At 74.5% G+C, this 203,345-nt stretch carries 57 protein-coding genes and 11 pseudogenes; 42 read left to right on the top strand and 26 right to left on the bottom strand.

Annotation, left to right across the window (positions count from 1 at the left end; all coding sequences use genetic code 11):
- Positions 1–524: 524 nt before the first annotated feature.
- Positions 525–758 carry a hypothetical protein gene (locus BX286_RS36945; RefSeq protein ID WP_187344336.1) on the bottom strand — a complete coding sequence of 78 codons (234 nt, stop codon included), beginning with the start codon at positions 756–758 and terminating at the stop codon, positions 525–527.
- A gap of 62 nt (positions 759–820) precedes the next feature.
- Positions 821–1,750, bottom strand: a complete 930-nt coding sequence (locus BX286_RS36220) for a hypothetical protein (protein WP_148710337.1) — start codon at positions 1,748–1,750, stop codon at positions 821–823.
- A gap of 35 nt (positions 1,751–1,785) precedes the next feature.
- On the opposite strand from BX286_RS36220, the gene BX286_RS35930 reads away from it, so the two are divergent.
- Both BX286_RS35930 and BX286_RS35925 read left to right on the top strand, forming a co-directional pair.
- The gene (locus BX286_RS35930; RefSeq protein ID WP_121017956.1) at positions 1,786–2,349 is read left to right on the top strand and encodes a hypothetical protein; all 564 of its coding nucleotides are present in this window, start codon (positions 1,786–1,788) and stop codon (positions 2,347–2,349) included.
- 288 nt (positions 2,350–2,637) lie between these two features.
- Positions 2,638–3,213 (top strand): RICIN domain-containing protein, encoded by a 576-nt coding sequence (locus tag BX286_RS35925; RefSeq protein ID WP_185117380.1) that lies wholly within the window; start codon positions 2,638–2,640, stop codon positions 3,211–3,213.
- A 67-nt stretch (positions 3,214–3,280) separates the two neighbouring features.
- Here BX286_RS35925 and BX286_RS36215 read toward each other — a convergent pair whose 3' ends face one another.
- The 7 genes from BX286_RS36215 to BX286_RS35895 all read right to left on the bottom strand — a co-directional run bounded on the left by BX286_RS36215 (position 3,281) and on the right by BX286_RS35895 (position 9,168).
- A complete protein-coding gene (locus BX286_RS36215) occupies positions 3,281–3,640 on the bottom strand; it encodes a hypothetical protein (protein WP_123996025.1) in 360 nt (119 codons plus the stop codon).
- A gap of 281 nt (positions 3,641–3,921) precedes the next feature.
- Positions 3,922–4,368: a DUF4259 domain-containing protein gene (locus BX286_RS35920; protein ID WP_079432184.1), complete on the bottom strand. Its 447-nt coding sequence runs from the start codon at positions 4,366–4,368 to the stop codon at positions 3,922–3,924.
- A gap of 55 nt (positions 4,369–4,423) precedes the next feature.
- Positions 4,424–5,668: a transposase gene (locus BX286_RS35915; RefSeq protein WP_261993703.1), complete on the bottom strand. Its 1,245-nt coding sequence runs from the start codon at positions 5,666–5,668 to the stop codon at positions 4,424–4,426.
- Between the two features lie 63 nt (positions 5,669–5,731).
- Positions 5,732–5,956: a transposase family protein gene (locus BX286_RS37170; protein ID WP_261993702.1), complete on the bottom strand. Its 225-nt coding sequence runs from the start codon at positions 5,954–5,956 to the stop codon at positions 5,732–5,734.
- A gap of 395 nt (positions 5,957–6,351) precedes the next feature.
- Complete coding sequence (locus BX286_RS35910) at positions 6,352–6,882, bottom strand: pentapeptide repeat-containing protein (protein WP_187344335.1); 531 nt, start codon at positions 6,880–6,882, stop codon at positions 6,352–6,354.
- 1,113 nt (positions 6,883–7,995) lie between these two features.
- A complete protein-coding gene (locus BX286_RS35900) occupies positions 7,996–8,412 on the bottom strand; it encodes a hypothetical protein (RefSeq protein ID WP_079432459.1) in 417 nt (138 codons plus the stop codon).
- A gap of 54 nt (positions 8,413–8,466) precedes the next feature.
- Positions 8,467–9,168, bottom strand: coding sequence for a hypothetical protein (locus BX286_RS35895; protein ID WP_121017952.1), 702 nt, complete (start codon positions 9,166–9,168; stop codon positions 8,467–8,469).
- Positions 9,169–10,140: 972 nt separating this feature from the next.
- Between BX286_RS35895 and BX286_RS35890 the strand changes: the two genes are divergently transcribed.
- From BX286_RS35890 to BX286_RS35865, 6 genes are all read left to right on the top strand, one after another.
- Complete coding sequence (locus tag BX286_RS35890) at positions 10,141–11,301, top strand: ParA family protein (RefSeq protein ID WP_079432457.1); 1,161 nt, start codon at positions 10,141–10,143, stop codon at positions 11,299–11,301.
- Positions 11,298–12,572: a ParB/RepB/Spo0J family partition protein gene (locus BX286_RS35885; RefSeq protein WP_121017951.1), complete on the top strand. Its 1,275-nt coding sequence runs from the start codon at positions 11,298–11,300 to the stop codon at positions 12,570–12,572. Before BX286_RS35890 ends, BX286_RS35885 begins: the two co-directional genes overlap by 4 nt.
- A 209-nt stretch (positions 12,573–12,781) precedes the next feature.
- Positions 12,782–13,357 carry a DUF1707 domain-containing protein gene (locus BX286_RS35880; protein ID WP_237293463.1) on the top strand — a complete coding sequence of 192 codons (576 nt, stop codon included), beginning with the start codon at positions 12,782–12,784 and terminating at the stop codon, positions 13,355–13,357.
- Between the two features lie 223 nt (positions 13,358–13,580).
- Complete coding sequence (locus tag BX286_RS35875) at positions 13,581–15,614, top strand: sensor domain-containing protein (RefSeq protein ID WP_123996033.1); 2,034 nt, start codon at positions 13,581–13,583, stop codon at positions 15,612–15,614.
- Positions 15,578–16,231 (top strand): response regulator transcription factor, encoded by a 654-nt coding sequence (locus BX286_RS35870; RefSeq protein WP_079432455.1) that lies wholly within the window; start codon positions 15,578–15,580, stop codon positions 16,229–16,231. Before BX286_RS35875 ends, BX286_RS35870 begins: the two co-directional genes overlap by 37 nt.
- 152 nt (positions 16,232–16,383) lie before the next feature.
- Positions 16,384–17,070 carry a VC0807 family protein gene (locus tag BX286_RS35865; RefSeq protein ID WP_121017950.1) on the top strand — a complete coding sequence of 229 codons (687 nt, stop codon included), beginning with the start codon at positions 16,384–16,386 and terminating at the stop codon, positions 17,068–17,070.
- Positions 17,071–17,326: 256 nt separating this feature from the next.
- Here BX286_RS35865 and BX286_RS35860 read toward each other — a convergent pair whose 3' ends face one another.
- From BX286_RS35860 to BX286_RS37805, 7 genes are all read right to left on the bottom strand, one after another.
- Complete coding sequence (locus BX286_RS35860; RefSeq protein WP_079432453.1) at positions 17,327–17,710, bottom strand: DUF6009 family protein; 384 nt, start codon at positions 17,708–17,710, stop codon at positions 17,327–17,329.
- A 211-nt stretch (positions 17,711–17,921) separates the two neighbouring features.
- Positions 17,922–19,469 carry a phage/plasmid primase, P4 family gene (locus BX286_RS35855; protein WP_079432452.1) on the bottom strand — a complete coding sequence of 516 codons (1,548 nt, stop codon included), beginning with the start codon at positions 19,467–19,469 and terminating at the stop codon, positions 17,922–17,924.
- On the bottom strand, positions 19,466–20,464 hold the full coding sequence (locus BX286_RS35850; protein WP_237293462.1) for a bifunctional DNA primase/polymerase: 999 nt from the start codon (positions 20,462–20,464) through the stop codon (positions 19,466–19,468). The genes BX286_RS35855 and BX286_RS35850 overlap by 4 nt, the downstream gene beginning before the upstream one ends.
- 920 nt (positions 20,465–21,384) lie before the next feature.
- Positions 21,385–22,071, bottom strand: coding sequence for a VC0807 family protein (locus BX286_RS35845; RefSeq protein WP_121017950.1), 687 nt, complete (start codon positions 22,069–22,071; stop codon positions 21,385–21,387).
- 183 nt (positions 22,072–22,254) lie between these two features.
- Complete coding sequence (locus tag BX286_RS35840) at positions 22,255–23,388, bottom strand: sensor histidine kinase (RefSeq protein WP_261993699.1); 1,134 nt, start codon at positions 23,386–23,388, stop codon at positions 22,255–22,257.
- A gap of 347 nt (positions 23,389–23,735) precedes the next feature.
- Positions 23,736–26,087 carry a TOMM precursor leader peptide-binding protein gene (locus BX286_RS35835; RefSeq protein WP_398898928.1) on the bottom strand — a complete coding sequence of 784 codons (2,352 nt, stop codon included), beginning with the start codon at positions 26,085–26,087 and terminating at the stop codon, positions 23,736–23,738.
- On the bottom strand, positions 26,084–26,272 hold the full coding sequence (locus BX286_RS37805) for a hypothetical protein (protein ID WP_167747668.1): 189 nt from the start codon (positions 26,270–26,272) through the stop codon (positions 26,084–26,086). The genes BX286_RS35835 and BX286_RS37805 overlap by 4 nt, the downstream gene beginning before the upstream one ends.
- Before the next feature lie 245 nt (positions 26,273–26,517).
- On the opposite strand from BX286_RS37805, the gene BX286_RS35830 reads away from it, so the two are divergent.
- The 29 genes and pseudogenes from BX286_RS35830 (at position 26,518) to BX286_RS35700 (ending at position 189,111) form a co-directional block, all read left to right on the top strand.
- Positions 26,518–27,321 (top strand): AfsR/SARP family transcriptional regulator, encoded by an 804-nt coding sequence (locus tag BX286_RS35830; protein ID WP_079432469.1) that lies wholly within the window; start codon positions 26,518–26,520, stop codon positions 27,319–27,321.
- A 17-nt stretch (positions 27,322–27,338) separates the two neighbouring features.
- A complete protein-coding gene (locus tag BX286_RS35825) occupies positions 27,339–30,170 on the top strand; it encodes an AAA family ATPase (protein ID WP_187344334.1) in 2,832 nt (943 codons plus the stop codon).
- A gap of 145 nt (positions 30,171–30,315) precedes the next feature.
- Positions 30,316–31,593 carry an activator-dependent family glycosyltransferase gene (locus BX286_RS35820; RefSeq protein WP_121017947.1) on the top strand — a complete coding sequence of 426 codons (1,278 nt, stop codon included), beginning with the start codon at positions 30,316–30,318 and terminating at the stop codon, positions 31,591–31,593.
- Positions 31,593–32,345 carry an NAD(P)-dependent oxidoreductase gene (locus BX286_RS35815; protein ID WP_079432446.1) on the top strand — a complete coding sequence of 251 codons (753 nt, stop codon included), beginning with the start codon at positions 31,593–31,595 and terminating at the stop codon, positions 32,343–32,345. The genes BX286_RS35820 and BX286_RS35815 overlap by 1 nt, the downstream gene beginning before the upstream one ends.
- A 65-nt stretch (positions 32,346–32,410) precedes the next feature.
- A complete protein-coding gene (locus tag BX286_RS37800) occupies positions 32,411–42,958 on the top strand; it encodes an SDR family NAD(P)-dependent oxidoreductase (protein WP_315974793.1) in 10,548 nt (3,515 codons plus the stop codon).
- A gap of 59 nt (positions 42,959–43,017) precedes the next feature.
- Positions 43,018–49,542 carry a type I polyketide synthase gene (locus tag BX286_RS35790; RefSeq protein ID WP_121017946.1) on the top strand — a complete coding sequence of 2,175 codons (6,525 nt, stop codon included), beginning with the start codon at positions 43,018–43,020 and terminating at the stop codon, positions 49,540–49,542.
- Positions 49,543–49,657: 115 nt separating this feature from the next.
- Entirely contained in the window at positions 49,658–60,241 is a 10,584-nt protein-coding gene (locus BX286_RS35785) for an SDR family NAD(P)-dependent oxidoreductase (protein ID WP_398898927.1), read from the top strand.
- Between the two features lie 97 nt (positions 60,242–60,338).
- On the top strand, positions 60,339–74,339 hold the full coding sequence (locus BX286_RS37795; protein ID WP_398898934.1) for a type I polyketide synthase: 14,001 nt from the start codon (positions 60,339–60,341) through the stop codon (positions 74,337–74,339).
- Positions 74,340–74,441: 102 nt separating this feature from the next.
- Positions 74,442–85,613 (top strand): type I polyketide synthase, encoded by an 11,172-nt coding sequence (locus BX286_RS37790; protein ID WP_261993697.1) that lies wholly within the window; start codon positions 74,442–74,444, stop codon positions 85,611–85,613.
- A gap of 55 nt (positions 85,614–85,668) precedes the next feature.
- Positions 85,669–113,898: a type I polyketide synthase gene (locus tag BX286_RS37785; RefSeq protein ID WP_121017944.1), complete on the top strand. Its 28,230-nt coding sequence runs from the start codon at positions 85,669–85,671 to the stop codon at positions 113,896–113,898.
- 334 nt (positions 113,899–114,232) lie between these two features.
- Positions 114,233–120,049: pseudogene (locus tag BX286_RS38220) on the top strand (type I polyketide synthase); the annotation flags it as partial.
- Positions 120,050–120,067: 18 nt separating this feature from the next.
- Positions 120,068–120,364 (top strand): annotated as a pseudogene (locus tag BX286_RS38215) (ketoacyl-synthetase C-terminal extension domain-containing protein); the annotation flags it as partial.
- A gap of 33 nt (positions 120,365–120,397) precedes the next feature.
- Positions 120,398–120,505, top strand: a pseudogene (locus BX286_RS38210) (hypothetical protein); the annotation flags it as partial.
- A gap of 60 nt (positions 120,506–120,565) precedes the next feature.
- Positions 120,566–121,564, top strand: a pseudogene (locus BX286_RS38205) (acyltransferase domain-containing protein); the annotation flags it as partial.
- Positions 121,541–122,005 (top strand): annotated as a pseudogene (locus tag BX286_RS38200) (hypothetical protein); the annotation flags it as partial. The pseudogenes BX286_RS38205 and BX286_RS38200, both read left to right, overlap by 24 nt.
- Positions 122,003–122,563: pseudogene (locus BX286_RS38195) on the top strand (polyketide synthase dehydratase domain-containing protein); the annotation flags it as partial. The pseudogenes BX286_RS38200 and BX286_RS38195, both read left to right, overlap by 3 nt.
- 30 nt (positions 122,564–122,593) lie before the next feature.
- A pseudogene (locus BX286_RS38190) lies at positions 122,594–123,115 on the top strand (hypothetical protein); the annotation flags it as partial.
- Positions 123,116–123,247: 132 nt separating this feature from the next.
- Positions 123,248–123,721 (top strand): annotated as a pseudogene (locus BX286_RS38185) (SDR family NAD(P)-dependent oxidoreductase); the annotation flags it as partial.
- A 15-nt stretch (positions 123,722–123,736) separates the two neighbouring features.
- Entirely contained in the window at positions 123,737–124,564 is an 828-nt protein-coding gene (locus BX286_RS38180) for a beta-ketoacyl reductase (RefSeq protein ID WP_398898932.1), read from the top strand.
- Positions 124,565–124,712: 148 nt separating this feature from the next.
- Positions 124,713–139,403, top strand: a complete 14,691-nt coding sequence (locus tag BX286_RS35745; protein WP_121017942.1) for a type I polyketide synthase — start codon at positions 124,713–124,715, stop codon at positions 139,401–139,403.
- A 73-nt stretch (positions 139,404–139,476) separates the two neighbouring features.
- The gene (locus BX286_RS35740; RefSeq protein WP_121017941.1) at positions 139,477–153,645 is read left to right on the top strand and encodes a type I polyketide synthase; all 14,169 of its coding nucleotides are present in this window, start codon (positions 139,477–139,479) and stop codon (positions 153,643–153,645) included.
- Positions 153,646–153,691: 46 nt separating this feature from the next.
- A complete protein-coding gene (locus tag BX286_RS35735; protein ID WP_121017940.1) occupies positions 153,692–164,551 on the top strand; it encodes a type I polyketide synthase in 10,860 nt (3,619 codons plus the stop codon).
- A gap of 50 nt (positions 164,552–164,601) precedes the next feature.
- Positions 164,602–169,554: a type I polyketide synthase gene (locus tag BX286_RS35730; protein ID WP_121017939.1), complete on the top strand. Its 4,953-nt coding sequence runs from the start codon at positions 164,602–164,604 to the stop codon at positions 169,552–169,554.
- A gap of 43 nt (positions 169,555–169,597) precedes the next feature.
- On the top strand, positions 169,598–179,128 hold the full coding sequence (locus BX286_RS35725; protein WP_398898931.1) for a type I polyketide synthase: 9,531 nt from the start codon (positions 169,598–169,600) through the stop codon (positions 179,126–179,128).
- Positions 179,129–179,257: 129 nt separating this feature from the next.
- Positions 179,258–183,265, top strand: a pseudogene (locus tag BX286_RS35720) (type I polyketide synthase); the annotation flags it as partial.
- A gap of 70 nt (positions 183,266–183,335) precedes the next feature.
- On the top strand, positions 183,336–184,097 hold the full coding sequence (locus BX286_RS35715; protein WP_079432434.1) for a thioesterase II family protein: 762 nt from the start codon (positions 183,336–183,338) through the stop codon (positions 184,095–184,097).
- A 106-nt stretch (positions 184,098–184,203) separates the two neighbouring features.
- Complete coding sequence (locus tag BX286_RS35710) at positions 184,204–184,842, top strand: 4'-phosphopantetheinyl transferase (protein ID WP_261993700.1); 639 nt, start codon at positions 184,204–184,206, stop codon at positions 184,840–184,842.
- Positions 184,843–185,035: 193 nt separating this feature from the next.
- Complete coding sequence (locus BX286_RS35705; protein ID WP_100865315.1) at positions 185,036–186,031, top strand: TauD/TfdA family dioxygenase; 996 nt, start codon at positions 185,036–185,038, stop codon at positions 186,029–186,031.
- A 77-nt stretch (positions 186,032–186,108) separates the two neighbouring features.
- The gene (locus BX286_RS35700; RefSeq protein WP_100865314.1) at positions 186,109–189,111 is read left to right on the top strand and encodes a non-ribosomal peptide synthetase; all 3,003 of its coding nucleotides are present in this window, start codon (positions 186,109–186,111) and stop codon (positions 189,109–189,111) included.
- 55 nt (positions 189,112–189,166) lie between these two features.
- On the opposite strand, the gene BX286_RS35695 is transcribed toward BX286_RS35700, so the two are convergent.
- From BX286_RS35695 to BX286_RS35665, 7 genes are all read right to left on the bottom strand, one after another.
- Positions 189,167–189,775 (bottom strand): DNA-binding response regulator, encoded by a 609-nt coding sequence (locus tag BX286_RS35695; RefSeq protein WP_079432430.1) that lies wholly within the window; start codon positions 189,773–189,775, stop codon positions 189,167–189,169.
- 134 nt (positions 189,776–189,909) lie between these two features.
- Positions 189,910–190,728, bottom strand: coding sequence for an AfsR/SARP family transcriptional regulator (locus BX286_RS35690; RefSeq protein WP_079432429.1), 819 nt, complete (start codon positions 190,726–190,728; stop codon positions 189,910–189,912).
- A 102-nt stretch (positions 190,729–190,830) separates the two neighbouring features.
- A complete protein-coding gene (locus BX286_RS35685) occupies positions 190,831–191,814 on the bottom strand; it encodes a Gfo/Idh/MocA family protein (RefSeq protein WP_079432428.1) in 984 nt (327 codons plus the stop codon).
- 101 nt (positions 191,815–191,915) lie between these two features.
- Positions 191,916–193,409, bottom strand: coding sequence for an NDP-hexose 2,3-dehydratase family protein (locus tag BX286_RS35680; RefSeq protein WP_398898926.1), 1,494 nt, complete (start codon positions 193,407–193,409; stop codon positions 191,916–191,918).
- Complete coding sequence (gene rfbB / locus BX286_RS35675; RefSeq protein ID WP_121017937.1) at positions 193,406–194,431, bottom strand: dTDP-glucose 4,6-dehydratase; 1,026 nt, start codon at positions 194,429–194,431, stop codon at positions 193,406–193,408. The genes BX286_RS35680 and rfbB overlap by 4 nt, the downstream gene beginning before the upstream one ends.
- Positions 194,428–195,486, bottom strand: coding sequence for a glucose-1-phosphate thymidylyltransferase (locus BX286_RS35670; protein ID WP_079432426.1), 1,059 nt, complete (start codon positions 195,484–195,486; stop codon positions 194,428–194,430). Before BX286_RS35670 ends, rfbB begins: the two co-directional genes overlap by 4 nt.
- 686 nt (positions 195,487–196,172) lie before the next feature.
- Positions 196,173–197,144 (bottom strand): helix-turn-helix transcriptional regulator, encoded by a 972-nt coding sequence (locus BX286_RS35665; RefSeq protein WP_121017936.1) that lies wholly within the window; start codon positions 197,142–197,144, stop codon positions 196,173–196,175.
- A gap of 347 nt (positions 197,145–197,491) precedes the next feature.
- Here BX286_RS35665 and BX286_RS35660 point away from each other — a divergent pair, with 347 nt between their 5' ends.
- From BX286_RS35660 to BX286_RS37775, 4 genes are all read left to right on the top strand, one after another.
- Complete coding sequence (locus BX286_RS35660) at positions 197,492–197,677, top strand: hypothetical protein (RefSeq protein WP_100865311.1); 186 nt, start codon at positions 197,492–197,494, stop codon at positions 197,675–197,677.
- Between the two features lie 7 nt (positions 197,678–197,684).
- Complete coding sequence (locus BX286_RS35655) at positions 197,685–197,999, top strand: hypothetical protein (protein ID WP_100865310.1); 315 nt, start codon at positions 197,685–197,687, stop codon at positions 197,997–197,999.
- Positions 198,000–198,233: 234 nt separating this feature from the next.
- On the top strand, positions 198,234–199,526 hold the full coding sequence (locus tag BX286_RS37960) for a transglycosylase family protein (protein ID WP_315974792.1): 1,293 nt from the start codon (positions 198,234–198,236) through the stop codon (positions 199,524–199,526).
- Between the two features lie 70 nt (positions 199,527–199,596).
- On the top strand, positions 199,597–201,030 hold the full coding sequence (locus tag BX286_RS37775) for a CHAP domain-containing protein (protein ID WP_100865309.1): 1,434 nt from the start codon (positions 199,597–199,599) through the stop codon (positions 201,028–201,030).
- Positions 201,031–201,497: 467 nt separating this feature from the next.
- On the opposite strand, the pseudogene BX286_RS38175 reads toward BX286_RS37775, so the two are convergent.
- Together BX286_RS38175 and BX286_RS38170 are read right to left on the bottom strand one after the other, a co-directional pair.
- Positions 201,498–201,623, bottom strand: a pseudogene (locus BX286_RS38175) (DUF6924 domain-containing protein); the annotation flags it as partial.
- Between the two features lie 34 nt (positions 201,624–201,657).
- A pseudogene (locus tag BX286_RS38170) lies at positions 201,658–201,954 on the bottom strand (DUF6924 domain-containing protein); the annotation flags it as partial.
- Positions 201,955–202,142: 188 nt separating this feature from the next.
- On the opposite strand from BX286_RS38170, the gene BX286_RS35640 reads away from it, so the two are divergent.
- A complete protein-coding gene (locus BX286_RS35640; protein WP_123996040.1) occupies positions 202,143–202,454 on the top strand; it encodes a hypothetical protein in 312 nt (103 codons plus the stop codon).
- Positions 202,455–202,511: 57 nt separating this feature from the next.
- Here BX286_RS35640 and BX286_RS35635 read toward each other — a convergent pair.
- Positions 202,512–203,345, bottom strand: an 834-nt coding sequence (locus BX286_RS35635; RefSeq protein WP_187344333.1) for a CoA transferase, incomplete at its 5' end; no start/stop codon positions are given.

The following is a 203,345-nucleotide window of genomic DNA, read 5'->3' as shown; positions in this document are numbered from 1 at the left end:
ACGACCAAGACAATCACCGCCAGCGTCATCACCGGGTCCATACCCGAAGGCTGCGGCGTCGGGGCCGGCTCCTGCGGCGGCGAGGCCGACTGCTGGGGCTGCGGGTCGAAAGCAGTGGACATCAGGGAATCCCTCCCAAGAGGTCTGCGGACCGTCCGCAGACAGGTGCTACTCCCCCTCCGGCACTTGCAGTCTCCGCATACCTGCGAGGGGCAAGCAGCACAGTGCGACGGGCAACGGTTAGCCCCGCAACCCCGCCGCCCGACCCCTCCCAGCCACCGAACCAAAAGCCACAGAAGGCCGCCTGAGACGACGTCACTCCTTGCCAAGGCAAGGAGTACAGGAGCAAGAGAACAGGCCCGCACAGAGGCGCTCACGACCTTCATCGCGCCCTTGCGTGGAATTGTCCGCTCTGTTATCGCGCGGAGGCGCGTAGAAGGCCCCTCACCATCCGTAGAAAGTTGTGCCGGGACGGGCTCCCACAGAGCCCGCCCGGCACACACGTGTTCAGACCCGCTTGGGCATCAGACCCGCTCGGGCAGACGACGGACCTCCCCCGTCACTTCCTCTCCCGGGGTCTCCTCCTCTACACCGGGCCGGTCACCGAGAAGCCACCGGCCGAGGCGCCGGCGCAGCCGGCCCAGCCTCGGCGCCCAGAACTCCCGCACCAGCTTCACGAGCGGCGGCCCCGCGACTAGCAGGACCAGGCCGATGACCGCACCCGTCTCAGACGGGTGTTCCGCCAGCAGGAGTGACATGTCATTGATGTTCCGCAACTTGATCTCCATCGATGATCGGGCGCTACGGCCCGATCCGGGGATCAGGCGGCCAGCGCCCAGTAAGGACTGGTGGCATCGAGCTGGAGAGCCACTTGCGGGCCGCGCGGAATCTCGGGAGAGGCCATGCGGATCACACCGCACGGCGAACAGGCGAGGGGCGGCACTTGATCGGCGTACGGGTACGCCGCCGGCATCAACCACCCCTGCAACGCCTCGCGGAGATCGGCCCGCCAGACCGCGATCAGGTCCGCAACGGCGCGGCCGAGGGCCACAAGGTAGGCGAGCTGGAACTCGTAGAAGCTGCCCCCACTACACCCGTCCGACCACTCGCCATAGGCGCCGGTCGAAGAACGGAAGGGGGGCAGGGACGCGGCAGCGGACGGCGCGAGCCCAGCGGACAACACGTAGGCGCCCCAGATACCAGGGACAGATCTGCCCGGTGCCGTGCGGCTACCACGGCGCCCACCCCGCCGGAAGACCTGCGGAAGATCGGATGCCTCAACCGGTGCCGTACGGGAGATACGGCGCTCAGCCCGTTCTCGGAGGCGGGCGACCCGGGCCTCATCCGGCACCTCACCGAACGCCTCTCCGAGAAGCTTTGGAATGACAGCGGCGTCCCAGATCGCGAATAGATCGGAAAGCCACGAATTGATTCGACGTTCGGCAACGGACAGTCGGGAAAAACTGCTCCAAGCGGTGGAAACCCGTTGGTTGAAGCGAGGCACATACTTGGACTTATAGATCCACGGCCGTTCCGACTGGCTGAACAACTTCGCAGCGACATCGTCGAGCTCGTCACGAAGTACCAGTGGTACATCCGACGCCAACGAACCACGGGACGTCACCTGCCAAGGAACCAACGGGGTCACACCAGCAGCACGGAACGCACGCCAATCGGCGCCGAACCCGCCTCTCTGCGAGATTAGGAACGGGTGCCGCGGCTCCAACGCGGTGCAGCGTCGCACCGCCATACTCGGAGCGGAGCGGACCAGGGAGGCGGTACTGGGTGAGCAGCACGGTGGTGCCGCTGGTGATCGCGTTCCTGGGGATCGTCGGCACCCTCGTATCAGGTCTCATGACACAGCAGCTCGCCGCAAAGGCCAAGGCCAAGGAACTGGATCAATCAGCACGGCAGCGCGTCCAGGAGCGGCAGCACGAAACCGAACGCGTGATGAAGGAGGCCATTCGGAGCTGCTACGTCGTGCTGAACACGGCTTCCCTGGACTTCCACTCCGAGCTGAACCACTTCTGGCACGCCCTCCGGGCCGGCCGCGTCACGGATGACGTGAGGGCTCGGCTGGACGATGCACGGCGCGAGCACCGGGCGCGGTACTCCGAGGCGCAAATGCGGGTACCGGACGACGTACTCACCGTCATCGACGGCGTCCACCGCCAGCTCAACCGCATCTACGGGGTCCTCAAGCGTCTGGACAGCGGGATCCCGTCAGGCTGGGAGGACGACGAGTCCCTGGACGGAGCACACCATCAGATCATGGGGCTCTGGGAACAGCTCACGGAGATGCGCCGCATTATGCGCCGGAGCATCGGCGTGACTCAGGATGGTCCCTAGCCGGACTTCCTTCGAGCAGCGCACACCCACGCTCCCGAAGCAAGCATCCACACGCTTCCAGAACTCACTCGACGACGAAGCCAGCCACGCCTCTCCCTGCTGCCGGATCTTCGGTCTTGCTCCTCGAAGTGGTCGGCGAATCCACCCACGCGCCTCGCCGATCGGAGTTCTGACGGCGGCGGCCGAACCCCCGGGGTCACCCGAACGGACCAGCCCAAGGCCGGGTGGCCCCCTGAGGGCGGCTAGCGTCGCCTTGTAGGTCTCCGCCGTATGGCCGAAGGAGGCACCGTGAACGGCACACTCTGGCGTCCCGCGGTCCGAGTGGCCGCCGCATTCGGGATCCTCGCCGCGCAGTCCCTGGCCCTGGGTGTCCTGGGTGCGGGCCCGGCACACGCCGCCGTGCAGTACTACGAGATCCGCAGTCCAGAGGGCAAGTGTCTGAGCGTCGCGGGTTCCTCCCAGCGCTTCGGCGCGGATGTGGTCCTGTGGGACTGCCTGGGGATCACGGACCAGCGATGGCGGCTCACGGTCGGAGGCGACACAGTGGCCGGGGAGCTGGACGACCGGCCAGCCGGTCAGCGCGGTACCGACCACGTCCTCTTCCGCAGGCTCCAGGCCCAGCACAGCGACAAGTGCCTCGCGCTGGCGGGGGACAATTTCGAGCTGGACACCGACATCGTGCAGGCGGACTGTTCGTATGAGAATTACGTGGACTGGACGCTGACCGGTCGTGGAGACCGGTACGAAATCAGCCAACAGCACTGTGTCGGGCTGGCCGGGAAAACTCCTCGCAACGGCACCCCCGTCGACTACCAGGCCTGCACCGCGGCCACTCCGAAATGGCTGTTCAAACCCTGGCAGTGAGGCCGGAACCTCAGATGTCGCCGTGTGCGTCCCGTCCTGCTGGCTGGGCCGACCGCACCTCTGACGGTCATGGTGCCGACACGCCTCCTGCCCCGCCGAGGCGAAGACGCGGTGGACGGCCTTGTCCGAGTACGACATCCGGAACGCGAACAGGTAGCAGGTCACCAGCTCGCCGGCCAGCTTCACCGTGACTCCCCGAAGCCGACCTCGGCCTCGGCGCCGGGCCCGTGGGTCTGCGGGACGCGTCGACCACACTCTTGCCGGCCTCCAGCCGGATCTCCTCGCGGCGGGCAGCGACCGATCCGCGGACCATCTGGTAGGAGACATCGGCGCCGTACTCGTCCAGCAGCCGGTCGAAGATCCCCTTGACGGTGTGTCGCTGCTTGCGCGGTGCGGTCAGATCGGCCGTGAGGATGCCGTCGATCACCGGCTTGTAGGGTCCAGTCGTGTCTCCCGCGGCTCCATCTTCTTCCGCGGTTCCGGCAACGCCGAGATCAGGGCCTAGCCAACGCCGTACTTCCGCATGAGCGCCCGCAACGACATGCCGCCCTTGGCGTCACGGCGGATCGCCGCGTACAGATCGACCTTGGACTTCGGCAGCACCCAGGCCCCTCGTCGTGGAGAGCACAACCATGGTCCCGAAGCAAGCACCGAGGTGTTCTCGAAACTCAGGTTCTGGCTCAACTTCTGTGGTCTGGTCACGCTGAGTCAGTAGGTTAGATCCCGAGCGGCAGGTGTTTCTTGAAGCTCAGGCTGTGAATGGAGGGTTGCTCGAAGCTGGCCGACGATCTGTCGCCATAGCGGGCCCTCTGGGGTCTCGTCCCAGAGTTCGGCGAGCTCGGATTCCCCTGCAAGGACCCGGTCGAGGGCTTCGACGGCAAGGGTTCGGAGGTCACTGGCGAGGACAGGCAGGGCTTCGTTGGGCCCATAGCTTGTGGTGATCGGTTCGCCGTCTGGGCACTGGGCTGCAACGAGAGCGGCGGCTGCGACGGCCTCCACCGCATCCGAGCTGTCGAGGTAGTCCTGGGTCTGGACGGTCCGGGTCAGCGTGGTTCGGATGAGGTTCTCTCGCTGGTCCATGGCTGTCTCGTCCAGGGTGTAAGCGAAATCCGCAGCGGTGTCGTTGTCGAAGTGGCCGATGTCCCAGGTGCCCATGTGATCTCCTCGCGTCGTCGTCCGGGGATCCTCGCATCGGCCACTGACATTGCGGTCATGAGGCGAGCAGTACTCGCTTGCGCAGAAGCTTGAAGCCGGCGCGTCCGTACATCTGCCGCTTGATCATTTTGATGCGGTTGACGTGGCCCTCGACGACGCCTGAGCTCCAGGGCAGGGTCAGGCCGGCAGTGACGGCTGCGAGGTCGCGTTCGAGGCCGTTGGCGAAGGTGTGGAGGCTGGGCAGGTCGTCGGCTCGGACGGCCTTGATCCATTCGGGGAGCCGTTCTCCCCGGAGCTGGGTGAGCATCTGCCCGAAGGATCGGACGTGACCGGCGAGGGCGTCCAGTTCGGGGCAGTGGGTGAGAACGGACTTGAGCTTCAGTCGCTCGTTCTCCGCGAGTGCGTCGGGGTGGGTCAGGATCCAACCGGCAACAGTTCGGGGAGATGGCGGTCGAGTACGTGGCATGGCGTCCCGGAAGGGACGAAGGTAGGCGCGGACGGCACCGTATCCACCTGAGTATCCGTGTGTCTGGATCTCCTTCCAGAGGGTCCAGGCGTTCGTGCAGCCCTCGGCCCACCGCTCGTGCAAGTACGGCTTGAAGTCGTCGAGCTTCGTCCTGCGGTTTTGCCACTGCCCTTGGAAGAGGTCTTCCGGGGTTGCCGCGTCGGCCAGACGCTGCACGGTTCGGTAGGTCATCCGGAGTTCGCGGGCGACCGCGCGACGACTGTGTCCCTCGCCGAGCATTCCCTGGACGATCGCGTGTTTCTCGCGGGTTCGGTCGGCGAACCGGTGCCCAGTGGGCCAGGGCGACACGCCAGTTTCTGCCGCCGGTGGCGTGGTGACGCTCTCGGAGCCGGGCGCCGCGAATGGCGCTCTCAGACAGGACCGATGGCGCGACACGCATCGCTCGGCGGCCTCGCCGAGGTTGCGCCAGAGATGAAAGCGGTCTGCGACCTGCACCGCAGTGGGTGCCCCGGTGCTGGCGCCTTCGGCGAAGAAGGGGGCTCGGTCGCGGCATACCACCTCAATTGCGGGACACTCAGCAAGCCAGGCGGCGACGGTGGCTGCCTCGCGGTCGGGCAGCAGATCCACCGGTCTGCGGGTTTCGACATCAACCAGCACAGTCCCGTAGACACGGCCCTTGCGCATCGCGTACTCGTCGATGCCCACCACCCGCGGGGCCGACGTTTGAGGTTCAGGCATCGCCTCGACCAGCCGAAGTACCGTGCTGCGGCTGACGGAGATACCGAAGATGTCCGCAAGTCGGGCGCCGGCCCGGCCGGCCAATGCGAGGCCCACCTCGGCCAAGGCTGAACGCAGCCGCTCGGTCCGCTGACCGTAACGTCTGGTCAGTCCGGGGATCTATTCAACGAAGGTCTGCCGTCGGCAGGAGGTATCCGTGCAAGTGAACCGGCGGACCTGCAGGCGAAGCACTACACGCCTCCCGGCGCTGGGCAGATCGGCAGGAAACCGCAGGTAGGACCCATGAATCCGGTTCGACCATCTTCCGCAGCCCGGACACTCAGCACCGGCAGACTTGCGCGTGACGCCGATCCAGATCGCCTCGCCGTCGTCCTCAGCTGACATGACCGCGACTTCAGGGTCCGACAAGAACAGGAGCTCTCCCAGCCGGAGCAGCACTTCGTTCACGGCTCCGAACTCTCGGGCACGGCACGGCAGCCCCAAGTCGTTTCAGGACGATCTTGCGAGAGACACGACCAAGATCAACAATCACGGAGCGTTGACGCACCACAAAAGTTGAGCCAGAACCGAAACTCAGCGACATCACTCTCCCGTGGAACCGAGCGTTCCTGTCGCTGAGCATCAGACGTTCTTGAAACTCACCAACAAAGCCAGGGCATCGACTGCCGGGTGGCGCGCACTCGCCTGGCGTGGTGTCGAACGCCTTGTGGAGCGAGGCGAAGCCGAACCGCGCCTACGCCGGCCGGTTACGACGGCGGCGAGATCTTGGATGGAGCGCCCTAAGACGGCGGGAGGCCGCGTGCTCCCTTGAGCTTGGCACCGCTGAGCTTCGTACCCGTAAGGACGGCGCCGGTGAGATCCGCATCCGTGAGGTCGGCCTTCGACAAGTCGGCATCGGTGAGGTCCGCCCCCGACAGGTCCACTCCCGAGAGGTTCGCATCGCTGAGGTGCGCGCCCCGCAGAGTGGCACACGTCGGCGCGGCCTCCGGCTCCTTGGTGCTGCCGCCGGGGGCCAGGAACACTTCCGAGCAGAACGTCGCCTTCCTGAGGTCCGCCCCTACGAAGGAGGCGCGGGTCAGATCCGCACCTGCAAAATCCGCCCCCGTCAGGTCCGGGCACTTGATGACCCAGTTGCACAGGTCGGCGTCGGTGAGGTCGGCCTGCGGGAATCCCGTGTCCCTCAGCTGTGCCTCCTCGAAGACGGCCCCCGTGAGGATCGCACTCGAAAGATCTGCCCCGCTGAGGTTCGTCTTCTCCAGGTCGGCTCCGGAGAGATCCGCGCCGCCGAGCTGCGCACGTCGATGAACCACGTCACCCAGGGGCGCAGCAGTTCTCCGTCCGCGTCGACCACCAGCGGCCCCTGGACACAGGTGTGGTTGCGCCACTGCCTCGGGCGACGCCCGAACACATCGTAGGCCCGGGCCGCCTCCGGCCCCGGGTCAGGCCCGCGCGTTCGCCCGCGGTCAGGTCACGGCGCACCACGTGCAGGAACGTCGACAACGACAGCACCGGATCCAACACGGGCACGGTTTCCGCCGACGCACCGCCCGGAACCGCGACGGCCGGCTCACCGGCCGCCGTCCGGGCGCGAGCCACCAGCTGCCGGTGAACTGCGGACGCGTTGCCCCGCCAGTACGCAAGCAGCACCCGGACCTCCGACGTCACCTCGAACCGGTCCACCGGACGTTCCGCCGTGCGCGGCTCGGCCTCGGCCTGTGCGAGCCACCGCCACACCGTCCGCTCCGACACCCCCAGACACTCCCCCGCAAGACGCACATGCCCCCCGTGAAAGCCGCCCCTGGGCCCGCAGCCGCAACAGCCGTTGCACGGCAGGGCCGCGCAACGCCGCGAGCGCCGCACCCTCCGCCGATCGCCATCTGCCGGTGCTGGCTTCACGGGTCGACCAGGTCGAGGGCCTCGGGCCGCGCTGGTCCGAGATGTCGGTTCGGGTGGGCGAGACCGAGGTGGAGTCATCCGTGCGGCTGGGTGACATCGGCGTCGACTGGGCCCGGGTGCTCTTCGGCGACGCGGACGCCTTGAACGCCTGGCAGCACGATCAGCCTGTGGACGGCCTGGCCGACGTCGCGGTTTGGGGCGCCGCCGCAGCCGAAGCCGCCGTGGCGTTCTCGGCACCGGAACTTGGTGAACCCGGTGAAGAGAGCGTCCGCGGATGGACCGGGCTGCCGGTGGCACGGACGGCGCATCAGGGTGACTTCCGGCCCCATTCCCCAGACGGATACTTTCCTGTCTTCGCCGGCCTCGACGCCTCAGGGGCCTTGGTCGCAGTGCGGGTGAGCTTCCGCTTGGGGGATGGGTTCTGGTGGAAGCGTCCGGAGGGGTGGGTCGACGGATATAGTGGGGGTCCAAGTTACTCAGGCGCGGAAGGCCCTCCACCATGGTGGAGGGCCTTCCGTCTTGTCGGGTCAGGCCACCTGGAGCTTCGGCGGACCCTGGGGGCTGGGCGGGGTCTGCTGGTAGGCGGGGAGTCGGAGATTGGGGAGCTCGCCCGCCTGGATGCGGGCCAGCGTGACGCGGAACGCCGCGTCCATGTCCTGGGGGTTCTCGTACTTCGCCGCGAGCGGGTGGAGGCGGTAGGAGTTGCCGTTGCGCTCTCCGCTGCGTGGGCGCAGCACGATGTTCAGGTCGCAGAGCGGGGCCATGAGGCCGCTGACGGCCTGGGGGGTGACCCCGTACTCGGCGGCCATGTCCTTCTGCCGGACCGGCAGGGCGCCTCCGAAGTCGCTCCGCGAGACCAGGTACTGGAGGAACTTGACCGCGGACCCCGACAACGGCAGGGCCCAGATGCGCTCCGCGATGATGGGAGACATGACGTTAGCCATGGGAGAGCCTTCCTCGTGAACAGGTACCCGTAGCGGAGCCTGGCAGCAGCACTATCACCCGGTACGCCTCCTTCGGCGAAAGTCCTCCTCGGCCTCGAACCCGAGGTCGAGCTCCTCCTGGTGGGCTGCTTGCGGGCCCACCGCGTACGGAAACGTCTCGGCGTCGTGGTCGTGCCGGTCGGCGATCTCCGCGAGTACGTCGTGCTGTGCCGTGCTGTTGCCGTGGAACCACAGCCGCACGTTGATCTGGATGCGGCCGTTTCCGGCCTTCTCCACCCAGTTGTAGCCGCACAGCGCCTGGATGGCGCGGTTGACGGTGGAACGCGTGATCATCTTGCCGCCCTTGCGAGCGGCGATGGTGTTCAGCCCGTCGGTGATCTCCTGCTGCGTGTACTGGGCGATGCCGGTGCCCGGCACCTGCCCGCCGGCCACGAAGAGGAACACGCAGAGCTGGGACTTGGTGATGCTGTTGGCCACGGCGAGTTGGGCCAGCAGCTGGGTGAACCAGTTGCTGGCCAGGCTGTAGCCGGCGTCCCCGGCCATGTCGTGGACGGACCTGGGGTCCGCCGCGTACTCGAAGTGGACCCCCTTGAGCCGTCGGCGTCCTGCGGGGTCGGCGGCCTCGGCGACCTTCTCGCCGAGCTGCTCGCCGAGGACCGCCAGGATGTCTCCGAATTCGGCTTCGCTGCCCCCCTCGGTGGGGGCGGGTACGGGCCGGGGCCCGCGCCGGCGACGGGCGGGCGGATCAGATGTCACAGGACCTCCTTGTTACTCAGGCGGTCCGAGGGTATCCAAAAAATCAACTGCTGCTTGTCTTTTGCTGCCGCGGCGCGCCGGAGGGCACCTCTGGGCGGGAGCGCTCGAACGCGGCGCCAGAAGTACACGGTGGGTGGAGTTTTCGGGTCGCCGCGCGACAGAAGTCCACGTCAGGTTGATTTCGGGTGCCGTGATGGCGATACGTATGTGTATACAGCATGGATCTGGGTGCACCGCTCTGACCTGCGGTGTTGGCGGGCGGGTGCGGGGCTGGGAAAAATCAAGCAGTGCTTTAGTTTTTCGCGAAATGTGCTCGCCAGGTACACATTTCAGGGGCCGGAATGTGTCCTGGGGGACACATCACCTCGGACAAAACCGCAGGTCAGAGGCTTAAAATCGCGGCGGCCTCTTACTAAAAGAGCAACCGTCAAGCTGCCTCGGCGCGTGGGTGGTTGTGGCTGTGCCCCGTCTTGTGGGGTGGCCGCCCCGGGTGTTGGCTTGTCCAGGCTCTCGGAATCCCGGCCCCGTGCAACCTCAGCCGACGCACGTTCGGCGACTGGCTGCCGCAGCCGACAGTGATGCCCAGGCTCCCCCTCCTCAGGTCCGTCCGGCATCAGCCCCCTTGTGCCTGGCCCTCATGCCCAGTGAGGGCGCCCAGCGCCCGAGGGGTGCACCGGCGACCGTCAGGGAGCCGGGGCAGGGCGTGAGGGGGAGCGGGTCCAGGGCGCCTGAGCGCCTGGCGAGGGGGTCTGGGGGGCGAGCAGCCCCCCATGCCAAGGCCGGTCCAGCGCGGCCAGGCGCTGGCGGGGTCCAGGGGCTGGCCCCTGGGACGTACGGTCCGCGGGTGAGTGCGTACGAGAACCCCGACGGCGAAGTTGTCGTGGGGCATCACGGGCAACGTCTGGCAAATCCGGGCGACATGACGGGGCGGGCCTCTTCGCTTTCCTCCCCTGCGGTTAGTAAGGTACCCGCATGACCGCTCCATACGATCCGGAAGTCAGGGAAAAGGTAGTCGCCAAGCTGCCGGCCACCCTGCGGCAGGAACTCAAGGTCCGCGCAGCGCAGTTGGGCGTGGACATCCAGGACGCCGTGACCGAGGGCGTCCACGCCTGGCGGGCCGACACGTCCGCGGCGACGGCCGTCGACACCGCGGGGGCCTCCTCCTTCTCGACGTACCTGCCCACTGGGCTGTACGGGGACTTCAAGGAGGACTGCCGGGCGCGGGAGGTCCCGTACAACCAGGGCCTGGCCCAGTCCATCCGCCTCTGGCTCGACACCCATCCCTCCCCGGCCGGCCGCCGTCGTCCCGCTCACGAGGGTGCCCGCCGGATCGTGGTCTGCAATCAGAAGGGCGGTGTGGGCAAGAGCGCCATCAGCAACGGCCTTTCCCAGGCCCTCGCCGAGACCGGTGCCCGCGTGTGCGTGATCGACTTCGACCCGCAGGGGCACCTGACGCGTCACCTGGGTGCCGGGATGCTCGGCATCAAGGAGCCCAGTCTGGCCAAGCACATGCTCGGTGAGATCGACGGCCGGATCCGCGACCTGCTCGTCCCGATCGAGCACGGGGTGTTCGCGGGCCGCCTCTTCCTGCTGCCCTCCTGCAAGGACGCCTTCCTCCTCGACGCCCGGCTGGCCACGACCCGCCACGTCCGGACCAAGGAGACCGCTCTGGAGAAGGCCCTGGAGGAGCTGGAGAAGGAGTTCGACTACATCGTGGTCGACTGCCCGCCGAGCCTCGGCTACACCATGGACACCGCCCTCTACTACGCGCGCACCCGTGAGGGCGAGGCCGCCAAGACGTCGGGCCTGATCATCCCCGTGCAGGCTGAGGACACCTCCGCAGACGCGTACGACATGCTCAGCGAGCAGCTGGAGGACCTCGTCGACGACCTCGGTATCGAGATCGCGGAGCTCGGGTTCGTGGTCAACCTGTACGACAGCCGCAAGGGCTACGTCGTCACCTCCTCCCTCAACAGCTGGAAGGAGTTCGGCGATCCGCCGGTCATCACCGTCATCGCCGATCTGAAGGAGCAGCGCGAGGCCGTCCGCGTCAAGCTGCCCCTCCTGCACTACGCGCCGGAGTGCGAGCAGGCCGAGGCCATGCGTGAGATCGCCCGGAGGATCGCGGCATGAGCAAGAGTGACCTCCTCGGCACCGGCGCGGCCTTCAGCAACGCGCGCCGGACCGCAGGCCGGAGCGAGCGCGGGCGGGCGAAGGCCGTCGCGCAGGGCGACGTGCCGGCGTACGAGCTGATCCGCGTCCCCCTCGACCAGGTCTGTCCCACTCCCCTCAATCCCCGCCGGAACTTCGGCACGGACGAGGAGAAGGCCCGCTTCGGTGAGGAGCTGCGGCAGGCGCAGCTGTCGGCGTGTGTCGTGGTCAGTCGGGGCGCGTATCTGGCGCTCTGGCCGGACCATGAGGGCCGGATCGGTGCGGCCACGTACGTCCTCATCAACGGGGAGCGGCGATTCCGCAGCGCGCTGCATGTGGGGTTGGAGTCCCTGGACTTCGTCGTCCGCGACGACCTGGCGGGCTCCCGTACGGACTTCATCGACCACCTGCTCGCGGAGAACCTCGAACGCGAGGACTTCGACGTGATCGAGCGCGCGCGGGGTGTGCGGCAGCTGGTCGACTCGTGCGCGGAGCAGGGCCGGGAGCACGGGGCGAAGTCGCGTGCGGCGGAGCGGCTGGGCAAGTCTCCGTCGTGGGTCACCAATCAGCTGGTGCTGCTGGAGCTGCCCGAGGAGATCCAGCGCATGCTCAGCTCGGGGGAGATGCCGGAGCGTGACGGGCGTCTTCTGGCGCGCGCCGCGAAGGACCGTCCGGGGGCCGACGGGGCCGCCCTGCTGGACCTCCTCCGGGAGAGCAAGGCGCAGGAGGCCGAGGTGAGGGCCGCTCAGCGGGAGGTGCTGCGCGAGGCCCTCGAGGTGCGCGAGGCGGCTCCGGTGCGGGTCGCGGCGGCGGACGATGTGCCGGGCCCGGGTGGGCCGGAGGAAGGGGCGCCGCAGCCCCGACTTTTGTCCGCGGACAAAAGTCGGGGGGCGGGGACGGCGTCGGCGGGGGGTGCGGAGCCGGGTCCGGGTGCGGCTGCCGTTGCCGGGCCGGGGGCTGATGCGGTGGCCGGGCCGGGGGCGGGTGCCGTCGTTGAGGCGGGTGCGGGTGCGGGCGTGAGCCGGGACCGGTTCGCCGAGGGGGTGCGGACGTCGGAGGCGGCCGCTGCGGCCACGGCGGATGAGCCGGAGACGGTAATTCCGGTTCAAGCGACTCGGCTGGAGACGGGTCCGGTGTCGTGGAGCGACCCGCAGGCGGTCTTCGAGGCGATCCGCCAGAACATGCCGCCGAAGCAGCGCGCGGAGCTGACCATGCTCCTGATCGACAGCAACGGCAGGACCGGGCACCGCTGAGTGCCGGTCCCTCCGTGGCGACGGCCCGACTTTTGTCCGCGGACAAAAGTCGGGCCGTTCCTGTGGGTGGGGGAGAGGGAGGCAGGGGAGGGGAGGGGAGGGGAGGGGAGGGGGCGTCCGCCGACTTTTGTCCGCGGACAAAAGTCGGCTCGGGGCGGGAGCGGGGTCGGCCTAGGGAAACGCTGACGGGGGCGTTGTTGGATGTGGGTATGACTGAATCACAAGGACAGGAACCGGCGGACGCCGAAGGCCGGGCGGCCATCAGGGCGGCGGACGGGGATCGGGACGCGGTCGCGGAGCGGTTGCGCGTGGCCGCGGGGGAGGGGCGGCTCGATCTGGCCGAGTTGGAGGAGCGGCTGGAGCAGACGTACGCGTCGAAGACGTATGCGGAACTGGAGGGTCTGCTCGCGGACCTGCCTGCGGACGGTGGCTGGCCCGGGGACGGGACGCTGGTGCTCAAGACGCACCTGACGGCTATCCGGCAGTCGGGGGCCTGGGTGGTCCCTCCGCGGATCGTGGCCGAGTGCGGGATGCTGAACATCCTGATCGACTTCACAGCGGCCACCTGCGCGCACCGTGAGGTGACCCTGGAGGCCTCGTGCGGGATGGGGACGGTCCAGGTCGTGGTGCCGGACGGGTGGGAGGTGCGGATCGACCCGGCGAGCACGAACACGGCGCGCGTCGCCAACCGGGCGGACGGGCCGGTGGATCCGACGGCACCGGTGCTGACGGTCGTCGGCCACCCGCGCTCCGGGTGGATCCGGATCAAGCGGGCCCGCCGGTAGGAGTGCTCACCGAGGCCCTCCCGCGACGGGGGAAGGCACGAGAGGGCCTCGGGTTCGGGCGGCCGGTCGGCGGGGGAGTCGACCGGGCGCCCTGTGGTGACAACGGTACGGATCGCGGGCGCCGCCGGGGATGGAGTTCGGAGTACAGGTGGGGTGGTGAAAACTGCACCCCGCACGAGATCGGCACGATCGGCGCTCGAACGGGCCGTGGGAAACTGGGCCGGTGCTCGCTCCGAACTCCCGGGAACTACGACGTGAGGCGCCGACCGGAGCGGTCGGCGTCCTGACAACCCTGCGGGCGCACGTGATGGTGCCGCTGCGCGGCGCGGCGCTCGCGGCCTTGGGTCTGCTGGGGCTGCTGGCCCTGCTGCCGGCCGCGGTCGCGGTGGGTGTCGGCGCGGTGGGTGCGCTGGACCTGTTCCGGCGTCTGCCCCGGTTGCGGCGCGAGCTGGCCGGGCGGTGGTCGGAGGTGCCCGTCGACGATCCCTACCTGCCCGAGCCGCCGGAACCCCGGCAGCGTGACAGCGGGCTGTACCGCGACGGCAGGCAGCTGTACGCCTCGTACGGCTCGGCGGTGCGCCGCAGGCGGGTGCGGCAGGTGCGGCGGGATCCGGCGACGAGACGGGACCTGGCCTTCCTGCTGTTCGACCCGTTCGTCGGGGTTCCGTTGGCTTCGCTGCCCGGGGCGTTGGTGGCCGGTGGTCTGTACGCGGTGGTCGCGGCCCTGTGCCGGGCGGCCGGCGGTGTCGGCCTGCCGGGGACGGCGTGGGCCGGTGCGGTGGTGGTGGCCGGGGTCGGGCTGGTGTCGCTCGCGACGGGGCTGACGGTCGGGCCGCTGGTGCTGTGGGTGCACGGGTGTTGGACGCGGCTGCTGCTGGCCCGCCGGGTCGCGCCGGCGGTGGTGTCCGACGGGGGTGCGCTGGGCCGGCGTCTGCGGATGCTGGGCGCCGGGGCCTTCCTTTCGCTGCTGTCGGCAGCCGGCGCGGTGCTGGCCGTCGTCCAGGTGGTGGCGCTGGTGGTCGGGGTGTGCACCGGGCTGGTGCTGCTCTTCCCGAAGGCCGTGGGGTTCGCCCGCCGCTTCGTCGTGCTGAGCCGGCGGCTCGCCGGCGACTGGCTGGGCGTGGAGATCCAGGCGCCCTATCTGCCCGCTCCGGAGCCGGTGCGACGCGGGGCGGACGGCTACTACCAGTACGGGCGGCGGCTGTACCGCACCCCCTACCTGGTGCGGCAGTTGCAGCTGATGCGCCACACCTCGGGTGATCCGGCGGTGTGGCGGGACCTGCTGTGGTCGGCGGTCAATCCGTTCGTGGCCGCCGTGCTGCTGGCGGTGCCGCTGGTCGTCGTGGGGTTCTCGGTCTTCGGGCTCGTCGTGCCCGGGGTGCTGGACCTGGTGGCGGACGGGACGGGCCCGTACAGCTTCTGGGACGCGGCGCTGCGCCGGCTGCCGGTGGGCGGCGCCCTCGCGGGCGTCCCGTGGGCGGCGGTCGCGGTGGGCGCGGTGCTGGTGGCGGCGGTGTCGTGGGTGGCACCGTACGCGCTGCGGGCACACGCCCGCTTCGCGCTGCTGCTGCTGCGGCCGACCCGGCACGCGCAGCTGGCCCGGCGCGTGGAGCGGCTGACGGAGACCCGGGCGGACGCCACCGGGGTGCAGGCCGCCGAACTCCGCCGCATCGAACGGGACCTGCACGACGGGGCCCAGGTGACGCTGGTGGCGATCGGGATGACACTGCGGGTGGTGGAGCGGCGGCTGGGGGAGGAGGCTCCGGAGCTGCGCGAGCTGGTGGCCGAGGCCCGCCGGCAGTCGTCGACGGCCCTGGCCCAGCTGCGGGACCTGGTGCGGGGCATCCACCCGCCGGTCCTCGCGGAGCGGGGCGTGGGCGACGCGGTCCGCGCGGTGGCGCTGGACTACCCGCTGGACGTCGAGGTGACGGTGGACGTTCCCGGCCGCCTCGAGGCTCCGGTGGAGGCGTGCGCGTACTTCGCGGTGTGCGAGGTGCTCGCGAACGCCGCCAAGCATTCCGGGGCCTCCCGGGTGCGCATCGACCTGCGGCACTCCGACGGGGTGCTGCGGATGACGGTGGGCGACGACGGCCGGGGCGGGGCCGATACGGCCAAGGGCACGGGCCTCGCGGGCGTGCGCCGCCGGCTGGGTACATTCGACGGAGATCTGTTCGTGAGCAGCCCGGTGGGCGGCCCGACACTTGTGACCATGGAGCTGCCATGCGTGTTGTCCTCGCCGAGGACCAGTTCCTCCTGAGGGAGGGAATGGTGCGGCTGCTGGAGTCGTACGAGTTCGAGGTCGTCGCGGCCGTCGACAACGGACCGGAGCTGTCGCGGGCGTTGACGCGGCACCGGCCGGACATCGCCGTGGTCGACGTGCGGCTGCCGCCCACGTTCACCGACGAGGGGCTGCAGGCGGCGCTGGCGGCCCGCCGGGAGATTCCGGGGCTGCCCGTGCTGGTGCTGTCGCAGCACGTGGAGCAGCTGTACGCGCGCGAACTGCTGGCCGACGGGCGGGGCGGGATCGGGTACCTGCTCAAGGACCGCGTCTTCAGCGACGAGGAGTTCGTCGACGCGCTGCGCCGCGTGGCGGGCGGCGGGACGGCGATGGACCCCGAGGTGATCTCCAAGCTGGTGGCGCGGGGCGAGCACAGCGGGCCGTTGAGTTCGTTGACCGAGCGTGAGCTCCAGGTGCTGGAGCTGATGGCGGAGGGGAGGTCCAACGCGGGGATCGCGCAGGAGCTGCACCTGAGCGACAGCGCCGTCAGCAAGCATTCGGCGAGCATCTTCACCAAGCTGGAGCTGACGCAGGACAACAGCGACAACCGGAGGGTCCTGGCGGTGCTTGCGTACCTGAACGCCCCGCAGAACTGAGGGGCGATCGCCAGGGGGTGGAGTTTTCTGCACTGCAGGTGTGCTCACAGCTCCATTCCGGCGCCCTGGGTCCGGCCCGTAGTTTCGTGTTCAGAAGGCGGGCCACACGGTCCGGACAGGGACCAGGCCACGGGCAAGGGAGTCAGACGGTGATGACGGCGGAGCAGGAGCAGACCGAACAGCAGCAGACCGCGACGAAGGCCGACACGAAGGCCGAGAAGAAGGCCAAGGGCAAGGACCCGAAGGCGGATCTGATCCGGACCGCGTTCATGGAGGTCGGCGTCCCCCTCGGCCTCTACTACGGCCTGCGCGGAGCCGGCCTGGGCCAGTGGCTGTCCCTGTTCATCAGCGGCGCCCTGCCCCTGGCCCAGCTCGTCTACAAGATGGCCACCGAACGCCGCGTCTCGGCCGTCACCCTCTTCACCCTGAGCATCATGGCCGCCGGCACCGCCATCACACTCCTCACCGGTGACGCCCGCCTCCTCCTCGCCCGCGAGAGCTACCTCACCGGCCTGCTCGGCCTGTGGATGATCGCCACCCTCTTCGCCAAGCGGCCCTTCATGTTCACCACCATGACCAAGATGCTGCCCGAAGAGACCGCCCGGACCTGGCACGCCAACTGGAACAACCACGCACGCTTCCGCAACGTCATGCGCTGGATGTCCCTCGCCTGGGGCGCCGCCTTCCTCATCGACTCCGCCGCCCGCATCCTCATGGCCTACACCCTCCCCGTCGACCTCGTCCCCGTCCTCTCCGTCATCCTCCTCATCGGCATGCTCATGACCGTCGTCAAGATCAGCAAGACCTACGGACGCCGCATGATGGCCGAACTCACCTGACACACCACACACAACGAAGTGGGCCGCCCCCCTCGCGGGGACGGCCCACTTCGGCGTCCGGACGGAAATCCCTGATGGTTGCGGCAGGTAACGATATGGCCTTTCCACCGGCCTTTCGGTAGGCGACCACGCGATTTCGTGATCTTTGGCCTTGGATTCCCGGCAGCCCTGTCGGTGTAACCGAAGATCGCGGACGAGAATGATCGCTTCGTACCAGCCATTGGTATTCAGGGACTGGAGGGACCGAATTCCGGAATCAGGCGACGGTACGCGCGGCGGAGGCGGATCCCCGCTGCGAGCGCTCGGTCTTCATGCCCACGCGCCGCGGCTCGATCGTGCGGGGGTCCACGGCCTCGCCGGGGGCGCCGGCACGGTAGAGGCCGTCGGGTTCCGCGTCGCGGTCGTGCGGCAGCAGGTAGAACACGCGGCGCTTCTGCAGGCCGCTGTCGGGGTCGGCCTCCGAGGTGTCGCAGAGCTCGGCGAACCCCACCATGCGGCCGTCCCGGTAGTAGCGGGGCTTGCCGCGCCTGCGCGGGGTCTTGTCGAGGGCCTGGCGTACGTAGTCGAGTCCGGCGGGATCCTCCAGCCACACCACCCTGTCCTCGTGGGTGAGGTCGCTTGCCTGCAGTAGCGAGCTCATGGCTTTCGCCCCTCCTCGGGTTGGGTGCACGCCGTGCTCTTCGAACTGACTGCCCACGCTACCGGGCGACACACGCGCGCATGGGCGGTACGCCGGGTAACGGCCCGTGACTGACTCGTTCGCTGTAGACGCATGGTAGGCGGCAAAGTGGTGTACCAGACAGTAGGACCGAGCGGGTTGACACCCGGAACGGTCCGATCGCACCGTGCTCTCATCCGGATTCGTCGGCGAGCAGGGCAAGACCGGGATAGAACTTGGCGCCGTTGGAACGGAGCATCTCGCTGGGTGAGGAAATGCCGACCTCGGCACGGATGCGTGTTGCGAAGGCGCGGGTGGTCGCGGGCCGTAGCCCCTCGTCATCTTGGCACCAGTTGCTATAGGTGCGGTAGAGCGCGCCTTGTTCGACCTTCAGGTCGCGGGGCTCCTCGGAGCCGTCCCCGGTGGTGCAGCACTCGGCGAGGAAGCGTCCGATGTGGTCCTCGGTGGTGGCGTAGGCCTGGGTCGCGGTGCGCACGACGGCGGGGCCGCCGAGGGACGGTTTGGTCCGGAGGTAGGACATGGCGCCCTGGATCATCCAGTGGAGGATGCCGGCCCCCTCGTGGCTGACGAGCTCCTCCGCAAGGTTGTCGATCTTGCGGTGGTCCGGGACCACCTTGTCGAACGGGATCAGGCGGATGCGGCGCCAGAAGGCGTGGCCCCCGGTCCCGACCTCGGGGCGGTGGTTGCCGAGCAGCCACAGCTTGTGGGTGGGTTCGAAGCTGAAGTAGTCCTGCCGCATGCGGCGCGCCTTGAGGCGGTCCCCTCCGGTGAGGAGCTTGACGCGGGCCTCGTCGAACTTGTCGTGCGGTTTGAGCTCGCTGCAGACGAACAGGCGGCGGCCGTGGAGCTCGGTCAGCTCGGTGGAGTGCTCGTTGAACTTGCCCCGCTCCATCAGGAAGCCGGGCGGCGCCACGTCGGCGTAGTCGCCCAGGATCTTGATGACGATGTCCATGAGGGCGGACTTGCCGTTGGCGCCGATGCCGTAGAGGAAGGGCAGGACCTGGCCGCCGACGTCGCCGGTGATGGAGTAGCCGAGCAGGAGATGAACGAAGTTGATCATCTCCTTGCCCTTGTCGTCGTCGCCGAAGGTCTCCGTCAGGAACCGGGCGAAGCGGGGCGTGGGGCTGGCCTCGGGCGCGAGGTAGGTCGCACGGGAGTGGAGGTCCCTGAGCGGGTCCGGCTTGTGGAGCTCGCCCGTGCGCAGGTCGACGACGCCGGCGGGGGTGCACAGGGCGTACTTGTCGCCGTCGAGGGTGTCGGGGTCCAGGGCCAGTTCGGGTGAGGCCTTGGCCTGCGCGAGCATGGCCTTGACCCCGGAGGTCGACATGGCCCGCTTGCGGTGCTGGACGAGTTCACGGTCGGTGAAGTGGCCCCTGGGGTCGTGGAGCGGCATCTCCTCGGCCATGTCGCCGGCCGCCCAGATCGCCGCCTTCTCGCCTCCTGTGCGCTTCCACCGGTACTCGTCCCACACGTACCAGCCGAGGCCCTCGACATGGCGGAAGCGGTGGTTGTGCAGGTGGGCGAAGAGCTTGGCGTTGCCGCGGTCGGTCAGGTTGACCAGCAGGCCGGACTGGACGAAGTCGTCGGGCCTGCTGCCCGCCGGGGGAGTGGAGACCTGCTGGGCGGGCAGCTTGGCGGTCGCGCGGGGCTCGGCGGCGAAGACCGCGAGCTGCTCCGCGGCGGCGTGCGCGTCGAAGCCGGTGCTTCCTTCGCTGCTCATGAGCGTCCCTCGGGATGGATGGGGCGGTGGCTGCCGGCGCGGAGCGCGGAGTCGATGACGAGTTGGTTGCGGCGCGGTTGGGCGGGGCGTGCCGTGTGCGCGGCCTCGGTGAGGAGGGTGGCGCACTCGGGCAGGGTGATGTGGCCCGCGGCGGCGAGGCCGCCGGCGGTGAAGGCCGCGCGGTTGAGCTTGTCGGTGAAGGCCGTGCCCGACGGCGCGCCGGCGCAGCCCCGGACCTCGTCCAGGAGGGGCCCGAGGATGCGGTGGGCGGCGCCGGCCCGGCCGGGCGGCGAGGCCCGCCGGACCCGGGACACGGGAGCGGGTACCGGGGTGGGCGCGGGGGTCGTGGGGTGGTGGCCGGTACGGGCGAGTTCGGCGTGCAGCCACAGCGGCAGCGGTGCGGGGGTACGGGCCCCGGGCAGGGCCTCGTAGGCGCCGTCGGCCGTCCGGGTGCCGGGCGCGACGATGTACCCGCCGGTGGCGCGTACGTCGACCTGCCAGGCGAGGGCGGTACGGGTGCCGGTCCCGCTGGAGGAGCGGATGGGCGGGCTCCCCAGGGGGGCGCGGTACCAGATGTGCAGGCCTCCGGTGGGTGTGCGGACGCGCAGGGTGGTCTCGTCCAGGGCGGGGTCGGGCCGCCCCCGGTGTGCGGCGAGGAGCGCGAGGGTGTCGTAGCCGGTGCTCAGGCCGGTGAGGTCGACGCGGTCATCGATGTCGATGCCCGGCAGGAGCCGCCGGCGGTCGGGCAGCGGGGCCGGGTGGGTGTCGACGTCGAGGACGACGAGGCCGGCGGGGCCGCACGAGACCCCGACGCCGAAGCGGGGCTGCCTGCGCCACCAGTCCCTGATGAGGCCGGTGTCGGTGGTGGCGGCGTGGAAGCCGTGGCACCACAGCCCGTTCGCCGGGCAGGGGCAGCCCGACGGGGCGTGGGGTTCCTCCCTGCAGCGTATGCAGTTGGCCGCCGGGGTCTTGGACCCCGGGGCGAGGGGATGCACGGGCAGTCCCCGGGACGCCAGCCAGAGGGCGACCTCGAGTTCCCGGCCTGCCTCGGCTGCCGCTGGTGACGGCGATGCGCTGCGGGCTGGCACGTGTCTTCCCTCGGCTGTCAGAGCTGATGGTTCGGTTGTCCCGGGATGGTGGGATACCGGCCCCCTGAACCCCTGTTCAGGGACTGAAGGGACCAAAGTTTCACAATGCCTGACCCTAACGCAGCGACACGCCGGAGTGGCGCAGGACGCTTGACCGTTTCGTTTTCTCAGTCCCTTGAGTCCCTTGGGTCCCCGGGTGGAGGGCGGTCCCCGTGAGGGGGTCGGGTTCGGTCCCTCCGGGCGGTTGCCGCCGGGAGGCAGGGACTGAGGGGAGGGGGCGGCGCCTGGGGCCCCTCTGCCCGGGACCCCGACTCCCCTCGGGACAGGGGCGGAACCGCCGTCGGGCACAGTTCGGTCCCTGTCGCTTCAGTCACTGACGAACCTGCAGGTCAGCGGGCTGGGGCTCGATTCAGAGGGACTGAAGGGACTCAACTTCCCAGTTATGACGCGAATAATGCACATGTAGCTTCTTACGCCCGCGCATACACGCACGCACGTAAAGGCTGGAACAGTGGAAATTGAGTCCCTTCAGTCCCTGTTCTGGGTACTGAAACTGCTCTGGCCTGCGGAAACGTGGAGGGACTGAAAGGGGCAGGGACCGAGGGACCGAACGGTGCGCCGTGGTCTCGACGGGCCGGGGGTGGTGTCCGGGGGGTGTTTCGGGGCCCAAGGGCTTCAGACCCTGTCCGGGAGCGGGGAGGGTCTGAAGGAGTACCGGTCCTCAGAGGGTCCGAACAATGTCAAGTCGTCCCGGGGGGACGGGTACGGATACGCCGAAGTGGGCCGTCCCCGCGAGGGGGGCGGCCCACTTCGTTGTGTGTGGTGTGTCAGGTGAGTTCGGCCATCATGCGGCGTCCGTAGGTCTTGCTGATCTTGACGACGGTCATGAGCATGCCGATGAGGAGGATGACGGAGAGGACGGGGACGAGGTCGACGGGGAGGGTGTAGGCCATGAGGATGCGGGCGGCGGAGTCGATGAGGAAGGCGGCGCCCCAGGCGAGGGACATCCAGCGCATGACGTTGCGGAAGCGTGCGTGGTTGTTCCAGTTGGCGTGCCAGGTCCGGGCGGTCTCTTCGGGCAGCATCTTGGTCATGGTGGTGAACATGAAGGGCCGCTTGGCGAAGAGGGTGGCGATCATCCACAGGCCGAGCAGGCCGGTGAGGTAGCTCTCGCGGGCGAGGAGGAGGCGGGCGTCACCGGTGAGGAGTGTGATGGCGGTGCCGGCGGCCATGATGCTCAGGGTGAAGAGGGTGACGGCCGAGACGCGGCGTTCGGTGGCCATCTTGTAGACGAGCTGGGCCAGGGGCAGGGCGCCGCTGATGAACAGGGACAGCCACTGGCCCAGGCCGGCTCCGCGCAGGCCGTAGTAGAGGCCGAGGGGGACGCCGACCTCCATGAACGCGGTCCGGATCAGATCCGCCTTCGGGTCCTTGCCCTTGGCCTTCTTCTCGGCCTTCGTGTCGGCCTTCGTCGCGGTCTGCTGCTGTTCGGTCTGCTCCTGCTCCGCCGTCATCACCGTCTGACTCCCTTGCCCGTGGCCTGGTCCCTGTCCGGACCGTGTGGCCCGCCTTCTGAACACGAAACTACGGGCCGGACCCAGGGCGCCGGAATGGAGCTGTGAGCACACCTGCAGTGCAGAAAACTCCACCCCCACGGCCAGGGGGCGCGTGGGGGTGGAGAGGGGCTGGAAGGGCCGTCAGACGGCGGCGCCGCTCCTGCGGGTGACGCGGGGAGCCGGAATGGGGGAGGGGGCCTTGTCCGTGGCTTCCGGGACGCGGGGGGCCGTCGCGGTGAGGCGGAAGAAGCCCTTGTCGTCGATGTGGGAGGTCATCCGGCCGCCCACGGCGGCCAGGCGCAGGCGCAGGTTGCCCAGGCCGTTGCCGGAGTCCGCCGCGACCGCCTGGGGCTCACCGCCGACTCCGTCGTTGACCAGGCACAGCGACACGTGGTCGTCGTCGACGGTGGCGCGGATCGAGCAGTGCCGCATCTTGCTGTGGCGCAGCGCGTTGGTGATGCCCTCGCGCAGGACCGTGGCGAGCACGGTGTCGACGTCGGGGTCGAGCAGGCCCGTGGTGGCCGTGACGTCGACGTCGGCGGTGATGTCCGCGGCGGTCAGGATGGCGCGGGCCGAACGGGCCTCGGCGCTCAGCGTCATGTCCCGGTAGCCGCTGGCGACCGTGCGGACGTCGGCGAGGGCCTGGCGGGACAGGTCCAGTACGCCGGCCACCTCCTCCTGGGCCCGTTCCGGGGAGGCGTTGATCAGGCGGGCCGTCAGCTCGGACTTGAGGGTGATCGCGGACAGGCTGTAGCCGAGGAGGTCGTGGAGGTCCTGGGCGAAGCGCAGCCGCTCGTTGGAGACGGCCACGCGCGCGAGTTCGGCGCGGGCGGCGTGCAGCGCGACGATCAGCCGGGACAGGGTGGACAGGCCGTAGACGACGAGGCCGGTGAGCGCGGTGGCGATGGCGAAGTACGCGGTGTCGTTGACGCCCATGCCCAGGATGACCGGGTAGCCGACCATGCTGAGCGTGATCGCGGCGTAGAGGATCCAGCCGACCCGTACCGGGGTGAGCAGCAGGACGGAGGCGGCGAGGAAGCCGGCCATGCCGCCCCACTCCCAGCCGAACAGCGTCAGCGGCAGGTAGGTCATGAGGGCCTGCGCGGAGAGGGTGAGCAGGCGCGAGCGGCGGGAGGCCAGGCGGGCGCCGGGTGCCGAGTGCTTGAGCTGGAGGACGAACAGGACGGCCAGGCAGGAGCAGCAGGCGAGGAAGACGGGGCCGGAGTCGTTCGCGGCGCGGACGTTGAGCAGCGAGATCACCGCGTAGCAGGTCACGGCCACGACGGTGATCGACCGTGCGAGGGTGGGCGCGGGTATCGCCTCTTCGGCCCTGGAGAGCTGGGCGGCGTTTTCCGGGCCTGATCGGGCAGCGGGCTCCGCGGAGAGTCTCCTCCGGCTCGCTGACGATCCGGACCAGCGGAGACTGAGCATCTTCCACCCCTTTGTGCTTTCCCCTGATAACTCAGGGTCGAATATAGGTCGAAGTTGACTCGAGTGTCCTGCGGGCCGAAATGTAACGTCAGACACGTTTGGAGCCCCTGCCGTGCCGTTGTGGCAGGTCAGGGGCTCGGGGTCGGGCGTTTTGGAGGGACCGGTTCTGGCGTTCGCGGATTTCGGGGTTTTCAGACGAACAGCGGTACGGGGTTGAGGTCTTCGTAGGCGGTGGGCCGCGTGAGACGCCCCAGGGCGACAGGGACGTCGAAGAGGCGGCCGGGCGCGAACCGCGCCCAGAAGTGGCGCAGTCCCGGGACCACGACCTTCACCACCGGCAGGCCGATGTCGGGGCGGGTCTGGTCGAGGACCATCAGGTCCAGCCCGCGCGAGCGGGTCAGGGCGACGATCGCCTCGACGTCGTCGCGCAGGTCCGCCCGCTCCTCGAACGCCCAGTGGGCCGGGGTGCGGGGCGGGAGGGACGCATCGGGCAGCAGGTAGGGCTGGTTGGCCACCGTCGCGCCGCTCCACCAGGCGCGGGCGGTGGGATCGTCGACGCCGTAGCCGGTGCCGTCGGGCCGCACGTCGAGCACGGCCGGGATCAGCTGGTTCATCTCGGTCACGGCGCGGCGCAGGGCGATGCGCGGGTCGAAGTGGGCGCCGAAGCCGAACATGACGTCCTCGGCGGGCTTGTCGGTGCGCCGCGACAGCGCCACCATGACGGGGATGCCGAGGTCGGACGTCAGGTCGAGGACCCACAGGCGGCGGTTCATGCCCGCGTACACCTGCCGGGTCCGCTCCAGCCACGGGTCGTCGAAGGAGGCGAGGTCGACGCCGGGCTGCCGGGTGCGGTTGTACCACCACAGGGCGACCGCGTCCCGCTCGACCAGTTCCAGGAAGCCCTGGACGATGGCGTCCTCGCGGCTGCTGCCGGCGGCGTTGCCGTTGGAGTCGGCGCGGACGCTGCTGGTGCGGGTCAGGGTGTCGAAGTAGAGCATCGACGTCGGCAGCAGCCGCCGGCGCTCTTCGCCCAGCGACCACACCGGGGTCCACTCCATGGCCTCGCGCTCGTCGAAGGCGGAGCACACGTACTGGAAGCCGCCGTGGCGGGCGTTCCAGGCTTCGCGGCCGCGGATCTGGCGCGGGTCGTAGAGCTGGCAGGAGTCGGGGTGGACGGCGATGTCGCCCAGGCCGCGCAGGCTGTCGCGGACGACGAGTTCGTCGCCCTGGCGCGTGCCGCAGTACCGCTCGACGGTCTCGCACAGGGTGCTGACCTTGGCGTCGATCTCGGTGAGGCCCTTGCCGCCGCTGAGCGAGCGCAGGCCGGCGCGCAGCGAGGCCAGGTTCTGCCCGGCGCCGCCGGCGAGGTTGCGTCCGGAGGTGTAGGCGTGCAGGCCCGGGGGAGTGCGCCGGTCGCGGCGCAGCTGCTGGACGACGCCGGTGACGGGGCTGACCAGGTGGCCGTAGCGGTCCATCATCTGCTGCGGCGTCAGGGCGCGGTGCCCGCCGGACTCCTGTACCGCCTTGGGCCGGGACTCCACGGTGACCGGGCGGCGGGCCTGCTCGGCCATCAGGCCGGGGTCCCCGCACTCGGGGCACTGGGGGCGGCGGGAGACGGTGTGGTGGCGGCTCTCCAGCGTGAGGCTGTCCAGCGTCCAGACCGCGTCCTGGCCGTCGCAGCGGGTGCCGGCGAGCCACTTGGCGGCTTCCAGTACGGCGGTGTGCAGGCCCAGGGCCCGGCCGGCGGCGATGGAGGCCTGGGGGCGGGGCACCGGCCCGTCGAGGCCGAGGGCGCGCTGTACCGGGGACTCCGACATGCGGTGGTCGCGCAGCCGGAACGCCAGGCAGGACCAGCAGGCGCTTTCGCCGGGGCGGAAGAGCGGGCCGACCCAGACGTCGGCGCGGCACGTCCGGGCGAGCAGCCAGGGGCGGCCGAGGGCCCGCTGGCGGGCGTCGATCTCGCGCAGCCGCGGGTGCAGGTAGTCCTCGCACAGCACCAGGGTGAGCTCCGGTGCCGCCTCGGAGCCGGCCTCCGGGGCCGCCGGCGGCGCGTCGGCGCCGTCGGCGGGCACCACGGTCAGGCCGGAGGCCCGGCAGGCCTCCTCCGCGGCCGTGCGGTCGACACGGCCGGCGGTGAGCACCTCGACGGTGCGGGTGGTCAGGCGGGTGGTGGTGCTGGGGCCGTCGAGCCCGGCGAGGTCCCAGTAGGCGTCGGCGCGCGCGTCGGTGTCGCGGCCGTCGGGACGCAGGGCGACCAGCTCGGCGGCGGCGAGCCCCCGCAGGGTCCGGCCCACCTCCGCCGCGTCCAGCACCGCCGACGCCTCCTCGACCAGCTCGCGCATGGTGCGCGTCCCGTCCAGCAGCGGTGCGAGCACTTCCATGCAGGGACTCGGCAGCGCGGTCACCTTCCGCTCCGACAGCAGGTAGGTGGCTTCCCCCGGGACGACCTCGGCGCGCAGGTGGTTCCTGAACCCGACGCGCGGCAGGCCCGCCGCGCCCCCGCCCGCCGCGCCCCCGCCCGCCGCGCCCCCGCCCGCCGTCACGCGGCGACCGCGCCCAGCGCGGCGAAGTGACGGACGGTGTCGACGGGCTGGAGCATGCAGAAGGAGAGCATCGCGACGTTGTCGTCGCCCAGGCCGTCCAGGTCCTCCACGATGAACCGGTCCTCCGTGGCGGCCGGGCCGCACAGTGCCACCAGCTCGGCTTCGAACGCGTCTACGACCTTCATGAACTCTCCCCGTTGATGCTCCGACCGCCGCGTCCTCTAGCGGCGTTCCAGCGTGATACGAGGATTCTTGTACGAGCGTGATCACTGTGCCAGTGCCCGGATCACTGAGCCGCATATGAGATCTTCACCCCTCCCTCGTTAGTGCGGCACTGGGGCGGGAGGCCCCCCGCTGCCACGATCGTGACGGCCGGTCAGCACTGCACCGGCCACAACCGGAACGTGTGCGACGCATGGGGGACAGACGCGTGGAGGTCAAGGTTTTGGGCCCGATGGAGGCCTACGAGAACGGCGTGCCCATCGTGCCCAGCGCGCCCAAGCAACGCCAGATCCTGGCTCTCCTCGCGCTGCAGGCACCCCAGGCGGTGACCGTGCCCAGCCTGATGGAGGAGCTGTGGGGGGAGGAGATCCCGCGCAGCGCCTCGCCGACCCTGCAGACGTACATCCTCCAGCTGCGCCGGCGCATCGGCGCGGCGCACTCCGACCCCGGCATCCGCCCCCGGGACATCCTGGCGACCCGCTTCGGCGGCTACCTCCTGGACGTGCCCGCCGACCGCGTCGACGCCCGCGAGTTCGAGCGCCTCGCGCAGGCCGGCCGCCGCGCCTTCGACGCCGGCGACGACTTCACGGCCTCCGAACTGCTCCGGGCCGCACTCCAGTTGTGGCGGGGCCCGGCGCTGGTCGACGTACCGGTCGGGCGGGTCCTGGAACTGGAGCTCATGCGCCTCGAGGAGGGCCGCATGGCCGCCCTGGAGCAGCGCATCGAGGCCGACCTGCGCCTCGGCCGGCACGCCGGGCTGCTGGGCGAGCTGCGCGTCCTGGCCGCCCAGCACCCGCTGCACGAGAACCTGTGCGCCCAGCTCATGATCGCGCTCTACCGCTGCGGAGCCCCCGGGCGGGCCCTCGACGCGTACGGGGTGCTCAGCGACAACCTGGTCGAGAGCCTCGGCCTGAACCCCTCGCCGCGGCTGCAGCGCCTGCAGCACGCGGTGCTCACCGCCGACCCGGCGCTGGAGCTGCCCGACACCACCGCCCGGTACGCGGTCCGCTGAGCCGGCCGGGAGCCCACGTGAAGACGACGGAACAGCAAACGGAACGACTGGCGGAGCACCGCGCCGGCACCCGCGCGGAGCTGCGCGTGGAACGCCGGGCGCAGCTGCGGGCGCTCCAGGAGGCGTTCGAGGGGACCGCCGCGGGCGAGGGGCGTGTGGCCGTCGTCACCGGCCCGGTCGGCTGCGGCAAGACCGATGTGCTGCACGCCCTGTGCCGGCACGCCGCCCGCGCCGGGGCCCTGGTGCTGACCGCCACCGGCGTCCGCGCCGAACGCCACCTCGGTTTCGGGGTCCTCGACCGCCTCCTCGACGACCCGCAGCTGCCACCCGCCACGGCCGGCCACGTCCGCGCCCTGCTGGCCACGGCGGAGCGGGAAGGCGCCGCACCGGCCGGGCGTCCCGCCGCGCCGGCGGCGGGCGCCGGCCGCGGCGAGCAGCCCATGGCGCCCGCGCGCGCCCGTGAACTGCGCGACCTGTGCGGCGTGCTGCGCGAAGCCGCCCGCCATCGGCCGCTGGTCGTCGCCGTCGACGACCTGCAGCACGCCGACCGGCCGTCGGTGGCCGCCCTGATGTACCTGCACCGCAGGCTGCGGACCTCCCGCGTGCTGATGGTGCTCACCGACGGGGGCGCCGACGCACCCGACGGGACCGGCCCGCGCGCCGAGCTCGCCGGGGACCCCGACTGCCGCACCGTGCGCGTCGCCCCGCTGACCCGGCGCGGCGTCGCCGAACTCCTCGCCGCCCGCCTCGACCCGTGCACCGCGGACCGGCTGGCCGCCGAATGCCACGCCCTGACCGGCGGGAACCCCCTGCTCGTCCATGCCTTCGCCGACGACCGCCTCGCCGCGGGCGACCACGACGGGGAGACCCCCGTGGGCGGCTCCTTCGCCGCCGCCCTGCGCACGTGCCTGCTGCGCTGCGACGAGGGCGCCGCCGATGCCGCGCGCGCCCTGGCCGTCCTCGGCGACCTCGCCCCGGCCTCCCTGGTGGCCCGCATGCTAGGCACCGGCGTCGAAGCCGCCGCCCGGGACCTGGCCGCCCTGACGGAGGCCGGCCTCCTCGACGAAGGCCGCTTCCGCCACCCCGCCGCGCACGCCGCCGTCCTCGCCGGCTGTGAGGACGCCGACCGCCGCGACCGCCACCTGCGCGCCGCCCGGCTGCTGCACGAGGACGGGGCGCCGGGGGCCGCCGTCGCCCGCCAGCTCGTCGCCGCCCGGCAGGCCCCCGGCCCCTGGGCGGTCACCGTGCTGCGCGAGGCGGCCGAAGGGGAGGCCGCCGCGGACCGCGACCGCTTCGCCGCCGACTGCCTCGAACTCGCCGTCCGGGCCTGCCAGGACCCGGGCGAACGGGCCGCGCTGACCGCGCTGCTGGTGCGCAACCGGTGGCGTACCAGCCCCTCGGTCGCCGCCCGCCACCTGGGCGCGCTGGAGGCCCACGCCCGCGACGGACTGCTCTCGGCGCGCGACGGCGCCACCCTCGCCCTGGCGCGGCTGTGGCTGGGCCGCTCCGCCGACGCCCCGCCCCGGCCGGCGCCCGGGCCGCAGGGGACCGGCTTCGCGGACGCCGGCCGGCACCACGCGGACGTGACCCGGGCCCGCCGCCTGCTCTACTGGGACGCGGACGCGGACGCGGACGCCGCCCACGCCGACGCCGACGCCGGACCCGGCGGACCGGAGACCTCCGCGGAGGCGGCCACCGCCGACGCGGAACTGACCCTGCAGAGCACCCGCATCGGCGAGACCGCGCTGGAATCGGCGATGGCCGCCCTGTACGCACTGCTGTACGCCGACCGGACCGGCCAGGCCGCCCACTGGTGCGACACGCTCGTCGCCGAGGCCACCGCGCGCCGCGAGACGACCTGGCGGGCCGTGCTCACGGGCATACGCGCGGAGATCGCCGTACGCCAGGGCGCGCTCGCCGACGCCGAACGCCACGCCCGCACCGCGCTGGCCGTGCTCCCGCCCGAGGACTGGGGGGTCGCCATCGGCATCCCCCTCGCCGCCCGCCTCGTCGCCTGCACCGTCACCGGCCGCACCGAGGACGCCCAGCGGGTCCTCGCGCAGCGCGTGCCGCAGGAGATGTTCGGCACCCGCTTCGGCGGCCAGTACCTGTACGCCCGCGGCCGCCACTACCTCGCCGTCGGGCGGCTGCGCGCCGCCCTGGAGGACTTCCGGCGCTGCGGCGAACTGATGGCGGAGCGCGGCGTCGACCGGCCCGCCCTCATCGCCTGGCGCGGCGGCGCCGCCACCGCCTGCCTGGGCCTGGGACTGCGGGAACGCGCGGGCGAGTTCATCGGCGAACAGATGGAGCTGTCCGCACCCGAGCACATCCGGGTGCGGGGCTCCTCCCTGCGCACCATCGCCGCCCTCGGCGAGGCACGGCGCCGCCCCGCCCTGCTGTGGGAGGCCATCACCCTGCTGCAGGAGGCCGGGGACCGCCTGGAACTGGTCGGCGCGCTCGCCGACCTGAGCTGCGCCCACCACGAACTCGGCGACTACAACCGGGCGCGGATGATGGCCGGCCGCGCCGTGAAGCTCGCCCAGGACTGCGACGCCCCGTCGCTGTGCGAACGGCTCCTGCCCCACCCCGCCGTCCTCGACCCGGCACCGCCCGCGGACACCGGCCCCGCCGAAGCCCGCGCCGACGCCATCGCCACACTGAGCGACGCGGAACGGCGGGTGGCCGCCCTGGCGGCCGTCGGCCACTCCAACAGGGAGATCGGACGCGAACTGTTCATCACGGTCAGCACCGTCGAACAGCACCTGACCCGGGTCTACCGCAAGCTGCGCATCAGCCGGCGCGCCGACCTGCCCGCCGAACTCCCGCTCGGCCTGCCGGGTGCCGCCTGACACCTTCCGGCCCGTACGCCGCCGGTAGTGCCGCCACCGGCACCCGCGCCTGGTCCGTGAGCCGCTCGGCACCCTCCGGACCGTGCACCACCACGCCGAAACGTCCCTGGGAACCCCCCAGCCACCTCGCAGACGGGAACCACCCATGCGCATCCTGTTCACCACGTTCTCCGAACGTGCCCACCTCTACAGCCAGGTACCGCTCGCCTGGGCGCTGCGCGCCGCCGGGCACGAGGTCCGCGTGGCCTCGCAGCCCAAGCTCACCGACGTCATCACCGCCGCCGGCCTGACCGCCGTCCCGGTCGGCGAGGACCACCGGCTGAGCGAGATGCAGAAGGAGCACGCCGACGCCTGGGGCAGCGGCGGCGCCGGCTTCGGCGGCCTCCACAAGGGCGAGGGGGAGACCACCACCCCGGAGGAGCGGCTGCGCCGCCAGACGCTGCTCACCACCCTGTACAACGCCCCCATCAACAACGACTCCTTCGTCGACGGGCTCGTCGAGTTCGCCCGCGCCTGGCAGCCCGACCTCGTCATCTGGGAGCCGCAGACGTACGCCGGCGCCGTCGCCGCCCGCGTCGTCGGCGCCGCCCACGCCCGCCTGCTGTGGGGCCCGGACGTCATGCTGCGCTCCCGCGAGACCTTCCTCGCCGACATGGCGCAGCTGCCCGAGGCCGAGCGCCAGGACCCGCTCGTCGAGTGGCTGACCGGGCTGCTGGAGCGGCACGGCGCGACCTTCCACCCGGAGGTCGTCACCGGCCAGTGGACCATCGACCCGTGCCCCGAGGGCGTACGGCTGCCCGTGGGCGTCAACACCGTCCCGATGCGGTACGTGCCCTACAACGGCCCCGCCGTCGTACCGGAGTGGCTGCACGAGGCGCCCGCCAAGCCGCGTGTGTGCCTGACCATGGGCGGCTCGCTGCGCGAGCACATCGGGCACGACGGCTTCCCGATCTCCGCCCTCGGCATGTGGGCCGACCTCGACATCGAGCTGATCGCCACCCTCGTGCCGTTCCCCGGCGAGACCGACCCGCAGGTCCCCGACAACGCGCGCGTCATCCCCTTCGTGCCCATGCACGCCCTGCTGCCGACCTGCTCGGCCATCGTCCACTACGGCGGCGGCGGCACCTGGTCGACCGCCCTGAACTACGGCGTGCCGCAGCTGATGATCCCCAAGATCTGGGACACCGTCGTCAAGGCCGAGCACCTCCAGGAGTCGGGCGCGGGCCTGTTCGTGCACGCCGACAACGTCACCGGCGAGGCCCTGCACGACGCCCTGGCCCGGCTCGTCGACGACCCCTCGTTCAAGGAGAACGCGCTGCGCCTGCGCGACGAGATCCACGCGCAGCCGTCCCCGGCGGAGCTCGTGGCGACCCTGGAGAAGCTCACGGCCGAATACCGTGAGGACAAGGCGGCGACCGTCTGATGGAGGTCATCGGGCGGGGATTCCTCGCCGGCAATTTCCAGAGGATTTCCGACCGGCACCCGGACGTCACCCTCATCGCTGCGGGGGTTTCCGCCACCGGAGTCGAGAACCCGGCGGAATTCGCCCGCGAATCGGAACTCGTCCGCTCGGTGACCGAACGGTGCCGGCTCCTGGGCCGCACCGTGGTGTTCTTCTCCACGGCCTCCCACGCCATGTACGGCACCACCCGCGTACCGGCCGAGGAGGACGCGCCGATCGCGCCGGTCAATCCCTACGGCCGGCACAAGGCCGCGCTGGAGGAGGCGGTCGCGGCCCTGTCCGGGCACTGGCTGACCCTGCGGCTCAGCCACGTGGTGGGACCGCACCAGCGGCCCCACCAGCTGATCCCCGCCCTCACCGCGCAGGTGGGGGCGGGGAGCGTGCGCCTGTACCGGGGCGCCCACCGGGACCTGGTCGACGCGGCGGACGTGGTCGGCGCGGTCGACGCGCTGCTGACGGCCGGCGTCCGGGACCGGGTGGTGAACGTCGCGGCCGGCAGCCCCTACCCCGTCGAGGAGATCGTGCGGGGCATCGAGCGGCGCCTCGGGCGCACGGCGGCACGGGAGTACGTGCCCGCCGCCCCCCAGCGCACGGAGGTCTCCGTGGAGCGGCTGCGCCGCCTCGCCCCGCACGCGTGCCCGCGGGGCGGGGCCGAGTATCTCGCCGGGCTGCTCGACCGTCACGTCGGCGCGGCCCGTTGCGGGGTTCCGTAGGGGCGCATAGGGGTGTGGGCGGCGAACGCCGTTATCTAACGTGGAATTTGAAGAATGGTCGCATTATGGGGCGCGGGGTGTTCTCGATGAGCAGGACGGCATTTCTCTTCACCGGCCAGGGGGCGCAGAGAGCGGGAGCGGGGGGTGAGCTGGCGGCACGATTCCCCGAATTCGACGAGGAAATCGGGGCGGTCTGTGCCCACATGGACCCCCACCTCTCGCGGCCGCTGCGCGACGCGCTCTCGGGTGTGGACGGGCTGCTGGACGCGACAGGGTTCGCCCAGCCGGCCCTCTTCGCCCTGGAGACGGCCCTGTTCCGGCTGGTCACCTCGCGGGGCACCACCCCCGACGTGCTCCTCGGCCACTCCCTCGGCGAGATCACCGCCGCCCACGTGTCCGGGGTGCTCGACCTGCCCGACGCCTGCCGGCTGGTCGCCGCCCGCGGCCGGCTCATGCAGGGGCTGCCCGCCGGCGGCACCATGCTCGCCGTGCGCGCCACGCCGGAGCAGCTCGCCCCGCTGCTGTCCGACCACCCGGGCGTCGCCGTCGCCGCCGTCAACGGACCGGCCGCCGTGGTGCTGTCCGGGGCCGCGGACGCCGTCGCGGCGCTCGGCGGCCTCCTCGCCCGCCAGGGCGTCAAGACCAAGCGGCTCGCGGTGAGCCACGCCTTCCACTCCCCGCTGATGGACCCGATGCTCGACGCCTTCCGGGAGGTCGCCGCCTCGGTCACCCTCCGCCCGCCGCGCATCCCCGTCGTCTCCAACGTCACCGGCCGGCCCGCCACGGCCGACGAGCTTTGCTCGCCCGACTACTGGGTGCGCCACGTACGCGCCACCGTCCGCTTCGCCGACGGCGTGCGCTCCCTCCTCGACTCCGGTGTCACCCGCTTCCTCGAACTGGGCCCCGACGGCGTCCTGACCGCCCTCGCTCAGGACTGCGCCGCCGCCCTGCCCCCGGGCCCGGGCGGCCCCGCGCGGTTCGAGACCGTGCTCGACCGGCGCCGGCCGGAACCCGAGACCCTGCTGGAGGCGCTGGACCGCCTCCGGTCCCCCGCCGCCGCGCCGGCCGGCCCGGCCCCGGCGACCGCCCCCGTACCGGCGCGCCGGCTGCTGGAGCTCACCGTCGCCCACGTCGCCGCCGTACTCGGCGACGGGGCTCCCGACAGTCTCGACGCCGGCCGCAGCTTCGAGGAACTGGGCTTCGACTCGCTGGCCGTCGTCCGGCTGCGCACCCGCCTCACCGAGGCCACCGGGCTCGCGCTCCCGGCCACCGTCGCCTTCGACCACCCCACCCCCGCCGCTCTCGCCGAACACCTCGCCGCCCGCCTCGCGGGCCGCGACGACACTGCGGACCTTCCCCGCTCCGCCGGCCCCGCCGACGGCGACGACCCCATCGCCATCGTCGGCATGGGCTGCCGCTACCCGGGGGGCATCGCCTCCCCCGAGGACCTGTGGGAGCTCGTGACCGCCGGCGGCGACGCCGTCTCCGCCTTCCCCACCGACCGCGAATGGGACCTCGACGCCCTCCACGACCCCCGCAACGAGCGCCCCGGCACCTCCATCACCGCCTCCGGCGGGTTCCTCGACGACCCCGCCGGCTTCGACCCCGCCTTCTTCGGCATCTCGCCGCGCGAAGCCCTCGCCACCGACCCCCAGCAGCGGCTGCTGCTGGAGACCGCCTGGGAGGCCGTCGAACGGGCCGGCATCGACCCGGCGTCGCTGCGCGGCAGCGCCACCGGCGTCTTCGCCGGCTCCAACGGCCAGGACTACTCCCTGCTCCTGCGCGAGGTACCGGGCAGCGCCGAGGGCTACGAGAACACCGGCAGCGCGGCCAGCGTCGTCTCCGGCCGCGTCGCCTACGTCCTCGGCACCGAAGGCCCGGCGCTGACCGTCGACACCGCCTGCTCCTCCTCCCTCGTCGCACTGCACCTCGCGGCCCGGGCCCTGCGGAGCGGCGAGTGCACGCTGGCGCTGGCCGCCGGTGTGACCGTGATGGCCACGCCCCGGCGGTTCGTCGAGTTCACCAAGCAGCGCGGCCTGGCCCCCGACGGCCGCTGCAAGTCCTTCGCCGCCGCCGCGGACGGTACGGGCTGGTCCGAGGGCGTCGGCGTCCTCGTCCTGGAGCGCCTGTCGGACGCCCGCCGCAACGGGCACCGCGTCCTCGCGCTGGTCCGGGGCTCCGCCGTCAATCAGGACGGCGCCTCCAACGGACTGACCGCCCCCAACGGCCTCGCCCAGCAGCGCGTCATCCGCGCGGCCCTGGCCAACGCCGGCCTGACCGGCGCCGACGTCGACGCCGTCGAGGCGCACGGCACCGGGACGACCCTCGGCGACCCGATCGAGGCGCACGCCCTGCTCGCCACCTACGGCCAGGACCGCGACGGCGGGGAGCCGCTGTGGCTCGGCTCGTTCAAGTCCAACATCGGCCACGCCCAGGCCGCCGCCGGCATCGGCGGCGTCATCAAGATGGTCCAGGCCCTCGCGCACGAGGTCCTGCCGCGGACCCTGCACGTCGACGAGCCCTCCCCGCACGTCGACTGGGCCTCCGGAGCGGTCGGCCTGCTCACCGGGGCGCGGCCGTGGCCGGCCCGCGAGGACCGGCCGCGCCGGGCCGGCGTCTCCTCGTTCGGCATCAGCGGCACCAACGCCCACGTCATCGTCGAAGAGGCACCCGCGCAGGCCTCGGCCGACGAGGCAACGGAGGTGGCCCCGCCGCACGCCGTCGTCCCGTGGCTGCTCTCCGGCACCTCCGACGAGGCGCTGCGCGCCCAGGCCGGCCGCCTCGCCGCCCACGTCCGCGCCCACCCCGAGCACACCGCGCACGGCCTGGGCCGCGCCCTCGCGACCACCCGGACCGCCTTCGAACAGCGGGCCGCGGTCGTCGCCGCCGACCCCGGACGGCTGCTCGCCGCCCTGGACGCCCTCGCCGCCGGGGAGCGGGCCCCCGGCCTGGTCCGCGGCACCGCCCGCGGCCTGACCCGGACCGGCTTCCTGTTCACGGGGCAGGGCGCGCAGCGGGCCGGGATGGGGCGTGAGTTGTATGCGGCATTCCCGGTGTTCGCGCAGGCGCTGGACGCGGTGTGTGCGGAGATCGACCCGGTGCTGGGGCGGTCGCTGCGGGAGGTCGTGTTCGCGGAGGACTCCGCTGAGCTGGACCGTACGGAGTTCACGCAGCCGGCGCTGTTCGCGATCGAGGTGGCGCTGTTCCGGCTGGTGGAGAGCTGGGGTGTGCGGGCTGATTACCTGCTCGGGCATTCGGTGGGTGAGATCGCTGCTGCGCATGTGGCGGGGGTGTTCTCGCTGGCTGATGCGGTGCGGCTGGTCGTCGCCCGTGGTCGGCTGATGCAGGCGCTGCCGGCTGGTGGTGCGATGGTGTCGGTGCGTGCGGCTGAGGCGGAGGTGGCCGAGCTGGTCGCCGCGTACGAGGACGTGAGCATCGCGGCCGTCAACGGGCCTTCCTCCGTGGTGATCTCGGGTGCGGCCGATTCCGTGACCGCCATCGCCGGTGTGCTCGGCGAGCGCGGGGTGAAGACCAAGCGGCTGACGGTGAGCCACGCGTTCCACTCGCCGCTGATGGACCCGATGCTGGACGAGTTCCGTACCGTCCTGGAGGCCGTCGACTTTGCCGAGCCCCTGATCCCCGTCGTGTCGAACCTGACCGGTGACCTGGCACAGGCCGGTCAGCTCTGCTCGCCCGAGTACTGGGTGCGCCACGTCCGCGAGGCGGTCCGCTTCGCCGACGGTGTCGCCACCCTGGAAGCGGAGGGCGTCACCCGGTTCGTCGAGCTCGGCCCTGACGGCGTGCTGTCCGCGATGGGCGCCGACTGCGTCGGCGACGGCGTGTTCGTGCCCGTGCTGCGCAAGGACCGAGACGAGGCCGAAGCGGCCGTCGCCGCCCTCGCCCAGGCCCACGTCCACGGCGTCACCGTCGACTGGACCGCGTACTTCGGCGGGACCGGCGCGCCGCGTGTGGACCTGCCGACGTACGCCTTCCAGCACGAGCGGTACTGGCCCCGGATACCCGGACGCGCCGACCGGGCGCGGGACGTCGCCGCACTGCGCTACCGCCTCGACTGGCGGGTTCGTCCCGACCGGACCGCACCCCTGGAGTCCGCGGGCCGCTGGCTCGTGGTCCGGCCGCTGGGCGAGGAGGGCCACGAGGCGGCCGACGCCCTGGAAGCCGGACTGCGCCGCTGTGGCGCCGAGGTCGTGACCCTCGACCCCGCCACCGTGACCGCCGACCGCGCCGAGTGGGCGCGGACGCTGCGCGCGCTGCTGCCCGCCGACGGCGCCGAGCCGTTCGGCGTCCTGTCCCTCCTCGCCCTCGGCACGGCAGGGGCGTTCCCCGACGGCGGGGCCACCGCCGCCACGGCGACCCTCGTCCAGGCCCTGGGCGACCTCGGGGGCTCCGCACGGCTGTGGTGCGTCACCGCCGACGCGGTCGCCGCCGGACCGCAGGACCGGGTCACCGCGCCCGGCCGGGCGCAGCTGTGGGGGATGGGCCCCGTCGTGGCGGCCGAGTACCCCCACCTGTGGGGCGGGCTCGTCGACCTGCCGGCCGGTCCGCTGGACGACACGGCCGTGGCCCGTACCTGCTCCGTCCTCCTCGGCACGCCCGGCGTGCCCGACGAGGACCAGGTGGCCGTGCGGGCGGACGGCGTGCTGGTGCGCCGCCTCGACCGGGACACGGCGCCGCGCCGGCCCCAGCGGGCCTGGGCGCCCTCCGGCACCGTGCTGATCACCGGGGGTACGGGCGCCGTCGGCTCCCGCGTCGCCCGCCGGATGGCCGAACGGGGCGCCGGGCACCTGCTGCTGCTCAGCCGCGCCGGGGACCGGGCCGAGGGCGCCGAACTCCTGCGTGCCGAGCTGACCGCGGCCGGCGCCGAAGTGACCATCGCCGCCTGCGACGCGGCCGACCGCGACGCGCTCGCCGCGGTGCTGGCCGCCGTCCCCGCGCACCAGCCGCTCACCGCCGTCGTCCACGCCGCCGGCGTCCTCGACGACGGAGTGATCGACTCCCTCACCCCGCAGCGCTTCGCGGCCGTCGCCCGGCCGAAGACCGACGCGGCGGCGCACCTGCACGAGCTGACCCTCGACGCCGGCCTGTCCGCGTTCGTCCTCTTCTCCTCCGACACCAGCGTCCTCGGCGGCGCAGGCCGCGCCAACTACGCCGCCGCCAACGCCTACCTGGACGCGCTCGCCGCACACCGCCGCGCCCTCGGGCTGCCCGCCACCAGCGTCTCGTGGGGCGCGTGGGCGGGGACCGGGATGGCCACCGGTGAGGCCGCCGCCGACCACCTGCACCGCAGGGGCATCCTGCCGATGGATCCCGACACCGCGCTCACCGCGCTGGACCAGCTGCTCGACGAGGACGCCACCTGGCGGCTCGTCGCCGACGTCGACTGGCGGCGGGCGGCCGACCCGGGCCACGCCCGGCGCCCCGACCCGCTGCTGCGCGACCTGGCCGACGCCCGGTCCGCGCAGGCGGAAGCGGAGACGGCCGGTGCGGCCGGACCGGGCACGGACGACGCCCCGTTCGCGCGCCGGCTGGCCGAAGCCGCGCCCGCCGACCGCGACCGGCTGCTGCTGGACGTCGTACGCGCCCACGTGGCCGCCGTCCTCGGACACGCCGCGCCCGCCGGCATCGACCCCGACCGGGCCTTCAAGGACCTCGGCTTCGACTCCCTCACCGGTGTGGAACTGCGCACCCTGCTCGGTGCCGCGACCGGTCTGCGCCTGCCCGCCTCCCTGATCTTCGACCACCCGACGCCCCGGGCGCTCGTCGGCCACCTGCGCGCCGAACTCCTCGGCGGCGAAGGCGCCGGAAGGGCCGGCGCGGCAGCCCCCGCCGCCCCCGCGCCGGACCCCGGACACGACGAGCCGCTCGCCGTCATCGCCACGAGCTGCCGCTTCCCCGGCGGTGTCGACAGCCCCGAGGACCTGTGGCGGCTGGTGCTCGGCGGCCACGACGCCACCACCGACTTCCCGGCCGACCGGGGCTGGGACCTCGCCGCCCTCCACCACCCGGACCCCGACCACACCGGCACCTCCTACACCCGCCGCGGCGGCTTCCTCGACGACCTGTCCGGCTTCGACCCGGCCTTCTTCGGGATCTCGCCCCGCGAGGCCCTTGCGATGGACCCGCAGCAGCGCCTGCTGCTGGAGACCTCCTGGGAGGCGTTCGAACGGGCCGGCATCGACCCGGCCGCCCTGCGCGGCAGCCGCACCGGCGTGTACATCGGCACCAACGGCCAGGACTACGTGCCGGTGCTGATGGACTCCACCGACGACGTCGAGAGCCACCGGGCCACCGGCAACGCGGTCAGCGTCATGTCCGGCCGCATCTCCTACACCTACGGCTTCGAGGGCCCCGCCGTCTCGGTGGACACCGCCTGCTCCTCCTCGCTGGTCGCCCTGCACTGGGCGGCCCGCTCGCTGCGCGGCGGCGAGTGCTCCCTGGCCGTCGTGGGCGGCGTGACGCTGATGTCGACGCCCCGCCGGTTCGTGGACTTCTCGCGCCAGCGCGGTCTCGCCGCCGACGGCCGCTGCAAGGCCTTCGCCGCGGCGGCGGACGGCACCGCCTGGGGCGAGGGCGTGGGCATGCTCCTGGTGGAGCGGCTCTCCGACGCCCGCCGCCACGGCCACCCGGTGCTCGCGGTCATCCGCGGTTCGGCGATCAACCAGGACGGCGCCAGCAACGGGCTGACCGCCCCCCACGGCCCGTCCCAGCAGCGGGTCATCCGCGCCGCGCTGGCCGACGCCGGACTCGACGCGTCCGAGGTCGACGCGGTCGAGGCGCACGGCACCGGTACGAAGCTCGGCGACCCGATCGAGGCACAGGCCCTGCTCGCCACCTACGGCCAGGGCCGCGACGGCGGCGAGCCGCTGCGGCTGGGCTCGCTGAAGTCGAACATCGGCCACACCCAGGCCGCCGCCGGCGTGGCCGGCGTCATCAAGATGGTCGAGGCGATGCGCCACGGCGTGCTGCCCAAGACCCTGCACGTGGACGAGCCGTCCCCGCACGTCGACTGGTCGGCGGGCGCGGTGGAACTCCTCACCGAGACCCAGGACTGGCCGGACACCGGCCGCCCGCGCCGGGCGGCCGTCTCCTCCTTCGGCATGAGCGGCACCAACGCCCACGTCGTGCTGGAGCAGGCCCCGCCGGAGCCGGAGCCGGCGCCGGCGCCGGAACCGGAGCCGGCGACGGAACCGGAGCCGGCGACGGCGGCGGGCGAGCGCTGCGCGCCGGATGCCGTGCCGTGGGTGTTCTCCGCCCGTTCCGAGGCCGCCGTACAGGCGCAGGCAGAACGCCTCGCCGCCCACCTCGCCGGGCACCCGGACGCTGACCCGGCCGACATCGGCTCCTCCCTCGCCACGACGCGCGCGGTGATGGAGCACCGGGCGGTGGTCCTGGGCGCCGACCCGGCCGAGGCGCTCACCGCCCTGGCCGAGGGCCGCGAGGCCCCCGGCGTCGTCCGCGGCATCGCGGGCGCCGGCTCCTCCCGTCCCGTGTTCGTCTTCCCGGGCCAGGGCTCGCAGTGGGCCGGCATGGCCGTCGAACTCCTCGACTCCTCGCCGGTGTTCGCGGCGCGGATCGCCGAGTGCGAGGAGGCCCTCGCCGACTACGTGGACTGGTCCCTGACCGAGGTACTGCGCTCGGACGACCCGCTGGAGCGGGTAGATGTGGTCCAGCCGGTGCTGTTCGCGGTGATGGTGTCCCTGGCAGAGGTCTGGAAGTCCTACGGGGTCCGGCCCGCGGCCGTGATCGGCCACTCGCAGGGCGAGATCGCCGCCGCGTGCGTGGCCGGGGCCCTGTCCCTGGAGGACGCCGCGAAGGTCGTCGCGCTGCGCAGCCAGGCCATCGAGGTCCTCTCGGGGCTCGGCGGCATGGTCTCCGTCCCCCTGTCCGCCGCGGCCGCGCAGAAGCGCATCGCCCCCTACGCCGGCCGGCTGGCGGTGGCCGTGGTCAACGGCCCCTCCTCCACGGTCGTCTCCGGTGACACCGGGGCCTGCCTGGAGCTGGTGGCCGAACTGGAGGCCGACGGGGTCCGGGCCCGCCGGGTCGCCGTGGACTACGCCTCCCACTGCGCGCACGTCGAGAAGATCGAAGGCGAACTCGCCGAACTGCTGGGCGGACTCCGCCCGCGCCGCGCGGACGTCCCCATGTACTCCACCCTGACCGGCGAGCCGCTGGAGGGCACCGAGCTCGACGGCGGCTACTGGTACCGCAACCTGCGCGAAACCGTTCTGTTCGAGCAGGCCGTGAACCGGGCGCTCGCCGACGGCCACCGCCTCTTCGCCGAGTGCAGCCCGCACCCGGTCCTCGCCGTCGGACTCGCCGAGATGGACGCGACGGCCATCGGCACCCTGCGCCGCGGCGACGGCGGACCGCGCCGCATCCTCACCTCGCTCGCCGAGGCCTGGGCGGCCGGCGCCGACGTCGACTGGACGACGGCCTTCGACGGCACCGGCGCCCGGCGCGTCGGCCTGCCCACCTACCCCTTCCAGCGCGAGCGGTTCTGGCCGCAGCCCAAGACCCCCGTCGGCCCCGTCGCCGACGCCGCCGACCGGCTGCGCCACCACCTCGCCTGGACACCGCTGCCCGACCCGTCCGACGGCCTCCTGCCGGGCACCTGGCTCCTCGTCGTCCCCGCCGACGCGGCCGGCGACCCGCTGGTCACCGGCTGCGCCGGGGCACTCGGCGCCCGGGGCGCCGACGTCCTGCGGATCGACGTACCCGCAGGGGAACTCGACCGGGCCGCACTCACCCGCCACCTCACCCGGCACACCGGCGGCCTCGCCCCCGCGGGCGTCCTGTCCCTGCTGGCCCTGGCCGGCGGGGAGGCGCCCGCCCACCCCGGCCTGCCCGCCGGACTCGCGGCGACGGTCGCCCTGGCCCACGCCCTCGGCGACAGCGGCGCCGACGCCCCGCTGTGGTGCCTGACGCGCGGCGCGACGGCCGTGGACCCCGAGGACACCGCCGACCCGGACCAGGCCCTGGTCTGGGGGTTCGGACAGGTCGCCGCCCAGGAGTACGCCGCACGCTGGGGCGGCCTCCTCGACCTGCCGGCCGCCCCGGACGCGCGGAGCACCGAACTGCTCGGCCGCCTCCTGGCCGCCTCCCACGACGGGGCCCCGGCCGAGGACCGGCTGGCGCTGCGCCCCTCGGGCCTCCACGCCCGCCGGATCGTCCCCGCCGCGCCCCGCGCCGGCCAGACCCCGGCACGGGCCTGGAACCCGTCCGGGACCGTCCTGGTCACCGGCGCCGACGGCGTCACCGGCGGGCACGTCGTCCGCTGGCTCGCCGAGCGGGGCGCGGAGCACCTGCTGCTCCCCGTGGACGGGGACGCGGCACGCGAGCGCGCGCTCGCCGCTCTCGCCGCCGCCGGCCCCGAGGGCGGTACCCCCCGCGTGTCCGTCGTGGACTGCGACACCACCGACCGGGACGCGCTCGCCGCGCTGCTGGCCGCCGTGCCCGCCGAACTCCCGCTGACGGCCGTCGTGCACGCCCCGCAGCTCGCCCTGCGTGCTCCGCTGGACGAACTCACGCCCGCGGCACTGGCCGGGGCGCTCGCCCCGGCGGTGCGCACGGCCCGGCACCTGGACGCCCTCACCGCGGGCCTGGACCTCGACGCGTTCGTCCTGTGCGCCACTACCGCCGGCGCCCTCGGGGCGACCGGTCAGGGCGCGCTCGCCCCCGCCGACGCCCATCTCGCGGCACTCGCCACCCGGCGCCGTGCCGGAGGGCTGCCCGCCACCTGCGTGCAGCTGGGCTCCTGGGAGGGCCCCGCGCCGACCGCGCAGGAGCGGGAGGCGACGCAGCTGCGGGCCCTGCACGGCGTCCCGCCCATGGACGCCGGGCAGGCCCTGGCCGCACTCCGCCGGACCGTCGAGCACGAGGAGCCGGCCGCGGTCGTCGCCGACGTCGACTGGGAGCGCTTCGCCGTCGCCTTCACCGCCACCCGGCCCAGCCGGCTCCTCGACCCGGTCCTCGCCGCACACCGCGCCGCCACCGGACCCGCCAGCGCCACGGCCACGGCAGCCGCGCCGCAGACGGGAGCCGCACCGGAGCGCTCGCTGCGCGACGAACTGGCCGCCCTCCCCGAGGCGGAACGCGACCGGGCCCTGACCGCGCTCGTCCGCCGGCAGGTGGCCGCCGTACTCGGCCACGCGGACGCCGACGGCATCGACGCCCGCCGGCCCTTCAAAAACCTGGGCTTCGACTCCGTGACCGGAGTGGACCTGCGCAACCGGCTCGGCGCCGCCACCGGCCTGCGCCTGCCCGCCGGTCTCGTCTTCGACCACCCGACCCCGGCGGCGCTCGTCGCGCACCTGCGCGCCGAACTCCTGCCGGACGAAGCCGCCGACGACATCACGCGCGGCCTGTCGGCACTGGACGCCTTCGAAGCGGTACTCGCCGGCGTCTGCGAGGCCGACGACGCCCGAGCCGGGTTCGCCGACCGCCTGCGGTCCCTGCTGCGCCGCTGCGGCGAGGCCGTGCCGACGGCGCTCCCGTCCCCGGCCCTCACCGCCACCGTCGACGACGCCGACCTCGAACTCGCCAGTCACGAGGAGCTGTTCGAGCTCATCGACGAAGAACTCGGAAACCGCTGAGGCGCTCGCGCGCCGCACCGGCGTCCACGCCGCCCGAACAGTCACCCGGAGGACCTCCCATGGCGAATGAAGACAAGCTCGCCGACTACCTGAAGCGGGTCACCGTCGACCTGCGCCACACCCGCCGCCGCCTGCACGACCTGGAGGCCCGGCAGCACGAGCCGCTGGCCATCGTCGGCATGAGCTGCCGCTACCCGGGCGGCGTGCGGTCCCCCGAGGACCTGTGGACCCTCGTCAGCGAAGCCGTCGACGCCACCTCCGGGTTCCCCACCGAACGCGGGTGGCCGCTCGAGGACCTCTTCGACCCCGACCCGGACCGCCAGGGCCACAGCTACGTGAGCCGCGGCGGCTTCCTCCACGACGCGGCGGACTTCGACGCCGACTTCTTCGGGATCAACCGGCGCGAGGCCCTCGCCATGGACCCCCAGCAGCGGCTGCTGCTGGAGACCTCCTGGGAGGCGTTCGAGCGGGCCGGGATCGACCCGGCGTCGCTGCGCGGCAGCCGCACGGGCGTGTACGTGGGCACCAACGGCCAGGACTACGCGGCCCTCCTCGCCGATCCGCCCGAGGGCACCGAGGGCTACCGGGGCATCGGCAGCACCGGCAGTGTCATGTCCGGCCGCCTCTCCTACACCCTGGGGCTCGAAGGCCCCGCGGTGACCGTCGACACGGCGTGCTCGTCGTCGCTGGTCGCCCTCCACCTCGCCGCCCGGGCGCTGCGCGGCGGGGAGTGCACCCTCGCCCTCGTCGGCGGCGTCTGCGTCATGTCGACCCCGCGCCGCTACGTCGAGTTCTCCCGTCAGCGCGGTCTGGCCGCCGACGGCCGATCGAAGGCGTTCTCCGCCGACGCCGACGGCATGGGCATGTCCGAAGGGGTGGGCCTGCTGGTCGTGGAACGCCTGTCGGACGCCGAGGCCAACGGGCACCGCGTCCTCGCGGTGGTCCGCGGCACCGCCGTCAACCAGGACGGCGCCAGCAACGGCCTGACCGCCCCCAACGGGCCGTCCCAGCAGCGCGTCATCCGCGCCGCCCTGGACGACGCGGGCCTGTCCCCGCAGCAGATCGACGTGGTCGAGGCCCACGGCACGGGCACCGCGCTCGGCGACCCCATCGAGGCGGACGCCCTGCTCGCCGCCTACGGCCAGGGCCGCCCCGCCGGCCGGCCCCTCTACCTCGGCTCGGTGAAGTCGAACATCGGCCACACCCAGTCCGCCGCCGGCGTGGCGAGCGTCATCAAGATGGTCGGGGCGATGCGCCACGGCGTCCTGCCCAAGACCCTCCACGTCGAGGAGCCGACCCCGCACGTCGACTGGAGCGCGGGCGCCGTGGAACTCCTCGGCGACGCCCGGGACTGGCCCGACACCGGCCGCCCGCGCCGCGCCGGAGTGTCCTCGTTCGGGGTGAGCGGCACCAACGCCCACGTCGTGCTGGAGCAGGCCCCCGAGGGGGCCGCCGGGGCAGAGGCCGTCGAGGCCGGGCCCGCCGGGGAGCGCAGGACGCCGGCTGCCGTTCCGTGGGTGTTCTCGGCCCGTTCCGAGGCCGCGGTGCGCGAGCAGGCCGAGCGCCTCGGCGCGTACCTCGCCGGCCGGCCGGACGCGGAGCCCGTCGACGTGGGCCTGTCGCTGGCGACGACGCGCGCGGTCATGGAGCACCGGGCCGTCGTCCTCGGCCCCGGCACCGGCGAGATGCTGACGGCCCTGGCCGAGGGCCGTGACGTGCCGGGGGTGGTCCGCGGCCGGGCGACGGCCTCGGACGCCGTGTTCGTCTTCCCGGGTCAGGGTTCGCAGTGGGCCGGCATGGCCGCCGGGCTGCTCGGCTCGTCGCCGGTGTTCGCGGCGCGGATCGCGGAGTGCGAGGAAGCCCTCGCCCCGTACGTGGACTGGTCCCTGACGGAGGTCCTGCGGTCGGACGACGCCCTCGAAGGGGTGGACGTCGTCCAGCCGGTCCTCTTCGCGGTGATGGTGTCCCTGGCAGAGGTCTGGAAGTCCTACGGGGTCCGGCCGGCGGCCGTGATCGGCCACTCGCAGGGCGAGATCGCCGCCGCGTGCGTGGCCGGGGCGCTGTCCCTGGAGGACGCCGCGAAGGTCGTCGCGCTGCGCAGCCGGGCCATCGACGCCATCGCCGGCCTCGGCGGCATGGTCTCGGTCAGCCTGTCGGCGGCCGACGCCGGGGCGCGGATCGCCGCCTCCTTCGAGGGCCGCCTCGCCGTCGCCGCCGTCAACGGGCCGGTCTCCACCGTGGTCTCCGGTGACGCCGACGCCTGCGAGGAGCTCGTCACCGCCCTGGAAGCCGAGGGCGTCCGGGCCCGCCGCATCGCCGTCGAGTACGCCTCACACGGCGCCCACGTGGAGAAGCTGGAGGCCGAACTGGCCGTCCTGCTCGGCGGCCTGGACCCGCGACGGGCGGACATCCCCATGTACTCCACCCTCACGGGCGAACTGCTGGACGGCACCGAGCTCGACGGCGGCTACTGGTACCGCAACCTGCGCAACACCGTCCTGTTCGAGCAGGCCGTCGCAGCCGCCGTCGCCGACGGGCACCGGCTGTTCGTGGAATCGAGCCCGCACCCCGTCCTCGCCGTCGGCCTCGCGGAGATGGACGTGGCCGCCGTCGGCACCCTGCGCCGCGACGAGGGCGGCCTGCCCCGCCTGCTGACCTCCCTCGCGGAGGCCTGGGTGAACGGCGCCGACGTCGACTGGGCCAAGGCCTTCGAGGACACCGGCGCCCGCCGCGTCGACCTGCCCACGTACCCCTTCCAGCACCAGCGCTTCTGGCCGGACGCCGCCGTCCGGACCGCCGGCGACCTGTCCGCCGCGGGCCTCAGCGCCTGCGCGCACCCCATGCTCGGCGCCGTGGTGACCCGGGCCGGCGGGGACGACGTGCTGTTCACCGGCCGGGTCGCCCGGGACACCCACCCGTGGCTCGCCGACCACGCGGTATCCGGCACCGCGCTGCTCCCGGGGACCGCGTACGTCGAACTCGCCCTGCACGCCGCCCACCAGGTCGGCTGCGGCCGCGTCGAGGAACTCACCCTCGAAGCGCCGATGCTCCTGCCCGAGGACACGGGCCTGCGGCTCCAGGTCACCGTCGCCGCCCCCGACGCCACCGGCCGGCGCACCATGGAGCTGTACTCGCGGCCCGAGGACGACGGCCCCGCCGGCTGGACCCGCCACGCCAGCGGCGTCCTCGCCCCCGAGGCCCCCGAGGCCCCCGGCGCGGACCTGGCCGTCTGGCCGCCCGCCGCCGCCGAACCCGTCGACGTCTGCGGCATCTACGACACCTTCACCGCCCTCGGCTACGACTACGGCCCGGCCTTCCAGGGCCTGCGCCGCGCCTGGCGGCTCGGCGACGAGGTCTACGCCGAGGTCGCGCTGCCCGACGGGGAGACCTCCGCCGCCGCCTTCGGCGTGCACCCCGCCCTCCTCGACGCGGCGCTCCAGGCCCGCCGGGTCTCCCTCGGCGACGGCCCGGACGCGCCCGGAGTCCGGCTGCCGTTCGCCCTCCACGACGTCGCCCTGTACGCGGTGGGCGCGGCCGCGCTGCGCGTACGGATCACGCCCGCCGGACCCGACTCGGTCTCCCTGCTGGTCGCGGACGTCACCGGCGCACCCGTCGCCTCCATCGGCACGTTCGTCTCCCGCCCCGTTCCCGCCGGCGAGCTGAACGCCGCCCGCCGCACCCGCACCGACGACGTCCACGCCCTCGCCTGGCGCGAGCTGGCCGTCGAACCGGCCGCCACCGGCCCCCGCCCGGCCGTCGCCGTGCTCGGCGGGACCGCAACCCCCGGCGCCGACACCCACCCGGACCTCGACGCGCTGCACGCCGCCGTCAAGGACGGCTACCCCGTCCCCGACCTGGTCCTCGTCGACCACACCGGCGACGGCCCCGCCCCCACCACCCCCGACACCGTGCGCTCCGCCCTGCAGGGCGCCCTGGCGACCGTGCAGCAGTGGCTCGGCGAGGAACGGTTCGACGACGCACGGCTGGTGTTCGTCACCCGCGGCGCCGTCGCCGCCGGCGACCACGAGGACGTCACGGACCTCGCCCGCGCCGCCCTCTGGGGCCTGATCCGCTCCGCCCAGTCCGAGGCGCCCGGCCGCATCGTCCTCCTCGACCACGACGGCACACCGGAGTCCGACCGCGCCCTCGTCGACACCCTGCTGACCGGCGAACCCCAGCTCGCGCTGCGCCGCGGCACGGCCCACCAGCCGGCCCTCGCGCCCGTCGACCCGGCGGACGCCTTGGCCGTACCCGCCGGCACCACGGCCTGGCGCCTGGACACCGTGAAGGAAGGCACCCTCGACGACCTGCGGCTGCTGCCCTGCCCCGCCGCCGAGGCCCCCCTTGCACCCCACGAGGTGCGCATCGCGGTCCGCGCCGCCGGACTCAACTTCCGCGACGTCCTCATCGCCCTCGGCATGTACCCCGACGAGGCGCTCATGGGCACCGAAGGCGCCGGCGTCGTCGTCGAGACCGGCAGCGCCGTCACCGACCTGGCCCCCGGCGACCGCGTCACCGGCCTGCTCACCGGCGCCGTCGGCCCCCTGGCCGTCACCGACCGCCGGCGCGTCGCGCCCGTCCCCGACGGATGGAGCTTCGCCCAGGCCGCCGCCGTCCCCGTCGTCTTCCTCACCGCCTACCACGCCCTCGTCGACGTCGCCCGCCTCCAGCCGGGTGAATCCGTCCTCGTGCACGCCGCCGCCGGCGGTGTCGGCATGGCCGCCACCCAGCTCGCCCACCACCTCGGGGCGACCGTCCACGGCACCGCGTCCCCGGCCAAGTGGGACACCCTCCGCGCCCTGGGCCTGCCCGACGAACGGATCGCCTCCTCCCGCACCGCCGACTTCGAGCAGCGGTTCGCCACCGGCGACCGCCCGGGCGTCGACGTCGTCCTCAACTCGCTGGCCGGAGAGCTCACCGACGCGTCCCTGCGGCTGCTGCGCCCCGGCGGACGCTTCGTGGAGATCGGCAAGACCGACCTGCGCGACCCCGGACGCCTCGCCGCCGACCACCCCCACCTCACCTACCACCCCCTCGACCTCGGCGACGTCGACCCCGACCGCATCCAGCGGATGCTGACCGAGATCCTCGACCTGTTCGCCCGCGGCCACCTCACCCACCTGCCGCTGCGCGCCTGGGACGTACGGCAGGCCCGCGAGGCCTTCCGGCACGTTGCTCAGGCCAAGCACATCGGCAAGAACGTCTTCACCGTGCCCGCGGCCCCCGACCCCGACGGCACCGTCCTGATCACCGGCGGAACCGGCACCCTCGCCCGCCACCTCGCCTGCCACCTCGTCGCCGAGCACGGCGTACGGCACCTTCTGCTCGCCGGCCGACGCGGCCCGCAGGCACCCGACGCCGCCGAGACCGTCAGCGAACTGACCGCGCTGGGCGCCGAGGTCACCGTCGCCGCCTGCGACGTCGCCGACCGCGACGCGCTCGCCGCCCTCCTCGCCTCCGTACCCGCCGCACACCCCCTGACCGGCGTCGTGCACACCGCGGGCGTCCTCGACGACGGCACCGTCACCGCGCTGACGGACCGCCAGGTCGGGGCCGTCCTGCGGCCCAAGGCCGACGCGGCGATCCACCTCCACGAACTGACCGCCGGCCTCGACCTGTCGATGTTCGTCCTGTTCTCCTCCGTCTCGGGCACCTTCGGCGGCCTCGCCCAGGCCAACTACGCCGCCGCCAACGCCTTCCTCGACGCACTCGCCCGCCACCGGGCCGTCCGGGGCCTGCCCGCGCTCTCCCTGGCCTGGGGCCTGTGGGCGCAGGCCAGCGGCCTCACCGGCCACCTCGGCGCCGCCGACGCCCAGCGCATGGCCCGCCGAGGCCTCGCCCCCTTCGCCACCGAGCAGGGCCTGGCCGCCTTCGACGCCGCCATCGCCACCGGCCGTCCGGCCCTCGTACCGGCCAGGATCGACACCTCCGCCCTGCGCGCCGACGACCCGGCCCTGCCCGCCGTGCTGCGCGAACTCGCCCGTGCCACGGGCTCCGCGGGCCGCCTGCGCAACGCCGCGCAGACCGCCGCGACACCCGCCGACACCGCGGCCGGCCTGCGGGAACGCCTGACCGGTCTGACCGGGCCGGAACGGGCACGCCTGCTGGGCAGCCTCGTCTGCGGACAGGCCGCCGTCGTCCTCGGCCACAGCGACCCGGCCGCCATCGAACCCACACGAGGATTCCTCGACCTGGGATTCGATTCACTGACCGCTGTGGAATTCCGCAACCGCCTCAACGCAGCCACCGGGCTGCGCCTCTCCGCCACCCTCGTCTTCGACCACCCCACCCCCGCCGACCTCGCCGGCCACCTGGACGAACGGCTGGCACCGGAGGGGAGCGGCACACCGGAGGGGACCGCGGCCGTCGAGGCCGAGCTGGAACGGCTCGAGGCGATGCTGCTTCCGCTCGACACGGAGGACGAGGCGTCGCACAGGATCACCGCGCGCCTGGAGACCCTGCTCTTCAAATGGCGTGACAAGCACGGCGCCGGGACGGCCACGTCCCTCGTCGAGGACGCGATCGAAACCGCCAGCGACGACGAGATCTTCGATCTGATCGACGAAGAGCTCGGCCTGTCCTGACGGGACCGCGCCGCACCGGACGCACACGCGCCCCCGGGAGCCCGCCGCCACGCGCGCGGCCCCGGGGGCGGCTCCCGTCGACCGCCGCGACGGGCTCGACGAAGCGATGGGTTGGATGAAGATGGACAACGAAGCGAAACTCCGCGACTACCTCAAGCGCGTCACCACCGACCTGCGGCGTACCCGCCAGCGGCTGCGCGACATCGAGGACGCCGAGCGGGAACCCATTGCCATCGTCGGGATGAGCTGCCGCTTCCCCGGCGGCGTACGCACCCCCGAGGACCTGTGGGAGCTCCTCGACGCCGGCACCGACGCCATCGCGCCCTTCCCCGACGACCGCGGCTGGGACCTGGCGGAGCTCTACGACCCCGAGCAGACCCGCAGCGGCACCAGCTACGCGCGCGAGGGCGGCTTCGTCGACGGCATAGCCGACTTCGACCCCGAGTTCTTCGGGATCTCGCCCCGTGAGGCCCTCGCCATGGACCCCCAGCAGCGGCTGCTGCTGGAAACCTCCTGGGAGGTCTTCGAACGCGCCGGGATCGACGTGTCCGACCTGCGCGGCACCCGCACCGGCGTGTTCATCGGCGCGGGCGCCGAGAACTACGACAGCCGGCTGCGCAACGCCGGCGGCGGCATCGAGGGCCACGTCCTCACCGGCAACGCCGCCAGCCTGATCTCCGGCCGCGTCTCCTACACGCTCGGCCTCGTCGGCCCCGCCGTCACCGTCGGAACGGCCTGCTCCTCCTCCCTCGTCGCCCTGCACCTCGCCGTCCAGGCCATCCGGCAGGGCGACTGCTCGCTGGCCGTCGCCGGCGGTGTCACCGTCATGTCGACCCCGCGGCTGTTCACCGAGTTCAGCCGCCAGCAGGGCCTCGCCCGCGACGGCCGCTGCAAGGCCTTCGCCGCCGACGCCGACGGCGCCGGCTTCTCCGACGGAGTCGGCCTCCTGCTCGTCGAACGCCTCTCCGACGCCCGCCGCAACGGCCACCCCGTCCTCGCCGTCGTCCGCGGCTCGGCCGTCAACCAGGACGGCGCCAGCAGCGGCCTGACCGCCCCGAACGGCCCGTCCCAGCAGAGCGTCATCCGCCAGGCCCTCGACAACGCCAGGCTCCTCCCCGCCGACGTCGACGCCGTCGAGGCCCACGGCACCGGCACGAAGCTGGGCGACCCGATCGAGGCGCAGGCCCTCCTCGCCACGTACGGGCAGGGCCGCGGGGACGGCGAACCTCTCTACCTGGGGTCCCTGAAGTCCAACATCGGCCACACCCAGTGCGCGGCGGGCGTCGCCGGCGTCATCAAGATGGTCGAGGCCATGCGGCACGGAGCGCTGCCCCGCACCCTGCACGCCGACGCGCCGTCCCCCCACGTCGACTGGTCGGCGGGTGCGGTCGAACTGCTGACGCAGGCCCGCGACTGGCCCGAGACCGGGCATCCGCGCCGGGCCGGCGTCTCGTCGTTCGGCATCAGCGGCACGAACGCCCACGTGGTCCTCGAAGAGGCCCCGGAGGCGGAGCCGGTCGAGCCGGCTGCGGGCGCCTCCGTGTCTCTGCCGGTGGTGCCGTGGGTGGTGTCGGGTCGTTCGGCGGAGGCGTTGGGTGCGCAGGCCGGTCGGCTGGTGCCGTTGGCGGGGTCGTCGGCGGGTGTGGATGCGGTTGATGTCGGGTTTTCGTTGGCGGTGACGCGTTCGGTGTTCGAGCACCGGGCGGTGGTGTGGGGAGGTGATCGTGGTGCGGCGCTTGAGGCTCTGTCGCGGGGTGGTTCGGCGGCGGGTGTGGTGCGTGGTGCGGTGGTCCCGGGTCTGACGGGTTTCCTGTTCACGGGTCAGGGTGCGCAGCGCGCCGGGATGGGACGCGGGCTGTATGCGGCCTTCCCGGTGTTCGCGGAGGCGCTGGATGCGGTGTGTGCGGAGATCGACCCGGTGTTGGGGCGGTCGCTGCGGGAGGTGATGTTTGCAGCCGAGTCGGCTGAGCTGGACCGTACCGAGTTCACGCAGCCGGCGCTGTTCGCCATCGAGGTGGCGCTGTTCCGGCTCGTGGAGAGCTGGGGCTTGAAGTCCGACTATCTCCTCGGGCACTCCATTGGTGAGATCGCCGCCGCGCATGTCGCCGGGGTGTTCTCGCTGGCTGATGCGGCGCGTCTGGTTGTTGCGCGTGGTCGTCTGATGCAGGCGCTGCCGGCCGGTGGTGCCATGGTCTCCGTACGCGCCTCCGAGGCGGAGGTGGCCGAGCTGGTCGCCGCGTACGAGGACGTCAGCATCGCCGCCGTCAACGGGCCGGAGTCCGTGGTGATCTCGGGTGCGGCCGATTCCGTGACCGCTGTTGCGGATGTGCTCGGCGAGCGCGGCGTGAAGACCAAGCGGCTGACGGTCAGCCACGCGTTCCACTCGCCGCTGATGGACCCGATGCTGGACGAGTTCCGTGCCGTCCTGGGGTCCGTCGACTTCGCCGCGCCGACCCTCCCCGTGGTCTCCAACCTCACGGGTGAGGTGGCTTCGGCAGGGGAGCTCTGCTCGCCGGAGTACTGGGTGCGCCACGTCCGTGAGGCGGTCCGCTTCGCCGACGGTGTGGTGGCCCTGCGGGGCGAGGGCGTGACCCGGTTCGTCGAGCTGGGCCCGGACGGCGTGCTGGCCGCGATGGGCGCCGAGTGCGTCGAGGACGGCGTGTTCGTGCCGGTGCTGCGCAAGGACCGCGACGAGCCGGAGGCGGCCGTTGCGGGTGTGGCCCAGGCGTACGCGCACGGCGTGGCGGTGGACTGGGCCGCGTACTTCGCCGGAACCGGCGCACGGCGCGTGGACCTCCCGACGTACGCCTTCCAGTACCAGCGCTACTGGCCGAAGCACGTGCCGGAAGCCGCGGCGGACGCAGGCGGGCTCGGACTCGACCCGGCGGACCACCCGCTGCTCGGCGCGGCCGTGACCCTCGCCAATGCCGACGACACCGTCCTCACGGGCCGCCTGTCCCTGAACACGCACCCGTGGCTCGCCCAGCACCGCGTGCTCGGATCGGCGGTCCTGCCGGGAACGGCGTTCGTGGAGTTGGCGGTGCGGGCCGGTGACCAGGTGGGCTGCGGCCGGCTGGTGGAGCTGACGATCGAGGCGCCGCTGGTGCTGCCGGAGACCGGCGGCGTCCAGGTGCAGATCGTGGTGGGTGCCGCGGACGAAGGTGGTCTGCGGCCGGTGGACTTCTTCTCCCGCCCGGACGCGGGCGAGTACGACGGTCCGTGGACGCGGCACGCCTCCGGAGCAGTCGCCGCCGAGACCGACGTGCCGGTGTTCTCGCCGACCTCGTGGCCGCCCGCGGACGCCGTCCCCGTCGACGTCGAACTCTTCTACGAGGAGTCCGGGGTCGTCGAGCACGGCCCGGCCTTCCAGGGCCTTCAAGCCGCGTGGCGCGCCGGTGACGAGGTCTTCGCCGAGGTCGCGCTCCCCGAGGACGCGGCCGAGGAGGCGGGCCGCTTCGGACTGCACCCGGCGCTCCTCGACGCCGCCCTGCACGCGCTGCGCTTCGGCGGCCTGCGCGAAGGCTCCGTTCGGGGTCAGCTGCCGTTCGCCTGGTCGGGCGTGTCCCTGCACGCCGCGGGCGCCTCGCGGCTGCGCGTGCGCCTCAGCCCGGCCGGCCAGGCCGCGGTGAAGGTGGAGGTGGCCGACGCCACCGGTGCCCCGGTGCTGTCGGTGGACTCGCTCGCGCTGCGGCCGGTCGACGGCCGGATGGCCGCGCCCGGCGGTACGGACTCCCTGTACCGGCTGGTGTGGTCGGCGGTGGACGTTCCCACCGTCGAGGGGGCCGGTGACGCCGTCGTTGTCGACCTTGTCTCCGCCGACGAGGCGGCCGGTGTTCCGGGTGCGGCCCATGGGTTGGCGTCGCGGGCCCTGGAGCTGGTGCGGGGCTGGGCGGAGGAGGACCGGGCCCTGGTGCTGGTGACGCGGGGTGCCGTGGCCGCCGGTGGGGCGGAGGTCGCCGATGTGGCGGCGTCCGTCGTGTGGGGTCTGGTGCGCTCCGCCCAGTCGGAGGGTGCGGGCCGGTTCGTTCTCGTGGATGTGGACGACCGGGACGCGCTGACGCCGGAGCTCATCGCTTCGGTGGTGGCTTCGGGTGAGCCGCAGGTGGCCGTCCGGAGCGGCCGGGTGTCCGTGCCGCGTCTGGTGCGGGCGGCCCAGGGGACTGCGGATGCCGGTGGTTTCGGTGCGGGTCCGGTGTTGGTGACCGGTGGTACGGGTGGTCTGGGTGCTGTGGTGGCCCGGCATCTGGTGACCGGGCACGGGGTGCGGGATCTGGTGCTGGTCAGCCGGCGGGGCCTGGACGCCCCGGGTGCCGGGGAGCTGCGCGGCGAGCTGGAGGAGCTGGGCGCGGCGGTGACCGTCGCGGCCTGTGACGTCTCCGATCGGGAGGCTCTGGCTTCCCTGCTGGCCGCCCATCCCGTGAAGGCGGTCGTCCACGCCGCCGGTGTCGTCGACGACGGGACCATCGCCTCCCTGACCCCCGAACGGCTCTCGAAGGTCCTGCGGGCCAAGGTCGACGCGGCCTGGCACCTCCACGAACTGACCGACGACCTGGACGCGTTCGTGCTGTTCTCGTCCGCCGCCGGTGTGCTCGGCAGCGCGGGCCAGGGCAACTACGCGGCCGCCAACTGCTTCCTCGACGCCCTTGCAGCCCATCGCCATGGGCTGGGCCTCGCCGCGACCTCCCTCGCCTGGGGTCTGTGGGAGGAGACCGCCGGCATGGGCGCCGCGCTCGGCAGCGCCGAGGTGGACCGCATCCACCGTGCGGGAATCCTTCCGCTGGCGGTGGGGGAGGGGCTCCGGCTCCTCGACACCGGCGTGGGCAGCGGAGAACCGGCCTTCGTCCCGATGCGCCTCGACCTCGCGGCCCTGCGCGGCCGCGCGGACCGCGGCACCCTGCCGGTGGTCCTCGAACGCCTCGCGGACACGGCCGGGCCCCGTTCGCGCCGGGCGCGCTCCCGAGCCTCCGAGACCGGGCTCGCCCAGACCCTCGGCGGGCTCGCCTCCGCGGAGCGGCTGCGCGTCGTCCTCGACCTCGTACGATCGGCCGCGGCGGGCGTCCTCGGGCACGCGCCCGAGAAGATGTCCGGCGGACGGGCCTTCAACGAACTGGGATTCGACTCCCTGACCGCGATCGACCTGCGCAACCGGCTCGGCGCGGCCACCGGGCTGCGACTGCCGGCCACCCTGGTCTTCGACTACCCCACCCCGCAGGCCCTCGCCGAGTTCATCTGTGCCGAACTCGTCGACGACGACACCGACCCGGCCCCGGCGGCCGCCACCCTCCGCACGCCGTCCGCGGACGACGAACCGATCGCGATCGTCGGCATGGGCTGCCGCTACCCGGGCGGCGTCCGCTCCCCCGAGGACCTGTGGAGCATGCTCCTCGCCGGGGACGACGGGATCTCGCCCTTCCCCCAGGACCGCGGCTGGAGGCTCGACGGGCTCTTCGACTCCGACCCCGACCGGCGGGGCACCTCCTACGTCCAGGAGGGCGGGTTCCTGCACGAAGCGGGCCTGTTCGACGCCGGATTCTTCGGGATCTCGCCCCGTGAGGCCCTCGCCATGGACCCCCAGCAGCGGCTGCTGCTGGAAACCTCCTGGGAGGCCGTGCAGCGCGCCGGCATCGACCCGACCTCACTGCGCGGCAGCGCCACCGGCGTCTTCGCCGGCCTGATGTACCACGACTACGCGGGCCGCCTCCAGAGCGTCCCCGACGGTGTCGAGGGGTACCTCGGCACGGGCAATTCGGGCAGCGTGCTGTCCGGCCGCGTCGCCTACAGCCTGGGTCTGGAGGGCCCGGCCGTCACCGTCGACACCGCCTGCTCGTCGTCGCTGGTCGCCCTGCACTGGGCGGCGCAGGCGCTGCGCAGCGGCGAGTGCACGATGGCCCTCGCGGGGGGCGTCACCGTCATGGGGTCCCCCGCCACGTTCGTGGAGTTCAGCAAGCAGCGCGGCCTCGCCGCCGACGGCCGCTGCAAGTCCTTCGCCGCTGCCGCGGACGGTACGGGCTGGTCCGAGGGCGTCGGCGTCCTCGTCCTGGAGCGCCTGTCGGACGCCCGCCGCAACGGCCACCAGGTCCTCGCGCTGGTCCGCGGCTCCGCGATCAACCAGGACGGCGCCTCCAACGGGCTGACCGCCCCCAACGGGCCGTCGCAGCAGCGCGTCATCCGCCAGGCCCTCGCCAACGCCGGCCTGTCGGCCGCGGACGTCGACGCCGTCGAGGCGCACGGCACCGGCACGAAGCTCGGCGACCCGATCGAGGCGCAGGCACTGCTGGCCACGTACGGGCAGGAACGTTCCGGCGACGAGCCGCTGTGGCTCGGCTCCCTCAAGTCCAACCTCGGCCACACCCAGGCCGCCGCCGGCGTCGGCGGCGTGATCAAGATGGTTCAGGCGATGCGCCACGGCGTCCTGCCCCGGACCCTGCACGTCGACGAGCCCTCCCCGCAGATCGACTGGGACGCCGGCGCCGTGGAACTGCTGACCGAGCAGCGGGACTGGGCCCAGGCCGACCGTCCGCGCCGGGCCGGCGTCTCCTCGTTCGGCATCAGCGGCACCAACGCCCACGTCATCCTCGAAGAGGCCAGCGCGGAGCAGGGACCGGGCCGGCAGGAGGAGCCCCGGCCGGCCGGGGACACCGTACGGCTGCCCCGCGTCCCGCTGGTGCTGTCCGGCAAGACGGCGGCGGCCCTGCCGCTCCAGGCGGACGCCCTCCTCGCACACCTGGACGCCCGTCCGGACGCCCACCCGCTCGACCTCGCCCGCTCCACCGCCGCCATCGGCTCCTCGCTGGAGCACCGCGCGGTGGTGCTCGCCACCGACCGCGCCGACGCCCTCGCCGGGCTGCGCGCACTCGCACAGGGCGAGACCGCGGACCAGACGCTCGTCGGCCGCGCCGACACGGGCTCCGTGGCCTTCCTGTTCACGGGTCAGGGTGCGCAGCGCGCCGGGATGGGGCGCGAGCTGTATGCGGCCTTCCCGGTGTTCGCCGAGGCGCTGGATGCCGTGTGTGCGGAGATCGACCCGGTGTTGGGGCGTTCGCTGCGGGAGGTGATGTTTGCAGCCGAGTCTGCTGAGCTGGACCGTACGGAGTTCACGCAGCCGGCGCTGTTCGCGATCGAGGTGGCGCTGTTCCGGCTGGTGGAGAGCTGGGGTCTGAAGTCCGACTATCTGCTGGGTCACTCCATTGGTGAGATCGCCGCCGCGCATGTGGCCGGGGTGTTCTCCCTCTCCGACGCGGCGCGGCTGGTCGTCGCGCGTGGTCGGCTGATGCAGGCGCTGCCGGCTGGTGGTGCCATGGTCTCCGTGCGGGCCTCCGAGGCGGAGGTGGCCGAGCTGGTCGCCTCGCACGCAGACGTGAGTATCGCCGCCGTCAACGGGCCGGGTTCTGTCGTGATCTCCGGTGCCGAAGACTCGGTGACCGCCCTCGCGGGTGTGCTGGCCGGGCGGGGTGTCAAGACCAAGCGGCTCACGGTCAGCCACGCGTTCCACTCGCCGCTGATGGACCCGATGCTGGACGAGTTCCGCACGGTCCTGGAATCGGTCGCGTTCGCCGCACCGCGGATCCCCGTGGTCTCCAACCTCACGGGTGAGGTGGCTTCCGGGGAAGAGCTCTGCTCGCCCGAGTACTGGGTGCGCCATGTTCGCGAGGCGGTCCGTTTCGCCGACGGCGTCGCCGCCCTCCAGGGCCAGGGCGTGACCCGGTTCGTCGAGCTCGGGCCGGACGGCGTGCTCTCCGCGATGGGCGCCGACTGCATCGAAGACGGCGTCTTCGTGCCCGTGCTGCGCAAGGACCGGACCGAGGCGGAATCCGCGGTCGCCGCCCTGGGGCGGGCGTACGCCCACGGCGTGGCCGTGGACTGGGAGGCCTTCTTCGCCCCGACCGGCGCGCGCCGCGTCGACGTTCCGACGTACGCCTTCCAGCACCAGCACTACTGGCTGAAGTCGTCCACCGGCGCCGCCGACGCCGCCGACCTGGGCCTGCGCCCGGCCGCGCACCCGCTGCTCGGCGCCGCCGTGGAACTCGCCGGCGGCCAGGGGGACGTGTTCACGGCGCGACTGGGCCTGGACACGCACCCGTGGCTGGCCGGGCACGCGGTACACGGCACCGTCATCCTGCCGGGCACGGCGTTCGTGGAGCTGGCCCTGCACGCCGGCGCCCAGGTCGGCTGCGGTGGTCTCGAGGAGCTGACGCTGAGCGAGCCCCTGGTCCTGCCCGAGCGCAACGGCGTCTCGGTGCAGCTGGTGGTGGGTCCCGCCGACGCGGAGGGCCGCCGACTGCTGACCCTCCACGCGCGGGCCGACGCCTCGGACGACGGGGCGTGGAGCACGCACGCGACGGGCACCCTCGTGCCCGGCGTCGCGGTGCCCCCCGCCGGTCCGGCCACGTGGCCGCCGCAGGACGCCGAGCGACTCGACATCGACGGGCTCTACGCGGACTTCGCGGACGGCGGGTTCGCGTACGGGCCGCTGTTCCAGGGGCTGCGGTCGGTCTGGCGTTCGGGCGACGAGGTCTTCGCCGAGGTCGCCCTGCCCGAGGACGCGGCCGCGGAGGCGGGCGGCTTCGGCCTGCACCCGGCGCTTCTCGACGCGGCCCTGCACGCGCTGCGCGTGGGCGGTCTGCTTCCGGAGGGGACGGGCGGTCACCTGCCGTTCGCCTGGTCGGGCGTCTCCCTGCACGCCGCCGGCGCCGCTGCCCTGAGGGTCCGCCTGAGCCGCTCGGACACGGGTGGGGTGTCGCTTGCCGTCATGGACGCCGCCGGTGGTGCGGTGCTGTCGGTGGACTCGCTGGCGCTGCGCCCCGTGGACGGCCGGGCCGCCCTGTCCGGCGGTGCGGGCCGTGACTGCCTCTTCCGGCTGGAGTGGACCCCGGCAACCCTCCCCGCCGCCGAAGGCGGTGGCGAGGACGCCACCGTCGTCGACCTTGTCTCCGTTGTGGAGGAGGCCGGTGTTCCGGGTGCGGCTCATGGGTTGGCGTCGCGGGCCCTGGAGCTGGTGCGGGGCTGGGCGGAAGAGGACCGGGCCCTGGTGCTGGTGACGCGGGGTGCCGTGGCCGCCGGTGGGGCGGAGGTCGCCGATGTGGCGGCGTCCGTCGTGTGGGGCCTGGTGCGCTCCGCCCAGTCGGAGGGTGCGGGCCGGTTCGTCCTGGTGGATGTGGACGACCGTGACGCGCTGACGCCGGAGCTGGTGGCCTCGGTCGTCGCCTCGGGCGAGGGCCAGGCGGCGTTGCGTGAGGGGCGGGTGCTCGTGCCGCGTCTGGTGCGGGCGGCTCAGAGTGCACCGAACGCCGGTGGTTTCGGTGCGGGTCCGGTGTTGGTGACCGGTGGTACGGGTGGTCTGGGTGCTGTGGTGGCCCGGCATCTGGTGACCGGGCACGGGGTGCGGGATCTGGTGCTGGTCAGCCGGCGGGGCCTGGACGCTCCGGGTGCTGACGGGCTGCGCGGCGAGCTGGAGGAGCTGGGCGCGTCGGTGACCGTCGCGGCCTGTGACGTTTCCGACCGGGAGGCTCTGGCTTCCCTGCTGGCCGCCCATCCCGTGAACGCGGTCGTGCACGCCGCCGGTGTCGTCGACGACGGGACCATCGCCTCGCTGACCCCCGAACGGCTCTCGAAGGTCCTGCGGGCCAAGGTCGACGCGGCCTGGCACCTGCACGACCTCACCCAGGAACTCGGCGTGAAGCCGGACGCGTTCGTGCTGTTCTCGTCCGTCGCCGGTGTGCTCGGCAGCGCGGGCCAGGCCAACTATGCGGCCGCCAACGCGTTCCTGGACGCCCTCGCCGCTCACCGCCACGGCCTCGGACTCCCCGCCACCTCCCTGGCCTGGGGTCTGTGGGAGGAGACGGCGGGCATGGGCGCCGGTCTCACCCCGGCCGACGTCGAGCGCATCCAGCGCGCCGGGATCGTGCCGCTCACGGTGGACGAGGGACTGGAACTCCTCGACACCGGCGCGGGCAGCGGAGAGCCGGCCCTCGTGCCGGTGCGCCTCGACCTCGCGGCCCTGCGCGGCCGCGCCGACCGCGGCACCCTTCCGGCCGTCCACCGGCGACTGGTCCGCGGCGGCCGCGCCCTCAGGACGGCGTCCGCCGCACCGGCCGCACCCGCCGGCGCGGACGGGCTGCGCCGCCGCCTCGCCGAGCTCACGACGCATGACGCACGGCGCGCGGCGGTGACCGAGCTCGCACGGACCGCCGTCGCGAGCGTGCTCGGCCACGCCTCGGCCGGTGCCTTCGAGGACCGGCAGGCCTTCACCGAACTCGGCTTCGACTCGCTGACCGCCGTCGAACTCCGCAACAGGCTGGGCGCCGAGACGGGGCTGCGCCTCTCCGCGACCCTGGTCTTCGACCACCCGACCGTCGCCGACCTCGTCGACCACCTGTATGCGGGCCTCGCCCCCGAGGCCGACGGCGCCGCCGCCATCCTCGGGGAGCTGGACCGGCTCGAAGCCGCTTTCTCGGCCATGGCGCCGGAGACCGTGGCGGCGCTCGTCCCCGACGACGCGGCACAGGCGGTGTTCGCGACCCGCCTCAAGGGGCTGGTGGCGAAGTGGGCCGACGCGTACGCGGCCCACGAGGCCGGTCCGGCCGCGGCCGACGCGGGCGAGGAGCCCGAGGAGCCCGAGGAGTCCGTGTCGCAGGAGCTGGACTCGGCGTCCGACGACGAGCTCTTCGCCTTCATCGACCAGCGGTTCGGCGCCTCCTGACCGCACGGCGGCCGCCCCGCGGACCCCTGCCGGCCTTCCGATCCCTTCCGACCCTCCCCGCTCCCTCCCGATCTCCTGACGTACCCGAAGGTGTGCTCTGATGGCTAACGAAGACAAGCTTCGTGAATATCTGAAAAGGGTCACCGCTGACCTCCACGAGACGACCGAACGTCTGCGGTTGGCGGAGGGCAAGGGACGGGAGCCCATAGCCGTCGTCGGCATCGGCTGCCGCTACCCGGGCGGCGTCCGGTCCCCCGAGGACCTGTGGCGGCTGGTGGAGTCGGGTACGGACGGGATCACCGCCTTCCCGGCGGACCGCGGCTGGGACTGCGAGGAGCTGGTCGGCCCCGGGCCGGACGGCGAAGAGGCCGTGTACGCCCGGGAGGGCGGCTTCCTCCACGACGCCGGCGCCTTCGACGCCGAGGTCTTCAAGGTCTCCCCGCGCGAGGCGATGGGCATGGACCCGCAGCAGCGGCTGCTGCTGGAGGCCTCGTGGGAGGCGGTCGAACGGGCCGGCATCGCCCCGTTCTCCCTGCGCGGCCGGAAGGTCGGCGTCTTCGCCGGCCTGATGTACCACAACTACGGCGCCCGGCTGGACGAGGTGCCCGCCGAGGTCGAGGGCTACCTCGGCATCGGCACCGCCAGCAGTGTGCTGTCCGGGCGCGTTTCCTACACCTTCGGGTTCGAGGGTCCCGCCGTCAGCGTCGACACGGCGTGCTCCTCGTCGCTGGTGGCCCTGCACCTCGCCGTGCAGGCGCTGCGGGCCGGCGAGTGCACCATGGCGCTGGCCGGCGGCGTCACCGTGATGCCGACCCCCGCGACCTTCGAGGACTTCGCCCGGCAGGGCGGCCTGGCCGGCGACGGCCGCTGCAAGTCCTTCGCCGACTCCGCCGACGGCACCGGCTGGTCCGAGGGCGTCGGCGTGCTGCTCGTGGAGAAGCTCTCCGACGCCCGCAGGCTGGGCCATCCCGTCCTGGCGGTCATCCGCGGCACCGCCGTCAACCAGGACGGCGCCTCCAACGGCCTCACCGCCCCCAGCGGACCCTCCCAGCAGCGCGTGATCCGGGCCGCCCTGGCCAACGCCGGACTGGCCCCGGCCGACGTCGACGCCGTCGAGGCGCACGGCACCGGCACCTCGCTCGGCGACCCCATCGAGGCCCAGGCCCTCCTCGCCACCTATGGGCAGGGCCGCCCCGCCGGCCGGCCGCTCTACCTCGGCTCCCTCAAGTCGAACATCGGCCACACGCAGGCCGCCGCCGGCGTCGGCGGCGTCATCAAGATGATCGAGGCGATGCGGCACGGCGTGCTGCCCCGGACCCTGCACGTCGACGAGCCGTCCGGCCACGTCGACTGGTCGGCCGGGCTCGTCGAGCTGCTGACCGAGCAGCGGGACTGGCCGGCGGCCGAGGACCGGCCGCGCCGGGCCGGCGTCTCCTCGTTCGGCATCAGCGGCACCAACGCGCACGTAGTCCTGGAGCAGGCCCCGCAGGAGACCCCCGCCGACACCGTGCACACCGGCGCCGGCATCGTTCCGTGGGTGGTCTCGGGCCGCTCCGAGAGCGCGGTACGGGCCCAGGCCGGGCGGCTCTCGGCGCACCTCACCGAGCACCCGGAGCTCCGGCCGGCCGACGTCGCGTTCTCGCTGGCCACCACCCGGCACGCCTTCGAGCATCGCGCCGTCCTCGTCGGCGGCGACCGGACCGAGCTGCTGGAGGCCGTCGGGGCACTGGCACAGGGCGGCGGCTCCGTCGGGCAGACCGCAGCGGGGCGCACGGCCTTCCTGTTCACGGGGCAGGGCGCGCAGCGCGCCGGGACGGGGCGCGAGCTGTACGCCGCCTTCCCGGTGTTCGCCGCGGCGCTGGACGCCGTGTGCGCGGAGATCGACCCGGTGCTGGGGCGTTCGCTGCGCGAGGTGATGTTCGCCGACGAATCGGCTGAGCTGGACCGTACGGAGTTCACTCAGCCCGCGCTGTTCGCCCTCGAAGTGGCCCTGTACCGGCTGGTGGAGAGCTGGGGCCTGAAGCCCGACTGCCTCCTGGGGCATTCGGTGGGCCAGATCGCCGCCGCCCATGTGGCCGGGGTGTTCTCCCTCTCCGACGCGGCGCGGCTCGTCGTCGCCCGCGGCCGGCTGATGCAGGCGCTGCCAGCTGGTGGCGCGATGGTGTCCGTGCGGGCTTCCGAGGCGGAGGCGGCCGAGCTGGTCGCCGCGTACGAGGACGTCAGCATCGCCGCCGTCAACGGGCCGGCCTCTGTCGTGATCTCCGGAGGGGCCGATTCCGTGACCACCATCGCGGACGCGCTCGACGGGCGCGGGGTGAAGACCAAACGGCTGACCGTCTCCCACGCCTTCCACTCCCCGCTGATGGATCCGATGCTCGCGGACTTCCGCGCCGTACTTGAGACCGTGGAGTTCGCCGCTCCCGCCATCGACCTGGTCTCGGACCTCACCGGCGCGCCGGCCTCCGCCGAGGAGCTGTGTTCGCCGGAGTACTGGGTCCGGCACGTCCGCGAGGCCGTGCGCTTCGCCGACGGCGTCGCCGCCCTCCAGGGCCAGGGCGTCACCCGGTTCGTGGAGCTGGGTCCGGACGGCGTGCTGTCGGCCATGGCCGCCGACACCGCCCCCGACGCCGTGTACGTGCCCGTGCTGGTCAAGGGCCGGGACGAGACGCGCGCCCTGGTCACCGCGCTCGCCCGGGCCTACGCGCACGGCGCCCCCCTCGACTGGGCCGCCTACTTCGCCGGGACCGGCGCCCGCCGCGTCGACCTGCCGACGTACGCCTTCCAGCACCGCCACTACTGGCTGCGCGCCAAGCCCTCGGACCCGGCCGGCGGTGCGGGCCGGCCGGCCGGCGACCCGGTGGAGGAGGGCTTCTGGACTGCAGTCCAGGGCCAGGACCTGGAAGCCGTCGCGGACATGCTCGCCCTCGACGCCGCCGACCCGGCGGGCACACCGCTCGGCGCCGTACTGCCCGCACTGTCGCAGTGGCACCGGCGCAGCCTCGAGGACAGGACCCTCGACGGCTGGCGCCACCGCATCGCCTGGCAGCCCGTTCCGGAGACGGCCACCGCCGGCCCGGACGACGGCACTTGGCTCGTGGTCGTACCCGAAGACGGGCACGACCACCAGGACGCGGTCGCCGACTGCCTGGCCGCGCTGGACGGGCCGGGTCGTGTGCTGCGGCTGGACGTGCCCGCGACGGCCGGCCGCGACGCACTCGCGCACCGGCTGGACGACGCGCTCGCCGCGGTGCCCGACACCGCCCCGCTCGCCGGTGTCCTCTCGCTCCTCGGCCTGGTCGAGGAACCGGCCGACGGCCTGGTGACCCCGGCCGGATTCGCCGCGACCGTGGCGCTCGTACAGGCCCTCGGCGACGCCGGCGCGTCCGCGCCGCTGTGGACCGTGACCCGGGGCGCCGTCTCGGTGGACCGCTCCGACCGGCTCGACCGCCCCGACCAGGCCCTCCTGTGGGGCCTCGCCGGCGTCCTCGGCGCCGAGCACCCCGAACGCTGGGGCGGTGTCGTCGACCTGCCCTCCGGCACGCTGGAGCAGCGGGGCCGCGAACGGCTCCGCGCGGCCCTGCGGGCCGCCGCGGACGCCGGACCCGGCGCGGGCGACCGGGCCGTCGCCGTACGCCCCTCGGGCACCTACCGGCGCCGCCTCCTCCACACACCGGCCCCCTCGGCGGCCCCGGCCCGGCCCGGGACCCGCGACGCCTGGGAGCCGCGCGGCACCGTGCTCGTCACCGGCGGCACCGGCGCGCTCGGCGCCCACGTCGCCCGCCGGCTGGCCCGCCGCGGCGCCGCACACCTCCTGCTGCTCAGCCGCCGCGGCCCCGACGCACCCGGCGCGGCCGAACTGCGCGCCGCACTCGAAGCGGACGGCGCCCGCGTCACCCTCGCCGCCTGCGACACCGCCGACCGCGCGGCCCTGGCCGCCGTCCTGGCCGCCGTACCGCGCGAACTCCCGCTGACCGCCGTCGTCCACACCGCCGCCGCCCTCGACGACGCCATGGTCGACGACCTGGACACCGGCCGCATCGACGGCGTCCTGCGCGCCAAGACCGCCACCGCGCGGCACCTCCACGAACTCACCCGCGACCTCGACCTCGACGCGTTCGTGCTGTTCTCCTCGCTCGCCGGCGTGCTCGGCGGCCTCGGACAGGGCAACTACGCGCCCGGCAACGCCTACCTCGACGCCCTCGCCCTGCACCGGCGCTCCCTCGGCCTGCCCGCGACCTCCGTCGCCTGGGGCCTGTGGGACGGCGCGGGACTCGGCGAAGGCGCCGTGGCCCAGCGGTTCGCCCGCCGCGGCGTACGCGCCATGGACCCCGAACTCGCCGTCACCGCCCTCGAACGGGCCGTGCGCTCCGACGAGGCCCTCACCCTCGTCGCCGACATCGACTGGCGGCGCTTCGCCGCCACCCGCCGCCCCCGCACCGCCGGACCGGACCCCCTCCTGGCCGACCTGCCCGAACTGCGCGAGAACCCGGACCCGTACGGCGCCGCCGAGGAGGACCGCCCGGCCGGCGGGCTCTCGGCACTCCGCGCCCGCCTGCTGACGGCCACCGACGCGGAACAGCGCCGCCTGGTGGGCGAACTGGTGCGCACCGAGATCGCCGGCGTACTGGGCCACTCCTCGGCCGCGGCCGTCGACCCCGAACGGGCCTTCCGCGACCTCGGCTTCACCTCCCTCGGCGCCGTCGAGCTGCGCAACGCACTGGGCGCGGCCACCGGGCTGCGCCTGCCCGTCACCCTGCTCTTCGACTTCCCCACCCCCGCCGCCCTGGCCGAGCACGTCCTCACCGGCGTGCTCGGCGACCGCGCGGCCGGCCAGGCCCTCCCCGCCACGGTCACGGACGCGGGCGCCCGCCCCGGCGACGACGACCCGATCGTGATCGTCGGCATGAGCTGCCGCTTCCCCGGCGGCGCCGACACCCCCGAACGGCTGTGGCAGCTGCTCGCCGACGGCGACGAGGCCCTGACGGACTTCCCAGCCGACCGGGGCTGGGACCTCGACGCGCTCCTCGCCGCCGACCCGGGCCGCCCCGGCACCTCGTACGCCTCCCGAGGCGGCTTCCTGGCCGGCGCCGGCGAGTTCGACGCCGCGTTCTTCGGGATCTCCCCGCGCGAGGCCCTCGCCATGGACCCCCAGCAGCGGCTGCTGCTGGAAACATCCTGGGAGGTCCTGGAACGCGCGGGCATCGACCCGGCCTCGCTGCGCGGCACTGCCACGGGCGTCTTCGCCGGCACCAACGGCCAGGACTACGTCGGCCTCCTGCGGCCCGTGGCCGAAGCCGTCCAGGGGTACGTGGCGACCGGCAACACCGCCAGCGTGCTCTCCGGCCGCATCGCCTACGCCCTCGGCCTCGAAGGCCCCGCCGTCACCGTCGACACGGCCTGCTCCTCGTCGCTGGTCGCCCTCCACCTCGCCGCACAGGCGCTGCGGGGCGGCGAGTGCGACCTGGCCCTGGCCGGCGGCGTCACCGTGATGTCGACCCCGGGCGCCTTCGTGGAGTTCTCCCGCCAGCGCGGACTCGCCGCCGACGGCCGCATCAAGGCGTTCTCCGCGGACGCGGACGGCACCGCCTGGGGCGAGGGCGCCGGCGTGCTCGTGCTGGAGCGGCTGTCGGACGCCGAGCGCAACGGGCACCGGGTGCTCGCGGTGGTCCGCGGCTCGGCCGTCAACCAGGACGGCGCCTCCAACGGGCTGACCGCCCCGAACGGCCCCTCGCAGCAGCGCGTCATCCGCGCGGCCCTGGCCAACGCGGGCCTGTCGGCCGCCGAGGTCGACGCGGTCGAGGCGCACGGCACGGGCACGAAGCTGGGCGATCCGATCGAGGCCCAGGCCCTCCTGGCCACCTACGGCCGGGAACGCCCGGAGGGCCGGCCGCTGCTGCTGGGCTCCGTGAAGTCCAACATCGGCCACACGCAGGCCGCGGCCGGCGTCGCGGGCGTCATCAAGATGGTGCTGGCGATGGACCGCGGCGTGCTCCCCCGCACGCTCCACGTCACCGAGCCGACTCCGCACGTCGACTGGACCGACGGCGCCGTCGAACTGCTGACCGAGGACCACGCCTGGCCGGCGGGCCAGAACCGTCCGCGCCGCGCGGGCGTCTCGTCGTTCGGCTTCAGCGGCACGAACGCCCACGTGATCCTGGAGCAGGCCCCGGAGGCGGTGTCCGAGCCGCCTGCCGGTGTCGTGCTGCCGGTGGTGCCGTGGGTGGTGTCGGGTCGTTCGGCGGAGGCGTTGGGTGCGCAGGCCGGTCGGCTGGTGCCGTTGGCGGGGTCGTCGGCGGGTGTGGATGCGGTTGATGTCGGGTTTTCGTTGGCGGTGACGCGTTCGGTGTTCGAGCACCGGGCTGTGGTGTGGGGGGGTGATCGTGGTGCGGCGCTTGAGGCTCTGTCGCGGGGTGGTTCGGCGGCGGGTGTGGTGCGTGGTGCGGTGGTCCCGGGTCTGACGGGTTTCCTGTTCACGGGTCAGGGTGCGCAGCGGGCGGGGATGGGGCGCGAGCTGTATGCGGCGTTCCCGGTGTTCGCGGAGGCGCTGGATGCGGTGTGTGCGGAGATCGACCCGGAGCTGGGCCGTTCGCTGCGGGAGGTGATGTTTGCGGAGGACTCCGCTGAGCTGGACCGTACGGAGTTCACGCAGCCGGCGCTGTTCGCGATCGAGGTGGCGCTGTTCCGGCTGGTGGAGAGCTGGGGTCTGAAGCCCGACTATCTGCTGGGTCACTCCATTGGTGAGATCGCCGCTGCGCATGTGGCGGGGGTGTTCTCGCTGGCTGATGCGGCGCGGCTGGTCGTCGCGCGTGGTCGGCTGATGCAGGCGCTGCCGGCTGGTGGTGCCATGGTCTCCGTACGCGCCTCCGAGGCGGAGGTGGCCGAGCTGGTCGCCGCGTACGCAGACGTGAGCATTGCGGCCGTCAACGGGCCGAGTTCTGTCGTGGTCTCGGGAGCCGAAGACTCGGTGACCGCCCTCGCGGGTGTGCTGGCCGAGCGCGGGGTGAAGACCAAGCGGCTCACGGTGAGCCACGCGTTCCACTCGCCGCTGATGGACCCGATGCTGGACGAGTTCCGCACGGTCCTCGACACCGTGGCCTTCGCTTCGCCCTCGACAGCGGTGGTCTCGAACCTGACCGGTGAGCTCGCCTCCGCGGCGGAGCTTTGCTCGCCGGAGTACTGGGTGCGGCACGTCCGCGAGGCGGTCCGTTTCGCGGACGGGATCTCCTCCCTGCACAGCCACGGGGTGACCCGCTTCGTCGAGCTCGGCCCCGACGGCGTGCTGTCGGCGATGGCAGCCGACTGCGTCGAGGACGGCGTGTTCGTGCCGGTGCTGCGCAAGGGCCGCGACGAGCCGGAGGCGGCCGTTGCGGGAGTGGCCCGGGCCTACGTCCATGGTGTGCCGGTGGACTGGGAGGCGTTCTTCGCCGGGACCGGTGCACGGCGCGTGGACCTCCCGACGTACGCCTTCCAGCACGAGCGCTACTGGCCGCAGGCCAGTACGGCGGTACAGCCGGCCGGGGGCGAGGCCGACGCGGTGGACGCGGCGTTCTGGGAAGCGGTGGAACGCGAAGACCTGGGTGCCCTCGCCCAGACGCTCGACGTCGAAGACGGGACTCTGGGAGCTGTACTGCCGGCGCTGTCTTCCTGGCGCAGGCGTCGGCGTGAGCAGTCGGCGGTGGACGGGTGGCGTTACCGGGTCACGTGGAAGCCGCTGGCCGAGACCGGACAGAGTGCTTCGATCGGTTCGTGGCTGGTGGTCGCGGACGAGGACGGTCCGCTGACCGAGTGGGTGGCCGGTGCGTTGGCCGGGCGGGTTGTGGTCGTGCCTTCGGGTGAGGGCCGGGTGGAGCTTGCCGGGCGTGTGGCCGGGCTGGTGGACGGTGTCACGGGTGTGGTGTCGTTGCGCGGTCTGGTCGGGACGCTGGAGCTGGTCCAGGCTCTGGGTGATGCCGAGTGCGAGGCGCCCATGTGGTCCCTGACCCGGGGTGCCGTGTCGATCGGCCGCTCCGATGTCCTTCGCGAGGAGGGTGTGGAGCAGTCCCTGGTGTGGGGTCTGGGCCGGGTCGTGGCCCTGGAGCACCCGGGGCGTTGGGGTGGTCTGGTCGACCTTCCCGAGGTGCTGGACGAGCGCGCGGCTGCCCGTCTGCGGGGTGTGCTCGCCGGCACAGCGGGGGAGGACCAGGTCGCGGTGCGTGCGGCGGGTGTCTACGGCCGTCGCCTGCGGCCGGCCGAGCCGTCCTCGTCCGATTCCGAGGGTTGGCGTCCGCGCGGGACGGTTGTGGTGACGGGTGGTACGGGTGCGCTGGGTGCGCACGTGGCGCGCTGGCTGGTGGCCGAAGGCGCCGAGCATGTGGTGCTGACCAGCCGTCGGGGACTTGATGCGCCCGGTGCGAAGGAGCTCGCGGACGAGCTCACCTCGGACGCGGTGCGGGTGACCGTTGTGGCCTGTGATGTGGCTGATGCCGGTCAGGTCCGTGCGCTCGTGGAGGGTCTGGAGCAGGACGGCCCGGTCCGGGGTGTCGTGCACGCGGCCGGTGTGGAGCAGCTGAACGCGTTGATGGCGGGTTCGGCGGAGGAGTACGCCCGCGTTCTGGCGGCGAAGGTGGAGGGTGCCCGTCATCTGGACGCCCTGTTCAGTGAGCCCTCCCGGGCCGGGGAGCTGGACGCGTTCGTGCTGTTCTCCTCGATCTCCGCGACGTGGGGTTCCGGTGGCCAGGGTGCGTACGCGGCGGCGAACACGTATCTGGACGCTCTGGCGCAGTGGCGTCAGGCGCGCGGTCAGGTGGCGACCTCCGTCGCCTGGGGCCCCTGGGGCGGCAGCGGCATGGCCACCGGCAGGGTCATCGCGGAGCACCTGCGCGAGCGCGGGCTACTCGTGCTGGAGCCGTCCCGGGCCATGGCGGCCCTGGAGCGGGCCCTCGCCGCAGGTGAGGCGTGCGTGGCCGTGGCCGATGTGGCCTGGGCGCACTTCGCGCCGACGTTCACCGCGATGCGGCCCAGCCCGCTCCTCTCCGAACTGCCCGCCGTACGGGCCCTGGCCGAGGCGGCGGACGACGGGCCGGCGCAGCCGACGGACGCGCTGCGCGCACGTCTCGCCGGGCTGTCCGGCCCGGACCGGCGGCGTCACCTGCTGGAGCTGGTGAGGACCGAGGCGGCGGCCGTGCTCGGGCACGCGTCGAACGCGACCGTCGAGCCGTCCCGGGCCTTCCGCGAGCTGGGCTTCGAATCCCTGGCCGCGGTCGAGCTGCGGGACCGGCTGACCCGGGCGACCGGCGTGCGGCTCACCACCACGGCTGTCTTCGACCACCCCAACGCGACCGAACTCGCCCGCCACCTCGCGGCCGGCCTCGGTCTGGACGACGACGCCGCCTCCGCGAGCCCGGCGGCCGCGCCGGCCGCACCGGTCGGTGGGACTCCGGCGGGCGAGGACGACCCGATCGTGGTGGTCGGCATGAGCTGCCGTTACCCCGGCGGAGTGGTCGGCCCCGACGACCTGTGGCGGCTCGTGCGCGACGGCGGCGACGCCATTACCGGCTTCCCGGCCGACCGCGGCTGGCAGCTGCCGGCGGACCCCGGCCAGGACGGCGACTACGCCCGCGCCGGCGGCTTCCTCTCCGGAGCGGCCGACTTCGACGCCGACTTCTTCGGGATCTCGCCCCGCGAGGCCCTCGCCATGGACCCCCAGCAGCGCCTCCTCCTCGAAGCCTCCTGGGAGGCCATCGAGGCGGCGGGCATCGACCCCGCCACCCTGCACGGCACGCCGGTCGGCGTGTTCGCCGGAGCCGCCTCGCTCGGCTACGCGGGCACCCTGCGCGGTACGCCCAACGCCACCTCGGGGCAGGTGCTGGCGGGCAACGCGACGAGCGTGCTCTCCGGCCGGATCGCGTACGCCCTCGGCCTGCAGGGCCCCGCCGTCACCCTGGACACCGCCTGCTCCTCCTCCCTGGTGGCCCTGCACCTCGCGGCGCAGGCCCTGCGCACCGGCGAGTGCACGATGGCGCTGGCCGGCGGCGTGACGGTGATGCCGACCCCGGCGGCGTTCGCCGAGTTCCACCGGCAGGGCGGGCTCGCCGCCGACGGCCGGTGCAAGGCCTTCTCCGCCGATGCCGACGGCACCGGCTGGGCCGAGGGCGTCGGCGTGCTCCTCGTGGAACGCCTCTCCGACGCCCGCCGCCACGGGCACGAGGTGCTCGCGGTGGTCCGCGGCTCCGCCGTCAACCAGGACGGCGCGTCCAACGGCCTCACCGCCCCCAACGGCACGGCCCAGCAGCGCGTCATCCGCGCCGCCCTCGCCAACGCGGGCCTGACGCCCGCCGACGTCGACGCCGTCGAGGCGCACGGCACCGGCACCTCGCTCGGCGACCCCATCGAGGCGCAGGCCCTCCTCGCCACCTACGGGCAGGAGCGCGGCGGCGACGAGCCGCTGTGGCTGGGCTCGCTCAAGTCCAACATCGGCCACGCACAGGCCGCTTCCGGCGTCGGCGGGATCATCAAGATGGTCATGGCGATGCGCCACGGCGTCCTGCCCAGGACCCTGCACGCCGACGAGCCGACGCCGCACGTGGACTGGTCGGAGGGGACCGTCGGGCTGCTGACCGAGGAACGGCAGTGGCCGCGGGCCGGCGACGGCCGGCCGCGCCGCGCCGCCGTCTCCTCCTTCGGCATCAGCGGCACCAACGCCCACGTCATCCTCGAATCCCCGCAGGCCCCCCGCGAGGACGGGGCGGCCACCGGCGACGCCGAGGGCCCGCAACTGCCGTGGGTGCTCTCCGGCACCTCCGAGGCGGCCCTGCGCGCGCAGGCCGCCCGCCTGGCCGAACACCTCGCGGCCCGCCCCGCACTGCGGTCCGCGGACGTGGCGCACGCGTTGGCCACCGGCCGTACCGCCTTCGACCACCGGGCGGCACTGCTCCCCGGCCAGGACCCCGACCGGACGCGCACCGCGCTGCTGGCCCTTTCCCGCGGAGAGCAGGCAGCCGAGCTGGTGCGCGGCACCGCCGGCGCGGAACCGACGGCCTTCCTCTTCACCGGGCAGGGCGCCCAGCGCGCCGGCGCGGGACGGGAACTGTACGCCGCGTTCCCCGCGTTCGCGCGGGCCCTGGACGAGGTGTGCCTGCACCTCGACCCGTACCTGGACCGCCCGCTGCGGGAGGTCATGTTCGCCGAGGACTCCGCGGTCCTGGACCGTACGGAGTTCACCCAGCCGGCCCTGTTCGCCGTCGAGGTGGCCCTGTACCGGCTCGTCGAGAGCTGGGGCGTGCGCCCCGACCACCTCCTCGGGCACTCCGTCGGCGAGATCGCCGCCGCGCACGCGGCCGGGGTGTTCACCCTCGAGGACGCGGCCCGCCTGGTCGCCGCCCGCGGCCGCCTGATGCAGGCACTGCCGTCCGGCGGCGCCATGGTCTCCGTACGCGCCCCGGAGACGGAGGTCGCCGAGCTGGTCGCCGCGTACGAGGACGTCAGCATCGCCGCCGTCAACGGGCCGCGGTCCGTGGTGGTCTCGGGTGCGGCCGGCGCCGTCACCGAGATCGCGGACGCCCTCGCCGGGCGCGGCGTGAAGACCAAGCGGCTGACCGTCAGCCACGCCTTCCACTCCCCGCTCATGGAGCCGGTCCTCGCCGACTTCCGCAAGGTCGCCGAGTCCGTCACGTACGCGGCGCCCGCCATCCCCGTCGTCTCCAACCTCACCGGAGCGGCCGACGCCGACGAACTGGCCACGGCCGACTACTGGGTGCGGCACGTACGCGGCACCGTCCGCTTCGCCGACGGCATGACCGCCCTGCACGAGCGGGGGGTCACCCGGTTCCTGGAGCTGGGGCCCGACGGCGTGCTGTCGGCGATGGCCGCCGACTGCGTCCCCGGCACCTACCTCCCGCTGCTGCGCGCCGGACGCCCGGAGGCCCGTACCCTCCTCCAGGCGCTGGCGCGTGCCTGGACCCTCGGCGTCCCCGTGGACCGGGAGGCGCTCTGGCCGGCGCCCGGAGCCGGCGAAGGGGCCGGCGCCCGCCGGACCGCCCTGCCCACGTACGCCTTCCAGCGCCGGCGCTACTGGCCGGACACGGTCACCGACGGCGCGGACGGCGCCCCCGCGGCCCCGGCCGGACCGCGCTACCGCGTCGCCTGGCAGCCGCTGCCCGCCCGCGAAACCCCCGCCCCCCGCGGCGGGTTCCTCCTCGCCGTGCCCCACGGCCACGAAGACGACCCCTTCACGGGACGGGTCGTGGCCGCACTCGCCGGCGGCACGCCTTCCGGAGTGGCGGTCGTACCGGTCGACGCGTCCGGCGGATCCACCGCCCCCCTCGCCGCCGAACTGGCCGTCGCGGCCGGCACCGGCCCGGTGGCCGCCGTGGTGTCCCTGCTGGCCTCCGACGGCACGCACGGCCTCGGCACCGCCGCCCTCGTGCGCGCCCTGGGCGACTCCGGCATCGACGCGCCCCTGTGGTGCGTGACGCGCGGCGCTGTCCAGGTCGACGCCGCCGACCCCGTCACCCGCCCCGAAGAGGCCGCCGTGTGGGGTCTCGGCCGGGTCGTCGCCCTCGAACACCCCGACCGCTGGGGCGGCCTCGTCGACCTGCCCGCCGCCCCGGACGAGCAGGACCTCGCCGTCCTGCGCGCCGCCCTCCTCGACGGCGGCCCCGAGGACCAGATCGCCGTCCGCCGCGACGGCGCCTACGGCCGCCGCCTGGAACGCCACCCCGACCCGCACACCGCCCCCGGCGCGCGGGCGGAGCACCGCTGGACGCCCCGCGGCACCGTCCTCGTCACCGGCGGCACCGGCGCGCTCGGCGCCCATGTCGCCCGCTGGCTGGCCGGCCGTGGTGCCGAACACCTCGTGCTCACCGGCCGGCGCGGCCCCGACACCCCCGGCGCCCGGGAACTCGCCGCCGAGCTCACCGCGAGCGGCACCCGGGTGACCGTCGCCGCCTGCGACGTCGCCGACCGCGCACAGCTGGACCGGCTGCTGACCGGGCTGCGCGCCGACGGCGACGCGGTACGGGCCGTCGTCCACGCGGCCGGCGTCACCGAACCCGTACCGGTCGGCGAGGCCGACCACGGCCACTGGCAGCGGGTCACCGCCGCCAAGGCCCTCGGCGCCGCCCACCTCGACGCCCTGTGCGGGGAGGACACCGACACCTTCGTCCTGTTCTCCTCCATCGCCGGCGCCTGGGGGAGCGGCGGCCAGGCCGCCTACTCCGCCGCCAACTCCTGCCTCGACGCCCTCGCCGAACGGCGCCGGGCCCGCGGCCTGCACGCCACCTCCGTCGCCTGGGGCCCGTGGGCCGGCGGCGGCATGGCGGCCGGCGACCTGGAACAGCAGATGCGCCGGCGCGGGCTACGGCCCATGGCACCGCAGACGGCCCTCGCGGAACTCGCCCGCGCCCTCGACGCCGACGAGACCGCACTGATCGTCGCCGACGTCGACTGGCAGCGGTTCGCCCCGCCGTTTACGGCGCGCCGCCCCAGCCCCCTCCTCGGCGACCTGCCCGAGGTCCGGGCGGCCCTCGAACCGGCCGCACCCCCGGCCGGCCCGCACGACGGGAACCCGGTGCCCGCCGCACAGGACGGCGGCCCCGCCGCCGCACTGCGGGCCCGGCTCGCCGGCCTGCCCGAAGCCGAACAGCTGCGGACCCTCACCGACCTGGTGCGCGGCCACGCCGCCGCCGTACTCGGACACGAGGACCCCGGCGCCGTCCGCGCCGGCCGCGGCTTCCTCGACCTCGGCTTCGACTCCCTGATGGCGGTCGAACTGCGCAACCTCGTCACCGCCCACACGGAACTGCCCCTGGCCGTCACGCTCGTCTTCGACCACCCCACCCCCGCCGCGCTCGCCGAGCACCTGCGCGAACGGCTCGTCCCCGGACCCGCGGAGGCGGCCCGGGCTGCGCTAGCGGAGTTCGAACGGCTCGAAGCTAGCCTCACAGCCGTAAAACTGGACGACGTCGGGCGGGCGAGCATCGCGTCACGCATGGAGAACCTGCTGGCCACCTTGGTCGGGGCAGGGAGCGCAACGGAGGTGGAAGAGCCCGCCGGGGAACTGGAGACGGCCACCCCCGACGAGCTCTTCGACATCATCCAGCGTGAGTTCGGCAAGTCGTAGCAGACGCTGTGACGGCTCCCCGTACTGCTCCGCGTGACTCGCCCCGACCCGTTGACGGCGGTCCGGACACCGCAGCGGCCGTTCGACGGGGGTGTTTCCCTGATGGGGAACGAAGAGAAGCTTCTGGACCACCTGAAGTGGATGACGGGCGAGCTCCGCCAGACCAGGCAGCGCCTGCGCGAGGTGGAGGAGGAGCGCCAGGAGCCCATGGCGATCGTGGGGATGGGATGCCGCTATCCGGGCGGCATCCGCACCCCCGAACAGCTGTGGGACCTGGTCGCCTCCGGCGGGGACGCCGTCACCGGCTTCCCCGCCGACCGGGGCTGGGACCTCGACGCCCTCTACGACCCCGACCCGGACGGGACGAACACCTCCTACACCCGCGAAGGCGGCTTCCTCGACGCCGCCGGCGACTTCGACGCCGCCTTCTTCGGGATCTCCCCGCGCGAGGCCCTCGCCATGGACCCCCAGCAGCGCCTCCTCCTGGAGACCGCCTGGGAGGCCGTCGAACGCGCCGGCATCGACCCCGAGACCCTGCGCGGTACCCCCACCGGCGTCTTCGTCGGCTCCAACAGCCAGGACTACGCCTCCCTGCTGCGCCACGAGGCCGAGGAACTCGGCGGCTACCTCGCCATCGGCAGCTCCGCCAGCGTCATGTCCGGCCGCATCTCCTACGCACTCGGCCTGGAAGGCCCCGCGGCGACCGTCGACACCGCCTGCTCGTCCTCCCTCGTCGCCCTCCACTGGGCCGTCCGCGCACTGCGCGGCGGCGAGTGCAGCATGGCCCTCGTCGGCGGCGTCGCCATGATGTCCACCCCCGGCGCGTTCATCGAGTTCTCCCGCCAGCGCGGCCTCGCCGCCGACGGCCGCTGCAAGGCCTTCGCAGCGGCCGCCGACGGCACCGGCTGGGGCGAAGGCGCCGGCATGCTCCTCATCGAACGGCTCTCCGACGCCCGCCGGCTCGGCCACCCCGTCCTCGCGGTCATCCGCGGCTCCGCCGTCAACCAGGACGGCGCCAGCAGCGGCCTCACCGCCCCCAACGGCCCCTCCCAGCAGCGCGTCATCCGCGACGCGCTGACCGACGCCGGACTCGCCGCGCCCGACGTCGACGCCGTCGAGGCACACGGCACCGGCACCCGCCTCGGCGACCCCATCGAGGCACAGGCACTGCTGGCGACCTACGGCCAGGGCCGCCCCGCCGGCAACCCCCTGTGGCTCGGCTCGCTGAAGTCGAACATCGGCCACACGCAGGCCGCCGCCGGCGTCGGCGGCATCATCAAGATGGTCCAGGCGATGCGCCACGGCGTCCTGCCCAAGACCCTCCACGTCGACGAGCCGTCCCCGCACGTCGACTGGTCGGCGGGCGCGGTGGAACTCCTCACCGACCAGCGGGACTGGCCGGCTGCCGCCGACCGGCCGCGCCGCGCCGCCGTCTCCTCCTTCGGCATGAGCGGCACCAACGCCCACGTCATCGTCGAAGAAGCCCGCGAAGCGGCCGCCGAAGCCCCCGGCACGCCCGCCGACCGGCCGCTCCCCGTCGTCGCCTGGCCGCTCTCCGGCCGCACCGAGGAGGCCCTCGCCTCCCAGGCCGCCCGCCTGACCGCCCACCTCACCGGGCTCCCCGCCGCGGACCGCCCCCACCCCGCCGACACCGGCCGCGCGCTCGCCACCACCCGCACCGCCTTCGACCACCGCGCCGTCGTCCTCGGCGCCGACCACGACGCCCTCACCGCCGGCCTCGCCGCCCTCGCCGCGGGTGACACCCACCCCGGCCTCGTCCGCGGCCTCGCGGGCGACGACACCCGGGCGGCCTTCCTGTTCACGGGTCAGGGTGCGCAGCGGGCGGGGATGGGGCGCGGGCTGTATGCCGCGTTCCCGGTGTTCGCGGAGGCGCTGGACGCGGTGTGTGCGGAGATCGACCCGGAGCTGGGCCGTTCGCTGCGGGAGGTGATGTTCGCGGAGAACTCCGCAGAGCTGGACCGTACGGAGTTCACGCAGCCGGCGCTGTTTGCGATCGAGGTGGCGCTGTTCCGGCTGGTGGAGAGCTGGGGTCTGAAGTCCGACTATCTGCTGGGTCACTCCATTGGTGAGATCGCCGCCGGGCATGTCGCCGGGGTGTTCTCGCTGGCTGATGCGGCGCGGCTGGTCGTCGCGCGTGGTCGGCTGATGCAGGCGCTGCCGGCTGGTGGTGCCATGGTCTCCGTACGCGCCTCCGAGGCGGAGGTGGCCGAGCTGGTCGCCGCGTACGAGGACGTGAGCATTGCGGCCGTCAACGGGCCGAAGTCCGTAGTGGTCTCGGGTGCCGAAGACTCGGTGACCGCCCTCGCGGCCGTGCTGGCCGAGCGGGGTGTGAAGACCAAGCGGCTGACCGTCAGCCACGCGTTCCACTCGCCGCTGATGGACCCGATGCTGGACGAGTTCCGCACGGTCCTGGCGTCGGTCGCGTTCGCCGCACCGCGGATCCCCGTGGTCTCCAACCTCACGGGTGAGGTGGCCTCCGGGGAAGAGCTCTGCTCGCCCGACTACTGGGTGCGCCACGTCCGCGAGGCCGTGCGCTTCGCGGACGGCATGGCCGCCCTGGAAGCGGAGGGCGTGACCCGGTTCGTCGAACTCGGCCCCGACGGCGTCCTGTCCGCGATGGGCGCTGACTGCGTCGAGGACGGCGTGTTCGTGCCGGTGCTGCGCAAGGACCGCGACGAGGCCGAGGCCGCGGTCGCCGCACTCGGGCGGGCCCACGCCCACGGCGTCCCGGTCGACTGGGCCGCGTACTACGCCGGGACCGGCGCGCGCCGCGTGGACCTGCCGACGTACGCCTTCCAGCACCAGCGTTTCTGGCCGAAGAAGGCCCGCTTCACCCCCGGCGACGTCACCGGCCTCGGACTCGGGGCCGCGGACCACCCGCTGCTCGGCGCGTGCGTGTCGCTCGCCGGCGAGGACGGCCTCGTCATGACCGGCCGCATCGGGCCGGATACCCACCCGTGGCTCGCGGAACACGCCGTGCACGGCCGGGTGTGGCTGCCGGGCACCGCCTTCGTCGAGCTGGCCGTGCAGGCCGGCGACCGCACCGGCTGCACCCTGGTCGACGAGCTCACGCTCCACCAGCCCCTCGTACTGCCCGAACACGGCGGGGTCTTCCTCCAGCTGCTCGTCGGCGAACCGGACGCCACGGGCCGTCGCCCGCTGCGCGTCCACTCGCGCCCCGCCGACGCCCAGGACGCCGACGACGCGCCCTGGACCCTGCACGCCTCCGGCTCCCTCGCCGTCGCCGGCCCCGCGGCCTCCGCCGCTCCGCCCGACCTTCAGGCCTGGCCGCCGGCCGGCGCCGCCGAGGTGCCCGTGGACGGCCTGTACGAACGGCTCGCCGACGCAGGCTTCGGCTACGGACCGCTCTTCCGCGGCCTGCGCGCCGCCTGGCAGCACGACGGCGCACTGTACGCCGAGGTGGCGCTGCCCGCCGACGACCGCACCGCCGACGGGTTCGGCCTCCACCCGGCACTCCTGGACGCCGGCCTGCACGGCCTGGGTCTGGGCGTCCTCGACGCCCTGGACGAAGGCTCCGAGGCCGGCCCCGCCGCCTGGGTGCCGTTCTCGTGGAGCGGCGTCGCCCTCCACGCCGGCGGAGCCCGCGCACTGCGCCTCCGCATCGCCCCGGCCGGCAAGGGGGCCGTCTGCGTCCACCTCGCCGACCTGGACGGGCAGCCTGTCGCCTCCGTCGACTCCCTCGTCCTGCGCCGTGCCACCGCCGTCGGCACACCCGCCGTCGGCAGCGACGACGCCTACCTCCTCGACTGGGTCCCCACCGCCCCCGACGCCGGCGCCCAGGACGAGCCCGGCGACTGGGCGCTGCTCGGCGAGCAGCCCGACACCGCCGCCCTTCTGCCCGGCGTCCCCGTCCACCAGGATCTGGCCGCCCTGGCCGACGCCGCCCCCCGCGTGGTGCTGGCCTCCTTCACGGCCCGACCCGGCGAGGACCCGGTCGCCGCCGCCCACCGGCTCGTCCCCGACGCCGCCCGCCTCCTGCGGGAATGGCTCGCCGACGAGCGGCTGGCCGACGCACGCCTGGTCGTCCTCACGCGCGGCGCGCTCGCCGCCGACGCCACCGAGCGGGCGGAACCCGCGGCGGCCGCCGTCCACGGTCTGCTGCGCTCGGCCCAGTCCGAGAACCCCGGCCGCTTCCTGCTGCTCGACCTTCCCGCCGACCCGGCCGCCCCGCTGCGGCCGGCGGTCGCCGCCGCCCTCGGCGCCGACGAGCCGCACCTGATGTGGCGTGACGGCACCCTGCGGGCGCCCCGCCTGGTGCGCCCCGCCACCGCCGGATCCCTCCTCGCCCTGCCTTCCGACGGCTCCGCCTGGCGCATGGACGCCGATGGCCGGGGCGCCGTCGACGGCCTGTCCGTACGGCCCTCCCCGGAGGCGCTGCGGGAGCTGGGTGCGGGTGAGGTGCGGGTCGCGGTGCGTGCCGCGGGGGTGAACTTCCGCGACGTGCTGATCGCGTTGGGGGTGTATCCGGGTGCGGCTTCGATGGGTATCGAGGGTGCGGGTGTGGTCCTGGAGGTGGGTCCGGGGGTTTCGGGCCTGGCTGTGGGTGACCGTGTGATGGGTGTGCTGGTCGGCGGGTTCGGGCCGGTGACGGTGACGGATGCGCGGATGCTGGCGCGGGTTCCGGAGGGCTGGTCGTTCGCTCGGGCGGCTTCGGTGCCGGTGGTGTTCCTGACGGCGTATTACGCGCTGGTGGAGCTGGCCGGTCTGTCCGAGGGTGAGTCGGTGCTGGTGCACGCGGCTGCCGGTGGTGTGGGCATGGCCGCGGTGCAGGTGGCCCGCCACCTGGGCGCGGAGGTGTTCGCGACGGCGAGTGAGGGCAAGTGGCCGGTGGTGCGGGGGACGGGTGTGGATGCGTCCCGGATCGCCTCGTCGCGGACTTTGGACTTCGAGGAGAGGTTCCTGGCGGCCACGGACGGTCGTGGTGTGGATGTGGTCCTGGATGCGCTGGCGGGTGAGTTCGTGGACGCGTCGCTGCGGCTGTTGCCGCGCGGCGGGCGGTTCGTGGAGATGGGCAAGGCCGATCTGCGCGATCCCGAGCAGGTCGCGGCCGGCCATCCGGGGGTGTCGTACCAGTCCTTCGACCTGATCGACGCCGGGCCGCAGCGCATTGGCGAACTCCTGGAAGAAGTCCTGGGTCTGTTCGCCGAAGGCGTCCTCGAACCGCTCCCGGTGACCTCGTGGGACGTCCGCCGGGCGGGGGAGGCCTTCCGCCACCTCAGCCAGGCACGCCACACCGGCAAGGTCGTCCTCACCCTCCCGGCGCCGTTCGAGTCCGACGGCACGGTGCTGGTGACCGGCGGTACGGGCGCCCTGGGCGGCCTGGTCGCCCGGCACCTGGTCGCCGAGCACGGGGTCCGCCACCTCCTGCTGCTGTCCCGGCGCGGAGCCGACGCCCCGGGCGTCGCCGAACTCGTCGCGGACCTGGAGGAAGCGGGCGCCCGGACGGTGTCGGTGGCCGCCTGCGACGCCGCCGACCGGGAGGCCCTGGCGGCCGTCCTGGCCGCGGTACCGGCCGGACACCCGCTGACCGGTGTCGTCCACGCCGCCGGCGTCCTCGACGACGCCGTCGTCTCCACCCTGCGCCCCGAGCAGATCACGGCCGTGCTCCGGGCCAAGGCCGACGCGGCCTGGAACCTCCACGAACTCACCGCCGACCGCGACCTCGCGGACTTCGTCCTCTTCTCCTCCACCTCCGCCCTCGCCGGCGCTCCCGGCCAGGGCAACTACGCCGCCGCCAACGCCTTCCTGGACGCCCTCGCCGCCCACCGCCAGGCCCACGGCCTGCCCGCCCAGTCCCTCGCGTGGGGGCCGTGGGACCTGGACGGCAGCATGGCCGGCACCCTCGGCGACGCCGACCGGCGCCGCATGACCCGCAGCGGCATCCTCCCGTTCACCGCCGCCGACGGCCTAGCCGCCTTCGACGCCGCCCGCCGCACCGGCGGGGCCGTCGCCGTGCCGCTGCGCCTCGACACCGCGCGGCTGCGCAAGCCCGCCGCCCGCGTACCGGCCCTGCTGCGCGCCCTGGTCCGCCCGTCCGCCGCCGCCCGCCGGGCCGTCAGCCACGACGCCGGGCGCACCGCCGGCCCGGCCCAGTGGGCGGGCCCCGACCGGGAACGGGCCCTGCTCGACCTGGTGCGCCGCGAGGCCGCCGCCGTCCTCGGCCACGGCACGGCGGAGGGCGTCCAGCCCACCAAGGCGTTCAAGGAACTCGGCTTCGACTCCCTGACCGCCGTCGAACTGCGCAACCGGCTCGGCGGCGCGACCGGCCTGCGGCTGCCCGCGTCCCTCGTCTTCGACTACCCCACGCCCGCCGACCTGGTGGCCCACCTCCAGCGCGAACTGGCCGGGCCGGACGAGGAGCCGGCCGCCCCGACGCCCGCGGGCACCCCGGGGCCCCCCGCGGCCGACGAACCGATCGCGATCGTCGGCATGAGCTGCCGCTACCCGGGCGGGGTGGCCGGCCCCGAGGACCTGTGGCGCCTGGTCCTCGACGGAACCGACGGCGTCACCGCGTTCCCCACGGACCGCGGCTGGGACCTCCCCGCCGCCGACGGCCCCGACGGATTCCGCCGCGAGGGCGGATTCCTGCGCGGCGCCGGGGACTTCGACCCCGAGCTGTTCGGCATCTCCCCGCGCGAGGCACTCGCCATGGACCCGCAGCAGCGGCTGCTGCTGGAAACCTCCTGGGAGGCCATCGAACGCGCCGGTATCGACCCCACCTCGCTGCGCGGCAGCGCCACCGGCGTCTTCGCCGGTGCCTCGCCGTCCGGTTACGGCGCCGCCCTCCAGCAGGGCGCCGAAGGACTCGAAGGGCACCTCCTGACCGGCACGGCGACCAGCGTGGTCTCCGGCCGTGTCTCCTACACCTTCGGCTTCGAGGGCCCGGCCGTCACCGTCGACACCGCCTGCTCCTCCTCTCTGGTCGCCCTGCACCTCGCCGCCCAGTCCCTGCGCACCGGCGAGTGCTCGATGGCCCTCGCCGGCGGCGTCATGGTCATGGCCGGGCCCGGCATCTTCACCGAGTTCGCCCGCCAGCAGGGCCTCGCCGCCGACGGACGCTGCAAGGCGTTCTCCGCCGACGCCGACGGCACGGGCTGGTCCGAGGGAGCGGGCGTCCTCGTCCTGGAACGCCTGTCGGACGCCGAGCGCAACGGGCACCAGGTCCTCGCCGTCGTCCGCGGCACGGCCGTCAACCAGGACGGCGCCTCCAACGGACTGACCGCCCCCAACGGCCCGTCCCAGCAGCGCGTCATCCGCGCGGCCCTGGCCAACGCCGGCCTGTCGGCGGCCGAGGTCGACGCGGTGGAGGCGCACGGCACCGGTACCACGCTGGGTGACCCGATCGAGGCGCAGGCGCTGCTGGCCACGTACGGGCAGGAACGTTCCGGTGGCGAGCCGCTCTACCTGGGTTCGCTGAAGTCGAACATCGGCCACGCCCAGGCCGCCGCCGGTGTCGGCGGTGTGATCAAGATGGTCGAGGCGATGCGGCACGGTGTGCTGCCGCGGACCCTGCACGTGGGTGAGGCCTCGCCGCACGTGGACTGGTCGGCGGGTGCGGTGGAGCTGCTGACGCAGGCCCGGGAGTGGCCGGAGACCGGCCGTCCGCGCCGGGCCGGTGTCTCCTCCTTCGGCATGAGCGGCACCAACGCGCACATCCTCCTGGAACACGACCCCCGGGCCGCGCAGACCGAGAAGCCCGCCGGCGGCACGGTCCTGCCGGCCGTCCCGTGGGTGCTGTCCGGGAAGTCCGAGGCCGCGGTCCGGGCCCAGGCGCAGCGCCTGGCCGCCTCCCTGGCGGCCCCGGCCGATCCGGCGGACGTGGGCCTCTCGCTCGCCACGGCCCGGGCCGTCATGGAGCACCGCGCGGTGGTCCTGGGCGCCGACCCGGCCGGGGCGCTCGCCGCCCTCGCCGAGGGCCGCGAGGCCGCCGGCGTCGTCCGCGGCCACACGGGCGGTGCGCACGCGGAGGCGGTGTTCGTCTTCCCGGGCCAGGGTTCGCAGTGGGTCGGCATGGCCGTCGAACTCCTCGACTCCTCGCCGGTGTTCGCGGCGCGGATCGCGGAGTGCGAAGCGGCCCTGGCGCCTTACGTGGACTGGTCTTTGACGGAGGTCCTGCGTTCGGACGACGCCCTGGAGGGCGTGGATGTCGTGCAGCCGGTGCTGTTCGCGGTGATGGTGGCGCTGGCCGAGGTCTGGAAGTCCTACGGGGTCCGCCCCGCGGCCGTCATCGGCCACTCCCAGGGCGAGATAGCCGCCGCGTGCGTGGCGGGCGCGCTCTCGCTGGAGGACGCCGCCAAGGTGGTGGCCCTGCGCAGCCAGGCGATCGACGCCATCGCCGGTCTGGGCGGCATGGTCTCCGTCGGCCTCTCCGCCGCCGACGCGGCGGAGCGGATCGCCGCGTCCTTCGGCGACCGGCTGGCCGTCGCCGCCGTCAACGGGCCGTCCTCGACGGTCGTGTCCGGTGACGCGGACGCCTGCGAGGAGCTCGTCACGGTCCTGGAGGCCGAGGGGGTCCGGGCCCGCCGGGTCGCGGTGGAGTACGCCTCCCACTGCTCCCATGTGGAGAAGCTGGAGGCCGAACTGGCCGACCTGCTCAGCGGCCTGAACCCGCGTACGTCCGCGGTCCCCATGTACTCCACCCTGACGGGCGAGCTGCTGGACGGCACGGAGCTGGACGGCGGCTACTGGTACCGCAACCTGCGCAACCCCGTCCTGTTCGAGCAGGCTGTGAAGGCGGCCCTGGCCGACGGGTACCGTCTGTTCGTCGAGTCGAGCCCGCACCCGGTCCTCGCCGTCGGTCTGTCGCAGACGTTCGAGGCGCTCGACGCGTCCGAGAGCGGCGTCGAGCCGGTCGCGATCGGCTCGCTCCGCCGTGACGAGGGCGGTCTGGGCCGGGTGTTCGCCTCCCTCGCCGAGGCGTGGGTGAGCGGCGCCGACGTCGACTGGGCCAGGGCCTTCGACGGCACCGGCGCCCAGCGCACCGACCTGCCGACCTACGCCTTCCAGCACCGGCGCTTCTGGCCGCAGCCCAGGGCGGCCGCCCCGGCGGCGGTCCAGGCCGATCCGGTGGACGCGGCCTTCTGGGAGGCCGTCGAACGCGAGGACCTGGACGCGCTGACCGAGACGCTGGACATTTCCGGCGAGCAGCCGTGGAGCGACGTACTCCCCGCCCTGTCGCAGTGGCGCCGCGAACGCCGTGAACAGGCCGCCGTGGACTCCTGGCGCTACAAGGTCACCTGGAAGCCCCTCGCCGAACCGGCCCCGGTGGACGGTCCCATCGGCACCTGGCTCGCCCTGGTCCCGGCCGGCCGCGCCGACCACCCCGTCGTGGGGCCGGTCGTCCGGGCCCTCGAAGCCCGGGGCGCGCGGAGCACCCTCGTCCCGGTCGCCGCGGCCGACGCCGACCGGTCCGCCGTCGCCGCGCTCCTCGCCGAGCACGGCACCGCACCGGCCGGGATCGTCTCCTTCCTCGGCCTCGACGGCTCCCTCTGGCCCACCGTCGCCCTGCTCCAGGGCCTCGAGGACGCGGGCGTCGAGGCACCGGTGTGGAGCGTGACCACCGGCGCGGCACCCGAGTCCGACGCCGGGACCGACCCGGCGCAGACGCGGCTGTGGGGCCTCGGCCGTGTCGCGGCCCTGGAACACCCCGACCGCTGGGGCGGACTGGTCGACGTGCCCGCCGACCCCGACGAGCGGGCTGCAACCCTGGTCGCGGGCGTGCTGGCCGGAGGGTACGGGGACGAGGACCAGCTGGCCGTGCGCGCCTCGGGCGTGTTCGGACGCCGGCTGCGCCACGCTTCCCCGGCCCCCGCGCGGCCCGCGCCCCGGGTACGGACCTGGCAGCCGCGCGGCACCGCGCTGATCACCGGCGGAACCGGGGCGATCGGCGCCCACGTGGCCCGCTGGCTCGCCGCGAACGGCGTCGAGCACCTCGTCCTGACCAGCCGGCGCGGCCCCGACGCGCCCGGCGCCCGCGAGCTGGCCGCCGAACTCACCGCCCTCGGCGCCCGCGTCACCGTCGAAGCCTGCGACGCCACCGACCGCGCACAGGTGACCGAGCTCGTCCAGCGGCTGCGCGCGGACGGCGACACCCCGGTACGGGCCGTGCTGCACGCCGCCGGCGTCGCGCACTCCGCCCCGCTGGCCGGGCTGGAGCGCGACGGACTGCACGCGGTCCTCGCCGCCAAGGAGACCGGCGCGGAGGTGCTCGACGAGCTCTTCGCCGACGACGACCTGGACGCCTTCGTGCTGTTCTCGTCCATCGCGGGCGTGTGGGGCAGCGGCAACCAGGCCGCCTACGCGGCCGCCAACGCCCACCTGGACGGCCTCGCCCGGCGCCGCCGCGCCCGCGGACTGACCGCGACCTCCGTCTCCTGGGGCGCGTGGGCCGACGGCGGCATGGTCAGCGACGGCGTCGCCGACCACCTGCGCCGCCGCGGGCTCGCCGCCATGCCCAAGGACCTGGCCGTCGCCGCGCTGCGGCGGGCCGTGGAGGACGACGACACCTGCGTGACCGTCGCCGACGTCGACTGGGACCGGTTCGCGGAGGGCTTCACCGCCCGGCGGCCCAGCCCGCTGCTCGGCGAACTGCCAGAGGTCCGCGAGGCCCTGGCCCGCGCCGAGGCGGACGCGGACGCCGCCGCCCGGCCCGACGCCGAAAACCCCGCCGACGTGCTGCGCGGCCGCCTCGCGGAGCTGTCGGAGCCGGAGCGCGAGACGCTCGTACTGGGTCTCGTACGCGAGCAAACCTCGACAGTGCTCGGGCATGATTCCCCCGGGGCGGTCAAGCAGAACCAGCCCTTCAAGGACCTCGGCATCAACTCGCTCACCGCGCTGGAGCTGCGCAACCGGCTGGGTGCGGTGACGGGGCTGCGGCTGCCCGGAGCACTGGTCTTCGACCACCCCACGCCGTCGGCGGTGGCCAGGTACGTCCTGGCCAAGCTGATGCCGGGGGCGGCGACCGGCCCGGGCGGCGGCGACACGTCCGCCGGCTCCGGCCACGGCGACGAGGCGGCGGTCCGTGCCGCACTGGCCTCCGTCCCGGTGTCCCGGCTGCGGGAGGCGGGCCTGCTCGACGCCCTGCTGCGGCTCGCCGATGGCGACGGCGGCAATGGCGGGAACGGCGGGAACGGCGGCGACGAGGTCGACGGCGGCGCCGACGGCAGCGAAATCGACGACATGGACGCCGAGAGCCTCATCGAACTGGCTCTGGGTGGCGGTACGAACCTTTGATGGCGTTCCCGACGACGTCCTGGTCGACGTCGGCGGGCGAAGTGTGGAGTGCATGATGGCCAACTCTCCGGACAAGATCCTCGAAGCGCTTCGGGCGTCGCTGAAGGAGACCGAACGCCTCCGGCAGCAGAACCAGCAGCTTTCCGCCGCCGCGCGGGAGCCGCTGGCGATCGTCGGCATGAGCTGCCGCTATCCGGGGGGCGTACGCAGCCCCGAGGACCTGTGGCGGCTCGTGGACTCCGGGACCGACGGGATCGGCCCCTTCCCCACCGACCGCGGCTGGGACGTCGGCGCCCTCTACGGCGGCGACGGGGCGGCCTCCGCCACCTACGAGGGCGGGTTCGTCCACGACGCCACCGAGTTCGACCCGGAGTTCTTCGGGATCTCGCCGCGCGAGGCCCTCGCCATGGACCCCCAGCAGCGCCTGCTGCTGGAGGCCTCGTGGGAGGCCGTCGAACGGGCCGGCATCGACCCGGCCTCGCTGCGCGGCAGCAGCACCGGCGTCTTCGCCGGCGCGTCGGCCTCCGGCTACGGGGCCACCCTGCACAACGCGCAGGAGAGCTCGGAGGGGTACTTCCTGACCGGCACCGCCGGCAGCGTCGTCTCCGGCCGCGTCTCCTACCTCCTCGGCCTGGAGGGGCCGGCCGTCACGGTCGACACCGCCTGCTCCTCCTCCCTCGTCGCCGTCCACCTCGCGGCCCAGGCGCTGCGCGCCGGCGAGTGCTCCCTGGCACTCGCCGGCGGCGTCGCCGTCATGGTCACGCCCGGCGCGTTCAGCGAGTTCAGCACCCAGGGCGGCCTCGCCTCCGACGGCCGCTGCAAGTCCTTCGCCGCCGGCAGCGACGGCACCGGCTGGTCCGAGGGCGTCGGCGTCATCCTGCTGGAACGGCTCTCCGACGCACAGCGCAACGGCCACCGGATCCTCGGCCTGCTGCGGGGCTCCGCCGTCAACCAGGACGGTGCCAGCAACGGCCTCACCGCCCCCAACGGCCCGTCCCAGCAGCGCGTCATCCAGCAGGCCCTGAACAACGCGGGCCTGACGTACGCCCAGGTCGACGCGGTCGAGGCGCACGGCACCGGAACCGTCCTCGGCGACCCGATCGAAGCCCAGGCCCTCCTCGACACCTACGGCCGGGAACGGAACGACGGACGGCCGCTGTGGCTGGGCTCCCTCAAGTCCAACATCGGCCACTCCCAGGCCGCCTCCGGCGTCGCCGGCCTCATCAAGATGGTCATGGCGCTCCGGCACGGCGTCCTGCCCAAGACCCTCCACGTCGACGAGCCGACCCCGCACGTCGACTGGGCCTCCGGGGCGGTCGAACTGCTCACCGAGGCCCGCCCCTGGCCCGAGACGGGCGGGCCTCGGCGCGCCGCCGTCTCCGCCTTCGGCGTCAGCGGCACCAACGCGCACGCCATCGTCGAACAGGCCCCTGCGGCCGAGGACGCCCCGCCGGCCGAGGACGGTGCGGCTTCGGCCGCCGCCGCGGCGCCGGTGCTGCCCTGGACGCTGTCCGGCACGGACGACACCGCCCTGCGCGCGCAGGCCGCCCGTCTGCTGGAAGCCCTCGGCGAGAACGCCTCCGACGAAGAAACCTCCGACGAGCACACCCGTGACGGCCGCCCCGGCGACCGCCCCCTCGACATCGCCCACGCCCTGGCCACCACCCGCGCCGCGCTCCACCAGCGGGCCGTCGTCCTCGGCACCGGCCGCGACGACCTCGTCCGCGGCCTCGAGGCGCTGGCCGCGGGCCGGACCGAACCCCGCCTGGTCACCGGCCGCGTCCGCGACGGCCGGACCGCGTTCCTCTTCACCGGCCAGGGCGCGCAGCGCGCGGGCATGGGCCGGGAACTCTACGAGACCTTCCCCGCGTTCGCGGAGGCGCTGGACGCGGTGTGCGCGGAGATCGACCCGGTGCTGGGGCGTTCGCTGCGGGAGGTGATGTTCGCAGGCGAGTCGGCCGAGCTGGACCGCACCGAGTTCACGCAGCCGGCCCTGTTCGCCATCGAGGTCGCCCTGTACCGGCTGGTGGAGAGCTGGGGCATGCGCCCCGACTACCTCCTCGGCCACTCCATCGGCGAGATCGCCGCCGCGCACGTGGCGGGGGTGTTCTCCCTCTCCGACGCGGTGCGGCTGGTCGTCGCCCGTGGCCGGCTGATGCAGGCGCTGCCGGCTGGTGGCGCGATGGTGTCGGTGCGGGCCTCCGAGGCGGAGGTGGCCGAGCTGGTCGCCGCGTACGAGGACGTCAGCATCGCCGCCGTCAACGGGCCGGAGTCCGTGGTCGTCTCGGGTGCCGCCGAGTCCGTGACCGCCATCGCGGCCGTGCTCGCCGAGCGCGGGATCAAGACCAAGCGGCTCACCGTCAGCCACGCCTTCCACTCCCCGCTCATGGACCCGATGCTGGACGAGTTCCGGCAGGTGGCCGACACCCTCACCTACCACGCCCCCGCAATCCCGCTCGTCTCCGACGTCACCGGCCGCACCGCCACCGCCAGGGAACTGCGCGACCCCGCCTACTGGGTGCGGCACGTCCGCGAGGCCGTGCGCTTCGCCGACGGCCTCGCCGCCCTCCACGACCTGGACGTCACCCGTTTCGTCGAACTCGGCCCCGACGGCGTGCTCTCGGCGATGGGAGCCGACTGCCTCGCGGACGCCCTGTTCGTGCCCGTCCTGCGCAAGGACCGTCCCGAGGCGCAGACCGCACCCGCCGCGCTGGCCCGCGTACACGTCGACGGTGCCACCCCCGACTGGACCGCCTTCTTCGCCGGCACCGGCGCCCGGCCCGCGGCCCTGCCGACGTACGCCTTCCAGCACCGCCGCTTCTGGCCGACGCCCGCTCCCGCCGCCGGACCGGCGGCGGCCGCGGACGCCACCGCCGACGAGGCCCGCTTCTGGGCGGCCGTCGAGGAACAGGACCTCGCCGGGCTCGCCGCCGCCCTCGAGGCCGACGACACCGCCGAGCCCCTCCTCGGCGAGCTGCTGCCCACGCTCTCCCGCTGGCGCCGCGACCGCCGCAGCCGCTCCACCGTCGAATCCTGGCGGTACCAGGTCACCTGGACGCCGCTGACGCAGGCCACCGGCACGGCCCCCACCGGCACCTGGCTCCTCGTCGAGCCGGCCGGCGGCACCGACGGGCAGGCCGACGCCTGCGCCGCCGCCCTCACCGTGCGCGGCGCCGACGTCGTACGGCTCCCCCTCGACCCCACCGCGGACGGCGACCGCACCGCCCTCGCGGCGCGCCTCGACGACGCCCTCGCAGGCCGCCCCCTCGCCGGCGTCCTGTCCCTCCTCGCCCTCGACGAGACCCCCCACCCCGGCCACCCGGCGCTCCCGGCCGCCGTACCCGCCACCGTCGCCCTCCTCCAGGCCCTCGGCGACACCGCAGACACCGGCCACGACGCGGCGCCCGCGCCGCTGTGGACCGCGACCCGGGGCGCCGTCGCCACCGGCCGCGCCGACCGGGCCGTCCGCCCCGCCCAGGCCGCCCTCTGGGGACTGGGCCGGGTGATCGGCCTCGAACGACACCGCCAGTGGGGCGGCCTCGTCGACCTGCCCGAGACCCTCGACGACCGCTCCGCCGACCGCCTGTGCACCGTCCTCGCCGGCCACACCGCCGCCGAGGGACAGGGCCGCGAGGACCAGGTCGCCCTCCGCGCCGCGGGCGCCTACGCCCGCCGCCTCACCCGCGTCGCCCCCGGCGACCCCGCCGCCGACTGGCAGCCGCGCGGCACCGCCCTGATCACCGGCGGTACCGGCGCGCTCGGCGCGCACGTGGCCCGCTGGCTCGCCGTGAACGGTGCCGAGCACCTCGTCCTGACCAGCCGGCGCGGCCCCGACGCGCCCGGCGCCGGAGAGCTGGCCGCCGAACTCACCGCCCTCGGCGCCCGCGTCACCGTCGCGGCCTGCGACGTCGCCGACCGCGACGCGCTGGCCGCCGTCATCCGCACCGCCGAGGCCGACGGCCCCGCCGTCCGCACCGTCGTCCACGCCGCCGGCATCGGCCGCGCCACCCTCCTGTCGACCACCGACGCCGACGAACTCGCCGACGTTTTCACCGCCAAGGTCGCCGGAGCCGTCCACCTCGACGCCCTCTTCGACGCCGACCGCGAACTCGACGCGTTCGTCCTGTTCTCCTCCATCTCCGGCGTCTGGGGCAGCGGCGGCCAGGCCGGCTACGCCGCCGCCAACGCGCACCTCGACGCCCTCGCCCTGCACCGCCGCAGCCGCGGGCTGACCGCCACCGCCGTCTCCTGGGGCCCCTGGGCCGAGGGCGGCATGGCGGCCGGCGACGAGGACCGGCTGCGCCGCCAGGGCCTGCCCGTCATGGCCCCCGACCTCGCCGTCGCCGCCCTGCGCCAGGCCCTCGCCGACGACACCCCCCACACCGCGGTCGCCGACGTCGACTGGGCCGCGTTCGTCCCCGGCTTCACCGCCGCCGGACCCCGCCCGTTCCTCGCCGGCGTCCCCGAGGCGCTCACCGCCCAGACCACCGGGGCCGCCGGCCCCGCCCGGGACACCGCCTCCGCCGCCACGGACACCGCCGCCGAGCTGCGCCGCAAGCTGGCCGCCCGCACCCCCGCGGAACAGTCCCGGCTCCTCCTCGACCTGGTACGCGCCCAGGCCCGTGCCGTCCTCGGCCACGCCTCCGCCGACGCCGTCCACGTCGACCGCGCCTTCCGCGAGATGGGCTTCGACTCCCTCACCGCCGTCGAACTGCGCAACCTGCTGGGCGCCGAGACCGGCCTCCCCCTCCCCGGCACCCTCGTCTTCGACCATCCCACCCCGGCCGCCCTGGCCGAACACCTCCGCGGCGAACTCGTCACCGACGACACGGCGTCCGACCCGGCCGCGGACCGCTCGGCCATGCCGGCCCGCCCGGCCGGCGAAGGAGACGACGACCTCATCGCCATCGTCGCCATGAGCTGCCGCTACCCGGGCGGCGTAGCCGGCCCCGACGACCTGTGGAACCTCGTCGCCGAAGGCCGAGACGGCATCACCGCCTTCCCCACCGACCGGGGCTGGGACGTCGAGGCGCTCTACCACCCCGACCCCGACCACCAGGGCACCAGCTACACCCGGCACGGCGGCTTCCTGCCCGGCATCGCCGACTTCGACGCCGACTTCTTCGGGATCTCCCCGCGCGAGGCCCTCGCCATGGACCCCCAGCAGCGGCTGCTGCTGGAAGCCTCCTGGGAGGCCGTCGAACGCGCCGGCATCGACCCCGCCACGCTGCGCGGCAGCCGCACCGGCGTCTTCGCCGGCGGCTCCTCCTCCGGCTACGGCGCCGGGGTCCGCCAGAGCGTCGAGGGCGCCGACGGCCACCTGCTGACCGGCACCGCCACCAGCGTCATGTCCGGCCGCGTCTCCTACGTCCTCGGCCTCGAGGGTCCCGCGGTCACCATCGACACCGCCTGCTCCTCGTCCCTGGTCGCCCTGCACTGGGCCGCCCAGGCCCTGCGCAACGGCGAGTGCACGATGGCCCTCGCCGGCGGTGTCGCCGTCATGCCCACCCCCACCGCCTTCGTGGAGTTCTCCCGCCAGCGCGGCCTCGCCGAGGACGGCCGCTGCAAGCCGTTCTCCGCCGACGCCGACGGCACCGGCTGGGGCGAGGGCGTCGGCATGCTCCTCCTGGAGCGGCTCTCCGACGCCCGCGCCCACGGCCACCCCGTCCTCGCCGTCGTCCGCGGCTCCGCCGTCAACCAGGACGGCGCCTCCAACGGACTGACCGCCCCCAACGGCCCGTCCCAGCAGCGCGTCATCCGCGCGGCCCTGGCCAACGCCGGCCTGTCGGCGGCCGAGGTCGACGCGGTGGAGGCGCACGGCACCGGTACCACGCTGGGCGACCCGATCGAGGCGCAGGCGCTGCTGGCCACCTACGGGCAGGAACGTTCCGGCGACGAGCCGCTGTGGCTCGGCTCCATCAAGTCGAACATCGGCCACCCGGCCGCCGCCGCCGGTGTCGCCGGTGTCATCAAGATGGTCCAGGCGATCCGGCACGGCATCCTGCCGCCCACTCTGCACGTCGGCGACCCGACCCCGCAGGTCGACTGGTCGGCGGGTGCGGTCGAACTGCTGACGCAGGCCCGCGACTGGCCCGAGACCGGGCACGCGCGCCGGGCCGGCGTCTCCTCGTTCGGCATCAGCGGCACCAATGCCCACGTGATCCTCGAACAGGCACCCGAGACCGCTCCGGTGGCCGAGCCGGCTGCGGCCGCCCTCGCTCCGCTGCCGGTGGTGCCGTGGGTGGTGTCCGGCCGTACGCCGGAGGCACTGGCCGCCCAGGCCGGACGCCTCGCCGCGTTCGCCGCAGGCCCCGGTGCCGGCATCGGCGAACGCGACATCGCCCACGCCCTCACCACCTCCCGCACCGCCTTCGAGCACCGGGCCGTGGTCCTGGGCGCCGACCCGGTGGCGGGCCTGGAGGCGCTGGCACGCGGCGAGTCCGCGCCGGGCGTGGTGCGCGGCGCGGCGCTCCCGGGCCTGACGGGTTTCCTGTTCACGGGTCAGGGTGCGCAGCGCGCCGGGATGGGGCGCGAGCTGTATGCCGCGTTCCCGGTGTTCGCGCAGGCGCTGGACGCCGTGTGCGCCCACGCCGACCCTGAGCTGGACAGGCCGCTGCGCGAGGTGATGTTCGCGGAGGACTCCGCTGAGCTGGACCGTACGGAGTTCACGCAGCCGGCGCTGTTCGCGATCGAGGTGGCGCTGTTCCGGCTGGTGGAGAGCTGGGGTGTGCGGGCTGATTACCTGCTCGGGCATTCGGTGGGTGAGATCGCTGCTGCGCATGTGGCGGGTGTGTTCTCGCTGGCTGATGCGGTGCGGCTGGTCGTCGCCCGTGGTCGGCTGATGCAGGCGCTGCCGGCGGGTGGTGCGATGGTGTCGGTGCGGGCTGCCGAGGCGGAGGTGGCCGAGCTGGTCGCCGCGTACGAGGACGTGAGCATCGCGGCCGTCAACGGGCCTTCCTCCGTGGTGATCTCGGGTGCGGCCGATTCCGTGACCGCCATCGCCGGTGTGCTCGGCGAGCGCGGGGTGAAGACCAAGCGGCTGACTGTCAGCCACGCGTTCCACTCGCCGCTGATGGACCCGATGCTGGACGAGTTCCGTGCCGTGTTGGGATCGGTCGCGTTCGCCGCGCCTTCCCTCCCCGTGGTCTCGAACCTGACGGGTGAGGTGGCCTCCGGGGAAGAGCTCTGCTCGCCCGAGTACTGGGTGCGCCACGTCCGCGAGGCGGTCCGCTTCGCCGACGGCATGGCCGCCCTGGGAGCGGAGGGCGTCACCCGGTTCGTCGAGCTGGGCCCGGACGGCGTGCTGTCCGCGATGGGCGCCGACTGCGTCGGCGACGGCGTGTTCGTGCCCGTGGTGCGCAAGGACCGAGACGAGGCCGAAGCGGCCGTCGCCGCCCTCGCCCAGGCCCACGTCCACGGCGTCACCGTCGACTGGACCGCCCTGTTCACCGGCTCCGACCCGGCGGCGGTGCGCCACGTCGAACTCCCGACGTACGCCTTCCAGCACCAGCGCTACTGGCCCAAGGCGGGCGCCGGCGCGGCCGCCGACGCCGGCGGCCTGGGGCTCAGCCCCGCCGTCCACCCCCTGCTCGGCGCGGCGGTCTCCGTCGCCAGCGGCGACGGCGCACTCCTCACGGGGCGCCTGTCGGTCCGCACGCACCCCTGGCTCGCCGAACACGCGGTCCTGGGCTCGGTCCTGGTACCGGGGACGGCGTTCGTGGAGTTGGCGGTGCGGGCCGGTGACCAGGTGGGCTGCGGCCGGCTGGTGGAGCTGACGATCGAGGCGCCGCTGGTGCTGCCGGAGTCCGGCGGTGTCCAGGTGCAGGTCGTGGTGGGTGGCGCGGACGAGGCTGGTCTGCGGTCGGTGGACTTCTTCTCCCGCCCGGACGCGGGGGAGTTCGACGAGCCGTGGCAGCGCCACGCCTCGGGTGTGGTGGGCGCCGAGGAGCCCGTTGCGGGCATGGACCTGTCGGCGTGGCCGCCGGCCGGTGCGGCCGAGGTCCCGGTGGAGGGGCTGTACGAGCGCCTCGCCGAGGCCGGATTCGTGTACGGGCCGCTCTTCCGCGGCCTGACGTCGGTGTGGCGCTCCGGGGACGAAGTGTTCGCGGAGGTCGCGCTGCCCGAGGAAGCGGCGGGCGAGGCCGGCCGGTTCGGCCTCCACCCCGCGCTCCTCGACGCGGCTCTCCACGCCCTGGTACTGGCCGGCGGCGGTGGCGACACCCCGGAGCAGGGCCGCACCTCCTCGGGCGGACACCTGCCGTTCGCCTGGTCGGGCGTGTCCCTGCGCGCCGCCGGTGCCTCGCAGCTGCGGGTGCGTCTGACGCCTGCGGGCACGGGTGCGGTGTCGCTGGCCGTCGCCGATGGTGCCGGTGAGCCGGTCCTCGTGGTGGATTCGCTGGTGCTGCGGCCGGTCGACGGTCAGGTGGCGGCGGCGTCCGGCGGCGTGGACCGGGACTCCCTGTTCCAGCTGGACTGGAGCCCGGTGCCCCTGCCCGCCCCGGGCGATGACGGGGACGCCGTCCTCGTCGACCTCGCATCCCCCGACGACGGCACCGCCGTGCCCGAGGCCGCGTTCGCCGTGGCCTCGCGGGCCCTGGAGCTGGTGCAGGACTGGGCGGACGAGGACCGGACCGTGGTCCTGGTGACGCGGGGTGCCGTGGCCGCCGGGAATGACTCCGACATCGCGGATGTGGCGGCTTCGGTGGTGTGGGGCCTGGTGCGCTCCGCCCAGTCGGAGGGTGCGGGCCGGTTCGTTCTCGTCGATGTGGACGACCGGGACGCGCTGACGCCGGAGCTGGTGGCCGCGCTGGTCGCCTCGGGTGAGCAGCAGGTGGCCGTCCGGGACGGGCGCGTGCTCGCGCCGCGCCTGGTGCGGGCGGCCCAGAACGCCCAGGCTGCCGGCGGTTTCGGTACGGGTCCGGTGTTGGTGACCGGTGGTACGGGTGGTCTGGGTGCTGTGGTGGCCCGGCATCTGGTGACCGGGCACGGGGTGCGGGACCTCGTGCTGGTCAGCCGGCGCGGGATCGACGCTCCGGGTGCTGACGAGCTGCGCGGCGAGCTGGAGGAGCTGGGCGCGTCGGTGACCGTCGCGGCCTGTGACGTCTCCGACCGGGAGGCTCTGGCTTCCCTGCTGGCCGCCCACCCCGTGAAGGCGGTCGTGCACGCCGCCGGTGTCGTGGACGACGGCGTGGTCTCGTCGCTCACCCCGGAACGGCTTGCCACGGTGCTGCGGGTGAAGGTCGACGCGGCCTGGCACCTGCACGAGCTCACCGCCGGCCTGGATCTGGACGCGTTCGTGCTCTTCTCCTCCGCCGCCGGTGTGCTCGGCAGCCCGGGCCAGGCCAACTACGCGGCCGCCAACGCGTTCCTGGACGCCCTCGCCGCCCACCGCCACGGCCTCGGACTCCCCGCCACCTCCCTCGCCTGGGGCCCCTGGGCCGAGGGCGGCATGGCCGCCCGCATGGGACAGGACGACCTCGACCGGCTGGCCCGGGCCGGCATGCCCCCGCTGTCCCCGCAGGAGGGCCTGGCCCTCTTCGACGCGGGTGCCTCCTCCGACGCGGCCGCCCTCCTCCCGATTCACCTCGACCTCGCGGTGCTGCGCGCCCAGGCCGGTGCGAACGGCGTGCCCGGACTGCTGCGCGGCCTCGTCCGCGTCCCGGCCCGCCGCACCGCCCGCCGGCAGGGCGCCGAATCCGCGCTCGGCCAGCGTCTCGCCGGGCTGTCGGCGGACGAACAGCGCAAGCTGGTCGCCGAGTTGGTGCGGGCGAACGTCGCCGACGTACTCGGCCACGCCTCCGGCTCCCGGATCGGCCTCGACCGCGCCTTCACCGAGCTCGGCTTCGACTCGCTGACCGCCGTCGAACTGCGCAACCGGCTGAATGGGGCCACAGGACTGAGGCTCCCCGCCACGCTCGTCTTCGACTACCCCACCCCCGAGGCACTGGTCGAGTTCGTCCGCGCCGAAGTCGCGGGTGACGACGCCGCCGGCACCGCACCGGCCGCCGCGGCCGTCGGCCACGGCTCCGGCCCCGCCTCCGACGAACCGATCGCGATCGTCGGCATGAGCTGCCGCTACCCCGGCGGAGTGGCCGGCCCCGAGGACCTGTGGCGGCTCGTCGCCGAGGGCGGCGACGGCATCACCGCCTTCCCCACCGACCGGGGCTGGGACCTCGACCGCCTCTTCGACCAGGACCCGGACCGACCGGGATCCTCGTACGTCCGCGAGGGCGGCTTCCTGCACGAGGCCGCCGCGTTCGACGCCGCCTTCTTCGGCATCTCGCCGCGCGAGGCCCTCGCCATGGACCCGCAGCAGCGGCTCCTCCTCGAAGCCTCCTGGGAGGCTTTCGAGTACGCCGGCATCGACCCCACCGGCCTGCGGGGCAGCGCCACCGGCGTCTTCGCGGGCCTGATGTACCACGACTACGCGGGCCGCCTCGAATCCGTTCCCGAAGGCGTGGAGGGCTACCTGGGCACCGGCAACTCGGGCAGCGTGCTGTCCGGCCGCGTCGCCTACACCCTGGGCCTGGAGGGCCCGGCCGTCACCGTCGACACCGCCTGCTCGTCGTCGCTGGTCGCCCTGCACTGGGCCGCCCAGGCCCTGCGCAACGGCGAGTGCACGATGGCCCTCGCCGGCGGCGTCACCGTCATGGCCAGCCCGTCCACCTTCGTGGAGTTCAGCAAGCAGCGCGGCCTCGCCGAGGACGGCCGCTGCAAGTCCTTCTCGTCATCCGCGGACGGCACGGGCTGGTCCGAGGGCGTGGGCATGCTCGTCCTGGAGCGCCTTTCCGACGCGCGCAGGAACGGCCACCAGGTCCTCGCCGTCGTCCGCGGCACGGCCGTCAACCAGGACGGGGCCTCCAACGGGCTGACCGCCCCCAACGGGCCCTCGCAGCAGCGCGTCATCCGCCAGGCCCTGGCCAACGCCGGCCTGTCGGCGGCCGAGGTCGACGCGGTGGAGGCGCACGGCACCGGTACGACGCTGGGCGACCCGATCGAGGCGCAGGCGCTGCTGGCGACGTACGGGCAGGAGCGCTTCGGCGAGGAGCCGCTGTGGCTCGGCTCGCTGAAGTCGAACATCGGCCACACGCAGGCCGCGGCGGGTGTCGGCGGCGTGATCAAGATGGTCCAGGCGATGCGCCACGGCGTCCTGCCGCGCACCCTGCACGTGGACGAGCCCACCCCGCAGGTGGAGTGGTCCGCCGGAGCGGTGGAACTGCTGACCGAGGAGCGGGAGTGGCCGGAGACCGGCCGTCCGCGCCGGGCCGGCGTCTCGTCGTTCGGCATCAGCGGCACCAATGCCCACGTGGTCCTGGAGGAGCCGCCGTCGGACCCGGGGCTTGTTCCGGTTCCGGCTCCGGTTCCGGCTCCGGTTCCGGCTTCGACCTCCGTCGGTACCCCGGTGCCGTGGGTGGTGTCCGGCCGCACGCCCGAGGCACTCGCCGCGCAGGCGGACCGACTGGCCGCGTTCGTCTCCGGCGGCGGCGCCGAGGTGCCCGCGCCGGACGCCGCGTACGCCTTGGCGACCACCCGTGCGACCTTCGAGCACCGGGCCGTGGTCCTGGGCGCCGACCCGGTGGCGGGCCTGGAGGCGCTGGCACGCGGCGAGTCCGCGCCGGGCGTGGTGCGTGGTGCGGTGGTCCCGGGTCTGACGGGTTTCCTGTTCACGGGTCAGGGTGCGCAGCGCGCCGGGATGGGGCGCGAGCTGTACGCGGCGTTCCCGGTGTTCGCGGAGGCGCTGGATGCCGTGTGTGCGGAGATCGATCCGGGGCTGGGGCGTTCGCTGCGGGAGGTGATGTTCGCCGGCGAGTCGGCTGAGCTGGACCGTACGGAGTTCACGCAGCCGGCGCTGTTCGCGATCGAGGTGGCGCTGTTCCGGCTGGTGGAGAGCTGGGGTCTGAAGTCCGACTATCTGCTGGGTCACTCCATTGGTGAGATCGCCGCTGCGCATGTGGCGGGGGTGTTCTCGCTGGCTGATGCGGCGCGTCTGGTTGTTGCGCGTGGTCGGCTGATGCAGGCGCTGCCGGCTGGTGGTGCCATGGTCTCCGTACGCGCCTCCGAGGCGGAGGTGGCCGAGCTGGTCGCCTCGTACGAGGACGTGAGTATCGCGGCCGTCAACGGGCCGAGTTCTGTCGTGATCTCGGGTGCCGAAGACTCGGTGACCGCTGTTGCGGCCGTGCTGGCCGGGCGGGGTGTCAAGACCAAGCGGCTCACGGTCAGCCACGCGTTCCACTCGCCGCTGATGGACCCGATGCTGGACGAATTCCGCACCGTCCTGGCGTCGGTCGCGTTCGCCGCCCCGACCCTCGCCGTGGTCTCCAACCTCACGGGTGAGGTGGCTTCCGGGGAAGAGCTCTGCTCGCCCGAGTACTGGGTGCGCCACGTCCGTGAGGCCGTGCGCTTCGCGGACGGCATGGCCGCCCTGGAAGCGGAGGGCGTGACCCGGTTCGTCGAACTCGGCCCCGACGGCGTCCTGTCCGCGATGGGCGCCGACTGCGTCGAGGACGGCGTGTTCGTGCCGGTGCTGCGCAAGGACCGTGACGAGGCCGAAGCGGCCGTCGCCGCTCTGGGGCAGGCGTACGCGTACGGCGTGCCGGCGGACTGGTCCGCGTACTTCGCCGCGACCGGTATCGGCAGCGGCACGCGCCGGGTCGACCTGCCCACGTACGCCTTCCAGCACCAGCACTACTGGCTGAAGTCGCGCGGAGGCTCCGCCAACGTCGCCTCGGCTGGTTTGAGTCCCGCCGTCCACCCGCTGGTGGGCGCCGCGGTTTCCGTGGCCGGTGGTGACGAGGTGCTGCTGACCGGTCGGCTGTCCGTGCAGTCGCACCCGTGGCTGGCGGGGCACGCGGTCGGCGGGACGGTGATCCTGCCGGGGACGGCGTTCGTGGAGTTGGCGGTGCGGGCCGGTGACCAGGTGGGCTGCGGTCGGCTGGTGGAGCTGACGATCGAGGCGCCGTTGGTGCTGCCGGAGTCCGGTGGTGTCCAGGTGCAGGTCGTGGTGGGTGGCGCGGACGAGGCTGGTCTGCGGTCGGTGGACTTCTTCTCCCGCCCGGACGCGGGGGAGTTCGGCGAACCGTGGCAGCGCCACGCCTCGGGCGCCCTGAGCGCCGTGGCGGAACTGCCGTCGTTCTCACTGGAGGCCTGGCCGCCGGCCGGTGCCGCCGAGGTTCCCGTGGAGGGGCTGTACGCACACCTGGCCGAGGCCGGGTTCGCGTACGGGAGTGCCTTCCAGGGGCTGCGGGCGGTGTGGCGGTCCGGGGACGAGGTGTTCGCTGAGGTCGCGCTGCCCGAGGACGCGGCGGGCGAGGCGGGCCGGTTCGGTCTGCACCCGGCGCTGCTCGATGCGGCCCTGCACGCCGTGGGCGTGGGCGGACTGCTTCCGGACGAGGGTACGGGCGGCTGGCTGCCGTTCACCTGGTCCGGTGTGACGCTGGCGGCCTCCGGCGCCTCCCGGCTGCGGGTGCGTCTGACGCCTGCGGGTACGGGTGCGGTGTCGCTGGCCGTTGCGGATGGTGCCGGTGAGCCGGTCCTCGTGGTGGATTCGCTGGTGCTGCGGCCGGTCGACGGCCAGGTGGAGGCGGCGTCCGGCGGCGTGGAACGGGACTCCCTGTTCCGGCTCGACTGGAGCCCTGCGCCGATGGCGGCGGCCGTCGTTGACGAAGCCGACGTCGTCCTGGTCGACCTGACGTCTGACGTCGACGTCGAGGTGCCTGGGGCGGCGTTCGCGGTGGCGTCGCGGGCCCTGGAGCTGGTGCGGGGCTGGGCGGAGGAGGACCGGGCCCTGGTGCTGGTGACGCGGGGTGCCGTGGCCGCCGGTGGGGCGGAGGTCGCCGATGTGGCGGCGTCCGTCGTGTGGGGTCTGGTGCGTTCGGCGCAGTCGGAGGGTGCGGGCCGGTTCGTTCTGGTGGATGTGGACGACCGGGACGCGCTGACGCCGGAGCTGGTGGCCTCGGTCGTCGCCTCGGGCGAGGGCCAGGCGGCGTTGCGTGAGGGGCGGGTGCTCGTGCCGCGTCTGGTGCGGGCGGCCCAGGGGACTGCGGATGCCGGTGGTTTCGGTGCGGGTCCGGTGTTGGTGACCGGTGGTACGGGTGGTCTGGGTGCTGTGGTGGCCCGGCATCTGGTGACCGGGCACGGGGTGCGGGATCTGGTGCTGGTCAGCCGGCGCGGAATCGACGCTCCGGGTGCCGGGGAGTTGCGCGGCGAGCTGGAGGAGCTGGGCGCGTCGGTGACCGTCGCGGCCTGTGACGTCTCCGACCGGGAGGCTCTGGCTTCCCTGCTGGCCGCCCACCCCGTGAAGGCGGTCGTGCACGCCGCCGGTGTCGTGGACGACGGCGTGGTCTCGTCGCTCACCCCGGAACGGCTTGCCACGGTGCTGCGGGTGAAGGTCGACGCGGCCTGGCACCTGCACGAGCTCACCGCCGGCCTGGATCTGGACGCGTTCGTGCTCTTCTCCTCCGCCGCCGGTGTGCTCGGTGGTGCGGGACAGGCCAACTACGCGGCCGCGAACTCCTTCCTCGACGCCCTCGCCGCCCATCGCCATGGGCTGGGCCTCGCCGCCACCTCCCTGGCCTGGGGCCTGTGGGAGGAGACGGCGGGCATGGGTGCCTCGCTGACCTCGGCCGATGTCGAGCGCATGTCGCGCGGCGGCGTACTGCCCATCCCGGTCGTGACGGGTCTGGCCTTGCTGGACGCGACCGTCGGCGGTCCGGAGCCGGCGCTGGTGCCGCTGCGGCTGGACCTGGCCCGGATGCGGGCGCTGGCCGCTTCGGCGGGCGTGGCCCCGGTCTTCCGCGGCCTGGTCCCCGCCTCCGCACGGCGCACGGCGTCCGCTGCGGGAGCACGGGGCGGCCTCGGTCGCCGCCTGGCGGCCCTGCCGCCCGCACAGCAGCTCGAAACGGTCGCGGACCTGGTCCGCGCCGACGTCGCGGCCGTGCTGGGCCACGCCTCCCCGCAGGGGATCGAGCTCCACCACGCTTTCACCGAGCTCGGCTTCGACTCGCTGACCGCCGTGGAACTGCGCAACCGGCTCAACACGGCCACCGGCCTGCGCCTGCCGGCCACGCTCGTCTTCGACTACCCGACCCCGGCGGTGCTCGCCGAGTACGTGCGCGGCGAGCTCGTCGGGGACGCGGAGGCCTCCGCCCCGGCGCAGTCGGCCGCGGCGCCGGCCGTCATCGGCGCGGACGAGCCCATCGCGATCGTGGGCATGAGCTGCCGCTACCCCGGCGGCGTCACCAGCCCCGAGGACCTCTGGCGCCTCGTCGCCCAGGGCGGCGACGGCATCACCGTCTTCCCCACCGACCGTGGCTGGAACGGCGATGCCCTCTACGACCCGGACGCCCGGGACGGGGCCACCAGCTACACCCGCGAGGGCGGCTTCCTCGCGAACGTCGGCGAGTTCGACCCGGAGTTCTTCGGGATCTCGCCGCGCGAGGCCCTCGCCATGGACCCCCAGCACCGGCTGCTGCTGGAAACCTCCTGGGAAGCGATCGAACGGGCCGGCATCGCCCCCGCCACCCTGCGCGGCAGCGCGACCGGCGTCTTCACCGGCGTGATGTACAACGACTACGCCTCGCTCCTCGGCTCCAGCGCCGAGGACGCCGCCGGATACCTCGGCATCGGCACCGCGGGCAGCGTCGCATCGGGCCGCGTCTCGTACTCCTTCGGCTTCGAGGGCCCGGCCGTCACCGTCGACACCGCGTGCTCCTCCTCGCTCGTGGCCCTGCACCTCGCTGCGCAGGCGCTGCGCAGCGGTGAGTGCACGATGGCCCTCGCGGGCGGTGCCACGATCATGTCCACGCCGACGGCGTTCATCGACTTCAGCCGCCAGCAGGGGCTCGCCCCCGACGGCCGCTGCAAGTCCTTCGCGGGCGCCGCGGACGGCACGGGCTGGTCCGAGGGCGTGGGCATGCTGGTCCTGGAACGCCTGTCGGACGCCGAGCGCAACGGCCACCGCGTACTGGCCGTCGTCCGTGGCACGGCCGTCAACCAGGACGGTGCGAGCAACGGTCTGACCGCCCCGAACGGTCCGTCCCAGCAGCGCGTCATCCGCCAGGCCCTCGCCAACGCGAGGCTCAGCCCCGCCGAGGTGGACGCCGTCGAGGCGCACGGCACCGGTACGACGTTGGGCGACCCGATCGAGGCGCAGGCGCTGCTGGCCACGTACGGGCAGGAGCGCGGCGGCGAGGAGCCGCTGTGGCTCGGCTCGCTCAAGTCGAACATCGGTCACACGCAGGCCGCCGCCGGCGTCGGCGGTGTGATCAAGATGGTCATGGCAATGCAGCACGGCGTCCTGCCGCGCACCCTGCACGTCGACGAGCCCTCCCCGCAGATCGACTGGGAAGCGGGCGCGGTGGAACTCCTCACCGAGCAGCGGGAATGGCCGCGGACCGGCCGTCCGCGCCGCGCGGCCGTCTCCTCGTTCGGCTTCAGCGGCACCAACGCCCACGCCGTCCTGGAGCAGGCCCCGGAACGGGCCGAGCAGTCGGCTGGTGGATCCGCCCACGTGCTCCCGGTCCTCCCCTGGACCGTCTCCGGCCGGTCGGAAGCCGCCCTGCGCGGCCAGGCCGCCCGACTGCGGTCGGCCATCGCCGACGACGCAACCGACCTGGACGTCGCCCATGCGCTGGGCGTGACGCGTACGGCCTTCGAGCACCGGGCGGTCGTCCTCGGCCCGGACCACCGGGGGGCGCTGGAGGCGCTCGCGCGGGGCGAGGCGGCCGAGGGGGTTGTCCAGGGCGTGGTGACGCCCGGCAAGACGGGTTTCCTCTTCACGGGTCAGGGTGCGCAGCGCGCCGGGATGGGGCGCGAGCTGTACGCCGCCTTCCCGGTGTTCGCGGAGGCGCTGGACGCGGTGTGCGCGGAGATCGACCCGGTGCTGGGGCGTTCGCTGCGGGAGGTGATGTTTGCAGCCGAGTCGGCTGAGCTGGACCGTACGGAGTTCACGCAGCCGGCGCTGTTTGCCATCGAGGTCGCCCTGTTCCGGCTGGTGGAGAGCTGGGGTCTGAAGTCCGACTATCTGCTGGGTCACTCCATTGGTGAGATCGCCGCCGCGCATGTCGCCGGGGTGTTCTCGCTGGCTGATGCGGCGCGTCTGGTTGTTGCGCGTGGTCGGCTGATGCAGGCGCTGCCGGCTGGTGGTGCGATGGTGTCGGTGCGGGCTTCCGAGGCGGAGGTGGCCGAGCTGGTCGCCGCGTACGCAGACGTGAGTATCGCGGCCGTCAACGGGCCGAGTTCTGTCGTGGTCTCGGGAGCCGAAGACTCGGTGACCGCCCTCGCGGGTGTGCTGGCCGAGCGCGGGGTGAAGACCAAGCGGCTGACGGTGAGCCATGCGTTCCACTCGCCGCTGATGGACCCGATGCTGGACGAGTTCCGTGCCGTCCTGGGGTCCGTCGACTTCGCCGCGCCGACCCTCCCCGTGGTCTCCAACCTCACGGGTGAGGTGGCTTCCGCGGAAGAGCTCTGCTCGCCCGAGTACTGGGTGCGCCACGTTCGCGAGGCGGTCCGCTTCGCCGACGGTGTCGCCACCCTGCACAAGCAGGGCGTGACCCGGTTCGTCGAGCTCGGTCCCGACGGCGTGCTCTCCGCCATGGGCGCCGAGTGTGTCGATGCCGCCGCGCTCTTCGTCCCCGCCCTGCGCAAGGGACGGCCGGAAGCCGAGTCCGTGGTGTCGGCCCTCGCGCAGGGATACGTGAACGGTGCGTCGGCGGACTGGCCGGCTTTCTTCGCGGGTTCGAGCGCCGGGCTCGTCGAGCTGCCGACGTACGCCTTCCAGCGCGAGCGCTTCTGGCCGCGCAAGGCGACCCCGAAGGTCGCCGACGCCGCCGGTCTGGGACTCGGAGCGGCGGAACACCCGCTGCTGGGAGCGGCCGTGACCCTCGCGGAAGGTGGCGGCTGCCTGTTCACCGGCCGGATCGGGCACGACGACCCCGCCTGGCTGGCGGGGCACGCGGTCGGCGGGACGGTGATCCTGCCGGGGACGGCGTTCGTGGAGTTGGCGGTGCGGGCCGGTGACCAGGTGGGCTGCGGTCGGCTGGTGGAGCTGACGATCGAGGCGCCGTTGGTGCTGCCGGAGTCCGGTGGTGTCCAGGTGCAGGTCGTGGTGGGTGGCGCGGACGAGGCTGGTCTGCGGTCGGTGGACTTCTTCTCCCGCCCGGACGCGGGGGAGTTCGACGAGCCGTGGCAGCGCCACGCCTCTGGTGTGGTGGGCGCCGAGGAGCCCGTTGCGGGCATGGACCTGTCGGCGTGGCCGCCGGCCGGTGCGGCCGAGGTCCCGGTGGAGGGGCTGTACGAGCGCCTCGCCGAGGCCGGATTCGCGTACGGAGGCGCCTTCCAGGGGCTGAGGGCGGTCTGGCGTTCGGGCGACGAGGTCTTCGCAGACGTCGCGCTGCCCGAGGACGCGGCGGCTGAGGCCGGCCGCTACGGTCTGCACCCGGCGCTGCTGGACGCTGCCCTCCACGCCTTGGGCGTGGGCGGTCTGCTCCCGCACGAAGGCGCGGGTGGCTGGCTGCCGTTCGCCTGGTCGGGTGTGTCCCTGCGCGCCGCCGGTGCCTCGCAGCTGCGGGTGCGTCTGACGCCCGCGGGTACGGGTGCGGTGTCGCTGGCCGTTGCGGATGGTGCCGGTGAGCCGGTCCTCGTGGTGGATTCGCTGGTGCTGCGGCCGGTCGACGGTCAGGTGGCGGCGGCGTCCGGTGGCGTGGAACGGGACTCCCTGTTCCGGCTCGACTGGAGCCCGGTGGCCGTGGCCGATGCCCAGGACGACGGTGACATGGTCGTGGTCGACCTGACGTCTGATGTCGACGTCGAGGTGCCTGGGGCCGCGTTCGCGGTGGCGTCGCGGGCCCTGGAGCTGGTGCGGGGCTGGGCGGAGGAGGACCGGGCCCTGGTGCTGGTGACGCGGGGTGCCGTGGCCGCCGGTGGGGCGGAGGTCGCCGATGTGGCGGCGTCCGTCGTGTGGGGTCTGGTGCGCTCCGCCCAGTCGGAGGGTGCGGGCCGGTTCGTTCTCGTTGATGTGGACGACCGTGACGCGCTGACGGCAGGGCTGATCGCCTCGGTCGTCGCCTCCGGTGAGCAGCAGGTGGCCGTCCGGGACGGGCGGGTGCTCGTGCCGCGTCTGGTGCGGGCGGCTCAGAGTGCACCGAACGCCGGTGGGTTCGGTGCGGGTCCGGTGTTGGTGACCGGTGGTACGGGTGGTCTGGGTGCTGTGGTGGCCCGGCATCTGGTGACCGGGCACGGGGTGCGGGATCTGGTGCTGGTCAGCCGGCGGGGCCTGGACGCTCCGGGTGCTGACGGGCTGCGCGGCGAGCTGGAGGAGCTGGGCGCGTCGGTGACCGTCGCGGCCTGTGACGTTTCCGACCGGGAGGCTCTGGCTTCCCTGCTGGCCGCCCACCCGGTCAAGGCGGTCGTCCACGCCGCCGGTGTGGTCGACGACGGGACCATCGCCTCGCTGACCCCCGAACGGCTCTCGAAGGTCCTGCGGGCCAAGGTCGACGCGGCCTGGCACCTCCACGAACTGACCCGTGACGCGGACCTGGACGCCTTCGTCCTGTTCTCCTCCGCAGCCGGTGTCTTCGGTGGTGCCGGCCAGGCCAACTACGCGGCGGCCAACGCGTTCCTCGACGCCCTCGCCGCCCACCGCCACGGCCTGGGCCTCCCTGCCACCTCCCTGGCCTGGGGCCTGTGGGAGGAGACGGCGGGCATGGGTGCCTCGCTGACCTCGGCCGATGTCGAGCGCATGTCGCGCGGCGGCGTACTGCCCATCCCGGTCGTGACGGGTCTGGCCTTGCTGGACGCGACCGTCGGCGGCCTCGAGCCGGCGCTGGTGCCGGTCCGGCTGGACCTGGCCCGGATGCGGGCGCTGGCCGCTTCGGCGGGCGTGGCCCCGGTCCTCCGCGGCCTGGTCCCCGCCCCCGCACGGCGCACCGCCTCCGCGGCGGTGAACGGATCGTCCACGCTGGTCGACCGACTCGTGGCCCTGCCCACCGAGGAGCGGTCCGGGGCGGTCCTGGAGCTGGTGCGGACGCACGCCGCGGCCGTACTCGGCCACGGTTCCCCCGCCCGGGTGGGTGCGGACCGGCCGTTCACGGAGCTCGGCTTCGACTCGTTGACCGCCGTGGAACTGCGCAACCGGCTCAACACGGCCACCGGCCTGCGCCTGCCGGCCACGCTCGTCTTCGACTACCCGACGCCGTCGGTCCTGGCCGAGTACGTGCGCGGCGAGCTCCTCGGAGACGCGGACGAGCCGCTCGCGGCACGGGCGACCCCCGTGCCGGCCGGCAACGCCATCGGCGCGGACGAGCCCATCGCGATCGTGGGCATGAGCTGCCGCTACCCCGGCGGCGTCACCAGCCCCGAGGACCTCTGGCGCCTCGTCGCCCAGGGCGGCGACGGCATCTCCCCCTTCCCCACCGACCGTGGCTGGGACCTCGACAAGGTCTACGACCCCGAGGGCGGACAGGGCGCGACCAGCTACACCCGCGAGGGCGGATTCCTCGACAACGTCGCGGACTTCGACGCCGCGTTCTTCGGGATCTCGCCGCGCGAGGCCCTCGCCATGGACCCCCAGCAGCGGCTGCTGCTGGAAACCTCCTGGGAGGCCATCGAGTACGCCGGCATCGACCCCACGACGCTGCGCGGCACCGCCACCGGCGTGTTCGCCGGCCTCATGTACCACGACTACGCCGGCTACGTCCTCGCCGGCGGCGACGCGGGCCTCGAAGGCTACGTGGGCACGGGCAACTCGGGCAGCGTGCTGTCCGGCCGCGTCTCGTACACCCTGGGCCTGGAGGGCCCGGCGGTGACCGTTGACACGGCTTGCTCGTCCTCCCTGGTCGCCCTCCACTGGGCGGCGCAGGCGCTGCGCAACGGCGAGTGCACGATGGCCCTCGCGGGCGGCGTCACCGTCATGGCGACCCCGTCCACCTTCGTGGAGTTCAGCAAGCAGCGCGGGCTCTCCTTCGACGGCCGCTGCAAGGCGTTCGCCGCGGCAGCCGACGGCACGGGTTGGGCCGAGGGCGTGGGCATGCTGGTCCTGGAGCGGCTCTCGGACGCCGAGCGCAACGGCCACCGCGTGCTGGCCGTCGTCCGTGGCACGGCCGTCAACCAGGACGGGGCTTCCAACGGGCTGACCGCCCCGAACGGCCCGTCCCAGCAGCGCGTGATCCGCCAGGCCCTGGCCAACGCCGGTCTGTCGGCGGCCGAGGTCGACGCGGTGGAGGCGCACGGCACCGGCACGAAGCTCGGCGACCCGATCGAGGCGCAGGCACTGCTCGCCACGTACGGGCAGGAACGCGACGGCGACGAGCCGCTGTGGCTCGGCTCCCTGAAATCCAATGTCGGCCACACGCAGGCCGCGGCCGGCGTCGGCGGCGTGATCAAGATGGTGATGGCGATGCAGCACGGCATGCTGCCGAAGACCCTGCACGTGGACGAGCCCACCCCGCAGGTGGACTGGTCCGCCGGAGCGGTGGAACTGCTGACCGAGGCGCGCGAGTGGCCGCAGGGCGACCGCCCGCGGCGGGCCGGCGTGTCGTCCTTCGGGATCAGCGGCACCAACGCCCACGCGATCCTGGAGCAGGGCCCCGGCGCCGCCGGGAGCCCCGACCCGGACCCGGACGGGGCGGCGGTCCCGCTGCCCTGGGTGGTCTCGGCCAGGACGGAACCGGCGCTGAAGGCCCAGATCTCCGCCCTGCGCGACCACCTCGCCGAACGGCCCGCGGCCGTCGCGCTCGACGTCGCGTACTCGCTCCTGACGGGGCGCACGGCGTTCGAGCACCGGGCGGTCGTACTGGGCACCGACCGCGAGGAGCTGACCGACGGCCTCCGCGCCCTGGCCGAAGGCCGCCCGGCACCGGGCACCGCAACCGGCCGCAGCGACGACGGCCGCACGGGGTTCCTGTTCACGGGTCAGGGTGCGCAGCGGGCCGGGATGGGGCGGGAGCTGTATGCCGCGTTCCCGGTGTTCGCGGAGGCGCTGGACGCGGTGTGTGCGGAGATCGACCCGGAGCTGGGGCGTTCGCTGCGGGAGGTGATGTTCGCGGAGGACTCCGCCGAGCTGGACCGCACCGAGTTCACGCAGCCGGCCCTGTTCGCGCTCGAAGTCTCCCTGTTCCGGCTGGTGGAGAGCTGGGGCCTGAGGCCCGGCTACCTCATGGGTCACTCCATCGGTGAGATCGCCGCCGCGCACGTGGCCGGGGTGTTCTCGCTGTCGGACGCGGCGCGGCTGGTCGTCGCGCGCGGCCGGCTGATGCAGGCGCTGCCGGCTGGTGGCGCGATGGTGTCGGTGCGTGCGGCTGAGGCGGAGGTGGCCGAGCTGGTCGCCGCGTACGCAGACGTGAGCATTGCGGCCGTCAACGGGCCGCAGTCCGTGGTGGTCTCGGGCGCAGCCGATTCCGTGACCGCCATCGCGGACGCGCTCGGCGAGCGCGGGGTGAAGACCAAGCGGCTGACGGTCAGCCACGCGTTCCACTCGCCGCTGATGGACCCGATGCTGGACGAGTTCCGTGCCGTCCTGGAATCGGTCGTGTTCGCCGCACCGCGGATCTCCGTGGTCTCGAACCTCACGGGTGAGGTGGCTTCGGCAGGGGAGCTCTGCTCGCCGGAGTACTGGGTGCGGCACGTCCGCGAGGCGGTCCGCTTCGCCGACGGCATGGCCGCGCTGGACGCCCTCGGCGTGACCCGCTTCGTCGAGCTCGGCCCGGACGGGGTCCTGTCCGCGATGGGCGCCGAATGCGTCGCCGCCGCCGCGGTCTTCGTCCCCGCGCTGCGTCGCGACCGGTCGGAGCCCGAAGCGGTCAAGAGCATGGCGGCGAAGGCACTGGCCCACGGTGCGGAGGCCGACTGGAAGGCCTTCTTCGCCGGGTCCGGCGCGCGGAACGTGCAGCTGCCGACGTACTCCTTCCAGCACCAGCGCTACTGGCCGCAGGCCAAGGCTCCCGCCGAGCCGGCCGGGGTCGAGACCGACGCGGTGGACGCGGAGTTCTGGGAAGCGGTGGAGCGGGAGGACTTGGGCGCTGTGGCCGAGGCCCTGGACGTCGAGGGCGGTTCGCTGGGTGCTGTGCTGCCGGCGCTGTCTTCGTGGCGTAGGCGTCGGCGTGAGCAGTCGGCGGTGGACGGGTGGCGTTACCGGGTCGCCTGGAAGCCGTTGGCCGAGCCGGCGTCGACGGAGTCGGCTGGTTCGTGGCTGGTGGTGGCGGACGAGGACGGTCCGCTGACCGAGTGGGTGGCCGGTGCGTTGGCCGGGCGGGTTGTGGTCGTGCCTTCGGGTGAGGGCCGGGTGGAGCTTGCCGGGCGTGTGGCCGGGCTGGTGGACGGTGTCACGGGTGTGGTGTCGTTGCGCGGTCTGGTCGGGACGCTGGAGCTGGTCCAGGCTCTGGGTGATGCCGAGTGCGAGGCGCCCATGTGGTCCCTGACCCGGGGTGCCGTGTCGATCGGCCGCTCCGATGTCCTTCGCGAGGAGGGTGTGGAGCAGTCCCTGGTGTGGGGTCTGGGCCGGGTCGTGGCCCTGGAGCACCCGGGGCGTTGGGGTGGTCTGGTCGACCTTCCCGAGGTGCTGGACGAGCGCGCGGCTGCCCGTCTGCGTGGTGTTCTTGCCGGCACGGCGGGGGAGGACCAGGTCGCGGTGCGTGCGGCGGGTGTGTATGGCCGTCGCTTGCGGCCGGCCGAGCCGTCTTCCTCCGATTCCGAGGGTTGGCGTCCGCGCGGGACGGTTGTGGTGACGGGTGGTACGGGTGCGCTGGGTGCGCATGTGGCGCGTTGGCTGGTGGCCGAAGGCGCCGAGCACGTGGTGCTGACCAGCCGTCGGGGACTTGATGCGCCCGGTGCGAAGGAGCTCGCGGACGAGCTCACCTCGGACGCGGTGCGGGTGACCGTTGTGGCCTGTGATGTGGCTGATGCCGGTCAGGTCCGTGCCCTCGTGGAGGGTCTGGAGCAGGACGGCCCGGTCCGGGGTGTCGTGCACGCCGCCGGTGTGCCCGGTGCCTCCGTCGCGCTCGCCGCGCTCGACGCGGCCGAACTGGCCGACGTCCAGGCCGGCAAGGTCCTCGGCGCCCGTCACCTGGACGCCCTGTTCAGCGAGCCCTCCCGGGCCGCCGAGCTGGACGCGTTCGTCCTCTTCTCCTCGATCGCGGGCGTCTGGGGCGGCGCCGGCCAGGGCGCGTACGCCGCGGCCAACGCCGCGCTCGACGCGCTCGTCCAGCGCCGGCGCGCCCAGGGCCTGGTGGCGGCCTCGGTCGCCTGGGGCCCCTGGGCCGACGGCGGCATGGCGGACGCCGGGACCGTCGAGCACCTGAGCCGGCGCGGCCTGACCGCGATGGCGCCGGACAGGGCGGTGGGCGTCCTGCACGGGGCGGCGGCCGGGGCGGTGGCCGACCTGACGGTCGTCGACGCGGACTGGGCGCGGTTCACCCGCCTGTTCGCCACCCTGCGCCCGAGCCCGTTCTTCGCCGAGCTGGTCGCCGCGGCCGCCCCCGCGCAGGACCGGGCGTCCGCGCCCGGCCCGCACGGGGAGGAGCCCGCCGAGGGAGCCGGCCTGCGGGAGCGGCTGGCCGCGCTCGGTGGGGTCGAGCGGCGGCAGGCGGTCTGGGACCTCGTGCGCGACGCCGTCGCCACCGTGCTGGGCCTCGGCCCGGCCGACGAGGTGGAGGAAGACCGGGCCTTCCGCGACCTCGGCTTCACCTCGCTGAGCGCCGTGGAGCTGCGCGAGGCGCTGACCGCCCTCACCGGGCTCGTCCTGCCCGTCACCCTGGTCTTCGACCACCCGACACCCGGCCTGCTCGCCGCGCACGTGCGCACCGAACTGCTGGCCGGCCTCGAGGAGGCCGCCACGGACGCACGCCCGCGCGCGGCGGAGCCCGCGGTGCGCGGCCCGGTCGACGAGCCCGTCGCGATCGTCGGCATGGCCTGCCGGTTCCCGGGCGGGGTCACCGGCCCGGAGGACCTGTGGCGGCTGCTGGCATCGGGCCGCGACGGACTGTCGGAGTTCCCGGACGACCGCGGCTGGGACGTCCTGGAGGAGCTGTACGACGTCGACGGCTCGGCCTCCTACACCCGTCGCGGCGGGTTCCTGGACGCCGTGGGCGAGTTCGACGCCGACTTCTTCGGGATCTCGCCCCGCGAGGCCCTCGCCATGGACCCCCAGCAGCGGCTGCTGCTGGAAACCTCCTGGGAGGCCGTCGAACGGGCCGGGATCGACCCGGCGTCGCTGCGCGGCAGCCGTACCGGCGTCTTCGCCGGCACCAACGGGCAGGACTACACCAACCTGCTGCTGGGCGCCGGGACCACCGGCGTCGAGGGCTTCCTCGCCACCGGCAGCGGCGCGAGCGTGATCTCCGGCCGGGTCTCGTACGCGCTGGGCCTGGAGGGCCCGGCGGTCACCGTCGACACGGCCTGCTCCTCGTCGCTGGTGGCCCTGCACCTGGCGGCGCAGGCGCTGCGGGGCGGCGAGTGCGACCTGGCCTTGGCCGGCGGTGCCACCGTCATGTCGACGCCGGGCGCGTTCATCGAGTTCGCCCGGCAGGGCGGGCTCGCCGCCGACGGCCGCGTCAAGGCGTTCTCCGCCGACGCCGACGGCACGGGCTGGTCCGAGGGCGTCGGCGTGCTCCTGGTGGAGCGCCTCTCCGACGCCCGGCGCAACGGCCACCGCGTCCTCGCCGTGGTCCGCGGCTCCGCCGTCAACCAGGACGGCGCCTCCAACGGCCTCACCGCCCCCAACGGGCCCGCCCAGCAGCGCGTCATCCGCGAGGCGCTCGCCAACGCCGGACTGGCCCCGGCCGACGTCGACGCCGTCGAGGCGCACGGCACCGGCACCTCGCTCGGCGACCCCATCGAGGCCCAGGCCCTCCTCGCCACCTACGGGCAGGAGCGCACCGGCCGCGAGCCGCTGTGGCTGGGCTCGGTGAAGTCCTCCATCGGACACACCCAGGCGGCGGCCGGTGTGGCCGGCATCATCAAGATGGTCCTCGCCATGGAGCACGGCACACTGCCGCGCACCCTGCACGCCGACGAGCCGTCGCCGCACGTCGACTGGGCCTCCGGCGCGGTCGCCCTGCTGACCGGCGAGCGGGCGTGGCCCGGGGGTGGCGAGCGGCCGCGGCGGGCCGGCGTCTCCTCGTTCGGCTTCAGCGGCACCAACGCGCACGTCATCCTCGAGGCGGCCGAAGGCACCGGGGAGGCCGGGGACACCGGGGCCCCCGCCGGCACCGGCACGCCCGCGCGGGCGGACGCCGGGGAAGCCGCGGACGCCACCGCCCCCTCCCTGTGGGTGCTCTCCGGCCGCACCGAGCAGGCACTGTCCGCGCAGGCGGCCGCCCTGCGCACCCAGCTCACCGGCCGGCCCGCGCCTGTCCGGGACGTGGCGCACGCGCTGGCCACCACCCGGACCGCCTTCGAACACCGTGCGGTGGTCGTCGTCGAGGACCACTCCGCCGCGCTGGACGCCCTGGCGGCACTCGCCGGCGGCGGACCGGCCGCCGGACTGGTCCGCGGCACCGCGACCACCGGCCGGACCGCGTTCCTCTTCGCCGGGCAGGGCGCGCAGCGGGCCGGCATGGGCCGGCATTTGTACGCCGCGTTCCCCGCCTTCGCGGCGGCCCTCGACGCGGCGTGCCTGCACCTGGACCCGTACCTGGAGCGGCCGCTGCGCGAGGTGATGTTCGCGGACGACGCCACCGAGCTGAACCGTACCGGGTTCACCCAGCCCGCCCTGTTCGCCTTCGAGGTGGCCCTGTACCGGCTCGTGGAGAGCTGGGGCGTGCTGCCCGACCACCTCCTCGGCCACTCCATCGGGGAGATCGCGGCCGCGCACGTCGCGGGGGTCTTCTCCCTGGAGGACGCGGCCCGCCTGGTTGCCGCCCGCGGCCGGCTGATGCAGGCTCTGCCCGAGGGCGGTGTGATGGTCTCGGTGCGCGCCGCCGAGGCGGAGGTCGCCGAACTGCTCCCGGCGGACGGGGACGTGGGCATCGCGGCCGTCAACGGCCCGCGCTCCACCGTGCTCTCGGGCGCCGGTCCGGCCGTCGCGCGGATCGTCGCCGAGCTCGAGGAGCGCGGGGTGAAGACCAAGCGGCTGACCGTCTCCCACGCCTTCCACTCCCCGCTGATGGAGCCGATGCTGGCGGACTTCCGCAAGGTCGCCGAGTCGGTCGCCTACGCGGCGCCGCGCATCCCGGTCGTCTCCGACGTCACCGGCAAGGCCGCCTCCGCGACGGAGCTGTGCGCCCCCGACTACTGGGTGCGGCACGTGCGCGAGGCCGTCCGCTTCGCCGACGGCATGAGCACCCTGCGCGCGCAGGGCGCCACCCGCTTCCTGGAGATCGGCTCCGACGCCGTCCTGTCGGCGATGGGCGCCGAATGCGTGCCCGACGGCGCCTTCGTCGCCGCGCAGCGCGCCGACCGCGACGGCGCCGCGGCCGTGGTCTCGGCACTCGCCCAGCTGTACGCGGCAGGGGCGCGGATCGACTGGGCCGCGCACTTCGCCGGGGCGGCCGCCGCCCCGGCCGAACTGCCGACGTACGCGTTCCAGCGCGAACGTTACTGGCCGGAGCAGACGCGGCAGCCGTCCGGCCGGGCGGTGGGCGCCCGGTTCTGGGAGGCGGTCGAGGACGCCGTCGACGACGGGGACCTGACGTCGCTGACCCAGAGCCTGGCCGTCGACGTCGACCGGCCGCTGCGCGAGGTGCTGCCGGCGCTGCTGTCCTGGCAGCAGCGGGTGCGCCAGTCGGTCACCGAGTACGAGCAGGTGGACGAGGGGGCCGCCGCGCAGCTGCGCGCCGGCCTCGCAGCGGAGGGCCCTGCCGGACAGGACGCCGTCCTGCTCGAACTGCTCGGCAGGCACGCCGCCGACGTCCTCGGCCGGGCAGAGCCCATGGCGCTCGACCCGCAGCGGCCCTTCCTGGAGATCGGGTTCACCTCCCTGTCGGCCGTGGAACTGCGCAACCGGCTCACCCGGGAGACCGGCACCAGACTGCCTGCCGGCCTGGTCTTCGACCACCCGACTCCGGCCGCCGTCGTCCACCTGCTGAAGTCCGAGCTGCTGGGCGCCGCCGCCGACGGGCCGGCCCTGCTGGACGACCTGGACGCCCTGGAGGCGGCGCTCGACGGCGCCGCCCCCGACCAGCTCACCCGCAGCAAGGTGCGGATGCGGCTCCAGGGCATGCTGGCCAAGTGGTCCGACGGGGCCGAGCAGCAGCGCGACGCCGCCGCGGAGGCGGATGCCGTGGTGGACTCCCTGGCATCGGCGAGCGACGACGACCTCTTCGACTTCATCAGGGGTCTGGGACGCGTCGGCTGATCCGTCCGGACCGAAAGGCGAACGCGGCGCGGGGCGCCGGGAATTCAATTCCCGGCGCCCCGCGCCCTTTTCTTTTCCGTGCCCCGTCCGACCCTGTCAGGTCCTGCCTCCGCGGTGCTCTTGCGCCGCACTTGCGGCGTGCTACCGCGGCACTTCCCATGCTCGAACGAGCCCCTCGAAAAGGCCGTCTAGAGGGGTTTCCAGGGGGACTGTTAGGGGTTGTCGGGCCGCTTCGGCGAACCATAAATTTGCCGCACAGGCTGCGCCAATAGGGTCGACGAGAGAACTGGAATGCGTCGCGAATATCGGGCAGCTTTTCCATTAATTGAGCTGGCTGGTCGTTTCCCAGGGGTGGTACTGGATGGCGAACGAAGAAACTCTTCGGGATTACCTCAAGTGGGTCACGGCCGATCTGGCCAAGACCAAACAGAGGGTGAAGGATCTCGAATCGGCGCAGCAGGAGCCCATCGCCGTCGTCGGCATGGGCTGCCGGTTCGCCGGCGGCGTCGAGAGCCCCGAGGACCTCTGGCGCCTGGTGGCCGATGGTACCGACGCCATCTCCGGCTTCCCCCGTACCCGGGGCTGGGACCTGGAGCGGCTCCTCGGCACCGACGGCTCCGCCGCCGGCACCTCCGCCACCCGCGAGGGCGGATTCCTCCACGACGCCGGCGAGTTCGACGCCGCGTTCTTCGGGATCTCCCCGCGCGAGGCCCTCGCCATGGACCCCCAGCAGCGCCTCCTCCTGGAAACCTCCTGGGAGGCCGTCGAACGCGCCGGCATCGACCCGGCCTCGCTGCGCGGCACCGCCACGGGCGTCTTCGTCGGAACCACCAGCCAGGACTACGCGACCCTGCTCCAGCAGGCGCCGCCCGAGACCGCCGGCTACTTCCTGACCGGTACCGCCGCCAGCGTCGTCTCCGGCCGCATCGCCTACGCGCTCGGCCTCGAAGGCCCCGCCGTCTCCGTCGACACGGCCTGCTCCACCTCCCTCGTCGGCATGCACCTCGCCGTCCGCGCCCTGCGGGCCGGCGAGTGCGAACTCGCCCTCGCCGGCGGTGCCACCGTGATGTCCACCCCCGCCGCCTTCCTCGGCTTCAGCCAGCAGGGCGGCCTGGCCGCCGACGGCCGCGTCAAGGCGTTCTCCGGCGCCGCCGACGGCACCGCCTGGGGCGAAGGCGTCGGCGTGGTCGTCCTGGAGCGCCTCTCCGACGCGCGCAGGAACGGCCACCCGGTCCTCGCCGTGGTCCGCGGCTCCGCCGTCAACCAGGACGGCGCCTCCAACGGCCTCACCGCCCCCAACGGCCCCTCCCAGCAGCGCGTCATCCTCCAGGCGCTGACCAGCGCCGGACTCACCCCCGCCGACGTGGACGTGGTCGAGGCGCACGGCACCGGAACCACCCTCGGCGACCCGATCGAGGCCGACGCGCTCCTCGCCACCTATGGCCAGGGCCGCCCGGACGACCGGCCGCTCCACCTCGGTTCGCTGAAGTCGAACATCGGCCACACGCAGGCCGCCGCCGGCGTCGGTGGCGTCATCAAGATCGTCCAGGCGCTGCGGCACGGCATGCTGCCCAAGACCCTCCACGTGGACGAGCCCACCCCGCACGTCGACTGGAGCGCCGGCGCGGTCCGGCTGCTGACCGAGGCCCGCGACTGGTCCGCGGGGGACCGCCCGCGCCGCGCCGGCGTCTCCTCGTTCGGCATGAGCGGCACCAACGCCCACCTCATCCTCGAAGAGGCCCCGCCCGCCGAGGCCGTCGAATCCGCCGAATCCGCCGAGCCCGCCGCGCCGGTCGCGTCCGCGCAGGACGCGGGCACCGCCCCGCGCCACCCCGCCGTACCGGACCGCCTCCTGCCCTGGATCGTCTCCGGCCGCACCGAGGACGCCCTGCGCGCCCAGGCCGACCGCCTCGCCCGCGCCTTCGCCGACACCGCAACCGCCCCCGCGGCCACCGACATCGGCCACGCCCTGGCCACCACGCGCACCGCGTTCACCCACCGTGCCGTCGTCCTCGGCCCCGACCACGTCGCCGGGCTGGCGGCCGTGGCCGACGACAGCTCACGGTCCGGCGTGGTCAGCGGCACGGTCCGCACCGGCCGGACGGGTTTCCTGTTCACGGGTCAGGGTGCGCAGCGCGCCGGGATGGGGCGCGGGCTGTATGCGGCCTTCCCGGTGTTCGCGGAGGCGTTGGATGCCGTGTGTGCGGAGATCGACCCGGTGTTGGGGCGTTCGCTGCGGGAGGTGATGTTTGCAGCCGAGTCTGCTGAGCTGGACCGTACGGAGTTCACGCAGCCGGCGCTGTTCGCGATCGAGGTGGCGCTGTTCCGGCTCGTGGAGAGCTGGGGCATGCGCCCCGACTATCTCCTCGGGCACTCCATTGGTGAGATCGCCGCCGCGCATGTCGCCGGGGTGTTCTCCCTCTCTGACGCGGCGCGGCTGGTCGTCGCGCGTGGTCGGCTGATGCAGGCGCTGCCGGCTGGTGGTGCGATGGTGTCGGTGCGGGCTGCCGAGGCGGAGGTGGCCGAGCTGGTCGCCGCGTACGAGGACGTGAGTATCGCGGCCGTCAACGGGCCGAGTTCTGTCGTGGTCTCGGGTGCCGAGGACTCGGTGACCGCCATCGCGGGTCTGCTGGCCGGGCGGGGTGTGAAGACCAAGCGGCTCACGGTGAGCCACGCGTTCCACTCGCCGCTGATGGACCCGATGCTGGACGAGTTCCGTGCCGTCCTGGGGTCCGTCGACTTCGCCGCGCCGACCCTCGCCGTGGTCTCCAACCTCACGGGTGAGGTGGCTTCCGCGGAAGAGCTCTGCTCGCCCGACTACTGGGTGCGGCACGTCCGCGAGGCCGTCCGCTTCGCCGACGGCGTCACCACCCTGCACGCGCAGGGCGTGTCCCGGTTCGTGGAGCTGGGCCCGGACGGCGTGCTGGCCGCGATGGGCGCCGAGTGCGTCGAGGACGGCGTGTTCGTGCCGGTGCTGCGCAAGGGCCGCGACGAGGCCGAGTCGGCCGTGACGGCCGCCGCCCAGGCCTACGTCCACGGCGCACCGGTGGAGTGGGCGGCGTTCTTCGCCGGGACCGACGCCCGGAACGTGGACCTCCCGACGTACGCCTTCCAGCACCAGGAGTTCTGGCTGAAGCCGTCCGAGGACCCGGCGTCCCCGGCCCCGACCGCCGAAGCCGACGCCGCCGACGCGGAGTTCTGGGCGGCGGTGGAGCGTGAGGACCTGGGTGCTCTGGCCGAGGCCCTGGACGTCGAGGGCGGTTCGCTGGGTGCTGTGCTGCCGGCGCTGTCTTCGTGGCGTAGGCGTCGGCGTGAGCAGTCGGCGGTGGACGGGTGGTGCTACCGGGTCACGTGGAAGCCGTTGGCCGAGCCGGCGTCGACGGAGTCGGCTGGTTCGTGGCTGGTGGTGGCGGACGAGGACGGTCCGCTGACCGAGTGGGTGGCCGGTGCGTTGGCCGGGCGGGTTGTGGTCGTGCCTTCGGGTGAGGGCCGGGTGGAGCTTGCCGGGCGTGTGGCCGGGCTGGTGGACGGTGTCACGGGTGTGGTGTCGTTGCGCGGTCTGGTCGGGACGCTGGAGCTGGTCCAGGCTCTGGGTGATGCCGAGTGCGAGGCGCCGCTGTGGTCCCTGACGCAGGGTGCCGTGTCGATCGGCCGTTCGGACGCGTTGCGTGCGGAGGGTGTGGAGCAGTCCCTGGTGTGGGGCCTGGGCCGGGTCGTGGCCCTGGAGCACCCGGGGCGTTGGGGTGGTCTGGTCGACCTTCCCGAGGTGCTGGACGAGCGGGCTGCCGCTCGTGTGCGGGGGCTGTTGTCGGGTTCCTCGGACGAGGACCAGGTCGCGGTGCGTGCGGCGGGTGTCTATGGCCGTCGCCTGCGGCCGGCCGAGCCGTCCTCGTCCGATTCCGAGGGTTGGCGTCCGCGCGGGACGGTTGTGGTGACGGGTGGTACGGGTGCGCTGGGTGCGCATGTGGCGCGCTGGCTGGTGGCCGAAGGCGCCGAGCACGTGGTGCTGACCAGCCGTCGGGGACTTGATGCGCCCGGTGCGAAGGAGCTCGCGGACGAGCTCGGCTCCGATGCGGTGCGGGTGTCTGTTGTGGCCTGTGATGTGGCTGATGCCGGTCAGGTCCGTGCGCTCGTGGAGGGTCTGGAGGTGGACGGCCCGGTCCGGGGTGTCGTGCACGCGGCCGGTGTGGAGCAGCTGAACGCGTTGATGGCGGGTTCGGCGGAGGAGTACGCCCGCGTTTTGGCGGCGAAGGTGGAGGGTGCCCGTCATCTGGACGCCCTGTTCAGTGAGCCCTCCCGGGCCGGGGAGCTGGACGCGTTCGTGCTGTTCTCCTCGATCTCCGCGACGTGGGGTTCCGGCGGCCAGGGTGCGTACGCGGCGGCGAACACGTATCTGGACGCTCTGGCGCAGTGGCGTCAGGCGCGCGGTCAGGTGGCGACCTCCGTCGCCTGGGGCCCCTGGGGCGGCAGCGGCATGTCCGTACGGGACGGCGCGAAGGAGGCCCTTGAGAAGCGCGGCCTGCCCGTGATGGACCCGGCCCTGACCGTCGCCGCGCTGCGGCACGCGGTCGGCCGGGACCACGCCACCACCACCGTGTGCGACGTGCGCTGGGAGCTCTTCGAGCCGGTGTTCACGGTGACCAGGCCCAGCCCGCTCCTCTCCGAACTGCCCGCCGTACGGGCCCTGGCCGAGGAGGCGGCCGCGCACGACACCGCCGGCGCGGGCGCCGCGTCCGGGGCCGGCGACGGTCTGCGGGCCCGGCTCGCGGGGCTGTCCGCGGCCGACCGGCGCCGTTGCGTGCTGGAACTCGTACGGACCGAGGCGGCCTTCGTGCTCGGCCATCCCGACGCCTCGGGGATCACCGGGACCACCCCGTTCCGGGAGCTCGGCTTCGACTCGCTGACCACCATCGACCTGCGCAACCGGCTCGCGACCGCGACCGGGCTGCGCTTCCCCACCACCCTCGTCTTCGACTACCCGACCGCCGGGGAGATCGCCGACCACGTCCTCGACGGGCTCGGCGACGACGGACCGGCGGCCCCCGCCGACGCGTCCGCCGTCCCGGAGCGCGCCCCGCGCCCCACCGACGAGCCCATCGCGATCGTCGGCATGAGCTGCCGGTTCCCCGGCGGCGTCACCTCCCCCGAGGAGCTGTGGCGGCTCGTCGCCGACGGCGTGGACGCCATCGGCCCCTTCCCCCGCGACCGGGGCTGGAACGTGGACGCGACCGACGGCGGCCCCCTGCGCGAGGGCGACCACACCCTGGACGCCGGCTACCTCGACGGCGCGGGCCGTTTCGACCCCGGCTTCTTCGGGATCTCGCCCCGCGAGGCCCTCGCCATGGACCCCCAGCAGCGCCTCCTCCTCGAAGCCTCCTGGGAGGCCATCGAGCGCGCCGCGACCGACCCGGGCAGCCTGCGCGGCACCCGCACGGGTGTGTTCGTCGGCGCCTCCTACCAGGGATACGCCTCCGACGTGCGGGAACTGCCCGACGAGGTCGCCGGATACCTGCTGACGGGCACCCAGACCGCCGTGATGTCCGGCCGCATCGCCTACGCCCTCGGCCTCGAGGGCCCGGCGGTGACCGTCGACACGGCCTGCTCGTCCTCCCTCGTGGCGCTGCACCTCGCCGTGCAGGCCCTGCGCAACGACGAATGCGACCGGGCGCTGGCCGGCGGCGTGTCCGTCAACGTGACGCCCGCCGTCTTCGCCGAGTTCGCCCGCCAGGGCGGCCTGTCCGGCGACGGCCGCTGCAAGGCCTTCTCCGCCGACGCCGACGGCACCGGCTGGTCCGAGGGTGTCGGCATGCTCCTCGTGGAGCGGCTCTCCGACGCCGAACGCAACGGGCACCGCGTCCTCGCCGTCATCCGCGGCTCCGCCGTCAACCAGGACGGCGCCAGCAACGGCCTCACCGCCCCCAACGGCCCCGCCCAGCAGCGCGTCATCCGCGCCGCCCTCGCCAACGCGGGCCTGACGCCCGCCGGCGTCGACGCCGTCGAGGCGCACGGCACCGGCACCGTGCTCGGCGACCCCATCGAGGCGCAGGCCCTCCTGGCCACCTACGGGCAGGAACGGTCCGGCGGCGAACCGCTGTGGCTCGGCTCCGTCAAGTCCAACATCGGCCACCCGGCCGCCGCCGCCGGCGTCGCCGGCGTCATCAAGACCGTGATGGCCCTGCGGCACGCCCAGCTTCCCCCCACCCTCCACGTCGACGCCCGCTCGCCGCACGTCGACTGGGCCTCCGGCGCGGTGGACCTGCTCACGGAGGGCCGGCCGTGGCCCGAGAGCGGCCGTGCCCGCCGGGCCGGCGTGTCCTCGTTCGGCGTCAGCGGCACCAACGCCCACGTCATCCTGGAACAGGCCCCCACGGCCCCCGGCACGACCACCGACACCTCGACCGACACCGACGCCGGACACCGTGCCCCCGCCGAGGGCCGGTTCCTGCCGTGGGTCGTCTCCGGCCGCACCGAGGCCGCCCTGCGCGCCCAGGCCGACCGCATGCACACCTACGCGGCGACCGCGACCGCAGCCGGCGGCGCGCTCCCCGACCCCCTCGACGTCGCGTACTCGCTGACGGCCACCCGCGCCGCCCTCGAGCACCGCGCGGTCGTCCTCGCCGACGACCGCGACGGCCTCCTCGCCGGACTCAGGGCCCTCGCGGACGGCCTGACCGACCCCCGCGTCCTGCGCGGCACCGTCGTCGAAGGCAGCCGCGGTGCGGCCGGCCGCACCGCGTTCCTGTTCACCGGACAGGGCGCCCAGCGCAGCGGAACCGGCCGCGAGCTGTACGCCCGCCACCCCGCCTACGCGGACGCGTTCGACGAGGTCTGCGCGCACCTCGACCCGCACCTGGAGCGCCCGCTGCGCGAGGTGCTCTTCGCCGCCGAGGACACCGCCGAGGCCGCGCTGCTGCACCGCACCGACTTCGCGCAGGCGGCCCTGTTCGCCGTCGAAGTCGCCCTGTTCCGCCTCGTCGAGCACTGGGGCATCACCCCCGACCAGCTGCTCGGCCACTCCATCGGCGAGATCGCCGCCGCGCACGTCGCCGGGGTGTTCACCCTCGAGGACGCGGCCCGGCTCGTCGCCGCACGCGGCCGGCTCATGGCCGCGCTGCCCGCCGGCGGCGCCATGGTCTCCGCGGAGGCCTCCGAGGACGAGGTGCTGCCGCTGCTCGCCGACCACGACCAGGTGGCCGTCGCCGCCGTCAACGGCCCCCGCACCGTGGTGGTCTCCGGCGCCGATGACCAGGTCGCCGCCGTCGCCGGGGCCCTCGCCGAACGCGGCGTGCGGACCAAGCGGCTCACCGTCAGCCACGCCTTCCACTCCCCGCTCATGGAGCCGGTCCTCGCCGACTTCCGCAAGGAGGCCGAAGGGGTCGCCTACGCGCCGCCGCGCATCCCCCTCGTCTCCAACCTCACCGGCCGCACCGCCGACCCCGACGAGATCACCACCGCCGACTACTGGGTGCGCCACCTGCGCAACGCCGTACGGTTCGCCGACGGCGTGCGCACCCTCCACGAGCAGGGCGTCACCCGCTTCCTCGAACTCGGCCCGCAGGGCGTCCTGTGCGCCATGGGCCGCACCTGCCTGCCCGACACGGCGGCCGACGGCCCGGCCGCCGGCGCCGACGAGACCCTGTTCGTGCCGCTGCTGCGCCGCGACCGGCCCGAGGAGCACAGCGCGGTGACCGCGCTGGCCCACCTCCACCTGACCGGCAGCGAACCGCACTGGCCGGCCCTGTTCGCCGGAACCGGAGCCCAGACCGTCGACCTGCCCACGTACGCCTTCCAGCACCAGCACTACTGGCTGCACGCCACCCCCGGCACCGCCGACGTCACCACCGCCGGACTGCGCCGCGTCACGCACCCGCTGCTCGGCGCCGCCGTGGCCTCCGCGCACACCGACGAACTGCTGTTCACCGGCCGGCTGTCGCTCGCCCTGCAGCCCTGGCTCGCCGACCACGCCGTCGCCGGCACCGCCCTGCTGCCCGGCACCGCCTTCGTCGACCTCGCCGTCACGGCCGGCGACGAGACCGGCTGCGGCCACCTGGAAGAGCTCACCATCGAGGCGCCGCTGACGCTCGCCGAGGGCGCCGCCCGCGACCTGCGGCTGTGGGTCGCCCCCGCCGACGACACCGGCCGGCGCACCGTCACCGTCCACTCCAGGCCGGCCGACGCGGCCGACGACACGCCCTGGATCCGGCACGCCGGCGGCGTCCTCGCCCCCGACGCACCGGCCCCGCGCCCCGACGACGCGCTCGCCGCCTGGCCGCCCGCCGACGCCTCCCCGGTACCCGTCGACGGCCTCTACGACCACCTCGACACCATCGGCTACGGCTACGGCCCCGTCTTCCAGGGGCTGCGCGCCGCCTGGCGCGGCCCCGACGCCGTCTACGCGGAGGTCGCCCTGCCCCAGGAAGCGGCGGGCGACGCGGGCCGGTTCGGCCTGCACCCCGCCGTCCTCGACGCGGCCCTGCACGCCATGGGCCTGTCCGCCCCCGGCACCCTCGGCGACACCGCCGGGGACTGGGACACCGCCGCCGTGCCCCGCCTGCCGTTCGCCTGGACCGGCGTCACCCTGCACGCCTCCGGCGCCCCCGCCGTCCGCGTCCGTATCCGCCGCACCGGCTCCGACGGGGTCACCCTCACCCTCGCCGACGGCACCGGAGCACCCGTCGCCACCGTCGACTCCCTCGTGCTGCGGCCCGTCGCCCGCGAACAGCTGGCGACCGGAGCGGCCGGCGACGACCGGCTCTTCACCGTCGACTGGACGGACGTCACCACCCCCGACGGCCCCGGATCCCCCGGGGACTGGGCCGTCCTCGGCGACGGCGCGGACGACGTCCTCGACGCGCTGCGGACGGCCGGCGCCACCGCCGCCGTCCACCGCGACGGGCACGTACCCGCCGTCCTCGTCGCCGACTTCCGCACCACGGCGCCCGCCCTGGACACCGACGTCCCGCAGGCCGTCCGCGACACCACCGGGCACGTCCTGGACCTGCTCCAGCGCACCCTCGCCGACGACGCCCTCGCCGGCACCCCCCTGGTGGTGCTGACCGGCGGCGCCGTCTCCACCCGCGCCGCCGAACCGGTCCACGACCTGCCCGGAGCGGCCCTCTGGGGCCTCGTGCGCTCCGCGCAGTCCGAGAACCCCGGCCGGATCGTCCTCGTCGACACCGACGGCGACGCCCGCTCCCTCGCCGCGCTGCCCGCCGCGCTCACCGCCGGCGAACCCCAGCTCGCCCTCCGCGAAGGCCGCCCGGCCGCACCCCGCCTGGTCCGCCTCGCACCCGCCGAAAGCCCCGGCGGCGACCCCGCCGACGGCCCGCACTACGACCCCGACCGGACGGTGCTCCTCACCGGCGGCACCGGCGAACTCGGCCGGCTCGTCGCCCGCCACCTCGTCGCCGAGCACGGCGTGCGCCACCTGCTGCTCGCCGGCCGGCAAGGCCCCGCCGCCGACGGCGTCGACGCACTCGTCGCCGAACTCGACGCGGCGGGAGCCCGTACCACCGTCGTCGCCTGCGACGTCTCCGTACGCGACGACGTGCGCGCCCTGCTCGCGGCCGTGCCCGCCGACCACCCCCTCGGCGCGGTGGTGCACCTCGCCGGCACCGTCGACGACGGCGTCCTGCCCTCCCTCACCCCCGAACGGCTGGACCGCGTACTGCGGCCCAAGGCTGACGCGGCCTGGCACCTGCACGAGCTCACCGCAGGCCGTGACCTGACGGCCTTCACTCTGTTCTCCTCCGCCGCCGGCACCTTCGGCGGCCCCGGCCAGGCCAACTACTCCGCCGCCAACTCCTTCCTCGACGCCCTCGCCCAGCACCGCCGCACCATGGGCCTGCCCGCGCTGTCGCTGGCCTGGGGGCCCTGGGCCGAAGGCGGCATGATCGGCCGCCTCGACGAGAACGACGTACGCCGCTTCGCCCGCTCCGGCATGACCCCCCTCCAGGCCGACCAGGGCCTCGCCCTGTTCGACCGGGCGGGCGCCGCCGGCCGCGCCGTGGCTGTGCCCATCGGCCTCGACCCCGGCACGGCCGCCGGACGGACCGGCGAGGTGCCGCCGCTACTGCGTGCCCTCGTCCGACGCCCCCGGCGTCCCTCGGCCGCCCGGCAGACCCCCGCCGCCGAGAGCGCGGCCTCGCTGCGGCAGAGGCTGCTCGACACCCCCGGACCCGAACGGGACACCGTCCTGCTGGACCTGATCCGCGGTCAGGCGGCGGCCATCCTCGGCCACGCCTCCCCCCACGACGTCGACGTCAGCCGCGGCTTCCTCGACATCGGCTTCGACTCGCTGACCGCCGTCGAACTGCGCACCCTCCTCAACGCGGCCACCGGCCTGCGCCTGCCGGCCACCCTCGTGTTCGACCACCCCACCCCCGAAGCGCTCGCCGCCCACATCCGCGGCGAACTGCTCCAGGAGGAGGAGGTCACCGCGCTCGGCCTGCTCGGCGAGATCGACCGGCTGGAGAAGGCACTGGCACAGGTGCCCGCCGACGACGAGGACCGCGCGAAGGTCACCCAGCGGCTGCGCGAGCTCCAGAGCGCCTGGACCGACGTCCGGTCCACCCCTGGCGGCACCTCCGCCGACGAGATCGAGATCGGATCGGCGACCGCCGACGACCTCTTCGACCTGCTCGACGACGAACTCGGCCTGTCCTGACCCGGCCGGCCACCCGGTGTGGTCCCGGCGACGGGACCACACCGCACCCATGACCCCACCGGCCCCCCGACGGGGCCCCGGCCGCCCCCATCCGGGGCGGCACCGCAGGCTTGGACCGGCTCCGGCCGGCTTGAACAGGAGTGACGTGATGGCGGACGCGGACGAGGCAAAGCTCCTCGAATACCTCAAGCGGGCGACCACCAACCTGCGCGATGTCCGACGGACTCTGCGCGAGGTACAGGACAAGGAACGCGAGCCCATCGCCATCGTCGGCATGAGCTGCCGCTACCCCGGCGGGGTCACCGACCCCGACGGCCTGTGGCAGCTGGTCGCCGAAGGCGGCGACGGCATCTCCCCCTTCCCCACCGACCGGGGCTGGGACGCCGGCGTCCTCCACGCGGAGGACCCCCAGCGCCCCGGATCCACCTACGTCCGCGAGGGAGGCTTCGTCGACGGGGCCGCCGACTTCGACCCCGGCTTCTTCGGGATCTCGCCGCGCGAGGCCCTCGCCATGGACCCGCAGCAGCGGCTCCTCCTCGAAGCCTCCTGGGAGGCCGTCGAGAGCGCCGGCATCACCCCGGCGTCCCTGCGCGGCACCCGCACCGGCGTCTTCGCCGGCCTGATGTACCACGACTACCTGATGCTCCTGCACGCCTCCCCGCAGGACGTCGAGGGCTACCTCGGCACCGGCAACTCCGGCAGCGTCGTCTCCGGCCGCGTCGCCTACACCCTGGGCCTGGAGGGCCCGGCCGTCACCGTCGACACCGCCTGCTCCTCCTCCCTGGTCGCCCTCCACCTCGCCGTGCAGTCGCTGCGCAAGGGGGAGTGCTCGCTCGCCCTCGTCGGCGGCGTCACCGTCATGGCCACCCCCGGCACCTTCGTCGACATGGGCCGCCAGCGCGGCCTCGCCTTCGACGGGCGCTGCAAGTCCTTCGCCGGCGCCGCCGACGGGACGGGGTGGTCCGAAGGCGTCGGCATGCTCCTCGTCGAGCGACTCTCCGATGCCGAACGCAACGGCCACCGCATCCTCGCCGTCGTCCGCGGCTCCGCCGTCAACCAGGACGGCGCCAGCAGCGGCCTCACCGCTCCCAGCGGCCCGTCCCAGCAGAACGTCATCCGCCAGGCCCTCGCCGACGCCCGCCTGTCCTCCGACGAGATCGACGCGGTCGAGGCGCACGGCACCGGCACGACCCTCGGCGACCCGATCGAGGCGCAGGCCCTGCTCGCCACGTACGGGCAGGAGCGCGACGGCGACCAGCCGCTGTGGCTGGGCTCCCTCAAGTCGAACATCGGTCACACGCAGGCCGCCGCCGGTGTCGGCGGTGTGATCAAGATGGTCCAGGCGATGCGCCACGGCGTCCTGCCGCGCACCCTGCACATCGACGAGCCCACCCCGCAGGTCGACTGGTCGGCCGGCGGCGTGGAACTGCTGACGCAGGCACGGGACTGGCCCGAGACCGGGCACGCCCGCCGGGCCGGCGTCTCCTCGTTCGGCATCAGCGGCACCAACGCCCACGTCATCCTCGAGCAGGCCCCCGAGCCGGCCGAGGCCGCCACGGAGCCCGCCCCCGCCCCCGCCGTCACGCTGCCGGTGGTGCCGTGGGTGGTGTCCGGCCGCACCCCCGAGGCCCTGGCCGCCCAGGCCGGCCGCCTCGCGGCCTTCGCCGCAGCCCGTGGCGCCGACACGGCCGACCTGGACGTCGCCCATGCGCTGGGCGTGACGCGTACGGCCTTCGAGCACCGGGCGGTCGTCCTCGGCCCGGACCACCGGGGGGCGCTGGAGGCGCTCGCGCGGGGCGAGGCGGCCGAGGGGGTTGTCCAGGGCGTGGTGACGCCCGGCAAGACGGGTTTCCTCTTCACGGGTCAGGGTGCGCAGCGCGCCGGGATGGGGCGCGAGCTGTACGCCGCCTTCCCGGTGTTCGCGGAGGCGCTGGACGCGGTCTGCGCGGAGATCGACCCGGTGCTGGGGCGTTCGCTGCGGGAGGTGATGTTCGCAGGCGAGTCGGCCGAGCTGGACCGCACCGAGTTCACGCAGCCGGCCCTGTTCGCCATCGAGGTCGCCCTGTACCGGCTGGTGGAGAGCTGGGGCATGCGCCCCGACTACCTCCTCGGCCACTCCATCGGCGAGATCGCCGCCGCGCACGTGGCGGGGGTGTTCTCCCTCTCCGACGCGGTGCGGCTGGTCGTCGCGCGCGGCCGGCTGATGCAGGCGCTGCCGGCTGGTGGCGCGATGGTGTCGGTGCGGGCCTCCGAGGCGGAGGTCGCCGAGCTGGTCGCCGCGTACGAGGACGTCAGCATCGCCGCCGTCAACGGGCCGGAGTCCGTGGTCGTCTCGGGTGCCGCCGAGTCCGTGACCGCCATCGCGGCCGTGCTCGCCGAGCGCGGGATCAAGAACAAGCGGCTCACCGTCAGCCACGCCTTCCACTCCCCGCTCATGGACCCGATGCTGGACGAGTTCCGCACGGTCCTGGGCGCGGTTGCCTTCACTGCCCCGGCCCTCCCCGTGGTCTCCAACCTCACGGGTGAGGTGGCTTCCGCGGAAGAGCTCTGCTCGCCGGAGTACTGGGTGCGCCACGTTCGCGAGGCGGTCCGCTTCGCCGACGGTGTCGCCACCCTGCACAAGCAGGGCGTGACGCGCTTCGTCGAGCTCGGTCCCGACGGCGTGCTCTCCGCCATGGGCGCCGACTGCGTCGAGGACGCCGTCTTCGTGCCGGTGCTGCGCAAGGGCCGCGACGAGGCCGGATCCGCGGTCGCCGCCCTGGGCCAGGCCTACGCGCACGGCACGCCCGTCGACTGGGAGGCCTTCTTCGCTGGGACCGGCGCGCGCCGCGTCGACCTGCCCACGTACGCCTTCCAGCACCAGCACTTCTGGCCGCAGTCGGCCGCCCGCGGCGCCGGCGACCCGGCCGGGCTCGGGCTCGGGACGGCCGAACACCCACTGCTCGGCGCGTGCGTGTCGCTGGCCGGCGGTGACGAGGTGCTGCTGACCGGACGGCTGGCCGTGCAGTCGCACCCGTGGCTGGCGCAGCACGCCGTCGGCGGGACGGTGATCCTTCCGGGGACCGCCTTCGTCGAGCTGGCCGTGCGGGCCGGTGACCAGGTCGGCTGCGGCCGGCTGGTGGAGCTGACGATCGAGGCGCCGCTGGTGCTGCCGGAGACCGGCGGCGTCCAGGTGCAGCTGGTCGTGGGGCCCTCGGACGACTCGGGCCTGCGCTCCGTCGAGTTCTTCTCCCGCCCGGAGGGGGCCGAGTTCGACGAGCCGTGGGTGTGGCACGCCTCCGGCGCCGTGGGCGCCGAGCAGGCCGCCCCGGCGACCGACCTGTCGGCGTGGCCGCCGGCCGGTGCGGCCGAGGTTCCGCTGGAGGGGCTTTACGAGGGGCTCGCGGAGGCCGGATTCGCGTACGGCCCGCTGTTCCAGGGGCTGCGGTCGGTCTGGCGTTCGGGCGACGAGGTCTTCGCCGAGGTCGCCCTGCCCGAGGACGCGGCGCAGGACGCGGGCCGCTTCGGCCTGCACCCGGCGCTGCTGGACGCCGCCCTGCACGCGCTCGGCGTGGGCGGGCTGCTCGACGAGGGTGCGGGCGGCCACCTGCCGTTCGCCTGGTCGGGCGTCTCCCTGCACGCCTCCGGTGCCGCACGACTGCGCGTGCGCCTGACCCGCTCGGGGCAGGCCGCCGTGTCCCTGGAGGTCGCGGACGCCGACGGCGCCGCGGTGCTTTCCGTGGACTCGCTGGCGCTGCGCCCCGTCGACGGGCAGGCCGCCGCGTCCGGCGGTGCGGGCCGCGACTGCCTCTTCCGGGTGGACTGGACCCCGGCCGCCCTCGCCGCCGCCGAAAGCGGTGGCGAGGACCCCGTCCTCGTCGACCTGACCTCCCGCGACGAGGAAGCCGACGTGCCGCGGGCCGCGCTCGCGCTGGCGACGCGCGCCCTGGAGCTGGTGCAGGGCTGGGCGGACGAGGACCGGGTCCTGGTGCTGGTCACCCGTGGCGCAGTCGCCGCCGGAGACGGCGACCGGGTCACCGACGTGGCGGCTTCCGTCGTCTGGGGTCTGGTGCGCTCCGCCCAGTCGGAGGGCGCGGGCCGCTTCGTCCTCGTGGACGTGGACGACCCTGACGCGCTGACCCCGCAGCTGACCGCCGCGCTCGCCGCCTCGGGCGAAGGACAGGTCGCGCTCCGCGACGGGCGCCTGTTCGTGCCCCGCCTGACCCGTGCCCGGCAGCGGGACGTCGAGCCGCAGGCCGGCGGTTTCGGCACCGGCCCGGTCCTGGTGACCGGCGGCACCGGCGGCCTGGGCGCGATCGTCGCCCGGCACCTGGTGACCGCGCACGGCGTACGCGAGCTGGTGCTGGCGAGCCGGCGCGGCCCGGACGCCCCCGGCGCGGCCGGCCTGCGCGACGAACTGCGCGGCCTCGGCGCCGAGGTGACCGTCGCCGCCTGCGACGTCGCCGACCGGGACGCGCTCGCCGCGCTCCTGTCCGCCCACCCCGTCAAGGGCGTCGTCCACGCCGCGGGCGTGGTCGACGACGGCGTCGTCTCCTCCCTGACCCCGCAGCGGCTGGCCGCCGTCCTGGGCGCCAAGTCCGATGCGGCCTGGCACCTGCACGAGCTCACCGCCGGCCTGGACCTGGACGCCTTCGTCCTGTTCTCCTCCGCCGCCGGTGTGCTCGGCAGCGCGGGTCAGGCCAACTACGCGGCCGCGAACTCCTTCCTGGACGCCCTCGCCGCCCACCGCCACGGCCTCGGCCTCCCCGCCACCTCCCTCGCCTGGGGCCTGTGGGAGGAGACCGCCGGCATGGGCGCCGCCCTCGCCACGGCCGACGTCGAACGCATGACCCGCGCGGGCCTCCCGCCCCTGACGGCAGACCAGGGCCTCGCCCTCTTCGACGCCGCGCCGCAGCTCGGCAGCCCGGCGGTCGTCGCCATGCGGGTCGTGGCCGACGGCCTGCGCTCCTGGGCGGCCGGCGGCGACCTGCCGGCCGTCCTGCGCGGACTCGTCCGCGGACCGCTGCGCCGCAACGCCGGCAACGGCGGCGGCACGGGCGCGGGTTCCGCGCTCCGCGAGCGGCTGCTCGCCGTCCCTGCGCAGGAGCAGGAGCGGCAGGTCCTCGAACTGGTGCGCACGCACGTCGCCGCCGTCCTCGGGCACGCCTCACCCGACGCCATGCAGGCCGACCGCGCCTTCACCGAACTCGGCTTCGACTCGCTGACCGCCGTCGAACTGCGCAACCGGCTCACCAAGGCCACCGGCCTGCGGCTCCCGTCCACCCTCGTCTTCGACTACCCGACCTTCTCCGCCCTGGCCGCCTTCGTACGCTCCACGGTCCTCGGCACCGACACCGGCACGCCGCGCACCACCGCGGCGCACGGCCGCAACGACGACGAACCCATCGCCATCGTCGGGATGAGCTGCCGCTTCCCCGGCGGCGTCTCGGGCCCCGGCGACCTGTGGCGGCTCGTCGCCGAGGGCGGCGACGGCATCACCGCCTTCCCGACCGACCGCGGCTGGGACCTCGACGCACTGACCGGAGGCGACACCGGCGCGGACGCGCCCTCGTACGTCCGGGAGGGCGGCTTCCTCCACGAAGCGGCCGCCTTCGACCCGGGCTTCTTCGGGATCTCGCCGCGCGAGGCGCTCGCCATGGACCCGCAGCAGCGGCTGCTGTTGGAGGCGTCCTGGGAGGCGGTCGAACACGCCGGCATCGACCCGACCGAGCTGCGCGGCAGCGCGACCGGCGTCTTCACCGGCCTCATGTACCACGACTACGTCACCCGGCTGCACAGCGCGTCCGCCGAGGTCGTCGGACACGCGGGCACGGGCAACCTCGGCAGCATCGCCTCCGGCCGCGTTTCCTACACCTTCGGCTTCGAAGGCCCGGCCGTCACCGTCGACACCGCCTGCTCGTCGTCCCTGGTCGCCCTGCACTGGGCCGTCCAGGCGCTGCGCAGCGGCGAGTGCTCGATGGCCCTCGCCGGCGGTGTGACCGTCATGGCGACGCCGACCACGTTCGTGGAGTTCAGCAAGCAGCGCGGCCTGGCGCCGGACGGACGTTGCAAGGCGTTCTCCGCCGACGCCGACGGCACGGGCTGGTCCGAGGGCGTCGGCATGATCCTCGTGGAACGCCTGTCGGACGCCGAGCGCAACGGGCACCAGGTCCTCGCGGTCGTCCGCGGTACGGCCGTCAACCAGGACGGTGCGAGCAACGGCCTGACCGCCCCGAACGGCCCGTCCCAGCAGCGCGTCATCCGCCAGGCCCTCGCCAACGCGGGGCTCAGCCCCGCCGAGGTGGACGCCGTCGAGGCGCACGGCACCGGTACCACGCTGGGTGACCCGATCGAGGCGCAGGCGCTGCTGGCCACGTACGGGCAGGAACGTTCCGGTGACGAGCCGCTCTACCTGGGTTCGCTGAAGTCGAACATCGGCCACGCCCAGGCCGCCGCCGGTGTCGGCGGTGTGATCAAGATGGTCGAGGCGATGCGGCACGGTGTGCTGCCGCGGACCCTGCACGTGGGTGAGCCCTCGCCGCACGTGGACTGGTCGGCGGGCGCGGTGGAGCTGCTGACGCAGGCCCGGGAGTGGCCGGAGACCGGCCGTCCGCGCCGGGCCGGTGTCTCCTCCTTCGGCATCAGCGGAACCAACGCCCACGTCATCCTGGAGCAGGCCCCGCAGGCCGCCCCCCGGCCGGAGCGGCCGTCCCTCCCGGCCCGCACGGCCCCCGTCCCGCTGCCCGTGTCGGCCAAGGGCGAACGTGCCCTGCGGGGTCAGGCCGGCCGCCTGGCCGCCCTCTTCGGGGCCCACCCCGAGCTGGACCCGGCCGACGTCGGCCTGTCCCTGGCCACCACCCGCGCGGTGATGGAACACCGCGCGGTGGTCCTGGGCGCCGACCCGGTTGCGGCCGCCACGGCGTTCGCCGACGGCAGCGACCTGCCCGACGTCGTCCGCGGCATCGCGGGCGCCGGCTCCTCCCGTCCCGTGTTCGTCTTCCCGGGCCAGGGCTCGCAGTGGGTCGGCATGGCCGTCGGACTCCTCGACTCCTCGCCGGTGTTCGCGGCGCGGATCGCCGAGTGCGAGGAAGCCCTCGCCCCCTACGTGGACTGGTCGCTGACGGACGTCCTGCGCTCCGACGACCCGCTGGAGCGGGTGGACGTGGTCCAGCCGGTGCTGTTCGCGGTGATGGTGGCGCTGGCCGAGGTCTGGAAGTCCTACGGCGTCGAGCCTGCCGCGGTCATCGGCCACTCCCAGGGCGAGATCGCCGCCGCGTGCGTGGCGGGCGCGCTGTCCCTGGAGGACGCGGCGAAGGTGGTGGCCCTGCGCAGCCGGGCCATCGACGCCATCGCGGGTCTGGGTGGCATGGTGTCCGTGAGTCTCCCGGCAGCCGACGCGGCGGAGCGGATCGCCGCGTCCTTCGGCGACCGGCTGGCCGTGGCGGCGGTCAACGGGCCGTCCTCGACGGTGGTGTCCGGTGACGCGGACGCCTGCGCCGAGCTGGTCACCGTCCTCGAAGCGGAGGGGGTCCGGGCCCGCCGGGTGGCGGTGGAGTACGCCTCCCACTGCTCCCATGTGGAGAAGCTGGAGGCCGAACTGGCCGACCTGCTGGGCGGCCTGAACCCGCGTACGTCCGCGGTCCCCATGTACTCCACCCTGACGGGCGAGCTGCTGGACGGCACCGAGCTGGACGGCGGCTACTGGTACCGCAACCTGCGCAACCCCGTCCTGTTCGAGCAGGCTGTGAAGGCGGCCCAGGCCGACGGGCACCGGCTCTTCATCGAGTCGAGCCCGCACCCGGTCCTCGCCGTCGGTCTGTCGCAGACGTTCGAGGCGCTCGACGCGTCCGAGAGCGGCGTCGAGCCGGTCGCGATCGGCTCGCTCCGCCGTGACGAGGGCGGTCTGGGCCGGGTGTTCACCTCGCTCGCCGAGGCCTGGGTGAACGGCGCCGACGTCGACTGGGCCAGGGCCTTCGACGGCACCGGCGCCCAGCGCACCGACCTGCCGACCTACGCCTTCCAGCACCGGCGCTTCTGGCCGCAGCCCAGGGCGGCCGCCCCGGCGGCGGTCCAGGCCGATCCGGTGGACGCGGCCTTCTGGGAGGCCGTCGAACGCGAGGACCTGGACGCGCTGACCGAGACGCTGGACATTTCCGGCGAGCAGCCGTGGAGCGACGTACTCCCCGCCCTGTCGCAGTGGCGCCGCGAACGCCGTGAACAGGCCGCCGTGGACTCCTGGCGCTACAAGGTCACCTGGAAGCGGCTCCCCGCCTCCCCCCGCACGGGCACCCTCACCGGCACCTGGCTGGTCGCCCTGCCCGAGGGCGCGGACGCGGGCCCGGCCGGCGACGCCGTCGCCGCCCTCACGGCGCGCGGTGCGGACCTCGTGTCCGTCGTCGTGCCGGTGCCCGCACCCGACCGGGACCACGGCGCTGAGCGGGCGGCCCTGGCCGGCCGGCTCGCGGAGCTGACCGGGGAGACGGGCCTGCGCGGCGTCGTGTCGCTGCTGGCCCTGGGCGACGCGGCACCCGTCGACGGCGCCTCCGCCGGCGCCGGCGCGGCCGCCACCCTGGTGCTGCTGCAGGCGCTGGGCGACGCGGGGACCGAGGCGCCGCTGTGGTGCGTCACCCGTGGCGCGGTGGACCCGTCCGAGGGCGGCGCCGGGAACGGCGAGCAGCCCGACCCGCTCCAGGCGCAGGTCTGGGGCCTCGGCCGGGTGGCCGCGCTGGAGCACCCCGGCCGCTGGGGCGGTCTGGTCGACCTCCCCGCGACGTCCGACGAGCGGACGTGGGACGGCCTCGCCGCTGCCCTGGGCCGCACGGACGGCGAGGACCAGCTGGCGGTGCGCGGCACCGGCCTGCTGGGCCGGCGCCTGGTCCGTGCCGCGCTGGGCGAGCGCGCCGCCGCACGCCGGTGGACGCCGCGCGGTACCACGCTGATCACCGGCGGTACCGGGGCGCTCGGCGCGCACGTGGCCCGCCGGCTCGCCGCGAACGGTGCCGAGCACCTCGTCCTGACCAGCCGGCGCGGCCCCGACGCGCCCGGCGCCGGAGAGCTGGCCGCAGAACTCACCACCCTCGGCGCCCGCGTCACCGTCGAAGCCTGCGACGCGGCGGACGGGGCGGCCGTGGCCGCCCTGGCCGGACGCCTCGCCGAGCGCGGCGACACCGTCCGCGGTGTGGTGCACGCCGCAGGCGTGAGCGGCGGCGGCGCGCTCGACGACCTCGACGTGCGCACCTACGCGGACGTCGTGGCCGGCAAGGCCTCCGGCGCCGACCACCTGGACCGGGTCTTCGGCGACGGACTCGACGCCTTCGTGCTCTTCTCCTCGAACGCCGGGGTGTGGGGCGGCTCCACCCAGGGCGCCTACGCGGCGGCCAACGCCCACCTGGACGCCCTCGCCCGCAGCCGCCGCGCCCGCGGGCTCACCGCGACCTCGGTCGCGTGGGCCACCTGGGGCGGCGGGGGCATGTCGGACGGGGCCACCGGCGAACAGCTGGCCCGCCTCGGACTGCCGCCCATGGCGCCGGAGCGCGCCCTCACCGCCCTCCAGCAGGCACTCGACCACGACGACACCTGCCTGACCGTCGCCGACATCGCCTGGGAGCGGTTCGCGCCCACCTTCACCGTGTCCCGGCCGAGCGCCCTGCTCGCCGACCTGCCCGAAGCGCGGAACGCCCTCACGCAGGGCACGGATGCCGACGCGGCCGACGCGCCCGAGGGCGCGGCCGGCGAGCTGCGGCAGCGCCTGGACGCCAAGGGCGCCGCCGAACGCCACCGCATCCTGCTGGAACTCGTGCGCACCGTGGCCGCGCAGGTCCTCGGCCACGACTCCCTGGACGCGGTCGCGCCCGCGAGCGCCTTCCGCGAGCTCGGCTTCGACTCGCTGACGGCCGTCGAGCTGCGCAACCGGCTCGGCGCCGCGACCGGCCTGCGGCTGCCCACCACCATCGGCTTCGACCACCCCACGCCGACGGCGCTGGCCCGGCGACTGCACGACGAGATGTTCGGCACGGCCGACCGGGACCGCGCGGCCCTGCCGACGGCGGTCCCCGCCGCGGCCGACGGCGACCCGATCGTCATCGTCGGCATGAGCTGCCGCTTCCCCGGCGGGGTCGGCTCGCCCGAACAGCTGTGGCAGCTGGTCGAGGGCGGTGTCGACGCCGTCTCGGCCTTCCCCGCCGACCGCGGCTGGGACCTGGAGCGGCTCACCGGCCGCGACGGCTCCTCCGGGGCCGCCGAGGGCGGTTTCCTCTACGACGCCCCTGCGTTCGACCCCGCCCTGTTCGGGATCTCGCCGCGCGAGGCCCTCGCCATGGACCCGCAGCAGCGGCTGCTGCTGGAGACCTCCTGGGAGGTCTTCGAACGGGCCGGGATCGACCCCGCCTCGCTGCGCTCCACCGCCACCGGCGTCTTCACCGGCACCAACGGCCAGGACTACGGCGCGCTGCTGATGGCCGACCCGGAGAGCCAGGGCGGCTACGCCCTGACCAGCAACGCGGCGAGCGTCGTCTCCGGCCGCATCTCCTACACCTTCGGCCTGGAGGGGCCGGCCGTCACCATCGACACGGGCTGCTCGTCGTCCCTGGTCGCCCTGCACCTGGCGGCGCAGGCGCTGCGCAACGGCGAGTGCTCCCTCGCCCTGGCCGGCGGTGTGACCGTGATGTCCATCCCGGGCGCGTTCGTGGAGTTCACCAAGCAGGGCGGACTGGCCGCCAACGGCCGCTGCAAGCCCTTCGCGGCCGCGGCCGACGGCACCGGCTGGGGCGAGGGCGTCGGCATGCTGCTCGTCGAACGCCTCTCGGACGCCCGCCGGAACGGCCACCCGGTCCTCGCGGTGGTCGCCGGTTCCGCCGTCAACCAGGACGGCGCCTCCAACGGCCTGACCGCCCCCAACGGGCCCTCCCAGCAGCGCGTCATCCGCCAGGCCCTCACCGCCGCCGGGCTGACCACCGCCGACGTCGACGCCGTCGAGGCGCACGGCACCGGCACCACGCTGGGCGACCCCATCGAGGCGCAGGCGCTGATCGCCACGTACGGCGAGGAGCGCCCTGCGGACCGGCCGCTCTACCTCGGTTCGATCAAGTCCAACCTGGGGCACACCCAGGCGGCCGCGGGCGTCGCGGGTGTCATCAAGATGGTGATGGCGCTCCACCACGGCGTGCTGCCGCAGACCCTGCACGTGGACGAGCCGACCCCGCACGTGGACTGGTCGGCCGGCACGGTCCGGCTGCTGACCGAGGCGCAGGACTGGCCGCAGGTCGAGCGTCCGCGCCGCGCGGGCGTCTCCTCCTTCGGCGTGAGCGGCACCAACGCACACGTCATCCTGGAGCAGGCCCCCGAACGGCCCGCCCCCGCGCCGGAGCCGCAGGCCCCCGCCACCGTGCTTCCGGCCGTGCCGTGGCCGCTGTCCGGCAAGACCGGGGCCGCCCTGCGCGCCCAGGCCGCCCGGCTCGCCGCGGAGACGGGCGCCGAGGACCGTCCGGTCGACGTGGGCCTGTCCCTGGCGACCACGCGCGCCGCGCTGGAGCACCGCGCCGTCGTCCTCGGCCCGCAGTTCACGGACGCCCTGACCGCCCTGGCCGAGGGCCGCGAGGCACCCGGCACGGTGCGCGGCCACGTCCCCGCCACCGCGGCGGACACCGGCCCGGTGTTCGTCTTCCCGGGTCAGGGTTCGCAGTGGGTCGGCATGGCCGTCGAACTCCTCGACTCCTCGCCGGTGTTCGCGGCGCGGATCGCCGAGTGCGAGGAAGCCCTCGCCCCCTACGTCGACTGGTCCCTCACCGAGGTCCTGCGCTCCGACGCCGCCCTCGAAGGGGTGGACGTCGTCCAGCCCGTGCTGTTCGCGGTGATGGTGGCGCTGGCCGAGGTCTGGAAGTCCTACGGCGTCGAGCCCGCGGCCGTCATCGGTCACTCGCAGGGCGAGATCGCCGCGGCCTGCGTGGCCGGGGCCCTCTCCCTGGAGGACGCCGCCAAGGTGGTGGCCCTGCGCAGCCGGGCCATCGACGCCATCGCGGGCCTGGGCGGCATGGTCTCCGTCGGCCTCTCCGCCGCCGACGCGGCGGAGCGGATCGCCGCGTCCTTCGGCGACTGGCTGGCCGTCGCCGCCGTCAACGGGCCGTCCTCGACGGTCGTGTCCGGTGATGCGGACGCCTGCGCCGAGCTGGTCACCCTCCTGGAGGCCGAGGGGATCCGGGCCCGCCGGGTGGCGGTGGAGTACGCCTCCCACTGCTCCCACGTGGAGAAGCTGGAGGCCGAACTGGCCGACCTGCTCAGCGGCCTGAACCCGCGTACGTCCGCGATCCCCATGTACTCCACCCTGACGGGCGAGCTGCTGGACGGCACCGAGCTGGACGGCGGCTACTGGTACCGCAACCTGCGCAACACGGTCCTGTTCGAGCAGGCCGTGAAGGCGGCCCAGGCCGACGGGCACCGGCTCTTCATCGAGTCGAGCCCGCACCCGGTCCTCGCCGTCGGCCTCGCCGAGATGGACGCGACCGCGCTCGGCTCGCTGCGCCGTGACGAAGGCGGTCTGCGCCGCCTGGTCACCTCGCTCGCCGAGGCCTGGGTCAACGGCGCCGCCATCGACTGGACGGCCGTCTTCGCCGGCACCGGCGCCCAGCGCACCGACCTGCCCACCTACGCCTTCCAGCACCAGCGCTTCTGGCCGCGGCCCAAGACCGCAGAGGAAGCCGGGCAGGCCGCCGCCGACCCGGCGGACGCCGCCTTCTGGGAGGCGGTGGAACGCGAGGACCTGGACGCACTGGCCGAGACCCTCGCCGTCGAGGACGGCACGTCGCTGCGGGCCGTGCTGCCCGCGCTGTCGCACTGGCGGCGCGAACGCCGCGAGCAGTCGGCGGTGGACGGCTGGCGCTACAAGGTCACCTGGAAGCCCCTCACCGAGGCGGCCGGCGCCCGCCTCGACGGAACCTGGATCGTCGCGGTCCCCGCCGCCGGCACCGCCGCCGAACTCGTCGCCGGCTGCCTGCGCGCCCTGGAGGCGCGCGGCGCCCGCCCGGTCGTCGTGCCCGTCGCCGTCGCCGACGGCACCCGGGCCGAGCTCGCCGCCCGGCTCACGCAGCTGCTCGCCGCGCCGGACCCCGTACGGGGCGTGGTGTCCCTGCTCGCCCTCGACGACACGGCCCACGCCGCGGAACCGGCACTGCCCGAAGGCGTCTTCGCCGGGCTGCTGCTCATCCAGGCGATGGCGGACGCCGCCGCCCGGGTCCCGCTGTGGTCCGTGACCCGGGGGGCGGTCGCCGTTCGCGCCGACGAGCCGCCGACGCGGCCCGCCCAGGCGCAGACCTGGGGCATGGCCAGGGTGGCCTCGCTGGAGCACGCGGCGTTCTGGGGCGGCCTGGTCGACCTGCCGGAGGACGTCGACGAGCGGGCCCTGACCCGGCTCGCCGAGGCCCTGGCCCGACCCGACGACGAGGACCAGCTCGCGGTCCGCTCCGGCGGCGTCTTCGGCCGCAGGCTCGCCCCCGCCGGGGCGGCCCGCGACGCGGCCGTCCGCCAGTGGCGGCCCACCGGGACCGTCGTGGTCACCGGCGGCACCGGCGCGCTGGGCGGCCACGTCGCCGACTGGCTCGCCGAACGCGGCGCCGAGCACATCGTGCTCACCAGCCGGAGCGGCGAACGGGCCCCCGGCGCCGAGGAACTGCGCGCCCGGCTCACCGCCGCCGGGGCCCGGGTGACGATCGCCGCCTGCGACGTCGCCGACCGGGACTCGGTGGCCCGGCTGGTCCGCTCCCTCGCGGACGCCGGCGACCCCGTCCGGGCCGTCCTGCACACCGCGGGCGTCGGACACCTCCTCCCGCTCGTCGCCACCGACGTCGCCGAGTTCGCCCGCATCGCCTCCGGCAAGGTCGCCGGCGCCCGTCACTTCGACGAGCTCCTCGACCCGGCGACGCTCGACGCGGTCGTCTACTTCTCCTCCATCGCCGGCGTGTGGGGCGTCGGCGACCACGGCGCGTACGCCGCCGCCAACGCCCACCTCGACGCGCTCGCCGAGCGGCGCCGGACCGAGGGCGCCCCCGTCCTCTCCGTGGCCTGGGGCCCCTGGGCGGCCGGCGGCATGGTCAGCGAGGAGGCCCACGAGCAGCTGCGGCGGCGCGGCGTGCCCCTGATCACCCCGGAGCCCGCCATGGTGGCGCTCCAGCGGGCCCTCGACCTCGACGACACCTTCGTCGCCGTCGCCGACGTGGACTGGGACCGTTTCGTCCCCGCCTTCTGCGTGGCCCGCAACCGTCCCCTCATCGGCGACCTGCCGCAGGTCCAGCAGGTCCTGGAGGCCGCCGACGCCGATGCCGACCAGGCGCAGAACGATTCCGCGGCGGGCTTCCGCCGTCATATCGCGGCACTAGCGGAGGACGAACGCCCGGCGGCCATCCTGGATCTCGTACGGACACAGGCGGCGGCGGTACTCGGACATCCGAATGCCGACGCCGTGGAACCCACGCGGGCGTTCCGGGACTTCGGCTTCGACTCGTTGACCGCCGTGGAACTGCGCAACCGCCTGACGGCGGCCACCGGACTGCGGTTGCCGACCACGCTGGTATTCGATCACCCCAGCCCGGCAGGGCTGGCCGACTACCTGCGCGGGGAACTCGTCGGCGGCGACGCCGACGCCGACCTGATGTCCGTCGACGAGATCGACCGGCTGGAAGCAGCGCTGGCGCTGAGGGAGAGCGATGACATCGGCAGGGTCCGGATCGTCATGCGGCTCGAATCACTGCTCGCGAAGCTGGCTAAGGGCACGGAGTCGCTGAGCAACGCCTCCTCGGTCGTCGAACAGCTCGGATCGGCGACGAACGATGAGCTCTTCGACCTCATCGACCGGGATCTGGGAGCTCTCTGAGCTTCCGGCACCCCCGACCCCCTGAGCCGGCCAGTCCTGGACCTACTGACCAACTCAAGGGGAGCGACGTTCGATGGCGGACGAGGAAAAGCTTCGGGATTACCTCACCAGGGTGGTAGCCGAACTGCACCAGACACGTCAGCGGCTGCGTGACGTGGAGTCCGAGGAGCAGGAGCCCATCGCCATCATCGGGATGGGCTGCCGCTTCCCGGGGGGCGTCAGCTCCCCGGAGGACCTGTGGCAGCTCCTGTCCGCCGAGGGCGACGCCGTCTCCGGGTTCCCGGCCGACCGCGGCTGGGATCTGGAGCGGCTGTACGACCCGGACCCGGACCACCCGGGTACGACGTACGCGCGCGAGGGCGGCTTCCTCGACCGCGTCGCCGACTTCGACCCCGCCTTCTTCGGGATCTCCCCCCGCGAGGCCCTGGCCATGGACCCCCAGCAGCGCCTGCTGCTGGAAACGTCCTGGGAGGCGTTCGAACGGGCCGGCCTGGGACCCGCCGCACTGCGCGGCAGCCGCACCGGCGTCTTCGTCGGCGCGGCGGCGCAGGGCTACGGCATCGGCCTCGGCCGCTCCGGCGACGGCTCCGAGGGGCACGCCCTGACCGGCAGCGTCACCTCGGTCCTCTCCGGCCGCCTGTCCTACACCCTCGGCCTCGAAGGCCCGGCCGTCACGCTCGACACGGCCTGCTCCTCGTCCCTCGTCGCCCTGCACACCGCCTGCCAGGCGCTGCGCAACGACGACTGCTCGCTGGCCCTCGCCGGCGGCGTCACCGTCATGTCCAACCCCGGCGGGTTCCTGGAGTTCAGCCGCCAGCGGGCCCTCGCCCGCGACGGGCGCTGCAAGGCGTTCGCCGAGGCCGCCGACGGCATGGGCATGGCCGAGGGCGTCGGCCTGCTGGTCGTCGAGAAGCTCTCCGACGCCCGCCGCAACGGCCACCCCGTCCTCGCCGTCATCCGCGGCTCCGCCGTCAACCAGGACGGCGCCTCCAACGGCCTCACCGCCCCCAGCGGCCCCTCCCAGCAGCGGGTCATCCGCCAGGCCCTCGCCGACGCACGCCTGTCCTCCGACCAGATCGACGCGGTCGAGGCCCACGGCACCGGCACCGCGCTCGGCGACCCCATCGAGGCCCAGGCCCTCCTCGCCACCTACGGCCAGGGCCGCGACGCCGACGACCCGCTGTGGCTCGGCTCCGTGAAGTCCAACATCGGCCACACCCAGGCCGCCGCCGGCGTCGCAGGCGTCATCAAGATGGTCGAGGCGATGCGCCGCGGCGTGCTGCCCAAGACCCTGCACGTCGACGAGCCGTCGTCGCACGTCGACTGGACGGCCGGCCGCGTCGAACTGCTCACCGAGCGGCGCACCTGGCCCGCCCGCGAGGACCGGCCCCGCCGGGCCGGAGTCTCCTCGTTCGGCATCAGCGGCACCAACGCGCACGTCATCGTCGAAGAGGCCCGCGCCGAAGCCCGGCCCGAACCCGAGCCGTCCGCCCGCGGCGCCGTCGTGCCGTGGGTACTCTCCAGCCGCTCCGAAGCGGGGGTCCGCGCCCAGGCAGAACGCCTCGCCGGGTTCCTGCGCGTCCACCTCGGACTGGACCCCGCCGACGTGGGCGTCTCCCTGGCCACCACCCGGCACGCCTTCGAACACCGTGCCGTCCTCGTCGGCCGCGACCCGGCCGCCCTGCTGGAGGCCGTCGAGGCGCTCGCCCAGGGCGGCGGCACCCTCGGACAGCCGGTCGCCGGCCGCACCGCCTTCCTCTTCACCGGCCAGGGCGCCCAGCGCGCCGGCATGGGCCGGGAGCTGTACGGGGCCTTCCCCGTCTTCGCCGAGGCCCTCGACCAGGTCTGCGCCGCCGTGGACCCGCAGCTGGGGCGCTCCCTGCGGGAGGTCATGTTCGCCGAGGACTCCGCCGAACTCGACCGCACGGAGTTCACGCAGCCGGCGCTGTTCGCCCTCGAAGTGGCCCTGTTCCGGCTCGTCGAGAGCTGGGGCCTGAAGCCCGACCACCTGCTCGGCCACTCGGTCGGCGAGATCGCCGCCGCCCACGTGGCGGGCGTGTTCCCGCTGGAGGACGCGGCCCGTCTGGTCGTCGCACGGGGCAGGCTGATGCAGGCGCTGCCCGCGGGTGGCGCCATGGTGTCCGTACGGGCCTCCGAGGCGGAGGTCGCCGAGCTGGTCGCCGGGCACGAGGGCGTCAGCATCGCCGCCGTCAACGGGCCTTCCTCGGTCGTCATCTCGGGTGTGGCCGACGCCGTCACCGAGATCGCGGACGCCCTCGCCGGGCGCGGCGTGAAGACCAAGCGGCTGACGGTGAGCCACGCCTTCCACTCCCCGCTCATGGAGCCGATGCTCGACGCCTTCCGCGCCGTCGCCGAGTCCGTCGCCTTCGCCGCACCGGCCATCCCCCTCGTCTCGAACCTCACGGGCGAGCCGGCCGCCGCCGAGGAGCTGTGCTCCGCCGACTACTGGGTGCGCCACGTCCGCGAAGCCGTCCGCTTCGCCGACGGCGTCAACACCCTCCACGGCCAGGGCGTCACCCGCTTCGTCGAACTCGGCCCGGACGGCGTCCTGTCCGCGATGGCCGCCGACACCGCCCCCGACGCCGTGTACGCCCCCGTGCTGCGCAAGGGCCGCGACGAGGCCGAGTCGGCCGTCGCCGCCCTCGGCCGCGCCCATGTCCACGGCATCACCGTCGACTGGCCCGCCTTCTTCGCCGCCACCGGCGGCCGGCGCACCGAACTGCCCACCTACGCCTTCCAGCACGAGCGCTACTGGCCCACGGCCCCCGCCCCCGCCGCCGGCCCGGCCGCCCCGGCACCCGGTGACCCGGCCGACGCCGAGTTCTGGGCCGCCGTCGAGGAACAGGACCTGGAGGCGCTGTCACAGGCCGTCGCCGCGGAGGAGTCCGCGCGCCCCCTGCTCGACGCCGTGCTGCCCGTGCTCTCCACCTGGCGCAAGCGCCAGCGCGAGCGCTCCGTCGTGGACGGCTGGCGCTACGCCGTCGCCTGGAAGCCGCTCGTCGAGAAGACCACCGCCACACCGTCCGGCCAGTGGCTCGTCGTCGTCCCCGCCGGCCACGCGGACGACCCGGCCGTCACCGGATCCGTCACCGCCCTGGAGGAATCCGGCGCCACCGTGACGCGCCTGGAGATCCCCGCCGCCGGCACCGGCCGTACGGGCCTGACCGCCGCCCTGGGCGAAGCCGCCCCCGACGGGGACCGGTTCGCCGGCGTGCTCTCGTTCCTGGCCCTGGACGAGACCCTCCTGCCCGAGGGCGCCGGCGTGGTCCGCGCGGGCCTCGCGGCCACCCTCGCCCTCGTCCAGGCCCTCGGCGACGCCGGCATGACGGCACGGCTGTGGTGCGCCACCCGCGGCGCCGTCGCCACCGGCCGCTCCGACACGCTCACCAGCCCCGTACAGGCCCAGGTCTGGGGCCTGGGCAAGGTCGCCGCCCTCGAACACCCCGACCGCTGGGGCGGCCTCGTCGACCTGCCCGCCACCCTCGACCCGCGGGGCCGCGCCCGCCTGGCCGCGGTGCTCGCCGCCGCCGACGGGGAGGACCAGGCGGCCGTCCGCGCCGCCGGCACCTACGTACCCCGCCTCGTGCGCCCCGCGACCGGCACCGCGGCCGCCCCCGCCGCAGACGGCTGGACCCCGCGCGGCACCGTCCTGGTCACCGGCGGCACCGGCGCCCTCGGCGCCCGCATCGCCCGCCGCCTCGCCGACCGGGGCGCCGAACACCTCGTCCTGACCAGCCGGCGCGGACCCGACGCCCCCGAAGCCCGCGCCCTGCGCGAGGACCTCGAGGCCCGCGGCGCCACCGTCACCCTCACCGCCTGCGACGTCGCCGACCTCACCGCCCTGCGCGCCCTCGTCGCCTCCCTCGCCGACCGGGGCACCCCCGTGCGCTCCGTCGTGCACACCGCCGGCGTCGGGCAGCTCTTCCCGCTCACCGACACCGAGCCCCGCCACCTCGCCGAGATCCTGCACGCCAAGGTCCTCGGCGCCACCCACCTCGACACCGTCTTCTCCGGCCCCGACGACCTGGACGCCTTCGTCCTCTACTCCTCCATCAGCAGCATCTGGGGCAGCGGCGACCAGGGCGCGTACGCCGCGGCCAACGCCCACCTCGACGCCCTGGCCCGCAACCGCCGCGACCGGGGACTGCCCGCCACCTCCGTGGCCTGGGGCGCCTGGGGCGGCGGCGGCATGGCCGACGGCCACGCGGGGGAGCACCTGCGCCGCCGCGGCCTGCCCGCCATGGACCCGGAGCACGCCGTCACCGCCCTCGAGCGGGCCGTCGTCGGCGACGAGACCCTCACGGCCGTCGCCGACGTGGACTGGGAGCGGTTCGTCCCCGCCTTCACCTCCGCCCGCCCCCGCCCCTTCATCGGCGACCTCGCCGAGGTGCGCCTGGCACTCGCCGAGGAGAGCGCCGCCCCCGACGGCGCCGAGCACACCGCCCTCCTCAAGGGCCGGCTGACCGGCCTGTCCGCGGGCGAACGCGACCGCGTCCTGCTGGAACTGGTCCGTACCCAGGCCGCCGAGGTCCTCGGCCACGCCTCGGCCGAGGCCATGCCCGCCGGCCGGGCCTTCCGCGAACTGGGCTTCGACTCGCTGACCGCCGTCGAACTGCGCAACCGGCTCGGCGCCGCCACCGGCCTGCGCCTGCCCACCACCCTGGTCTTCGACTACCCCACCCCCCGGGTCCTCGCCGACTACCTGCGCGGCGAGCTCTTCGGCACCGGCGAGGACGTCGTCGCCGCGGCCGGCCTGGCCACCGCCGCCGACGACGACCCCATCGCCATCGTCGGCATGGGCTGCCGCTACCCCGGCGGCGTCAGCAGCCCCGAACAGCTGTGGGAACTCGTCGCCACCGGCACCGACGCCGTCGCCGAGTTCCCCGACGACCGGGGCTGGGACCTGGAACGGCTCTACCACCCCGACCCCGATCACCCCGGCACCTCCTACGCCAAGGAGGGCGGATTCCTCACCGGCGCCGGCGCGTTCGACGCCGCGTTCTTCGGGATCTCCCCGCGGGAGGCCCTCGCCATGGACCCCCAGCAGCGCCTGCTGCTGGAGACCGTCTGGGAGGCCGTCGAACGGGCCGGCATCGACCCCGAAACCCTGCGCGGCAGCGCCACCGGCGTCTTCGCCGGCACCAACGGCCAGGACTACCCGTCCCTGCTGATGGCGGCCCCGGAAGCCGCCGAGGGCTACCTCGGCACCGGCAACGCGGCCAGCGTCGTCTCCGGCCGCGTCTCCTACGCACTCGGCCTGGAGGGCCCGGCGATCACCGTCGACACGGCCTGCTCCTCCTCCCTCGTCGCCCTGCACCTCGCCGCGCAGGCGCTGCGCGGCGGCGAGTGCTCGCTCGCCGTCGTCGGCGGGGCCATGGTCATGGCCACCCCGTCCACCTTCGTCGACTTCTCCCGCCAGCGCGGCCTCGCCCTCGACGGCCGCTGCAAGTCCTTCGCGGGCGCCGCCGACGGCACCGGCTGGGCCGAAGGCGTCGGCGTGCTCCTCGTCGAACGCCTCTCCGACGCCCGCCGCAACGGCCACCAGGTCCTCGCCGTCGTCCGGGGCTCAGCCATCAACCAGGACGGCGCCTCCAACGGCCTCACCGCCCCCAACGGGCCCGCCCAGCAGCGCGTCATCCGCCAGGCCCTCGCCGCCGCCGGCCTCACCTCCGCCGAGGTCGACCTGGTCGAGGCGCACGGCACCGGCACCACCCTCGGCGACCCCATCGAGGCCCAGGCCCTCCTCGCCACCTACGGCCAGGAGCGCGACGCCGACGACCCGCTGTGGCTCGGCTCGCTCAAGTCGAACATCGGCCACGCCCAGGCCGCCGCCGGCGTCGGCGGCATCATCAAGACGGTCCTGGCCATGCGCCACGGCCTGATGCCGCGCACCCTCCACGTCGACGAGCCGACCCCGCACGTGGACTGGGCCTCCGGCGCCGTCCGCCTGCTCACCGAGGAACGGCAGTGGCCGGCCCGCGAGGACCGGCCGCGCCGCGCCGCCGTCTCCTCCTTCGGCGTCAGCGGCACCAACGCCCACGTCATCGTCGAGGAAGCCCCGCCCGCCGAACCCGCCGACACCGCCCCCCAGGAGACCGCGCCCCCCGCCGGCCCGCTGCCGGTGCTCGTCTCCGGCCGCGGCGGACCCGCGCTGCGCGCCCAGGCCGAGGCCCTGCGCGAGCTGCCCGACGGCCCGGACCTCCTCGACCTGGCCCACGCGCTGGCCACCACCCGCACCGCCTTCGACCACCGGGCCGTCGTCCTCGCCGACGACCGGACCGCGCTCGCCGAGGGCCTGGCCGCGCTCGCCGAGGGCCGCGAACTGCCGCACGTCCTCACCGCGACCGCCGACGCCGAGGGCCGCACCGCGTTCCTCTTCACCGGCCAGGGCGGCCAGCGCGCCGGCATGGGCCGGGAGCTGTACGGGGCCTTCCCCGTCTTCGCCGAGGCCCTCGACCAGGTCTGCGCGCACGTGGACCCGGAACTGGACCGCCCGCTGCGGGAGGTCATGTTCGCCGAGGACTCCGCCGCACTGGACCGTACGGAGTTCACGCAGCCGGCGCTGTTCGCCCTGGAAGTGGCCCTGTTCCGGCTGGTGGAGAGCTGGGGTCTGAAGGCCGACGCCCTGCTCGGGCATTCGGTCGGCGAGATCGCCGCCGCGCACGTGGCGGGGGTGTTCTCCCTGGAGGACGCGGCGCGTCTGGTCGTCGCGCGGGGCCGGCTGATGCAGGCGCTGCCCGCGGGTGGCGCCATGGTGTCCGTACGGGCCTCCGAGGCGGAGGTCGCCGAGCTGGTCGCCGGGCACGAGGGCGTCAGCATCGCCGCCGTCAACGGACCGGCCTCGGTGGTCGTCTCGGGTGTGGCCGACGCCGTCACCGAGATCGCGGACGCCCTCGCCGAGCGGGGTGTGAAGACCAAGCGGCTGACGGTGAGCCACGCCTTCCACTCCCCGCTCATGGAGCCGATGCTCGACGCCTTCCGCGCCGTCGTGGAATCCGTCGCCTTCTCGGCCCCCACCGTGGACGTGGTCTCGAACCTCACCGGTGAGACCGCCGCCGCCGAAGAGCTGTGCTCCGCCGACTACTGGGTACGCCACGTCCGCGAGGCCGTCCGCTTCGCCGACGGCGTACGCACCCTGCACGCCCAGGGCGTCACCCGCTTCGTCGAACTCGGCCCGGACGCCGTCCTCGCCGCCATGGGCGCCGAATGCGCCGACGCCGTCTTCGTCCCCGCGCAGCGCACGGGCCGCGACGCCCGCGAGGCGCTCCTCCGCGCCCTGGCCACCGCCCACGTCCACGGCGCCGGCCTCGACTGGACGGCCTTCTTCGCCGGGACCGGCGCGCGCCGCGTCGACCTGCCGACGTACGCTTTCCAGCACGAGCGCTACTGGCCCAGGAACCGCGGCGGCTGGACGGGCGACGTGAAGGGGCTCGGACTCGCACCGGCCGGCCACCCGCTGCTCGGCGCCGCCGTCGCGCTCGCCGACGGCGAGGGCGCCCTCCTCACCGGCCGCCTCTCCACCCGCACCCACCCCTGGCTCGCGGACCACGCCGTCGGCGGCACGGTCATCGTGCCCGGCACCGCCTGGGTGGAGATCGCCGTCCGCGCCGGCGACCAGCTCGGCTGCGGCCACCTCGAGGAACTGGCCCTGGAGACCCCGCTCACCCTGCCCGCGGGCAGCGCGGTCCACCTCCAGGTCGTCCTCGGCCCCGAGGAGGACGGCGGACGCCGCACCCTCACCGCGTACGCCCGCCCCGACACCTCCGGGTTCGAGGAGCCGTGGACCCGGCACGCCACCGGCGTGGTGGCCCCGGCCGCCCCCGCCGCCTCCTTCGACCTTGAGGCCTGGCCGCCGGCCGGCGCCGCCGAGGTACCCGTCGACGGCCTCTACGAACAGCTCGCCGACGCCGGCTTCGGCTACGGGCCCGCCTTCCGCGGCCTGCGCCGCGCCTGGCGCGGCGCCGACGCCGTCCACGCCGAGGTGGAGCTGCCCGAAGAGGCGGCCGCCGACGCCGGCAGGTTCGGCCTGCACCCGGCACTGCTCGACGCGGCGCTCCACGCCGTCGGACTCGGCGGCCTCGTCGAGGACTCCGGCCGCGGCCTGCTGCCCTTCCTCTGGTCGGGCGCCTCCCTGTACGCCACCGGCGCCACCGCGCTGCGCGTCGTACTGAAGGCGGCCGGACCCGACACCGTGTCCCTGCTGCTCGCCGACGGGTCCGGCCGGCCCGTGGCCGCCGTCGACTCCCTCGTCCTGAGGCCGGTCGACGTCGCCCGGCTGCGCCCGGCCGCCACCGGCGACGACGCGCTGCACCAGCTCGAATGGGCCCCGCTGCCCGTCACCGCCGACGCGGCCCAGGCCACCGGCGAGGCCCCCGCCGTCCACGCCGACCCGGCCGCGCTGCTCGCGCTGCTGCGCGCCGACGCCACGGCCCCGCTGCCCGCCACCGTGTTCGCCGCCGTCCACGGCGGCACCGCCGAGGACGTCGCCGGCGCGGTCCACGAGACGGCCCGCAAGGCGCTGGAACTGGTCCGGGAATGGCTCGCCGACGCACGCTGCGAGGACTCCCGGCTCGTCCTGCTGACCCGCGGCGCCGTCGCGACCCGCGCCGCCGAAGACGTACGCGACCTGCCGGCCGCAGCCGTCTGGGGCCTCCTGCGCACCGCCCAGTCCGAGAACCCGGGCCGGTTCGGCCTGGTCGACCTGGACGGCACGGACGCCGCCGGCGGCCTCCCGGCGGTCCCGGCCGCCGTGGCCGCCGCGCTGGCCGCCGGTGAACCGCAGATCGCCGTCCGCTCCGGGGCCCTGCTCGCCCCCAGGCTGGTGCGCCTCGGCGCCGCCGGCCACCTGCTCCACCCGCCGGCCGGCACCCCTGCCTGGACGCTCGACGTCGACGGCGCCGGCACCCTGGAGAACCTCGCCCTCGTCCCCTCCCCGGAGGCGCTGCGGGAGCTGGGTGCGGGTGAGGTGCGGGTCGCGGTGCGTGCCGCGGGCGTGAACTTCCGCGACGTGCTCATCGCACTGGGCATGTACCCGGGTGCGGCTTCGATGGGTATCGAGGGTGCGGGTGTGGTCCTGGAGGTGGGTCCGGGGGTTTCGGGCCTGGCTGTGGGTGACCGTGTGATGGGTGTGCTGGTCGGCGGGTTCGGGCCGGTGACGGTGACGGATGCGCGGATGCTGGCGCGGGTTCCGGAGGGCTGGTCGTTCGCTCGGGCGGCTTCGGTGCCGGTGGTGTTCCTGACGGCGTATTACGCGCTGGTGGAGCTGGCCGGTCTGTCCGAGGGTGAGTCGGTGCTGGTGCACGCGGCTGCCGGTGGTGTGGGTATGGCCGCGGTGCAGGTGGCCCGCCACCTGGGCGCGGAGGTGTTCGCGACGGCGAGTGAGGGCAAGTGGCCGGTGGTGCGGGGGACGGGTGTGGATGCGTCCCGGATCGCCTCGTCGCGGACTTTGGACTTCGAGGAGAGGTTCCTGGCGGCCACGGACGGTCGTGGTGTGGATGTGGTCCTGGATGCGCTGGCGGGTGAGTTCGTGGACGCGTCGCTGCGGCTGTTGCCGCGCGGCGGGCGGTTCGTGGAGATGGGCAAGGCCGATCTGCGCGATCCCGAGCAGGTCGCGGCCGGCCATCCGGGGGTGTCGTACCAGTCCTTCGACCTGATCGACGCCGGGCCGCAGCGCATTGGCGAACTCCTGGAAGAAGTTCTGGGTCTGTTCGCCGAAGGCGTCCTCGAACCGCTTCCGGTGACCTCGTGGGACGTTCGCCGGGCGGGGGAGGCCTTCCGCCACCTCAGCCAGGCACGCCACACCGGCAAGGTCGTCCTCACCCTCCCGGCCCCCCTGGAACAGGACGGCACCGTCCTCGTCACCGGCGGTACCGGAGAGCTCGGCGGCCTCGTCGCCCGGCACCTCGTCACCGCACACGGGGTCCGCCACCTCCTGCTGCTGTCCCGGCGCGGAGCCGACGCCCCCGGCGTCGCCGAACTCGTCGCGGGCCTGGAGGAAGCGGGCGCCCGGACGGTGACGGTGGCCGCCTGCGACGCCGCCGACCGGGAGGCCCTGGCGGCCGTCCTGGCCGCGGTACCGGCCGGACACCCCCTGACCGGTGTCGTCCACGCCGCCGGCGTCCTCGACGACGGCATCCTGTCGGCCCTGACCCCCGAACGGCTCGCCGCCGTGCTGCGGCCCAAGACCGACGCGGCCTGGAACCTCCACGAACTGACCCGCGACAGCGACCTGTCCGCGTTCGTCCTGTTCTCCTCCGTCGCCGGCGTCTTCGGCGCCCCCGGCCAGGGCAACTACGCCGCCGCCAACGCCTTCCTGGACGCTCTCGCCGCCCACCGCCAGGCCCACGGCCTGCCCGCCCAGTCCTTCGTCTGGGGACCGTGGGACACCAGCGGCGGCATGCTCGCCACCCTCGCCGACGACACCGCCGGGCGCATCGCCCGCTCCGGCGTCGCCCCGCTCGCCCCCGGCCGGGGCCTGGACCTGTTCGACGCGGGCCGCGCCGCCGGTGACGCCGCCGTCGTCCCCGTCGCCGTCGACACCGGCGCACTGCGCGCCCAGGCCGCGGCGGGCGGCGTGGCCCCCGTCTTCCGGAAGCTGGTGCGCACCCCCTCCCGGCGGGCCGTTACGGCCGCCCCGCAGGAGAGCGGATCCGCCTTCCGGCAGAGGCTCGCCGCACTGCCCGCCGCCGAACGCGACCGGGTCCTCGTGGCACTGGTCCTCGACCAGGTCGCGGCCGTCCTCGGCCACGCCACGGCCGAGAGCGTCCAGCCCGCCAAGGCGTTCAAGGAGACCGGCTTCGACTCCCTGACCGCCGTCGAACTGCGCAACCGGATGAACGCGGCCACCGGCCTGCGCCTGCCGGCCACGCTGATCTTCGACTACCCCACGCCGGCGGCGCTCGCCGACCACCTGCGCGCCGAACTCTTCGCCGACGAGGACACCCCCGAACCCGCCGAACAGGTCCGGGCGGCGGCCGCCGCCCCCGACGACGACCCCATCGCCGTCGTCGGCATGGCCTGCCGGCTGCCCGGCGGGATCTCCACCCCCGAACAGCTGTGGGAGCTGCTCGCCGAGGGCCGCGACGCGATCTCCGGACTCCCGGACGACCGCGGCTGGGACCTCGAACGGCTCTACGACCCCGACCCGGACGGCGTCGGCACCACGTACGCCAGGGAAGGCGGCTTCCTCACCGGGGCGGGCGAGTTCGACGCCCGGTTCTTCGGGATCTCCCCGCGCGAGGCCCTCGCCATGGACCCCCAGCAGCGCCTGCTGCTGGAGACCTCGTGGGAGGCCGTCGAACGCGCCGGCATCGACCCGGCCACGCTGCGCGGCAGCAGCACCGGCGTCTTCGTCGGCACCGCCTCCTCCTCGTACGGCTCCGGCATGCGCCTGCCCGAGGGCGTGGAGGGCCACCTCCTCACCGGCAGCGCCACCAGCGTCGTCTCCGGCCGCGTCTCCTACACCTTCGGCCTCGAAGGCCCCGCGGTCACCGTCGACACGGCCTGCTCCTCCGCGCTGGTCGCCCTGCACCTGGCGGTGCAGGCGATCCGGGGCGGGGAGTGCACCGCGGCCCTGGCCGGCGGTGTGACGGTCATGGCACAGCCCGGCATCTTCACCGAGTTCGCCCGCCAGCGCGGCCTGGCGCCCGACGGACGCTGCAAGGCCTTCGCGGCCGCCGCCGACGGCACCGGCTGGTCCGAGGGCGCGGGCATGCTCCTGGTGGAGCGCCTTTCGGACGCCCGCCGCAACGGCCACCCGGTCCTCGCCGTGATCCGCGGTTCCGCCGTCAACCAGGACGGCGCCTCCAACGGCCTGACCGCCCCCAACGGTCCGTCCCAGCAGCGCGTCATCCGTGCCGCGCTCGCAGGCGCCGGCCTGTCGGCCGCCGACGTCGACGCCGTCGAGGCGCACGGCACCGGCACCACCCTCGGCGACCCCATCGAGGCCCAGGCCCTCCTGGCCACCTACGGCCAGGGCAGGCCCGCCGACCGGCCGCTGCTCCTCGGCTCCGTCAAGTCGAACATCGGGCACATGCAGGCCGCGGCCGGCGTGGGCGGCGTCATCAAGACGGTCCTCGCCCTCCAGCACGGCGTGCTGCCCCGGACGCTGCACGTGGACGAGCCGTCCCCGATGGTGGACTGGTCCTCGGGCGCCGTGGAACTGCTGACCGAGGAACGGGAATGGCCGCAGACCGGCCGCCCGCGCCGGGCCGGCGTCTCCTCCTTCGGCGTCAGCGGCACCAATGCCCACGTCATCGTCGAACAGGCCCCCGAGGCCGCGGCCGAGGCCGAGGCCGCGCCGGACGGCTCCCCCAGGACGCTGCCCGCTGTTCCCTGGACGCTCTCCGGCCGGTCCCGCGCGGCCCTGCGCGGCCAGGCGGAACGGCTCGCCGCGCATATGGCGGAGCGGCCCGGACTCGACCCCGTCGACATCGGCTTCTCCCTCACGGCCGGCCGCACCGTCTTCGAGCACCGCGCGGTGGTCCTGGGCACCGACCCGGCCGAGGCGCTCGCCGCCCTGGCCGAGGGCCGCGAGGCCCCGGGCGTCGTCCGCGGCCACGCGGGCGCCGGCTCCTCCCGTCCCGTGTTCGTCTTCCCGGGCCAGGGTTCGCAGTGGGTCGGCATGGCCGTCGAACTCCTCGATTCCTCGCCGGTGTTCGCGGCGCGGATCGCGGAGTGCGAGGCGGCTCTGGCGCCGTATGTGGACTGGTCGCTGACGGACGTCCTGCGTTCGGACGACCCGCTGGAGCGGGTGGACGTGGTCCAGCCGGTCCTGTTCGCGGTGATGGTGGCGCTGGCCGAGGTCTGGAAGTCCTACGGCGTCGAGCCTGCCGCGGTCATCGGTCACTCCCAGGGCGAGATCGCCGCGGCCTGCGTGGCGGGCGCGCTCTCGCTGGAGGACGCGGCGAAGGTGGTGGCCCTGCGCAGTCAGGCGATCGATGCCATCGCCGGTCTGGGCGGCATGGTGTCCGTGAGTCTCTCAGCCGCCGACGCGGCGGAGCGGATCGCCGCGTCCTTCGGTGACCGGCTGGCGGTGGCGGCCGTGAACGGTCCGTCTTCGACGGTGGTTTCCGGTGACGCGGACGCCTGCGCCGAGCTGGTCACCGTCCTCGAAGCGGAGGGGGTCCGGGCCCGCCGGGTCGCGGTGGAGTACGCCTCCCACTGCTCCCACGTGGAGAAGCTGGAGGCCGAACTGGCCGACCTGCTGAGCGGGCTGAACCCCCGCCAGGCGGCGGTCCCCATGTACTCCACCCTGACGGGCGAGCTGCTGGACGGCACGGAGCTGGACGGCGGCTACTGGTACCGCAACCTGCGCAACCCCGTCCTGTTCGAGCAGGCCGTCAAGGCGGCCCTGGCCGACGGGCACCGGCTGTTCGTCGAGTCGAGCCCGCACCCGGTCCTCGCCGTCGGCCTCGCCGAGATGGACGCGACCGCGCTCGGCACCCTGCGCCGCGACGAAGGCGACCTGCGCCGCCTGTACACCTCCCTCGCCGAGGCCTGGGTGAGCGGCGTCGGCGTCGACTGGACGGCCGTCTTCGACGGCACCGGCGCCCAGCGCACCGACCTGCCCACCTACGCCTTCCAGCACCGCCGCTACTGGCTCGACGAACCCCTCGCGGCCCCGGCCCGGACGGCACGACAAGAGCCGCCCGAGTCGAATACGAACGCGATGGAGGAGAGTGAACCCGGGGACGGTTCCGCGCTTCGCGCCGAACTCGCCGCACTCACCGGGACCGAGCAGACCCTGCGCCTGCTGGACCTGGTCCGCCGTACGGCGGCGGCGGTCCTGGGACACGAGTCGGTGGAGGAGGTCGAGGAGCACCAGCCGTTCCGGGAGATCGGGTTCCAGTCACTGACCGCGGTGGAGCTGCGCAACCGGCTCGGCGCCGCCACCGGTCTGAGGCTGCCCGTATCGGTCGCCTTCGACCACCCCACCCCCGCCGACCTGGCCGCGCACCTGCGGGCCCAGCTCGTCGAGGACGGCCTCGCGGCCCCCGTGTCCGCGCTCGCCGAACTCGACCGGCTGGAGGCCGCGCTCGCCGGCCTGACCGGGGACAAGCGCGCCCGCGCGCAACTCAGGGCCAGGATGCAGGGCCTCCTGTCCGCCCTGGACGACGAACCGGAGCCCACGACGGTGGCGGCGGGTGTCGCCGAGCAGCTCCAGGCCGCCTCGGCGGCCGAGGTCCTCGCCTTCATCGACAACGAGCTCGGAACTTCCTGATGGACCTGATGGACGCGTACATCTTGCGCAAAGGGGACAGCCGATCATGACGGACGACCAGAAGATCCTCGACTACCTCAAGCGGGTGACGGCTGATCTCCACCAGACCCGCCAGCGCCTGCGCGAGGTCGAGGCCGGAGAGCAGGAGCCCGTGGCGATCGTCGCCATGAGCTGCCGCTACCCCGGCGGCGTGCGCAGCCCGGAGGACCTGTGGCGGCTGGTCGCCTCGGGTACGGACGCGGTCGGCGCGTTCCCCGACGACCGGGGCTGGGACGTGGAGCGGCTCTACGCCGAGGACCCCGACCAGCCCGGCACCTCCTACGTCCGCGAGGGAGGCTTCCTGCGGGACGTCGCCGACTTCGACGCGGCCCTGTTCGGGATCTCCCCGCGCGAAGCCCTGGCGATGGACCCCCAGCAGCGGCTGCTGCTGGAGACCTCGTGGGAGGCGCTCGAACGGGCCGGCATCGACCCGGTGTCGCTGCGCGGCAGCCGCACCGGCGTCTTCGCCGGCAGCACCGGCCAGGACTACTCGACGCTGCTGCAGCGCTCGGCGGAGCCCGTCGAGGGCTACTACCTGACCGGCACCGCCGCCAGCGTCGTGTCCGGGCGGGTCTCCTACACGCTGGGCCTGGAAGGCCCCGCGGTCACCCTGGACACGGCCTGCTCCTCCTCCCTGGTGGCGCTGCACCTCGCGGCCCAGGCGCTGCGGGCCGGCGAGTGCACCCTCGCCCTCGCCGGCGGCTCCACCGTGATGTCCGCCCCCGGCATGTTCGTGGAGTTCTCCCGCCAGCGCGGACTGGCCGTGGACGGCCGCTGCAAGGCGTTCGCGGCCGCCGCGGACGGCACCGGATGGGCCGAGGGCGTCGGCATGCTGCTCCTGGAGCGGCTCTCCGACGCCCGCAGGAACGGCCACCCCGTCCTCGCCGTCCTGCGCGGCTCCGCCGTCAACCAGGACGGCGCCTCCAACGGCCTCACCGCCCCCAACGGGCCGTCCCAGCAGCGCGTCATCCAGCAGGCCCTGGACAACGCCGGGCTCACCGCGGCGCAGGTCGACGCGGTCGAGGCGCACGGCACCGGCACCACCCTCGGCGACCCGATCGAGGCACACGCCCTGATCTCCGCCTACGGCCAGGACCGGCCCGCCGGCCGGCCGCTGTGGCTGGGCTCCCTGAAGTCCAACATCGGCCACAGCCAGGCCGCCGCAGGCGTCGGCGGCGTCATCAAGATGGTCGAGGCGATGCGCCACGAGGTGCTGCCCAAGACCCTCCACGTCGACGAGCCGACCCCCCACATCGACTGGTCCGCCGGCGCGGTGGAGCTGCTCACCGAGGCCCGCCCGTGGCCCCGCTCCGAGCGCCCGCGCCGAGCCGGCGTCTCCTCGTTCGGCATCAGCGGCACCAACGCCCACGTCATCGTCGAAGAGGCCCCCGCCCCTGCCGAGGCCCCGGCCGACGCCCCGACGGCCACGCTGCCGCTGGTCCCGTGGCCGGTCTCCGGCAAGACCGCGGACGCGCTGGCCGCGCAGGCCGCCCGCCTGGCCGCGCACCTGCGCGGCCAGGAGCCGGCCGCCCCCGTCGACACCGGCTACTCGCTGGCGACCGGACGGGCCGCGCTCGAACACCGCGCCGTCGCCCTGGGCACCGACACCGGCGGCCTGCTCGCCGCGCTCGACGCGCTCGCGGCCGGCGAACCGGCCCCCGGCCTGATCACCGGCACCACCGCCGGCGGCCCGACCGCGTTCCTCTTCACCGGCCAGGGCGCCCAGCGCCCCGGCATGGGACGCGACCTGTACGAGGCCTTCCCCGCGTTCGCCCGGGCGCTGGACGCCGTGTGCGCCGAAACCGACCCGCACCTGGAGCGCCCGCTGCGCGAGGTGATGTTCGCGGACGACGCCGCCGACCTGAACCGCACCGCGTACACCCAGCCCGCGCTCTTCGCGCTCGAGGTGGCCCTGTACCGGCTCGTCGAGGGCTGGGGCCTGCGCCCCGACTACCTGCTCGGCCACTCCATCGGCGAGATCGCCGCCGCCCACGTGGCGGGGGTGTTCTCGCTGGCCGACGCGGCCCGCCTGGTCACCGCCCGCGGCCGGCTCATGCAGGCCCTCCCCGAGGGCGGGGCGATGGTCTCCGTACGCGCCTCGGAAGAGGAGGCCGCCGAACTGCTCGCCGCCTACGGGGACGTCGGCATCGCGGCGGTCAACGGCCCGCGCTCCGTGGTGATCTCGGGTGCGGCCGGCTCCGTCACCGAGATCGCTGACGTCCTCGCCGCCCGCGGCCACAAGACCAAGCGGCTGACCGTCAGCCACGCCTTCCACTCCCCGCTCATGGATCCCATGGTCGCGGACTTCCGGCGGGCCGCCGAGAGCGTCACCTACCACGCCCCGGCCATCCCCGTCGTCTCCGACGTCACCGGCGCGGTCGCCACGGCCGACGAGCTGCGCGACCCGGAGTACTGGGTGCGGCACGTCCGCGAAGCCGTCCGCTTCGCCGACGCCGTCGCCACCCTCCACCGCAGCGGCGTCCACCGCTTCGTCGAACTCGGCCCCGACGCGGTGCTGTCCGCCATGGGCGCCGACACCGCCGGGGAAGCCGTGTTCGTCCCCCTGCTGCGCGGGGACCGCCCCGAACCGCAGGCCCTGCTCACCGGCCTGGCCACGGCCCACGTCCACGGCGCCGCCCCCGACTGGGCCGCCGTCTTCGCCGGGACCGGCGCCCGCCGCGTCGACCTGCCCACCTACGCCTTCCGCCACCAGCGGCACTGGCCCTCGCGCTGGCTGCCGCAGACCGGGGACGTCACCGCCGCGGGCCTGCGCTCCGCCGAACACCCGCTGCTGGGCGCGGCCGTGAGCCTCGCCGACGGCGACGGCTTCCTCTTCACCGGCCGGCTCTCCCTCCAGACCCACTCCTGGCTCGCCGACCACGCCGTACTGGACACCGTCCTGGTGCCCGGCACCGCCTTCGTGGACCTCGCCGTCCGCGCCGGCGACCACAGCGGCTGCTCCCGCCTGGAGGAACTGACCCTGGAGGCCCCGCTGGTCCTGCCCGCCTGGGGCGGGGTCCAGCTCCAGGTCACCGTCGGCGCCGCTGACGCGCACGGACAGCGCCCCCTGGCCGTCCACTCCCGCCCCGACGGCGACGACCCCGACACCCCCTGGACCCGCAACGCGAGCGGCACCCTCGCCCCGGCGGCCGGCACCGCCCGGCCCGCCGAACCGGTCTGGGCCGAACTCGCCCAGTGGCCGCCGGCCGGCGCCGAACCCCTCGACACCGACGGGTTCTACGCCGCCCTCGCCGCCCAGAGCTACGACTACGGCCCCCAGTTCCAGGGCCTGCGCGCCGTGTGGCGGCGCGGCGAGGAGATCTTCGCCGAGGCCTCCTTCCCAGACGGCCACGACGCCGACGCCGCCCTCTTCGGACTGCACCCCGCCCTCTTCGACGCGGCCATGCACGCCATGGCGTTCCAGGACGCCGACGGCGGCATGGGCCCCGGCCGGGGCCGGCTGCCCTTCGTGTGGAACGGCGTCTCGCTGCACGCCTCCGGCGCCCGCGCCCTGCGCGTGCGGATCACCCCGTCGGGCACTGACGGCGTAACCGTCTTCCTCGCCGACGGCACCGGACTGCCCGTCGCCACCGTGGAGTCCATGGTGCTGCGGCCGGTCGCCGCCGAACAGCTGGCCGGCGCGGGCGCCGGCCACCACGAGGCGCTGTACCGCGTCACGTGGACCGAGGCGCCCGCCGCACCCGCCGCCGCACCCGGCCCGTGGGCCCTGATCGGCACCGCCCCGGAGCTGGCGGCCGTGCTGCGCGACCCGGCCGTGCTCCCCGCCGGCCTCACCGAGTACGCCGACCTGGACGCGCTCGGCGCGGCCGTCGACGCCGGCGCGCCCGTACCCGAGACGGTGCTGGCCGCCCCCTTCCGGCCCGAGGGCGCCGACGGCACCGCCGCGGCCGCCCACGCCCACGGCCGCCGCGCCCTGCAGCTGGCCCGCCAGTGGGCCGAGGACCCCCGCTTCGACGGCGCCCGCCTCGTCCTGCTGACCCGCGACGCGGTCGCCGCCCACCCCGGCGACGCCGCCGCCGGGCTGGCCGCCGCACCCCTCTGGGGCCTGATCCGCTCGGCCCAGTCCGAACACCCCGACCGCTTCGTCCTCGTCGACACCGACGCCGGCGAAGAGTCGGCCCGCGCCCTGCCGGCCGCCCTCGCCACGGACGAGCCCCAGTTCGCCCTGCGCGCCGGGCAGGTCCACGTACCGCGGCTGGCCCGCATCGACGCCGAGGCCGGCGAGGAGGCCGCGCCGGCGTACGACCCGTGGGGCACCGTCCTGCTCACCGGCGCCACCGGCACCCTCGGACAGCTCCTCGCCCGCCACCTGGTCACCGCCCGCGGCGTGCGCCACCTGCTGCTGCTCAGCCGCCGCGGCCAGGACGCCCCCGGCGCGGCCGGGCTGCGCGACGAGCTCACCGCCCTCGGCGCCACCGTCACCTTCGCCGCCTGCGACGCGGCCGACCGCGACGCGCTGGCCGCCGTCCTCGCCGCCGTGCCGGCGGAGCACCCTCTGACCGCCGTCGTCCACGCCGCCGGCGTCTCCGACGACGGCGTCATCTCCGCGCTGACGCCCGAGCGCGTCGCCGCGGTGCTGCGCCCCAAGGCGGACGCGGCCGTCAACCTGCACGAGCTGACCCGGGGCGAGGACCTCACCGCGTTCGTGCTGTTCTCCTCCGTCGCCGCCGCCTTCGGCGGCCCCGGCCAGGGCAACTACGCAGCCGCCAACGCCTTCCTGGACTCCCTCGCCCAGCACCGCCGGGCCCTCGGCCTGCCCGCCACCTCGCTCGCCTGGGGCCTGTGGGCCGAACGCAGCGGACTGGCGGGCAAGCTGGACGACGCCCACCTCGACCGCATCGGCCGTACCGGCGTCGCCGCCATGGACAGCGAGGAGGCCCTCGGCCTGTTCGACGCGGCCACCGCCCTGCCGGACGCGCACCTGATGCCCGCCCGCCTGGACCTGGCCGCCTTCCGCGCCCAGGGCGCCGCCCGGATCCCCGCGCTGCTGCGCGCCCTGGTCCGCGTCCCGGCCCGCCGCAGCGCCGCCGGCGCCGCAGCCGCCGCCGAGGACAACGCCCTCGCCGTGCTGCTGGCCGCACTCGCGCCCGAGGACCGCGAGCGCCACCTCCTCGACCTGGTCCGCACCCAGGCCGCGGCCGTCCTCGGCCACGCCGGCCCCGACGGCATCGAGGCCCGGCGCGCCTTCAGCGACCTCGGCTTCGACTCGCTGACCGCCGTCGAGATGCGCAACGCCCTCAAGGCCCTCACCGGCCTGCCCCTGTCCGCGACGCTGATCTTCGACTACCCGACCCCGCAGGTCCTCGCCGGCCACCTGGCCGAACTCCTGCTCGGCCAGGACCCCGCCACCGCCGGCCGCACGGCCGCCGCCGCGGCCCCGGCCGACGACGAGCCCATCGCCGTCGTCGGCATGGCCTGCCGGCTCCCCGGCGGCGTCTCCACGCCCGAACAGCTGTGGCGCCTGGTCACGGAAGGCGGCGACGCCGTCTCCGCCGTACCCGACGACCGGGGCTGGCACGTCCCCGCCCTGCCCCACCAGGACGGCGGAGCCGGCGGACACGAGGCGATCCAGGGCGGTTTCATCGACGACCCCGGCTCCTTCGACCCGGCCTTCTTCGGCATCTCGCCGCGCGAGGCCACCGCGATGGACCCCCAGCAGCGGCTGCTGCTGGAAACCTCCTGGGAGGCCTTCGAACGCGCCGGCATCGACCCGGCGTCGCTGCGCGGCAGCCGCACCGGCGTCTTCGCCGGCTCCAGCGGCCAGGACTACGCGGCCCTGCTCCAGCAGGCCCCCGAGGGCATCGAGGGCTACTTCCTCACCGGCACGACCGCGAGCGTGGTCTCCGGCCGCGTCTCCTACACCTTCGGCTTCGAGGGCCCGGCCGTCACCGTCGACACCGCCTGCTCCTCCTCCCTGGTCGCCCTGCACCTCGCCGCGCAGTCCCTGCGGGGCGGCGAGTGCTCGATGGCCCTGGCCGGCGGCGTCATGGTCATGGCCACCCCGGCCGGCTTCGTGGGCCTCAGCGGCCAGGGCGGCTTCGCCGCCGACGGCCGCTGCAAGGCCTTCGCCGCCGCCGCCGACGGCACCGGCTGGTCCGAGGGCGTGGGCATGCTCCTCCTGGAGCGGCTCTCCGACGCCGAGCGCAACGGCCACCCCGTCCTCGCCGTCGTCCGCGGCACGGCCGTCAACCAGGACGGCGCCTCCAACGGTCTCACCGCCCCCAACGGGCCCTCGCAGCAGCGCGTCATCCGTGCCGCGCTCGCCAACGCGGGCCTGTCGGCCGCCGAGGTCGACGCGGTGGAAGCGCACGGCACCGGCACGACGCTGGGCGACCCGATCGAGGCGCAGGCCCTCCTGGCCACGTACGGACAGGAGCGCTCCGCCGACGAGCCCCTCTACCTCGGCTCGCTGAAGTCCAACATCGGCCACGCCCAGGCCGCCGCCGGCGTCGCCGGCGTGATGAAGATGGTCCTCGCCCTCCAGCACGGCGTCCTGCCCAGGACGCTGCACGTGGACGAGCCGTCCCCGCACGTCGACTGGTCGGCGGGCGCGGTCGAACTGCTGACGCGGCAGCGGGAGTGGCCCGAGACGGGCCGCCCGCGCCGGGCCGGCGTCTCCTCGTTCGGCATCAGCGGCACGAACGCCCACGTGGTCCTGGAACAGGCCCCCGAAACCCCCGCGCCCACCGCGGCGCCCGTGGCGCGCACCCCCCTCTCCGTCACCCCGTGGGTGCTCTCGGCCAAGTCCGAGGCGGCCGTCCGGGCCCAGGCGGAGCGGCTCGCCGCCCACCTCGCCGAGCACACCGCACCGGAGCCTGTCGACATCGGCCTCTCGCTGGTGACGACCCGGGCAGTCTTCGAGCACCGCGCGGTGGTCCTGGGCGCCGACCCGGCCGAGGCGCTCGCCGCCCTGGCCGAGGGCCGCGAGGCCCCCGGCGTCGTCCGCGGCCACGCGGGCGCCGGCTCCTCCCGTCCCGTGTTCGTCTTCCCGGGCCAGGGCTCGCAGTGGGTCGGCATGGCCGTCGAACTCCTCGACTCCTCGCCGGTGTTCGCGGCGCGGATCGCGGAGTGCGAGGAGGCCCTCGCCCCGTATGTGGACTGGTCCCTGACGGACGTCCTGCGCTCCGACGACCCGCTGGAGCGGGTGGACGTGGTCCAGCCGGTGCTGTTCGCGGTGATGGTGGCGCTGGCCGAGGTCTGGATCTCGTACGGGGTCCGGCCGTCGGCGGTCATCGGCCACTCGCAGGGTGAGATCGCCGCCGCGTGCGTGGCGGGCGCGCTGTCCCTGGAGGACGCGGCGAAGGTGGTGGCCCTGCGCAGCCGGGCCATCGACGCCATCGCGGGTCTGGGCGGCATGGTGTCCGTGAGTCTCCCGGCCGCCGACGCGGCGGAGCGGATCGCGTCCTCGTTCGGCGACCGGCTGGCCGTGGCGGCCGTGAACGGTCCGTCTTCGACGGTGGTTTCCGGTGACGCGGACGCCTGCGCCGAGCTGGTCACCCTCCTGGAGGCCGAGGGGGTCCGGGCCCGCCGGGTGGCGGTGGAGTACGCCTCCCACTGCTCCCACGTGGAGAAGCTGGAAGCCGAACTGGCCGACCTGCTCAGCGGCCTGAACCCCCGCCAGGCGGCGATCCCCATGTACTCCACCCTGACGGGCGAGCTGCTGGACGGCACGGAGCTGGACGGCGGCTACTGGTACCGCAACCTGCGCAACCCCGTCCTGTTCGAGCAGGCCGTCAAGGCGGCCCAGGCCGACGGGCACCGGCTCTTCATCGAGTCGAGCCCGCACCCGGTCCTCGCCGTCGGCCTCGCCGAGATGGACGCGACCGCGCTCGGCTCGCTGCGCCGTGACGAAGGCGGTCTGCGCCGGGTGTTCACCTCGCTCGCCGAGGCCTGGGTGAACGGCGCCGACGTCGACTGGGCCAGGGCCTTCGACGGCACCGGCGCCCAGCGCACCGACCTGCCCACCTACGCCTTCCAGCGCCGCCGCTACTGGCTGGAGGTCCCGCGCACCACCATCGGCGACATCGGCTCCGCCGGCCTGGGTCCGGCCGAGCACCCGCTGCTGGGCGCCGCCGTGGAGCTGGCCGACACGGACGGCTTCCTGTTCACCGGCCGCCTGTCCGTCGACTCACACCCCTGGCTCGGCGACCACGCCGTCGTCGGAACCGTCATCTTCCCCGGCACGGCCTTCGTGGAACTCGCGGTCCGCGCCGGCGACCAGGTCGGCTGCGGCCGCGTCGAGGAGCTCACCCTCCAGGCGCCGCTCCTCCTGCCCGAGCTGGGCGGACGCCAGATCCAGGTCGCCGTCGGCGCCGCCGACGACACCGGCCGCCGCACCCTCTCCGTGCACTCGCGGCCGGCCGGCGACCCCGACGCCGAGTGGAGCCGCCACGCCACCGGCGTCCTGGCCCCCGCCGAAACCGGCACCCACCGCCCCGCCGACCTGTCCGTCTGGCCGCCGCGCGGCGCCCGGGAACTGCCGCTCGACGGCGTCTACGAGGAGGCCGCCCGTCAGGGCTTCGGCTACGGGCCGTCCTTCCAGGGCCTGCGGGCCGCCTGGCAGCTCGGCCAGGAGATCTACGCCGAGGTGGAGCTGCCCGCCGAGGCGCGCGCCGACGCGGCCGCCTTCGGCGTCCACCCCGGCCTGCTCGACTCCGCCCTCCAGGCGATGGGCCTCGGCACCTTCCTCGACGGCGCCATAGCCGACGAGGACCAGGGCAAGCCGCGGCTGCCGTTCGCCTGGCGCGGCGTCACCCTGCACGCCGCGGGCGCCGGCGCCCTGCGCGTCCGGCTCTCCCACACCGGCCGCAACGGCATCTCCTTCGCGGTCGCCGACGCCACCGGCGCCCCGGTGGCCACGGTGGAGTCCCTGACGATGCTGCCGATCGCCCCCGAACAGCTGCGCAACGCCGGACGGGCCCACGGCGACTGCCTCTTCCGGGTCGAGTGGGCCGACGCGCCCGCCGCCGCCCCGGCCGTCCAGCGGCTCGCCGTCATCGGCTCCGCAGACCTCGGCGACGCCCTCGCCGCCGCCGGAGTACGGGCGGCACGCCACGCGGACGCCGCCGAGCTGACGGCGGCCCTGGAGGCCGGCGCCGCCACCCCCGACCTGGTCCTGATCGCGGCCGCCGACCCCGGCGCCGCCGGATCCGCCGGCACGGGCCTCGCGGAGCGCGCCCATGCCGCGACCCGCCGCGCGCTGGCCGACGTACAGCACTGGCTGTCCGCGGACGCGCCCGGCGACGTCCCGCTCGCCGTGGTCACCGTCGGCGCGACCGCCGCCGGCGCCGCCGCCGACCCGGCCGCCGCCGCCGTGTGGGGCCTGCTGCGCTCCGCGCAGTCCGAGGCGCCCGGCCGGTTCGTCCTGGCCGACGTCGACGGCTGCGACGCCTCCTGGCGGGCCCTGCCCGCCGCCCTGGCCACCGGCGAGCCGCAGCTCGCGGTCCACGACGGGAACACCACCGTCCCGCGCCTGGTCCGGGCGGCCGCACCCGCCGAGGACGCCGCCGGCCCCGCCTTCGACCCCGAGGGCACCGTCCTGATCACCGGCGGCACCGGCGTGCTGGGCGGGCTCCTCGCCCGCCACCTGGTCACCCGGCACGGGGTGCGCCACCTGCTGCTCGTCAGCCGCAGCGGCCCCGCCGCGGCGGGCGCCGACGCCCTGCGGGCCGAACTGGCCGAGGCCGGCGCCGAGGTCACCGTCGCCGCCTGCGACACGGCCGACCGCGACGCGCTGGCACGGCTCCTCGCCGCCGTGCGGCGGCCGCTGACCGGCGTCGTCCACGCCGCCGGCGTCCTCGACGACGGCGTCCTGGAGTCCCTGACCCCTGACCGGCTCGCCGCCGTCCTGCGGCCCAAGGCCGACGCCGCCGTCCACCTCGACGAACTCACCCGCGGCCACGACCTCGCCGCGTTCGTCCTGTTCTCCTCCGCCACCGGCGTCCTCGGCGGTTCCGGACAGGCCAACTACGCGGCCGCCAACGCCTTCCTCGACGCCCTCGCACGCCGCCGCCGGGGCCACGGCCTCGCCGCGACCTCGCTGGCGTGGGGCTTCTGGGCGCAGGCCAGCGGCATGACCGGACACCTCGACGAGGCCGACCGGCGCCGCATGCAGAGCGGCGGCATCCTCGGCCTGTCCGACGAGACCGGCCTGGCCCTGTTCGACCTCGCGCTCGCCACCGGCGAGGCCGAGCTGCTGCCGGTCCGCCTGGACACCGCCGCACTGCGCGGCCAGGCAGCCGCAGGCGGGCTGCCGCCGCTGCTGCGCAAGCTGGTGCGCACCCCGGTGCGGCGCGCGGCCGAGGCCGCCGCCGGCGACGCAGGGGCCGACTTCGCGCAGCGCCTGGCCGCCTTGCCCGAACCCGAGCGGCACCGGGCGGTCCTGGACCTGGTGCGCCGCCAGGCGGCCGTGGTCCTCGGCCACGACTCCGCCGACGCTGTGAGCGCCGAATCCTCCTTCAAGGAGCTCGGGTTCGACTCGCTGACCGCCGTCGACCTGCGCAACAGGCTGGCCGCGACGACCGGCGTGAGGCTGCCCGCGACGCTGGTGTTCGACTACCCGACACCCGCCGAGCTGACCGCCTACCTGGGCGCCGAGATCGTCCCCGGCGAACCGGCGGGCATCGCCCCGCTGCTCGCCGAGATCGACCGGCTGGAGGCCCTGCTGGGCCCGGTCCCGGCCGACGAGGCCGACCGGCTGCGCATCGGCATGCGGCTCAACGACGTACTGGCGAAATGGGGCCACCCCGGGCACGCGACGGCGCAGCAGGAAGACGCCCGCGACCTGGAGAGCGCCACCGACGACGAGATCTTCGCCTTCATCACCGACGAGTTCGGGATCTCCTGATCACCGGCGCTCCGTCCGAACTCAATCGCCCGGGAGGGGTGAGGCACACCATGACCACCGAAGACGACAACAACAAGCTCCGTCACTTCCTCAAGCGCGTGACGGCCGAACTGCAGGAGACCCGGGGGCGGCTGCGCTCGGTGGAGGGCCGGGACCAGGAGCCGCTCGCGATCACCGCAATGGCCTGCCGGTTCCCCGGCGGACTCGACTCGCCGGAAGCCCTGTGGGACCTCGTCACGGGCGGCGTCGACGCCCTGTCGCCGTTCCCCGAGGACCGCGGCTGGAACTTCGAGGGGGTCTTCTTCCAGGCCCCCGAGGACCCCGACCGCGACTACGCCCTCGAAGGCGGGTTCATCTACGACATCGCCGACTTCGACCCCGAGTTCTTCGGGATCTCCCCGCGCGAGGCCCTCTCCATGGACCCCCAGCAGCGCCTGCTGCTGGAGGCGTCCTGGGAGGTCTTCGAACGGGCCGGCATCGACCCGGCGACCCTGCGCGGCAGCCAGACCGGCGTCTACGTCGGCACCACCTTCCAGGGCTACGGCGGCACCGTCATCCACCCGCCGGAGGGCACCGAGCTCTACCTGGGCATCGGCAACACCCCCAGCGTCGCCTCCGGCCGCATCGCCTACACCTACGGCTTCAACGGCCCCGCCCTCACCATCGACACCGCCTGCTCCTCCTCGCTGGTCGCCCTGCACATGGCGGCGCAGGCGCTGCGCAAGGGCGAATGCTCGATGGCCCTGGTCGGCGCGGCCACCATCATGGCCAACCCCGGCGCCTTCACCGAGTTCTCCCGCCAGCGCGGACTGTCCACCAACGGCCGCTGCAAGGCCTTCTCCGCCGACGCCGACGGCACCGGCTGGGGCGAGGGCCTGGGCATGCTGCTCGTGGAACGCCTCTCCGACGCCCGCAAGGCCGGCCGCCCCGTCCTCGCCGTGCTGCGCGGCTCCGCCATCAACCAGGACGGCGCCTCCAACGGCCTCACCGCCCCCAACGGGCCCGCCCAGCAGCGCGTCATCCAGCAGGCCCTCGCCGACGCCCGCCTCTCCGCCCAGCAGGTCGACCTGGTCGAGGCGCACGGCACCGGCACCACCCTCGGCGACCCCATCGAGGCCCAGGCCCTGATCAACACCTACGGCCAGGACCGGCCGGCGGACCAGCCGCTGTACATCGGCTCCGTCAAGTCCAACATCGGCCACACCCAGTGCGCCGCCGGCATGGCCGGCCTGATCAAGGTCGTCATGTCGCTGCGCCACGGCGTCATGCCGCCCACCCTGCACGTCCGCGAACCCAACCCGCTCGTCGACTGGAACGCCGGAGCGGTCGCCCTGCTCACCGAGGGCCGCGACTGGCCCGAGCTCGACCACCCGCGCCGCGCCGGCGTCTCCTCCTTCGGCGTCAGCGGCACCAACTCCCACGTCATCCTCGAACACGCCGAACAGTACGAGGACGACAGCGTCGCCACCGCCGGCGAAGGCTCCGGCCTCGCCGCCGGCCCCGTCATGCCGTGGGTCGTCACCGGCCGCACCGAACAGGCGCTGCGCGGCCAGGCCGAACGGCTGCGCTCCTTCGCCGCCGCCCACCCCGAGGTCGACTCCGGCGACATCGCCTACTCGCTGGCCACCACCCGCGCCGCCTTCGAGCACCGTGCCGTCGTCGTCGGCCCCGACCGCGACGCCATGATCGCCGGGCTGAGCGCCCTGGCCCGCGGCGAGACCACCGGGGACGTCGTCCGCGCTGCCGCCGCCAGGTCCGGCGCCGGACCCGTCTTCGTCTACCCCGGCCAAGGTGCCCAGTGGGTCGGCATGGCCGTCGAACTCCTCGACTCCTCCCCGGTGTTCGCCGAGCGGATCGCCGACTGCGAGAAGGCCCTCGAACCGTACGTCGACTGGTCCCTGACCGAGGTGCTCCGCTCCGGCGAGCCCCTGGAGCGGGTCGACGTCGTCCAGCCCGTGCTGTTCGCGATGATGGTCGCGCTCACCGCCGTCTGGGAGTCCGCGGGCGTCGCCCCCAGCGCCGTCATCGGCCACTCCCAGGGCGAGATCGCCGCCGCCTGCGTGGCCGGCGCCCTGTCCCTGGAGGACGCCGCCAAGGTCGTCGCCCTGCGCAGCCGGGCCATCAACGCCCTCTCCGGGCTCGGCGGCATGGTCGCCGTGGCCCTGTCCGCCGAGGACGCCACCGCCCGTATCGCCGCCTGGGACGGCCGCCTGTCCGTCGCCGTGGTCAACGGCCCCACCCTCACCGTGGTCTCCGGCGAGGCCGACGCCTGCGACGAGTTCGCCCTGGCCCTGCGCCAGGAAGGCGTCCGCGCCCGCCGCGTGGCCGTCGACTACGCCTCCCACTCCGCGTACGTCGAGAACATCGAGGCCGAGCTGGCCACCCTGCTCGACGGGCTCACCCCGGGGCCCGCCCGCCTGCCCGTCTACTCCTCGGTGACCGGCGAACTCCTCGACACCACCGGCATGGACGGCGCCTACTGGTACCGCAACCTGCGCAACACCGTCCTCTTCGAGCCGGCCGTCAACACCGCCCTCATCGCGGGACACCGTGTCTTCGTCGAGGTCAGCCCCCACCCGGTGCTCCTCGTCGGCATGACCGAGACCTTCGAGGCCCGCGGCAGCGAGGCCGTCGCCGTCGGCACCCTGCGCCACGACGAGGGCGGCCTGCCGCGCTTCGTGACCTCCCTCGCGGAGGCCCACGCCCATGGCCTGGACGTCGCCTGGGAAGAGGTCTTCGCCGGCACCGGCGCCCGCCGCGTCGACCTGCCCACCTACGCCTTCCAGCGCCGCCGCTACTGGATCGAGGACGTCGTCAACGGCGGCGACGGGATCGCCGCACGGCTGCCCGCCGCCTCCGCCTCGGACGCCGCCGTCGACGCCGCCTTCTGGGAGGCCGTCGAACGCGAGGACCTCCAGGCCCTCGTCGGCACCCTCGCCGCCGACGACGACAGCCAGCAGGCCCAGCTGGCCGGACTGCTGCCGCTGCTGTCGAACTACCGCCGCCAGCACCACACCCGCTCCACCATGGACTCCTGGAACTACCGGGTCACCTGGAAGCCGCTCACCGACACCGGCGTCCCCGCCCTGTCGGGCACCTGGCTGCTGGCCGTCCCCGAAGGCGCCGGGCACCCCGAGGCCGAGGCCTGCGCCACCGCCCTCGCCGAACACGGCGCCGACGTCGTCCGCGTCACCGTCGGTGCCGCCGACCTCGCCGACGGCGCCCTCGCCGACCGGCTGCGCGACGCGGCCGCCGCCGTCCCCGCCGTCGGCGGCGTCCTGTCCCTGCTGGCCCTCGACACCACCCCGCACCCCGGCCACACCTCCGTCCCCACCGGCTTCGCCGGCACCGTCGCGCTGCTGCGCGCCCTCGGCGCCGCCGACATCACCGCACCCCTGTGGTGCGCCACCCGCGGCGCGGTCTCCGTCGGCCGCACCGACACGCTGGACACCCCCGAACACGCCCTCGTGTGGGGCCTGGGCCGGGTCGCCGCCCTGGAGCACACCGAGCGCTGGGGCGGCCTGATCGACCTGCCCGCTTCCTGCGACGAGCGCGTCCGGGCCCGGCTCGCCGGCGTCCTCGCCGCCGCCGGCGACGAGGACCAGATAGCCCTGCGCCCCTCCGGGGCGTTCGTACGCCGCCTGGTGCGCGCCCCGCGCCGCGCCGAGGCCGGCGCCCGCTCCTGGACGCCGCGCGGCACCGTCCTGGTCACCGGCGGCACCGGCGCCCTCGGCGGACAGGTCGCCCGCTGGCTCGCCGGGAACGGCGCCGAACACCTGCTCCTCGTCAGCCGCCGCGGGCCCGGGGCCCCCGGCGCCGGCGAACTCGCCGAAGAACTGCGCGCCACCGGCGTCAAGGTCAGCGTCGCCGCCTGCGACGCCTCCGACCGCGACCAGCTCGCCGCGCTGCTCGCCGGGCTCGACGAGCCGCCGACCGCCGTCGTGCACACCGCCGCCGTCCTCGACGACGGGGTGATCGACGCGCTCGGCACCGAGCGGCTGGAGCGGGCCCTGCGCGCCAAGGCCACCACCGCCGTCAACCTGCACGAGCTCACCGCCGGCCTGGACCTCGACGCGTTCGTCCTGTTCTCCTCCTTCGGCGGCACCGTCGGCACCCCCGGCCAGGGCAACTACGCCCCCGCCAACGCCTTCCTCGACGCCCTCGCCCAGGCCCGCCGCGACAGGGGCCTGCCCGCCACCTCCGTGGCCTGGGGCGCCTGGGGCGGCGGCGGCATGGCCGACGGCGCGTTCGGCGAGATCCTGAACCGGCACGGGCTGCGCGAGATGGAGCCCGAACTGGCCACCGCCGCCATGCAGGCCGCCGTCGACCGCGGCGAGGCGTCCACCGTCGTCGCCGACATCGTCTGGGAGCGCTTCCACGTCGCGTTCACCGCGACCCGGCCCAGCCCGCTGCTGTCGGAGGTGCCCGAGGTACGGGCCCTCGCCGACAGCGCCCGCGACGCCGGCACCGCCCAGGGCCCCGACCTGGCCGAACGGCTGGCCGGCCTGACCGCGACCGAACGCCAGGACGCCCTGCTGGACCTGGTGCGCGCACACGTCGCCGCCGTCCTCGGCTACCCCGGACCGGAGGCCGTCGACGTCAAGCGGGCCTTCCGCGACATGGGCTTCGACTCGGTCACCGCCGTCGAGCTCCGCAACCGGCTCGCCGCCACCACCGGCCTGCACCTGCCCGTCTCGCTGGCCTTCGACCACCCCACCGCCGCCCGGCTCGCCGAGCAGCTGCTCACCCTCGTCGCGCCGCAGGAGAGCGCCGACGACGACCTGGCCGCGCTGGCCGAGTGGGACCGCATCGAGTCGGCACTGTCGCGCCTCGACCCCGAGGACCCGCACCGCACCCGCTTCCTCGTGCGGATGCAGAACCTCGTCGCCGGCTGGCAGGGCGGCGGCGAACCCGCCGTCAAGGCCACCGCCGCACAGGTCATGGAGACCGCGTCCGACGACGAGATGTTCGACCTGCTGGGCAAGAAGTTCGGGATCTCCTGACCCACCGCCCCCGTCCTGTCCACCAGCCGACGATGGAGTACCCCTGATGGCGCCCGAGATGGCGAACGAAGAGAAACTGCGCTACTTCCTCAAGCGGGTCTCCGCGGACCTGGAAACGGCGCACGAGCGGCTCCGCGAAGCGGAGGCACGCGACACGGAGCCGCTCGCCATCGTCGGCATGAGCTGCCGCTTCCCCGGCGGCGTCGGGTCCCCCGAACAACTGTGGGACCTGGTCGAGGGCGGCGTCGACGCGCTCACCCCCTTCCCCGCCGACCGCGGCTGGAACCTGGAGACGCTGTTCGACGCCGACCCCGACCACCGGGGCACCTCCTACGCCCGCGACGGCGGGTTCGTCCACGACGCGGGCCACTTCGACCCGGCGTTCTTCGGGATCTCGCCCCGCGAGGCCCTCGCCATGGACCCCCAGCAGCGGCTGCTGCTGGAGACCTCCTGGGAGGTCTTCGAACGGGCCGGCATCGACCCGGCGTCGCTGCGCGGCAGCCGCACCGGCGTCTTCGCCGGAACCAACGGCCAGGACTACCCGGCCCTGCTGATGGGGTCGGAGGAGGTCGCCGACGGACTGGAGGGATACCTGGCCACCGGCAGCGCCGCCGCCGTCGTCTCCGGCCGCGTCTCCTACGCCCTCGGCCTCGAAGGCCCCTCCCTCACCGTCGACACCGCCTGCTCCTCCTCCCTCGTCGCCCTCCACCTCGCCTGCCAGTCGCTGCGCCGGCGCGAGTGCTCCCTCGCGCTGGCCGCAGGCGTCACCGTCATGGCCACCCCCGGCATGTTCATCGGCTTCAGCCGCCAGCGCGGACTGTCGACGTCCGGCCGCTGCAAGGCCTTCTCCGCCGACGCCGACGGCACCGGTTTCGCCGAGGGCGTCGGCGTGCTCCTCGTGGAGCGCCTCTCCGACGCCCGGCGCAACGGCCACCGCGTCCTCGCCGTGGTCCGCGGCTCCGCCGTCAACCAGGACGGCGCCTCCAACGGCCTCACCGCCCCCAACGGGCCCGCCCAGCAGCGCGTCATCCACCAGGCCCTCGCCGACGCCCGCCTCACCCCCGACCAGGTCGACGCCGTCGAGGCGCACGGCACCGGCACCACCCTCGGCGACCCCATCGAGGCCCAGGCCCTCCTCGCCACCTACGGACAGGGCCGCGAGGGCACCGACCCGCTGTGGCTGGGCTCCCTCAAGTCCAACATCGGCCACACCCAGGCCGCCGCCGGCATCGCCGGCGTCATCAAGATGGTCATGGCGATGCGGCACGAATCCCTGCCGCGCACCCTCCACGTCCAGGCCCCCACCCCGCACGTCGACTGGACCGCCGGAGACGTCGCCCTCCTCACCGAGGCCCGCCCCTGGCCCCGCACCGACCGCCCGCGCCGGGCCGGCGTCTCCTCCTTCGGCGTCAGCGGCACCAACGCCCACACCATCCTCGAAGAGGCCCCCGCCGAAGAGGCCCCCGAACCCGCCACCGGCGCAACCGGCTTCGCGACGCCCTGGCTGCTGTCCGGGCGCGGCGACGCCGCCCTGCGTGCCCAGGCCGCCGCCCTGCGCGCCCACCTCGCCGCCCACCCCGGCCAGGACACCGCGGACATCGCGCACACCCTGGCCGCCGGCCGCACCTCCTTCGAGGACCGGGCCGTCCTGACCGCCCCCGGCCGCGACGCCCTCCTCACCGCCCTGGACGCCCTCGCCGCCGGCGACGACGCCCCCGGCCTGGTGCGCGGCACCGTCGCCGACGGCAAGACCGCCTTCCTCTTCAGCGGCCAGGGCTCGCAGCGCCTCGGCGCCGGCCGCGAGCTGTACGCCGTGTCCCCGCCGTTCGCCGCCGCCTTCGACGAGGCCGCCGCCCACCTCGACCCCCACCTGGAACGCCCGCTGCGCGAAGTGCTCTTCGCCGACGAGGGCACCGCCGAGGCGGAGCTGCTGCACCGCACCGACTTCACCCAGGCCGCGCTCTTCGCCCTCGAGACGGCCCTCCACCGCCTCGTCACCGCCTGGGGCCTGCGCGCCGACTACCTCGCCGGCCACTCCGTCGGCGAGATCACCGCCGCCCACGTCGCCGGGGTGCTGTCCCTGCCCGACGCCGCACGCCTCGTCGCCGCCCGCGGCCGGCTCATGGCCGCGCTGCCCGAAGGCGGCGCCATGGTCTCCGTGCGCGCACCCGAGGCCGAGGTCGAGGCCCTTCTCGCGGGCCGCCCGGACGTGGGCGTCGCCGCCGTCAACGGCCCCCGCTCCGTGGTGGTCTCGGGCGCCGCCGACGCCGTCGCCGAGATCGCCGGCGCCCTCGCCGCACGGGGTGTGAAGACGAAGCGGCTGACCGTCAGCCACGCCTTCCACTCCCCGCTGATGGACCCCATGCTGGAGGAGTTCCGGCAGGTCGCGGGGGAGCTCACGTACGCGCCCCCGGCCGTGCCCGTCGTCTCCGGCCGCACGGGCCGGCCCGTACCGGCCGCCGAGCTGTGCACCCCCGACCACTGGGTGGGCCACGTCCGCGAGGCCGTCCGCTTCGCCGACACCGTGCGCCGGCTCCACGACAGCGGCGTACGCACCTTCGTCGAACTCGGCCCCGGCGGCGTCCTGACCGCGCTCACCCGCGAATGCCTCGCCGAGACCGAGACCGAGACCGCCGCCGGCACCGACACCGCGACCGGCACCAGCACCGCCACCGCCGGCGGCGACGCCGCGACGGCCGCCGAAGCCGTGCCGCTGCTGCGCTCCGACCGGCCCGAGCCGCAGGCCCTGCTGGACGCCCTCGCCCGGCTGCACGTCCGCGGCGCGGGCCCCGACTGGCGCCCGGTCCTCGCCGCCGGCCGCGTCGTCGACCTGCCCACCTACGCCTTCCGGCACCAGCGCTACTGGCCCACCCCGCGCACCTTCACCGCCGCCCCCGCCCAGGCCGCCGCGACGGCCCCGGCCACCGACCCGCTGCGCTACGACGTGACCTGGCGGCCGCTGACCCCCGCCCGCCCCGCCGGAGCCCCCGGCACCTGGCTCGTCGTGCTCCCCGAACAGGCCTCGGACGCCGCCCGCGAGGTCCTCGACGCGCTGGCCGGACGCGGCGTGCACGTCCTGCCCTTCACCCCCGGCGCCGACGACCGCGCCGCGCTTGCCGCCCGGCTGCGCGAGCTGACCCCGCCCGACGGCGTCCTGTCCCTGCTGGCCCTCGACGCCGCGACCGCCACCACCGCCACCGGGGCCGCCGCCGGCGACCCCCTCGGGATCGCGGCCGGACGGACCCTGCTCCACCGCACCCACGACCTGTTCCTCGCCCTCGGCGACGCCGACGTCCGCGCCCCCCTGTGGTGCGCCACCCGGGGCGCCGTCTCCACCGGTCCCGCCGACCCGCTCGACGCCCCCGCCCAGGCCCTGCTGTGGGGTTACGGCAAGACCGCCGGCCGTGAACACCCCCAGCGCTGGGGCGCCCTCGTCGACCTGCCCGCCACCCTCGACACCCGGGGCGGCGACCTGCTCCTGGCCGTCTTGACCGGCGGCGCCGAGGACGAGGTCGCGGTCCGCCCCGCCGGCGCCTTCGCCCGCCGGCTCGCCCACGTCCCCGCCCCCGCGCGGGACGCGGCGGGCTGGACCCCGCGCGGCACCGTCCTCGTCACCGGCGGCACCGGCGCGCTCGGTGCCCACACCGCCCGCTGGCTCGCCGCCCACGGCGCCGCCCACCTCGTCCTCACCAGCCGCTCCGGCCCCGACGCCCCCGGCGCCCCCGAACTCGCCGCCGAACTGGGCGCCCTCGGCGCCCGCGTCACCCTCGCCGCCTGCGACGCCGCCGACCGCGACGCCCTGGCCGCACTGCTGGACGGCCTCGACGAACCGCCCACCGCCGTAGTCCACACCGCCGGCGTCCTCGACGACGGCGTACTCGACCAGCTCACCGACACCCGCATCGACACCGTGCTGCGCCCCAAGGCCGACGCCGCCGCACACCTGCACGAGCTCACCCGCCACCTCGACCTCGACGCGTTCGTCCTCTACTCCTCCCTGGCCGGCCTCCTCGGCAACGCCGGACAGGCCAACTACGCCGCCGGCAACGCCTTCCTCGACGCCCTCGCCGCCCACCGCCACTCCCTCGGCCTGCCCGCCACCTCCCTGGCCTGGGGCCCCTGGGCCGGCGCGGGCATGGCCACCGACTCCGCCGTCGTCGAAGAGCGCATGCGCCGCTCCGGCATGCCGGCCCTCGGCGCGGACGCCGCCCTCGACGCGCTCGCCCGCGCCGTGCACCGCGGCACCCCCCTCACGGCCGTCGCCGAGATCGACTGGGAGCGCTTCGCCCCCGGCTTCCTCGCCGTCCGCCGCGCACCGCTGCTCCAGGACGTCCCCGCCGTACGCCGCCTCCTCGACGCCGCCCCCGCCGGCGCCGAGGACCGGCCCGCCCCCGGCGACCCCCTGCGCGAACGCCTCGCCCGCGGCTCCGCCGCCGAACGCGGCCGCCTCCTGCTGGACCTCGTCCGCACCCGGGCCGCCGCCGTCCTCGGCCACGCCTCCGCCGACGCCGTCCCTCCCGGCAAGGCCTTCCGCGAGCTCGGCTTCGACTCGCTCACCGCCATGGAGCTGCGCAACCTGCTCGGCGCCGCCACGGGCCTGGCCCTGTCCGCCACGCTCGTCTTCGACTACCCCGTCCCGGCCCTCCTCGCCCGCCACCTGGAGGAGGAGCTGTTCGGTACCGCCGAGGCCGGCGAGCCCGCCGCAGGGCGCGCCGCCGGCGCCGCGGACGCCGACGAGCCCATCGCCATCGTCGGCATGAGCTGCCGCTTCCCCGGCGGCGCCGACACCCCCGAGCGGCTGTGGCAGCTCCTGGCCGCCGGCCAGGACGCCGTCACCGCACTGCCCGACCACCGCGGCTGGGACACCGACCGGCTCTACGACGCCGACCCCGACAACTCCGGCACCTCCTACGTCCGCTCCGGCGGCTTCCTGCACGAGGCCGGCGACTTCGACGCCGAGTTCTTCGGGATCTCCCCGCGCGAGGCCCTCGCCATGGACCCCCAGCAGCGCCTCCTCCTCGAAGCCTCCTGGGAGGTCCTGGAACGCGCCGGCATCGACCCGGCCTCCCTGCGGGGAACCGCCACCGGCGTCTTCGCCGGCACCAACGGACAGGACTACGCGGGCCTCCTGCTGGCCGCCCAGGCCGGCGTCGAGGGCTACATGGCCACCGGAAACGGCGCCAGCGTGCTCTCCGGCCGCGTCTCCTACGCGCTCGGCCTCGAAGGCCCGGCCATGACCGTCGACACCGCCTGCTCCTCGTCGCTGGTCGCCCTGCACCTGGCGGCCCAGGCGCTGCGCAGCGGGGAATGCTCCCTCGCCCTGGCCGGCGGCGTCACCGTGATGTCGACCCCGGGCGCCTTCGTGGAGTTCTCCCGCCAGCGCGGCCTCGCCGCCGACGGCCGCTGCAAGGCCTTCGCCGCCGCGGCGGACGGCACCGGCTGGGGCGAGGGCGTCGGCATGCTCCTCCTGGAGCGGCTCTCCGACGCCCGCGCCAACGGCCACCACGTCCTCGCGGTGGTCCGCGGCTCGGCCGTCAACCAGGACGGGGCCAGCAACGGCCTGACCGCCCCCAACGGGCCCGCCCAGCAGCGCGTCATCCGCGCCGCCCTGGCCAACGCCCGCCTCACCGCCGCCGACGTGGACGCCGTGGAGGCGCACGGCACCGGCACCTCGCTCGGCGACCCCATCGAGGCCCAGGCCCTCCTCGCCACCTACGGCCAGGGCCGCGACGGCGCCGAGCCGCTGTGGCTGGGCTCCGTGAAGTCCAACATCGGCCACACGCAGGCCGCCGCCGGCGTCGCGGGCGTCATCAAGATGGTCCAGGCGATGCGCCACGGCGTGCTGCCCAAGACCCTCCACGTGGACGAGCCGTCCCCGCACGTCGACTGGTCCTCCGGCGCCGTCGGCCTGCTCACCGAGGACCGCACCTGGACGACGGCCGCCGACCGCCCGCGCCGGGCCGGCGTCTCCTCGTTCGGCGTCAGCGGCACCAACGCCCACGTCATCCTGGAGCAGTCCCCGCTGGACGAACCCGCCGCCCCCGCCCCGGAACGCGACACCCCGGCCGTCGTGCCGTGGCCGCTCTCGGGCCGCTCCGAGGCGGCCGTACGGGGCCAGGCCGACCGGCTCGCCGCGTACGCCGAGCTGCACCCGGAGACGGAGTCCGTCGACGTGGGCCTCTCGCTGGTGACGACCCGCGCCGTGATGGAACACCGCGCGGTCGTCCTCGGGCCGGGCTTCACCGACGCCCTGAACGCCCTGGCCGGCGGCCGCGACACCGCCGACGTGGTCCGCGGCCGGGCGACGGCCTCGGACGCCGTGTTCGTCTTCCCGGGTCAGGGTTCGCAGTGGGTCGGCATGGCCGTCGAACTCCTCGATTCCTCGCCGGTGTTCGCGGCGCGGATCGCGGAGTGCGAGGCGGCTCTGGCGCCGTATGTGGACTGGTCCCTGACCGAGGTCCTGCGTTCGGACGACCCGCTGGAGCGGGTGGACGTGGTCCAGCCGGTGCTGTTCGCGGTGATGGTGGCGCTGGCCGAGGTCTGGAAGTCCTACGGCGTCGAGCCTGCGGCCGTGATCGGTCACTCCCAGGGCGAGATCGCCGCGGCCTGCGTGGCGGGCGCGCTCTCGCTGGAGGACGCGGCGAAGGTGGTGGCGCTGCGCAGCCAGGCGATCGATGCCATCGCGGGTCTGGGCGGCATGGTGTCCGTGAGTCTCCCGGCCGCCGACGCGGCGGAGCGGATCGCGTCCTCGTTCGGCGACCGGCTGGCCGTGGCGGCCGTGAACGGTCCGTCTTCGACGGTGGTTTCCGGTGACGCGGACGCCTGCGCCGAGCTGGTCACCCTCCTGGAGGCCGAGGGGGTCCGGGCCCGCCGGGTGGCGGTGGAGTACGCCTCCCACTGCTCCCACGTGGAGAAGCTGGAAGCCGAACTGGCCGACCTGCTCAGCGGCCTGAACCCCCGCCAGGCGGCGATCCCCATGTACTCCACCCTGACGGGCGAGCTGCTGGACGGCACGGAGCTGGACGGCGGCTACTGGTACCGCAACCTGCGCAACACGGTCCTGTTCGAGCAGGCCGTCAAGGCGGCCCAGGCCGACGGGCACCGGCTCTTCATCGAGTCGAGCCCGCACCCGGTCCTCGCCGTCGGCCTCGCCGAGATGGACGCGACCGCGCTCGGCTCGCTGCGCCGTGACGAAGGCGGTCTGCGCCGGGTGTTCACCTCGCTCGCCGAGGCGTGGGTGAACGGCGCCGACGTCGACTGGGCCAGGGCCTTCGACGGCACCGGCGCCCAGCGCACCGACCTGCCGACCTACGCCTTCCAGCACCGGCGCTTCTGGCCGCAGCCCAGGGCGGCCGCCCCGGCGGCGGTCCAGGCCGATCCGGTGGACGCGGCCTTCTGGGAGGCCGTCGAACGCGAGGACCTGGACGCGCTGACCGAGACGCTGGACATTTCCGGCGAGCAGCCGTGGAGCGACGTACTCCCCGCCCTGTCGCAGTGGCGCCGCGAACGCCGTGAACAGGCCGCCGTGGACTCCTGGCGCTACAAGGTCACCTGGAAGCCCCTCGCCGAACCGGCCCCCACCGCCGGTCTCACCGGCACCTGGCTGCTGGTGACGCCCGAGGCCGAGGACGCCACGGCCAGGGCCGAGGTCGAGCGGATCGCCGCCCGGCTCGCCGACGGGTACGCCGGCTTCACCCGGATCACCGTGGCGGACGCCGGGGCCGACCCGGCGGAGCTCGCCGAGCGGATCCGCGCCGAGCGGCCCGCCGGCGTGCTGTCCCTGCTGGCCCTCGCCGAGCGGCCGCACGAGGCCCGCGCCGGGGTGCCGGCGGAGCTGGCCTCGACCCTGACCCTGCTCCAGGCGCTGGCCGGCGGGGCCGACACCGCGGACATCCCCCTGTGGTGCGCCACCCGGGGAGCGGTCGCCGTGGGCCGTTCGGAATCCGTCACGAGCCCCGCGCAGACCGCCGTCTGGGGCCTGGGCCGCGTCGCCGCCCTGGAGCGGCCCGGCCGCCCCGGCGGCCTGCTGGACCTGCCGCAGGAGACCGACGAGCGCTCGCTGCGCCGCCTGTTCGCGCTGCTGGGCACGGACCACGGCGAGGACCAGATCGCCCTGCGCGACAGCGCCGCCTACGCCCGCCGGCTGACCCGGGCCCCGGGCGGCGCGGGCCGCCCCGCCCGGCCGTGGCGGCCGCAGGGGACCGTGCTGGTCACGGGCGGCACCGGGGCGCTGGGGGGCCACGTGGCCCGCTGGCTCGCCGCGAACGGCGCCGAGCACCTGGTGCTGGCCGGACGGCGCGGCCCCGAGGCCCCCGGCGCACGGGAACTCGCCCGCGAGCTCGAGGAGTCGGGCGCCCGGGTGACGCTCGCCGCGTGCGACGCCGCGGACCGCGGCCGGCTGGCCGCGCTCCTGGAGCAGCTGGCCGCCGACGGCGCGCCCGTCCGCTCCGTGGTGCACGCCGCGGGGATCACCGCGCAGGGCGCCCTGGACTCCGTCACCCACGAGGAGTTCGCCGCCGTGTACGCGGCCAAGGCGGCCGGCGCCCGCCACCTGCACGAGCTCACCGCCCACCTGGACCTGGACGCCTTCGTGCTGTTCTCCTCCGGCGCCGCCGTCTGGGGCGGCGCCGGGCAGGGCGCCTACGCCGCCGCCAACGCCTACCTCGACGGCCTCGCCGAGCACCGCGCGGGCCTCGGCCTCGCCGCCACCTCGGTGGCCTGGGGCAGCTGGGCGGGCGGCGGCATGGCCGAGGGCGACGCCGAACGGGAACTGCTGCGGCGCGGCGTGCGCGCCATGGCACCGCACCGGGCGGTGTCCGCGCTGGCGCTCGCCGTGGGCGGCGGTACGCCCGCCCTGACCGTGGCCGACGTCGACTGGGCGCGGTTCGCCCCCGCGTTCACCATCGCCCGCCGCAGTCCGCTCCTGGAGGACCTGCCGGAGGTGCGCGACGCGCTGGAGCCGGCCGATGAACCGCAGGAGGCCGCGGACGGCGACACGCAGGCCGGGCTGCGCGCCCGGCTGCTCGCCGCGGCCGAGTCCGAACGGGACCGGATGCTGCTGGACCTGGTGTGCGACGCGGCCGCGGCCGTGCTGGGCCACGCGTCCGGCGCCGCCGTCGACCCGCAGCGGGCCTTCCGGGAGTTGGGCTTCGACTCGGTCACCGCGCTGGAGCTGCGCAAGCGGCTCAACGTGGCGACGGGCCTGCGGCTGCCGGCCACCGTGGTCTTCGACCATCCCGCGCCGACCGCCCTGCGCGACCTGCTGCGCGCCGAACTGCTGCCCGGGGCCGCCGCCGGCCCGGACGGCGCCGCCGCCGGCCGCACCGGCGACGAGGAGGCCCTGCGCGACGCCCTGGCCACCGTGCCGATCGAGCGGTTCCGCGAGGCGGGGCTGCTGGAGGCGCTGCGGCGGCTGGCCGACGAGGCCGGTCCGGCCGGCGCGCAGCGGCCCGAAGGCCCGGCGGCCGACGCGTCCGCCGAGGCGGCGCCGGCGGCCGACCGCAGCGACGAGATCAGGGCGATGGACGTACGGGACCTGGTCCGCATGGCGCTGGGCGACGAGCAATCCGAATGAGCTGGAGCTAGGGGGAGAGGGATACCGGTGAGCGAGACGAACACCGACGAGGTCGTCGCCGCGCTGCGGACGACGCTGCTGGACAACCAACGGCTGCGCACGGAGAACGGGCGGCTGGCCGCCGGGGCCGCGCGGGCCGCCGAGCCCATTGCGATCGTCGGCATGGGCTGCCGCTTCCCGGGCGGCGCCGACACCCCGGACGAGCTGTACCGGCTGGTCGCCGAGGGCGTCGACGCCCTCGGCGGCTTCCCGGACGACCGCGGCTGGGAGGCGGCCGGCTTCACCGCCGGAGCCCGCGCCCAGGCGGACACCGACGGAGGCACCGACGGCGCCGCCGCCGACGGCTACGCGCCGGTCGGCGGATTCGTCCACACGGCCACCGGCTTCGACCCCGCCTTCTTCGGGATCTCCCCCCGTGAGGCCCTCGCCATGGACCCCCAGCAGCGGCTGCTGCTGGAAACCGCCTGGGAGGCCGTCGAGCGGGCTGGCATCGACCCGGCCTCGCTGCGCGGCAGCGCCACCGGCGTCTTCGCGGGCGCCTCCTCCTCCGGCTACGCGGCCGGCCTGCTCGGCAGCGAGGAGGGCACCGAGGGCTACCTGCTCACGGGTTCCTCGGGCAGCGTGATCTCGGGCCGGGTGGCGTACGCCCTCGGCCTGGAGGGGCCCGCCGTCACCGTCGACACCGCCTGCTCCTCCTCCCTGGTCGCCCTGCACCTGGCGGCGCGGGCCCTGCGCGCCGACGAGTGCACACTGGCGCTGGCCGCGGGCGTGACCGTGATGGTGACGCCCGGCGCGTTCGCCGAGTTCGCCCGCCAGCGCGGCCTGGCCGGAGACGGCCGCTGCAAGTCCTTCGCGGCCGCCGCGGACGGCACCGGCTGGGGCGAGGGCGCGGGCGTCCTCGTCCTCGAGCGGCTGTCCGACGCGCGGCGCAACGGCCACCCGGTCCTCGCCGTGCTGCGCGGCTCGGCCGTCAACCAGGACGGCGCCAGCAACGGCCTGACCGCGCCCAGCGGACCGGCCCAGCGCCGCGTCATCCGCCAAGCCCTCGCCGACGCCGGGCTCGCCGCCCACCAGGTCGACCTGCTGGAGGCGCACGGCACCGGCACCACCCTCGGCGACCCCATCGAGGCGCAGGCCCTGCTGGCCGCCTACGGCCGGGGACGCGACGCAGACCGGCCGCTGTGGCTGGGCTCGGTGAAGTCCAACATCGGCCACACCCAGGCCGCCTCGGGCATGGCCGGCGTGATCAAGGCCGTCCAGGCCATGCGGCACGGGGTGCTGCCCCGGACGCTGCACGTGGACGCGCCGTCCCCGATGGTCGACTGGTCCTCCGGCGGCGTCGAGCTCCTCACCCAGGCGCGCCCCTGGCCCGAGACGGGGCAGCCGCGCCGCGCCGCCGTGTCCGCCTTCGGCGTCAGCGGCACCAACGCCCACGTCATCCTCGAACAGGCCCCGGCGGAAGAAGCGCCGGCGGAAGGGGCCGCCGAAGAGCCCGCGGCCGCGCCCGCCGTCCTGCCCTGGCCGGTCTCCGGCCGCACCCCCGCCGCCCTGCGCGGCCAGGCCCGCAAGCTCGCCGCCCACCTGGCCGCCCATCCCGGCGACCGGCCGCTGGACGTGGGCCGAGCGCTGGCCACCACCCGCACGCACTTCGAACGCCGCGCCGTCGTACTCGCCGCCGGCGCCGAGGACGCCGTCCGCGGCCTGACCGCACTGGAGAACGGCGCGACGGCCGCCGAGCTCGTCACCGGGCAGGCCGTCCGCGGCGCCCGGACCGCCTTCCTGTTCACCGGGCAGGGCGGCAGCTGGGCCGCAGCCGGACGCGAACTGTACGCCGCCCTCCCCGCCTTCGCCGAGGCCTATGACGCGGTCTGCGCCCACCTCGACCCGCTGCTCGACCTGCCGCTGCGCGAGGTCGCCTTCGCGGAACCGGGCTCGCCGCGGGCCGCGCTGCTGGAGCGCACCGGCTGGGCCCAGCCGGCGCTGTTCGCGGTGGAGACCGCCCTGCTGCGGCTGCTGGAGCACTGGGGCGTCGTCCCCGACTTCGTCTTCGGCCACTCGGTCGGAGAGCTCGCCGCCGCCCACGCCGCCGGGGTGCTCACCCTCGAGGACGCCTGCACCCTGGTGGCCGCCCGGGGCCGGCTGATGGACGCGCTGCCGCCCGGCGGCACCATGGCCGCCGTACGGGCCGGCGAGGAGGAGGCCGCCGCCCTGCTGGCCGGCCACCCGCACGGCGGGGCCGTCGCCGTCGCCGCCGTCAACGGCCCGGCCTCCACGGTGCTCTCCGGGCCTGCCGACGCCCTGCGGGAGGTCGTGGCCGCGTTCGAGGCCCGCGGGGTGAAGGCGAAGTGGCTGCCGTCCGGGCACGCCTTCCACTCGGCGCTCCTCGACCCCGCGCTCGAGGACTTCCGGGGGGTGGCCGAGCGGATCGGCTTCCGCGCGCCGCGCATCCCGCTCGTCTCCGACCTCACCGGCCGGCCCGTGGACGCCGACGAGGTGCGCACGGCCGACTACTGGGTGCGCCAGGCACGGCACACCGTCCGCTTCGACGACGGCGTGCGCTGGCTGCACGGCGCCGGCACGACCGCCTTCCTCGAACTGGGACCCGGCGGCGTACTGACCGCCCTGGCCCGGGAGTCCCTCACGGCCGTCGCGGACACCGCAGCCCCCGCCCCGGCCGCCGTGGCGGCGCTGCGCCCCGGCCGGCCCGAACAGGAGTGCCTGCTGGCCGCCGTCGCCGAACTGCACGTGCGCGGCACGGACGTCGACTGGGCGGCCGTGTACCGGCCGTGGGGCGGCCGCCGGGCCGAGCTGCCCACGTACGCCTTCCAGCACCAGCGCTACTGGCCGCAGCCCCCCGGCGCCCCGGCCCCCCAGCCCGCCGCCGCTGCCGGCGCCGAGCCGCAGGACGACCGGCCCGCGGCGGAAGCCGCCGGCGCGGAGCTGCGCGGCCGGCTCGCCGCCGCCCCCGCCGCGCTGCGCGAGCAGCTGCTGCGCCAGGCCGTCCTGGAGCACGCGGCGGCCGTACTGCGCTACGCCGACGACGGCGAACTCGACGGGGAGCGGGACTTCCTGGAGCTGGGCTTCGACTCGCTGACGGCCCTGGAGCTGCGCGACCGGCTGGCCCGCCTGTTGGACCTGGAACTGTCGGGCACGCTGCTGTTCGACCACCCGGGTGTCCCGTCCCTCACCCGCCACCTGGCCGGCCTCCTGGCCGCGCGCGGCCACGGGACGGCCGAGACCGCCGGGACCGGTGCACCGGTGTCGGCCGCCCCGGCGGCACAGGGCCTGCTCGGCGACCTGTTCACGGCCGCGCGCCGAGCCGGACGGCCCGACCAGTACACCCGGCTGCTGCTCGAACTCGCCTCGTTCCGGCCCACGTTCAGCGACCCGGCCGACCTCGTCCGCAGCACGGGGGCCGTCCGCCTCGCCTCCGGGCCGGAGGGCCCGCCCCTGGTGTGCTGCTGCACCATGTCCCCGCTGGCGGGGGCGCAGGAGTACGCCCGCCTGGCCGCCCGCTTCCGCGGCAGGCGCGACGTGTACGCCCTGCCGCACCCCGGCTTCGGCCCCGCCGAGCTGCTGCCCGCCGACCGTGACGCACTGGTACGGGCCCAGGCCGAGGCCGTCCTGGAGGCCGTGGGGGAGCGCGACTTCGTCCTCGCCGGGCACTCCGGCGGCGCCATGGTCGCCAACTCCCTCGCCCGGCACCTCGAAGCGGCCGGCCGGGCACCGCTGGGCCAGGCCCTGCTGGACGTCTACCCCTCCGACAGCGAGGTGATGGCCGCGTGGATCCCGCAGCTGATGGACGGGATGACCGAACGGACCACCGCCTACACGCCGATGGACGACTTCCGCGTCACCGCCTGGGCCGCGTACATCCCGCTGTTCGCCGACTGGCGCCCCGAGCCGACGGCCTGCCCCACCCTGCTGCTGCGCGCCGCCGAGCCGCTGTGCGAGTGGACCGGGGACGGCGACTGGCGGGCCGGCTGGGACTTCCCGCACACCGCCGTGGACAGCCCCGGCAGCCACTTCACGATGATCGGCGAGCACGCCGCGACCGCCGCCGGACACCTCGACGCCTGGCTCGCCGGACTCCCCGGGACCGCCCCGGCCCCCGTACCCGTCCCCGTACCCGCCTGACCGGGACCCCACGACCTTCCGCCCACCACCCGCGCCCCACCGCGCACACCGAACCGAGGAGCAGCATCACATGAGCAACACCGAAGACAACGGCCTGTGGGTGCGGCGCTTCCACCCGGCGCCGGACCCCTCCGCCCGCCTGGTCTGCCTGCCCCACGCCGGCGGCTCCGCCAGCTACTACTTCCCCGTCTCCGCCGCCCTCGCCCCGGACGTGGAGGTGCTGGCCGTCCAGTACCCGGGCCGCCAGGACCGCCGCCACGAGCCGTGCGTCGACGACATCCAGGAGCTGGCCGAGCGCGTCTACACCGCGCTGCTGCCGTGGACGGACCGGCCGCTCGCCCTCTTCGGGCACAGCATGGGCGCCTCCGTCGCCTTCGAGGTGGCCCGCCTGCTGGAGCACCGGGCCGGCGTCGTCCCGGCCGCGCTGTTCCCCTCCGGGCGCCGCGCCCCCTCCCGCCACCGCGACGAGAACGTCCACGCCCAGGGCGACCAGCGGCTGATCCAGGAGATCCAGCGGCTCAGCGGCACCGAGTCCCGCCTCCTGGACGACCCGGAGGTGCTGCGCATGGCCCTGCCGGCGCTGCGCGCCGACTACAAGGCGGCGGAGACCTACCGCTACGAGCCCGGCCCCGACCTGAGCTGCCCGATCACCGCCTTTACCGGCGACGCCGACCCGAAGGCGCTCGTCGAGGAGGTCGCGGACTGGGCGCTGCACACCACCGGCCCGTTCGAGATGAAGGTCTACGGCGGCGGCCACTTCTTCCTCAACGACCACAGCCGGGCCGTCGTCGCGGACATCGCCGACGGACTGCGGGCACCCGCGGCCGTGTGAGCGCGGCCCGCGCAGAAATATCACACATGGGGGTGACATGATCGAGGAAATTCTCCCGGCAGGTGTGCTGAGTTCAGAGGAATTCGGGGATCCGGAGCCGGGCGTGATGCTCTTTCCCGAAGAAGAAAGGGCGCTGGGCCAGGCCGTCCTCAAAAGGCGTCTGGAATTCACCACCGTCCGGCTGTGCGCCCGGCGCGCCATGGCCGGGCTCGGCCTCGAGCCGATGCCCGTCGTGCCGGGCCCGCGCGGCGAACCGCGCTGGCCGCACGGAGTGGTGGGCAGCATCACGCACTGCGCCGACTACCGCTGCGCCGTGGTCGCCGAGACCGGCTCCTACCTGGCCCTGGGCATCGACGCGGAGCCCAACGGCCCGCTGCCCCCCGGGGTCCTGGAGGCCGTCTCGCTGCGCGAGGAGCGCCGGCTGCTGCGCACCCTGCCCGCCGCCGGCCGGCCCGTCCACTGGGACCGCCTGCTGTTCAGCGCCAAGGAGGCCGTCTACAAGACGTGGTTCCCGCTGACCCGCCGGCGCCTGGACTTCACCGACGCGACGATCACCATCGACCCGTACGCCGGCACGTTCTCGGCCCGGCTGCTGGTCCCGGCACCGGCCGTGCGCGGCGTGCCGATGCACACCCTGGCCGGGCGCTGGCAGGCCCGCGGCGGACTGCTGATGACCGCCATCGCCCTGCCCGCCGCGGACCGGGCCCGGGCGGCCCGCGGGCCGCTGGTCGCCGTGGGCGCCTGACCCGGGCAGCCGTCGGACACCGACCGGCCGGGAAATGCCCCGGCCGGCGGCCCGGCCTGCCGCGGAGAAATGCGCACGGCTATTTCCGGCCGCATTGAGGGGTTTTCCCCACGGCTTTAGGGGTTGGTACCGGCCATACCCCTCCATAGCCTCGTCCATGGAAATTCAGAAATCGTCGAGAAAGCGGGACGGCATGTCTGTTGACGTATCCGAAATGGTCGGCAACGACGCGGTGGTGACCCTGGGAGAGCCGGAACGGGCCGAACTCGAGGCGCTGGCCCGGGACCTGCTGCGCAGCGCACCCTCACGGATCGACACCACCGAGTGGGTCGAACGCGCCCGGGACCTCAGCACCCTGCTGCCGGCCCGCCTCAGGCGCACCCTGCGCCGCTTCACCCGCGACGCCGGCCCCGACGCCATGCTCCTGCTGCGCAACCTCCCCGGCCACCCCGATGGCCTCCCGGACACCCCGCTGGCCGCCGGGTCGGTCCAGCGCACCGCCACCGTGCCGGCCGCCGCCCTGGCCCTGGTCTCCCTGGGCCTGGGCGAACTGGTCTCCTTCCGCGAGGAGAAGCAGGGCGCGCTCGTCCACGACGTGGTGCCCGTCCCCGGCATGGAGGAGTACCAGGGCAACGCGGGATCGGTGGCGCTCAACATGCACACCGAGAACGCCTTCCACCCCTTCCGCCCCGACTTCGTCGGCCTCATGTGCCTGCGCAACGACCACGCCGACATCGCCGGACTGCGCGTCGCCTCCGTCCGCCGCGCCCTGCCGCTGCTCGACGACGCCGACCGGGCCCTGCTGCACCAGCCCCGCTACGTCACCGCCGCACCCGCCTCCTTCGGCGAGGGCCAGGGCCTGCCGGAGGCCGTCGGAGTCCTCTCCGGCAGCCCCGACGACCCCGACATCACCGTCGACTTCACCAGCACCACCCCCCTCGACGACGAGGCCGCCGCGGCCCTGGCCCGGCTGCGCACCGCCATCGACCGCGTCACCACCACCCTGATCCTGGCCCCCGGCGACCTGGCCTTCGTCGACAACCGGCTCGCCCTGCACGGCCGCAACTCCTTCCAGCCGCGCTACGACGGCCGCGACCGCTGGCTCCAGCGCGCCTTCGTCCACCGTGACCTGAGGCGCTCGCGGGCCCTGCGCCCGGCCGACGGCCCCGTCGTCCACGGCACCCCCTGAACCCCGCCCCGGCATCCGGCACGCACCGCGACGACGGGGCCACACCTCACGCACCCCACCCCGATGAAAGGACCACGATGGCTGTCGGAGCCGAGAAGGGCACCTACCGCAGGCCGGTGTCCCCCACGGAATGCTGGTTCCTGGTCTACCCGCCCTCCGTCCCCGGTGTCATCCAGGTCTTCGTCGAGGGCCAGGGCGCCATCGACCCCGCGGCACTGACCGCCGCGGTGTCCGCCGCCGCCGACGCCTGCCCCGGCTCCCGGGTGACCCGCCGCGGCATGGAGTGGGTCGACAGCGGCCGCGCGCCCGAGGTCCGCACCGGCCTCGGCGCCGGCCTGGACCGCACCACCTTCGCCGACGAGCCCGCCCTGCACGCGCCCCTGATGGGTGACGGCGGGCCCACCTGCGAGGTCCTGCTCCTCGACGGCGACCCGGCCACCGTCGTCTTCCGGGCCTTCCACGGAGCGATGGACGGCAAGGGCGTCCTGCTGTGGGCCGGCGAGGTCTTCCGCGCGCTGCGCGGCGAACCACTGCTCGGCGCCGACTCCGAACTGACCGAGACCGACCTGCTCGACAAGGTCGGCGTCCCCGAGTTCGACGGCCCCACCCCCGACCTGAACTGGCCGTCCTGCCTGGGCGAGCGGCCCGCCCCCGGCGGCGGGTTCCTGTGGCGCCGGCGCACCGTCGACGGCAGCCACTCCGCCCTCGTCGCCAAGATCGCCACGGTCGTCACCGCCGGCTCCGGCCTGGAGACCGGCCGGATCATGGTCCCGGTCGACCTGCGCCGGCACCTGCCGGACGTCCGCACCACCGGCAACCTCGTGCACAACCCGCTGCTGGAGGTCACCGCCGGCAAGCCCTGGCAGGAAGCCCACGAACGGCTCCTGCGCACACTGGCCGCCGGCGGCGACCTGGCCGCCCGCGCCGAACCCTCCCTGCCGTCCGCGCCGCTGGACGTGCTGGAGCAGCAGATCACCGCGCTCGACGCCTACTCCGCCAAGGCCGGCCGCTACGCGGCCCTGGCCACCGTCTCGCACATGGGCCGGCTCGACCTGGCGGAGTTCACCGCCCCCGGCTTCCACCCCGCCACCGTCTACGCCCTCCCCAACTCCGGTCCGGTCGGCCCGCCGGAGGTCGACGTCTGCGAGGTCGGCGGCCGCACCGAGATCACCCTCGGCTGGTACGACGGCCCGGGCGTCGCCGAGCGGGCCGAGGAGCTCCTCGACCGGATCGAGGAGGCCCTGTCCCCGCGCGCCCACCGCCACTGGGAGGGCAACCGCACCGACCGCCCCGTCGACACGGCCCGCAGCGTCGTCCACCGCTTCGCCGAGCAGGTCCGCCGCACCCCCGACGCCGTCGCCCTCACCGGCCCGGAGGGGGAGGTCTCCTACCGGGAGCTCGACGCCCGCTCCACCGCCGTCGCCGCCGGGCTGCGCCGGCGCGGCATCGGCCGCGAGAGCCTCGTCGGCCTGCTGGCCGACCGCACCCCCGACGCCGTCGCCAGCATCTGGGGCGTGCTGAAGGCGGGCGCCGCCTACCTCCCGCTCGACCCCCACCACCCCGACGCGCGCCTGGCCGGCGTACTCGCCGACGCGGGCAGCACCCTGTGCCTGACCGACCGCCGGTACGCCGGGCGCGACTGCCTGCCCGAAGGCTGCGAGGGCCTGGTCCCCGCGGACCTCCCCCCGCACGACGGCCCGCTCCCGCAGCCGGCGGACGGACCCGCCCCCGAGGACCTGGCCTACGTCATCTACACCTCGGGCTCCACCGGCACCCCCAAGGGCGTCGAGATCGAACACGGCGCGCTGACCACGTTCGCCGACTGGGCGCTGCGCGTCTACGGCGTCGACGCCGGCACCCGCTTCCCGCTGTTCACCTCGCTCGCCTTCGACCTGTCGAACACCGCGCTGTTCCTGCCGCTGCTCGTGGGCGGCTCGGTCGCCCTGGTGCCGGGCGAGCTCAACCACGTCACCCTGCGGGAGGTCCTGGAGGACTCCGGCTGCAACGCGATCAAGCTGACGCCCACCCACCTCGACCTCATCGGCCGCCTCGGCATCCGGCCGGCCGGGTTCAAGGCGGTCATCGCCGGCGGTGAGCTGCTGCGCGGTTCGGTCGCGGCGGCCGCCCAGGAGGCGTTCGGCCCGCAGTGCGGCATCTTCAACGAGTACGGGCCCACCGAGACCACCGTCGGCTGCATGACCCGCCGGTTCGGCCGGGACGGCGACGCCGAGGCGGCCTCCGTGCCGATCGGCGTGCCCACCGACAACACGCGCATCCACCTCCTCGACGAGGAACGCCGCTTCGTCGAGCCGGGCGCCATCGGCGAGATGTACCTGGCCGGCGAGCAGCTGGCGCGCGGCTACCGGGGCCGCCCGGACCTGACCCGCGAACGCTTCGTCACCCTCGCCGACGGCACCCGCGCCTACCGCTCGGGCGACCTGGCCCGTCTGCTGCCCGGCGGCGAGCTGGAGTCCTGCGGCCGCAACGACGAGCAGGTCAAGGTCCGCGGCCACCGCGTCGAGCCCGCCGAGATCGCCCGGGTGCTGGAGCGGCACCCCGACGTGGAGCGGGCCGTGGTCGTCGACCGGCGCCGCGCGGCCGGCGCGGACGGGCTGCTGTGCGGGTACGTGGTGACCCGGCCCGCCACGACCTCCGAGGAGCCCGCCGCGTTCGCGGCGCGCCTGCTGCCCTCGTACATGGTGCCGGCGGCCGTCGTGGCCGTGCCCGACATCCCCCTCACCGTCAACGGCAAAGCGGACGCGTCCCGGCTGCCCGACCCCTTCGCCGACGGGGCAGCCCAGGCGCCGGCCGCCGCCGAGCCGGACCCGGAGCAGGCGGCCGTGGCCGGGATCTGGGCCCGCGTGCTCGGCGCCGACCCCGCGTCGATCGGCCCGGACACCGACTTCCACCTGCTGGGCGGCACCTCCTTCACCCTGGTGGCGATGCTCGCCGCGGTGTGCGCGGAGATCGTCGGCGCGGCGGGCGAACAGCGGTTCATGGGGCGGCTCGACGAGGTGCTGCGCCGCCCCACCCCGGCCCGGATCGCCGAACTCGCGCGCGAAGCCGCCGAGCAGGGCTGACGGCCGGGGCCACGGGCCACGGGCCACGGGCCACGGCCCGTGGCCCCGCCCGGCCTCACATCCAGCCGGACTCGCGGGCGATGCGGATGGCGTCGACCCGGTTGCGGGCGCCGAGCTTGTTGACCGAGCTGGTCAGGTAGTTGCGCACCGTCCCGACGGACAGGAAGAGCCGGGAGGCGATCTGCTTGGCGCCCTCGCCCCTGGCGGCGAGCTCCAGCACCTCCGTCTCGCGGGGCGTCAGCGGGGTCTCGTGACCACCGTCCAGGGCGGACAGGGCCAGCTGCGGGTCGACCACCCGCTGTCCCTCGGCCACCGCCCGGATCGCCGCGGTCAGCCGCGCCGGCTCGGCGTCCTTGGGCAGGAAGCCGCACACCCGCGCCTCCAGGGCCCGGCGCAGGGTGCCGGGCTTGCCCAGACTGGTCAGGATCAGCACCCGGCACTCGGGCAGCTCCTCGTGGAGCGCCGCGGCCGCGGTGATGCCGTCCACCCCCGGCAGGTCGATGTCGAGCACCGCCACGTCCGGTCTCAGCCGGCGGGCCGTCGGCAGGATGTCATGGCCGGATTCGACCTCGGCGACCACGTCGAGGTCGCTCTCCAACGCCAGCAGGGAAGCCAGCGCGCGGCGCAATATGTACAGATCCTCGGCGAGCATGACGCGGATCATGGAGTCCCCCGTTCCCGTCGCCAGGGCGACCACCGACGGTCGGGGTCGGCCCCTGGCCGTTGCAGGGTACACGTTGTCCCTGGCCGGGAATGGGCGGGGAAAGGGCCGGGAAAGGGCCGGGAACGACCGCGGGCTCAGGCGAACAGCAGGGCCCGCTCGCGGTGCGCCACCGAGCCCGGCAGGTCCAGCTCCGGGTCCTCGGACAGGATCAGGTGCTGGAGCCGCTCCACGTCCCTCGGCAGCCTCAGGCCCAGCTCCGCGGTCAGCTCCGCGTGCAGCCGCTGGTACGCCTCCAGCGCCCGCCAGGTGTAGCCGGAGCGGTACAGCGCCAGCATGAAGTGCCGGCAGAACCGGTCGTCCATCGGGTAGCGGGCCGTCAGCACCCGCAGTTCCGGCACCAGTTCCCGGTGCCGCCCCAGCCGCAGGTCGCAGTCGATGCGCTGCTCCAGTGTCAAGAGCCGGTCCTCGTCCCAGCGCAGCGCCTCCGCCTCCAGCACCCGCCCCACCGGCACGTCCACCAGCGCCGGGCCGCGCCACAGGCCCAGCGCCCGGGACAGCAGGGTGGAGGCGGCCGCGTCGTCACCGGCGGCCCGGGCCGTACGGCCCGCCGCAGCGGTGCGCTCGTAGCGCGCGATGTCCACCCGCTCCCGGGAGACCGCCAGCCGGTAGGCGCTGCCCTCCGTGGTCAGCACGTCCTTGGCCGAGCGCGGGTCGCCGTCCGCCAGGACGGCCTCGATGCGCTGGCGCAGCTGCATGATGTACGTCTGCAGGGTGCGCACCGCGCTGCGCGGGGCCGACTCCCCCCACAGCTCCTTGATCAGCGTGGAGATCGGCACGGGGCAGTCGGCGTTCAGGGCGAGCGTGGCGAAGATCTGCCGGGGCTTGCCGGCGGTGGGCACGACCGACGTCCCCTCTTCGTGGGCCGTCAACGGTCCGAGCACGCGGATCTCCACGTCGTTCCTCCTGGGCGGGCTGCGGTCGGGGTGCCGTCCGATCGTCGCACCGGACCGGGAGCCCGGCCCAGTGCCGCCCTCCGTGATCGGCCGCTGAATTTCTCATATGCCGTGTGAACGGCTCACGGTCGCGACGCGCCTCACCTCGTCCGCCAGCCGGGCCAGCGCCACCGACTCCCGCCCCGGCCCCGGATCGCGGAGCGGGGCGCGCACCGCCTCGGCGAAGGCGCGCACGGTGTTGGCGCACTGGTCGTCCGCCTCCAGCAGGACCTCCCGCTCGCCGCCCGGGCCGCTCAGCCGCAGCACCGGGCGCAGGTCGGCGGGCGGGGTGAACGCCCGGTCCACGCGAAGGCTGCCGCCGGTGCCGTGCAGGGCGTACTGCGACCGGTACGCGTGGTCCATGCCGAAGGCCAGCCGCCCCGTCACTCCGGCGGCGGAGCGCACCACGACGCTCCCGCCGGTGTCGACGGCACCGGGCGCACCGGCGTCGAACGCGGCGGACACCACCTCCAGTCCGGGCCCCAGGAACAGCTGGGCGACGCGCAGCGGGTAGACGCCCACGTCGAGGAGGGCGCCGCCGCCGAGGTCGGCGCGGTGGCGGATGTCCTCGGGCGGCGGCGCCGGAATCGTGAACGCGGCCTCGAACGAGCGCAGCACGCCGAGGGCGCCGGCGGCGAGCAGCCGGGCCACCGCGGCGTGCTGGGAGTGGTGCAGGAACATGAAGTTCTCCCGCAGCACCAGGCCGCGTTCGCCGGCCAGCGCCGTCAGCGCGGCGCTCTGGCGGGCGTCGGTGGTCAGCGGCTTCTCGGCCAGGACGTGCTTGCCCGCGAGCAGCGCCGCCCGGACCCACCGGGCGTGCAGCCCGGTCGGCACGGGCACGTACACCGCCTCCACGTCCGGCCGCGCCAGCAGTTCCCCGTAGCCGGTCGCCTCGCAGCCGAAGGCGGCCGCCACCTCGGCGGTCCTGTCCGGGCTGCGGCCGGCGACGGCGACGAGCCGGGCGGCGGGGGCGGCGGTCAGCGCGGGGAGCACCCGCCTGCGGGCGATGGAGGCGCAGCCGAGCACGCCGACACGGACGGGATCCACGGATCCTCCTGAAGGGAAAGGTCACGGGAGAGGGCACGGGAGAGGGCACGGAAAAGGGCACGGGCCCCCGGCGGGACCCGTGCCGATGGTCGGGCGGTGCCTCAGGCGAGGGAGGCGAGGCAGGCCAGCAGGGTGCGGGCCTGCACGTTGACCTGCCGGCCCTGGCGCACCATGTCGGACAGCTGGGGCACGGTCAGCCAGGCGTACTCGGCGGGGGGCCGCAGGGGCACCGCCTCGTCCGCCTCGACCACGAGGTAGCGGCTCTCGGCGTTGCGGAACCGGCCGCCCTCCTCGGCGTGCACCGCCGAGTACAGGACCCGGGCAGGGCCCGCGGACAGCACGTGGTCCAGCAGGAACGGCCACCGCCCGGCCGGGTGGTTGCCCGGCACGCACTGCACCGTCGGGCCCAGCTCGACCACCCCCGGCAGCCCGCCCTCCGCCTTGGCCTGCACCAGGACGTGGCGCACCCCGCCGATGTCGCGCACGACGAAGGCGGTCACCCCCATCCCGACGGGCTCCAGCAGCGGCTGGCTCCAGCTCCCCACCTCGCGGCTGGCGGCCCGTACGGAGACGGCCACCACCCGGAAGAAGCGGCCGTCGTGCCGGGCCACGGTGTCGCCGGTGCGGTACCAGCCGGGCAGCCCGAGCAGCGGGACCCGCTCGATGTGCCAGGCGTGCTCGGAGCGGTGCGAGGTCAGCCAGCCCTGCACCTCGGCATCGCTCAGCAACGCCCGGCCGCCGCCGTCCGCGTCCCCGCCGGCCGCGCCGGGCAGGGGCAGCGCCGACAGCACGGTCCGCGAGTCCATGTTGACGGTGTTGTCCCGCCCCAGCAGCTCGTACAGCTGCCCCAGCGTCAGCCAGCAGAAGTCCTCGTGCGCCGGCACGTCCTCCGTCGTCTCGACGATCACGTTGCGGTTGTTCTTGCGGTAGAACCACGAGCCGTGCTCGGACTGGAGCACGTCGCAGACGGTGCGCCCGCGCCGCGGCCCCATGAAGTACTCCAGGTAGCGCACGGCGGCGCCGCCGTGCACCCGCGTGTAGTTGCTGCGGGTGGCCTGCACGGTGGGGGAGAGCTGGAGCAGGTTGGGGTTGCCGGGCTCCATCTTCGCCTGCATCAGGAAGTGCGGGACCCCGTCGAACTCCTTCATCAGGATCCCCAGGACGCCCACCTCGTGCTGGCGGATGACCGGCTGCTGCCAGGAGGGCACCGGCCCCGCCGTCGTCCGCACGGACAGCCCCTCGACGGTGAAGAACCGGCCGCTGCGGTGCCGCAGGTTCCCGGTGTCCGTGTCGAAGTCCCAGCCGTCCAGGCCGGCGAACGGGATCCGGGCCACCGAGAAGCGGTGGGCCCGCCCGCGCTCCGCAAGCCACGCCGGGAACTCCCCGGTCCGCAGCTGGACGCCCGCCTCGCGCCGGGCGGCGGACGCCGCCAGCCGCTCCCGCAGGCCGCGGTCGCCGCGCGGCCCCGGAAGGCCGTCGGCCGGGTAGGGGGGACGCGCCGGGGACGGGACCGGCGCCCGGCCCGCGCCCGCCGGCCGGGAGGACACGGCGGCCTGGCGCAGGGCCCGCAGCGGGCTGACGCGCAGCGCGCTCACGCGGCGGCCCTCCCGCCCGCGAACGCCGCGGCGCCCGCGTCGGCGGCCGCGCCGCCGCCGTCCAGCAGCGGCTTCCACCAGTCGGGCCGGTCGCGGTACCACTGGACGGTCTCGGCCAGGCCCCGCTCGAACGGCACCCGGGGCTCGTACCCCAGCTGCTCGCGGATCTTGGAGTCGTCGAGGGCGTACCGCAGGTCGTGCCCCTTGCGGTCGGCGACGTACCGGACCATCTCCGGACCCGCCCCGCACAGCTCCAGCAGCTGGTAGGTGATGTCCCGGTTGGCCAGCTCGTTCCCGCCGCCCACGTTGTAGATCTCACCGGCCCCGCCCGAGGCCAGCACCAGCTGCACGGCCCGGCAGTGGTCGTCGACGTGCAGCCACTCGCGGACGTTGGCGCCCTGCCCGTACAGCGGCACGGGCCGCCCCTCGAGCAGGTTCGTCACGAACCGGGGGATGAGCTTCTCCACGTGCTGGTACGGCCCGTAGTTGTTGGAGCAGCGCGTGATGGACACGTCCAGCCCGTGGGTGCGCCAGTAGCTGCGCGCCAACAGGTCCGAGCCCGCCTTGGACGCGGCGTACGGGGAGTTGGGGGCCAGCGGCCACTCCTCCGTCCACATGCCCTTGGCGATCGAGCCGTACACCTCGTCGGTGGACACGTGCACCACCCGCTCCACCCCGCTGGCCAGGCACGCCTCCAGCAGGCTCTGCGTCCCGCCGACGTTGGTCGCCGTGAAGGCGGCGGCCCCGTCGATCGACCGGTCCACGTGGGACTCGGCCGCGAAGTGCACCACCGCGTCGTGGCCCGGCAGCAGCTCGCGCAGCAGCGCCGTGTCGCACACGTCGGCGCGCACGAAGTCCAGCCGGGGGTGCGCGGCGGGCAGGTTGTCCCGGTTGCCGGCGTAGGTGAGCTTGTCCACCACCGTCACCCGGGCGTCCTCGTAGCCGGCGTACCCGCCGGCCAGCAGGGTGCGCACGTAGTGCGACCCGATGAATCCGGCCGCGCCGGTCACCAGCAGCCTCACACCGCCACCTCCACCCGGGCGTCGTCGCCGACCAGCAGCCGGTGGCGCGAGCGGCCCGAACTGACCGCGGCGCCCCGGCCGATCACCGAACCGTGGATGCCCGGAACGTCCCGCACGGTCGCTCCGGCCAGCACGATCGAGTCGGCCACGCCCGTGTCGTCGAGGACGCAGCCGTCCCCGATGGCGGTGTACGGGCCGATGTGGCTGTCGCTGATCACCGAGCCCGCGCCGACGACGGCCGGCCCGACGATCCGCGAGCGCGTCACCCGCGCCGTCGGGTCCACGACCACGTCGCCGACGACCTCGCTGTCCGGGCAGACCGCGCCCGCCACGGCGCGCCGCAGCGAACCCAGTACCTGGCGGTTGCACTCGATGATGTCGTCGACGCGCCCGGTGTCCTTCCAGAAGCCCGGATAGACCTCGGCCCGCACCTCGCGGCCCTCGGCGACCAGCCACTGCACCGCGTCGGTGATCTCCAGCTCGCCGCGCGCGCTGGGCCCGATCGCCGCGACGGCCTCGTGCACCGCGGGCGTGAAGAAGTACACGCCGACCATCGCCAGGTCGCCCCGCGGGTGCTCGGGCTTCTCCACCAGGGCCGTCACCCGCCCGTCGGCGTCCGTCTCGGCCAGCCCGAACGCCCTCGGGTCCGCAACCCGCTGCACGACCACCTGCGCCTCGGGGCGGTTGCGGGCGAACCGCTCGGCCATCTCGACGATGCCGTCGGTCAGCATCACGTCCCCGAGGTACATGACGAAGTCGTCGTCGCCCAGGAAGTCCCGGGCGATCCGCACGCAGTGCGCGAGCCCGAGCGGCGCGTCCTGGCGGATGTAGGTCACCTCCATCCCCACCGGCGAGCCGTCGCCCAGCACCGCGGATATCTCGTCGCGGCGCTCCCCGACGATCACCCCGACCTCGCGCACGCCGAGCGCGCGCAGGTTGTCCATGACGTGCAGGAGGACGGGCCGGTTGGCGATCGGGATCAGCTGTTTGGGCATCGAGTACGTGAAGGGGCGCAGGCGTGTGCCCATACCCCCGGACAGGACCAGGGCTTTCATCGAGCCTTCTCCTCAGACGGTCTGCCGACTCGTCGGGCGGCGACGGGTGTGTCGGGCTCCATCGGTGGACGCGCGCACACCGTCCGCGGCGCGCTACGGTCCCCGTCGTGGGGCGGGACGCGCGTGCCGGATGCCCCCGAACGCCCCACCACCGGTTCCGTCCCCCACAGCCCGCCCCGGCGCCCAGGGGTGAACCGGCCTGCACCGGAGCCTAGGGACGCCCCCCGCCCCCCCGACACCCTTACCGCCCCCTACCGCCCCCCTTGGGCCCGGCCGCCCGCCCCCAGGCCCTCACCTGGCCTGCTCGCCACGGACATCACACGACCGTCCTCCCGCACGCCGACCCGCGACCGCGCCTTCCGCGACCCCGCGGGCAACCTGGTCCGCATCCAGCAACTCCGCGGTCGGACGCGCGATCGCGGCAGGCACCACCGGCTGGTACGTCCGCCCCGTGGCCCCCCGGCAGGTGACGGTCCGCCACGTCTACCGGGGCTGGCCACCCCGGCTCACACCGTCAGCGCCTGCACCCGTCAACGGCAACCCGGTCCGTCGCCGTCAACGGCGACATCAACGGCCCCGACGACATCTTCTGCACGTCCTTGGTGGACGGGGGCACCGTCAACGGCCGGTCTCGGTGCCCGGTACGGCCGAGGGGTCGCAGTCGGCGCGGGACGCCGATGGGCGGCTCAGAGCCAGCCGCGGTGCGCTGCTTTGATTCCGGCTTCGAAGCGGCTGCTGGCGCCGAGGCGCTCCATGATCGAGGACATGTGGCGGCCGACGGTGCGGGATGAGATTCCCAGGCGCTGGCCTGCGGCGTCGTCGGTGAGTCCGGAGCCGAGCAGGCGCAGTAGTTCGCGTTCGGTGGCGGTGAGTCCGGTCCGGGTGTCCTCGGGGTGGGCGGCACCGAGGGGGACGGCCGTGTTCCAGGCCTGTTCGAAGAGGTCGAGCAGGGCGGCGAGGATGCCGGGTTCGGTCACGTACAGGGCGCCCTTGCGGTTGTCCGCGGGGTCGATCGGGACGAGTGCCTGGCTGCGGTCGATGATCACCATGCGCGGCGGGATGGTGGCCGCGGTGCGGACCTCGCCGCCCTGGCTGAGCAGCCAGTGGGCGTAGGTGGCGACGTGCGGTTGGTTGCGGGCCGAGTCCTGGTAGAGGGTCCGCATGGCGATGCCGCGGGAGAGGGCCTCGGCGTCGGTGAGTCGGCCGGCGGCGAGGTCCTCGGGCCGCTGGTTGCCGGGCTGGCTTCCGAGGGCCTCGGTGGTGGCGCTGTGGCCCATGCTTTCGAGCCTGGCCTGGATGGCGTCCATGCCGAGGAGGCGTTCGCCGTGGGACGTGCGGTGCTCGGCGCGGTCCGCGACCATGCGCGTGACGGCTGCCCTCGATGCCGCCAACTGTGCTTGTCGGTGCGCGAGTTCGGCTTCCTGTCGGGCAAGGGCGTTGGTCAGGCCGACGTCGGGGCTGACTGCGCGCAGCTGCCCGGGGCGTTCGGCGGAGACTCGCACGAGAGTGAGTCGGGCCAGCTCGTCGAGATGGCCGTGGACCTGGACGGCGGTCAGTCCGCAGTGTGCGGCGATCTCGTCCACGCCGTAGGCGGGGTGGTCGAGCATCGCCTGGTACGTCAAGGTCGCCCCGGGCGTCAGTCCCAGTACTTCCAGCATTGCATCCCCCGGATCGTTGGCCGCCTCCTATCGGGCGGCCGGTCGAATTCAAACAGTCGTACAGCGCTTCGTTCAAGATCCAATTTGGCTGTCCGTGACGATATGGGCGGCAACGGCGGCGCGAGTTGTGCGTCACGCCGGCTCGATCGAGTTGACGTGTCCACGCCATCATGTCCGGATCCCGACAGGCCGATTGGCGACATCCCGAAGGCCTTCCAGTCGTGTCGACGGGCGGTGAAGCTAGTGATCGCCGCCAGGGAATCAGCCCGAACGGCAGCCGAACGGCGCGTCAACCGCGGGACGCCCGGCTCGGCGCACCACTCCCACCAGTAGCAAAGGACTCCGTCATGATCCGCACCTCTCTCGCCCAGGCCATCGCGGTCGCCGCCGTCTCGCTCACCGCATTGCTGGTCGCCCCCGCCGCCTCCGCCGTCACCAACGGGACGCCGCACGCCTCGGTCGCCGCCGGCCCCTCCGACAGCATCTCCTGGGGCGGGGTCGTCACCCCGGACAGCATCTCCTGGGGCGGCTGAGCCCGCGATGGAGATCGTCTACGCCAGTCTGAAACGCCGCCGGCCCGGCGCGACGGCACAGGCGAACGAGGCGGCCGAGGCCGTGGACGCCCTGTGGGCGCACGCCGAACCCGGCGACGGACTCGAGCACGCCAGCGCACAGCCCGCCCACGACCGGATCGACCTCCTGCTCTACCTGCTCAGCCGGGACCCGGCCGACCAGCCCGATGCCGTCCGCCGCGCCCACCGTCTGATCTCCCGCAGCCACCGCACCTCGCCTCTGCTCCGCCGCAGCTACCTGCCCCCGGAGCCGCCAGAGCCCGAAGGCCGCACAGCCGCCTGACCACGGCGCCCTCTCTCCGGCCAAGGCGCCCACCGCGCGCCGGACCCCGGCCCTTGCACCTTCCCCACCGCCCGCCCTGCCTGCGCCCGTGGGACAAGCATGTCCTGGCCTGCCCGCCTGCCTGCCCGCCTGCCCTCCCGGCTCGGGGCATGAGCGCCGCCGGTCCACCGAACCGCCCGTGCCCGGCGCCGCTTCACCCTGCCCCCGCCCGTCCACCGATCAGGAGATCCTCTCGTGGCCACCAAGACGTCGATCCTCGTCCGCCCCGCCAACGCCACGGCACCGGCCGGCGCCACCATGCCCGTGCCCGGTCGCCGCCCCAGGTTCAGCGCCGCCCGTACGGCACTTGCCGTTGGCGTGGCGGTGGGTTCGCTCGCCCTTGGGGCGGCGGGGTCGGCGCAGGCCGCCTCGGTGGCGACCTGGGAGAAGGTCGCGCAGTGCGAGAGCACCAACAACTGGAGCATCAACACCCACAACGGCTACTACGGCGGCCTGCAGATCTCGCTCTACAACTGGCGCTACTACGGTGGCACCGCCTACGCGCCGCGGCCCGACCTGGCGACCGAGAAGCAGCAGATCCTGATCGCCGAGAAGATCCTCGCCGACCAGGGCGCCCGCGCCTGGACCTGCTCGCCCGGCACCGGCCTGGCAACGGACCACAGCAACCCCTACCCCGACCCGACCCCGGCACCGCCGGCGAAGAACAACCGGGTGATCGAGGCGGTCGAGGGCGGCGCGCTGCACGAGGTCTACACCGACGCGACCGGCACGTGGCACGACAACGCCGTCCCGGGCACTGCGGGCGGGATCGACGCCGTCGCGTTCTCGTACAACGCGGCCGGCCAGCGCGTCATCGAGGCCGTCGAGAACGGCACCCTGCACGAGATCTACACCGACGCGGCCGGCGCGTGGCACGACAACGCGGTCCCCGGGGTCGGCGGTGGCATCAGCGCGCTCGCCTTCGCCTACAACCCCTCCGGCCAGCGGGTCATCGAGGCCGTCGAGAACGGCACGCTGCACGAGGTCTACACCGACGCGGCCGGCGCGTGGCACGACAACGCGGTTCCCGGGGTCGGCGGTGGCATCAGCGCCGTCTCCGTCCAGGTCAAGCCCGACGGCACCCGCGTCATCGAGGCCGTCGAGAACGGCACGCTGCACGAGATCTACAGCGACACCGCCGGTGCCTGGTACGACAACGCGGTCCCCGGGGTCGGCGGTGGCATCAGCGCGCTCGCCTTCGCCTACAACCCCTCCGGCCAGCGGGTCATCGAGGCCGTCGAGAACGGCACGCTGCACGAGATCTACACCGACGCGGCCGGCGCGTGGCACGACAACGCGGTTCCCGGGGTCGGCGGTGGCATCAGCGCCGTCTCCGTCCAGGTCAAGCCCGACGGCACCCGCGTCATCGAGGCCGTCGAGAACGGCACCCTGCACGAGATCTACAGCGACACCGCCGGCACCTGGTACGACAACGCGATCCCCGGCCAGGCCGGCAACGCCACGGTCCTCTCGTTCAACCTGGCCTGACGCCGCACGGCACCCGCGCAGCCCGGCCCCAGCACTTCCCCCACATCCATACTTCGAACAGGACTTCACCATGTCCAAGCACACCTGGCACCGCCTCCTCACCACCGCCGTCGCTGCCGGCACGCTGGTGCCCGCCCTGATGCTCGGCGCCCAGTCCGCCTCCGCCAGCGTGGGCTCGACGATCGTCGGCATCGCCGCCAACAACATCGGCAAGGGCGCCTGCGACACCAACAGCGCGGGCAGCACCGGCTTCTACTCCAGTTGTAGCGGCGGCCCAGAGGCCTGGTGCGCGGACTTCGCCAAGTGGGTCTGGTCACAGGACGGCGTGGACGTCACCGGGCTGAACTCCGCAGCCGGCAGCTTCGGCCGGTACAACGGCGGCCTGCACAGCACCCCGCACGTCGGCGACGCCATACTCTTCAACTACGACGGGGCCGGCCACGCCGACCACGTCGCCCTCGTCACGGCCGTGAACGGCGACGGCACGATCAACGACATCGGCGGCAACCAGGGCGGTGTGCGCGGCAACTGGTCCGCCACCTCGCATGTCACGGCCAACACCCACTTCAACGGTGCGGTCGGCAGCTACCTCGGGGGGCAGAGGATCAGCGGCTACGTCTCGCCCATCGGCGGCCGGGACACCTCCACCCCGCCGCCGCCCCCGGCGCCGCCGGCCAAGAACAACCGGGTGATCGAGACCGTCGAGGGCGGCGCGCTGCACGAGGTCTACACCGACGCCGCAGGCTGGCACGACAACGCCGTACCCGGCATCCCGGGCAACATCAACGCCCTCGGCTTCTCCTACGACTCCACCGGCGCCCGCGTGGTCGAGGCCGCCGAGGACGGCGTGCTGCACGAGATCTACACCGACCCGGCCGGCGCGTGGCACGACAACGCCGTCCCCGGCATCGGCACCGGCATCAGCGCACTCGCCTTCTCCTACAGCCCCCAGGGCAACCGCGTGATCGAGGCGGTGGAGAACGGCACGCTGCACGAGATCTACTCGGACACGGACGGCAACTGGCACGACAACGCGGTCCCCGGCGTCGGAGGCGGCATCACCGCACTCGCCTTCTCCTACAGCCCGTCAGGCCAGCGCGTGGTCGAGGCGGTGGAGAACGGCACGCTGCACGAGATCTACTCGGACACGGACGGCAACTGGCACGACAACGCCGTGCCCGGCGTCGGAGGCGGCATCACCGCGCTCGCCTTCTCCTACAACTCGTCAGGCCAGCGCGTGATCGAGGCCTCCGAGGGCGGCCGGCTGCACGAGATCTACACCGACAGCACCGGTGCCTGGCACGACAACGCCGTGCCCGGCGTCGGTGACGGCATCAGCGCGCTCGCCGTGCGCGTCAAGGCGGACGGCAGCCGCGTCGTCGAGGCCGTCGAGAACGGCACCCTGCACGAGATCTACAGCGACGCTGCGGGCACCTGGTACGACAACGCGATCCCCGGCCAGGCCGGCAACGCCACCGCCCTCTCACTCGATCTGCGCAGCTGATACTCGGCCGGCTGAACCGCGTGCCCGGTACGGACTCCCGTGCCGGGCACGCAGCGTTCACGCGGGGCCCGCGCCACCAGGAGGCAAGAACGACTCCAGGCGGCTCCACTCCGCGTTCGTCACATCCCCACGGCCCATTCCGACAGCCTGGCCGCAACACCCCCATCCGGCCTGCCGTCTTCGAGTCGCCGGCGAAGATGGCCGCGGCCCGCGCCCACTCCAGCAATAAAGCCTCACGGGCAAGCGGATCCCGCCAGAGCGACTGGTCCGGACCCGTCAGACGCCCCCCGCCCGTAGGCCGGCCGGAAGGGTGCACCCCCGCGCCGGCGGGTGGCAGACTCCACGGCACGACCGATACCGAGACGGCCGACGTCCTGCGCGAGGCGATCGACGCCTACCTGGGCGAGGTGGATTCCGAGGACCTCGATTCAGACGACCTCGCATGGGTCCTGGTGTGACTGAGCGCTTCAGTCGGCAAAGCCTCGGAAGACGCCCTCGGGGTCGTCCCCGGCCACGTCCGCGAAATCGCCGAAGTCGAGGTTGGCGATCATCAGGTTCGCGTTCATCTCGTGGATCCCGTACGGCACCACGCGGAACGAGCCGCCGTACGTCCTGCCTGGTCAGCAGGGACAGCGCCAGCAGCGTGACAGGGGCCTCCCGCATCGAGGTGTAGTCAGCGAGATAGGCCACGTGGTGGCGCTCTTCGTGCGCGGATGCCTCGGAAAGCACCTGAGCGGGAGTGATTCCCGTCCACGCCGGATCGTCGACGATGTGGACGTACGGCTCGAAGTCGTCCTCCTCACCCCAGGTTTTCATCAGCGCCGCCTTCACGGCCGCCCACGCTTGCTCATCGTCGTAGTCAGTCCTGATGACCAGCGCGGCGTCCTTGTCACGCCCCGCCGGCCACTCCACACGGTCACTCATGCCGTTTTCCCCACCCATCCACGCAGGTCACTACTTACGCACTCTGCATTCACGCTAGGCGAGAGCACTGACACACCCGTGTGCGCTTCAGAGGGCGAAGCCCGCCAGCCGGGCCCTGGACGCCCCGCAGGCGGAGGAGACGGCGCGTCTCGTCGATCAAGCAGCGCGAGGAGTGGAATGGCTACCGAGTGGGAGTTTGGCTGAACTCCTGGCGTACCCGCCGCGATGTGCTGTCGGCCGTACAGGAGGCCGAGCTCGAGGCGTTGCCGGGATGGACCTGGGACCAGCGTGGAGACCAGTGGGCCTCGATGCTCCAGCAACTTGCGGTCTTCGGGGCGGTGCGGGGGCACGTACAGCCGAGCCTGACCCTCGGCGACGAGCAGGAGAAGGCGCTCGTCAGGTGGAAGCGCAACAACAAGAACCGTCTTCAGGGCCGCGGGGACGGCAAGGCTCTCCAGCTGCGGGCGCTCCTGGCTCAGTACGGGGAGGCCCTTCCCTGACCGTCATAAGCCCTGGCCGGCCTCACCCGTGCCGCACGGTTGTTCACTGTGCGACCGTCAGGCGCCGCCCCAGACCGCGGCGTCCGTGCCCCACAGACCCGGCGGGCGTCCCCAGTTCACCGGGCCTCCCTCGTACGACACCGGCGGCAGCGCGTGCTGCAGCCGGCCCATGGGGCTGTCGGTCTCGGTCAGCCAGCGCCCGGCGTCGAAACCGTCATCCTCGCCCGGAGCGGGGGCCAGGTCGTGGACCAGCCAGTGCGCGGTCTGCGCCAGGGCCAGGCGTACCAGCCGGGTGCCGCCCGTGCGGTGCTGCTCGGTGAGCGCACGCAGCACCCCGGCCGCCAGCAGATAGCCGGTGCCGTGGTCGAGCGCCTGGGCGGGCAGCGCGCCGGGCGAGTCCGGCGAGCCCTCCAGTTCGGCGATGCCGGTGGCCACTTGGACCAGGCTGTCGAAGCCGCGCCGCTCGTGCCACGGCCCGTAACGGCCCCACGCGGACAACTGTGCGATCACGAGCCCCGGACGGCGCCCGGCGAGCGCCTCGGGCGTCAGCCCGAACCGGTCCAGCGCGCCCGGCCGGTAACCGGTCACCACCACGTGCGCCTCGTCGAGCAGCTCCTCGAAGACCCGGCGGCCGGTGGCGTCACCCAGGTCCAGGGTGGTCGAGCGTTTCCCCATCCCCGTGTCGTTGTGGGCCTCCTGACTCTCCGGCAACTGCGGGGCGTCGATCCGCAGCACATCCGCCCCGAGCAGCGCCAGCGTTCGGGTGGCGACCGGCCCGGCGAGCACCCGGGTCAGATCCAGGACGCGCAGCCCTGCGCACGGCAGCGCGGCGTCACCGAGCACCCTGCTCGGGGCGTCGTCGACGCGCACCGTCGTCAGCAGCGGCTGCCC

It is taken from the genome of Streptomyces sp. 3211.6 (assembly GCF_003634815.1).
Taxonomy (GTDB): domain Bacteria; phylum Actinomycetota; class Actinomycetes; order Streptomycetales; family Streptomycetaceae; genus Streptomyces; species Streptomyces katrae_A.
The sequence above is the reverse complement of the archived record's forward strand: the minus strand, read 5'-3'. Positions and strand labels throughout refer to the sequence as shown.

Bases quoted from the DNA above. Each gene is read 5' to 3' on its own strand.
- BX286_RS38180 (WP_398898932.1), top strand. From the start codon at position 123,737: ATGGGCCTGCCCGCGCTGTCGCTGGCCTGGGGGCCCTGGGCCGAAGGC.
- BX286_RS36220 (WP_148710337.1), bottom strand. From the start codon at position 1,750: ATGGCGGTGCGACGCTGCACCGCGTTGGAGCCGCGGCACCCGTTCCTA.
- BX286_RS35790 (WP_121017946.1), top strand. From the start codon at position 43,018: ATGGCGAATGAAGACAAGCTCGCCGACTACCTGAAGCGGGTCACCGTC.
- BX286_RS35885 (WP_121017951.1), top strand. From the start codon at position 11,298: ATGAGCAAGAGTGACCTCCTCGGCACCGGCGCGGCCTTCAGCAACGCG.
- BX286_RS37170 (WP_261993702.1), bottom strand. From the start codon at position 5,956: ATGTCAGCTGAGGACGACGGCGAGGCGATCTGGATCGGCGTCACGCGC.
- BX286_RS35785 (WP_398898927.1), top strand. From the start codon at position 49,658: ATGAAGATGGACAACGAAGCGAAACTCCGCGACTACCTCAAGCGCGTC.
- BX286_RS35740 (WP_121017941.1), top strand. From the start codon at position 139,477: ATGGCGGACGAGGAAAAGCTTCGGGATTACCTCACCAGGGTGGTAGCC.
- BX286_RS37800 (WP_315974793.1), top strand. From the start codon at position 32,411: ATGGGGCGCGGGGTGTTCTCGATGAGCAGGACGGCATTTCTCTTCACC.
- BX286_RS35920 (WP_079432184.1), bottom strand. From the start codon at position 4,368: ATGGGCACCTGGGACATCGGCCACTTCGACAACGACACCGCTGCGGAT.
- BX286_RS35670 (WP_079432426.1), bottom strand. From the start codon at position 195,486: ATGAAAGCCCTGGTCCTGTCCGGGGGTATGGGCACACGCCTGCGCCCC.
- BX286_RS35665 (WP_121017936.1), bottom strand. From the start codon at position 197,144: ATGCTGGAAGTACTGGGACTGACGCCCGGGGCGACCTTGACGTACCAG.
- BX286_RS35870 (WP_079432455.1), top strand. From the start codon at position 15,578: ATGCGTGTTGTCCTCGCCGAGGACCAGTTCCTCCTGAGGGAGGGAATG.
- BX286_RS35715 (WP_079432434.1), top strand. From the start codon at position 183,336: ATGAGCAACACCGAAGACAACGGCCTGTGGGTGCGGCGCTTCCACCCG.
- BX286_RS35845 (WP_121017950.1), bottom strand. From the start codon at position 22,071: ATGACGGCGGAGCAGGAGCAGACCGAACAGCAGCAGACCGCGACGAAG.
- BX286_RS37805 (WP_167747668.1), bottom strand. From the start codon at position 26,272: ATGAAGGTCGTAGACGCGTTCGAAGCCGAGCTGGTGGCACTGTGCGGC.
- BX286_RS35705 (WP_100865315.1), top strand. From the start codon at position 185,036: ATGTCTGTTGACGTATCCGAAATGGTCGGCAACGACGCGGTGGTGACC.
- BX286_RS35700 (WP_100865314.1), top strand. From the start codon at position 186,109: ATGGCTGTCGGAGCCGAGAAGGGCACCTACCGCAGGCCGGTGTCCCCC.
- BX286_RS35865 (WP_121017950.1), top strand. From the start codon at position 16,384: ATGACGGCGGAGCAGGAGCAGACCGAACAGCAGCAGACCGCGACGAAG.
- BX286_RS35820 (WP_121017947.1), top strand. From the start codon at position 30,316: ATGCGCATCCTGTTCACCACGTTCTCCGAACGTGCCCACCTCTACAGC.
- BX286_RS35855 (WP_079432452.1), bottom strand. From the start codon at position 19,469: ATGAGCAGCGAAGGAAGCACCGGCTTCGACGCGCACGCCGCCGCGGAG.
- BX286_RS35815 (WP_079432446.1), top strand. From the start codon at position 31,593: ATGGAGGTCATCGGGCGGGGATTCCTCGCCGGCAATTTCCAGAGGATT.
- BX286_RS37785 (WP_121017944.1), top strand. From the start codon at position 85,669: ATGGCCAACTCTCCGGACAAGATCCTCGAAGCGCTTCGGGCGTCGCTG.
- BX286_RS36945 (WP_187344336.1), bottom strand. From the start codon at position 758: ATGTCACTCCTGCTGGCGGAACACCCGTCTGAGACGGGTGCGGTCATC.
- BX286_RS37775 (WP_100865309.1), top strand. From the start codon at position 199,597: ATGTCCAAGCACACCTGGCACCGCCTCCTCACCACCGCCGTCGCTGCC.
- BX286_RS35730 (WP_121017939.1), top strand. From the start codon at position 164,602: ATGACCACCGAAGACGACAACAACAAGCTCCGTCACTTCCTCAAGCGC.
- BX286_RS35900 (WP_079432459.1), bottom strand. From the start codon at position 8,412: ATGGCTAACGTCATGTCTCCCATCATCGCGGAGCGCATCTGGGCCCTG.
- BX286_RS35695 (WP_079432430.1), bottom strand. From the start codon at position 189,775: ATGATCCGCGTCATGCTCGCCGAGGATCTGTACATATTGCGCCGCGCG.
- BX286_RS37790 (WP_261993697.1), top strand. From the start codon at position 74,442: ATGGGGAACGAAGAGAAGCTTCTGGACCACCTGAAGTGGATGACGGGC.
- BX286_RS35890 (WP_079432457.1), top strand. From the start codon at position 10,141: ATGACCGCTCCATACGATCCGGAAGTCAGGGAAAAGGTAGTCGCCAAG.
- BX286_RS35710 (WP_261993700.1), top strand. From the start codon at position 184,204: ATGCTCTTTCCCGAAGAAGAAAGGGCGCTGGGCCAGGCCGTCCTCAAA.
- BX286_RS35735 (WP_121017940.1), top strand. From the start codon at position 153,692: ATGACGGACGACCAGAAGATCCTCGACTACCTCAAGCGGGTGACGGCT.
- BX286_RS35745 (WP_121017942.1), top strand. From the start codon at position 124,713: ATGGCGGACGCGGACGAGGCAAAGCTCCTCGAATACCTCAAGCGGGCG.
- BX286_RS35655 (WP_100865310.1), top strand. From the start codon at position 197,685: ATGGAGATCGTCTACGCCAGTCTGAAACGCCGCCGGCCCGGCGCGACG.
- BX286_RS35860 (WP_079432453.1), bottom strand. From the start codon at position 17,710: ATGAGCTCGCTACTGCAGGCAAGCGACCTCACCCACGAGGACAGGGTG.
- BX286_RS35660 (WP_100865311.1), top strand. From the start codon at position 197,492: ATGATCCGCACCTCTCTCGCCCAGGCCATCGCGGTCGCCGCCGTCTCG.
- BX286_RS35880 (WP_237293463.1), top strand. From the start codon at position 12,782: ATGACTGAATCACAAGGACAGGAACCGGCGGACGCCGAAGGCCGGGCG.